We start from the raw sequence: 171277 nt of genomic DNA on the forward strand, positions 1-171277 counted from the left end.
TCAGCGGTGGTGTCTGGAGTGGTTGGGCGCAGGTTCCGGGTGGTGGGGCCACTCCGTCGGCTCCCGCGGCCGCGGTGTTCAACGGTGCGCTGAACCTCGTTGTCCGTGGTACGGACAATGCGATCTACCGGAATGTTCTCAGCGGTGGTGTCTGGAGTGGTTGGGCGCAGGTTCCGGGTGGTGGGGCCACTCCGTCGGCTCCCGCGGCCGCGGTGTTCAACGGTGCGCTGAACCTTGTCGTCCGTGGTACGGACAATGCGATCTACCGGAATGTTCTCAGCGGTGGTGTCTGGAGTGGTTGGGCGCAGGTTCCGGGTGGCGGGGCCACTCCGTCGGCTCCCGCGGCTGCGGTGTTCAACGGTGGGCTCAACCTTGTCGTCCGCGGTACGGACAATGCGATCTACCGGAATGTTCTCAGCGGTGGTGCCTGGAGTGGTTGGGCGCAGGTTCCCGGTGGCGGGGCCACGCCCTCAGGTCCCGCGGCCACGGTGTTCAACGGTGGGCTCAACCTCGTCGTCCGCGGTACCGACAACGCCATCTACCGCAACGTCCTCAGCGGTGGTGCCTGGAGTGGCTGGGCACAGGTCCCAGGCGGTGGAGCCACACCTTCCGGCCCGGGTGCCGATGTCTTCGGCGCCACGCTGCAGCTGTTCGCCCGGGGAACCGACAACCGCATCTACCGCAACATTCTCGTGCCCTGACGCGTCAACATCCTCGTGCCCTGACGCGTCACCGGCGCGGGCCGGAGGTCACAGCCGCCACCTCGCGCCGGCCCAAGGCTGAAATCTGACGGCGTGCCCGACCAGGTCCGGCGTGTGGCGGGGCTCGGGCGTGGTCCTCGACCGGATGGTCGGGCGGGGCCACGCCCGGGTACCGCGGTCGGATCAGGATTGCAGGAAAGCCAGCAGATCCGCGTTGATGATCTCGGCGTGGGTGGTGGGCATGCCGTGCGGGAAGCCCGGGTAGGTCTTGAGCGTGCCGTTCTGCACCAGTCCGGCCGACAGCGGTGCGGAGTCCGCGTACGGCACCACCTGGTCGTCGTCGCCGTGCATGACCAGGACCGGGACCGTGATCTTCCTGAGGTCCTCGGTGAAGTCGGTCTGCGAGAACGCGACGACGCCGTCGTAGTGTGCCTTCGCGCCACCCATCATGCCCTGCCGCCACCAGTTCTGGATGATCGCCTCGACGGGCTCCACGCCCGGCCGGTTGAAACCGTAGAAGGCGGTCGCCGGCAGGTCGCGGTAGAACTCGGACCGGTGACCGGCAACCTGGGCCTGGATGTCGTCGAACACCTTCTTCGGCAGGCCGCCGGGGTTGGCCTCGGTCTGCACCATGATCGGTGGCACCGCGCTGATCAGAGCCGCCTTGGCGACCCGGCCCTGTCCGTGCCGGGCGAGGTAGCGAACGACCTCGCCGCCCCCGGTCGAGTGTCCTACGTGTACGGCGTCGTGCAGGTCGAGGTGGGCGGTGAGCGCCGCCAGGTCGCCCGCGTAGTGATTCATGTCGTGACCGTTGCCGGTCTGCGTGGAGCGGCCGTGCCCGCGCCGGTCGTGCGCGATGACCCGGTAGCCGTGCTGCAGGAAGAACATCATTTGGGCGTCCCAGTCGTCCGACGACAACGGCCACCCGTGGCTGAAGACGATCGGCTGGCCGGATCCCCAGTCCTTGTAGAAGATCTCCGTGCCGTCGGTGGTGGTAATCGTTCCCATGCTGCCTCCAAAGGGGCACTGGCGCCGATGTACAAACACCTGTCCATCCCACTAAACCAGGGCGGCCCACGGGACGCGAACGCCCGAAAACGGGCGCTGGACGTCGTGGATCCCCGTAGCCGCTGGCCTTCGTTCATGGTCACCGGGTCTGGTCGTGTGAAGGGATTGTGAAAAGGGCGCATGTTGTCGCACGATGTGCGGATTTGCCGCTGCCACAGACTCTGGCTACCGGGACGCGGGCGGTGACACCGTTGTCCCCGGAGCCACTCCGAGGAGGCCGCGATGACGACGACGGACAACCGTGACAGCGTCGAGCTGAAGCTCGAGGTGGTCACTCTCCCGGTCGCTGATCTCGATCGGGCGAAGGCGTTCTACGCCGGCCTCGGGTGGCGGCTCGATGCGGACTTCGTCCTCGGTGGTGCCCGCGCGATTCAATTCACACCGCCGGGCTCCGCCTGCTCCATCCACTTCGCTCCGGGAACCGCGGAGACCCCACCGGGATCGGCGCAGAACCTGTATCTGATCGTCGCCGACATCGAGCAGGCGCGCGACGAGCTGACAGAGAAGGGCGTCAAGGTCGGCGAGATATTCCACCGGACGCCGGAGGGCCGCGCCGACGGGCCGGCGCCCGACCGGGCCACCTACAACTCGCTCGCCCGGTTCAGCGATCCCGACGGCAACGGCTGGGTGTTGCAGGAGGTCACCGCGCGGCTGCCGGGCCGGACCGACTCCGGGGAGACGACGTACGCGTCGCTGACCGACCTGGCGAGCGGGTTGCGCCGCGCGGCGGCCGCGCACGGTGAGCACGAGCAGCGCACCGGCGAGGTCGACGAGAACTGGCCGGACTGGTACGCGGCGTACCTCGTCAGCGAGCAGGCGGGCACCGAACCGCCCAAGTGAACGGTTTACCGGAGCGAGCAGTTCCTGTCGGGTGGCTTCGCCGCGGCGCGGCGCCGGGTGGCGGCGATCAGGACCTCCATCAGGCGGATCATGTCCAGCGTGCCGGGTAGGTCGCCGGTTCGGCGGACGACGGTGAGCACCGGCGCGGCCAGGTCGATCGTCACCCGGTCGCGACGCAGCACGAAGTACAGGCAGAGCAGAGCCGCGCGGGCGTTACCGTCCGGGAACGGGTGGACGAACGCCACGTCGAGATACACCCGGGCGGCGCGGGACGGCAGCGGCACCAGCGGATCGGTCGCCTCGGCTAGGCACGCCTCGAATCGGCGCCGGGTGCCGGGCTCGAGGCCGTACCGTTCCCGGCCGCCCTTGGCGTATGCGGCGCCCGTACGGAAGCCGACCTCGGGTACCCCCAGCACCGGCGCCTGCCAGCGCGCGAGCAGGTCGAAATCGAGTCGCTCCCGGGCTGCCGCGGCGGCGCTCACCTGGTGTAACGCGGCCCGGAGCCGGGCGGCCCGCGTGGCGTCGCGCGCCGCCACCGTCGTCTCCACGTAGTCGAGGAACCCGTCTCGATGACCGCCGACCGGGCCGGCGACCGGGTTAGCGGCCGTGGCCCAGGCCACCTGCCGGCGCACCCGCCACCAGTCGAGCAGGTCGTCAGGCACCGGGACGTCGCACCATCGCCTCGGCCAGCCGCTCGGCCACCTCGGTGACCACAAACCGTTCCGGCTCGGCCCAACTGTCGAACCGGCCGCCGATGGCGTCCTCGAGAAGCCTCTCGTGCCGTTCGGAGGGGATCCCCGCCGCGGAGAGGAACCAGCCGAGGACCTGGCGGCAATGGGCGTACCAGCCGCTTTCGCCCCCGGTCCGGTCGGCGACCGCGGTCACCAGGTGAGCCACCGCTCGTTCCCAGATGTCGAGGAGCACGTCATCGGGGGCGTCCGGCGGGATCGGCAGGAACCGGCCGAAGCGTTCACTCAGGTCTTCCAGCCAGGACCGCCAGTCGATCAGCGCCGCGGTCACCACTTCCAGCGTGGCCTCCGGAGTCGACATCGAGTCGCGCGGGCAGCACCAGGTCGTGCCCGGACCCCCGTCGTAGTCGCCCTCTCCCGTCGACCATCGCCAGCCGCACGCCCAGCGGCCGTAGTGGCCGACGAGGGCCGCGCTCATCTCGTCGGCCCATACCCGTCCGACGTGGTAGCTCCATTCGATGACCCGGGGGTCCCTGGGCCTGCCCCGGAGGCGGGCCGGCACGTCCGCGGCGGCCGGCAGACCGCGGATCACCGCCGGCGCGGCCAGCGGGTCGAAGGCGTGCCGGGCCGGATCGACCTCCTCCCATTTCAGGATCACCGGGAGGATGAGACGCTGGGACTCCGAGACATGGATGTTCTCGTACACGACGATCAGTATCGCCAGGGCCAGCCTGCTCTGGCCGCCGCGCCACGCGGCATGCCGGAGCTGAGCGCGAAGATCATCGACCTGCTGCGGAGAAACCGTGCCGCGGCCCCTTCGATCCTTCGTCGCTCGGCGTGTTGCGCGCCGTCGATACCATGATCGTCGTGACAGCACCTCATCTCGCGTGCCCGCTGTGCCGTGGCACGGAGTTCCAGCAGGAAGAATCGCGCCAGGACAGCCGGTGGGGATTGACCAGCCATCGGATGATTCTGATGATCTGTGTCCGTTGCCGTTACGTGCTTCATTTCTACGACAAGCACAGCGTGTTCGACTTCGACTGACGTCCGCCGACCCGCGAGGGCTCAGACGCGCAGCAGGGTGCTGGGGCGGGAGCCCTTGCCCGGCAGTACGAGCTCGCCCTTGCCGTCGTCCTTCAGGTCGCCGCGCCAGTACCAGGAGATGGTGTGCTCGCCCTGGTACGGGCCGCCGGTCCACGAGCAGGTCCTCGTGGTCTTGAAGGCGATCCCCGCCTTCGACCTCTTCCTGAGGTTCTCGTAGTGGCAGATGGCTCCGGCGTCGTCGATGAACATGACCAGATCGAGCCAGTGCCATCCTCGGGTCTTGTCGTCCTCGATCTGGAATTCGACGCTGAACGACGATGTGGACAGGCACATCTTGACGCCCTTGAGGGCGGAGTAGCCATTTGAGGTCTTGGCGCCGGCGTCTTTCTTGTTCATGAAAAACGGATCCCATTTGCGGGTGTCGCACGACTGGGTCTCGGCGGCCGAAGCCGCCGGTGCGTTGATCGTTCCTGCGGCTAAACAGGCTGCAGCCAGGATCAAGGCGGTGGCCGAACGTCGGGAACGGCTGATGATCTTATGCATTCTCTCCCCAGTTCCGCGTGTATTCCGCCATCTCGTTTCCCGAAGCTACGCCGGTTCATCGATGGGGAGAAGAAGCGGCCGCGGGATTCACCCGGACACGCGCGACGGCTCGGGCCAGGAAACAACGATGCGTCCCGCATGTTCTGTCCCGCGGTCAGGTTCGGGGGCCGGTGGCGGTGAGGGTCTCGACCAGCACCTCGGCGAAGGCCTCCACCCCTTCGGACTGTTCCGCGTGCCGGGTGGCGCAATACCAGGTCCGCCTCTGGCTCGGGCCGTCGATGGGTATCGCGACGATGCCGTGGCTCGTCAGGTACGGGGCCACGGTCCAGAGCGGCAGCACGGTGACCGCGTCGCCGGTGACGACCGACTCGATGAGCAGGTCCGTGGTGACCGGTGCCGTGGTGAGCCGGCCCGGGTGGGCCCCGGGCGGGATCGGCAGCGCGACCGCGGGCACCCGGCGCGGGTCGTACGCGTCGACGAGGACGAGGTGGACGCCGGCGAAGTCCTCGCCCCGTACGAGCGTGCGCGCCGCCCAGGCGTGGTCCTCGGCCACGACGGCCACCAGTTCGTCGTCGAAGAGGTGGCGCAGGCGGAGCTGGGTCATCTCCGCGTCGAGTTTCGTGACGAGGGCGAGGTCGAGGTCGCCGCGCAGCAGCGCGGGAATCACCTCCGTGTCGGGCAGATGTTCGATCAGGACCTCGACGCCGGGCATGCGGGCCCGGAAGTCGCGCAGCACCGGCGGTAGCCATTGGTACGTGCCGGCGCACTGCGAGGTGAGCCGGACCGGTGCGGGGCGCCCCTGACCGGTCCGCCGGACGTCGTGGGTAGCCGCCCGCAACTCCGCCAACGTGGTGTGTGCCGCCTGGACCATGCGCCTGCCCGCGCGGTTGGCGACCAGGCGGCGGCCGCGCCGTTCGAACAGCGGGGTTCCGAGGCGTTCCTCCAGCCGGATCAACCGCTGGCTCAACGCGGGTTGGCTGAGGTAAAGCTGCTGGGCGGCCGCGGTGAGCGTGACGCCGCGGTCGAGGGCCTCCAGCAGTTCGAGGTCACGCAGGTCGACATCCATAACCTGAGCTTAGTGTTGCCATCGAAACTCCGTCTTGGACGAATGCTTGGCGGGCTCCTAGCGTCTAATGCGGCTCGGGCGATCAGGCCCGGGCGGCAGACGAGATAGGGGCAGACGTGACGCGTCTTGCGATCATTTACCACAGCGGATACGGCCACACGCGGGTGCAGGCGGAGGCGGTCCGGGACGGCGCGCGGTCCGTACCCGGTGTGCAGGTCGACCTGATCGCCGTCGACGACAGCCCGTACCCGTGGGAGGTGCTGGACCGCGCCGACGCGATCATCTTCGGCGCGCCCACGTACATGGCCGGCGTCTCCGCGCCGTTCAAGGCCTTCCTGGACGCCACCGCCGGCCGGTGGGCCGAGCAGGGCTGGAAGGACAAGCTGGCCGCCGGGTTCACCAACTCCGCGGGAATCAACGGCGACAAGCTGGCCGCGTTGCAGCACCTCGCGCTGTTCGCCATGCAGCACGGGATGGTCTGGGTGGGGCTCGGGCTGCTGCCCGGCAACCACAGCAGCACCGGCTCGCCGGAGGACCTCAACCGGCTGGCGTCCTTCCTGGGCGCGATGGCCCAGTCGCCCGCCGACCTCGGTCCGGAGGCGGGCCCCTCGCCTTCGGACCGGCGCACCGCGGCGTACCTCGGCGAGCGGGTGGCCCGGATCGCGCGGGGCTGGCGCCCGAGCACCGGGGACGCGGATCTACCCGCGGCCGCTGAGGCTATGGCATGAGCGGGCCGCTCAGCGAGCCCGACGCCGGCACCCGCGAGGCGATCGAATCAGTCCTCCGGCTTTACTTCGACGGGCTCCATCACAGCGACACCGCCCGGCTCGCCCGGGCCTTCCACCCGCAGGCGACGTACGCGAGCGCCAGCGGCGGGACTCTCACCCGGTTGACCATGGACGCCTACCTTCCGGTCGTCGACGCCCGTCCCGCCCCGGCCGCCCGCGGCGAGGCCAGGCGCGACGCCGTGGTCTCCATCCAACTTGCCGGTCCGGTCACGGCCAGCGCGGTCGTCACCTGCGCCATCGGTCCCAAGCGGTTCACCGACCTGCTCGCCCTGGTCCTGATCGACGGCCGCTGGCAGATCATCAGCAAGGTCTTCCACTTCGACCTGGCGGATACCGAGGAGCCCGCACCATGCCCTACGTGAACATCCGGGTGACCGACGAGGACGTCACCGACACCCAGAAGGCGGCGCTGATCCACGGCGTCACCGAGCTGCTGCAACGGGTCCTGGACAAGGATCCGGCGACCACCCACGTCGTCATCGACGAGGTCCCCCTGGCCAACTGGGGCGTGGCCGGGCTGCCCGTGCAGCGCTACCGGGCCGGCGCGACGCCGCGCGGACCCCTCGCCTGACCCACGACCGGACACCTGCACCACGAGCCGCCCTGCGCCACAGCCGGGCGGCTCGTGCCGTGACCCTTTGGCCGCTCGGGTGGGTGCGGTAGGGCCCTTGGTCGGCGTCGCCTGGCCGAAGGTACGACGTGCAACCGGTAGGCAACCGCCTGGGAACGGAGCGCGCACCGAACGACCGCGAATCTCTTTCATGTGACCGGCCAACGGGGGCCGGGCCGAAACGGGGGAGATTCGCTGTGGGTCGCAAGACGGTGCGCAAGGTCGTTACTTCGGTCGGCGTCATGCTGGCCGGTTTCGGTGCCTCGCTGGTCGCCACGACCGTGACCGCCGCGCCCGCACAGGCCGCCCCGGTCGCCACCTCCACGCTGCAGTCGCAGCTGGTGACCTACACGAACAACACCCGCGTGCGGGCCGGCTGCAAGGCGATCCGGGTCGACTCGCGGCTGCTGCGTGCCGCCCGCGGACACAGCGCGTACCAGGCCCGTACCGGGAAGATGAGCCACGTGGGCTCGGGTGGTTCCACCTTCATCCAGCGCGGTGTGCGTGCCGGCTTCGCTCACCCGAAGAGCGAGAACGTGGCCTACGGCTACCGCACCGCCTCCGAGACGATGAAGGGCTGGATGGGCAGCCCCGGACACCGGGCGAACATCGTCGACTGCAAGGCCAAGACGTTCGCCGTCGGCGTGGCCTACGCCGGCAACGGCACGCCGTACTACACCCAGATGTTCGGCTGAGCCACAGCCGCGACGAAGCCGCCCGGTGTCACACCGGGCGGCTTTCGCCGTTCAACCGACGCGGGTCCCGGCGAATTCGATCAGCTCCGCCGCGGGCAGCGGCTTGGCGAACAGGTACCCCTGGCCGATGCCGCACCCCAGCGTCTGCAGCTCCGCCGCCTGCTCGGTGGTCTCGATGCCCTCGGCGACCGTGGTCAGGTGCAGGACCTGGCTGAGCCGCAGCACCGCCTCGGTGATGCCGGAGCCCTCGGGGGTGCCGTTCAGCTCCGCCACGAAGCTGCCGACTGCTCCTCTACCACAAGACCTACGGTCTATGACCGAGCGCCCGAACCGAGGACCGCGACCCTGCCGGCGCTACCGTCCACCTCGACCGTCGCGCCGTCGGGCAGGGCCGTCGTCGCGTCCGGTACCGCCACAACGGCCGGGAGGCCCTGCTCGCGAGCCACGATCGCGGCGTGCGAGAGCAGGCCGCCGGTCTCGGTGACGACCGCGGCGACCACGCCGAACAGCGGGGTCCAGGCCGGATCCGTGGTGCGGCACACGAGTACGTCGCCGGGCCGGACGCGGGCGAAGTCGGCGGGGCCGCGCACCACGTGCGCGGGTCCCGTGGCGGTGCCCGGGCTTGCCGGCGTACCGGCGAGGGCCGCGCTCTCCTCGCCGGCGGCGGCCCGCGCGGCGGGCAGGGCGCTGGTCACCGGGCGGGCCTGGAGGATCCAGATCCGGGAGCCGGCGATCGCCCACTCGATGTCCTGCGGGCCGCCCAGCAGCTCGGAGATCTCCCGACCCAGCCGCGCGAGCCGGGTGACCTCGTCGTCGGCGAGACAGAACCGATCCCGGTCGGCCGGTTCCACCTCGCTGGTGGCGGCGCGGTCGATCCGGGTCTTCTTCGCGCCGAGCGCCCGGTGGGTGATCTCGCCACCGGAAACCACCCAGGAGTCCGGGGTGACGCGGCCGCCGACGACGCTCTCGCCCAAACCCCAGGACGCCTCCAGCCGGAGGTCGTCGCCGGTGAACATCACGCCGGCGACGTCGGCGTCCACCAGGCGCTGCACCAGCACGGCGATCGTCGGTGACCCGGTGTCTCCCCGCCGGCGCCGGTACTCCACGGCGCGCTCGGACCACAGCGACGCCCAGCAACCGCGTACGGCGCCGGCCACCTGATCGGCACCGCGTACGCCGAGGAACGTGTCGTGCTGCCCCGCGGCGGTGGCGTCGACGGTGTCCTCACCGGAGGCCGACGAGCGCACGGCGACGTACCCGTCACCGAGCCGCACCAGGGCCTGGGCGATCTCCTCGACCAGCTCGGCGGAGGGGCCGTCGTCCGCCTGCTCGTACGCGGCGGCCGGCACCACGAAACCGGGTGGTACCGGCAGTCCCGCCTCGAGGAGCCGGGCGAGCACGGCGGCCTTGCCGCCCGAAGTCGCGGGTTCGGCGTCGGTCAGGTCGATGAGCAACGGCGTCTCCCCTCGGCTCCCCGCACCCTATCGGGCTCGGAATGTCGCGTTGACGGCCCGGGCACGACCCTGAATGCTCGCTGTCATGACGCACGCCTCACCGCCGGATCTCGCTGTACTGCACGCCGTGCGGGTGACCGGGATGGCGGGCGACGCGGCAGTCTCCCGGCGCGCCGGCATCGACCAGGACACCGCCTCCGAGCTGCTGCAGGACTTCGAGGCCTATGGGTGGGTGACCCACGCCGAGTTCGGGGGCACCGGCGGGTGGACGCTCACCGAGCGCGGCCGCGACGAGGACACCCGCAGGCTGCGGGAGGAGCTCGACCGGGCCGGTGCCCGGTCCGCCGTCGAGCAGGCACACAAGGAGTTCGAGATCCTGAACGGCCGGTTAGTGAAGGCGTGCACCGACTGGCAGCTGCGGCCCACCGCCGGCGCCCGGCTGGCATCCAACGACCACAGCGACCCGCAGTGGGACGGCCGGGTCCTGGACGAGCTCACCTCGATCGGCGGCGAGCTGGTCCGGCTGAACGGCGCGCTCGCCGGCGTGCTGACCCGGTTCGGCGGCTACGACGAACGGTTCGGCGCCGCCCTGGCCCGCGCCCGCGCGGGGGAGGGGCAGTGGGTGACCGGGGTCGGTGTCGCGTCGTGCCACGCCGTGTGGATGGAGCTTCACGAGGATCTGCTGTCGACGCTCGAGATCCCCCGCGGCTAGGTTTCTCCCGTGGCCACGCGATACCTCTATCTGGCGAGACACGGCGCGGCGGACGCCTTCGGAGAGCTCACCGACGCGGGATACGAACAGGCCGGTCTGCTCGGCCGCCGGCTCGCCGGGTTACCGGTCGACGCGGTGTGGCACTCGATGCTGCCGCGCGCCGCCGCGAGCGCGCGCGAACTCGCCAGACACCTGCCGGACGTGCCGGTGGCCGAGGCCGCCGAGCTCATCGACCACGTGCCCTACGTGCCGGACGCGGACGAGATGCCCCGAGCCTGGGCCGGCTTCTTCGACGGCTTCGACTCCGGCGAGGCAGCGGCGGGCAAGCGGACCGCGGAGGCCCTGGTGGCCCGGTTCGCCAAGACTCCCGAACGCACCGGGCCCGACTCGCACGAGGTGCTGGTCACGCACGCGTACCCGATCGCGTGGCTGGTGCGGGACGCACTGGAGGCCCCGTACGTCCGGTGGCTCGGCCTCGACAGCGCCAACACGGGACTCACCGTGATCGAATACCGGGCCGGCCTGCCGCCGACCCTGGTGATGTTCAACGACCTGAGCCACCTGACGGGCGACCTGCGCTGGACCGGATTCCGGGCGGCCGCAAGACCATGAAACACGCCTTAGCCGAACGGTGGCCGCGTATCGATCTCCATCCAGCGCTCGGGGTGCCCGATCGGCGTGAACCCGGCCTTCGCGTACACCCCGTGCGCGTCTACCGTCGCCAGTATCACGCGCTTGATGCCGTGGCGCTCGGCCCACTCGACGCTCCAGTTGGCGAGGATGGTGCCGAGGCCGCGGCCACGGTGGCCGGGGTCGACGTAGACATCGCAGAGCCAGGCGAAGGTCGCGAGATCGGACACGATGCGCGCCACCGCGACCTGCCGGCCGTCGGGGGCGTACAGGCCCACTGGGGCCGAATTGGCGAACGAACGCTCCACCACCTCGCGCGTGCGGCCCTTGGCCCAGTAGGCATCGGTGCTGATCCACACCGCGATCCGGTCCAGGTCGAGGTCGGCCGGGTCTTCGCTCAGTCGATAGTCGCTCACCCGTCCATCCTCACTGCGGGATATCGATCAAGAAAGTATCCAATCGCGGACCGGTGGCCCTGGCCGATCAGCCCACGCTCGGGCCGCGGCGGTGCTCGCCGTGCGGTCGACCTTTACCTGCGCAACGGTTTCGGTCATCACCGCCGGCTTCTGTTCTGGGAACCGGCCGCTTTCTGAGCAGGGCCGAGGGCGGTCAGTTCGCTGACCGTGGCGAAGCGGAAGCCCCGCTTCTTCAGGCCGTCGAACATCTCCGCGAGACCGCGCAGCGCGACCAGGCGGCGCTCGTCACCCACGTCGTGGGCGAGGATGATCGACCCGGGGCGGACGGAGTCGACGATCGCGCGTACCTGGGCGGCGGGGTCGTGCTGGTACCGCCGCTCGCGCATCTGGTCCGACCAGAGCACGATGTCGTAGCCCATCGAATCGGCGGCCAGCAGCGTGGAACCGCCCAGGTGGCCGTACGGCGGCCGCATCAGCGTCGGCGGCCGGCCCGTCACGCGCGTGATCACCTCATGGGTACGGCTCAGCTCGTCGGTCGTCGCGGCCAGGTCCAGGGTGGCCAGGTCGGGGTGGGACCAGGAGTGGTTGCCGATCTCGTGTGCGCCCAGCCTCCGGCGCACCAGGTCGGCGTGGGTCTCGAGGTTGCGCCCCATCACGAAGAACGTGGCCGGGATCCGCGCCTCGTCCAGGGCGTCGAGCACCATCGGCGTCCACCGCGGCCCGGGACCGTCGTCGAAGGTGAAGGCCACCACCGGTTCGTCGGTCTGCACGTAGTAGCGCACCGTCACCTCCGGTTGGCGCAGCTCGGTGAGCTGGTCGGCCGCGGAGGCGTAGCCACCGGCGAGCGGCGGCCGGTCCCATCCACACCAGTGCGGTATGCGGTCGGCGCCAACGGCGCCGACACCCAGCCCGGCGGCCGTCAGCAGCGTGCCTCGCAGAAAACTTCGTCGATTCCCCATGATGCGCAGCAGCCTCGCCGCTGCGACCGGTTAGGGGCATCCGGCTGCGGACAGAGATCATCTACGGCCGCCTCGGCCAAAAGTCGTAGTCGGCCCGCCGATGGATTCAGCCTGGTTGTGCGACGGCGAGGTAGGCCTGGCGGACGGCCTCGGTGCCGGTCTTCAGGCGTTCGTTGTAGTACGGCCGGTTCCAGTCGGTCCATCCCACGGTGCCGGCCTGGTGGTCGGTGCCGGCCGCTGAGAGCGTCACGCCGATGCCGGGGCTGACCTGGGTGGTCAGGGTGGTGCCGTCGGGGATGCCGACGCGGTGGGCGGATGGGTCGGCGAAGCCGAGCATGGCCCAGGGCACGCGGATGGTGAGGCTCTCGCCGTCGTGTCGCCAAAGCTCGCCGTAGCGCAGGTCGCCGGCGTTCTGGATCTCGGCGGGCAGCCGACGGCCGGTGCCGGGCACGACCCGGGCATGGTTGAGCAGGAGTTCGACCCGGCGCCAGCCGTTCGGTGCCGGGCCCCGCCTGGCCTCGGACTTCGGGTCGTCGAGGGGAACCGGGTCGAGTTGGGCGCGCAGGTAGGCCTGCCCGGTACGTGCGGCCGGGTTGAGCACGAACGCGGCGTCGGCGGTCCGCGAGCCGGAGCCGGGTGGCGGGCTCCCGGTGATGCCGGGCAGCACATCGAAGCCCAGGGTCATCGTGGCCGGTGGGCGGTGCACGGTGAGGCTCAGAGAGGACTCGTCGGTCCGGGCCTCGACCCGTCCGTCGAGCAGCGCGGTGGGTACCGCGTCGGGCGGCCCGGCGGCGTCCATCGCCAGCAGCCCGAAGTGCTGCTCGTTGGTGAGCGGGTCGTGCCACAGCTGTCGCCGCTCCGGGACCTGGTGTCTGACGGTGTTCCAGGTGTACTTGAACCACTCGTCCATCCAGGCGAACAGGAACGCTCCGGCCAGGCCCTGGTCCTTGATCACGTGGAGCAGTCCGGCGTCGATGCGGGTCGCCTCGGCCTCGGTGTGCCCGCCCTGGGACCGGCCGAGCGGCGCACTGTGTGCCGAGCCGATCGACGACGGCACGCCGAACTCGGTGATCATGGTCGGCATGTCGCCGTGATGCTTCTTCAGTTCGGCCAGGTAGCGGGCGTAGGGATCGCCGCGCTGCAGTCCCGGCTCGTGGCGCTGGAAGTCGGGGTAGTACGGGTACGCGTGGTAGCTGGCGAATGTTCCGGCCGGCCAGGCAGCGGTCGGACGGACGTGGTTGGCGTCCAGCTGGAGCAGGTCCTCGGTGCTCGACGGCTCCTCGGGGTGGCGCAGCGGGTCCGTGGTGGGCCAGTTCACGAACGCGATCGGCTGGCTGTACCCGCGGCCCGCCTGATAGCCGGCCAGTTCGTCCATGCGGGCGGCCAGCCATCGCTCGGTTGCCGTGGCGTCCGGCGAGCTGCGGAAGTAGCGGCCCTTGACGTCCGGCGCGCCCGCATTCCCGCGGTCGGAGCCCGCGACGGCCGCCGGGTCGAACTCGACGCCGATGATCCAGCCGGCGATCCACGGGTTGACGTCGGCATCCCAGCTTCCGCTGGCATGTCCGGGTCGCGGGGCGCGGTCGAGCCGGCCGGCGGCGGCGTCGGCGGCGTCACGCAGTTCGTCGCGGAAGGCGTTGGTGACGCCGTCGCCGTACAGGTCGTGTGTCCGCACGTACGACTCGTCCGGCAGGTAGACGCCCTGCATCAGGTAGAGCGGCCGGCTTGAATGGGTCCGGTTGTATTCGGCCAGCTCCTGGTAGAAGGCCGGCGGATGGATGGTGTAGATCCGCACCGCCCGGATGCCGAGGGCGGCCATCTCGCCGAACCACCGCCGATACTGCCCGGAGTCGATGGACAGCTCGCCGGGCTGATGCCCGGGCGTGGTGCTGCCGAGGTTCACCCCCGGCAGGAACGTGACGTCACCGCCCGCGGTGTGCAACGCAAAGAGCCCGTCGCCGGCGGTCGCCGGCACCTGCAACCCCGACACCCGCCGGGCGGCCGGGGCCCAGGATCGCCCGGCCTCGGCCGATGCGGAGGCCGCCGCCCGCCCTGATGCGGGCGGGGCGCGATCCGCACGGTCGCCGCGGGAGCGGACCGCGGCGACCGCACCCGCTACCGCGACGATCGCGATCACCGCGACGCATCCGAAGAGCGCGAGCCGGTGGCGCCCACCGCGATGACCCGCAGATCTGCCCACCCCGACATCATCTGCCGCCCGCGATGCGGCCGAAGCGTGATTGCCGACATTCGTGATCGACGTGATCATGGGGGTCCTGCCGGCCTCGGCCTACGAGGCCCGAGTCGCCGCTCCGTCGAACATGGACGGGATCGCGCCTACTGGTGGGCGGCGACTGCGGCAAGCTGGTCGGTGACCGCGCCCCAGCCCTCGCTGAAGCCGAGTTTCTCGTGACGCTCGCGAGCGGCGGGATCGCCATGGCGGACGAGGACCCGGTATTCCGTGCCGTCCGGGTGGTCGGAGAGCGTGATCTCGGCGGTCATGGAGACGGGATCGGGCATCGCGGGGCGCCAGTCGCTGTTGATCGCGTTCGTGAACACGATCCGTTCGAGCTCGTCGACGACGAGGAAGCTCGCGTCCAGGTGCGGGACGAACTCCGCCCCGTCCTCGCTGAGGCTGGTCACGAGGGCGCCGCCCGGCCGTACGTCCAGGCGGTCGACCCGGCACAGGGCCGGCGCCGGGATCCACCACTTCTCGAAGCGCGACGGGTCGGTCCACGCGCCCCACACGGCGGAGCGGGGTGCGCGGATGATCCGCTCCAGGGCCAGGTCCAGCTCGGAATTCATGATGGGTTCTCCTTCGGGTCGGTGAGGAGGCTCTCGAGGCGATCCGTGCGTTCTTCCCAGACCCGCCGCTGCTCCGCCAGCCAGTCATCGACGAGGGCGAGGCGCTCGCGGTTGAGGATGCAGGTGCGCACGCGGCCGGACTTGACCGTGCGGATCAGGCCGTTGGCCTCGAGCGTCCGTACGTGCTTCATGAATGAGGGGAGGGTCATCGGAAACTCGCCGGCGAGGTCGCCGACGCTCATCGGACCGCGGCCGAGGCGCCGGATGACGCCGCGCCGGGTCGGGTCGGCGAGGGCGACGAACAGGCCGTCGAGCTGCGCCGAATACTGTGCCATTCGGCTAAGTATGCGCGGCCGGAATACTTAGCGCAAGGGCAAAGTGTTGAGGGTGTTCAGCGCGCCGGGTTCGGTGCCTTCTGGCGGCGCCGCCGGGCGCGCACGATCCGGACCGGGGTGGAGGCCTGCAGGTAGAGGCTGCGGCGTCGCTCGCCGTGTGCCAGGTGCACCTGGATGACGTCACGCACGGGCGGGTCGACGCTGGCGACCCGGTAGCGGTCCGCGCCGGAGATGATCAGGTCGCCGGGGCGCACGTGCGACGGGGACTGCACGATGCTCTCGCGGCCGACGACGGAGCCGAGGCCCACGCGGGGAAGGCCGGCGACCCACGTCGCGGAGGTCTCTGCGCTCAGCCGCCGACTGGCTCGGATGCCCCACATGGCTGGCCTCCACGGTGTCGACGCTGGCTTCTGGTTTAGGTATCGGCCGGCGCCGGCGCCAGTTGAGCGCAATGACCGGGTCGGGTCGTCACCCGTCCGGCGAACCGAGCGTGGGCCCGATCCAGAGGAAGGAGTCGCTTCGGATCCTCCACACGAGGTGCGCCGCCGATCCGGCGAGCGCCAGGTCCGCAAGCCAGGCCGCCCAGAGCATCACCGCGGTGAACGAGAAATGCATGGCGGCCAGGTACGGCATCGAGCCCACTATCGCCAGAATGCTGATCCCGGGGAAGGAGATGAAGAGCGGATTGAGGACGCGGTACCGCCTCGGCTTGGCGCGATGGGTTCGGAGCCACTCCTCCCAGCCCAGTCCGCCCGGTATCCGGCCGCTCAGCTCCGTTCGGATGTACGTGGCGATGCTGAGGCAGGCGTAGCTGTGCGAGACGTGGCGCCCGGCGAGCATGTAGGTCAGCAGCGGGAGGATCAGCAGGACTGCCGCCCGACCGGAGCCCGACAGCGCCAGGCTGAAGAGCGCTCCCGCTGCCGTCAGCTGTATCGAGAGAAGTCCCTGCGCACTGTTCTGCCGGGCGATGATCTCCGCCCGGAGGGCATTGAATTCAGCGAGTACGGCTTCCTGCCCGGTGGAGACCTCGTCTGACAATATGCCCTCCATGAGCGTATGCCTTGCGCAGAGCCCTTACGCATTGAGGTTTCATCGACACTACTTGTAGTCGACTGGCGATGTCGAGAACGGGCCGGCGGCTCCGCTCAGCGGGTGGGCGCGGCCGCCGTGGCCGTACACGATCGAGGAGACCGGCATGACGATCCAGCGGATGGACAACGTCCTCATCGTTGTCGAAGACCTCGACACCGTCGTCTCGTTCTTCGTCGAACTCGGCATGGAGCTGGAGGGCAGGGGGCCGGTCGAGGGGCGCTGGGTGGAACGTGTCATCGGGATCGACGACGTCCGCCAGGACGTCGCGATGCTGCGGACGAGGACAGCTACCGGCTCTGCTACGTCCGTGGCCCCGAGGGCATCATCGTCGGCCTGGCCGAACAGCTCGGCTGAACTCGGCAGGTTACTGCCCGTCTGAGGTGATTCGCCAGATAGTTCTGCATCGAGTGTGATCCGGGGCAATGCCCACCCTCGTCAAGGACTCGGTCCCGGTGCCGATCGGAGGAGTGCTCCTACTGCTGACGAGGGAATTCCATGAGTCGCGTACTGACCGGGCTTCAGATCCACCGGGTGCTGATCCGCCAGCTGAACCGCCACACGATCAACCGCTCGCTCCGGCTCGGCTTCACCGTGGTGGTGACGCTGCTCGTGCTGCCCGTGGTGGTCTCCGCGGTGAGCCTGTGGCAGGCGACCGAACGGGTCGGCTCGCTCGCCGAGGCCTCCGTGCCCGGCGCGCAGATCGTCGGGCGCATCGATGCGCTGATGAACAAGTACCGCAAGGAGCAGTGGGAGTACATCGCGCTGCCCGCCGGGGACGAGGAGCTCCTCGAGACCCGGGCCGCGATGCAGGAGGAGGACGCGGAGATGCGGGGTCTGTTCGCGGACTACCGCAAGCTGCCTGTCGGCGCCGCCGACCTTGCCGCGGTGGCCTCGTACGAGGCGAACTGGGACGCGTACGTGAAGGCCACCGCCGGTGAGGTCGACCTGGCCGACAAGGGCGACCTGGCGGGCGCCCGCGCCAGCTTCGACGAGGGCGAGGGCGGCGATCAGTGGACCGCGCTCAAGGACGACCTGAAGAAGTGGCGGGCCACGAACGCCGCGAACGCCGCCTCGGACGGCGACGCCGCGACGCAGTCCGCGATCATCGCGTTCAGCCTGCTCGGCGTGCTGCTCGCGATCGCCGTCTGCACCTCGTTCCTGGTCAGGATCACCGTGTCGCGGCGGATCGCCGGCGGCCTGGCCTCGCTGACCGAGGCGGCCGAGGGCATCGCGCGCGGTGACCTGGAGCAGCGGGTGAATACCGCGGCGGACGACGAGATCGCGCAGGTGGCGGCGGCCTTCGACCGGATGGTGGAGTACCTGACCGCGATGGCGGACCTGTCGCAGCGGATGGCCGAGGGCCAGCTGGCGGTCGACGCCCGGCCGAAGTCGGAGCAGGACCGGCTCGGGCAGGCGTTCGAGGCGATGGTGGCCAACCTGAACGACTCGATCACTCAGGTGCACCGGGCCGCCGGAGCCCTGGACGAGGCGTCCGAGGGCCTCACCGAGGTGTCCGAAGGCGTTCGGGGGGCCACCGGCGAGGTGGTCGACAACGCCGGCCGGCAGGTGACCCTGGTCAGCGAGGCCCGGCACGCGGCCGAGCAGACCGGCGAACTGGTGACCGGCGGCATGGACACCGTGCGGCAGCTCGCCGAGGTGATGCGGGCGCTGGACAGCAAGTCCACCGAGATCGGCGGCATCGTCGAGGTGATCACCCGCATCGCGGGGCAGACCAACCTGCTCGCGCTCAACGCGTCCATCGAGGCCGCACGGGCCGGCGCGCACGGCTCCGGCTTCGCGGTGGTGGCCGGCGAGGTCCGCGCGCTGGCCGAGGAGAGCGGCACCTCCGCGCGGTCCATCTCGGAACTGGTCGCCGACATTCAGCGGACCAGCGGTGACGCCGTACGGATCGTGGAGGAGAACGCCCGCGACGCGTTCGAACGGATCGCGAGCGGCACCTCGTCGCTGCGCACCGCCCTGGACGAGGTGGGCGCCTTCGCCACCGCGAACGTGCAGTCCACCGAGCGGATGGCCGCGGCGAGCGCGGCGACCGCCAGCTCCGTGGAGCAGCTCGGGGCGACCGCCGCGCAGCTGCGCGGCGTGGCCGGCCGCTTCTCGGTACAGCAGTAGCCGCGCTGACGGCACTGACGGGTGGGCGCCGCCGCGGCGGCGCCCACCCGGCTACGCCACGGCCCGGGCCCGGCCGCCGGGGAACCGCACGGCGAGGAAGTCCTCGACGATCCGCTGATCCTCCGGGCTGAAGGCCGCGCACGGCAGCGGGATCTGCTGCAGGCCGGTGCGCCTGAGCAGCCAGATGCCCGAACGGCGGCGGACCCGGGAGATCTGGCCGGCGCGCACGCGCCGGCTCATCGCGCTGAGCGTCATGCGCCGCACGACCGCGTAGGTGATCCGCAGCTCACCGGAGACGGGCATAGAGATGTCCTGACGTATCGAAGGGTGCGACAGTCTCTCACACGGGCTGCCCGCTGGCCGCCTCAGTCGATCCGTAGGTCGTCGATGGCCCAGTACCAGTTGTTGCCGGCGTCGTGGTAGCGGAACTTCACGGTCATCGCGGTCGCGCCGGCCGGGACCGCGACCGGCAGGGATTCGGCGGTGGCGCGGGCGTCCGCGGCGTACCGCTTCACGAGCTGATCCGCGCCGCCGTCGAAGGAGACCAGCACGTCGCCCTTCTGCGCGCCCTCCTGCCGGTAGTGGGTCACGTACGTCAGCCGGACCGTGCTGCCCGCGGCGACCGGGTACGCCGGGGAGACCAGCGTGGAGTCGTAGCTCGCGCCGCCGGACCTGTCGGCGAACTCGTCGCTGTCGGCGACCGCGAAGACGCCCCGGGTCCGCAGCGCGTTCTCCCGTTCCTGGCCGTCCTGCGTGCGGCTCCAGAACTCGTCGGTGGTGAACGACCAGCCGCGCCATTCGGTGACCCCGCCCGCCGGCATCGCGGCGCGGTCGACCGACCAGCCGGCCGGTGCGCCGGGTGTCCAGCCCGCAAGGGTGGCGGGAATACCGGTCTCGTCGACCCGGGTACGCAGGGGCAGGGCGTCGAACGGGTCGGTGGAGCGCACGCGGACGCTCCTTCCGTCGATGGGTGCGGCGACGTCGAAGTGCGCCAGCGCCGACGCGGCGGCGTCCACCTGGCGAACGTCGATCGGCCGGCTTCCGGCGGCCGTCCCGGAGCCGGACGCGAGCAGGAAGGTGCCGCGTTCGTCGATGCGGCAGCCGCCGTGGCCGCCCAGCGGCTGCCGGTGACCGTGGTCGGTGGTCACCAGGATCAGCCAGTCCTCCTGGCCGTGGGTCGGCCGCGACCGCACCGCGGCGAGGATCCGTCCGAGCTGCTGGTCCTGCCGCTCGATCGCGGCCCGGTACCGGGCGCCGGTGCCCCAGACGTGCGCCACCGCGTCGGTGTTGCCGAGGTAGACGAAGGAGGCGTCCGGGCCGCCGCTGCCGAGCCGGCCGACCGCGTCCGCGGTGATCGTCTCGTCGTGTGCGGGGTAGCCGTCCGCGTCGCCGTCGAAGGTGATCCGGGTGTCGATCGCGGACGAGAACGTGCCCTGGTCGTGCAGCGCGGCCCAGTCGACGGCGGAGTAGGTGACGTAGTCCGGGTTCGCCCGCTCGAGGCGGGTCAGGAAGTCGGGGTAGGTGCCGTACTGCTTGCCGGTGAAGGTGTTGTCGTGCACGCCGTGCCGGTCGGGCCACACGCCGGTGGCGATGGTGGACCAGCCGGGGCCGCTGGAGGAGTCGGCGACCGACGGGCACTGCACCAGGCTGCGGCCCAGCACGCCCTGCGCGGCGAGTGCGTCGAGGTTCGGTGCGTTCGCGGCGGCGACGCTGTCCCAGTTGAGCCCGTCCATGCCGACGACGAGGAGCTTCTTCGCCGGTGCGGCGGCCGCCGCCGGGGTGGGCGCGGTGATCGCCAGGCCGGTGAGGAGGGTCAGGGCGAGCAGGCGGCATCCGATTCGTGGCATCCAGTACCTCCAGGTGGAGTTCGACCGAATAACATCGAAGTCCATGGATGTTAACCCCTGGTGCCCGCCGGGTGGACAGGCCGAGCCTCAGCGGCCACCATCCCGCCGGGGGAAGACGACCTGCGCCGGTGTCGTCAGGTCGGCGGTGCTGGCGCTGCCCAGCATGCCGTAGGCGCCGTGGCCCCAGCAGTAGATCCTGGTGCCGCTGATCCCGCACTGGTGGTAGCCGCCGGCGGTGACCCGCCGTACCGGATCGCTCTGCCGTGCCGCCGCGCCCGGCCCGGCCGCCGGCCTCCCGGGCTACCGGCGGGCGTCGTCGAGCTGGTCGATGATGCCGTACCGGCCCATGACGGTGGCTCGCCGTGAGCGGTTCACCGCACGAACCCGGCGGCCGATGAAGAACACGTCGAGCAGCGCCCACAGGCCGCAACCGCCGAGCGTGAACAACATCGCCAGGGAGCGGCCGGTGTCGCCGAGGTAGAAGCGGTGCCCTCCGATGATGCCGACCACACACCACAACCCGTACGCGACCCGCGGGTCCTTGCGGTAGGCGCGGTATTCCGCCTCGGCGCGCAACACCCGGATCCTCTCCCACTGCGGAAGCGCGGTGTGTTCCATCGGCGCAACGGTAGCCGCCGCGTGATCACGCCGCACCCTCCGCGGCCTGTCACGGAAATGTCATGGGTGCGCTGGCACGGTGGTCCCCGTCAGCAACAACCGATCCGCTGAGGAGAACCTGATGAGCGAGACCACCACCAACGAGCTGCTGCGCGTCGACGCGATCGTCCAGAACCTGCAGGACCTCGACGCCACCGAGTACGGCACCGAGGCGCTGTCGATGACGCAGGCCACCTTCTCGGACATCGCGCTCTAAGCAGTTGGTACCCGGGTGGTGGCGGGGAGGATGCCCCGCCACCACCGCAGGACGTGAGGAGGTCGCAGACGATGCCGGTCCGCTCGGAAACCCATCCCGTGGTGGCGCGCTTCGCCCAGGTGCGCGACGCCGCGACGGCCCGCTACGGGCCGGACTCGCAGGCGGTGAGCTTCCTGCTGTACGAAGAGCTGATCTCGATGCGTACGGTGCTCGCCGCGGATTCGTCCGCGACCGCCGCGCACGACCGGATCGGCGAACTGGTGCCGGCCATCCAGCGCCGGTTCGACGCGGGCGGGGTGGTGGCGCCGCAGCGGGTGTTCCACCGCACGGTGGCGACGCATCCGACGGTCATCGAGTTCGACCGCGACTGCTTCGAGCAGCGGTACCGGCGACCGCTCGGCGCGACGGGCCTGCACGCCGTGCGGATACACGGCCGCCGCCAGGGCCTGACCGTCCTGAGCGCCGGTGCGTCGTACCTCTATGCGGTGGACGAGGATGGCGCCCTGTGGGTGTGGCCGCGGCCGCACCGCCTCGCGGACCTGATGTTCGGCTGGGCGCCGGGCCGGCCGGTCGAGGAGACCCGCGTCGTGCATCCCATGCTCGTACCGGACCGGCTCCGGGTCCGGGCCGCCGGGGAACTTGTCGTGGTGGGCTCGCCCGGCAGCGCCTACGTCATCGCCAACCTGAAGTCCGGTCACTTCCGGCCACCGCGCGAATGCGCGGACGAGATCCGCCGGGCCGCGATGCGGGCGATGGACCTGGACGACCCCTGCGACGTCGACGTGTTCACCATGCCGTCGCCGGCCGCGGCGTGAGCCGGCCGATGGAGAGCACCGCCCGCGTCGACGACCTCCACATCGGAGTGGAACACGAGTGCAAGTGGGAACTCCCGCTCGGCAGCGCGGCGGATCCGGCCGCCTTCGTGGCGGAGGCACTGTTCGCGGACCTGCTCACGGCCGGTGGCCGGCCGCAGGACTACCTGCAGTCGGCGCTGTATCTGGACGACGCCGACGGCAGCCTCGCCCGGGCCGGGCACTCGCTCAGCATCATCGTCAACAGCGGTGCGCCGTCCGACACCTGCGTGATCGCGTTCAAGCAGACCGTGCACCACCGCGGCTGGCGCGACGGTCTCGAGGTGCGGCAGCGGGTGCCGCACCTCCAGGTCGGCGCCCGCCTGGGGGATCCGGCGACGCTGCCGGTCGCCCACGTGCGCAGCCTCGGCCTGGTCACCGGGGCGCTGCGACCGGCCGGCGTCGCGGTTCAGCGCCGGTACAAGCGGCATGGACACACCGCAGACGGCACGGAGATCTTCTGCAGCCTCGACCACGTCGACTTCGGCGACCCCGCGGCCGGAAGAGACGAACGCCGCCGCTACGCCTGCCTGGAGATCGAGGTCAACTCGTCCGACCCGGCGGCGCTGACCGGCCTCGACCACCTGGCCACCCGGCTCGACACGCGGCTCGGAGTGCCCCGGGACCGCACCAGCAAGTCGCAGCGCGCCTGGGCCGGCCGTGGCTAGCGCACCCGGCGGCCGGCTCGGTGGCGCCTTCCGGCTGATCTGGCTCGGGCGGTCGCTGTCGATGCTCGGCGGCTACGTCCAGTTCCTGGCGCTGCCCCTGTGGATCCAGCAGGTCACCGGATCCACGGTCGCCGCGCTCGCGGCGTTCGGGATCTTCTTCCTGCCGCAGATCTTCTGCACCCCGTTCGCGGGGGTGCTCGCGGACCGGTTCGACCGTCGCCGGCTCGTCATCGCGGTCGATCTCGCCGCCTTCGCGGTGGCGGCGTCCCTGGCCCTGACCATCGACGCACACCGGCTGACCTCGGTCTACGTGCATCTTGCCGTGCTGCAGGCGCTGAGCGCCCTGTGCATTCCCGCGTTCCTGAGCATGCTTCCCGACCTGGTCGCCGCCGACCGCCTGCTGGCCGCGAACTCGCTGCTCAACGTGTCGGCGGGCGTCGCGGTGACCGTCGGACCGCTGCTCGGCACCGCCCTGCTCGCACACACCTCGATCACGGTCGTCGTGTGGCTCAACGCGCTGACGTTCCTGGTGGCGGCGGCCTGCATGATGCGCCGGGCACCGGGCGCGGCCCCCGACGGCGCCGGGACCCGCCGGCGAGCGGGTACGCCGGGCCCCTGGACGCAGCTGCGGCACGGCCTCAGGGCGCTGCGCGCCGACCCGGTCCTGCGCGCCAGCGTGGCCGCCGAGGCGCCCTGGTACCTCTGCTTCGGCGCGGCGACCCAGCTGGTCCTCATGCATCTCGGCGCGGCCGGCCTGGCGCACGCCCCGGGTCTGTTCGGGCTCGGCGCCGGGCTGGGCAGCCTCCTGATGACCGCGGTGCTGGCGCGGATCCGCCGCGACCTGTCGGCCGCACACCTGCTGATGGCCGCGGTCCTCGCCACGGCGCCGGTCGCTCTCGTGGTGGCCTGGCTCGCGGGCGACGGCGGCACCGCGTGCGCGGTCCTCGCCGGCCTGCTGCTGGGCGTGCAGTCCTATGCGCTCGGCATCGGCACCACGCTGCACTGCCAGCGGCGCCCGGCGCCGGACTACCGGGGCCGGGTCACCGCCCTGCGGCGCACCTCGAACGCGGTGTGGCAGGTGGCCGGGATCGCCGCCGCGGCGGTCGTCACCCAATGGGTTCCGGCGCTCGCACTGGTCGCCTTCGGCGGGGTGCTGGCGACCGTGACCGCCGCCCCTGCGGCCTGGCGGGCGCTGCGGTCCAGCGGCGTCCCGGTGCCGGAGCCGGCCACCCCGGCGGGTGCGCGGTGACGGCCCGGCCCGGTGGCGCCCGCGTCGTCGACCTGCCGGCGGGCTACCGCGACGACCCGCCCGGGCAGGCCGGCCGCGCCGCGCTGCTCGCCGCGGTGCTGAGCGATCCGCGCTGCGGAGGCGCACCCGCGCGCGCCGCCGCGGAGGGCTGGCGCACCCGGCACCGCCTGGACGAACGGTGCTCGTCGTTCGCGTACTGGTCGCCCCGGCCCGCCGGGGCGGCGGCGGTGCTGGACGAGATCCGGCGCACCCGGCTCCCGGCCGGCAGCGCGGGCGAGTCGGTCCTCGCCGAGCTGCGGGCACGGCAGGCCGCCGCGATCGAGGGCCGGCACGCCGCCCCGCTGGCGCTGATCGGCCGGGCACTGGAACGGGCGGCCTGGGGCGCGCCCGGGCACGGCCTGCTCGGCACGCCCGGGACGCTCGCGGCGGTGAGCACCACCGACCTGGCCGAGGCGCACGAGCTGCTGGTGTCGCAGGCCACGGTGTACCACTCCGAATCGGAGCCCGCCGGGTCCGCCGCGCCCGCGCCCCGGCCCGCCCGGCGCGACTGGCGCGGTGGGCTCGACGTCGCCGCGCATCCGGGCGCCGATGCGCGGGTCGGTGTCCGGCTTCCGGTCCGGGACTCGCCGCCGGAGGTGCTCGAACTCCTCGTCGAGGTGCTCGGCACCGGCCCGGACGGGCGAATGCACCGGGCCCTGCGCCACCACAGCCGGCTGGCGTACGGGTTCACGGTCGCCTGCTGGCCGCAGCCCGGATCCGCCTCGATCGGCGCCACCGCCACCGTGGCGCCGCAGCACGCGGCGGCGGCCGTACGGGTGCTGGCGACCACCCTGCGGCAGCTGGCGGACGGCGCCGGCGCCGCGGAGACCGGCCTCGCCCGCTGGCGATGCCGGGCCGGGCTGCTCGCCGAGCTCGACGGCCCGTTCGGCGCGGTCCTCGAGGCCCGCCGGCACGCCCGGGGCGAGCGCGGCGCCCGGCAACGGCTGGCGGCGATGGCACGCATCGACACGCTGCCGGGGCTCGCCTTCGCGCCCCTGCCGCCCGCGGTGGCCGCGGTCGGCGCGTTCCACGAGCGCCACCGCGCCGAACTCGCCGACGTGTACGAGGAGATCCGATGATCCGCCGGTTCGAATCCGGAGGCCTGCCCGTCGAGCTGGAGGTCCTGCCGTGGGCCTGCTCATTCGGCGCGGCCCTGGCCGTCGGCTGCGGCTCCCGGGACGATTCCGCCGGCCGGGAGGGCGCCGCGCACCTCGCCGAACACCTGATGGTTCTCTCCGACCCGGCCGCCGGCCCCGGCGGGGCGCCCCTGCTCGCGGTCACCGGCATCGACCGGACCGTGTACCGCGGCGTCGGCGACCCGGACGACGTCGGGATCCTGGTGCGCCGGCTGCTTGACATCGCGGGCGGGCGCTGCGCACCCGCCGGCCCGGACGTGTTCGAGGGCGAGCGGCACGCGGTGCTCCTGGAGACGAGCCGGATGGACCATCAGCCCCTGCTGCGGCTCGGGCCGCTGCTCGCCGCCGCGGCCGCCACGGAACCCGGTCTGGACGCGATCGCCGCCACGACAACGGAGTCGGTGCGCCGCGTCACCCCGGCGGACGTGGCCGAGCTCATCGCGCGCGGCTACTCGGGCACCAACGCCCGGCTGTTCCTCGCCGGGCCCCCGAGCGTGATCCGCGACGTCGAGGCGGCCCTCGAACGACCCGATACGGCCGGCACGACCACACCTCACCGGCCCGTCGCCGCACCGGACCGGTTCTCCCTGCCCGGCCTCGGAGACCTCGTGGCCGTGACTTTGGTCCGGCCCCGGAACGTGCCGTCACCGGCCCTCGACGCGTTGCTCGGCGACCGCGGTCCGATCGTGGGCCTCGGCACCGCGGACGGCCGGCGGCCGCTCGGCCGTACCACCATCGAAGGCCGCGCACAACGGGTCGACGTCGCCGTGTGGCGCGGCGACGCCGCGCCGTTCGAACGGCGCTTCGCCGAGGTCGTGGCCGGCGACTGGCAGGCGCTCGCCGAGGCGTCGGCGAGCCCGCCGCGCGGCGGGCAAACGGTGGACGGCCAATGGCGACGGGCGACGCCGATCGGACGGGTGAGCGACGCGGCCGACCGGTGCGTCTTCTTCCCCGCGGAACCCTCCGAGCTGCGGCAGCTGGCCCTGTGGCGGGTCACCGACGGCCGCCCCGAGTGCCTCGCCCGGCACCGGCTCGGCACCGAACGGCGGTAGCCGTGCCCCTCACACAGACAGGACCGGCCGTGGAGTACCCGACCACCTTCGAGGCGCACGGGCTGCGCCTGCGCCCCTACCGGGACGCGGACGTGCCCAACCTGCTGGCCGCCTTCCGCGACCCGGACACCCGGCGCTACATGTCCGGCACCCCCGGCGAGGTCGACGCGGAGAAGGTCCGTGCCTGGGTGCACGCGCCGGCGTCCGGGCCTGACCGGCACAGCTACGCGGTCGCCGACCCGGCGACGGACGAGCTGCTGGCCGGTGCCGTGCTGCATGTGCTGCGCCGGCGGGCCAGCGCGGAGGCCGGCTTCTGGGTGTGCCCCGGCGCCCGCGGCCGCGGGGTGGCGACGGCGACGACGCGGGCGCTGGCCGACCTCAGCTTCGCGCACGGTGTGCGTCGGGTCGAGCTGTTCATCAGGGCGGACAACCCCCGCAGCCAGCGGGTGGCGCTGGCGGCCGGCTTCCGGCGCGAGGGCGAGCTGCGCAGCGTCCTGCCGGGGCCCGGCACCCAGCGCCACTCGGCGGCCATCTGGTCCCGGCTGTCCACCGACGACGGCGTCCCGGCCGCGCGGCTGCTGCCGGACCTGCCCGGCGGCGCACTCACCGACGCGGTGGTGACCCTGCGCCCGGCCGGGCCGGACGACGCCACCTTACTGTCCACGATGTACGGAAGGGCCGTTCCGCGGCACCACGCCGGCATCGAGGCGCGCTGGCTCTCGGGCGAGGGCGCCGACCTGCTCGTCGTGGAATCGGCGACCGGTGCGGTGGCGGCCGGGCTGACGCTGGAGTACCGGGACCCGGAGCTCGGGCAGGCCGTGCTGGGCGGAACGCTTGCGCCCGGCCGGACGACCGGCGCGGCCGCGGCGCGGGGCGCGGTCCTGCTGGCGGACTGGGCGTTCGGCATCGGTGTGGCGCGGCTGGCCGCCGCGGCCGCGGCCGACGACGCCCGCTGGCGGCGCGTCCTGGTGCGGGCGGGCTTCCGCCGCGAGGGGCGCCTCGTCTCCCGGCTGCCCCGCCCGGACGGGGTCCGGATCGATGAGCTGGCGTACGCCCTGCTGCCGACCGACCGGGATCGTTGATCCGCCGTTGATCGGGGCGTGGGAGGGTGTCTGCGCATCACAGACGAGCGATGGGACAAGCACCTTGACGAACGTGAACGTTGACACCCGGACCACCCTGCGGCGTGCCGTCGCGACCGCGGCGGTGGTGGCGGCCGCGGTGTTCGGGTTCGCCGCGGCGAACGCCGGGCACGACACCGCGGCGGGCGGCGCGACGCCGCCGTCGGCCGTGTCACACGCCGAAGAACCGATCGGGTGGAACAGCGACACCTCGTGCGGAATCGAGTGCATGGATTCGTAAGTCCGTCACCCGGCACCGACCCCGGCGACCGGGGCCGCGGGGACCGCGTCGAGCAGTCCCGCGGCCTCGGCCGCCTCGGGCAGGCCGAGCCGCGAGAAGATCCGGTACGCGCGCTCCAGCACCTCCCGTGCCTGCCCGGTGCGGCCGAGCTCGGACAGGGCCCGGCCGAGCACCACCAGCGCATTGCCCTGGTCGCGCTGGTCGCCGGTCTCCTCGCACAACCGCAGCGCCCGGCCGGCCTCGGCCACCGCGCGCTCCGGCTGTCCGAGCACCCGCAACGTGTCCGCCAGCCGGTATCGCGCGTGCGACTCGCGCCGGCTCAGCCCGGCGGTGGTGCACAGCGCCAGGCACTCGGTGAACCAGTCGGCCGCCTCCTGGTAGCGGTGCAGCGCGTACAGCGCCAGGCCGAGGGCGTAGCGGGCGTACGCGGTCGCGGCGTCGTCGTCGAGCTCCGTGAGCAGGGCGAGCACCCCGTGGCAGATCGGCACCGCCTCGTCCGCCCGCCCGCTGCGCACCCGGGCCATCGCCGCGTTGACCGTGGTGAACACCTCTCCCGACCGGTGACCCAGCCGCCGGGCCAGCACGATGGCCTCGTCGAAGTAGCCGGCCGCCTCGGCGTACCGGCCCAGCAGCTGGGTGATGAGGCCGAGGTCGTTGAGGGCCTGGCGCAGGACGACCGGGTCGTCCGCGGCGCGGCACGCGGCCACGGCCCGGCCTGCCTGCTCCTCCGCCTCGTCGAGTCGGGTGGCGGCCAGCGCGATGTGCCCGCACAGGAACCGGGCCCGCCCGCCGGCGCGGAGGTCCCCGATCCGCTCCGCGGCCTCGACCAGGGCCCGGGCGGCCCCGGTCGACCGGCCGTGGCGGGGATCCGGCTCGAACGGGCTGAGCGCGATGAGCAGATCGATCGCGGTCCTGACGTCCGCCGCGGCGCCGGCCCCGGCCGTCCGGGCCACCTGGCCGACGAGGGCGATGACGTTCGCCCACTCGGCGGCCGCCCAGCGGCGCGCCGCGGCCAGATCCGGGAACTCCAGCCCGGTGCCGCGGACCGGGCCGAGTGCCTGCCCGACCGGGTCCCCGGGTACGGCGTGCTGGAACGCCGCGCAGGCGGTGGCCAGCAGGAAGTCCAGCAGCCGCCGCCGCGCGCCGGGCATCTCTCCCGGGTGTGCGGTCTCGCAGGTGCGCCGGGCGAAGGAGCGCAGCAGGTCGTGATAGCGGTACCGGCCCGGTGCCGTCGATCCCAGCAGCGCCACGTCGACCAGCGCCTCCAGCAGATCCTCGGTGTGATCCGCGGCCCGGTCCAGCAGCACGGCCGCGGCGCCGACCGTGAGGTCCGGCATGTCCACGATGGACATGACCGTGAAGGCGCGGGCCTGCTCGGCGGTGAGCTGCCGGTAGCTCAGCTCGAACGCGGCCTGCACCGCGAGGTCACCGATGCGCAGCTCGTCGATCCGGCGCCGCTCGTCGGCCAGCCGCCGCCCGAGGGTGGCGACGCTCCAGCCGGGACGGGCCGCCAGGCGGGCGGCGACGATCCGTACCGCCAGCGGCAGGAAGCCGCAGGCCTGGACGAGGTCGTGGGCGGCGTCGCGTTCGGCGGCCACCCGTTCGGCGCCGATCACCCGGCCCACCAGCTCCACCGCCTCGGCGGGGTGGAAGACCTCCAGGTCGGCCTGGACCGCCGCGGGGAGCCCGGACATCCGGCCGCGGCCGGTCACCAGGACCGCGCAGCCGGCCGTGCCGGGCAGCAGCGGACGCACCTGCGCGACGCTGCGGGCATCGTCGAGCAGGATCAGCAGACGCCGCCGGTCCACCAGCGAGCGGAACAGCGCCGAGCGCGCCTCCAGGCCGTCCGGCAGCGTCTCCGGCGCGACACCCAGCGCGGTCAGGAAGCCGGCCAGGATCAGCTCCGGACCGGCCGGCACCGCGTCGCTGCCGCGCAGGTCGGCGTAGAGCTGACCGTCCGGGAACGCGTCCTGTACCCGGTGCGCGACGTGCAGGGCCAGCGTCGTCTTGCCCATCCCGCCCATGCCGGCCACCGTGGCCACCGCCAGGGTCCGGCGTGGCGTCGCGGTCAACGCCGCGCACAGCTTCGTGGCCAGGGCCGCCCGGCCGGTCGTGTCGCCCGGCTCGGGCGGCAGCTGGGCGGGCCGCGGCAGCGGCGGCGGTGCCGCGGGCTCGCCGCGGCCGGCGCCGGTCGGATCCGCGGGCGGCGGCAACGCGACCGGCGGGGGACCGGCCGGCGAGGCGACCGCCGACGGGCCCGGTCCGAGGTCGCCGTCGAGCATGCGACGGTGCAGGGCGGTCAGCTCCGGTCCCGGCTCCACACCCAGCTCGTCGACGAGCAGCTCGCGGACGGTTCGGAACACGGCGTACGCGTCGGCCTGCCGCCCGGAGGCGTACAACGCCCGCATGAGCAGCCCGTGCGGCCGTTCCCGCAGCGGCTCCTCGGCGGTGAGCATGGTCAGCTCGGGTACGCAGCGGGCGGCCCGCCCCAGGTCGATGTCGAGGTCGATCCGCTCCTCCAGCAGGCTCAGCCGCAGCTCGCCGAGCCGCTGCCGCTGCCGCTGCGCGAACGGCCCAGGTAGCCCGGCCAGCGGCTCCCCGTACCACTGCTCCAGCGCCTCGTTCATCAGGTCGCGGGCGCCGGCCAGGTCGCCGCCGGCCCGCGCCCGGTCGGCCCGGGCCGCCAGCGCCTCGACGGCGAGCGCGTCCACCGCGCTCTCCGCGACCGTGAGGCGGTAGCCGTCACCGAGCGAGATGAGCACGGCAGGCGCCGCCCGGTCGACCTCGAGGATCTTGCGCCAGCGCCACGCGTACGTGCGCAGTGTGGTCAGTGCGGCGTGCGGCGGCTCCTCGCCCCACAACGCTTCGACCAGATCGGCCGCGGTCGCCGTGCCGCCGGGGCGCAGCAGCAGCACGGCGATCATCGCCTGCTGCTGCGGACTGCCGACCTTGATAGCACCCGCGCCGCGGTAACCCCGCACCGGCCCGAGCAACGAGAACCGCAGCCCATCCAACCCCGCTCACCCCTGTCCCCCCGAACGACCAGCCAGGCTATGGCACCGCGTCACCCGTCACGGGCGGCGGGGTACCGGCGGCCCGCGCCCGCGCCGTCGAGCCGCCGTCGACGCCACGGTGATCGACGGTTGACGGGCCGTACCTAGGTTCATCGCCGGAGCGGCCAGTGCCGCCCCGGCAACGACGGGATGGACATGCGAATTCTTGTCATCGACGACAATCAGGACCTCAACTTCCGGGTGACGCGCGGGCTGCGATCGATCGGCTTCGCGGTGGACGGGGCGTTCGACCTCGCCGAGGCGGACTTCAAACTGGCCGTCAACACCTACGACTGCCTCGTCCTCGACCGCGACCTGCCGGACGGGGACGGGGCGGCGCTGATCGGCGGCCAGGGCGGGGGAGCCCGGCCGCCGGCGCTGGTGCTCACCGCCCGCAACGCGGTCGCCGACCGGGTCGAGGGTTTCGCCGCGGGCGCCGACGACTGCCTCGGTAAGCCGTTCGCCATGGCGGAGCTGGTCGCCCGGGTGCGGGCGCTGTGCCGGCGGGTTGGCGAGATCCGCCCCTCCGTCCTGCACCTGGGCGACCTCGCCCTCGACCTGTCCCGGCGCCGGGTCACCCGGCGCGGTGCCCTGCTCGCCCTCTCCGCCAAGGAGTTCGCCGTGCTGGAGCTGCTCGCCCTGCGGGCCGAGCACGTCGTCACCCGCAGCGAGCTGATCGAGCGCTGCTGGGACGAGCAGGCCGAGCCCGAGTCCAACGTGGTCGACGCCGTGATGGCGCGGCTGCGGCGCCGGCTGGGGCCGCCACCGGTGATCGAGTCGGTCCGTGGCGTCGGCTTCCGGCTGACCCCGGTCGGCGGGGTCACGGGCGGGTGAAGGTCTCCACGCTGGTCCGAGGCGGGCCGGCCAGGGTCAGAGTGCACGACGGCTCCGCCGGCGTTTCCTAGACGACGCGGTTGCGTCCGGCGCGCTTGGCGGCGTACAGGTTGCGGTCGGCGGCGGACAGGGCCGCGGCCGGGCTGGATCGCGGGGTCTCGCTCGCCTCGGCCACGCCGATGCTCACCGTGACGGGCAGGCCGCCGGTGAGGCCGAGCCAGTCGTGATCGCCGACGGCCCGCCGGATGCCGTCGAGTACCGCGGCCGCGAGGGTGACGGGGGTGGCGGGCAGCACGAGCAGGAACTCCTCACCGCCGAAACGGGCGACGAAGCCCTGCGGTGCGGCGGCGGCCAGGCCGGTCTCCAGCAGCTTCGCCACCTGCACGAGCACCAGGTCGCCGGTGTCGTGTGACAGCTCGTCGTTGATCCGCTTGAAGTGGTCGATGTCGGCGATCGCCACCACCAGGCCGGGGTCCGCCGCGATTAGGGCCGACAGATTCTCGTCGACGTAGCGGCGGTTGTGCAGGCCCGTCAGGGGGTCGCGGCGGGCCTGCTCGCGGAAGTGCTCGGCCTCCTGGCGGGCCTCGGCGGTCTCGAACATCGCGCGCCGGGTCTGCGCCCGGGCCTCCTGCTGGTTCAGGCGGACGCTCTCGTGGGCGGCGAAGAACACCTTGTGCGCCGCGAACGCCTGCGCGTAGTCGCCGCGCGCGGCGTGCAGCTCGGCCTGCTCCTCGTGCACCCGGACCATGATCTCGTGCAGTTCGCGCTCGACGCAGAGCGCGCGCGAGGCGTCCAGGCTCGCCTGGGCGCGGCCGGTGGCGCCGAGGCCGCGCTGCGCACGGGCGAGCGTGAGCTGGAATTCGGCCATGTCGTCCGCGTCGTCGCTGTACCCGGCGTGCCGCCGGGCCAGGCACAGCTGCATCGTCCGCTCGGCCTGTTCGTACTCGCCGAGCGCGACCTGGATCGCGCCGATCGTGTCCAGCGCCGTCGGGTCGAGCTCGACGCCACGCTCGTCGTAATGCTCCACCAGCCGGCGGGCCACCTCCTGAGCGCGCTTGAAGTCGCCGGCGTTGTGCTCGGCGTAGGCCCAGTTGTTGAGCACGATGCCCAGCCGGTCCCACAGGTGCGCCTCCCGCGCCAGCGCCTCGGCCTGCCGGAACCGCAGCCGCGCCGCGTCGATCGCGCCGTTGCGGCTGAGCGCGTCGGCCAGCCGGGTGCGGTTCCGGATCTGCATGAACGCGGTGGCGGTCTCGTCGAGCAGCTCGACCGCGCTCAGCGAGTGCTCCAGCTCCTTGGCCGAATCGCCGGACAGCCGCGCGATGTTCGAGCAGAGAAGGTGGGTGCGGGCCTGCAGGACGCGGTCGCCGTGCCGGGAGGCCCACTCGTGGATGCCGTACACCTCCGGGGCGATCCCCGCGATGTCGCCGCCGCGGATGAGCAGGCCGGCCTTGCAGAGGCGGGCACGCGCTATCAGTGCCTCGTCGCCGAGCACCACGGCCCGCTGTTCGAGCTCGACCACGGCGGCGGATCCGGCCTCGGCGTCCCAGATGACCTGGTCCTCGATCGCCAGCAGGGCAGCCGACAGCTCCTCCGCGCCCATCCCGCCGCCGTTCACCCGCCCACCTCCAGCCTTCTTCGGCTCACATCGGCCGTGCCGCGAGACGTTGAAGCAATCCAGCCGTGCCCCGAGTCACGCCGGGCCTCCGTCCGGTGCGTCAGTGGAAGTACTTCAGCCCGGCCACCCCGGCCACCACCAGCACCAGGGAGACGATCCGGAAGGGGGAGGCCGACTCACCCAGCGCCGTCATTCCGACGAGCGCGGTGAGAACGACGCCGACGCCGACCCACACGGCATATCCGGTTCCGACGGGTACGGAGCGCAGGGCGTAACCGAGGCCGGCCATGCTGAGAATGAGCGTGACCCCGAACACCGCGGTGGGCAGCGGACGGCTGAAGCCGGCGCTGCGGTCGAGCGCGATCGCCCACACCGTCTCCAACATGCCGGACACCACGAGAACGATCCAGGCCATGACGAACCCACCTCTGCTGGTGGTCGTCTTGTCAGGCCGGGTACGACTCACGCTCGTCCGGGATGTCCGCGATACGGCATCCGCTCCAGGTTGACAAGCCTCGGCCGCCAGATCAACACCCTGTTACGGAGGTCACCGGCCCGAAACATGCCACCGGGTGTCGGCCCGGAGGCGTTGTCGCCGCGCTCGGGGTCAGAGCTGGTCGTCCGGCTCCGCGACCGCGGTGATCAGGGTGATGAGCTGGTGCCGGAAGTGGTCGTAGTCGTCCACCGCGCCGAGCAGTTGCTCGGACCGTCGCTCCTCGAGGCGGGCCGCGGTGAGCGCGTCCATCCCCGCGGTCGTGATCTCGACCAGGGTGCGCCGGCGGTCGCGCCCGTCCGCGGTGCGGTCGACGTGACCGGTGCGGGCCAGCCGCTCGATGGTGCGGCTCATCGTCTGGTCGGTCACCCGGCACAGATGCGCCAGCTCCCGCTGGGACAGTGGTCCTCCGACGAGATGGTGCAGGACGATCAGCCCGGCGTGGGTCAGGTCCCAGCCGGCGAGGAACCTGTCGAACCGGCTCTCGACCATCCGGGCGGCGACCGACAGCAGCCGCCCGGTCGGCCAGGAGTCGACGTCGGCGCGCACCCGTTCCGCGCCGCGCGCGACCTCGTCCCCCGGCCCCTCCATCCGGACATTCTTCCATGTGGGTCGATCCGATCACCCCACCGCGACCCCGTACGGCATGCCGGTGACCGGCTCACCCCCCTCGGCCAGCGCGGCAGCGACGGCCGCGGCGGCGGGCGGGTAGGCCAGCTCCCCGAGCCCGCCGATGGGCGCCTCGGACGGCACCAGCACCACCTCGATGTCGGGGCAGTCGCCGATGCGTGCCCACGCGTAGTCGCGGAAGGAGGACTGGACGACCGCGCCGTCGCGCACGGTGATCTGGGCACGGAGCACGGTGGACACCGCGTCCAGCACGCCGCCCTCGACCTGGGCGATGACCCCGGACGGGTGTACCGGAACGCCGACGTCGACGGCCGCGGTGACCCGCAGCACCCGGCGGGCGGCCGGATCGGCGGTCACCAGCACCGCGATCGCCGAGCCGTAGTCCAGGTGGCAGGCCACGCCGCGGCCGCGCCCGGGCCCGGCGCCGCGCGACCAGCCGGCCCGCTCGGCGGCGGCGTCGAGCACCCGGCGTAGGCGGGAGTCCGCGGGCAGCAGCCGGCGGCGCAGGTCCACCTGGTCGTGCCCGCCGCGCGCCGCGATCTCGCTGAGGAAGCACTCCTCGGCGTAGCCGAACTGGCCGGCGTAGACCGCGCGCCAGAAGCCGGTGCGCAACGGCGCCGGGCGCAGCGTGACAGACACCTCGCCCGGCACCGCGTAGGGGAAGTGGTCGCCGCTGGCCAGCACGACCGCCGGGTTGCCGAACGGCGGCACCACGGTCAACGGCCAGGTCACCACCTGATGTACGCGTCGGACAGGCACGCCGTCCGGGCCGAGGGTCGCGCCGAGCCGGTGCACCGACATGGGCCGGTACGAGTCGTGCCGGGTGTCGTCCTCGCGGGTCCACCGCACCGTTACCGGCTGCCCCACGGCACGCGAGCAGGCCAGCGCCTCGAGCACCGCGTCGGACTCGATCCGCCGGCCGAACCCACCGCCGGCCAGCGTGGGGTTCACCCGTACCCGGGTGTCGGGCAGGGCGAGCTCCCGGGCCAGCTGGGTGCGCAGCCCGCCGGGGTCCTGCACCGGCGCCCACACCGTCACCCCCGATCCGGTGACGTGCGCGGTCGCGTTCATCGGCTCCATCGGCGCGTGCGCGAGCAGCGGCAGGCGGTAGACGCGCCGCACGTCGGTGCCGCCCGCGACGGGGGGCAGCGCGGCCTCCAGGTCGGCCAGCCAGGCACGGCTGTCCGCGGCCGGGCTGCCGGCGACCCAGGTCACCCGCAGCGCCTCCCGTCCTCGCAGCGCCGCGGCGGTGGAGTGCGCGACGATCGCGACACCGCCCTGCCCGGCGCCGGGCGGGGCGAGGCGTACCACCGCGACGACGCCGGGCACGGCGAGCGCGCCGGCGTCGTCCACCGCGTCGACAAGAGCGCCGATCCACGGCGGCCGGGCGACGACGGCGACCAGGCCGCCCGCGGGCGCGGACTCGGCGCCGAAGCGGGCGCGGCCGGTGACGATGTCGTGTGCGTCGGCCCGCCCGGCTCCGGTACGCCCGATGAGCCGCCACCGCTCCGGCGGCGTCAGGGTGACCGGCACCGTGCCGGGGTCCAGCGCGGCGGCGGCGCGGACCAGGGCGCGGTAGGGCAGCGAGCCGTGGCGCGGGTGTTCGACCCGCCCGCGGCGGGCGGCGCACTCCGCGGCGGGCACGCCCCAGCGCGCCGCCGCGGCGGCGACCAGCAGGCACCGGGCGGTTGCCGACGCGGTGCGCAGCGGCCCGGAGAGCAGGCGGCTGGACGTGGAGTTCGCCACCGCCTGTGAGCCGAAGGCGGCCGTGTCGCCCGGCGCCTGCTCCAGGACCACGTCGGTGACCTCGACGGCGAGCTCCTCGGCCACCAGCACGGCGGCCATGGTCCGCACGCCCTGGCCGGTGTCGGGCCTGGGTACCGTGGCCACCACCCGGCCCCGGCGGTCGACCCGGACGAACACCGTCGGTGCCAGTACCGCGCCCTCGGCGTCCGGGCCGTCGCCGGTGGCGGTCGCCGCGGCGGGTCCGGTCGCCGCCACCACCGGTACGGCCACCACCAGCGCGCCCGCCGCGCCCAGCAGGGCCCGCCGCGTGATCGCCCGCGGGGCGTTCATCGCGCGTCCCGGGCCAGTTCGGCGGCGCGGCGCACCGCGGCCCGGATCCGCGTGTAGGTCCCGCACCGGCAGACGTTGTCCCGCAACGCCGCGTCGACCTGCGCGTCGTCCGGGTCCGGGGTGCCGGCGAGCAGGGCCACCACCGCCATGATCTGGCCGGGCTGGCAGTAGCCGCACTGTGCGACGTCCAGCTCCAGCCAGGCCCGCTGCACCGGGTGGTCGCCGCGGGCCGAGAGCCCCTCGATGGTGGTGATCCGGGCGTGCTCGGACTCGGCGACCGTCCGCACGCAGGGCCGTTCGGCCGCGCCGTCGATCAGTGAGACGCATGCGCCGCATGCGCCGACGCCGCAGCCGTACCGGGCCCCGGTCAGCCCGAGCTCGTCGCGCAGCGCCCACAGCAGCGGGGTGTCGCCGGGTACCTCCACGACCCGGCGCCTTCCGTTGACGTGCAACCGGTACCGGCCCACCGCATCCACCTCCGCGCCAAGAGCATCGACATTCACCTATTGCTCAGTCTACTGAACATCGGTGATACTTCACCCCGTGGACACCGAGAATCCGGTACGCAGCGAGCGGGTCCTGCTGCTGGGCGTGCCCGCCGTCGCGCTGCTCACCGGGTTGGTGTGGCTACTCGGGCAGGGTCTGCACGACGTCACGTTGCTCCCGGACCAGGGCGCGTCCTGGTACTACTGGAAGCTGCCCGAGCCGACCACGTGGACCCGGCTCTCCGCCTGGCTCGGCTATGCCGCACACCAGATCGTGTCCTGGGCCCTGATCTGGTACGCACAGACCCGCATCCGCCGCTACACCCGCGGTCTCAAAGGGATAAACGTGGTGGCGCTCGGCGCCAACCTCGGCTTCGTCGCCCTGCACGCCCTGCAGACCCAGGTGTTCTACGACGGCCTGGCCCAGGATGTCTCGATCTTCAGCTCCCAGGGCTCCGTGGTGCTCCTGCTGGTCGTCGTCCTGCTGATGGAGAACCGCCGGCGCGGGCTCGTCGCCGGCAGGCGGGCGCCCATCCCGGCCGCCGTCGGCGACATCGCCCGTCGCTACCACGGCTACCTGTTCAGCTGGGCGGTCGTCTACACGTTCTGGTACCACCCGATGGAAGGCACCAGCGGCCACCTGATCGGATTCTTCTACGTGTTCCTCCTGCTCCTGCAGAGCAGCCTGATGTTCACCACCGCGCACACCAACCGCTGGTGGACGGTCAGCCTCGAGCTGCTCGTCGCCGTACACGGAACGCTCGTCGCCGTGATGAACTCCGGACCCGGCGGCGCATGGCCGATGTTCCTCTTCGGATTCCTCGCGGTCTTCGTGCTGACGCAGCTGCACGGCCTCGGCCTGAGCACCCGGGCCCGCCTGCTCGTCGTCGCCGGCTACGCCGCCGCGTGCATCGGCGTGTACTCCTGGCGGGGATTCGACCGGCTCGACGAGGTGGTGCGCATCCCGATGATCGAGTACCTGCTGCTCGCGGTGCTCGTCGTACTGATCTGGCCGTTCACGCTCCTCGGCCGCGGCCGGGGGAGCCGACGGCCGGCGAACCCCGAACCTTCGAAGGTAGCTGGACGCGTATAGACCGTTCCCACACCTGGAGGCACGATGTCTCGGACCGCACTGTCCACTCTCGCCCTCGCCTCGACGCTGCTCCTCGCGCCCGCCCCGGCACATGCCGCCGCCGCCGACGACACCTCGGCACCGGGCGCATACGCCGTCGGCAGCACCGACGTCACCATCACCGCGGCGGGCCGCTCCTTCGGCGCGAAGGTCTGGTACCCGGCCACCTCGGCCGGCGCGAACAAGCCGGTGGCCGCCGGCGACTTCGGGGTCGTCGCCTTCGGACACGGCTTCCTGCAGGGCGTCGGCAAATACACCTCGACCCTGACCCACCTGGCCTCCTGGGGCTACGTCGTCGCCGCACCCACCTCGCAGGGCGGGCTGTCCCCGAACCACTCGGCCTTCGCCGACGACCTCAACGCCACGCTGACCTGGTTCGTCGCGCAGGACACGACCTCCGGATCGCGGTTCGCGGGCCACATCGACCCGGCGGCACTGGGGCTGTCCGGCCACTCGATGGGCGCCGGCGCAAGCATCCTCGCGGCGGCCCGCAACCCGGGGGCCCGCTCGGTCGCCAACCTCAGCGCCGCCGAGACGAACCCGTCCGCGGCGACGGCCGCCGCCACCGTACGGATACCGGCGATGCTCGTCTCCGGAGAGCGCGACACGATCGCACCGCCGGCCGACCACCAGGTCCCGATCTACCAGGCAAAGCCCGCACCGAAGCAGCTGCGCACCGTCGTCGGCGGCAACCACTGCGGCTTCATGGACAGCAACAGCCTGTTCTGCGACAGCGCGACGATCGACCGGCCCACCCAGCAGAGGCTCACCCGCCGGCTGCTGACCGACTGGTTCCGGTACACGCTGTCCGGCGACACCTCCCGGTATGACGCGGTCTGGGGCGCGCAGGCGCAGAACGACCCCCAGGTCCGCTTCCAGGGCGTCGCCTGAGGCAGCGCCGCGGGCGGGCTACCGCGCCGGCACGGCTGCGGCCGGCACGGTGGCCGGATACCGGTCCTCCGGCCGCGGCCCGGACGCCTTCCGGAGGCGCTTCTCCTGATACATGGCGGCGTCCGCCGCGGCCGTCAGCGCGGCCAGCGACGTCCGCGCACCCGGGGGCCGGACGGCGGCACCGACGCTGACTCCCACCTCGACGGTCGCGCAGTCGAGCGTGATGGGCGCGACGATGGTCTCGCGCAGCCGGTCCACGACCCCGTCGACGTCGCCGGTGTCGGTGCCGGGCAGCAGCACGAGGAACTCGTCGCCGCCCAACCGCCCCGCCAGGTCCGGAGGGTGCAGGTGTGCGGTCAGCCGCTCCGCCACCCGGCGCAGGAGCTCGTCGCCGGCGGCATGACCCCAGGCGTCGTTGATCTTCTTGAACCCGTTGAGGTCGAGCACCAGCACCGCCAGGGCGGTGTCGCCGTACCGCTCGGCGTGCTCGGCCAGCCGGGCGCGATTGGGCAGCCCGGTCAGGCCGTCGTGCGAGGCGCGGTGTTCCAGCTCGATGCGGGTCTGCTCCAGCGTGGTCAGCTGGCGTGCGTACGCGGAGGACTGCGCACCCGTGATCAGCGCGATCAGCAGGTTCATGCCGATGAGGAGCAGCAGATCGCCGGGCTGCGTGCGGTCGGCGCCGGGCACGACCGCGACGGAACCGTAGGCCACCGAGGTCAGCAACCACACGGCCAGGGCGCCCCTGAGCTGGTGCCGGAGCGCACTCACCACGATCGGCACGGCGAGTGCCGGCGACACGGTGCCGCTGCCGCTCAGCTCGCCGAGCACGGCCGTGGCGGTGACCGCCGCGGTGTCCAGCAGAACCTGCCAGGCGCTGAGGGTGTTGTACGAGCGCCTCGCGGGATGCCGGAAGGCGATGACGGCGAGGACGTTCGCCGCCGTCATGACGGCTATGGCGACCAGGCAGCCGACGAACATCGACGGCGGAGGCTGTGTCTCCCACCCGGGCAGGAGCCCGGTGACGAACAACACGGTCGCGAGCAGACCCGCGCCGCGTGCGGTGATCGCGCATGCCTCGATGGTCCGGCGGCGCCGCAGAGTCGCTTCGACGGTTGCCTCTTGGGTACCCATCTCAGCGACATCCTCCTTGCGGCAACCCGGCCATGCTACGCAACAGCGGTCCATCGGCGGGCGTAGCCGAAACCTGAGTTCTTTCCCGTCCGTTGGGGCGGACGCTCGTCGTCCACCCCCACGTGCCGGGTCAGGCGCCGCGGACCTCGCGTGCGGCGGCGACGAGGTGGGTGAGGGACGCCTCGACCTCGGCGTATCCGCGGGTCTTCAGGCCGCAGTCCGGATTCACCCAGAGCCGTTCGGCGGGTACGGCGGCGACGGCGTGCCGGAGCGCCTCGGTCATCTCGGCCCGCGAGGGCACCCGCGGGGAGTGGATGTCCCAGATTCCGGGGCCGACTCCGCGGCCGTAGCCGGCGGCGCGCAGGTCGTCGAGGATCTCCATCCTCGAGCGGGACGCCTCGATGCTTGTCACGTCCGCGTCGAGGGCGCCGATGGCGGGCAGGACCTCGCCGAACTCGGAATAGCACAGGTGGGTGTGTACCTGCGTCGCGTCCGAGACGCCGCTGGTGGCGAGGCGGAACGAGCCGACGGCCCAGTCCAGGTATGCCTGCTGTGCCTCCCCGCGCAGCGGCAGGGTCTCCCGCAGCGCCGGCTCGTCCACCTGGATCACCCGGATGCCGGCGGCCTCCAGGTCCCGGCACTCGTCGCGCAGGGCGAGCGCGACCTGGTTGGCGGTGTCCGCAAGCGGCTGGTCGGTGCGGACGAACGACCAGGCCAGGATCGTGACGGGGCCGGTGAGCATGCCCTTGACCGGCTTGGCGGTCAGCGACTGGGCGTAGGTGGCCCATTCGACGGTGATCGGTGCGGTGCGGGCGACGTCGCCGTAGATGATCGGCGGGCGTACGCACCGGGAGCCGTAGGACTGGACCCAGCCGGACCGCGTCGCCGCGAACCCGGCGAGCCGCTCGCCGAAGTACTGGACCATGTCGTGGCGTTCCGGCTCGCCGTGCACCAGCACGTCGAGGCCGAGCCGTTCCTGCAGCGCGATGACGTGCGCCACCTCGGTGCGCATCCGCTCGGCGTAGCCGGCCTGGTCGAGGGTTCCGGCGCGTACCTCGGCGCGGGCCTTGCGCAGGTCACCGGTCTGCGGGAACGACCCGATCGTCGTGGTCGGCAGCGGCGGCAGGTTCAACAGAGCCTGCTGGGCGGCACGGTCCGGGTACGGGCCGCGCCGCAGGTGCCCGGGCTGGAGCGCGGCCAGCCGGGCGCGGACGGCGTCGTCGCGCCACGCCGCCGGTGCGGGCGGCGCCGATTCGGGCAGCGTGGCGACGCCGTCGCGCAGCGCCCGGCCGAGGGCGACGACCTCGTCCACCTTCTGCCGGGCGAAGGCGAGCCGTTGCCGCAGCCGCGGATCGAGGTCCGGTTCGGCGTTCAGGTCGACCGGCACGTGCAGCAGCGAGCACGATGTGGACACGGCGACGTGGTCGGCCAGGCCGGTGAGGGTCGCGCCGCGTCCGGCGGCGGCCCGCAGGTCGGTGCGCCAGACGTTGTGGCCATCGACCAGGCCGGCGACGATCGTCCGGCCCGGGATCGGCCCGGCCGCGGCGAGACGTTGCAGGTTCGCCGACCCGGCGACCAGGTCCAGGCCGACGGCCTCGGCCGGGGTGCCGAGCAGGGCCGGCAGGGCGTCGCCGAGCTCGCCGAAGTAGGTGGCGACGAAGATCTTCGGCCGGTGGGTCAGCCCGGCGAGCCGGGCGTAGACGGCGCGCAGCGCGTCGATCTCCTCGACCGTGCGGTCGGCGGCGTACCCCGGCTCGTCCAACTGCACCCAGCCCACGCCGGCGTCGGCGAGCGCACCGAGCAGCCCGGCGTACGCCGTCACCAGGTCGTCGAGGCGGTCGAACGGGCGGAAGCCCCGCGGGCAGCCGTCGGCCGGCTTCGCGAGCAGCAGGAACGTGGCCGGGCCGACCAGCACCGGCCGGGTCGCGATGCCGAGCGCGGCGGCCTCGGCGTACTCGCCGGCCGCCTTGCCCGGCCGCGCGGCGAAGACCGTCTCCGGGCCGATCTCGGGTACGAGGTAGTGGTAGTTCGTGGCGAACCACTTCGTCAGTTCGAGGGCCGGTTCGGCGTCGACGCCGCGGGCCATCGCGAAGTAGGTGTCCAGCTCGGACAGGCCGAGCCGGCGGAACCGCCCGCCGCTGACACCGGGTCCCGGTCCGGGCGAGCCGGCCCGGGTCACCCGAGGGGCTCCACCTCGGTGTCGACCGGACCGGTTGAGTTCAGGATGTCCAGGGCCCGCTGCGAGACGACGAGCTCGTTGGCCTTGTCGATGGCGAAGTCGTCCACGCCGACCCGGCCGTCGATCACCAGCTCGATGAACGGTGGGATCTTCCGTCCGGGATACATCTCGTCGAAGTCCTCCGAGGTGGTCACCTCCATCTCCCGGGTGTGGAATCCGGTGAGCCCGGCCTGCTGGAACCGGTTGGCGAGCGTCGTGGTGGCGGCGAACGCCGGATGGGCGGTGATGAGCTCGTCGCCGAGCCAGCCCTCGAACTCGTACTCCAGGTGGGTGACCCGCGGCTGGTCGCCGCTGTGGTCCAGCACGGTGTTTTCACCGAGGCCGCCCGGCACTTCGGGACGGACGACGTAGAACTGCATCGGCGAGTCCTCTCGAGATTGCGCAGCGGAATTCTACCGGGTGTCAGGGGCCCGAGGACGCCGGCGTCGGCGCCGGGTTGGCCGAGACCGGCGGCCTGATCGGCGGGTTGAAACAGGCGCCGAACATGTCGTCGATCCGGTTGGCCTCGGCGATCAGCTCCTCGCGGGTCGCGTTCGGGTTCGCCTTGTAGAACTGGTTCCAGATCTTGCGGATCTGGCTCAGGTGGACCGAGGAGTTGATCTCCTTGGGTATGCCGCGCAGGTTCTCCGCCGAATTGATCTCGGAGGTGGTGAACCGGCCGGGGAAGAGCTTGGCGACCTGGCGCTCGATCGCGTGGTGCACCCACACCTTTCCCTTGAGCCACGGGAAGATCTTGAAGAACGTCGAGCGGTAGTTCTTGGTGGTCGACCCGCCGACGGTGGCGCCGTTCGCGCCGCCCGGGTTGGTGACGCTCACCTTGGGCGGCGGCGCCGAGGCGAGGGGCCCGGCCGTCGTCGCGCCGGCGTTCGGCGACGCGCTCTGCAGCGCGCCGTCCTCGGGCGGAGGCGCCTGCGACGAGGTCTTCTCGGGCGGCTGCTTCGGCTGGTTCGACTCGGGCGGCGGCTCGCCGCCGCCCCCGCCGCCGCCGACCATCGCCATCGCCACCGGAACCGCGGCGGACGCCAGCGCCGGCGCCACGGACTTGGCGTTGGCGACGATGCTGGGGAGGCTGAACGACGGCGCGGAGAAGCCGCGCAGCACCGCGGCGCCGCCCTCGCTGACGCCGGCGATCTCCGAGGCCGCGGCCCCGCCCCCGCCGCCCCCGCCGAACGAGATCCCCTTGACGCCCAGCACCGTGGCCACCACGTCGACCGGCAGGGCGCCCAGCTTGCGGGACAGCTCCTCGTCGGACATCTGTTTGCCGCTGAGGTCCCGGCCGGTGCTCAGCTCGTGCGTGGTCTTGGCCACGTTGGCAGTGCCGACCGCGGCGCCGGCCACGACCAGGCCGGTGACGATGGTGCCCTCGCTGACGCCGGTGATCGCGGCCGCCCCGGCCAGCAGCGGCGCGGCGGCGGTGCCGGCGCTCGCCACGACGACCGCGACCGCGACGACGGTCACCGCCGCGACGGCGAACCCGATCGCCACGTGCTTCCACTGGACCTTCCAGGCGCCGTTGCGGTCCACCTGGTTGACCGGGTCGCAACCCGCGTACGTGTAGAGGTTGGCGGAGTCGCTCAGCCCGGCCGGGTCGGCCGACGCCCAGCGGGCCAGCCAGGGCGCGTAGTACCGCGCGCCCACGTAGTACAGGCCGGTCTCGTTGTCGCGTTCCCGTCCGATGAACCGGTCCCGTTTGCGGGCGTCGGCCTCCGAGCGGGCCGCCCGGTACGCCGTGCTGCCGTACGGCGTGTACTCCTCGAAGCTGAGCAGCCGGCCGTCGCCGTCCGCCTCGACCGTCACCGAGCCGAGATGATCGGGGATCTGGTGCCGGACCTGGCGCCGCGGCGACGAGTCGTCGACGTCGTTGCGGGTGGCGACACGGGCGATGGTGTTCCTGCCGTCGCTGACGGCGAGCGTGCTGCGGACCAGCCCGCGATGCGCCCCGGCGTGCCGCCGGACGACCTCCAGGCCGCCGAGGTAGATCCGGTCGGTCCGGACCTCGCCGCCGGCCCGCTCGGTGACCTTGCGGGTGCGGGCGCCCGAGGAGTCGTACACGTAGTAGGTGCGTTCGGCCCGGCCGTCGCCGGCCCGCTGGCGCTGCGAGGCGCGCAGCTGGTCGAGGTGGTTCCAGCCGATCGTCTCCAGGTGCGGCAACTCCGTCAGGTTGCCGTGCCGGTCGTAGCCGTACCGCTCCTCGGCGGACCTGTGGGTGGAGAGCGTCGTGGTGCTCAGCCGGTTGCCGACCGCCCAGGTCCGGTCCGGGTCGTCGCCGGAGCCGTGCTGCGCGTACGCGAACGTCCGGCGCCACCCGCGGTGCCGGGTGTCGTGACCGCGATGCCGGAGCCGGGTCAGGTTGCCGACCTCGTCGTAGTCGTACTCCTCGGTGTAGCGGGCCACCGCACGCGGGTCGTCCGGCAGGGCGACCCCGGGCAGTCGCGGACCCGCGGGGCGCGGCCGGGCGCCGAGGCGGCTCAGCTGCTCGCGCCCGGTGGCGCGGACCAGCCGGTACAGCGGGTCGTAGGTGTAGTCGCAGCCGGCGTCCACCCGCTGGTTGCGGAAGAAGACCGGCCGGTGTGCGTCGTCGTCGATCGCGGTGATGTTGCCGACCGGGTCGTAGCTGTAACGCAGGCGCTGCAGGTCGCGGCCGGAGCGGCCGCCACGCGCCCGGACGGTGACCATGCCGGTCATCCGGAAGGTGAGCGGGTCGTAGTCGAACGTGGTGACCACGCCGTTGCCGCGTTCCAGCCGCCGCCGGCGGCCCCGGGCGTCGAACACGGTGTGCCGGATGAGCGGCGTCCACCGGGGCTCGCCGTCGGCGGTGTCGCCCTCTATCCGCAGGTCGAGGCCGAGCAGCAGGTTGGAGCGGTTGTAGCGGTAGCGGGTGACGCTGACCCCGAAGCCGTCCTCGGCCGGGTTCGTCAGGGTCAGTACCCGGTTCAGCGCGTCGAACTCCGACGACGCCCGGAACTCGCCGGGCAGCAGCGCGGGCTCCGCGGCGGCGGGCAGGTCGGCGTCGGCGGTGTCGCCGAGGGCCCAGTCGACCACGGTGCGGTACTCCGCGGCGATGCGCCGGATCGACCGCAGCGGATTGCCCTTGAAGTCGTAGTCCGGGCACAGCGCGGCGCCCGACTGGTCGAGATGCAGATAGATCCGGGTGCGGAGGTTGTGCCGCTCGGCGCCCGGCGCGGCCTCGCCGTACACGGTCCGCTCGGTCACCACCTCCCGGTCGCGGTCGTCCGGGTCGGCGCCGCGTACGACGATCCGCACCGCCCGGCGCAACGCGTCGTAGACCGGGCGGGTGCGGTGGCCGCGGCTGTCCCACTGCCGCAGCGGCTTGTCGTCGACGTCGGACAGGGTCCACCGGGTGCCCGTGTCCATGGAGTCGCGGCGCAGCTCGCGGCCGATCAGGTCGAAGACGCTGCGGGCCACCACCCGGCCGCGGGGCGCGAGCTCCGTCATCGAGTCGCGGACGGTCACGAGGTTGCCCTCGATGTCGTACCCGCAGCGGGTGTCCAGCAGGACCGGCGCCGGCCGGAAGCCGTTGTGCGCCCGGGTCAGGAAGGCCCGTTGCAGCGGATCGAGGTAGGTGGTGACCGGGGTGCGGGCGTGCGGCTCGGACTTGACGGCCGCCTCCCGCTCGCGCGGGCCGAGGGCGCCGCCGATCCGCTGTGCGTACCAGGTCTGCCAGCCCGGGCCGGCGGTGGCGAAGTGCCCGGCCATCGCGCCGCCGACGTCGGGGTCGGTGCGCGGGTCCTCGAGCACCGTGTCGTTGCGGTCCCAGGCGGTGCGGTGCCAGGCGCCGAAGGTCACCTTCTCGTAGCTGTGGTCGGGGCTCAGCGTCGCCACGACCCGCTGGGCCGGGTCGTAGAACTTGATCGTGCTGACGCCGTGCTTCGCGCCGAACTCGAAGCCGTGGTCGAAGGTGAAGAACGGCTCGTAGACCCGGACCGGGTTGCCCTTGTTGTTCAGGACCTTCCACCCGGTGGAGATCCAGCGTGGCCGGTCCGGATCCGCCGGGTCGGGGTCGGCCTCCAGCTTGTGCTGCACGTCGTGGCCGAAGCCGTCGCAGTAGGAGAAGGTGTTCTGCAGCCGGGGTTCCTCGCCGGGTGCCAGGTCGCGGGTGTGCGTCTCCCGGACGATGGTGCGCACCGCGGGCGGCTGCGGTGCCGCGCTGTCCCGGGTGCGGTGGTAGGCGAACACGTCGTAGCAGTACCGGCGGCCGGCGCTGCGGATCAGCGCGGGCGCGGTCCGCTCCGGCGGCCCCGCCGGGCCCGGGTCGTCCAGGGCCGCGGCGTCGAAGCCGGCCAGCGAGTCACCGAAGGACTCGCCCTCCTTGCCCATCGACGCGGTGGCGACCAGCATGCCCAGCGTGTCGACCGCCGCCTCGGCCCGGTTGCCGTTGGGATCGGTGACGAACAGGGCGCGCAGCAGGCGGTAGTCCACGCCCGTCTCGCCGGCGACCCGCCGGCCGTCGGCGTCGCGGCGCCCGGCCGTGGTCCGGTTGCCCAGCTGGTCGATCGTCTCGACCACCACGAGGTCGTACCCGTCGTAGACCGCCTCCCGGTCCCGGCTGCTCACCCCGTCCTGGAACGGGTCGCGGGCGCGGCGCGGCAGGAAGAAATGCCGGCGGGCGAAGGCGAGCTCCTCCCCGGCGCCGTCCTCGCCGGCGGGGGAGAGGAAGGCCAGGTCGGTGGGCTGCCACCACTGGCCCGGCGGGTCGTCCGCCGGGAACGCGCCGGCCTCGGCCAGCTCGGACCCGGGCCGGTAGCCGCCCTCGCGCAGCACCGCGTCCAGGTCGTCGAGCAGGTCGGCGCCGTCGCGCCGGAACGCGCGGCGCAGCAGCGGCTCGTCGAAGCACAACCGGAACGTGCAACCGGGCACGGCGCGCGGCTCCAGCGCGCCGAGGGGCAGCGTCGCCAGCGCGTCGCCGGCCGAGGCGCCCAGGTCGTCGGGGCGGTACAGCACCCGGGACTGGTCGATCAGGCGGCGTCGCCGGCCGGCGTCGCCGTCGCCGGCCGGGCCGGCGACCGGCGGCGCGGCCATCGGGTCGAGCGTGCCGGTCCACTCGGCGAAGGCGAAGCGCAGGCCGTCGCGCGGCGCCGCCCCGGTGATCTCGTACGACCGCACGTCGGCGGGGAGCGGCACGCGGAAGTGGTCGACCGTGTCGACGCCGGCGGTCATCGTGTTGTGCGCCCCGGTCACCAGCGTCCGCCCCTGAGCCGCCCGGTCCTCATCGCACGGCAGCGCCGGGTCCGGCGTCCGGCGCCCGTACGCGATGGTCACCTCGTCCAGCACGTGGCCGAAGTCGTCCACCGCCAGGATCAGCGAGTGGTCGACCCGCGGGTCCTCCGGATTGCGCTCGTAGGTGTAGGTCAGGCGTTCGCGGGGGTGCGCGAGGAAGACGGCGTGCCGGTTCGCGCCGCGCCGCTGCAGCGTCCGGATGGTGAAGTTCTGCTCGACGACGGTGTACGGATGCCGCTCGGCCGCGGTGCCGTCGAGCCCGTACACCTCCTGGCGCAGCAGCGAGCCCTTGAGCGCCCGGCAGGCCTCGCGCTCCTCGTCGAAGGTCAGGCCCTCGGGCAGGACGGTGTCGGGAAGCAGCCGCCGGCGGGCCTCGGCGTCGTCGTCGGCCCAGGCCGGCTCCCGGTAGTACTCGCCCCGGTCCTGCGGCCCGAGCAGGCCGGCGAAGTAGTCGCTGACATGTTCGCGTCCCAGGTAGACGCCCGTGTGGAACCAGGACCTGGTGTAGACGGGCGGCACGTCGGCGCTGCCGTCGGCCGGCCCGGCGAAGTCCTCCGTGTCCCACTGCTCCACCAGCCCGAAGCCGCGTGGTTCCCGCTCGACGGCGTCGAAGTACTGGTGGTGGTATGCGTACCGGGAGGTGAACCGGTGCCGGTTGACGCGGTCGAGGACCTCGGTCCGGGCCACCACGTGCACGGGAAACGGGGATCGGGTGATCCACGGGCGGCCGGCCGCCTTGTCGGCGAGGTAGAAGGAGGTCGACGACCGGTAGTGCACCCGCGTCTCGGCGCCGAGGTTGTTCGCCATGCTGGTCAGCAGGTGCGGCTTGGCGCCCATCAGGTCGACGTAGCGCAGCTGCCGGCGCAGGTCGCCCGGCAGCGGTGACGACCAGACCAGGCACGCGGTCCCGTTGCCGAGCAGGTCGAGCAGGTCGACGCCGACCAGGTTGTCGGTCGGCGGGAAGCCGGTCAGGCGGTGCGGCGCGCTCAGCGCGTTGCCGGACTGGTTGAAGTACAGCCGGGGGCCGGTGCCGTGCAGGTAGACGAGGTCGGTGGTGCCGGAGCCGTCGAGGTCACCGAGGCGCACCTTGGCCGGCGAGAACTGGTCCTCGGTGTCGAAGCGCGGGACGTTGCGCAGGGTGATCCGGCGCCCGAACCGGCCGTATCCCAGGTTCGGCCAGTACGCGACGTCGCCGTTGCGGATCCGGACGATGTCCGACAGGCCGTCGCCGGTCATGTCCGCGAGCTGGACGTTCTCGGTGGCGTCGGCGAACACCACCCGGGGCCCCCGCCGCTCGTCACCGGGCACCGGGATCCGGTAGGCCGGACCGAAGCCGTCACGGCCGAGCCCCGGGTACCAGACGATGGCGTCGCCCTCGGTGATGAGCACGTCCGGCAGGCCGTCGCCGTCGAGATCCGCCAGGCGCAGGTTCGGGTCGTTCGGGTCGACGGTGAGCCGGTGGCGGAACGCTCGGAACGGCCGCCAGCCGTCGTCCTCGTCGTGCTCGTAGACGCCGGCGGCCGGCCCGCCGAGCATGGCGAGGTCCAGCCGGCCGTCGCCGCCCAGGTCCATCAGCTGGGCGGCGGCCAGGGTGTGGTTCGGCCGGGCCGGCACCGCCTCGAGCCGGCCGAAGCGCACCTCGCCGTCCGTGGCGCCGCTGAGGTTCGGCAGGTAGTACCAGCCGGTTCCCTGCTCCGTGAAGGCGCCCGGTATCCCCTCGCCGTTGAGGTCCAGCCACCGGAACGTCCGGCCGTCCAGGCCCTGCGGCAGCGATCCGAGCTGGTCCGCGGCGACGGTGCGCACGCGGTGCTGCACGGACGCCTGCGAGTACGTCATCTCCACCGGCGGTAGCGCGCGCCGACGGTAGCCGGCGCCGTCGCGGCGGAACCGGGCCTGGGTGACGGCGACCAGCTTGGTGTAGACCGGCACGTCGACGGTGGTGGGGTCGGTGCGCGGCGAGTAGCTCAGCTCCGCCGCGCCGACCAGCGCGTCCGCGCCGACCGAGGGCTCACCGGGGAAGGAGTGGAACATCAGCATGCGCCGGCAGAGCCGGGACGTCCGGATCTCGAATCCGGACCGGTGACCCGAGAACGGATCGTCCCGGTCGCCCCACGGCCGGTCCGGCTCGATCCGCGGGTTCAGCTCGTCGTGGTCGCCGTAGTCGAAGACCGCGGTGAAGTGCCAGAGCATGTCCCGTGCCGCCGCGTCGTCGAGGAAGCGGGGCCGGTCGCCGCCGGCGTCGAGCAGGGGCGCCGTGTTGCCGTACCGGATCCGCTTGAGGTAGCGCTGCGCGGTGCTGCGGGCGTCATCCTCGGCGGCGTACTCGTAGGCCACGACGTTGCCGCTGGTGTCGCGGGTCTCGCAGACGAGCCAGCCGAAGATGTGCCGCTCGTCGGCCGGGTCGGTGATCCGGGAGCCGGGCCCGGCGCCGTAGCGGGTCAGCACGTTCTCGGGTGACAGGGTCCGCCAGTGCACGTCCGCCGGGTCGTCGGCCCGGGTCCAGCGTTCGATGCGGGCGAACGCCGACTCGATCCGCGGCCGGTACCGGCGCACCTCGTATCCGTCGATCCGCTCCGGTGCGCCGGCCGGCACCAGGTCCTCGGCCGAGGAGAGCACGAAGACGTCGGACTCGTGCGCGTCGTCGTACCGGGGAATGCCCTTGTCGGTCTTGCGGGTGATCGCCGGCAGGTTGAGGCCCCAGCCGAGGCCGAACGCCCCGTTGCCCGACCCGGAGTCGTACGACAGCTCCAGCTGCGGCCCGAAGCCGTCGCGTCCCGGGGTGAGCGGCAGCGGGATCGTGAACGATGCCGTGCCGGTCACGGCGTCGACGCCGAACTTCTCGCCGATGCCGCGGATCGCGCCGCCGCCGGTGGGCAGGGCGATGCTCGGCAGCGCCGGCGCCGCCGGCAGCCCGGGCGCGGGCGGTTGCCGCTGCGGCTCCTGCGGCTCCTGCGGCGCGACCGTGGCAGCCCCGCCGGCGTCCGGAGGCCCGGCGGCGGGCGTGGCTGGCATCATCTCGTCAGGCCCGCCGCGCGCCGGTACGCTCCGAGAGCTCGTAGTGCACGAGAAGGAACACCCGGGTGGTGTCCCGCACCGGCCGCTCGAACTCGAAGCTGCCGACCAGCCGCGTCTCGACGGCGCTGACCGGGCCGACCTCGACGTCCACCATGCCGTGGTAGAAGCCGCATCGCTCGCCGCCCGAGACCAGCTGGAACAGGTAGTCGACCTCGGGTTCGCACCGGGCCCACCCCGCCACCGCGAACTCGACGTCCACGTGCGAGCCGGGCGCCGCGTGCGCGGACTCCATGAAGATCTCGATCCGGCGTACCCGGGCCCCGCGACCGCTTGTCACTGCGGCGAAGTAGTCCCGGGACAGCCGCAGGTCGAGCCGGCGGTAGCCGTCCTCGCCGGTGAACCGGGCCCACTCCTCGGGCATCTCGCGGGCCAGGTCGATGAGCCGCTCGCCCGCGTCGGGCAGGCGCTCCCGGGCGTACGCGGCCGCCGCCCGGCGCAGCACCGGGCCGCCCTCGCGCGCCGTGTAGTTGACGTGCAGCACGGCGTCGGCGAGCTGGTCCAGGTCGAAGTCGTTGTTCTCCGGCGGGATCTCCAGCCGCCAGGTGCTGACCGCGCCGGCGTACTCGAACGGCAGGTACCGCTCGTCGCGGAACATCAGCTCGAACAGCCCGGCGTCGTTCTGCCCGGTGGAGGTGGCGATGGCCTGGCGGTTGCCGAAGTCGCGTACCGCCCGGCGGTCGCCGCATTCCAGCGGGTAGCCCGCGGACGTGCCGCACTGCTCGCCGCACCCGTCGCCGCAGCGGGCGCAGTCCCCGCCGCCGCAGCCGCACGGCCCGGCGGCGGGCTCGTCGCAGCAGCACGCGGCCGGTCCGAGTAGCCGCGGCTCGACCCGGACGGTGCTGGACAGCAGCGTCAACCGGGCGTGCACCCCGGTGTACGGGCCGACGACCGCCGGGACGGTCAGCGAGACGCTCTTGAGCCGGCGCAGGTAGTGGCCGGGATAGTCCAGGTCGAACAGCCACTCGGGAAGCTCGACCGTGCACGCGCCGGTCACCTTGAGGTCCAGGAACGCCGAGCCGAAGAACTTGCGCAGCGAGACGTGCTTGGTCAGCTCGTAGTCGCGGACGTTCTCGCTGGTGTACGCGGCCTCCATGCGACGGACGGCGAGGGTGAGGTGCTCGCCGGCGGTCAGCCCCTGGTGCAGGTCGTTCCAGGCGGAGCGGGGCACGAACCGGCGGTCGGTGAAGCCCCGCTCGACGTTGAACGCGCGTTCGGCCTGCCGGGCGGCGCACTCGGCGATCTCGTACATCTGGCGGTAGAGCGCGGCCACCTCCTTGCCGAGCCAGAGGAACCGCGCGTGCGAGGTGGCCTTGTCCCGCAGCAGTTCCATGACCTCGCGGGAGTTCTCCACCTGGCGCTGGACGCTGTTGACCTCGGCCAGCGCGGCCGCGCGGCGCCGCTCGGCGGCCAGGATGTTCCGTTCGGCCTGCGCGATCTCCAGGGTGGCCACCTCGCGCTGGAACATCCACTCGGTGAGCCGGCGGTCCCAGGTGGCCTCGGTGTTGCGCAGCCCGGCGGTGCCGGACAGGATCGTCGCCACCTGCCCGGAGATCCGGGAGATTCCGGAGAACACGTTCGCCAGCTTGGTGCCGAGCGGCAGCTGGGTGAACGCGGTCGTGCCGACGAAGACGTCCGGGATGGCGCCCATCACCACGCCGATCGCCTCGGACACGCTGGAGGCCCCGGTGGCGCCGAAGGAACCGTTGCTCAGCTCGCGGTAGTCGATCTCCCCGGCGATCTCGCCCCGGATGATGAGCGCGTTGTAGTAGTCGTACCGGGTCTGCGCGATCTGCTTGGCCAGGCGCAGGCCCTGCGCCTGCCAGTCGGAGTCGCGCCACTGCTCCCTGCGGATCGCGCCGGTCAGGTGCAGGACCTGCTGCTCGTGCCGGGCCCGCACGGCGGTGAGCAGCTCGGCGTCGCCCTTCTCCAGCGCGCCCTGCAGCTCGGAACCGAAGCTGGTGACCTGGGCGGCGAAGTCGGCGGCGCGGCTGAGCACGTAGCTGAAGCGGTACGGGCTCGCCGGGCAGCAGCAGTCCGTGCCGCCGCACCCGTCGTCGCCGTCGCACCCGCAGCAGCCGTGGTCGGTGTCGCCCGGCTCCGCGCGCAGCGCCGCGCGCCGGTCGGCCACCCGCTCGTAGAGCGACATCAGCCACGGGTTCAGCGGGGCGTCGCACGGCTCGAAGGTCGCGACGGTGGCGGACTCCCGTTCGCCGCCGCAGCCTTGCGTGGTCACCGGTGTGGGCCCGAGCAGCCTGGCCGCCCCGTCCAGGATGAGCCGGGCCCGGGTCCGGCCGGCGGCGGTGCGCTCCTGTTCCGCGCAGCGCGCCAGCTCCAGCAACGTCTCGAGGTACTCGAGGGTGAGGTGGCGCCGGCGGGCGGTGGCGTCGTCGGCGTCGGTGCCGTCGCAGCAGCCGCCGGAGCGGCGGCTCGCGAACCCCTCGTCGACCAGCGCCGCCTCGCCCCGTCGCCGGCGCCGGGTGCCGCCCTCCCTCGGCCGGTCCGCCGCCGGCCGGCACCACCGGTTGTCGCCCCGCATCGGGTCGTACGCGGTCGCGTACCAGGCGGTGGCCGCCTCCGGGCGGCAGCGCGCCCGCAGGGCGCAGGCCACGGTGATCGCCTCCGCGAACGGGTCGGCGGGGAACAGCGGCGCGCCGGGATCGAAGTACAGGAAGTACGGGTACGCGGTGAGCCGGCCGAGGCCGGGGTTGTCCGCCGGCGGGATCACCACGTCGGGGGTGACCTGCGGCACGACGGTCGCCTGATCGGCGGCGAGGTCGTAGCGGAAGCCGGGATCGGGCGGCGGGACCGCGCCGGGGCTCAGCGCACCCCCGCCGACCCGCAGCAGCAGCGAGTCCCGCTCGCGCCCGACCAGGGTCAGCGTCGTGGTGGCCACGCTCGCGCCGGCCGGGATCCGCAACCCGCCGGCGGAGCGGCGCGGCTGGCGGATCTCGCCGTCGCGCACGTGCGCCCAGACCAGGTGCACCGATCCCTTGGCCGGCCACTCCAGCATGGGCGCCGCCGTGCCGGCGTCGTGCCAGCCGGGCCAGTCGGCCACCTGCTGGATCTCGTCGAACGTCGCCGTGTCGACCAGCCAGAAGTAGTACTCGTCCGGTACGGCGCCGCGACGGTCGCCGCCGTCGTGCGGCCGGAACGGTTGCCCGGCCGGCGGCACGGCCGCGGCCGGCACCCGGAGGAAGCGGGCGCCCAGCCGGATCGCCGCCTCGGTCCACAGCGGAAGCGTCCCATCGGCGGTGCGGGGGAGCACTACCTCGGCCCGCAGCCCGATGCCGCCGCCGTCTCCGCCGCCCCCACCGTCCTCGCCACCGTTGTCGCCGCCGCCGTCTCCGCCGCCGCCGCCGTCGCCGTCGCCGTCGCCGTCGTCCTGGTCGTGGCCGCGCAGCGGCGCCAGCCAGGAGCGGGCGCCGGCGTTCTCCGGGGTGCCCAGCAGCCCCAGGCCCTGGCGGGCCGGCGCCAGCCGGGTGAGCGCGGCGGCGTCGCTCTCCTGCAGGAGCCGCAGGCCGGGGTGGCGCGGCGGGCCGGCGAGCGCGGGCCAGTACTCGAGCCCGCCCGGTACCGGCATGGACACCGTGGCGCGGTGCAGCTCCCGCTCGAGGAGCCGGAAGCTCTCGGTGCGCCGGGCCCGGGCCAGCTCGCGCGCGCCGGCCCCGTTCTCGCGGTAGAGCTCGCCCCGCCGCCGGCCGCCCCACACCTCGCAGGTGGCGTACCGGTCGTCCCACCGGCGGACGAACGCCGGGTCGGGGCGCCACGGCTCCAGGCCGAGCCGGGCCCGGGCGATCAGCGCCTGCGCGGCGGCGATGGCCGCGTCGATGCGCGTGGTGGTCGCCTCCGGGCCGGTCTGCACGTCCAGCAGCAGCAGGTCGCCGAGCTGGTCGGCCGAGGTCACCGCGCCGCCGCCCTTGCCGGGCAGCGGCACCCGGCCGAGCCGGATCAGGTACGCGACAAGCGCGTCGCGCGCGTGCACCCGCAGGCAGTCGTCGAGGCGCCGTAGGTCGCGGTAGCGGACGGGCGCGCCGTTGCCCACGAAGCCGTCGCGCACCAGGGTCACCAGGTTGAGGTTGCCGCCGGAGCCGAGCAGGTCGTCGGCGGCCCACAGGTCGGGCCGGGCCGGCGCGAGGTCGGCGATCGCGAAGCGGTGCATGATCCGCCGGACGATCCGGTCGGCGTGCCACACCCGGGTCGGCCAGCGTTCGTCGGTGAGCGCGTCCGCGTCGATGGTCGTCGCGGGATGGAAGGTGAGCACCTGGGTGGCGTGCGAGAGGTTGACGCCCAGGTGCCGAAGCAGCTGTGCCGGATTGTCCGGCTGGTTCCCGGCGGCCTCGTCGTACAGCAGCCAGACCGGGTCCTCGCTGGCCGGCTCGGCGCGCCGGCCGAGCTCGACGTGGTCGAACAGCCGCTCCCAGACGTCGAACCAGGCCTGCTGGCGTGGCACCGAGGGCGTGGCCCGGTCGTCCGCCGCGGGCGGGAAGTACCTGTCCCGCAGCGGCAGCAGGTTGGGGTCGAAGTCGACCGCGTGCGGCCGCCAGCCGCCCCCGCCGGCGTCGGAGAAGGCCAGCCCGGCCAGCCGGTCGCCGTGCTCGAGCAGGTAACCCAGCTCCGACTGGCCGTAGTCGGAGAAGATCCGCGCCGACAGCCCGAACCGGTAGGCCAGCAGCAGCGCCTTGAAGGCCCGCTGGTATGTGCGGCGGACGTCGCGCAGCGTGCTGACGTACTGGGCGCGGAGCAGCTCCGCCGGCACGCCGCCGACCAGCTTGCCGTTGACGCCCACGTCCAGCGGCGCGTCCTTTTTCGCCTGGTACAGCCGCTCGGTCGGGATGGCGGTCCGGTCGCCGCCGGTGTCCGGCCCCTGGTACTCCACCAGCAGCCCGCACCTGAGCGCCTCGGCGTCGGACAGCTCGTCGTCGCCGGGCGCGTCCCGGACCAGCTCGATGCTCAGGTCGTACACGCCGCGGCGCAGCGCGAGGTCCGAGGTCCGGTGGCAGTCGGGCTCGTCGTTCCAGCGGTGGTTGAGCAGCGTCCAGTGCTTCTGGCCGCGGTTCAGCCGCACCCGCCAGTGCTGGCCGTCGAGCTCGTCGCCGTGCTCTCCGCGGCGCTCGGCGCCCCGGCCCCAGAACGTGTAGGTGCCGTCGTGCTCGACCAGCAGCAGGCCGGACCAGACGCTGCGGAACGCCGCCACCCCGCCGAGGACCTGGGCGCTGCGGGCGCCGATGCCGATGCCGTTGCGTACCCCGGCCCAGCGTTGCTGCGGCGCGGGAAGCGCGGCGTCCAGGGCCGGGATGAGGGTCGGCACCGGCGCGTTCCACGAGTCGCGGGCCGCGGTGTACAGCGCCGTGGTGGCCTGCATCTCGCGCCACAGCGGCGCGCCCGCGGAGGCCACCGTGTGCTCGCCGAGCAGCCCGGTCCCCACCAGGGCGGCCAGGGTGGCGTACGCGCCGCCGGCCGGGGCGTCCCAGGTGACGCCGGGCCGGTGGCCGTCGTCGCTCTCCCAGGGCGGCGGCGCGGCGAAGTTCTCGTCGGCGAGCAGCGACCGGAGCAGCCGGGCGGCGAGCAGCGCGGTGGCCTCGCCCTGGTCGGCGCCGCCGTCCGGCGCGTCGTCCGGGTCGCCGCCGTCGAGGTGCAGCACGTGCTCGGCCAGGTGCCGGGCGATGATCCGGCAGCGGGCGTGGAACAGCGCGAACCGGTGCCGGAACCACCGCCAGCGTGCGGCCTCGTCGGGCTCGGCGACCAGGTGGGTCCAGGCGGTCTCCAGGTCGGTGAAGAGGAAGCCGAACCGGGCCAGCTCCAGGCGGGGCGCGGCGAGCAGGTCGCGTACCGCCTGCGGCTCCTGGCCCTGAAGCGGCCGGATGCGGCTCAGCTTGGTCAGCACGGCGGTCTCGGTGAGCGGTGCGGTTGCCGACAGCTCCGCCGCCGCGCCGTCGTACCGGAAGGGTGAACCCGGCGTGTTCCACATTGCCGCGACGCTGCCGGCCAGCGGCGTGGTCCAGCTGTGCTGGGCGGCGGTCACCGCGACGCCCGCGTCGTGCAGCACGCCGGGGAAAAGGTGCGCGCCGAGGGCGGTGAGCCGGTCGCCGACCGGCTCACCGCCGATCTCCTCGCGCAGCACGTCGCCGATCCGGTGCCACGAGTACGCCTCCGCGGTGTCGTCGTCCACCGTGGCGTCGAGGAGCTTGCGGCGCAGCGCCCACAGCGAGAACCGGGCCTCGTCCTCCGGATCGCGCAGCGGGTCCACCTCGGCCTCGATGCCGGAGGCGAGCGGATAGGGATCGTCGCCGCCGAGGTGCGGTTCGGCGGTGCACAGATAGCTGAGCTCGCCGATGCCGAAGCGGGACGCGAGGATCTTCGAGAGCTGCTCGGCGAACCGCAGCGTGTGGGTGGGGCGGGCGTGCCAGGCGCGGGCCGGCACGGCCGGGTCGAAGCCGCCGAGCCGGGACAGCGGGTCGAGGTTGGCGCGCAGCAGGCGCTGGAAGGTGGCGGCCCGGCCGGGCGACCGGTGCTTGTGGGGGGTACGCCGGGAGAGCTGCGTGATGAACTCGTCGACGACGCCGGGCGGCGGCGCGGCGGGGTCGCGCCAGAGTTCGAGCAGCGTGTCGATGTCCACGGCGGACAGCCCGAAGCGTTCCCGGAGGAGCTGCAGCGCGACCAGCTGCGCGAGGAAGTCGGGATTCACCTGCCCGTCGTCGTCGAAGAGCCGCAGCACCGTGCAGATCCGGGCGAGCTCCGCGAACGACGGCGCGAACGTGCAGCGCAGCTTGCGCCACAGCCGGGCGAGCAGGGCGAGCCGCACCCACGGGCCGTCGGCCTCGGCGTCGTCGAGGACCAGCACGTAGTCCGCGGGGCAGCAGGGCGCGCACTCGGGGAACCGGACCGGCGCGGGCTCGCCGTCGCGCGGCCGGGTGTACAGCTGTCCCGGCACGAAGCCGGTGGCCATCAGCTCGGCCAGCTCGCAGTACTCCAGCCCCAGCCGGGTCAGCAGCTCCGGCAGCGCCGCCGCGACGATCTTCCAGCGGGATCCCTCCCGGTCGAACCCGTACAGCGTGGCGAGGGTCGCGCCCGCGGGCGTCTCGGCGAACAGCGTCGCGTACTCGGCGGGGGAGACGCACAGAGATTCGAGCGCCACGTCGAGGCGCACCGGGTAGCGCCACACGTGCCGGGGGAAGGCCGCCGGTTCGCCCGCGCGGTCCAGGACGAACTCGGTGATGTCGCGGCGGAATCCGCGCAGCACGTCGAACCGGGTGGTGCCCATCGCCTCGAGGTGCCGGCGGTTGACGTCCAGCCGCTGGTCGTATGGGAGCTCCGGCGCCGAGAAGTCGGTGGCCAACAGCTCGTAGGCGGCCGGCTCGGCGACCGGCACGGCGGGGGACGAGTACGCCGGCACCGCGGCGAACCAGGCCTGCGCGGGGTCCGGCACCCCCGTCGGGTCGGTGTCGTGTACGACCCCGGCGCTCGCGCCGTTCGCCGCCATCGCCTCGAGCGACTCGTTGACCAGGTCGATGACCGGAACGGCGATCTCGGCGTTCGCGGCCGTTGCGGCCAGCTCGCCGACCGGCCCGGTGCGACCGGCCAGGATCTCGCCGAGCGGCCGGCCGGCCACCTCGACGTCGAGCAGGGCCTGCAGGTACGCGGTGCTGCCGGTGGGCGACGTCGCACAGCCGGGTTCGCAGTTCACCACGTCACCGGGGTTGATCGGCTGGAACGGGTCGCCGGCCCCGCCGCCGGGCGCGGCGTTCGGGTCGCCGCCGGCGGCGACGAAGATGTCGTACGCGTACTGGTGCGCCGGCGTGCCGATCAGGGCGTCGGCGAACTCCCGCCCGGTCAGTGCGGTGATCGGGTCGCGGCCGGTGAAACCGCGGGCGTACAACGACTCGGCGAGGGAGAAGTGCAGCGTGTCGCCGATGCCGGCCACCGCGGTGACGGCGTAGACGCCGTCCAGCGCGTCGACGGCCCGCGCGAGCCAGGCCGCGGCGTCCGGATCCAGGCCGAGCGTGGCGATCACGGCGTCCCGGTCGGCGGCCGGCAGGCCGTCGCCCCACTCCCAGGCGAGGTTCCCGGCGCCCCGGTACCCGTCGAAGAAGAGCTGGATCAGGTCGGTGACCGGGCGCGGCAGCGTCTCGGGCCGGCCGGGGACGGCCGCGCCGGGCCCGAGGGCCCCGGTGGAGACCTGGAAGAAGGCGTGCAGCATGCGGACGAACGCGGCGACGCGCTCCTCCAGCGTCCCCGGCCCCACGCTGGCCGGCAGCCGGCCCGGGTGGGCGGTGAACACCGTCATCCAGTTCGCGTACGTGATCTCGGGTGGTTTCGGCGCCGGCCAGGGATCGGTGTCGAGGTTCCGGACGCTGTCCAGGGCGAGGCCCTCGGCGAGGACGTCCGCGATCAGCGGCCGGGTGTCGCCCTCCTGCAAGGCCGCGCAGAGCACCAGCTCGAGGTGGGCCCGGGCGAGCGCGGCGTTGCCCATCACGGAGTTCCAGAACGGCGCGATGTCGCGGTCCGGCTCGGGATCGGGGTCCGGCGTGCTGCGGTAGGCCGCGTACCCGGTGGTCAGGGCCAGGCCGACGCCGGGTGCGCAGACCGGGGTGACGCCCTGGGTGGCGCCGAGCGAGCGCAGCCGGCGGGCCGCCATCTCCAGGGAGACCGCGGGGTCCTCGACGATGATGTTCTCCTCGACCGCCTTGCGCAGCACGTCGAGGATCGTCACCTCGTCCGCGAGCGTGGCCAGCCGGTAGCGCACATCGGCCGACACGTCCGGCGGCAGGCTGGCGGCGAGCGCGTAGAAGTACTGCGGCGGGACGTCGAACTGCGGGTTCACTGCGACACCACCACCGACACCGTCGGTACGTTGCCGGACGGCGTCGACAGGCCCGGGAACACCGGGAGGGTCAGGCACACCTCGGTGGCGTCCTTGGACTTCTGTTCGCAGGCCAGCGCCGCGGACACCCCGTAGACGTACTTGGCGAGCACCTCGGCCCGGGTGCTGTGCACCGCGTAGTAGGTGACCAGGTCCGCCTCGAACTGGCGGCGCGCGGTCTCGTCCGCGCCGACGTCGCGGTACAGGTCCTCCAGGGGTCTGCGCGGTTCGGGCAGCGGCTCGAGGATGCGGTTGTAGACGATCTCCCGGGCGATGTGCCGGGACTGCGCGGGGGTCAGCGCCGCGAGGTCCGGCGGGCTTCCCGGCCCGGGGTCCTGGGCCACGACTGTCTGCATGGCCTTCAGCACGGCGTCGAACGGCGGTGGCGTCCCGTCCGCCGGAACGTCCAGAAAGGTGGTTCCGGGCGGCAGCCCGACCAGCGGCGCGGGCAGCGCGACGTAGGCGGCCACCGGGTCGAGGCCGGCGTACGCGTTCGGCGTCGGCGGATTCGGCAGCGATCCCGGTGCCAGCTCGACGTTGAAGTTGAAGTTCTTCGCCGACACCGGGGTGGTCTGCCCGTTGGCCGTCCGGGTGACGATGAGCCGCAGGTCGCGGCTGAGATATTCGCCGGCGCCCGGCGTCGGCACCTGGACGCCGGCGGTGGCGACCGGGCCGGGCCCGGGCGGCCCCGGGTCGTTGTGCTGCAGGATCGTGGCGTTGGGGTCCGTGGGATCGTAGATCGCCGTGCCGAGCAGGGCGCCGGGCTTCTTGGCGTCCGGATCGGCGAACGAGCGGTCCCGGACCTCGACCGTGAGACCCTCGAGATAGTCCGTGAACTTGATGCCGCTCGTGGGCTTCTCCGGATGCAACCGGACGACGATGACGGACATGGGCCCTCCCCGAGCACGGCGCATCGACGGGCTCTCCGCAGCGGCGAGTTCCCCCGGTGGTGTGTCCACCCTGGTGCTTACGCGCGGTGTGGACAATGCGTCGTTCGGTTACCTGACAGTCCGGTCACCCGAAGGGGCGACGATCGATCCAGAGCCGGGTGGGCCGTACCGACGAGTTCCGGACGACGAGTTCGGGGACGACCAGCAGGCGGTGTGCCGGCCGGCGAGAGCCCTCGATCAGCCGGGAGACGAGCAGCTCGACCGCCATCCGGCCGAGGTGGCCCTTCGCCGGGCGGATCGCGGTCAGCGGGGGCTCGCCCAGCTGCGCGATCTCGTCGTCGTACGAGACGACGGCCAGGTCACCGGGGACCGCGATGCCCTCTTCGGCGCAGAATCGGACCAGCGAGATGGCGTCCGGGTCGCTGTGCACCACCAGCGCCGTGGCACCGGCCCGCCGGCAGCGGCGCAGGATGGCGGCGAGGTGAAGGCGGTGGTCGGGTATGTCCGGACGTACCGACGCACGGAACACCAGGTCGTCGGCGAGGTCGAGGCGCAGACACGCCCGCGCGAAGCCCCGGGCGATGTGGTCGGCGTTTGGGCTGATCGGCGTCAGGACCAGGCCGATCCGGCGGTTGCCCTGACGTACCAGGTGGCGCAGCGCGGTCTCGACCCCGGCATCGTGATCACTGCGTACCCATTCCAGCGGCGCGGCGGAGCAGCCCGGCCGCCCCGGCGGAATCCGTTCCGCCTCCTCGACGGAATCGAGCCGCGCCGACGGCGTCTGGCGTTCCATCATGACGCAGGGCACCGGCAGCGCCCCGATCCAGGCGAGCATCTCCTCGCCGTTCTCGGCGTCCAGGTTCGGGGCGAGGAGCAGGCCCGAGATCCGTTCGGATTCGAGCAGCCGGGTGATCTGACGACGGTCCTCGCCGGCGTCGTAGCTCGAACCACGCAGCCGCAGTTCGACACCCAGCACGGCCGCCGCGGTGCGCGCGCCCGCGACGACCGGCGGCCAGAAGAAGTCCAGTGTCGGTACGACCATGCCGAGGGTGAACCTGATGGCCGGCCGGCGGGCCCGCCGGTGCTCCGGTGCGAGCTGCGTCGGCAGCACGGCCCCGCCGTGCACCTTCGTGAGCAGCCTCGCCTGCGCCAGCGCGGCGATGTCGCGCCGCACGGTGATCTGGCTGACCTGGAGCAGTTCGGCGAGCTCGACGACCCGGACCGCGCCGTGCTGCCGGAGCTCGGTCATCAGGCGCTCGCGGCGTTGCGTGTTGAACGCTCGTGGTGTCGGCATGTGGCACCGCCCCGGCCGCTCGTCGTGTCCTTTCCGATGCCTGCCCGGCCGGTGATCGATGGTTATCGAACCGGATCGGGCATGGCTGGACTGTAGCCCTCACCGGGAGAGATTGCGCCCGCTCGGTCCTATGGAGATTGGGACCGGCGTTCAGGTCACCGACGCCGAGAACGAGTTGACGGTCAGGCCGATGCCGCCGGCCCAGGGCTCGAATCCCGCCTGGATGCTGGTGAGGTACCAGCTGCTGGATCCGTGCCCTCGGGCGATCGAGTCGTTCAGGAACGCCTTGACGTCGAAGCTCCAGCTCGAGATCGCCGACGCCGAGACGTACGAGATCACGTTGTTCGAGCCGTTGCTCCCGGTCCAGACCTGCCAGCTGCGACCGCCGACGGACGCCGTACCGGTGACCGAGCCGATGGGTTGCGGTGTCGCCGACCTGTTGAACCAGATCATGATCTCCTGCTGGTTGACGCCGTTGGTCCTCGGCGTGGGATCCAGCCAGATGTCGTAGGCCGCGGCGTACTTGGCGTTGGCGAACGTGTAGCTGATGCTGCTCCGGGCGCTGCCGATTCCGCTGATCCGCCGCGGCGTACGCAGGCCCGGGCTGCACAGCGTGTAGTGACAGCCGAGGAAGATCGAGGGGTAGGACACCGGACCGGACGCGTTGACGCCGTCCTGGCGGGTGATCTGGAAGCCGTTGCCGGTCACGTTGATGCACTGGGTGGCGGTGGAGCCCCAGACGTTGTTCTGTACGTAGTAGTCGCCCTGCACGGTCGAACCGAATCGGGAACAGATCGGTCCGGTGGCGGCGTTCGCCGTCGTCGACCACGCCGCCGCGGCGCCGCCGGCCAACGCCAGCGACAGGACCAGTGGCAGCAGCCGAATTCGCTGTCTTCTCATCGATGGGTCCTTTCCGGACAGGGAAAGTGACATCGACATCAATGAGTAGACGGGGTTTTAACGCACGACTACAGGGCGGTTACAATCGATCACATTCGATCAAACCCGATCAGCTGTCCTGCATGGACCTCTGACGCGCATGCCATGTGATCGAATCTGCTCGATTCGGATCGATCGAGAACCGCGCATTGTGCGACGGCCGTCCGGCGCCTTCGAATACGTGCGTGCTTCGATCTCAGGACACCGCGGCGGTGCTGGCCGCTCTGGCGCTGATCGTCAACGCGCACCCGGGCACGGCGCGGGCCGACGGAGAGTTCGACCAGGTCACCAACGGCACCTTCGACACGACGGCCGCGCCGTGGGTGGCGTACGGCACCGCGAGCGGCAAGCTGCGCGCCGTCGACGGGCAGGCCTGTGTCGACACCGGCACGGGCTCGATCAACCCGTGGGACTCGATGCTGGCCCTGCCCTACCTGCGGATCCAGAACGGGGCGACCTACACCCTGACGTTCGATGCCCGCGGCACCGCCACGGTGCCGGTGACCGTGGTGTTCCAGCAGAACTCCGGCGGCTACTCCACTGTGCTCGGCGGCGCCAGGACCATGACGCCCGGGATGACCACGTACACATTGACCGGCACCGGCAAGGGCGACTTCGCCGACGGCCAGCTGGCATTCCAGTTCGGCGGCAAGCCCGACTTCACCTTCTGCATCGACAACGTCAGCCTCAGGGGCGGCGATCCGGTCCCGCCGTACGAGCCCGACACCGGACCGCGGATGCGCGTCAACCAGGTCGGCTATCTTCCGTACGGGCCGAAGGCGGCCACCCTGGTCACGACCGCGACCACGGCGGTGCCCTGGGCCCTGAACGACGCCGCCGGCAAGGTCGTGCGCAGCGGCTGGAGTACGGCGCGCGGCGTCGACCCGACCTCCGGCCAGAACGTGCACACGCTCGACTTCTCGTCATACCGCCGCGGCGGCTCCGGGTACACCCTCACCGCGGACGGCGCGACCAGCCATCCGTTCCCGATCTCCGGCGCCGCGTACCGGGCGCTGCGCGTCGACAGCAAGACGTTCTTCTACACCCAGCGCAGCGGCACCCCGATCCTCGACACCGTCGCGCCGGGCTACGCGCGCGCCGCCGGCCACGTCGGCGTCGCGCCGAACCAGGGCGACGACGCCGTGCCGTGCCTGCCGCCGGCGGTGTTCGCGGACCACTGGACCTGCCCGGCCGGCTTCACCCGCGACGTCACCGGCGGCTGGTACGACGCCGGCGACCACGGCAAGTACGTCGTCAACGGCGGGATCGCGGTCGCTCAACTGATGTCGGAGTACGAGCGCAACCGGATCGCCGGCGGCACCGACCGGCGGGCGCTGCGGGACGGGACGCTGCGGGTTCCCGAGCGCGGCAACAACGTGCCGGACATCCTCGACGAGGCACGCTGGGAGCTCGACTTCCTGTTGAGGATGCAGGTGCCGGGCGGCCGGCCGCTGGCCGGGATGGCGTACCACAAGATCAGCGACACCACCTGGACCGGGCTGCCGCTCGCACCCGCGGCGGACGCGAAGGCCCGCGCCCTCCACCGGCCGTCGACCGCCGCGACGCTCAACCTGGCCGCCGCCGCGGCGCAGGGCGCCAGGCTGTTCCGGCGCTTCGACAGGGCGTACGCCGGCCGGCTGCTGACCGCGGCCCGCACCGCGTACGCCGCCGCCGAGGCCAACCCGGCGCTGTACGCCTCGAACGCCGACGGCACCGGTGGCGGTGCGTACGCCGACGGCGACGCGGCCGACGAGTTCTACTGGGCCGCGGCGGAGCTGTACCTCACCACCGGCGAGCGGGCCTACCGCGCGGACGTGCTCGGCTCGCCGCTGCACACCGCGGACGTCTTCGACCCGGACGGCTTCCACTGGGGTTCGACCGCGGCGCTGGGCCGGCTCGACCTGGCCACCGTCGACAGCGACCTGCCCCGGCGGCGGGCCGTCCGCGCCTCGGTGGTCGCGGCCGCCGACGCGCTTATCGCATTGCAGCTCGACCAGGCCTACGGGCAGCCGTACGCGCCGGCGGACGACAGGTGGGCATGGGGCTCGAACGGCGCGATCCTCAACAACATGGTGGTGATCGGCACCGCGTACGACCTGACCGGCCGGTCCAGGTACCGGGAGGCGGTGCTCACCGCTGCGGACTTCCTGTTCGGCCGCAACGCGCTGAACATCTCGTACGTCACCGGCTACGGCACTGTCTACGCGCGGAACCAGCACACCCGGATGTACGCGCATCAACTCGACCCGAGCCTGCCGCACCCGCCGGCCGGCACCGTCGCCGGCGGCCCGAACTCCGGCCTGCAGGATCCGCTGTCCGGGGTGAGGCTCGCCGGCTGCGTCGCACAGTTCTGCTACCTGGACGACATCAACGCCTACTCGACGAACGAGATAGCGGTCAACTGGAACTCGGGCCTGTCCTGGGTGTCGTCCTTCCTCGCCGACCAGAAGAACGGCTGACCGGCCCCGAGGTGGGTTTCGGCACCGGCTGGGGCACCGAAAACCCACGGGGCACCGCCGGCGCGGGTGACCCCTGCGAACTCGGCTCAGTCGTCGGAGCCGTGTCCGCCGCGGCCGTGGTCGTCCGTGCCGTTGTCGTCGCTGCCGTGTCCGCCGCGGCCGTGGTCGTCCGTGCCGTTGTCGTCGGAGCCGCGCCCGCGGCGGTCGTCGGCGGACGAGCGGGTCGCCGCCCCGCCCGACGTCTTGACGCGGTGCCGCAGCACCGCACCCGTCGCCCGGTCGACGTCGATGTCGTGCCGCACGCCGTCGGTCACGACGTCGACGTCCCAGACCGCGCGGCCGTGCTCGGTCTCGGACTCGATGCCGGTGACCCGGCCGCCGCCGGCGGCCCGCAGCGCGATCGTGCGGGCGGCGTCGATGGTGACCGCCCGCGGCGACGCGGCCGGGGGCGTGGTGGCGGCGGGTGCCGGGGCCGCGGGGGCGGCGTCGTCGTCCGCCGAGCCGGTCGGCACCGGGTCGCCATTCGGCAGCATCTCCACGGCGCCGCCGCGGTCGTCGGGCGATGCGCTGGGTGTCGGTTCGTCGCCGCCGGCGGCGAGCGCGGTGCCGCCGAGGGCGAGCGCGGCGGCCACGCCGGCGGCGAGGGTGGAGACGGTGCGAAGCCTGATCATCGTTGAACCTCCGGTGCTGGTGACTGTCGAACGAATGCACAGTCGCCTACCGGGGCTTAGCGGCACGCTGTGCGACCTCTAAGCCCCGGTTAAGGGCCCGGCCAGTTCCAGCACCACCCGGGCGCCGCCGTCGCGTCCGGCCTCCACCCGCATCGACCCGCCGGCGGTCTCGGCGGCCTGCCGGGCGATGTCCAGGCCCAGGCCGGTCGAGCCCGAGCCGGAGACCCCGCGGCGCGGCGCCGACGACGCGAAACCCGGCCCGGAGTCCGAGACGGTCAGGACGCCGCCGCCGGGCCGCGCGGTCAGCGAAACGGCGAAGTCCGTGCCGTCCGGGGTGTGCGCGAAGACGTTGCCCAGCAGGGCGTCGAGCGCCGCGGCGAGGTCGTCGGCGGCGACGGCCACCGGCAGCGGCGCGGCGGGCAGCTCACGGCGTACCCCACGGTCCGTGTCCTCGGCCAGCACGGACCAGAAGGCGACCCGCTCGGCCACCACGGCCGTGGCGTCGCAGCCGGTACGGGGGCGCGTCGCGCCGCGGCGGCGGGACTCGCGGATGACCGCCGTGACGGCCCGTTCGATCGCGTCCGCCGCGGCCGCGAGCCGCGCCGCGTCGTCCGGGTCGCGCAGCGTCTCCGCCTCCAGCCGCAGCGCCGTGAGCGGGGTTCGCAACCGGTGCGACAGGTCCGCGACCTGCTCACGCTCCTGCCGCAACAGGTCCTGGATGCGCCCGGCCAGGTGGTTGAGGGCGCCGGCCACCTCCCGCACCTCCGGCGGCCCTGCGGGGGAGGCCCGCGCCGACAGCTCCGCCCGCGCCAGGCGGTGCGAGACCGCCGACAGGTCCGCGATCGGGGCGACCAGCGCCCGGGCGAACCGGTCCGCGATCAGCAGCCCCAGCAGCACCAGCGCGACGCCGAGCCCGGCGAGCACGAGCCACGCCTGGGCCACACCACGGGTCAGCTCCGCGCGCGGCACCACCGTGCGCACCACCGCCGTGCCCTGCGCGGTGACCACCGGTACGACGATCTCCCGTCCGGCCGCGCCGTCCACCGTGTACGACTGCCCGGCCGCGCCCGCCAGCCGCACCGCCGCCGTGGGCGGCGCCGGCGCGCCGAGCACCCGCCCGTCCGGCAGGTAGACCGTCACCGGCACCGACGCCCCGTTCAACGACAGCTCCAGCTCACTGGAGTCGCTCGTGCCCACCAGCGGCACGATGGCGCGGACCACGTTGTCGGCGCGGCTCACCGCGCGGTCCGCGGCGACCTGCCGCACGAGCAGCGCCAGCGGCACCAGGAAGGCCAGCAGCACGAGGCCGGTGGTGGCGGCGACGAGCAGGGTGAGGCGGCGCCTCATGCCGGCTCACTCAGCCGCACGCCCACCCCCCGCACGGTGTGCAGATAGCGCGGCGTCTGCGCGGTCTCGCCGAGCTTGCGGCGCAGCCAGGACAGGTGCACGTCGACCGTCTTGTCGGCGCCGCCGTACGGCACCTGCCAGACCTCGGCCAGCAGCTCACGCTTCGTCACCACCTGCCCCGCGCGGGCCGCCAGGTGGTGCAGCAGGTCGAACTCGCGCGGCGTGAGGTCGAGCTGCGCGCCGTCCAGCGAGGCCGTCCGGGCGCCGGCGTCGATGCGCAGCCCGCCGACGACGATCGCGGCCTGCTCCGGCCGGTCCTCGCCGCCACGGCGTAGCACCGCACGCACCCGGGCGTCCAGCTGCGCGGCCGTGAACGGCTTGACCATGTAGTCGTCGGCGCCCGCGTCCAGCACCCGGACGATCTCCTCGTCGTCGTCGCGGGCGGTCGCCACGATCACCGGCACCGCGCTAACCGCCCGCAGCATGCGCAGCAGTTCGCCGCCGTCGAGGTCGGGCAGGCCGAGGTCGAGCACGACCAGATCGGGCCGCTCGGCCAGGGCGGTCTGCAGCCCGTGCATCGCGGTGTGCGACGCCGCCACCGCGTGACCCCGCTCGCGCAGCGCCCGCAGCAGGTGGGTACGGATCGCCGAGTCGTCCTCGATCAGCAGCAGGTGGGCCATCACCGCACCGTAACCCGGATGCGCCCGTGACCAGCGGCTTAACCCTCCCTTAGCGCTTGCCGGGCCCGGCCTTAACCTGCGGGCGGGCATAGTCGCCCGGATGACGCGACGAACGCTGCTCGGCACCGCCGGCTGGATCGGCGCGGCCGTGCTGGCCGTGCTCATCGGGCTGGCCGCGGTCCGGGTGATCGGTGACGGCCTCACCTCCGAGGCGGGGCGCCCGCGCTCGCAGGCGGAGATCGACCGCGAGCTGGCGGCGCACGCGACGACCACCCCCACGTCCGCCGGGGCCCCGGCGTCCGCCGGGCCCACCGCCGGCACCGACCCGGAACCCGCACCGACCACGGCCTCCGCGCCACCTGCGTCGGCGTCCGCGTCCGCGGGCAGCGGCCCGGCGCCGTCCGTGGGGCTCCGCTCGTTCCGTACCCGGGGCGGCACGGTGGTCGCCCGGTGCGGGGACCGGCGTGCCGAGATCGTCGCGATGTCGCCGCTGGCCGGGTTCGCCGTGCACGAGCGTGACGAGGGCCCGCGCGTGCAGGCGGAGGGGGAGTTCCGGGGAACCGTGGACGACCACGACCGGGTCAAGGTCCGGATCAGCTGTGCCGGCGACCGGCCGGTCCTGGCCGAGCGGTCCGACTGAACGCTGCCTCAGCCGGACCACAGTCGCGCCACAGACCACGTTCCTACGTTGACGACTCCAGAAACAGCTTTAGGAGTGCCATGAAGAAGACACTGGCTCGCCTGCCGGTCACGCTGGGCGTGATCGTGGCGGTGGTGGCGCCGCTGGCCGGCACCGCCGCCGCGGTGGTCGTGCAGCCGACTACCGGGCGGACTGGCAATCTCGTGCAGGTCGGCCCGATCGCCGAGCACGGTTTCCCGGCCTGGTACCGCGACAGCAACAACGTCCGGCTGGAGTTGTGCACCGACCCGGGCGATCTGCTCTGCGCGGGGCCCGCCGACGAGATGCCCAACCCCGACGAGCCGGTGTCGTTCCCGGACAACTTCCCCGGCGAGTCCTTCTACCAGCTCGCCGGCGCCGACTTCGGGCTGACTGGCGGCGCCCGGGCGACGATCGGGATGAACGTCGAGGCGGCGTTCGCCCGGGAGGAGCCGATCGACGGGGACCAGATCGTCTTCGGCCGGGTCCGGATCCGCTTCGACGCACCGCAGGGCCAGCGTTTCCGCATCACCCACCCGTACGGGATCGACGACATCGTCGCGGGTGACAAGGGCGTGAACATGACCGAGGACATCGGCATCGCCCCGGGCGCCTTCGGCGGGGTCCTGAGCAGCCGGATCGGGCCGTTCCTGAAGTGGGACCCGAACGTGGCGCCCGCCGCGCCCGCCGGCTACACCGGTAACCCGGGCGTCGACCACAAGGTCGTCGGCAGCCCGTACAACACGAACTTCGTGCGCGTCGAGCGCCTCGACCCCGCCACCGGCTCGGTGCTCGCCGAGGTGGGCTTCACGGACGTGTTCAGCGTCCAGGGCCGCTACGCGACCAACGCGGGCGTCGACATCGACCAGGCCACGTACTCGACGAACGCGGACGGCACCGGCGTGGTCGAGGTGTTCGCGACCAGCGAGCCCGGCCAGGTCATCGAGGTCGCCGGCAACGACGCGCTGGGCTTCCACAACACCGCGCTGCGGGGCAGCGGCGGCCGCTACTACGGCCGGTTCCCGGCCACCGCGGTGCCGAAGGACTCGAAGATCGAGGTGGTGAACGTCAGCGACCGGCCGACGACCCGCAAGTCGCGGTCGCTGGTCGACGTCGTGACGGTCACCGGTGTCGCGTACGACTCCGACGCGCAGACCCTGTCGGTCTCCGCCGTCTCCAGCGACCACACGTCGAACCCGGCCCTGTCGGTCATCGGGTTCGGCCCGATCACCTCGGCGCCGTTCCAGGACGTCGTCGCCCCGCCGGCCGTGATCACGGTGACCTCGGCCGCGGGCGGGTCCGCGACCGCCTCGGTGGCCGGCACCGGTCAGGTGTTCCTGCCGACGGCCCCGGTCGCCGCGGCGATTGTCGAATCGCCGGCCATCATCGGGCAGACGATCCGGCTGGACGCCACCGGCTCGGCCGGTGAGATCAACGGGTACACCTGGTCGCAGACCGCCGGGCCGAACGTCACGCTGTCGAACCCGACCGGGTCCGTGGCGACGTTCGTGCCGGCCGAGGTGGGCAAGTACAAGTTCACGCTGACCGTGACCGGGCCCGGTGGCCCGAGCGTGCCGGTGTCGGTGACCGTCAACGTGATCGCGGCGGCCCTGCCGAAGGCCAAGCCCGGCGCGGACCAGACCGTGGTCCGGGGCCGCGGGGTCACGTTGGACGGCTCCAACTCGAACGCCGCCGAGTCGTACTCGTGGCGGCAGGTGTCCGGCCCGGCGGTCAAGCTGTCCAGCACGACGATCGCGAAGCCGACATTCACCTACCCGGTGCAGGCGCTGCCCGCGGCGCCCGGCCCGAACGCCTCGTACGTCTTCAACAACGACCCCGTGGTGCTCGAGCTGACGGTCACCAACCCGGCCGGCTCCGATGTCGGCAGGGTCGTGATCCGGCCTCAGGCGGAGACGCTGTCCGGACTCGCGGTGCGGTACCGCACCGGCAACAACGAGTGGCGGATCTCGGGTACCAGCAGCCTGCTCGCGGGCCAGCGGGTCTCCGTGGTGCTGGGCAGCACGCTCACCGGCCGGACGATCGGTGCGCCGGTGACGGTTGACGCCACCGGGGCGTTCGACCTGCGGGTCACCGGCCCCAACCCGGGCACGGTGCGTACGGTCAGCTTCGTCACGACGACCGGCGCCGCACAGCTCGGTTTCGCGGTCAACGTGACCAACTGACAGGTTCGCAAGGCGGTTCAGCGGCGGCGGTCCCCGTTCAGGGGGCCGCCGTCAGCTGTTCGCGCAGGTGCGCGCTGGACGCCTCGGACACCTGCTCCCGGATGGCGTCGCGGATCAGCGAGCTGCGGTGCCGCACCGTGCCGTCCGGCACGTCGCTCAGCAGATGGGCGTGCACCAGCTCGTCGATCGAGGTCAGCACCTCCTGCACCGGCCGGCCGGTGAGCGGGGCCAGGTCGGCCGGGCTCAGCGGGCCGAGGACCGCGCACAGGCGCAGCACCTCCCAGGCCGGCCGGTGCATCCACCGGGTCCGCTGCCGGGCTATCTGCATGGCGACCGCGCAGGCGATCTCCTGCGGCCGGGTCGCGACCGCCACCAGCGCGGGGATCCCGCCGCTGCGCATCACCACCCGGTCGTCGCCCAGCGCTGACAGCTCGTCCGCGCTCAGCGGGCCGAGCCGCAGCACCGTCGTGGCGTTCAGCGCCGCCAGCGGCCGGTCGATGACCTGGGACGGGTAGCGGTAGGTGAGCACGATCCGCAGCCGCGGGCAGTGCCGGCTCAGCCAGGCCAGCTCCGCGACGCTGGCGCTGTCGAGGTCGGCGGCGTCGTCCACGGCCAGGAACACCCGCTCGGGGCCGTGGAACGCCGTACCGATCAGCTCCAGCTCGGAGGTGCCCAGCGGCTGGTCGATGCGGGCACCGTCGACGGCCGCGAGGGCCTCGGGCCCGGCACCCAGGTCGATCAGGACGGCGCGCAGCCAGGCGAGCCGGCACACGGCCGAGCCGGCGTGCCCGATGCCGACCCGGCCGGGCGCGCGCCGGGCCAGCTCGGCGAGGAACGCCGACTTGCCCGCCCCGACCGGCCCGACGACATGCACCACCGGCGGCGCGGCCGGTTCGAACAGCACCTCCAGCTGGTGGTGGCGGCCGAGGAAGCCCGGCCCGGCGCCGGCCGCCGGCCCGGCGGCATCCGGTCCCGCCAGCGCCGGCGCGGCCGTGGCGGGCACTGGGAGCCGGTGCGCCAGGGCGGCGCTCTGCAGGCGGATCAGTTCGGCCGAGGGCGGTAGGCCCAGCTCCTCCTCGAGCACCCGCCGGCACCGGTCGAAGATGCGCAGCGCCTGGTCCGGCCGGTCCATGGCGACCGCCGCCATCATCGCGGCCTGGTAGCCGGACTCGAGGAACGGGCTCAGCCCGATCGCCTCCTGAGCCAGGCGCAGCGACCGCGCGGGATCGTCCGGCAGCGCGGCGGCGGCCAGCGCCAGGAGCGCGTCCACGGTGGCGAGCTGCACCTCGGTGCGGGCCGACTCGGCCCACTCGGCGTACGGGTCCTCCGGGAAGGGCAGCTGGCGGGCCAGGGCGAGGATCGAGGAGTGCACGGCGAGGCGTTCGGGGCCGTCCGGCGCGAGGGCGTCCAGGCTGCGGATCTGCTCGCGCAGCTCGGCCAGGTCGAGCCCGGCGCGGCCGGTGTCGAACAGGTATCCGCCGCCGCGGGTGACGATGAACCACGACGCCACGTTGCCGGCGGGCTGCAGGCGCCGCCGGATCATCGACACGTAGTGCTCCAGCGTGGCGACGTGATTGCCGGGCAGCTCGGTGCCCCAGACCGCGTCGGCGAGGGCGTCCTTCGACTGGATGCGGTCGTGCCGGGCGGCCAGGACCGCGAGCACCTGCCGGGCGCGGCGGGGCAGCTCCCCGGCGGGCAGCACGATGCCGCCGCCGTCGGTCACCATGAGCGGTCCCAACACCGTGACCCGCATCTGAACGGCCTCCTCCGAAGCATGCACTGCGCCCGAGATCGGCGGCTGCCGAGGGGTCCTGAGGATTTCGCCGGGCCCGGCTGAGGTCCGGCCGCGGGGCGAGCGGGACCGGGCCCCGGGCGGCCACAGGATTTCCACCGGGCTCCCTCAGCACCCGCCGCTAGCGTGCGCAGACCTGGCACGGCGGACACGGAGAGTACGGATGACAGACGGAATGGTGACTCGGCGCGGTCTGCTCAAGGGCGCGCTGGCGATCGGTGGTGGCGGGCTGATCGTGGCCGGTGCCGGCGGTGAAGTGGTTGCCGCCTCGAGCTCGCTCGCGGCGAAGAACACACCGACGCCGTACACGAACATGTTCCGCCGCCCGCCGGTGCTCATGCCGACCGAGCAGGGCGTCGACGACAAGGGCCCGTTCCACCGTTACCGGCTCACCCAGAAGATCGGCCAGGCAAGCATCCTCCCCGGCCTGACCACCAAGATCGCGGGTTACAACGGGATCTTCCCCGGCCCGACGATCAAGGTGCCGCAGGGCACCCGTGCCGAGGTCCGGATCGCGAACGCGCTGGGCGCGCATCCGCTGTACAAAGGCGAGTTCAGCACGGTGACCCACCTGCACGGCTCGGCCTCGCTGCCGCAGTACGACGGGTACGCGAACGACCACACCCGGCCCGGGCACGCCAAGACCTACCGCTACCCGAACTGGCAGCAGGCCCGCACGATGTGGTACCACGACCACAACCACCGCACCACGGCCAAGAACGCGTTCGTCGGGCTGGCCGCGATGTACCACCTGAGCGACCCGTACGAGCGCGCACAGCTGCCGCAGGGCGAGTTCGACGTCCCCGTGGTCGTCAGCGACATGGCGTTCAAGTCCGACGGCTCGGTGAAGTTCGACGGCGAGGACAACGCCGGCTTCATGGGCGACGTGATCCTGGTCAACGGCGTGCCGTGGCCCAAGATGCGGGTGAAGCCCCGCGTCTACCGGTTCCGGTTCCTGGTCTCCAGCATCTCCCGCTCGTACCGGTTCACGCTCGGCAACGGCGAGCCGGTGCACGTCGTCGCGACCGACGGCGGGATGACCCCGAAGGTCAACGCCGTGTCATCCTGGCGGCATGCGCCCGCCGAGCGCTACGAGGTGCTGATCGACTTCCGGAAGTACAAGCCCGGCACCAAGATCGAGCTGAAGAACCTCAGCAACAAGAACAACGAGGACTACGGCAACACCGGCAAGGTGATGCAGTTCGAGGTGGTCGCGGACACCGCCGCGCCCGACCCGTACGTGATCCCCAAGACGCTCGATCTCGGGCCGCAGCCGTTCGCGAACCTGGGCGCGATCGACGTCAACCGGCTGACGCCCGACATGGCGACGGCCCGGCGCAGCATGCGCCTGGAGCGCAAGCACGGCATCTGGACCGTCAACGGCGAGACCTGGGACGACGTCGAGAAGACCGGCTTCCAGCGGGTGTTCGCCAAGCCGAAGCCCTACGACGTCGAGATCTGGGACCTGGTCAACGAGTCGGGTGGCTGGTTCCACCCGCTGCACATCCACCTCATCGACGGAAAGATCATCGGCCGCAACAACACCCCCAACCGCCAGGCGTATGCCTGGGAGGGCGGCGGCAAGGACGTCTTCTACCTCGGCGAGAACGAGACGGTCAGCGTATTGATGCAGTTCACCACCGGCGGCGGCAACGCCGGCGGCCGCTACATGGTGCACTGCCACAACCTCATCCACGAGGACAACGACATGATGATCCAGTTCGCGGTCGGTGACATCAACGCCAACGACCCGATCAAGTCCGACGCCGCGTACGGCGACACCGAGCCGGAGCAGCCGGTGGTGTACGCGCCGAGCTACCCGCTGGGCACCTGATGGAGCGCGGCAGGCGGGGCACCGCCCTGCGGTGGTGCCTGGTGCTCGTCCTGGTGCTGTGCGGCGCGGTCGCCGCGGCCCGAGGCGGCTGGCTCGCGGACCCGGCGCCGGCGCAGGCCGTCTCCGGCCCGGTCACCGACGACGCCGGGGACGAGCTGGCCACCACGACCTTCGACGGGCCGATGGTGCGCCGGCGCGCGGCCATCGCGATCCACCCGGCCAAGGGCGCCGATCGCGGGCAGATCGCCCGTGAGCTGCGCGCGGCGGCGCAGCGGGCCCGGGTCGGCACGCTGACCGACGCGACGTTCGCGGTGTTCAGCCCGGAACTGCTCGAGTACCTGGTGCCGGAGCAGACGCTCGTGCTGGACGAGGGTGTCTCCGTGCCGGACGCCGAGGCGTTCATGCGCGACCACCAGCCCGCAAGCGTGGCGTTCTACCTGGTGCAGCCGGTGCTGGTGCACGACCTGACGTTCGCGGTCGTCCCGGCGCCCGGTGTCATGCCGGCCGATGTCTCGGCGGTAGTCGACTCGGAGGGCATTCTGTCCGACTCGCTGAACCGCTACCGCACCACGGTGCAGCGCTCCGGGCTGACCATCCGGTACTTCGGGGCGATCATCAGCGACGGCCAGGTCGAGGCCGTACGGCAGGCGCTGGGTCGCTCCGCGCGCGTGCCGGCCGACCGGGTGGCGGTCGCGGCGAGCCTGCCCGGGCCCGGCGAGGATCTGTCACACGGCATTCCCGACCTGACGCCAAAGGCGGGCCACCACCACGGCTGACCTGCGCATCTGTGTCTTCTGAAGGGCCGTCCCCGGCATCGGGGGCGGCCCTTCAGCGTGACCCCAGCCGGACGGGAGGCCGACCACAGCACCGATGCCCAAGATGTGCGAATTCAACGCTTTTCCCCTGACTCCCCCGGAGAACGCGTCATGAGGCTCCCGCTTCGCACCACCGTGAGCGCCCTGCTCACCACCCTGCTCGGCACCGTCCTGGTGGCCACCCCGGCCGTCGCCGGGCCGATCGGCCAGGGGTTCACCGTCACCCCCGCCGACCTGGCCTACATCCTCAAGCAGATCAAGATCGCCGAGGCGCACGTCGCGAACACCACAAGCGCGACCGGACCCTGCGGCGCCCTGCTCGGCACCGGCCCGGACCAGCTGTCCAGCCCGCTGCTGTCGCGCGGCCTGCGCACGGTCGACGGCACCTGCACCAACCTCACCGCCGGGCAGGAGAGGTTCGGCGCCGCCGACCAGACCTTCCCCCGGCTGGCCGGTAAGGACTTCCACGCCGCGGAGAGCGCGCCGGCGAACATGTTCGGCCCGGGCAGCCCGGCCATGCCGACCACCTACGCCGACAAGCGCGCGAACAACACCGTCGTCGACTCGCAGCCCCGCCTGATCAGCAACCTGATCGCCGACCAGACCGCGAACAACCCGGCCGCCGTCGCGGCGTCCGGCAGCCCGGTCCGGTCGCAGGGCGGCGCCACCACGCCGGCGACCGAGGACGGCACCCTGTTCATCCCGAACGTCACCACCGACGTCGGGCTGTCCGCGCCGTACAACTCGTGGTTCACGCTCTTCGGGCAGTTCTTCGACCACGGCATCGACCAGACCGTCAAGGGCGGCGGCACCGTGATCGTGCCGCTCAAGGCCGACGACCCGCTGATCGCCGGGCCGGACCGGATCGCCGGCAACGCCGACGACCCGAAGCCCGGCGACGCCCGGTACGTGCCGCCCTCGATGCGGTTCATGGTGCTCACCCGCGCCGCCAACCAGCCCGGCCCCGACGGCAGGCTGGGCACCGCGGACGACGTGCAGGACGCGGTGAACACCGACACCCCGTACGTCGACAACTCGCAGGCCTACAGCTCGCACGCGGCACACCAGGTCTTCCTGCGCGAGTACGCGAACGACCCGCAGGGCCGCCCGGTGACCACCGGCAACCTGCTGTCCGGCCCGCTCGGCGGCCTGCCCACCTGGGCGGACACCAGGAATCAGGCCCGCGACCTGCTCGGCCTGGAGTTGGCCGACGCGGACGCCCTTGACGTGCCGACGATCCTCGCCGACCCGTACGGCCGGTTCGTGCCCGGCCCGGCCCGCGGCCTCCCGCAGTACGTGACCCGCTCCGGCCTGGTCGAGGGCGACACCGCCCACCCGGTCCGGGTGCCCGCCGACGCGCTGCACTTCGACACGCCGTTCCTGACCGACATCGCGCACCACGCCGACCCGAGCCCGGTCGACACCGACCACAACCCGGCCACCCCGCCGGTCGCGCCCCGCCCGGACGACGACGACACCGCCGGCGCCGACTTCACCAAGCAGCCCGCCGGCACCTACGACGACGAGATGCTCGCCGCGCACTACATCGCGGGCGACGGCCGGGTCAACGAGAACATCGGCCTCACCGCGGTGCACGACATCTTCCACGCCGAGCACAACCGGCTCGTCGGCGACATCGAGCGGGTGCTCACCGAGGACGGCTCCGCGCTGGCCGAGTGGCGGATCGGCGACGCCTGGAACGGCGAGCGGATCTTCCAGGCCGCCCGGTTCATCAACGAGATGGAGTACCAGCACCTGGTCTTCGAGGAGTTCGCCCGCAAGATCCAGCCGGGGATCAACCCGTTCCAGCCGTTCGCGTTCACCCAGACCGAGTTGAACCCGGCCGTGTACGCCGAGTTCGCGCACGCCGTCTACCGTTTCGGCCACTCGATGCTCAACGAGACCGTCGCCCGGACCCGCGAGGACGGCTCGGACGCCTCGATGTCGCTGCTCGACGGGTTCCTCAACCCGCCCGCGTACACCGACGGCGGGACGCTGACGCCCGAGCAGGCGGCCGGTCAGATCGTCCGGGGCATGTCCGCCCAGGTCGGCAACGAGCTCGACGAGTTCATGACCGACACGCTGCGCAACAACCTGCTCGGCCTGCCGATGGACCTGGCGGCGATCAACATCGCCCGGGGCCGCTCCGAGGGCGTGCCGTCCCTGAACGTCTTCCGGCGCACCCTGCACGAGCGGACCAACGACGGCCAGCTCGCCCCGTACACCAGCTGGGTCGACCTCGGTGAGCACCTCAAGCACCCCGAGTCGCTTGTCAACTTCGTCGCCGCGTACGGCCGGCACCCGGCGATCGCCGCGGCCACCACGGTCGAGGCCAAGCGGGCCGCGGCCCGCGCGATCGTCGACCCGCAGACCGGCGACGAGCCACCGGCCGACGCGGCCGCGTTCATGAACGCCACCGGCGCGTGGACCGCCGCCAACTCCGGGCTGGACGCCGTCGACCTGTGGATCGGCGGGCTCGCCGAGACCACCGACCCGTTCGGTGGCCTGCTCGGCAGCACCTTCAACTACGTCTTCGAGAACCAGCTCACCCGCCTGCAGAACGGCGACCGGCTCTACTACCTGGCCCGTACGCCGGGCATGAACCTGCGCAGCCAGCTGGAGGGCAACTCGTTCGCGGAGCTGATCGGGCGCACCACCGGCGCGCACAGCCTGCGCGCCGACGCGTTCGCCACCACCGACTGCGCGTTCGAGCTGGCGCACCTGGCCGGCACCGTCGCCGGATACGAGCGGTACGGCAACCAGGTCGCCGACGACCCCGCCACCGCCTGCGACGAGAAGGCACTGCTGATCCGCATGCCGGACGGGACGATCAGGTACCGGGCCCGCAACACCGTCGACAAGCCGGGCCTCAACGCGCAGTCCGTCTACGCCGGAACCGACGACCGCGACCGGGTCGCCGCCGGCAACGACAACGACACCGTCTGGGGCGGCGAGGGCGACGACGTCGTCGAGGGCGGCGCGGGCAACGACATCGCGCTCGGCGGCGAGGGCGACGACGTCCTCACCGATCTCGGCGGCGACGACATCACCAAAGGCGGCCCCGGCAACGACGCGATCGACTCCGGCCCCGGCCTGGACATCGTGCTGGGCGGCGACGGCAAGGACTTCACCAACGGCGGCGCCAACGCCAACCAGACGTTCGGCGGCGAGGGCGACGACGTGCTCAACGCGGGCGACGGCGAGGACGCCCTCTGGGGCGACGCCGGCGACGACTGGGCGGAGGGCGGCGACTCGCCCGACCTGCTGCAGGGCGACAGCGGCAACCTGTTCTTCCTGGACGACGCCAACAAGCCCGGCCACGACGTGCTGATCGGCCAGGGCGGCGACGACGACTACGACATGGAGGGCGGCGACGACATCGGCGTCCAGGGCCCGGGCCTCGAGAAGAACGCCGGCGGCTCTGGCTTCGACTGGTCCGTCGCGGCCCGCCCGGAGCAGGGCGGCGACGATCAGCCGATGGACTCCGACCTGGACCTGCCGCTGCTACCGCTGGACATCCTCGCCACGGGCGTCCGGGACCGGTACAACGAGGTCGAGGCGCTCTCCGGCGGCGCACACGACGACACCCTGCGCGGCGACGACGTGATCCCGTCCACCGTGGCCGGTGGCGGCTTCCTGGGCTGCGACGCCCTCGACGCCGCGGGCATCGCCCGGATCGCGGGGCTGGACCGGATCGTCACCAACCTGCCGACCGCGGCCTCCGCCGTCGGCAACCAGACCGGCCGCCCCTGCGACCTGCGCGGCAACGTTTGGGGAGAGGGCAACATCCTGCTCGGCGGTGCCGGCAACGACACCATCGAGGGCCGCGGCGGCGACGACATCATCGACGGCGACCGCTACCTCAGCGTCCGGCTCAGCGTCCGTGACGCCGACGGCAAGGAGCTGCGCGCGGCGACCGGCATGTCGCAGCTTCAGGCGGACGTGTTCGCGGGCAGGGTCAACCCGCGCGACATCGTCGTGGTCCGGGAGATCCTGACCGCACCGTCCGCCGGCCAGGACACCGCGGTCTTCGCGGGCTTCCGCGACCAGTACGCCGTCACCCCGGTCGGCGACGCCCTGATCGTGTCCGGGCCCGACGGGACCGACACCCTGCGCAACGTCGAGCTGCTGGCGTTCGCCGACCAGACCGTCGAGGTCACCGCGCCGACCGCGTACGCGGGCGTCTCCGCCTTCGCCGGTGACGCCAAGGCCACGGTCGTCTGGACGCTGCCCGAGGACACGTCGGGAGCGACCGTCACCGGACACCAGATCGAGGTCAACGACGGCACCACGCCCCGGCTGATCGACGCGCCCGCCACCGCGACGAGCCTGGTCGTCACCGGCCTCACCAACGGCGTGCCGGTGACCTTCCGGGTCCGCGCCGTCACCGCGGAGGGCCCGGGCGAGTTCGTCGGCCCGTCCGACCCCGTCACCCCCACCCCGGCCGACGACGGCGAGGGGACCGAACCCGGCGAGGATGGGCCGGAGCCGGGGGAGGAGGAGGGCCCCGGCCCGGTGACGCCCACGACGCCGGCGCCCGGCCCGGGCACCACGACCCCGCCGACCGACCCCGGCACGCCCACGACCCCGCCGGCCGAGCCGACCCCCGGCGTGTCCACCAAGCCGGTCACGCCGGTCGCCCCGGGCGCGCCGACCATCGGCGCGGCGACGGCCGGCAACGGAACCGCGCTCGTCCGGTGGACGGCGCCGGCCGCCGACGGCGGCACCGCGATCTACGGGTACGAGGTGCAGGCGCTCGACGCCGAGACCGGCATCGTGCTCGACGTGGACGTCGCCGGGCCGGACGCCTCCGAGCTCACCTTCGGCACCCTGGTGCCGGGCCAGTCGTACGTGTTCTGGGTGCGCGCGGTGAACGCCGCCGGGGCCAGCGAGTTCTCGGCGATCTCCAACGCGGTCACGGTGGCACCCGCCTCCGAGGGCCCGGCCGATCCCGGTGAGCCGACGCCGCCGGTCACCCAGAACCCGGGCGAGCCGCCCGTCACCCAGAACCCCGGCGAGCAGCCGGTCACCCGGACCGTGCCGGGTGAGCCGACGATCCGCGCGGCGTCGGCGGGCAACGGGCTGGCGATCGTGCGGTGGACCGCGCCGGCCGATCAGGGCGGCGCGCCGATCACCCGCTTCGAGGTCCAGGTCCTCGGCTCGAACGGCGCCCAGGTGGGCAGGATCCGGTCCGCGGCGGCCACCGTCTCCGCCCTGACCGTCACCGGTCTGGCCAACGGGACGTCCTACCGCTTCAAGGTCCGGGCCGTGAACGAGGTCGGCGCCGGCGCGCTGTCGGCGGCCTCGGCGACGGTCCGGCCGCGGACGGTGGCCGGCGCCCCACGGACGCTGACCGCCGCCAAGGGCGCGACCGGCGGCCGGCTCACCGCCACCCTGCGGTGGAATGCGCCGTCGGCGACGGGTGGGGCACCGGTCACCGCGTACCGGATCACCTGGCAGCGGCTGAAGGCCGACGGCACCGCGCACGGCGCGCCCATCGTGGTCACCACCTCGGGTGCGACCCGCGCCCGGACGTTCACCGCCGGCCCCGGCGTGCGTGCGGGTACCCGCTACCGCTGCACCGTACGGGCGGTCAACGCGGCCGGCGCCGGCGCCGCCCGGTCGATCACCACGACCCCGCGCTAGGGGGTCTCGCGTCGCAAGCGGGCTGGAGGGGTGGATGCCCTTCCAGCCCGCTTCGTCGCCGAGTACCGCAATCGCCGTAACCGCACCTGATCGGCCGCCGCGGAGTGACCGTGCCGCCTCGACCGGCCCGCCTACATGGGAAGGCCGTAGCCCAGTGCGGCGGGCCGGCGCAGGGCGTTGCCGGGCCAGCGCCACACCGGGGATCCCTGAGGGAAGCGTTGGGTGATGATCGGCGTTGTCGCCGGCGGGTTGCCGGTGGCGGGTTCGGGATCGCCGTCGGCCGGGCCGACGGGGTCCTTGGGCGCGGCGCGGTGGATGCGTTCCCAGGTGGAGTGCCACGCGCTGTCGTCGCCGTCGGTGCCGCCGCAGAGTCGCACGATCTGGAGCAGGAGCGGCAGGGTCAGGTCGTCGGGGTGCCGCACCTGCGGGATGGCGGGTGCCGGGGCCGGCTCGGCGGGGGTGGTGCCGAACCAGGAGAAGGCGGCCGGTGCCGGTCGGGTGGGCCGGGACCGGGCGGGATTCTTCAGGTCGAGGCCGTGGCCGGCCGCGATGTCGGTGAGGCAGTGGTAGAGGTCGGTGCGGTCGCGGGCGGTGTTGAGCTGTCGGACGTCGGTGATTCCGGGGGTGGTGTCCCAGCGGCCGGCGCGGTGCCGCGCGGTGGTGCGGGAGGACAGCGCGTTGACCGAGTCGATCTCTTCCCACAGTGCGGTGCTCTGCCGGTGCCGGATGCCGCGGTGGGTGGTGAGCTGGAACTGCCGTTCGCAGGCGTCGTAGAGCTGCTTGAGGGTGGCGATGTCGCCGAGGCTGACCGCCTCCGGGTTGTGCCGGCGCAGCGCGTCTATGTAGTGCAGGACCCGGCCCCAGCCGACGCGCCTGCCGTTGGCGGTCTGTGACAGCGACTGCTGCTCGAGGTGTACGAGCCGGCCCAGGGTGCGGTAGCTGGGTGAGCCGGCGGCCTGGCGCAGCTGTCGCAGGTGCTCGGCGAGGGCCTTCATGGGTCGGTGCTCGGGGATCGGTGCCTCGGGGCGTGCCATTCGCGGTCACCGGCCTTCCGGGGTCTTGGGGTTGCGGCCCCGGTCGGGGCCGCTGGTGAGGGATCGGCACAGCCGCACGGTCACCGCCGCGACCGCGCCGAGCACGGCGATGGTGAGTTCGGGCGACACGTCGAGCCACAGCAGGGCCAGCGAGTAGAGCATCGCCAGCAGCAGGATGACGATCAGGACCACGACCTGGCCCCGCCTGCGGCGGGGGCCCGGGCCGGGGATGTCACCGTCGGACATGGCAGTTCCCTTCGAACCTGTTTGGCGGAAGGGGGTCCCGCGGACGTGCCGGGACCGCCCTCCCTCCGGAACAAATGGTTGGAATGGGAGTCCTGGCGACTGCGTCGGCCCGAGCGCCGCGAACGTCTCGGCGACTCGCCAGAAAACCCGGCCATGAGTCTGGCACTGTCAAGCCATTCACAGAAAGGGCGAGGAGTGGCAAATCCATTGGTCAATCAGAATCGTGACCAAGGGGCTGGCCGACAAATATCGCCGACAAATGCCGCCGCGGGGCGTTGGTCCCCGGGTCTGCGCCGACCAACGGACCAATCGGGAGTTGGTCACCGTCGTCGCAGCCAACCAGAAGGGTCCGTACAGCCGTTGCCTGCACCCCACCCGACAGGTTTCCATGGAGCAGAGCCCGAACCGGGCCGCCGACGTCATCGCCGGTGGCCCGCCGGTGACGATCGGTTCGCCGACAAGCCGACGGGATGAATGGTTGGAGAGCGTCTCTCCGCGAAAGAGACGCTTGCGCCAGGGGCCTTCCGGTTCTGCCGGAAGGCTCCTGCGCCCCCATCGTGCGCTGGGGTGATGGGCCTTCGTCGGCGGCGCCGGCGGTCGCCCGACAATCCCGGGTGCGTGCGCCGGCGCATTTGTCGGGCCGGCTTGTCGGCCGCCGATGTCAGCCGAGCAGCGTCGGGACGGTCGTGATGAGCGCGGCCAGGGCGAAGGCGACGACGAGCACCGGCAGCTGCGCGAAGCCTCTCGTCTCGGGCGGCAGACGCTCGATCGGCAGATCCGCCCACTCGTCCACCCACGATTGACACAGCCCGGCGACCAGGCGGGTCGCCGCCGCGCGGGCCCGCCTGCGGGCCTCCTGCTCGTCCGCGTCCGCCTCGTCCACCCGGGCCGGCACGGCCTCGGCGGGTGCCGGCAGCAGGAACGCCGGCGCCGAGACGGTGCCCCAGACCGCGGTGCCGGTGGGTACCGCACGCGGCGCGGGCATCCTGACCTCGGCGGACACCGCCGCCCGTCCGACGACCCGCGGGCGGGGAACCCGGACCGGCGCCGTTGTCAGCGCGACGGGCTCCGAATCCGGCGGGTTCGGGAAGCTGCGCAGCGGCAGGAAGCTCCGCGAGGTGTTCGCCGCCCGGTGCGCGTTCGGCAGCACCGACCCGGGCGGCGCCTCGATGCCCCGGTCCTCGAAGACCGGACCCCTCGCGCCGGGAACACCCCAGACCGGGGGAGGCTCGTCCGGCCCCAGCTCCTCCGTCGGCGTCTCGGTGGTCCGCTGCTCGTGTGCGCGCGTATACGGGCGCACCAGCTGCGGGCCGCCGTCGTGCGGGTTGCCGGCGCCGGTCGTCCGCGGCGGCGGCTGCGCCGGGGGCGCGGTGAGCGCGGAGAGGCGCATCTCCAACGCCTCGATCCGTGCCTGTGCCGCTCCGAGCTCGGCCAGCAACTCGACGTTGGCCTGCCTCAACTGCCGGTTCTCGGCGACGAGCGTCTCGTTCTCACCGCGCAGCTGCTGCACCTGCACGCCGAGACCGCCGGCGCGCGGCCGCGGCGGCGCCGGCGCCGGCGGTGCCGACAGGGCCGCGTCCGGGCCGCGTACGCGGCGGAACAGCTCGAGGATCTCCGCTCGGCTCTGCGCGCGCTGGTCCTCGTCGAGGCTGTGCAGGCAGTGCCGCAGCACCACCTGGATCGTGACCCCGTTCGGGCCACGTCGGGCCTTGGCGCCGAACTGCGCCGACAATCGACTGCTCAGCTGCCGGGGCTCACCGCCGCCGAGGGCATCCCGCTCCTGCGGGCTCAGCTGCGCCACCAGCTGGGCCCACGGTCGCGCCTCGAACCTCCGGCGGACCAGGGCCAGTACGCGCGCGGCCAGCTCGACCACATCGGAGTCCGCGTTCCCACCCATACGCTGCACCACGGGGCGGGTCGGCGCGCCTCTGCCCCGTCGGGAAACCGGCACGCCGGAGGCCGGGGCGTCGGCGCTCATGAACTCTCCAACCTTGCGGCATCGCTGTGGCGACGCCGGTGGTGAAGAGGGGGAACGGCACGGCGTCATGTGGTCGACTTATTGTGAAACGGCATGAAGATCAATTCCTGCGACACACGGAAAAAGATGGACGTTGTTGTTTCGACTTTTTGCCCGACGGACATCGGAATCGGCCGCGCCGACAATCATCCAACGGTGTCGTGGCAGCTCAAGGCTCTGTTAAATGTCGGCGGTCCGACAATTCGCCATTTGATCATGCGGAGTCGACCGCCCAATGTGACAAGAATCTTGACGAGTCCGTTATCCGCGGTAAGCACCACCGAATACTCATGCCCCTCACCGGCGACGGGTGCTGCCCCCGGCGGACCGGTCTCCGTGTCACCCGAAAGGAGGATGCCGGAAATCCGGGCCGCACGCTGCACGGCACACCTTGACGGTGGAGGTGGAAAGCCGCCCCCGGTAGGTTGACGAACTCATGATCGGTCGTCTCCGCGCGGGGGAGCGGTCGTCAGGTAAATGGCCAGCAACCGGCGGCCGCGGTTGATGTGGGTGCGGACGGTGTTCAGCGGGAGATCCAATTCCGTGGCGATCTCCTCGTACGACCGTTGCTCCCATTCCCGCAGCCGCAACGCCTCGCGGTAGCGGCCCGGCAGCAGCCGCATCGCGTTCTCGACATCCAGCCGGGTGGCCGCCATCGAGCTCATCCGGCGCAGTTCGCCGGCGCGCAGGCCCGGGTCCGGCAGCTCGTCCGTCGGGATGCCGCCGCGGTCCTTGCGCCGCAGCACCTCCAGGGCGGTGTTCCTGGCGACCTGGTACAGCCACGTCGTGAAACGGGCCCGGCCGGCGAACGTGCCGATGCCGCGGCTCACCGCGATGAGTGTCTCCTGCGCGGCGTCCTCCACATCGGCCGGATCGACAAGCACGCGGCGCAGCGCCGGGTGCGCCATCCGGTCGGCGCTGATCGCCGCCAGCAGCCGCCGCAGGGCCGGCTGCGAACCGGCGGCGGCCGCGACGGCCCATTCCTCGACGTCGCCGGAATCGAACTCCGAAGGCGCCGGTGCGGTCACGGTGTGCGCTCCCGATCTCTTCGACGATGATATAAGAATGTGCAGAACGCTGTCCCACGACAGCTGTCCCGAAGAAATGGCGGGCCACTGTGCAGGATACCGACCGGATCGACCGATACAGAATTGTCAGCCCTTTGGGTGAAGGCTCATTCTCGACGGTGTTTCTGGCCGTCGACGAGGAGCTGGAGAGCCGGGTCGCGATCAAGGTGCTGGCGCCGCGCTGGAACCTCGACGCCGACGTGCGGGAGCGGTTCCTGGACGAGGCCCGGCTGCTGCGCCGGCTGGAGAGCCGCCGGCTGGTCCGGATCTACGACATCGGGCAGCTGCCGGACGGGCGCCCGTACTTCGTGATGGAGCACGCCGACCTGGGTACCCTGCAGGACCGGCTCGACGCCCTGGCCGAGGCGGGCGAGACCGTGTCGCTCGGCGCGGCCATCGCCGCGGCCCGGCAGGTCGCGCTGGCGCTCAGCCGGGTGCACGAGGCCGGGGTCGTGCACCGCGACATCAAACCCGGCAACATCCTGCTCTTCACCGCCCGGTCCGGCGAGGACGTCGACGTCGAGGGTGCCGAACCGGTGATACGCCCCGGTGAGCGGCTCGCGCTCGGTGACTTCGGGCTGGCCAAGGACCTCAGCCGTGGCGCGACCGGCTACAGCATCGCCGTCGGCACCCCCGGCTACATGCCGCCCGAACAGGCCGCGGCGGCCGCGGTGAGCCAGGCCGCCGACGTGTACGCCTGCAGCGCCCTGCTCTTCAGGTTGCTGGTCGGGGAGCCACCCGCGCCGGTGTCGGACTCGGTGCAACGGCTGCACGACAGCCCGGCCGGCCCGGCCGTCCGCGACGTGATCATCGCCGGGCTCGCGCCCGCACCGGCGTCCCGGCAGCCGTCCGCGCTCAGCTGGCTCCGGGTCCTCGATGAGGCGCACGCCCGCGACTCCGGGGTCGCGGTGCGCCCGGCGCGCGCCGGGCGGTCGGCGCCGCGCCGCCGCCGGGCCGCGCTCGCCGCCGCGGCCGCGACGACGCTGCTGGCGGCCGCCGCCGGCGTGCACCTCGCCACCCGGGCACCCGCCCGCCCGCCCCTGCGGGCCGTCCCGTCGGCCGGCGTGGTCACCCCGGTGGCCTATCAGCGGATCTACGACGACAGCCGGCGGCTGTCCCTGGAGGTACCCCGGACCTGGACGCAGCACGTCGGCAACGGCTGGCATCCGGGGCTCGACCCGTTCTTCCGGGAGGTGAACGTCGGGCCGGGCCTCAACGCCGCGCCGAACGTCAACGACTGGTTCTCCGAGGCCGCGATGCCGGGCGCCTTCGCCGGGGCCTCCAGCCGGGTGGTCCGGGAGGGACGGTTCAGCCCGGACTCGCTGGCGAAGGTGTTCGGGCCGAGCGGCTGCACCGCCGAGAACACCGGCCCGTTCGCCGTGGACCGGCTGCGGCTCAGCGGCCGGACCGGCACGTGGGTGTGCAACAACGGTGCCCGCTGGCGGTACGCCTATCTCTGGCCCGGCGACCACCGCTACCTGCTCGCCGTCGAGGTGAAGCTGGTGGGTGCCGCGGACGACGCCGTCTGGCAGCACATGCTCGACACGGTCACCCTGCACGGCAAGTGGTGAACGCCTCCGGCCGGTGCGGCCTATTCCTGGTAGGAGTGACGCGGAGCCAGAATAGTTTCACCGTGATTCAATAAACACCCGAACGCATTCCTGGCGATTGACAGCACCTCGAATCGGGTCTTTGAATGGGTCAAGCAAATCCATTCTTCAGCCGGAATGAGGCCCCAATGAAAGCGTTCCGCACCCTGATCGTCGCCCTGCTCGGTGCCGCGACCCTCCTCGTCGCGGGCGCCGCACCCGCCGCGGCACGCGCCGCCCTGACGCTCCGGACCAGCCAGGTCATCGAGCTCAACCAGATCGCCGGCAACCCGTCCTGGAAGAGCCGGGCCGCACAGCGCGTGCGCAACGCACAATGGCAGTTCGGCGGAGGCCAGTTCGTTTTCCACACCACCGACGTGCGGGACGATCTGTATCCGATGTCCGGGTCCTACACCATCGACGGCGATGTCGTGCGATTCTCGGCGAGCCGTTCCGCGACCTATTCGACCGGCAGCGCGTACGCGGAGATCAGCGGCCGGCTGGACACCTCGACGCGGCGGCTCACCTTCCGCTGGCTCAGCAGCTTCGGCAACGGCGCGGTGGTCAACGGAACGACCTTCGCCGGCGCCAACAGCAGCGGCTACACCGGGGTCGTCACGGTCGGCACCTGAGACGGCGGGCGCAGACCGGTGGCCCGGCCGTGACGGCCGGGCCACCCGGCATGCACCCGTCCGGGCATCCGACCGGGCCGATCGCACGGCTTCCGGGCGCTTTTGTCGCTGGGGTGCGCGAGGATGCGGTCATGGCGTCTAGGAAGGAGTGAGGACATGAGCCGGGTTCGACTGCTGGTGGGTACACGCAAGGGCGCGTTCGTCCTGACCGCGGACGGCACACGCCGCAATTGGCAGGTGAGCGGGCCGCACTTCGGCGGGTGGGAGATCTACCACGTCAACGGCTCGCCCGCCGATCCCGACCGGTTGTGGGCGTCGCAGTCCTCGAGCTGGTTCGGGCAGATCATCCAGCGCTCCGACGACGGCGGGCAGTCCTGGCAGCCGGTCGGCAACGACTTCGCGTACGAGGGACCGGTCGGCGACCACCTCTGGTACGACGGCACCCCCCGCCCGTGGGAGTTCAAGCGCATCTGGCACCTCGAGCCGTCGCGGACCGATCCCGACGTCGTCTACGCCGGAGCGGAGGACGCCGCGCTCTACCGCTCGGACGACGGCGGCCAGAAGTGGCAGGAGCTGACCGGCCTGCGGACGCACGAGTCGGGCCCGCTGTGGCAGCCCGGCGCCGGCGGCATGTGCCTGCACACGATCCTCCTCGACCCGGTGAACCCCGACCGGATCTTCGTCGCGATCTCCGCGGCCGGCGCGTTCCGCACCGACGACGGCGGCGTCACCTGGCAGCCGATCAACCGCGGCCTGCGCTCCGCCCAGATCCCCGACGAGGACGCCGAGGTCGGCCACTGCGTGCACCGGATCGCCATGCACCCGTCCCGGCCGGACGTGCTGTTCATGCAGAAGCACTGGGACGTGATGCGCAGCGACGATGCCGGCGGAGTCTGGCGGGAGATCAGCGGCGACCTGCCGACGGACTTCGGGTTCCCGATCGCCGTGCACGCACACGAGCCCGACACCGTCTACGTCGTCCCGATCACCAGCGACTCGGAGCACTACGTGCCGGACGGCAAGCTGCGGGTCTACCGCAGTCGCGGCGGCGGCGACGAGTGGCAGCCGCTGACGACCGGGCTGCCGCAGGCCGACTGCTACGTCAACGTGCTGCGCGACGCGATGGCCGTCGACACGCTGGACGACTGCGGCATCTACTTCGGCACCACCGGCGGTCAGGTCTACGGCTCCGCCGATTCCGGTGAGACCTGGAACGCGATCGTGCGCGACCTGCCCTCCGTGCTGTCGGTCGAGGCTCAGGTGCTGCCGTGATCCGGGTGGTGCTGCCGCCGCACCTGCGCAACCTCGCCCAGATCAGCGGCGAGCTGCGCCTCGACGTCACCGGCGCGGTGACGCAGCGCCGGGTGCTGGACGCGGTAGAGGAGAGCTACCCGATGCTGCAGGGCACGATGCGCGACCGCCGCACCGGCCGGCGCCGGGACTTCGTGCGGTTCTTCGCCTGCGAGGAGGACCTGTCAAACGAGTCTCCAGACGCACCGCTGCCCGATCGGGTCGCCGCCGGCGAGGAGCCGTTCCTCGTCGTCGGCGCCATGGCAGGCGGCTGAGGGGCCGCGCCGACAGGCGCCGGGTGCCGTTGTACGGTTCGTCGATGTACGAAGTGGTTCCCATCGGCAGGGTCGAGTCACCGCTGGCCGACCGGGCCGCGGCTCCGAAGCAGGGCGACGAGGGCTCGCCGGAGGCGTGGCTGGTGTTCGAGGAACGCTTCGCCGACGGCCTGCGCGACGTCGTGCCCGGCGCCGAACTGCTGCTCCTCACCTGGCTCGATCGCGCGGCCCGCGACGTCCTGCTGGTCCATCCGCGCGGTGACGCGAACCGGCCGCGGACCGGGGTGTTCAGCACCCGCTCACCCGACCGTCCCAACCCGGTCGGGCTGCACCGCGTCACCGTGCTCGCCGTGGACGGCCTGCGCATGCGCGTCAGCGATCTCGAGGCGCTCGACGGCACGCCGATCGTCGACGTCAAGCCGATCCTGGAGCGTCGCGGCGAGCGGTGACCGCACCCGCACGGCTCAGGCGGACTCGGCCGCGCGCTGCATCCCCTGAGCCTCGAGGGTCAGGTAGCGCTCGGTCAGGCCCTTGTAGAACAGGGCGACGACGGGGACCAGCAGGCCTCGCATCTCCAGCGTCAGGGTCAGGCGGGAGCGGCCCTCCTCCAGCGCCTCGACACGGTGGCCCGCGACGCTGGTGACGCCGCCGGACCGCTGGCGGAACTCGAAGTAGGCCGGCGCGTCCCAGACGGTGACCTCCCACGTGCCCTCCGGCAGCTTCGGCTGCTTGAGACGCACGCGGCTTCCCGCACCCACCGGGGCGGGGGTGAGTAGCTCGACGACGTCGACCGTCTCGATGCGGCGCGGCCACGCTTCGAGGTCGCTGAGCACCTCCCACACGCGCTGCTGCCGGGCGTCGACGTCGACGGACTTCTCGAAGCGCATGGCGGATGATCACCTCGAAGGTCGCTGAACCAGGCCTGGTGATCTGGCAGCCTATCGCGTCACCGGCCGACGCCGGTTCGGCCGCCGGGGACGCGGCCTGCCCACGCCGAGCCGCGCTGTGCCGGATGTGACGCAGTCGACTCGCCGTCGTCGATGCCTGCTCGGCGGCGGTTTGCCGGCCGGAACGGCCCCTTCCTCCGCTGCTGGAGATCATCACCTTACTTCGATCTCACGTCCCGTTCGTCATGGTCTTCGTCGGACCGCCGACGAAGGGGAGGAACGCCGACAGTGGATCGTTACAGAAAGTGGGCATGGGGGACGGGTATCGCCGTGGTGACCGCGGTGACCGCCTTCACCGCGGCCTCGTGGCAGGCGAACGCCGCACCGTCACCGGGTACACCGCCGGGAGCGGCCGCCGAGCAGCCGAGGGTGTCCGACCCGAAGGCCGGGCCGGAGCCCGCGACCGGAACGGGCAGCGATCCGCTGACCAGCGCCGAAGTGGACCGGGCCCGCAAGATCGCGGTGACCCAACAGCTCGCGGCCGGTGCCGAGGACGTCACCGGTGCGGCCGGCCCCGAGTACCTCTCGGCCGAGGTGGACGCCGACTCCGCTGGTCGCGGTGCCGAGCTGTACTACTACGACTACCGGACCGACAAGCTCATCAAGCAGGTCGTCGACCTCACGGCGGGCAAGCTCGCCGGGTCCTTCTCGGCGGCGAAGATGCAGCCGCCGGCGTCGCAGCGCGAGGTCACGACCGCGCTCGACCTCCTGCTCGCCGACCCGCTCGCGGCCGACCTCAAGGACGCGTACCGCAAGGCGACCGGCAAGCAGCTCGCGGGCAAGGACGGCCTCGTCGCCGACGCGCACGTCTACACGGCGGACGCGGCCGACACCGGAGCGAGCCAGTGCGGCAAGCACCGGTGCCTGCAGCTCGTCGTGCAGACCGCGGACGGCCACTTCATCGACGTCAACCACATCATCATCGACCTGTCCGGGCGTACGGCCGCCCGCCTGAAGTAAACGGGGAACCGGCAGCATGAAGTACCGAAAGGCAGCCTCGGCCGCCGCTGCGCTTCTGACCGCCGCGACGGTGGCGACCGGGGTGCCCTCCGTCGCCGCGGCGGCACCCGCGCCCGCGCCCTGCGCCGCGCCCAACATGGTGAAGGAGACCCTGCCCAACGGGACCACCTGGCAGCTGTGCTGGCGGATGCACGACAAGGCCGGCCTGATCCTGGAGAAGGTCTCCATCGCCTCCAAGCGCAACCCGCAGCAGACGCAGGTGCTCGAGTCGATCCGGCTGGCGCAGCTCAACGTGCCCTACGACTCCGGCGACACCGAGTACAACGACCTGACCACGTTCGGCTTCGGCGGCTACAGCCTGCAGACCCTCGCCGGTGACGACTGCAAGGGCGGCTCGGCGCGGGTCGGCTCCGACGGCAGCGAGGAGCCGGAGCGGCGCGAGGTGCTCTGCGTCAGCGCGGAGCAGTCCGGCCTCGCCTATCGCCTGCGCGACGACACCGACTGGGAGAATCCGACCGTCCTGTCGAAGGCGGGCCACGACCTGGTGCTGCGCGCCATCAGCAAGGTGGGCTGGTACGAGTACGTGACCGAGTACCGGCTGCACGACGACGGGCAGATCTCGGCCCGCCTCGGCGCCACCGGCGATCTCGCCCCCGGCGAGTACCTCAACGCCGACCGGGGCTGGCCGATCGGCAAGGGCGCCCGCGACTTCGCGGCGATGCACTACCACAGCGCCTTCTGGCGGGTGGACTTCAACATCGGGGGCAAGGGCGGCGAGCAGGTCGAGCAGTACGACACGAAGCTCGACGGTCAGGGCTCCAGCACCGCGCGGCTCAAGACCACCCGTACCGCGATCGCCAAGGAAGGCACCTTCTCCAAGGTGAACCAGCGCTGGTGGCGCGTGGTCAGCCCGAAGAGCAAGAACGAGGACGGGCACAAGCGCTCGTACGAACTCGTCGCCGGGGCCGACGACCGCTATGAGGGGCACCCGGAGACCAAGCCGGATGTGACGTTCACCGAGAAGAACCTCTGCGAGAAATGGGCCAGCGACAACGCGCAGGACCCGGAGTGCCCGGAGGGCAAGCGGACCATCATCGACTTCGCCAAGGACCGGGCGAAGCTCACCGACCCGGTGATGTGGGTGCGGGTCGGCTTCCATCACGTGCCGCGCGACGAGGATCAGAGCCCGATGCCGCTGCACTGGCAGGGCTTCGACCTGCTGCCGCGCGACTTCACCTCGCAGAACCGGCTCACCCCGGACGCCCGCGCGAGCGTGAACGGCCAGGCGCCGGAGCCGCCGACCGACGGCGGCGAGCCGTCGGTGCCGCCCGCTACCAGCGAGCCGTCGGTGCCGCCCGTCACGAGCCCGCCGCGGCCGTCGCCGTCGTCGCCGTCGCCGTCGCCGTCGGCCGCCAGTAGCCAGCCGTAGGAGTGAGCGGATGCCGGCCCGGTCGTCACGACCGGGCCGGCACCCCGCCGAGGAAGGATCCAACATGCCGCTGCGCCGCCTGGGCGCCGTGCTCGTACTGGCCGCCACCGCGCTCACCGTCGGTGCGTTCGCCCTGCGCGGCCACGGCCCGGAGAAGCAACCGGTCGCGTCGTCGTCATCGGTGGCGGCGCCGTCCGGAATCGACGTGCACTTCGCGGGCATGATGATCGTGCACCACGCGCAGGCCGTCCGGATGAGCCGCGAACTGGTCGCCAAGCCCGGTGTCCCGGAACGCGTCCGGCTTATCGCCGAGTTCATCGCCCGCGACCAGCAGCGCGAGATCGACGAGACGAACGCCTGGCTGACCGCCTGGGGCGAGCAGCCGGTGGACGCCGCAGGCCCCGACGGCACCGGCATACACGCGGGTGCCGACGCCGCCGCGCACGGGATGCTGACCGAGGCTCGGCTTCGTGAGCTGGATCGGGCCGAGGGAGGGAAGGCCGCCAACCTCTTCCTGCGCCTGATGATCGAACACCACCGGGGCGCGATCACCATGTCACGATCGCTGCTGGACGCCGGCGGTCGTAACGTCTACATCCACGGCATGGCCAAACACGTCATCCGGGAGCAGACCGCCGAGAACGACGCCATGCGTGCCCTGCTCCCCGCCCAGGACACGCCCTAGGTATGCCTAGGCCGGCCGCGCGTCCCCTAAGCCCCGCCGACCAGCGAAGATAGGTAGACGCGTCCGATGTGACGGCTCCCTTGCCGACCGAGGATTGATCCATCACCGGTTGACAAGGAGAGAAGCCATGTTGATGCACCCCGAACTGATGCTGGCGCTGGCGAACGACCGTCACCGTGAGCTGATCGCCGAGGCTGACAGGGAGCGCGTGCTCACCGCCGCTCGCGCGGTCCGCAAGGCCCGCCAGGCCCGGAAAGCCCCGGTCGTCCGCAGACAGCGCACCGGTACCCTGGCGTCGTGCGAACCATCCGCGGCGGTGCCAGCCCGGTGATGATCGGGCGAGAGAGCGAGCTGCGCCGGTTGGCACAGCTCGCTTCGGCGCGTGAGTCGGCGGTTGCGATCATCGCGGGCGAGCCGGGCGTCGGAAAGACCCGCCTGGTGCACGAGCTGCTGGCCGCCGTGCCGGCGGGGACCGTGATGCTGGTCGGCCAGGCGGAACCCGGCTCGCTGTCCCGGCCGTACGAGGTGCTCCTCGACGCCATCGACGGCCGCCCGGAGGTCGACGAGGAGCAACTGGCGGCGCTCGCCGACGCGCGGCGCAGCCCGGTCGAGCGCCTGCACACGGGTCTCACCATCCTGGCCGACCTGATCGCCGACTCCCCGGCGGTCATCGTCTTCGAGGACCTGCACTGGGCCGACTCGGAGAGCGCGGCGCTGTTCGAGCGGATCGCCGACCAGCGCGGGCCGCGGCTGCTCATCGGGACGTACCGGCCGGAGGAGGTGACCCGCCGCCAGCCGGTGGCCGGCCTGCTGGCCCGGATGGAACGCCGGCATGCCGTCACCCACGTGCGCCTGGATCGGCTGACCCCCGCGCAGACCGCGGCGCTGCTCGCGGCGGCCACCGGCGCTCCGGCGCCGCTGCGCGCCGCGACGGCCCTGCACCACCGCACCGGCGGCAACCCGTTCTTCCTGGAGGAGCTGCTGCGCGCGCTGCCCGGGTACGACGTGGAGGCGCTGGTCGAGCAGCCGCTGCCGTGGAGCCTCGCCGACGTGCTGCGCCGCCAGGTCGACGACCTCGACCCGGTCAGCCACCGCATCGTCGAGGCGGCGACCGTGCTCGGCCACCGCATCCCGTTCGACCTGCTCGCCGCCGTTACCGGCGCCGGAGAGGACGAGCTCATCGCCGTGCTGCGCGGACTGGTCACCCGCGGCGTCCTGGCCGAGTCCGGCGAGGACGAGTTCGCGTTCCGGCACGCGCTCGTGCGCGAGGCGATCGCCGGCCAGATGCTGAGCCGGCAGCGCCGCCGGCTGCACGAGGCGGCGCTGGACGTGCTCCTGCGCGACGGCGCCCCCGACCCGGCCATGGTGGCGCACCACGCCCGCGGCGCCGGCCGGTACGAGGACCTGATCGCCGCGGCTCGCCGCGGTGCCGCGCTGTACCTCTCCATCGGCTCCGCCTACCAGGCCCTGCAGCTGGCGGAGACGGGCCTCGACGAGGTGCCCGACGACACCGGCCTGCTCGCCGCCGCCGCCAGAGCGGCATGGCTGGCCGGCCTGCTGGACGACGCCCTGCGTTACGGCCGGCGCTGGCGGGACCTCGCCGACACCACGACCGACCGGGCCGAGTCGCTGTACCTCCTGGTCCGCATCGCCTGGGAGTCCCGCGGGACCGACGAGATGCGCGCCCTGACCCACGACATCGAGACCCTGATCGCGCAGCTGCCGCCCGGCGCCGACCAGGCGCGGGCGATGACCGCGATCGCGCAGTCGGCGTACCTGCGCGACGACCTTGACGCCGCGCTGCTCTGGTCCGACCGCGCGCTGGCGCTGGCGGACGAGTTCGACCTGCCGTCCGTACGCATGGCCGCGCTGGTGGAGAAGGGCTCGACCCTCACCGAGCGCCCGCAGACCGCCGCCGCCGGCCGGGAGATCCTGTCCGCGCTAGTCGACGAGGCCGAGAAGGCGGGCGAGTGGGTGCTGGCCGCCCGGGCCCTCAACAACCTGGTGCAGGGCGAGCCGCCCGCCTCGCCGGCCGAGCACGCCGAGACCCTGGAACGGATGCGGGTCGACGCCGAGCGGGCCGGCTTCGAGTCGCTCGCGGTGGCCACCTACTTCCAGGGCCGGGCCCGGCTCGCGTTGCGGGCCGGAGACCTGCACGCCGCGATCGCGGCGCTGGAGGAGGGGCGCGAGCAGGACCGCGGCTACCGGCGCCGGGGCCGCTGGGCGGACTACCACGGCGTCTTCCTCGCCGGGCTCTACCTGGAGGCCGGCGAGTTGGACCGGGTCGAACAGCTCATCACCGACCTGGCGGTGCTGCCCAACAACCCGCCGACCACGATTCCCGGCCTCGCCTTCCACCTCGCCTGCCGCCGCACCGATCTCCCGCGCGCCGAGGCGACCCTGGACGAGCTCGTCGCGGCCCTGGCCGGGCAGGCCTGGCGCAGCGGCGAACAGGCCCACGACCTGATCTCCGCCGCGCTGGAGGTCGGCTTGCCGGCGCACCGGCTCGACCGGATGGCCGCCGCGCTGCTCGACGCCGACGTATGGGACGCCTACCGGACGCTCGTCGACGCCCAGCTCGCCGAGGCGCGCGGTCAGCACGCCCCGGCGCTGGCCGCGTACCTCTCCATCGCCGAGGCGCACATCCTGGGCCCGGCGACCCGCGGCACCGTACGCGTCGGCGCCGCCCGCTGCCTGCTCGCGGGCGACCGGCGCGAGGAGGCCGCCGCGCAGGCGGAGGCGGCCGCGCCCCTGCTCGCCGAGTGGCGGGGCTGGCGGGTTGCCCAGCTCGCCCAGGTGCGCGCCCAGCTGGGCATGGCACCTGTCGACGCGCCGCCCGCCGTCACCGGCCCCGCCGCGCTGACGCCCCGCGAGCGGGAGGTGGCGGTGCTGATCAGCGACGGGTTGACCAACACGGAGCTGGCCCGCCGCCTGTACATCTCACCGAAGACCGCCGCGGTCCACGTCTCGAACATCCTCCGGAAGCTGGGTGCCTCGTCCCGGACCGAGGTCGGCGACCTCGTCGGGCGGCACTGAGGCCATAGTGGAGATCGGTTTCCCCCTATGATGCAGCCCATCACTACACGGGGGATGAATTTCGATGCCACTCAACGTCTGGCCGGCCCGCGCCGGCCTCGCGCTTCTCGTCACCGTCGCGGTGGGGTTCGTCGGCGGTCCGGCCGCGGCGGCGAGTCACGGCTGGGCGACCGCCGGCGCCACGAAGGTCACCTTCACCGCCGACCACGGCGTTGGGAACAAGGTCGTCATCACCCGCTCCGGCCGCACCGTGACGATCGACGACCGGGTGGCCGTCAAGCCCGGCAAGGGCTGCAAGCAGGTCAAGGGCGACAAGACCCGGGTTCGTTGCAAGACCGGGAAGGCGCCGGCCAAGGTGGTCGTCGACCTGTGGGACCGCGACGACTCCGTCGTCAACGACAGCGACCTGAAGATGGTCGCCGACGGCGGGGCCGGCAGCGACAGACTCGTCGGGGGTCCCAAGGCGGACGAGCTCCGCGGCGACTCCGTCTGCATCAACGCCCGCGCCGGCAACGACAAGATCTACGGCCGGGGCGGCAACGACCAGATCTACCTCGACGACGGCGCCGACTACGCCTCCGGGGGTGACGGCAACGACTGGATCTTCGGTGACAGCAACTGCGTCGACGGCACCAACCGGCCCGGCAAGGACGTGATCCACGGCGGCAACGGCAACGACACGCTGCAGGGCGACGGCGCCGACGACACGCTGTACGGCGGCAACGGCGCCGACGGCCTGATCGGGTCGGCCGGCCGGGACCGGCTCGAGGGTGGTGCGGGCGACGACTGGCTCGTCGGCGACGTGTCCGACCGGGCGGCCGCCGCGGATGTCCTGCTCGGCGGCGCCGGCCGGGATTCCGCCGACTACTCCGCCTACCGCAGGGCGGTGACCGTCGACCTGGACGGCGCCGCCGGCGACGACGGCCTGCCCGGCGAGCGCGACACCGTCGGCGCGGACGTCGAGGACCTGGCCGGTACGGACTTCAACGATCGCCTGGTGGGAAACGGATCCGCCAACGAGATCCACGGTCACCGCGGCGACGACGTCATCCTCGGCGGCGGCGGCAAAGACCACCTTCTCGGGTGGGAGGGCCGTAACGAGCTCTACGGCGAGGCCGGCGACGACATCCTGGAGGTCGCGTACGGCGTCAGCCGTCTCGACGGCGGCGAGAACCACGACGCATGCCGGGCGAAGCCCCAGGACGTGCTGATCTCCTGCGAGGAGTGGCATCCCTGGTGACCGTCGGCGCCCCGGCCCGCGCGGGCCGGGGCGGCGGAGGGGCGGCCGGGACCGCGATCCACGGGCGGTTCAGCCCTTGACGTATGCGCGCTTCTCGGCGACCAGCCCGTTGCGGACGCGGAAGAGGTCCACGCCGCGGACGTGTCCGCCGGTCCAGTCGTAGCGCCAGGTGACGATGACCTGGTCGCCGGCCAGGATGCGGGACTCGGTGGTGAACCGGTGATCGCCGGCCGCCTCGAAGAACCGGTGCCACGCGGCACGGACGGCGTCGGCGCCGCGGTGGCGTACGCCGTCCGGGGGCGCGGTCGACTCGAACAGGCAGTCGGTGGTCATGTTCGCCATGATCGCGTCGATGTCCTTGGCGTCGAACGCGTCGCCGAACCGCTCGACGGCGGCGAGCGCCTCGGAACGGCCGAACATCGCGAGCAGGCGTGCCTGCGCCTCCTCCGGCCCGTTGCGCGGCGGGCGGGGACCCACCAGCCCGCCGGCCCGGTAGACCTGCCGCACCGGGGCGAACCAGGCGGTCACGGCGTCGACCAGATCAGCCTCGATGCGCAGGTTCGTCCCGGTGGCCGTGGCCAGATCCCAGGCGTGCACGACGTGGTCGGCGGCGAGTTGCCGCAGGTACTCGTCGACCGCCGTCGGCCCCGCCGACAGGTCCACCACGGCGTCGTCCCTCGCGGCGTCGGCCGCGCTCCGCGCCGCCGCGCTCGCTGCGCTCCAGGCCGAGGCCGGATCGGCGCCGAGCGGGTCGCCGTCGATGCGGTCGCCGACGTCGGCGATGCTCCGGCCGGCAAGCAGTTCGGCCGCCCAGAGGTCCTCACGCACCACGTGGTCGACAAGCGCCCGCACGTCCCACCCGGCGCACGGCGTCGGCGCGGTCCAGCGGTCGCCGGGCACCGCCTGCAGGACCGCGTCGAAGCCGGACACGGCGCGGGTGTACAGCTCCCGGGCCGTGATCACCCCGGTCATTTCGCGTACTCGCTCGCGCCGAACCAGTCGACGACCACGACCGGCTCCTCGCCGACGACCCAGGCGTCGTGGCCGGCCGGAAGCGAGGTCACGTCGCCCGGCCGGGCGTCGAACGTGGTTCCGTCCGCCATGGCGATACGCAACACGCCCGCCACGTGGTACTGGAAGTGTGGCGCCTCGCACAGCTGCGTGCCGGCGCCCGGCTTGACGTCGTTGGACCATCGCCAGCCAGGCTCCAGCACGAGCCGGCCGATGGCGGACCCGTCGACGTGGAGCAGCTCGAGCCGGCCGTTGGCGAAGGAGCGGACCTCGTCGGGCTTCGTGAAGGTGACATGTTGCGTGGTCTGTTCGGACATCGTGCCCTCCGGTGCTCGGTGATTCCGTGGACCCGACGCTAGGAGCACGACCTTGCAGACAACTGGCGGGAATCTAGCGGCCGCACCGGTACCCCGGCCGGCGCCCGTCGAGGTGCGCCTGATGGGCCGCTTCGCCGTGGTGCGGGACGGCCGGGAGGTGGACGAGTCGGCGTACCAGGGCCGCAAGGTGCGCGCACTGCTGCGTGTCCTCGCCACCCGGCAGGGCCAGTTCGTTCCCAACGACCTGCTCGTCGAGGCACTGTGGCCGCAGCGACCGCCGGCGAGCCCGGCCGCCAACCTGCAGGTTCTGGTCAACCGGGCCCGGCGGGCGGTCGGCCGGCCGGCGCTGATCCATACCGGCCCGCAGGGCTACGCCCTGACCGGTCCGCCGGACTGCGTCGTGGACACCGAGGTCTTCCTCTCGGCGGTGGAACGGGCCGGCGGGCTCGACGGGCGGGCGGCGCTGGCGGCCTACCGCGAGGCGCTCGGACCGGCCGCCGAGCCCCTGCCCGAAGACATGTACGCGGACTGGTCCCAGCCGTACCGGACCCGGGTGCTGCAGGCCCGCCAGATCGCCCGGGAACGGGCGGCGGTGCTCGCCGCCGGGCTCGGTGCGCCGGCGCTGGCGGTGGAGTACGCGACGGCGGCGGCCACGGCCGAACCGTTGCGGGAGACCGCCGCGCTGGCCCTGGTGCGGGCGCTGGCCGCGGCCGGCGACCGGGTCGCCGCGCTGGCCTGCTTCGACCGGTACCGGCGCGGCCTCGCGGACGAGCTCGGCCTCGACCCCTCGCCGGGCGCGCAGGAGCTCCATCGCCTCCTGCTGCGATCCGCCCCGGCCGACGACCGGGTGCCGGGCGAGCCGTCCGGGTTCGGAATGCTGCCCTTCGTCGGGCGCGACGCCGTGGTCCGTCAGGTCGTCGCCGGTCTGCCGGACGGCATCGTGCGGATCGCCGGCCGGTCCGGCACCGGCAAGTCACGGCTGCTGGAGGAGGTCGCGGCCACCGTGCCCGCGGTCGGCGTGGCCGCGTCCTGGGCGGACCGGGACGAACCGTGGTCGCTGGCACGGACGCTGCTGCGGACGCTGCTCGCCGCGGACGGGTCGGCGCTCGGCTCGTTGCCGGGCCGGCTCCGCGCGGCGCTGGCCGAGCTGCTGCCCGAACTCGACCCGCTGCCCGCCGGATTCGACCCGGAGACACGCAACGCCCTGGTCCTGGAGGCGGCGCGGCGGCTGCTCACCGGCCGCCCGGACCGGGCGCTGCTCGTCGACGACCTACAGTGGGCCGACCCCAGCAGCGTCCGGCTGCTCGGCAGCGTCGCCGGCGGCGCCGACCGCCCCCGGCTGGTGGTCGCGTACCGGCCGGACGAGCTGCCCGCCGGCCCGGCGGAGCTGGTACGCCGGTCGCCGGGTCCGCCGGTGATCGAGTTGGGCGGGCTCCTCGAGTTCGCCCTGGCCGATCTCGTCGACGACGGCGATCTCGTCGCGGCGCTCGCCGCCGAGACCGACCGGACGCCGATGGCGGTCGCCGAGGTGCTCCGGCTGTTGCACACCGAGGGACTGTTGGAAACGGCCGGAGCCGGTGGCCGCTGGCGCGCCGCGTCGCCGGAGGCCGCCGGGCGGGCCCGGCAGGCCGGCCGCACCGGGCAGCGCCGGGCGATCGGGGACCGGGCCGCCGCCCACGCCGGCCCGGCGGCGACCGTGCTGGGGCTCCTGGCGCTCCTGGGCCGCGAGGCGCCGGCCCGGACGCTGGCGGCCGCCGCGGAGCTGTCGCCCCCGGAGCTGCTCGGCCCGCTGGAGGAGCTGACCGCGGCCAATCTGGTCCGCCTCGGCGACCACGGCTGGAGGACCGCGCACGACATGGTCGCCGAGGTGGTGGTCGACGGTCTCACCGACGCGGCCCGGGCCCGGCTGCACGCCCGGCTGGCAACCGTCCTCGACGCGGAGCAGGGCGACGCGCCCGAGCAGGCGCGGCACTGGCTCGGCGCCGGCGATGTCACCAGGGCGGCCGAGGCGTACGCCCGCGCCGCCGCGAACGCCCTCGACCAGGTGGCCGACGCCGAGGCCGGGCAGCTCGCCGACGCCGGCCTCGCCACCGGAGGCGCCGACGGGCCGGTCCGGGCGCGGCTGCTGGCCACCCGGGCGCAGGCGTCCCGGCGGCGCGGCGACATCGCCGCCGCCCGCGACGACCTGCGGGCGGCGCTTGCCGGCTATCCGGCCGGCGCGGCCCGCGCGGGCGTGCTGGCCCAGCTCGCCGCGCTCGACTCCGGCGCCGACGACATGCGGCGCGCGGCCGAGGTCGCCGAGCTCGCCCTCATCGAGGCCGGCGGCGACGACCGGGCCCGGGCGTCCGTGCTGGAGGTCGCGTCCGTCATCGACATGAACCTCGGCCAGCCCGAGCGGTCCGCCGCCCGCGCCGCGGAGGCGCTGGCGATCTACACCCGTACCGGGGACTCGCGGGGCGCCGCCCGCATCCTCGACACCCGGGCGATGGCCGCGTTCCTGCACGGCAGCATCGAGGAAGGCGTGGACGAGCTCGATCGCGCTGCGCACCTCTTCGAGAGCTCGGGCGACCTGATGCGCACGGTCACCCCGCGCTCGACGTGCGGGCACGGCCGGGTTCTGCTCGACCGGGCCGCACAGGGGCTCGCCGACACCGAGCGCGCCCTCGACGTGGCCCGCACCCTCGGCCACCCCGACGGCCAGACGTATGCGCTGTGGCACCGCTCCGAGGCGCTGTCCGCGCTCGGCCGGCACGACGACGCGCTCGCCGACGGCCGGGCCGCGCTGGCGATCGCGCAGCGGCTGCACCACCGCGGCTGGACGGCGACGGCGTGGCGGGCGATCGGCATCGCCCTTCAGAACAAGGGTGACCTGCCGGCCGCGCTCGACGCGTTCAGGCGGTCCCTGGCTCTCTGCGCCAACCTCGACCTGTTCGGCTGCTGGGCGGCGGCCCGCGCCGCCCTCGTCTGCATCGACCTGAACCGTCTCGCCGAGGCCGGCCACCTGACCGCCCGCGCGCTCGCGACCGGCCCGGCGCTCGGCCGGCACGAGGCACGCTGGGCGGCCGCGGCGCTGTCCGTCGCGCGGCGCGACCCGGCCGCGCCGGACCTGCTCGCCGCCGCCGTCGAGGCCGCCTCGTCCGCCGGCGCCCGCCTGTACCTGCCCTACCTGGCCGAACTCACCCGCCGCCAGGAGACGGCCGGCTGACTCACCTGCCGGAGTCGTCGTCCTTGATGTAACCGGTCGTGGGGTCCACCATGTCGAGGAAGGACCGGATCGCCGTCACGTGCTCAGCCGTCGTGCTGCCGGCATGGTCGGACCGCCGGCTGGTGAACCCGTAGCCCGGCGCGGGTCCGGTGCGGCGGGTGTAGTGACAGGCGCCCGGCTGTTCCGGGTCGTACGCGACGTCGAAGACCTCATCGTCGACCGTGAGCCGGAAACGGGCAGGGGACGATCCGGTGTCGCTGGGTTCCATGGCCCGATTCAACCAAGGCCGGACGTCTTGCCCGCGGTTCGAGGTCGCGGTACCCCATCGACGGCGGTGCAGATCCCATATACGCGGGGATGGTTCGTCCAGCCGTTGACACGGCCCCGATTGTTGCTGATCTGCACGCGGCGGGTGGCGGTGTCGACGGCTGAGACCAGGTGCAGGTAGGTAGTCCCCGCAACCCGGACCAGGACGATGTCTCCTACTTCCACCCTGGCTGGGTCGACCGGAGCGACGGTCACCAGCTGACGGCTGCGGATCAGCGGGACCATGGAAGAACCGGTCGGGCGAAACTCGATCACGTGTCCTTCGGCGACTCGTGCAGCGTGTGCGTCCAGGGCTCCCATCGGCTGGAGCATCCCGCAGACCCCGTCCTGAAGCCACCGAATTTCGCCGAGGCGAGCGAGCGGCCTCGTGTTGCGAGCGCCGGATAGGATTCTCTGTGCCGCGGCCGCCACGCGGGACGGGGCCGAGCCGGCGATGAATACGGTGGGGGCGACCAGATGACACCTGAGCCGTGCACGGACCGGAACGGCGCCCGGCGGCACCTGTCCGTGAATCTGCGTGACGACCCGAGCGGTGACGGCGGGCGGATCGGCCTCACGCTGTGCTCGACCCGGTCCGACCCCGTCGGGGCGAGTGATCAGGACGCGGTCGACGTCGCGTACGACCTGCACCTCAGTGACATGCACGTCACCGTTGCGGAGTTGCCGCCGTGCGAGGAGTGCCGGCAGGCCGCGGAGAAGAGCTCGTAACCTACCCGCGACGGCCCGTCGCCGCGGCGGCGGCCGTTCGCCGCGTGTGCGCCCACCACGTTGCGGTGACGGCGACGAGGCCGAGGGTGCCCAGCCCGGCTCCCCGGGCGAACGCGACGAACCAGGAGTCGGTCAGCAGTCCGTAGAGGAAGCCGGCGACCGCCGGAAACAGGATCGCCGACCACGCGAGCACCCGGATCCGCCGGGGCAGCACATCGCCTTCCGCACGCTCGGGAGCGCGGCGCCACCAGGCGACGACCCACCCGGCGACGATCGCGGTTCCGGCGATGTCGCTGACGTGCTGCATCCACTGCCATCCCATCCACGGCCCGTGACGGGAAGCCAGCCAGGGTACGTACTGCGGCCCCCACATCCAGTCGTGGGTGATGCCGTCCCAGACGAGGTGGGTCGCGGCGCCGATCAGGACCGCCGCGAGTACGCGGGCGACACGACTCACCTGGGCGAAGTGAAACGCGAGCCCCTTGGGGACATCGTCCGGAACGCGAGCGGACAGGGCGCGCGGCGCGATGGCGAGCACGGCCGGGCCGAACAGCGCCTGCCACAGCACGAAGGCGATCGTGCCGACGACCAGGTCCAGGGTGACGAGCCCCAGCGGTGTGTGCCCGAGATGGACCACGGCCGGAAACGGCAGGATCATCGGCAGATCGGGGGTGATGGAACCGATCACGAGGGCAGAGGCCGGCAGCCCGTAGCGGGCGATGGGAAGCACGGCGGCCGGATGGCCTGCGGTGAAGGGCACTCCCCATCCTACGTCGCCCCTCGGCGTTGACTTTCCCATGTATTGACCGATATGGATATATGGGTCTAGTGGGCGGAGGATGTATGAGGTCTCGTTTCCGGCTGGTGTTCGCGGCGGTCATCGTCGCGGGATCGATGATCCTGGCCCCGGCGGCCGCGGCGGCGGCCGCCCCGGCGGGCGCCGACCCGATGACCGGAATGGTCACGCACCGGGCCGCGCGTGCGGCCGCGGACTGGGCCTCGCTCGGGGGCACCGCGATCTCCCAGCCGGCCCTGGCCACCGACGGAGCCGGCCGGCTCGACGTGTTCATCGTCGGGGCGGACGAGGCATTGTGGCACCGGGCGCGTACCGCCGGGAGCTGGTCGAACTGGGAGTCGCTGGGTGGCACGCTGACCTCGGCGCCCGCCGCCGTCTCCTGGGGTCCGGGCCGGCTCGACGTGGTCGCCCGCGGTGCCGCGGACGACGTGGTGCATCTGGCCTTCGCCGACGGCGTGTGGTCGCGCTGGGAGTCGCTGGGCGGGACGTTGATCGCCGCGCCCGCGATCGCCTCGCGCGGACCGGGCCGGCTGGACCTCTTCGCGGTCGGCGTCGACCGCGAGATCTACGTCAAGTCCCTGTCCGTGGGCTGGTCCGGCTGGACCTCACTCGGCGGGTACGCGGCCTCGCTGCCGTCCGCGGTGTCCTGGGCGGCGGACCGGATCGACGTGGTGGTCGCCGGCACGGACGACGCGGTGTGGCACCGGTCCTACTCCGCGGGCGCCTGGTCGAGCCGCTGGATCTCGCGCGGCGGCGCGCTCGCGTCCGCGCCCGCCGTGGCATCCACCGGACCGGGACGGCTCGACCTCTTCGCGGCCGGCAACGACGGCGCGCTCTGGCGCAAGTCGTTCCGCGGGACCTGGTCCGGCTGGTCGTCGGCGGGCGGCCGACTGAATTCCGGGCCCGCCGCGGCCGGCTCCGCCGCCGGCGTCGACGTCGCGGTGGTCGGCAACGACGACGCCGTCTGGCACCGCACGCTCGCCGGCTGACCGCCGCACGGCCGGACACCACCACGAAGGCCGTCGATTCCAGGAGGTTCGTCACGGCCCTCGCCGAGAGGAACCCGTGCACCGGGAAGCGCCCAAGGCCGCCGAACCGGGCGCGATCGGCGCTCCCGGTGCGAACCGGGCCTCCCCGCCTTCCACGGGACATGACGTGCTCCGGGACGAGGCGGGTGACTCCGTATTGCAGGGCGATGGCAACGAAGCTGCACCCGGAGGCCGGTATCCATGTGGGGTGATCAGTCCCCGTCCGGCAGGCTCGGCAACCGCCCCCGCGGTTGGTTACCGCTGGTACCTCGGTATCGGCGGACCCGTCCTGATCGCCGGGTCCCTGGTCGGTCCTCAGATACGCCCCTGGGTGTACATGGCGGTCACGGCGTCGGTGATCGCCGCCATGGTGATCGGCGTGCGCCGGCATCGGCCGGCGTGGCCGGTGCCGTGGTGGCTGCTGGTCGCGGCGGTGGGCACGTCGCTGCTCGCCAACCTCGGGTGGGCGATGGCGCTCACCCCCTCGGGTCTGCCGCGGTTCCCGTCGGTGGGTGACCTCTTCTACGCGGCGACGCTGGTACTGCTGGCGCTGAGCGTCTATTGGTGGGTCCGGCCCGGGCAGCGCCGCGGCGGCGCCGTGGAGGCCGGCATCATGACGCTCGGGGGTGGCGCGTTCTCCTGGGCGCTGGTGATCGAACCGTTGCTGTTCGACGACCGGTTCAGCGGCCTGCGGCTGGGCAGCTACCTGCTCTACGCCGGCATCGACCTGGTCATTCTCGTGCTCACGGTGCGCGTCGTCGTCGTGTCCCGGGTACGCACACCCGGCTACCGGCTGATGGTCGCCTCGGCCAGCCTGCTCATCGTCACCAACACCGTGAACTTCGCCGCCCTGCTGTCCGGTACGACCCTCGACCGGCTGACCGCGTTCGGGTGGCTGGGTTCCTACCTGCTCATCGGCGGCGCGGCGCTGCACCCCTCGATGGCGCGCAGCACCGGCATCGTCGCCCGTAACCCGTCGCCGGCGCCGCGGCGGCGGATGCTCGTCTACGTGTCGCTCATCGTCGCCATCGGCGGGTTGACCGTCACCAGCCTGGTGGCCGATCTCGGACCGCACTCGCCCCGGACGATCGTGCTGGAGCTGATCGGCTGCGCCATGTCGATCCTGCTGATCTTCCGGCTGTCGCAGCTCGCCACGCTCCTGAACCGCCGCGCCCTGCTCGACGGCCTCACCGGGCTCGGTAACCGGGCCCTGCTGCAGGACCGCCTGGACAGCGCCAGCCCCCATGACGAGGTGCTGCTGCTGGTCGACCTCGACGGCTTCCGCGACTTCAACGACAGCTTCGGGCATCAGGCCGGCGACGCGGTGCTGCTCGAGGCCGCCCGCCGTCTCCGCGCCGCCGTGCCCGACGACGCCACGGTGGTACGGATAAGCGGCGACGAGTTCGCCGTCCTCACCGCCATCTGCGAGGGACTCGACGGCCCGGCCATCGCCCAGCGCATCCTCGACGGCCTGCACCACCCGTACGAGCTGCCGGGCATCTCGGCCCGGCACCTCGCGGCGAGCATCGGCGTCGTGCCTGTGCAGGTGAACACCCTGCGCACGTACGCGCTGCGCGATGCCGACCTGGCGCTGCGCAGCGCGCGGCAGCACGGCGGCAAGCAGTACGCGGTCTACGACGCCGCCGTGCACGCCGAGCGGCTCGCCAACACCCAGCTCGTGGCCGACATGCACCAGGCCCTCGACGCCGGGGAGTTCAGCGTCCACTATCAGCCCATCGTCGAGCTGGCCACCGGCGACATCGTCGCCGCCGAGGCGCTGCTGCGCTGGACCCGCCCCGACGGCACCGCCATCCCGCCGATGCAGTTCATCCCGCTCGCCGAACAGAGCGGGGCCATCCTGGCCATCGGCGGCTGGGTCATGGCTCAGGTCTGCGCCGACCTGTCCACCCTGTACCGCGAGCACGGGCTCTCCGTGACCGTGAACGTCTCCGCGCATCAGCTGCGCGACCCGCGCTTCGCGCAGAGCGTTCTCGACCTGCTGCGGCGCAACGACGTGCCGGGCTCGGCGCTGATCGTGGAGATCACCGAGACGGTGCTCATCACGTCGGTCATCGACGCCGCCACCGCGACCGAACAGCTGCAGACCCTGCGTGACCACCAGGTCCGGATCGCCATCGACGACTTCGGCACCGGCTATTCCTCCCTGGCCTACCTGCGCCAGCTGCCCGTCGACATCCTCAAGATGGACGGCTCCTTCACGGCGCAGCAGATCGAACAGGGCGCCGCACGGGACCTCGCGTTCATCCACACGATCCTGGAGCTGAGCCGCATCCTGGGGCTGCAGACCATCGCCGAGGCGGTGGAGACCGCCACCCAGGCCGACCGGCTGAACGTTCTCGGCTGCGACCAGGCGCAGGGCTACCACTTCGCCAGGCCGGCACCCGCCGCGGCCCTGTACGAGTTGCTCCGCGCGCGCCGCACCGGTCCCGAGCTCGCGACTCCGCAGCCCGCGATCGGCCCCGCCGCCTGAGGCCGGTGCGGATCGGCGGCCGGTTCGTCCTCAGGACCATTGGTCTTCGGCCGATCAGTGAGCTGAGAACTGACTGGAGCTGGTGGTGATGGTCGTGAGTGAAGGACATGCGGCAGATGTCCTGACCCGGGCGGGAGACGCCTGGTTCCAGGCGCTCGTGGAGCTGTCTCCGGACACCATCTTCGTGATCTGCGACGGATACCACGTCTTCGCGAACGCCCGCGGCCTCGCGTTGCTGGGTGCTCGGAGCATCGCCGATCTACAGGGCCGGCCGGCGATCGAGTTCATGCACCCGGACTACCGGGACCCGGGGGCGGCGCGGATGCGCTCGCTGACCGCCGACGGCGAACCGCTGGAGTACGTGGAGGAGAAGCTGATTCGCCTCGACGGCGGGGTCGTCGACATCGAGGCCGCCGGCACGCCGCTGGAGTTCGACGGCCGTCCGGCGGCGCTCATCGTCGCCCGCGAGATCACCGCTCGCAAGCGGGCGGAGGCCGAGCTCGCCGCCGCGCAGCAGCGCTTCCAGGCCGCGTTCCGCAACGCGCCGACCGGAATGGCGCTGCTCGACGCCGCGGGATCGATCACGGAGGCGAATCCGGCGCTGGAGGCGCTGCTCTGCGAGCCCGCCGACGGCATCGCCGGCAGGCCCTACTGGCAGTGGGTCGACGTGGCGGACCGGCAGCGTGCCCGTTCCGGCTTCCGCGCGCTGGCCGGGGGATCGGTCGACACCAGCCGGGGTGACATCCGCTTTCGCCGGACGGACGGCGCGGAGGCCTGGGTACATGTCTGTGTGGCCGCGCTCGCCGACGGCCGCTCGTTCGTGGCACACCTGAACGACGTGACCGCCGCCAAGGCCGCCGAGCAGGAGCTCACCAATCAGGCCCGGATGGACCCGCTCACCGAGCTTCCCAACCGGGTGGCGTTGCTCGAGCACCTGGGCCGCGCGTTGAGCATGCGGTTGAGCCAGGTGGCGGTGCTCTTCCTGGACCTGGACGGCTTCAAGCAGGTCAACGACCGGCACGGCCATGCGGCCGGCGACGAGCTTCTCCGCTCGATGGGGCAACGGCTCCGTGGCGCGCTCCGCGAGGAGGACTTCGCGGGCCGGCTCGGCGGCGACGAGTTCATCGTGATTCTCACCGGCCCCGACTGCGAGCGGCGCGCGCACGGGCTGGCCGCCCGGATCCGCGACGTGGTGAGGGCGCCGGTTGCGCTCACGCTCGGGGAGGTCCGCGTGGACGTGAGCGTCGGCGTGGCCGTCGGCACCGGGATGGCGTACGACGCCAACGGGCTGCTGGCCGCGGCGGACGCCGCGATGTACCAGGCGAAGACCGCCCGGCGCGGCGCCACCCTGGTACCTGCCGCATCGTCGTGAGCTCTGGGTGAATCCCGCTATTCGTCGCTGTTTTCGGGAGGAACGCTCATCGACAGCGGCACCAGCCACGGAGGATCACCTTCCCTTCTGCACTCGATCTCGACCTGGAGCGGCCTGAAGTAGAGAGCGTGGAAGCTCACGCCTCCGGTTCCGTTCAGCTGAAACTCCACCCGATCGCCGACGCGAACGTCACTCACCCGACGTCTGAAGCATTCGCTGTCGTCGTCGGCGTTCGCGAACTGCCACGCCAGCGCCGTGTAGTAGCCGGCGAAGTTCCTGGCGAATGACGCCGTAGCCTCGTGCTTTTCGAAGGCGAGTGGGCGAAGCCGGACGTCTATCGAGAACCTGGCCGCGTACGAGCGGTACCGCGCGCGTTTCGGCAACGATCCGGAATTCGTCGCCGCGGACCGGATCCGCGACGATTCCGGGTGCGTCGTGCGATACGACCGGACGTTCATGCGCCCGCTCCTGCCGACCGGCTGAGTCGCGGCGTGGAACCTGTCGCGAGCCTGTGAATGCATATGAATGCGCTGTCAAACCCGAAGTCGGTGAGCCGCCATCCCGATGAGGCCTCTCGAATGCGTTCACACCGACAGAAAGGCCACCGGCCATGACTTCGATCAATTTCTCCGGCGCCGTCTCGGGCACGACCGGGATGCGGCAGGGCCCGCCGCCGCGCAATGGCGAGGACCCGATGAAGGCCGTCGCCGAGAAGCTCGGGCTGAGCACCGACGATCTGAAGAACCAGTTGGAGGGCGGCAAGAGTCTGAACGACGTCGCCGAGGCACAGGGGGTCTCGCACGACGACCTCATCGCCGCCATCAAGGCCGGCATGCCGGCCGGGAGGACGTCCGGCACGTCGGCGGTCGACGGAACCGGGATCGCCGAGAAGATCGCCGCGGCCAAGGGCCGCCCGCAGGGCCCGCCGCCGGGTGGCGCCAAGGACGAGCTGGACGGGCTCACCGCGAGCGCGAGCCAGACCAAACTCGACCGGATCAGCGCGCTGCTGGACACCGACTCTGCCGAGGTCGGCTCGGTCGGCAGCGCAATCCAGCTGGTCGACCTGCTCAGGGAGAAGGGCTTCGACCTGAGCTCCCTCAAGGCTGTCCTCGACAGCGGCGACCTGCTCGACGTCACGGCCTGAGCGGTCCGTCCGTCCGTGACCGTGTCTCGGGTGCCCGCCGTATCTCCGGCCGGGCACCCGAGACCTCGGCCCTATTCCAGCACTAGAGTATGCCCGTGGAGCTGACCCCTGCCGAGCTGACCGTGTTGGGCCTGGTCATCGAGCGGCCGCAGCACGGCTACGACCTGGAGCAGGTGATCGAGCAGCGGGGCATCCGGCAGTGGACCGACATTGGGTTCTCCTCGATCTACTACCTGCTCACCAAGCTGGGGCGGCGCGGCCTGCTCCATGTTCCGCAGGCTCCGGCCGCCGCGAAGTCCCGCCGGGTCTTCCACGCCACCCCCGAGGGTCGCCGGGTCGCGGCACGCAACGCGCTGGCCTTCGTCGCCGAGGCGCGGCCGGTCCCGTATCCGCTGCTGGTCGGCGTCGCCAACCTGTCCCTGCTCTCGCCGCGGCAGTACGAGCAGGCGCTGCGCACGCGCCTGGCGCACATCGAGGCCCGGATGGCCGCGGTGCAGGCCGTCCGGGCGGTGCAGCGGGCGCAGGCCGCCCTCCCGCTCGCGGCGGCCGAGGTGTTCTCCTACTCCCTGAGCCTCATGGAGGCAGAAAGGCAGTGGCTCGCCACCCGAGTCCAGGTGCCCGGTGACCGACAGAACTGACGACAAGACCGACTTCAAGAAGACCCTCGACGGCTACCGGGCGCAACGAGACCGGTTCCGGTTGGTCGACGTGCCCGACATGCGGTACCTCATGGTCGACGGCCACGGGGACCCCAACACCGCGCCCGCCTTCACGCACGCGGTCGAGGCGCTCTACCCGGTGGCGTACAAGCTGAAGTTCGCCAGCAAGCGGGAGCTCGGGCGCGACTACGTCGTCCCGCCGCTCGAAGGCCTGTGGTGGGCCGATGACATGGACGCCTTCACCACCGCACGGGACAAGTCGCGGTGGGACTGGACGCTGATGATCATGGTGCCGGACTGGATCGACCAGTCCATGTTCGCGACCGCCGTCGAGCAGGCCGGGGCGAGGCACGGACCGGCGCGTCTCGACGACGTCCGCCTGCAGGCGCTGTTCGAGGGGCGGTGCGTGCAGACGCTGCACATCGGTTCCTTCGACGACGAGGCCGGCGTGCTCGCGCGGCTGCATCATGAGTTCATCCCGGGTCAGGGGCTCCGCATGGCCGGCACCCACCACGAGATCTACCTCAGCGACTTCCGCAAGGTCGCACCCGGCAAGAGGCGCACCATCCTGCGGCAACCGGTCGCCGCCGCGAAAGACCTCTGACTCAGCCCTGCGGTGTCCGGATCGCCTGCAGCTTGCGGGCGACGTCGCTCGCCTGTGGATGGTCGGCGTTCACCAGGATCTTGTACGCGTCCTCCCAGCGCTCCTGTGCCGAGGCGTTGTCGCCGATCGCCTGGTGTGTGTCGCCCAGATGAATGCTGAGCTGGGCCTCCAGGATCGGGTCGGCCAGGGCCTGCGCCAACCGCAGCCCGTGCTCGTAGTGGTGCGCCGCCGCCTCGTGGTGCCCCAGGTCGTGGTTGGCCCGGCCGAGGGTGTCGTGCGCGACGGCCTCGTTCGCCCGGTCCCCGGCCTGCTGTTGCAGCGCCACCGCGCGCTGGTGGTGGGGTATGGCCTCGTGCGGGGCGCCGAGCTGCGCGTGGTACCAGCCGACCGCGTTGCTCGCCTTTCCCTCCCAGGCGGGATGGCCGAGCGCCGCCCACAGCGCCAGCGACCGCTGGGCGTGTCCAGGGCCCAGCCCAGCTGCCATGCGTGCCGGTCCAGCCCGGTGTCCCTGGCCTGGCGCAGGGCGGCGAGCAGCACCGCCCGTTCGGTGCCCAGCCACTCCAGCGCCGCGCGAGCGTCGAACGGCTCCGTCGGTACGCCGCTCCCGTCGCCCAGCCCCATCGGAATCGGTGCGCGCGTCGGGTTCAGCACCCGATCCGCCTGGTGCGCGGTGTGCGTGTAGTGGTCGAGCAGCCGGGTGAGCGCGGCCCGGCGGTCGTCCTCGGTGTTGTTGCGGTGGGCGAGTTCGGCGGCGTAAACGCGCAGCAGGCCGTGCAGCCGGTAGCGGCCGGGCGCGTGCTCGGCGAGCAGGCTGGCATCGGTGAGCTCGCGCAGCGTCCGGTGAGAATCGCGTAGAGCTGCGTACTGCTGATCCTCACCTCGCGCGCCACGCTCAGCAGATCGCGCCCGGACGCCTGCCATCGCCTCCGTAGCCCGGCACAGAACGTGGCCACCGGGCCGGTGTCTCGCGAAACCCCCACGGGCTCACCGTAGCCGGTGTCGTCCGGCACTCCGGTTCTCCGAGCCCGTGCCATCAGCGCCGTCGCCACCGCGTTCCGGAGTTTGTCGGCAATCCACCACCCACACCGGACGGTCGGGTTGGCTGAACCGGTGCCGGACGAGAGGAGACAGGCGGTGCACCTTCTGCTGTTGACGATCGCGCCGGTGGTCTCCGGCGTCGCCCTGGGATATCTCCTGGGCGGCCGCCTCGCCGGGTTCCGCACCATCAGGATCAGGGCGCTCTGGCTCGTCTGGCTCGCCGCGGGCGTGCAGTTCGCGCAGTCGGCTGATCCGTGCATGAGGATTCGCGTTCTCCTCACGCTGACCGCCCTGGCCACGCTCATCTACAGCATCGGCGCCCCACACGAACACGGTGGGTGATCGGATCACGTGCACCCACCACGCCGCCCCGGCGTGGTGGGTGCACCTGTCCGCACCGTCCTATCAGGACGTTGGCTTCTGTCTATTGATGCAAAAGTTCATGGCAAGTTAACCAAAGTTGTGGACTTCTCGTCATAAGCCGCCTAGCGTCTGCGGGCATCGATGGTCGTCGACTTTCGGTCCCGACCGTGTTGGTGTCTGCGGAGCGTCCGATGAGGAAACTGAGTTTCGCCTGGCCACGTACGTCCCTGCTGATGGGCGCCACCCTGCTCGCGGCCCTGCTGCACGGGGTCCCCGCCGCCGCGGCCGTTCCGCCGCAGCAACCCGGCGTCACGCTGCGCACCTACGACCTGCAGGCGGCGCGCGACAGAATCTGCACGCTCAAGCCCGGGCAGACCCCGAACGTCGACAAGCTCATGCCGGCGGTCAACTGGACCGCCGCCGCGGACTTCGGTTTCGAGGACCGCTTCCAGGCGGAGGTGATCGGCAACGTCAACATCGCCACCGCCGGCTCGTACACGTTCCGGCTGACCAGCGACGACGGCTCTCGACTGCTGATCGACGGCGCGACCGTCATCAACCACGACGGGCTGCACGGTGTGACCTCCATGGAGGGTGCGGTGACCCTCGCGACCGGCTACCGCGCCCTGCACATCGACTACTTCGAGCGCGACGGCGGCCAGCAGCTCACCCTGGAGTGGCGGCCACCGGGGGCGAGCTCGTTCGCGCTGGTGCCCGGCTCGGTGCTGAGCACCGACGCCGGCGTGGTCAGGGTGACCGCGCCCGGCCGCAAGGAGTGCGAAGGCTCGGCGGACAGCCCCGGCGACGGCCTTCCGCTCAACGCCGTTCACCCCGGCTACACCCTCACCAATCTGCGGCCGGCCGGCTTCCAGCCGCAGGTGACCGCGATGGACTGGTACCCCGACGGGCGCCTGGCGATCGCCACCTGGGGCGGCAGCGACACCGTCGCCGGCGAGGTGTACGTCCTCAGCGGCGTCACCGGCGCCAGCTCACCCGGCCAGGTCACCTACAAGAAGATCGCCACCGGGCTCCGCGAACCGATGGGCCTGAAGATCGTCGACGGCAAGATCTACGTCTCGCAGAAGCACGAGCTCACCGAACTCGACGACACCAACGGCGACGGTGTCATCGACCAGTACCGCCGGGTCGCCACGTGGCCGTTCGACGGCAACTTCCACGAGTTCGCCTTCGGCCTGCTGTACAAGGACGGCTACTTCTACCTGAGCCTGTCCGTCTCCATCGACCTCGGCGGCGCGACCACCCAGCCGCAGGGCTCACCGAACCGCGGCACCACCCTGAAGATCAACCGCACGACCGGCGCGGTGGAGTACATCGCCGGCGGCCTGCGCACCCCCGACGGCATCGGCTGGGGGCCCGAGGGCGACATCTTCGTCCTGGACAACCAGGGCGGCTGGCTGCCCGCGTCGAAGCTGGTGCAGATCAGGCAGGACCGCTTCTTCAACCACTACACCAATCCCGACGGCCCGTTCGACGCCCGGCCGGTCACCCAGCCGGTGCTGTGGTTGCCGCAGAACGAGATCGCCAACTCGCCGAGCACCCCGCTCATGCTCGGCTCGGGGCCGTACGCGGGCCAGATGCTCTTCGGCGACGTCACGTACGGCGGCATCCAGCGCGCCTTCCTCGAGAAGATCAACGGGCAGTACCAGGGCGCGGTCTTCCGCCTGACCCAGGGCCTGGAGGCGGGCGTGCTGCGCCTGAGCCAGGGTCCCGACGGCGCCCTCTACACCGGCGGGATCGGCGCGGGCGGCAACTGGGGTCAGGAGGGCAAGCTGACCTACGGTCTGCAGAAGCTGACTCCCAACGGCACCGGCGTCTTCGACATCAAGGCGATGCGCGCGGTCGCGGACGGCTTCGAGCTCGAGTACACCCAGCCGGTCTCGGCCGACACCGCCGCGCAGCTCGCCGCGCGGTACCGGGCCGAGCAGTGGCGTTACGTGCCGACACCGGCGTACGGCGGTCCGAAGGTCGACGAGGAATCGCTGCCGGTGGCGGCGGCCACCCTCTCGGCCGACCGGCTCAAGGTGACGCTCAAGCTGACCGGGCTCAAGCCGGGTCGCGTCGTGCACGTCCGCTCACCGCGACCCTTCACCTCGACCTCCGGCGCGTCGCTGTGGAGCACCGAGGCGTGGTACACCCTCAACGCCCTCGTCGACGGCACGACGCTGCGGACTGAGCGGGCCGAGGCCGAGAACGCCGGCCTCAGCGGCAGCGCGGGGGTGGCCTCCGACCACACCGGCTACACCGGGTCAGGATTCGTCGCCGGCTTCGGCGCGGTCGGCGCGGCGACCACCTTCAGCGTCGACGTGCCGTCGGCCGGTTCGTACCCGATCTCCCTGCGCTACAGCAACGGCCCGAACCCGTCGGCCGGCGCCAAGACCGTGAGCCTGTACGTCAACGGTGTCAAGGTGCGGCAGATCAGCCTGGCCGACACCGGCAACTGGGACACCTGGGCGGCCAAGGCCGACACTGTGACCCTGCGGACCGGAGGCAACACGATCGCGTACAAGGTGGACACCGGCGACGTCGGGCACGTCAACCTGGACAGCCTCACCGTCGGCAACGGCACCGCGACGGCGCCGCGGACCGGCACCATCACCGGCATCGGCGGCAAATGCCTCGACGTGGACAACGCCGGCACCGCCAACGGGACCAAGATCCAGTTGTACACGTGCAACAACTCCTCCGCGCAGAGCTGGACCCGCATCGGCGACACCCTCCGGGCGCTCGGCAGGTGCCTGGACGTCCGGGAGGCCGGAACCACCAACGGCACCGTGGTCCAGCTGTACACGTGCAACAGCAGCGCCGCACAGGCGTGGCAGGCCCAGCCCGACGGATCGCTGCTCAACCCGCAGTCCGGCAAGGTGCTCGACGCGGCGGGCGGGGCGAGCACGGACGGCACGCAGGTCCAGATCTGGGAGCCGGCGAACGTCGCACAGCAGAGGTGGACCCACAACGGCACCAGCCGGGTAACGCTGTTCGACGGCGGCAACCTGCAGGCCTTCCAGAACGCCGACGGCACCGCACCGACCTGGCCCGTCTCCGGCGGCTCCGCCGAGGTGCTCGGCGGCGACATCCGCACCAAGCAGACCTTCGGCGACTTCCGGCTGCACGCCGAGTTCTGGCTGCCGAACCTGCCGGCCGACGTGACCGGCCAGGCCCGTGCCAACAGCGGCATCTACCTGCAGGACCGCTACGAGATCCAGATCCTCGACACGTACGGCAAGCCGGCGCCGGCCGACAACGACTGCGCCGCCGTCTACCTGAAACGGGCGCCCTCCGCCAACGCGGGAACGGCGCCGGAGACGTGGCAGACCTACGACATCACCTTCCGGGCGGCCCGGTACGACGGCGCCACGAAGACCGAGGATGCGCGCGTCACCGTGGTCTGGAACGGAACGACCGTGCACAACAACGTCGCGATCGACGGCCCCACCGGCAACGGCGCCCCGGAGGGCCCGGACCTGCTGCCCATCCGCCTGCAGGACCACGGCGACCCGGGCGCGAACGTGCGCTATCGCAACCTCTGGATCGAACCCGCCTGAACGCGGCGTCAGCGGCGGCCGGTGGCCAGGGCGACGAGGAACTGGCCGCCGCCCGCGTCGACGCTCGCGGTCACCGGCAGCCCGGGCACCAGCCGGGAGAAGCGGTCGACCAGCCAGTCGGCCGCCTCCTGGGCGTCCTTCCGGCTCGGACAGCGGGCGACCAGCTCGCGGCCGCCCTTGCGTTCGAGGCGCTCGGCGACCGTGATCAGCGGCGCGGGCTCCACCACGTGCAGGCGGTCCGGCCAGGCGATGACCACCTTGACCGCGCCCTTGCGGGTGTTGCAGGCACGGTGCGCGAGCCGCTCGGCGACCTTGGCCTTCCGGTCGGCGGTGCGGCTGTCGACGCTGGGGCCACGCGGGTCGTTCACCGACATGTCGGCGTCGACCGGCTCGTCGCACACCCAGCACCGCCAGCCGTCACGCTTCGCGACGTCATCAAGGAGACTCATCCGAACAAACTAGCCTGAGCCCGGCGCCGAGCATGACGGAGGAACGCGAATGATCGACGCAGTCTTCTTCGATGTCGGCGGGACGATTCTCGACGAGTCCCGCGAGTTCGAGACCTGGGCGGACTGGCTCGGCGTTCCACGGCACACGTTCTCGGCGGTCTTCGGCGCGGTGATCGCCCGGGGTCTGGACCATCGGGAGACGTTCCGGGTCTTCCGGCCCGGCTTCGATCTCGCCGCCGAGTACGAGCGCCGGGCGGCCGCCGGCAGGCCGGAGTCGTTCGGCGAGGAGGACCTCTATCCCGACGCGCGAGCGTGCCTGGACTCCCTGAAGGAGCAGGGCCTGTTCGTCGGCCTGGCCGGCAACCAGCCGGCTCGCGCCGAGACGCTCCTGCGCGCCCTCGACTTGCCCGTTGACGTGATCGGCACGTCGGATGGTTGGGGAGTGGAGAAGCCGTCGCCGGCCTTCTTCGAGCGGGTCGTTCGCGAGGGCGGCGGCGACGCTTCCTCGATCCTTTACGTCGGCGATCGGCCCGACAACGACGCCCGCCCGGCCGGGGCGGCCGGCATGAAGGCGTGCCTGATCCGCCGCGGTCCGTGGGGTCACATCCTCGACATCCCGGCCGTGTCCGAGCGGTGCCTGTTCCGCATCGATTCGCTGGACGAACTACCAGGCCTGGTCGCGAAGCACAACGCGGCAACGGGCTAGGGGAGGGCGACGGCGGCGCCTGCGCGCCGCCGTCGACCGATCAGTCCCGCACGTAGTAGTGGCCGTTCGTGTCGTCGTATCTGCCGCCGGCGCGGCAGCAACGGCGGAAACCGCCGCCCGGACCTGCAGGGGCAGGGGTCGTTTCCGCCGAGTTTCTCGATCAGTTCGGTGTCGACACCGACCGTCCGGTCGCCGCGCTTGACCTGGGTCTCGCTAGAGGGAACCCCCTGCGACGCTTGCTGGTCGGCTCAAAAGGACGCCTGGGCGTCGTATTCGCTGTACATGACGGCCTCCTCGAAGCTGTGTGCGGCGAGGAGGTTACCCGGCACGCCGACCGCGGCGCGACCGAATTTCGCGTGGGCGGGGCGGCCGCGGCCGCCCCGCCCACGAGCGGTCACTTCTCCGGGGTCAGCAGTGACTCCGGCACCAGCGTGGCGACCGGCGGGCGCTGCTTGCCGGTCGGCGCGGACAGGGTGGTGGGCGTCCCCGGCGGCGGCAGCGGCTCGGTGAACGGCTGCACCGAGTCCGTGCAGACCGTGCCCTTGGCGGGCGGCGTACCGGTCAGCAGGTAGTCGTCGATCGCGGTGGTGGCGCACACGCCCGACCCGTACGCGGTGTGCCCCCAGTTATTGCTGGACAGCAGCCGCGAGTTCGGCAGCAGCCGGCTCGACGAGACGGCGCCCTGGTAGTTCGTCGCCGGGTCCCAGAAGTTGCCGACGACCAGCACCGGTGCGGCGGTCCGCCTGGTGAACGGCCCGCGATAGGCGTCCTCGTCCTGCACGGTCCACGTCTTCTGCGCGCACTGGCTGTCGATCCAGCCCCAGGCCCGGCCGAAGTAGGGCGCCCGCTGGTCGCGGCGGGCGGTGGCGGCCGGCCAGGATCCGGCGTCGGCCGGATGACGGCCATCGGTGCAGATGACCGTGCTGCTGGCCTCGAAGCCGTTCTCGTACGGGAAGTCGTACCCCCGCTTGGTCGCCTGCGCCGCCCGCGCCCGCTCGGTCAGCGCCGCGGTCGAGCCGGTATTGAGAGCCGCCCAGACCTCCGCGGCGATCTCGGTGACCACCGGGCCCGCGTCGACACCGTAGAGCGAGCCGAGGATCGCGCTGACGAAGATCGCGTAGGTCACGGTGAACGTGCCGCCCTCGCCGTCGGGCAGTTCAAGCGGCTTCGCACGCAGTTCCCGGGCGATCGTCTCGAAGTTCCTGACCGGGTCGCCCGCGGCGAAGACGCAGTACTTCTCGCCCGCCCGGTCGCAGCGCCTGAGGATCTCGATCAGCGCCTTGTACGCGCCGTCGGACGAGCGCAGCCGCTCGTCGAGGATCTGCCGGGTGTTGCCGACCCAGGCGGTCGGGTCGAGCACGCCGTCCACGACCAGGGACCGGAACCGGTCCGGGAACAGGTTCGCGTAGTACTGGCCCAGCGCGCTGCCGTAGCTGAAGCCCAGATAGTTCAGCTTCCGGTCGCCGACGGCGCGGCGCATGACGTCCATGTCCCGGGCCACCTCGGCGGTGGACATCGCGCCGGACAGCGGCCGGCCGGTGGTGGAGCAGGCCTTGCCGAACCGCTTCGAGCCGGTCACGTACCGCTGCTCCTCGGCCTTCGTGTACGGGAACGGCACGTTCAGCAGATCGAACACCGCGGTCTGGTCCTTGACCGACCTGAAGCAGCGTACGTTCGCGCTGGCGCCGATTCCGCGGGGATCGACACCCACGATGTCGAAGCGCTGGAGCAGCGAATCGCTGAGGAAGTACGGCGCGAAGAGGGCGAACTCGGTCGCCGAGCCGCCCGGCCCACCGGGGTTGAGGAACAGGCTGCCGATCTTGTGCCGCTGGTCCTTCGCCTTGATCCGCAGAATGGCGATCTCGGTGGTGGCGCCCTTCGGCCGGTCGTAGTCGAGCGGTAGCCGGGTGGTTGCGCACTCGGCGATCTCGTAGCACTTGTACCAGCCGAGCTTGGGAGTGGGTACCGCGTCGACCCGCGCGATCTCCGCCCTGCTGGTGCGGTCGGAGGCGGCCGGGGCGGCCGACCCGGGCGCGGCGGCGACGGCGGACAGGACGATGCCGGCCAGCGCCGCGGTCAGTAGTCGGTGCGTCTTCAGTGGCATTGGGACGACCCTTCTGACGGGGGATCGCGGCGCCTGTGCCGCGACCCCCGGCATAGTAGGGTGTCGATGCCACGCTCGGTGATCATCAGGAGACGCCCGCGCGGGCCTCTCGGGACTCTCTTGTGGAGCGAAGTGCGGTCAGTTCGAGATGTCGGCTCAGCTCGATGCCGGAGCGGCGACGAGGAGGATGCGGTCCTGCCGGACGATGAGGGCCCGACCGTCCGCGCCGACGGCCAGGAACTCGCGTCCGCCGGCCGAGTCGAACTCCTCGAGGACCTGACGTCGGCAGCGTGACCGGTCGCAGCTCCACAGGACCTGCTGCCAGTGCTCGGGCTGTTCCCGCTCGGCCGGCGCGCCGACGGTGATGTGCGGTCCTTGCCGCCGGGTCGTCGCCTCGGCCGCGGTGGCGTAGACGCGGGATCCGGCGACCGCCAGCGCTCCCGAATCGGGCGACACCTCGCCGCTGTCCAGCGATCTCATCTGCTCGCCGATCCGCAACATGCCCGGTTGAAATGCGCTGACCTGATCGGTGAAGGTGGCCGGCGCCGCCCAGACCTCGCCGGGCTCACCGGCGAAGACCCACGTGTTCCGTGCCGCGGCGCAGGTGATCGGAGCGCAGGTCACCAGCACGGCCCCCAGCCCGGTCCGGACGGCGGCCACCGGGCGCCCGTCGGCGCCGATCGACAGCCGGGCCCGCTGTCCATCCTGGTATCCGTCGCCCGGCATGCGCTCGACGGCGCCGGCCGGGTGCCGCTGCGGTCTTGCGCACGCGACGTCCGCGCACCGGACGAAGGTGACCCGGTAGGTCGCCTTTCCCGGCCGGTTCTCCGCGGAGGGCATCGCCAGGACGAACCAGACGGCATCGTCGGGAGCGACCGCGACGGCGAGTTCCGGCCATCCGAAGGCCTCGTCGGCCGAGGCTCGGACGGGCAGCCACGCCTCCCGGCAGCCGTCCCGGGTGCACCGCGCGTAGTGAACGAACGGTCCGCCGTTGTCCTGAGCGCCGGTCAGGGCGGCCTTGACGACGGTGTCGCCGTCCGCGCTGATTCCGGCGCTGCCGCGGCCGTCCATCACCGCCGGCCCGCCGTCGTGGGAGACGTAGCGGTCACACACGTCGTTGTCGCAGAACCGGGCTCCGGTGAAGGTCGCGATGACCGGATGCCGCCCCGCCGGCCAGGCCACGGCCGCCGCGCCGCCCGGGGCGTCGGCGTGTGACCGCACGGTCGGCAGGCCGAGGGGGTCCGCGGCCGCGACGCCGGCCGGTGCCAGCACCGCGACGACCATCGCCGCCGCCCCGAACCACGGCCGGCGGGCCGGACCGCCGGCCAGCTCGGCCAACAGCGCGTCGACGGCCGCCAGGTCGGTGGACTCCCACCCGCCCGACGTGTCCCGCGGCAAGAGGTAGACGTGGGCGAGGATGCCGGCCTGCACGGCGATCAGGCCGGTGAACAGCGCCGCCTCGATCACCCGCGCCGCGACGGGCAGGGTCGCGGCCGGCAGGACCCGGTCGCCCAGGTACGCCAGAAACAGCGGAACGGCGACCCCGCCCAGCAGGAACGCCCCAGCTGTGCCCGCCACCCGGCCGCGGGTCAGCGTCCAGTCGAAACCGCCGAGCTGGTGCGATATCAGGCCGACCAGCATTCGCGCACACACCACGCCCGCGGCCACCAGCGCGCCGAGGACCAGGACGAGACCCACCCCGCCGCCGACCGCGCCGGCAAGACCGGCGACCGCCCACAGCGTCAGCAGGGTGGCGGCGACCGCCGCGCACATGCCGGCGGCGAACACCGGGAAGTGCCGCAACGCGGCCAGGATCGCCTTCCGCGGACGCACGGCATGACCGCGCACCGCGCCCGTCGCCACCAGGGCCGCGGCGGAGAGCGCCAGCAGCCAGAACGCCGCAACCAGGCCCAGCCTCATCCAGGCGAGCACCTCGCTGCCTCCGCCCGGGATCGTCGCGTCGCCGTTGACGATCACCATCCGGTCGCGGCCGAGGAGGAGATCCAGCACGAACAGCCCGATCGATGCCGGCGCCAGGACGGGCAGCAGGACGGCCAGCAACGGCCGGCGATGGACCCAGGCCGACCGGTAGCCGGCCAGAGCATTGCCTATCAATCCATGCGAATCGGGCGACGACGAGGACACCGCGCGACGATAGCGGAAAGATCTTGGTGTACTGCGTCGTGAGCAGGGGATATGCCGATGCAGGCAGCGGGACTGACCGGTCATCCCACACTTCCCGAACGGTTGGCGCGTCAGTGAAGCCGACCTGTCACTCTTCGGCGGTTCAGGATTCCGCGCGGATCGCGCCACGACGGTAAACCGGATCCCGAGCCACGTCCGGCTTGCCCCGGTATTAGGTTGTTCGCATGCCGTCCGGGGAGCAAGCCGCCGATGAGCCGAACGAGGGCCGGGACCTCGAAGTCGGACTCAGCCTGCGGTCCTGGGCCGAAGCGCACGCGGCATCGCTGAACCTGGAACTCGAAGGCCCGCTCGACGCGCCGGGCATGGACCCCACCTGGATTCTCCGGATGTCCGGACCCCTGCTCGAAGCCGAGTTGCACCTGTTCCACGGGCCGCGGGTGGATGTCGCGGCATTCCTGACCCGACGCCCGCAGGCCGGGATGTTCGTCGGCGGTGAGGACGACATCACGGAAAAGCGGCTGACGGCGATGCTCGACGGACTCGAACGGATGAATCTGGGAGATTCCGCACCGACCTGGCTGCGGTCGACCTCGGGCCTATGAACGCCGCGGAGACCACGCCGTCCGGCGCGGGGGGCGCCGGGGTGTCGGTGCGCCTCGGCCCGACGACCACCTCCGACAGCGTCGCCCTGTTGCCGTCCAATCAGGAGATCTTCGTGGGGTGCGAGGTGAAGGGGCGGACCTGCAGCCACCGCCGACCGCTGCGCCGCCAGAATGGCGGCATGAAGGTCAGGAAGAGTCCGGTGCTGTGCGGAGGACGCAGGTGACGGCCGTCCGAGCGCGTGTCACCTTCCTGCGAACCGACGAAGGTGGCCGTTTCACCCCGGCGGCGGACGGCTATCGGCCACAGATACGACTGGGCTCCTTGTTCACCAGCTGCATCGTCCGTTCTCCCGTCCCGGGCGAGACATTCGATCTGGGACTCTCCTATGACGTCGACATCGAGCTTGTGTTCGAGGCGCTTCACGCCGACCGGTTCCCTCCAAAGGACGGCGTGCAACTGTACGAAGGCAGCAAGCTCGTTGCGAGAGGCCGGTTCATCGACGATCCGAGATGACGCCGTTGAGTTCCGACGACTTCAGTCCACGCGACCGTGCGGCATCCTCGGACGCCATGAGTAGAGCCCCTGCAACCGCAGAGATGGCCGGACACTCCTGCTCGGCGCGTACACCCGCACGGTTCTGATCTCGGCGTGGGTCAGGTCGTAGTCCTCCGCGACGCTCGCCGCGACCGTCGCTGGTCAAGACCTTCCGGCCCCCGCTTGGAAATGTGATATCAGTTTGCTAGTCTCGAGACATCATCACCCCCGAAGGAGCCTTACATGACGGAACACCTTGACCTGCCCGCCCCGCAGGTACGCGAGCGCATCGCCCGGGGCGCCTCGGGCTGGCCGGTCCTCGCGACGTCCGTCCTGCTGATCCTCATGAGCTTCGTCACCTTCGTGGTCGGCGTGCAGCAGGGGAGCACCGCGGTCATCGTCGGCCTCATCGCCCTCAGCATCCTGTTCGGACTGACCGCCCTGATCGGCTTCGCCGGCCTCACCGCCGTCGCGCCCGGTGAGGCCCGCGTCCTTCAGCTCCTCGGTCGCTACACCGGCACCGTCCGCACCGACGGACTCCGCTGGGTCAACCCGCTCACGGCCCGGCGCAAGGTCTCCACCCGCATCCGCAACCACGAGACCGACGTGCTCAAGGTCAACGACGCCGACGGCAACCCCATCGAGATCGCCGCTGTCGTCGTCTGGCACGTCGAGGACACCGCTCGCGCCGTCTTCGAGGTCGACGATTTCATCGAGTTCGTCGCCATCCAGACCGAGACGGCCGTCCGGCACATCGCCAACAGCTACTCCTACGACTCACACGACACCGCCCTGAAGTCCCTGCGCGACAACGCCGACGAGATCACCGCCCGGCTGTCGGAGGAGATCGGCGTGCGGGTCGCCGCCGCGGGAGTGAAGATCATCGAGTCCCGCCTGACCCGCCTCGCCTACTCGCCCGAGATCGCACACGCCATGCTCCGCAGGCAGCAGGCGAACGCGATCGTCGCGGCCCGGACCCGCATCGTCGAAGGCGCGGTGGGCATGGTGGAGATGGCGCTGCTCCGCCTCGCGGAGAACCACGTCGTCGACCTCGACGAGGAACGTAAGGCCGCGATGGTCAGCAACCTGCTGGTGGTCCTGTGCGGCGACAGGGACGCCCAGCCCGTGGTCAACGCGGGCACCCTCTACTCCTAGGCGCATGGCTACCGAACGGAAGAAGCTTCTCCTCCGGCTCGATCCCGCCGTGCACGACGCACTCGCGCGCTGGGCCGCGGACGAGCTCCGCAGCGCGAACGCCCAGATCGAGTATCTGCTGCGCAAGGCGCTCGCCGACGCCGGCCGGCTGCCCGGGGGAGTCGGCCGGATGCGCGGACCCGGCCGGCCCCCCGCAACACCCGAACCGGAGGAAGAGTGACATGACAGTTCCCGGCAGCCTCCCGCAGCGCATCTTCCTGCTGGCCTACAGCCCGGAGAAGGGCAGGGTCCGGATGGGCACCAACCTCGGCGCCATGCTGCGCGCCGCGGCCCTCGCCGACCTCTACCTCGGCGGCCACCTCACCGACGAACGCGGCCGCCCCGCCGTCGGCGTCCGGCACCCCTGCCACGATCCGGTCCTCGAGGCGCTCCTCGAGGAGATCGCCGGCGCCAGGCCGCGCAGGTGGCACTCCTGGGTCGGCCGCCGGCAGCGCCCCGCCGTCAGTGCGGTACGCCGGCAGCTCGGCGACGGCGGCTGGGTCCGCCTCGAACCCCGCAGGATCCTCGGGCTGTTTCCCACGACCAAGGTGACAATCCGCGACCCCCGCGTCCGCAAGGAGCTCCTCGGCCGGGTCAACGCCGCCCTGAAGACACCCGTCGGCAGGGTCGAGGCCGCCGACGCGGCGCTCGTGGCCATCGTCGCCGCGGGTGACCTCCGGCTCGTCCTGGACCGCAAGACCCTACGCGCCAACAAGCGGCGCATCCAGGAACTCACCGAGCTCAGCGGACCGGCCGGCCCCGCCCTGCGCAAATCGATCCGGGACGCCGCCGCCAGCAGCGCGGGCGGTTAGCCCCGCCCCCGTGATCCGGGGGTGTTTCTGCTGGTGGTTGGCGGTTGGCACGGGCGGATTACGGTCGTGCCGGTGTCACGTCGTCGTCGCCACCACCCGCCCCGCCGCCGGCCGCAGCAACCGAACCCCTTTCCGGTACCGGAGCAGCGCGAACCGGCCCCGCCGGTGAGTGACCTGCTGCCCTGGCACGCGATCCGGTGGGCCCTGGTCATCGATACCGTGGTCATGTTCGTCGCGGTGGCCGCCGCCGGCCTCGCGGTGGACGAGGACCCGGAGACGATGCCGGTCTGGCCGCTGCTGCTGGTGGCGATCCCGGTGTTCGCGGCGCTGCGCGCGTCCCTGCGCCGCTCCCGCGACGTGCTGTCGGTCCTGCGGAACATGCTCGCCCCGATGGCCGCGGTGTTCGTCCTGGGCATCGCCCAGTTGCCGTTGTTGTACCCGTTGTGGTTGATCGACGAGCACACCATGGGTTACGCGTTCGTCGCCATCTTCGTGGGCACCCTGGTCGGCGGCGGTTCGATCCTCATCCTGCTCCTGATGGGCTGGGCGACGCTGTTCTTCGCGATCGGGGCATCGCCCGGGACCGGCGTGGTGCGGCGGTCGCTGGTCGGCCTGCTGTTCCTGTTCATGCTCATGACCGCGTCCGGTATCGCGCTCGGCTCCGACGGGCCGCAGGGCCGCGGCATCGGCACGGTGCTCATCCGGTTGGTCTGGGCCGAGCCCACCTCGCCCTGGCTGTGGGCCGGACGGATCGGCGCGCTCGGCCTGATCGTCGTCGTGGTGATGCTGTACCGGACCTTCGGGGCGTCGCGACGCCCGAAGCTGCCTGCCTGACGGATTCCGGATCAGATGGCTTCCGGTACGACCTCGGCGTACCGCTTGCGCAGCAGATCGAGGACGGGGTGACCGGTGTCGAAGCGGGTCGCGTCGATCGCGGCGACCGGCCGGACGCCCCCGGCCGAGTTGAGGGAGAAGGCGGTGGTCATGCCGGCCAGCCGGGGCAGGCTGACCGGCTCGGTGCGCTGCGGCCCGTCGTACGCGGCGGCCAGCAGCCGTGCCGTCACGCCGGGCAGCACCTCGGCCAGCGGCCAGATCAGGCTCTCGCCGTCGAAGAAGCCGACGTTCCAGGTGACGCCCTCGGAGACCAGGCCGTCCGGGCCGACGAACAGCGCGTCGTCGTAGCCGTCCTGCTGGGCGCGGCGCCGCTCGAACAGCGGGCCGAAGAGTCCGGTGTGCTTCACCGCGGGCAGGTCGCGAACGTAGCGGGCGGACCGTACGCGCAGGGGCGGTTGATCCTCCGGCGGGGCCGGGCGGGTGGTGATCAGCAGCTCCGGGTCGGCCGGCGCGGCCGGCCGGGCGAGTGACAGGCCCGGGTCGGTCACCGTGACCCGGACGGTGACCGGTCCCTCGAGGCCGGCCACCGCGGCGCGGATCCGCTCACGGAGGTCCGCGGTGTGCAGTTCGGCGGAGAACAGGGTGGCGCAGTCGCTGACCAGGCGGTCCAGGTGCATTCCCAGTCCGCGGACCCGGCCGGCCTCCACGCGCATGGTGGTGAAGTGCCCGTAGTTGGTCAGCGCCAGGCTCTCGATCGCCGTCATGGCCGCCAGTCTGACATCGCCCGGTGCCGGTCTGTCCGGTCTGCCGGACCTCGCCCGCCGAATCTAGCAATTCGCCTATCCGGCGGTGCCGTCTCATGATGCTGACAATTGCCGAGCGAACGGGCGGTCATGACAGCGGTCATCAATGCCATCGAGTCGACCGTCGAGGTACGCGACCCGCTGTTCCGCATCGGTCAGCTGCTGGACGCCGGCACCGAGACGCTGCTGAACGAGCCCGACGACCTCGGCGTGCAGACCGCGCGCGGCCGGATCTCCGGCAGCGACGTCGTGGTGTTCTGCACCGACGGCACCCGGATGGGCGGCGCGATGGGCCACGACGGTTGCGTGCGCATCGCCGCGGCCATCGACCTGGCGGTCGCGCAGCGCCTGCCGGTGATCGGGATCTGGCACTCCGGCGGCGCGCGGCTGGCCGAGGGCGTGCACTCGATGGACGGTGTCGGCAAGGTCTTCGCCGCGATGGTCCGGGCCTCGGGGCGGGTGCCGCAGCTGTCCGTCGTGGTCGGCCCGGCGGCGGGCGGCGCCGCGTACGGGCCGGCGCTCACCGACGTGGTGATCATGTCGAGGGCCGGTCGCATCTTCGTCACCGGCCCGGAGGTGGTCCGGGCCGTGACCGGCGAGGACATCGACCAGGAGGGCCTCGGCGGGCCGGTGTCGCACGGCAGACACTCCGGGGTCGTGCACGTGGTCGCCGCCGACGAGCCGGACGCGTACGCGCGGTGCCGCCGGCTGGTCACGCTGCTCGCCGTGCCGGGGCGATTCGACCTGGGCTCGGCGGCCGCGCCGATGCCGGCGGTGGCGTTGCCGGAGAACGTGCGCCGGGCGTACGACGTGCGGCCGGTCGCGCACGCCGTGCTGGACGACGGCTCCTTCGAGGAGTTGCAGGCCCGGTGGGCGCCGAACATCGTGATCGGGCTCGGCCGCCTCGGCGGGCGCACGGTCGGCGTCGTGGCGAACAACCCGCTGCGCCGGGGCGGCTGCCTGGACTCGCTGTCCGCGGAGAAGGCGGCGCGGTTCGTGCGGCTGTGCGACGCGTTCGCCGTCCCCCTGGTGGTGCTGGTCGACGTGCCCGGCTACCTGCCCGGCGTGGACCAGGAGCTGGGCGGGGTGGTGCGCCGCGGCGCCAAGTTGCTGCACGCGTTCGCCGAGGCCGTGGTGCCCCGGGTGACGCTGCACCTGCGCAAGGCGTACGGCGGCGCGTACATCGCGATGAACTCCCGCGCGCTCGGCGCGACGCGCGTGTTCGCCTGGCCGACCGCCGAGGTCGCGGTGATGGGCGCGAAGGCGGCCGTCGGCATCCTCAAGCGCCGCGAGCTTGCCGCCGCGCCCGCCCATGAGCGGGCCGAGTTGGAGGCGCGCTTGATCGCCGAGCACGAGAAGGTCGCCGGCGGGGTGGACCGCGCGGCCGAACTGGGCCTGATCGACGAGGTGATCGAGCCGGCGCAGACCCGCCTGAAGATCGCCGAGGCGCTGGCCGGCGCACCCGCGGCCCGCGGCGTCCATGGGAACATTCCGCTCTGACGGGGATTGTCAACCCCTAGAAGACCGTAACCGCCCCTGGCTATCGGATCGATCTACGGGTATTCCGCGGTCCGGTTTTCCTCACAATTGACGAGTGACGATCGCCGGCGACAGGTACGCGACGTGCCGTGCCGTGCCGGTCGCCTCGTGACGCGCCTGGCGACGGCGGATCCCGTGCCGGCGGGGCGCCAGGAGTGCGAGCGGCGGCTCACCGCCATGCTTGACGCGGCCGTTGCGGGCCGGCCCTGCCTGGCGACGCTGCCCGGACACTGCGGCAACGGCCAGCAGGCCCTGGTACGCCGGCTCATCCGTGCCGGCGCGGACCGCGGCCTGCTCGTGCTCGAGGCCGGCGCCGGCCGCGCCGAGCACCGCGTGCCGTACGCGGGGGTGCGCCGCATGATCGGCAGCCTGACCGGCGTCGACCCCGACCGCGAGGCCCGGCCGGGGTGCCCGCCGCCCGGCCTGCGCGAGGCCGTCAACGCGCTGCGCGACCGGCCCGCCCTCATCGTCATCCGCGACTCGCGCCGGCTGGACGCGCCCTCGCGGCGCTGGCTGCGGGCCTTCGTCCGGCGCCTGCCCGGCCGGGGTGCCGCGGTGCTCTTCGGCGGTGTACACGTGGCCGAGGAGGCCGACTGGCTGGGCGTGCGGGCGCTGCACGACCTGATCCCGGTGGCCGACGTCGAGCTGCGCGATCTCACCTCGTGCGAGGTCGAACGCGGCATCGAGGCCGCCCTCGGCGCCGCGCCGGACGCCGGGTTCACCGACGCCACGGCGCGGCTCAGCGCGGGCCGCCCGGACGTGCTGGACGACATGCTCCGGCTGCTGCGCGCGGGCCGGCGCGAACCGGTGTCCGCCGCGGTGCCCGAGCTGGACGGCGCGGCCGCCTCGGCGTGGGCCGAGCGCGTCTCGTACGTGCTGCGCGAGTTGGGCGACGACGCGACCGCGGCGCTGCGGGCGGTGGCGGTCTGCGACGGCCTGCTCGACCTGCCGCTGGTGTACACGCTGGTCGAGCCGTTCACGATGAGCGCCGACCGGATGCGTGCGGTGCTGGACGCGAGCGGGCTCACCGTGGCCGACGGCGACCGGCTGCGGATCGTCGCGCCGCAGGTGACCGACCGGCTGCTCGCCGACCTGCCCGCCGGGGAGCGGGCCGACCTGCACGCCCGCGCGGCCGGGCTGGCGCACCTGGCCGGCGCGGCCGACGAACACGTGGCCGGACTCCTGCTGCCGGCCCGCCCGGTCGGCGCCCGCTGGGCGGTGCACCGGCTGCGCCAGAGCTCCGCCGCGCTGTGCCGGCTGGGCCGCTACCAGCGCGCCCGCGAGCACCTGTCCCGGGCCCTCGACGAGCCCCTCGACCCGGAGCTGCGTTCCCGGCTCGGCATCGAGCTGGCCGGCGTCGAGGCGGTGACCGCCCCGGAGGCGAGCGACCGCCGGCTCACCGAACTCGCCCGGCTCGACGGCTCCGGGTCCGTACCGGCCGCGGTATCGGCGATCGACCTGTGCCTGGCCCGCGGCGACGCCGACCGGGCCCGGCGATCGGTGCTGCACGTGCTCGAACACGGCGGTGGTGTGCTGCAGGAGCGGCTGCTCGCGCTCGGCGCGCTGGCCGACGGGATGCGCTCGTGCCCGGCCGAGCCGGCCCTGCCCCGCATGCCGGCGCTGCCCGCGCCGCCGGTGGACCCGATGCAGGCCGGCGCCGCCGCGTTGAGCCTGGCCGTACGGGGGCTGGACCGCCCGGCCGTGGTGTCGCTGGCCCGCCGGGCGCTTGGCGCACGGGACGGCGAGGTGATGCCGCGGCTGGCCGCGTGCCAGGCGCTGGTCCTGGCCGATGAGCTGGACGACGCCGAGGCGGCCCTGGACCATCTGATCGACAGGTTGCGCGGCGGGCACGCCAACGCGGCGCTGAGCCGGGCGCTGGTGGCCCGGGCCGAACTGCATCTGCGTCGCGGCCTGATCGACCTGGCCACCCGCGACGCTCGCCACGCCGAGCAGGTCCTGCCGATGAGCAGCTGGCACCCGCTGGTGCTGCCGCAGCTGCTGGCCCTGCGGGTCATGATCGACGTCGAGTCGGGCCGCACCGCGGCGGCCCTTGAGCTGGCCGCGTCGCCGGTGCCGGCGGGTGCCGAGGCGGGGCCCTACTGGCCGTTCCTGCTCTTCGCCCGGGCGATGACCGCGTGGGCGGACGGGCGGCCGTCCGACGCCGCCGAGCTGCTGCACCACTGCGGACGGACGCTGGTCCGGCAGGGTTGGCCCAACCCGGCGCTGCTGCCCTGGCGCGCGCTGACCGTGCACGTGTCGGTGCAGATCGGTGACCACGACGGGGCGCGCCGGATGGCGGCCGAAGAGGTCAGGCTGGCCCGCCGGTGGGGCTCGCGGGCCGCACTGGGGTGGGCCGAGCTGACCCGGCTGCTGGCGGACTCGGGCGGTGCGCGGCAGGGCGACCCGGACGAGGACGGGATCTGCGACATACACGAGGCGGTCGCCATGCTGCGCCGCCCGCACGGCCGGATCTCGCTGGGCTGGGCCCTGGCCGAGCTCGCGCAGGGCCAGCTCGCCCGCGGCGACCACGAGGCGGCGCGGCAGTCGCTCATCGTCGCCGCGGAGATCGCCGCCGGCTACCCGGCCGGGCGCCTGGCGCAGCGGCTGCGCCCCCTGCACGACGTGCTGCGCGAACACGCCACCCGGCAGGCCGTCGCGGCGCCCGGGTCACCGCCCGAGGGTCTGCTCCTGCTGCACCCGGCCTGGGCCACGCTCTCGGAGAAGGACCGGCTCGCCGCGGTGCTGGCCGGCCGCGGCAACCCCACCCGGCACATCGCGGCGCTGCTCGCGGTCTCCGAGCGCACCGTCGAGCTGCGCCTCAGCCGCGTCTACCGGGCCATGCGGCTGAGCGGGCGCCGGGAACTGCGGGCGCTGGTCCAGGCCGCCGGGAGCGGCTGAGGTGCTGATCGAGCGGCTGGCCGAGCTGAACCGCATCGGCGCCGGCCTGACCTCGGCGCGCGCCGGCCGGTCCGAGCTGCTGGTGGTGCGCGGACCGGCCGGCGTCGGCCGCTCCGCCCTGCTGCGCCGGGCCGCCGGCGGCCGGGCGCGGGTGCTGCGGGCCGCCGGCACGGTGGGCGAGCGGGACATCCCGTACGGGGTGGTGCAGCAGCTGTTCGACGGGATCTCCGCCGACGTCGACGCTGCCGGGGAAGGTGATCCGCGGGCGCTGACCGGCCTGCTCGACGGCGCGGATCCGGCGCTGCTCGTCGTCGACGATCTGCAGGCCGCCGACGAGGAGTCGCTGGCCTGGCTCGCGCGCCTCGCCGTACACCGGGACGGGCTGCGGCTGATGCTGCTCTGCGCGGTCCGCGACGGAGACGCGCACAGCGACCACCCGCTGGTGCAGGAGGTGACCGGGGCGGCCGACGCGGTGCTGCGCCCGGCGCCGCTGTCGCTCGGGGCCGCGCGCCAGCTGCTGCACGGTGCGATCGGCGCGGCGGTGGACGACACGTTCGCCGTCGCCTGCCACACCTCCGCGGCGGGCAGCCCGCTGCTGCTCACCGCGCTGGCCACGTACGTACTCGGCGCCGGACTCCCACCCGACGCCGAGCACGCCGGAGACATCCGCGACGCGGTGCCGCCGGAACTGCGCGACCGGCTGGCGGGCCTGCTCGCCGGGCAGGGCGACACGGTACGCGCGATCGCCCGTGCCGTCGCCGTGCTCGGCGAGCAGGCGGAGCCCGAACTGATCGGCCGCCTCGCCGGTGCGGACGCCGTCGACGTGGTCGCCGGGCTGCGGGCGCTGCGCGAGCTCGGTCTGGTCGCCCGTGCCGGGCGTCCGCGCTTCACCCATCCGGCGGTGCGGGCCGCGGCCGAGTCCGACCTGCCGATGGCCGCCCGGCTGAGTGCACACGAGGCCGCCGCCGAGCTGCTGCACCGCGACGGCCACCCTGCCGAGCAGGTGGCCCGGCACCTGATGGCGGTGCCGGCCCTGCACCGGCCCTGGTCGGTGGATGTGCTGCGCACCGCCGCCGGCGCGGCCCAGGACCGCGGCGCACCCGAGATCGCCGTGGAATATCTGCGGCGTGCGCTGCTGACCAGCTCCGAGATGGGTCCCGACCGGGCCTGGCTGTTGCTGGACCTGGCCCGCGCCCTGCACGACTCCGACCCGGAGGCCGCCGAGCGGCTGGTCGACCAGGCCGTGTGGCTCTTCGACGATCCGCGCGATCGTGCCGCCGCGGCGCTGCGCATCGCGCCCGCCGTGCTGAACCCGGACCGGCCGTCGGTGGTCGACCTGTTCCGCCGGGTGGCGCACGACCTCGGCGCCGGGCCGGCGGCCGACACCGCCGCCCGCGCCGCCCAGCTCGGCCTGGAGGCCCGGTTGCGCCAGGCCGGCCTGCACGAGCCGGACGAGCTGAGCAGCGCCGTGGCCCGGCTGAGCGAACTGGGCGGCGGGTCCACCTGGGACTCGGTGGCGGAGCGTCAGCTCGTCGCGGTGCTGTTGCAGGCCGCCGTGGTGACCGGCGGGCTGCCCGCCGAGGCGGTCGCGGGGCTGGGCGAGAAGCTCCTCGAGGAGGAGACGCCGCGCTCGGCGCACCCGCAGCCGACCGTGACCCTCGCCGTGCTCGCGCTGACCGCCGCGGACAGGCTGGAGGCCGCCGCACGATGGTTGTTCCCCGGCACCGGCCCGGCGGGGCCGCGCCTGCCGGTGGCCGCCGAGGCCCGGCTCGATGCGCTGCGGGCGGTGGTCCTGCTCGGGCGGGGCCGGTTGACTGCGGCCCGCCTCTGCGCGGAACGGGCCGCGCACCGGGCCGCGCCGTGCTCGGAGACGGCGACAATCGCGCTGGGTGCGCTCGCCTGGGTGGCGATGGAGATCCAGGACGCCACCCTGGCCGACAGCGTGGCCGCGCGGCTGTGCCCCGATTCGCCGGCGCCGGACGCCGTCCGGCGCTACCTGCGCGCGTACGCGGACTCCCGGCGCGGAAATCTGCGCGAGGCGCTGGCGGAGGTGCTGTCGGTCGGCGAGGACCTGCGCGCCGCCGGCTGGCGTAACCCGCTGCTGATGCCCTGGCGTATCTACGCGGCGGTGTTGCAGCACCGCCTCGGTGACCGGAAGGGCGCCGTGGCCGTGCTCGACGAGGAGTACGCGGTCGCGTTGTCCTGGGGCGCGCCGTCCCAGCTGGGCCGCGTGCTGAGGGTCCGGGGCGAGGTCGAGGGCGGCCCGCGGGGCACCGAGCTCCTGCGCGAATCGATCGCCGTGCTGCGCCGGTCGAGCAACCGGCTGGAGCTCGCCCGGGCCCTGTTGGCCCTGGGCCGGACGTGCCCGGACACGGCCGAGGCCATCGCGGCGAGTCACGAGGGCGCCGCGATCGCGGCCGCCGGCGGCGCGCCGTGGCTCAGCGGGGCGACCCCGGTCGGTGGCCCGTCGACCATCGACGCCGCCTTGACCCCGGCGGAGCGCCTGGCCGCCTCCTTCGTGGTCGGCGGGCTGACCAATCAGGAGACGGCGGCCCTGCTGAACGTCAGCCGCCGCGCCGTGGAGAAACACCTGACCAGCTGTTATCGAAAGCTGAACGTGGCCGGCCGGGCCGAGCTGATCGATTCGCTGACCGGGGAGCATTTTCCGCGCAAAGTACGCTGACCGGTCATAGCCCGTCAGGCCGATTCCGGGCATTAATCGCGCGCATAAGCGCCAATGTCCACTATGGAATTGAATAACCGAGTCGAGCTCAGATGAAAAGTCTCCCGTGCTTTCGTGAACGGGCGCGTGCGGGCCGATGTGCCATAGGTCTCGGCCGCGGTGGCCGCCGATTGAGTGTCACATCCCACATCGCAGTTCATCATGCTTTTCGGCCGTGTTACTGAAGGTGCGTGAATTATGCGCAGAGTAATGGGGTGGTCGCCTGTTGGTGACGTGCGTACCCAGGGGTGCGGGTTCGGTGGATGGCTCGGCCGCGTCCGTAGAACCACTATGAGCTGCTGAAACAAGGTCGTGGCGGGTCGGGTCGGGGTGCTCGGCACCGTACCGGGAGGTGCTCTTCGGTGATCGCCCACCGAACCATTGATCGGCGACTACGAACGGTGGCGGAATGGCCCACGGCGCGCTTGACACACTCATTTGGCATTCCTAACATGAGCGCCAGATTGATCCCGGCGCGGCCGGGGTGCGCCGGATAATCCGTTTAGGACCCAGCGTCACCCATCGGTACGGGTATTCGAATCTGGCGCCGAAGCAAATGGGGGCTCTTCATGTTTTCCGCATCCGTCGAACACGATCATGAGGTTTTCAACGAAGAATCCCTCGCCGACGCCGCCCGCGCGACCGAAGGGCCGGGCGTCTGCATGGCCCACCTGGACCGGGCGCTGGCCATCCGGCACGCCAACCCGGAGTTCTTCCGGCGTTTCGGCGAGACTTCCGCGCAATTGTGTGGCCGGCGTTTCTCCGAGCTGATCCACCCCAGCGTGCGTACGCCGATGATGCGGAACTTCGCCCGTCTGCTCGAGGGCAAACACCACCGCTTCGCCAGCCGGGTGATCGCGGTCCGCCTGGGCGACGAGCCGTTGACCGGCACCCTGACCGGTGTCGCCGTGCAGGGCGGCGCCCCGGACGCGACCGGCGTGCTGGTGCTGATGCGCACCTCCGACCACGAGGTCGACGCCGAGTCCGCGGTCATCGGCCGCAAGAAGATCCTCAGCAAGATCGATGCGAAGATCCTCGAGGGCATCGCGGCCGGACTGTCCACCATCCCGCTCGCGGCGCGGCTGTACCTGAGCCGGCAGGGCGTCGAGTACCACGTCTCCGGGCTGCTCCGGAAGCTCCAGGTGCCGAACCGCGCCGCGCTGGTCTCGCGCGCCTACTCGATGGGCGTGCTCAACGTCGGCGTGTGGCCGCCGAAGGTCGTCGAGGACTTCATCAAGTAGCGGATCTAGGGAATCTGCGGGTTCCGTCGATCGTAGCGTCGCCTCAGTCGAGGGTCGACGGTGAAGGGATTTCAATGGCCAGGCGTGCGCTTATCACCGGAATCACCGGCCAGGACGGTTCATACCTGGCCGAACACCTGCTCAATGAGGGGTACCAGGTCTGGGGCCTGATCCGCGGGCAGGCGAACCCTCGCAAGATGCGGGTCAGCCGGCTCGCCGCCGAGCTGTCGTTCGTGGACGGCGACCTGATGGACCAGTCCAGCCTCGTCTCGGCCGTCGAGCAGGTGCAGCCCGACGAGGTCTACAACCTCGGCGCCATCTCGTTCGTGCCGATGTCCTGGCAGCAGCCGGAGCTGGTCACCGAGATCAACGGCATGGGCGTGCTGCGGGTGCTCGAGGCGATCCGGATGGTCAGCGGGCTCAACCACTCCCGCAACGGCGGCACCCAGATCCGCTTCTACCAGGCCTCCTCGTCGGAGATGTTCGGCAAGGCCTTCGAGACCCCGCAGCGCGAGTCGACACCGTTCCACCCCCGCAGCCCGTACGGCGTCGCCAAGGCCTACGGGCACTTCATCACCAAGAACTACCGCGAGTCCTTCGGCATGTACGCGGTGTCCGGGATGCTGTTCAACCACGAGTCGCCCCGCCGCGGCGCCGAGTTCGTGACCCGCAAGATCTCGCTGTCGGTGGCCCGCATCAAGCGCGGCTACCAGGACAAGCTGCACCTGGGCAACCTGGACGCGGTCCGGGACTGGGGCTTCGCCGGCGACTACGTGCGGGCCATGCACCTGATGCTGCAGCAGCCGGAGTGCGGCGACTACGTGATCGGTACCGGCCAGACGCACTCGGTCCGCGACGCCGTGCGCATCGCCTTCGAGCACGTCGGCCTGAACTGGGAGGACTACGTCGTCGTCGACCCGGCCCTGGTCCGGCCGGCCGAGGTCGAGATCCTCTGCGCCGACCCGTCCATCGCCAAGAAGCAGCTCGGCTGGGAGCCCACCCTGGACTTCCCCCAGCTCATGCAGATGATGGTCGACTGCGACCTGCTACAGGTCACCCGCGAGCACGAGTACGCCGACCTGATGCCGGCCGGCGCCTGGTAGGACGTCTCCCACAGCGAAAGGCGGGGCCCTCGACAGAGGGCGCCCGCCGTTTGTGTGTCTAGGCGGCCGGTGGCAGGTTCTCGCCCGAATGGGCCAGCGCCAGGACGGCCCGGGCGATCTCCGCGCCGTGCGGGCCGAGCCGCGCCGCGTAACGCTTCACCATCGCGTACTCCCAGGCCATCTTGCGGGCCGGCAGCCCCGCCTCGCAGCGGGCCGCATGGTGATCGCGGGCGCGCAGCGTCCGGTCGATCAGCAGCGTGATGAGCAGGTCGTCGAGGGGGTCGCAGGGCCCTCCCGCCGGATCCGGCGCGAACTTCTCCGGTGGTAACGCCGTGACGCCAGTCGTCATGAAGCGATCTTCAGCGGGCCCCGCCCGGTGATTCCCTAGAGTCACCGCGCCGGCCGGGACCTCTAGGGAATTCACCGGCCACCACGGCAGAGACTCCGATCATGACCGGCGCCGTGGACAGGGAACAGAAGCTCAGGGAGTACCTCAAGCGCGCGACCGCGGATCTGCAGCGGTCCCGCCTGCGGGTGAGCGAGCTGGAGGCCACGGCCGGCGAGCCGATCGCCATCGTCGGCATGGCGTGCCGCTATCCCGGCGGCGTCGACAGCCCCGAGGCGCTCTGGCGGATGGTGCTGGCGGGCGAGGACGGCCTCTCGGGCTTCCCGGCGGACCGCGGCTGGGACCTGGGCGGCGAGCTCGCCGAGGCCTCCGTCGCCGGCGGCTTCCTGCACGACGCGCCGGACTTCGACGCCGACTTCTTCGGCATCTCGCCGCGCGAGGCGCTCTCCATGGACCCGCAGCAGCGGGTGCTGCTGGAGACGTCCTGGGAGGCGTTCGAGCGGGCCGGGATCCCGCCCGCGTCGATCCGCGGCAGCCGCACCGGCGTCTTCGTCGGCGGCATGCCGCAGGACTACCGGGTCGGTCCCGAGGACGACGTGCGCGGCTTCGTGCTGACCGGGAACGCGACAAGCGTCCTCTCCGGACGGCTGGCGTACTTCTTCGGCTCGATCGGGCCGACGGTCACCATCGACACCGCCTGCTCCTCCTCGCTGGTCGCCCTGCACCTGGCCGCGCAGTCGCTGCGGCAGGGCGAGTGCGGCACCGCGATCGCGGCTGGCGTCACCGTCATGTCCAGCCCCACCACCTTCGTCGAGATGGCCCGCCAGGGCGGGCTCGCCGTCGACGGGCGCTGCCGCTCGTTCGCCGACTCGGCCGACGGCACCGGCTGGTCCGAGGGCGCCGGCGTGCTGGTCCTCGAGCGGCTCTCCGAGGCCCGGCGCAAGGGCCGCACCATCCTGGCCGTGCTGCGCGGCTCGGCGGTCAACTCCGACGGCGCCTCCAACGGCCTGACCGCGCCGAACGGCCCGTCTCAGCGGCGGGTCATCGAGTCCGCCCTGCTGAACGCGCGCCTCTCCGCCGCCGACATCGACGCGGTCGAGGCGCACGGCACCGGCACCACGCTCGGCGACCCGGTCGAGGCGCAGGCCCTGCTGGCCACGTACGGCCGGGGCCGGGACCCGGAGCGGCCGCTGCTGCTGGGCTCGGTCAAGTCGAACATCAGCCACACCCAGGCCGCGGCCGGCGTCGCCGGGATCATCAAGATGGTCATGGCCCTGCGCCACGACGTGCTGCCGAAGACCCTGCACGTCGACACGCCGAGCACCCACGTGGACTGGAGCGCCGGCACCGTCCGGCTGCTGACCGAGCAGCGGCCCTGGCCGCGCGGCGACGAGCCGCGCCGCTTCGGCGTGTCCTCGTTCGGGCTCAGCGGTACCAACGCGCACGCCATCATCGAGGAGGCGCCGGCCGCGGCGGAGCCCGAGCCGGCGACCGTCACGCCGGACGAGCTGCCCTGGCTGGTCTCCGGGCGCAGCCCCGCCGCGCTGCGCGCGCAGGCCGCTCGGCTGCTCGACTTCCTGCACGGCGGCGGAGACCGGGTGGCGATCGCCCGCGCGCTGGCCACGACGCGCTCCGCCCTGGAGCACCGGGCCGCGATCACCGCCGCCGACCCGGCCGCCGCGCTGGCCGCGCTCGCCGCCGACCAGCCCGCCGCCGGCCTGGTCACCGGCGCCACACACGGGCGCGGCAGGCTCGCGGTGCTGTTCACCGGGCAGGGCGCGCAGCGCCTGGGGATGGGCCGGGAGCTGTACGGGCGGTTCCCGGTGTTCGCCGAGGCGTTCGACGAGGTGTGCGCGCACTTCGACGGGCTGCGCGAGGTGGTCTGGGGCGACGACGCGGGCGCCCTCGAGCGGACCGGCAACGCGCAGCCCGCGCTGTTCGCCCTCGAGGTCGCCCTCTACCGGCTCGCCGCCGACCAGGGCATCGCCCCCGACTACCTCATCGGACACTCGATCGGTGAGGTCGCCGCGGCGCACGTGGCGGGGGTGTTCTCGCTGGCGGACGCGGCGGCGCTGGTCGCCGCCCGGGGCCGGTTGATGCAGGCCCTGCCGGGCGGTGGCGCGATGGTCGCGGTCGAGGCGGCCGAGGAAGAGGTTGTTCCGCGGCTTTCCGGTGGGGTCTCGATCGCGGCGGTGAACGGGCCGTCGTCGGTGGTGCTGTCCGGCGACGAGGAAGCCGTCGCGGCGGTGGTGGCCGGGCTGGGCGAGCGCCGCAGCAGGCGGCTCGCGGTCAGCCACGCGTTCCACTCCGCACACATGGACGGCATGCTCGAGGAGTTCCGCGCCGTCGTCGCCGGGCTCTCCGCGCAGGCGCCGTCGCTGCCGATCGTCTCCACCGTCACCGGCGCGCTCGCCACCGTCGAGCAGCTCACCTCCGCCGACTACTGGGCCGGGCAGGTCCGGGCCACCGTCCGGTACGCCGACGGCGTCACCTGGCTGCGCGAGCACGGCGTCACCGCGTACCTGGAGCTCGGCCCGGACGGCACGCTGGCCGCGATGACCCGGGGGATCGCCGAGGAGGCCACCGTCGCGGCCGCGCTGCGCTCCGGGCGCCCGGAGACCGCCACCCTCACCGCCGCGCTGGCCGAGCTGCACGTCAACGGCGTGCCGGTGCGCTGGGACGGCTGGTTCACCGGCACCGGCACCGCGCCCGCCGCCCTGCCGACGTACGCGTTCCAGCGCCGCCGCTACTGGCCCCGGGGTGTCCGCGGCGCCGCGGCCGGACTGGGCGCCGCGCACCACCCCCTGCTCGACTCCGCGGTCTCCCTCGCCAACTCCGACGGTCTGCTGCTCACCGGCAGGCTCGCCGTGCGGTCGCACCCGTGGCTCGCCGACCATGCCGTGGCGGGGACCGTGCTGCTGCCCGGCACCGCGTTCCTCGAGCTGGCCGTGCGGGCCGGCGACGAGGTCGGCTGCGACCGGGTCGAGGAACTCACCCTCGCCGCCCCGCTGGCGCTGCCCGCGACCGGCGGCGTCGACGTGCAGGTGTGGGTGGGCAGCCCGGACGGGACCGGCCGCCGCACCCTCGACGTCTACGCCCGGCCGGAGGGCGCCGAGGACGAGCCGTGGACGCCGCACGCGGCCGGCACGCTCACCGCGGGCGCATTCCGCGCCGAGGCGGGCGCGGTCCCGCCGGAGGGCGCCGAGGCGATCGACCTGACCGGCCGCTACGAGGGGCTGGCCGACGCCGGATTCGCCTACGGGCCGGCCTTCCGCGGCCTGCGGGCCGCGTGGCGCCACGGCGACGACGTGTACGCCGAGGTGGCGCTGCCGGAGTCCGTCGAGGCGGACGCGTTCGGCATCCATCCCGCGCTGCTCGACGCCGTCCTGCACGCCGCCTCGCTGATGAACCTGGCCGGCGTGCCCTTCGCCTGGCAGGACGTCACCCTGCACGCCTCCGGCGCCACCGCGGTCCGGGTGCGGCTCTCCCCGGCCGGCGACGGCGCCATCGCCATCGCCGTCGCCGACCCGGCCGGCCGGCCGGTCATGTCGATCGGCTCGCTGGCCCTGCGCGAGCCGGCGGGCGCCGCCGCCTCCGGCCGCGAGGAGCTCTACCGCCTCGACTGGGTTCCCTTGCGCGGCACCTCGGCCGTGCCGACGGCGGTCGCGCTTTCCGGACCGGACACGTTCGGCCTCGCGCCCGGCCTGCCGGTCGACGACACCGCCGCGATCGTGCTCACCCAGGTCGTCACCGGAGACGAGCCGGTCGCCGCCGCGCACGCCGCCGCCGCGGCCGCCCTGACCCGGATCCAGGCGTGGCTCGCCGACACCCCGAACGCCGGGCGGCTGGTCTTCGTCACCCGCGGCGCGGACACCGACCCGGCCGCCGCCGCGGTACGCGGCCTGGTCCGCTCCGCGCAGGCCGAGCACCCCGGCCGCTTCGGCCTGGTCGACCTGGACCCGGCCGGCGGCGCCGACGGGCTGCTCGCCGCGCTCGGCTCCGACGAGCCGCAGCTGAGCCTGCGCGGCGGCGAGATCCGCTGCGGCCGGCTGGCCCGGGCCGCCGCCGTGCCGGGCGGGCCGGCGTGGGACCCGGACGGCACCGTCCTGATCACCGGCGGCACCGGCGGCCTCGGCGCCGTCGTCGCCCGCCACCTCGTCGCCCGCGGCATGCGCAAGCTGCTGCTGGTCAGCCGCCGCGGCCCGGATGCTCCAGGCGCGGCCGAACTGGTCGCCGAGCTGACCGCCGCGGGCGCCCGCGCGGACGTGGCCGCCTGCGACGTCGCGGACGCCGCCGCCGTCGAGGCCCTGATCGGCGGCATCGCCGACCTGGCCGCCGTGGTGCACTCGGCCGGCGTGCTGGACGACGGCGTCATCGGGTCGCTCACCCCGCAGCGCCTGGACGCGGTGCTGCGGCCCAAGGCGGACGCCGTCTGGAACCTGCACCGCGCGGCCGGCGACGTCGCCGGGTTCGTGGTCTTCTCCTCGTTCTCCGGCACCGTCGGCGCGGCCGGACAGGCGAACTACGCCGCCGCGAACGCCTTCGTGGACGCGGTCGCCGAGCTGCGCCGTACCGAAGGAAAGGCCGGGCTGTCCCTGGGCTGGGGGCCGTGGGCGTCCACGTCCGGCATGACCGGCGCGCTGTCCGACGCCGACCTCGACCGGCTCGCCCGCGCGGGCACCCCGGCGCTCGCCGTCGAGCAGGGACTCGCACTGCTCGACGCCGCGCTGGCCGCCGACGCCGCGGCGCTGCTGCCGGTCCGGCTCGACCTGCCGGTGCTGCGCGCCCGCGGCGAGGTGCCGGCGTTCCTGCGCGGCCTGATCCGCTCGCCGCGCCGCTCCGCGGTCTCCGGCACCGAGGCCGCCGCCGGCCTGGTGCACCAGCTGTCCCGCCTCGGCGACGACGAGCGCCGCGACACCCTGGTCGGGCTGGTACGCGCGCAGGTCGCCGCCGTGCTCGGCCACGCCGACCAGAAGGACGTGGACCCGGCGCGCCCGTTCACCGATCTGGGCTTCGACTCGCTCACCGCGGTCGAACTGCGCAACCGGCTGTCCACGGTCACCGGTCTGCGCCTGAGCGCCACCATGGTCTTCGACCATCCGACCGTGGCCGTGCTCGCCGCGCACCTGCTCGAGGCCCTGATGGGCTCGGCGCAGGCGGCCACGCCGACCGCGCCGCTCGCCTCGACCTCCGACGACCCGATCGTGATCGTCGGCATGAGCTGCCGCTATCCGGGCGGCGTCCGCTCGCCCGAGGACCTGTGGCGCCTCGTCGAGGAGGAGACCGACGCCATCTCCGGCTTCCCGGTCAACCGCGGCTGGGACCTCGAGCACCTCTACGACCCGGACCCCGACCACCTCGGCACCACGTACGCCCGGTACGGCGGCTTCCTGCACGACGCCGGCGAGTTCGACCCGGCGTTCTTCGGCATGAGCCCCCGCGAGGCGCTGGCCACCGACGCGCAGCAGCGGCTGCTCCTGCAGGCCTCCTGGGAGGCGCTCGAGCGGGCCGGCATCGACCCGGCGACGCTGCGCGGCAGCCGCACCGGCGTGTTCGCCGGCATCATGTACAACGACTACTCGGCCTTCCTCACCGGCCGGGAGTTCGAGGGCTTCCAGGGCAGCGGCACCTCGGCCAGCATCGCCTCCGGCCGCGTCGCCTACGCCCTCGGGCTGGAGGGCCCGGCCGTCTCGGTCGACACCGCCTGCTCCTCGTCGCTGGTCGCACTGCACTGGGCCATGCACGCCCTCCGGGCCGGCGAGTGCACCCTCGCGCTGGCCGGCGGCGTCACCGTCATGTCGACGCCCACCTCGCTGATCGAGTTCTCCCGCCAGCGCGGCCTGTCCCCGGACGGGCGCTGCAAGGCGTTCTCCGACGCGGCGGACGGGGTCGGCTGGTCCGAGGGCGTCGGCGTGGTCGTGCTCGAGCGGCTCTCCGAGGCCCGGCGCAACGGGCACACCGTGCTGGCCGTGGTGCGCGGCTCGGCGGTGAACTCCGACGGCGCCTCGAACGGGCTGACCGCGCCGAACGGCCCCTCCCAGCAGCGGGTCATCCGTGCGGCGCTGTCCAGCGCCGGGCTCGGCACCTCCGACGTCGACGTGGTCGAGGCGCACGGCACCGGCACCCGCCTCGGCGACCCGATCGAGGCGCAGGCGCTGCTCGCCACGTACGGGCAGGACCGCGCCGAGGAGCGCCCGCTGCTGCTCGGCTCGGTGAAGTCGAACATCGGCCACACCCAGGCCGCCGCCGGCGTCGCCGGGATCATCAAGATGGTCATGGCGATGCGCCACGGCAGCGTGCCGCGCAGCCTGCACGCCGACCGCCCGTCGTCGCAGGTGGACTGGTCGGCCGGCGCGGTGCAGCCGGCCGCGGGCCGCAGCGAGTGGCCGGCGACCGGCCGGCCCCGGCGCGCCGCGGTGTCGTCCTTCGGCATCTCCGGAACCAACGCACACCTGATCCTCGAGCAGGCCCCGGCGGTCCCGGCCGCCGGGCACCGGGAGGACGCCGGACCGGTCGCCTGGCCGTTGTCCGGCCGCACCCGCGCCGCCCTGCGCGACCAGGCCGCCCGGCTACGCGCCTTCCTCGCCGATCAGCACGCCGCCGACGTCGGCCTGTCGCTGTCCACCACCCGGTCCGCGTTCGAGCAGCGGGCCGTGCTCGTCGGCGACCGCGACGAGCTGCTGCGCGGGCTCGCCGCGCTGGCCGCAGACCGCGGCGACCCGGACCTGATCACGGGGGAGGCCGGCGGCGGCAGGCTCGCGGTGCTGTTCACCGGGCAGGGCGCGCAGCGTCTGGGGATGGGCCGCGAGCTGTACGGGCGGTTCCCGGTGTTCGCCGCGGCGTTCGACGAGGTGTGCGCGCACTTCGACGGGCTGCGCGAGGTGGTCTGGGGCGACGACGCGGAGGCCCTGGACGAGACCGGCTGGACCCAGCCGGCGCTGTTCACCCTCGAGGTGGCGCTGTTCCGGCTGTTGCGCTCGCTCGGCGTACGCCCGGACGTGCTGATCGGACACTCGATCGGTGAGGTCGCCGCGGCGCACGTGGCCGGGGTGTTCTCGCTGGCGGACGCGGCGGCGCTGGTCGCCGCCCGGGGCCGGCTGATGCAGGCCCTGCCCGGCGGCGGGGCGATGGTCGCGGTCGAGGCGGCCGAGGAAGAGGTCGTTCCGCGGCTTTCCGGCGGGGTCTCGATCGCGGCGGTGAACGGGCCGTCGTCGGTGGTGCTGTCCGGCGACGAGGAAGCCGTCGCGGCGGTGGTGGCCGGGCTGGGCGAGCGGCGGACCAAGCGGCTCGCGGTCAGCCACGCGTTCCACTCGCACCGCATGGACCCGATGCTGGACGACTTCGCGCAGGTCGTCGCCGGGCTCACCCTCGAAGCCCCGCGGATCACGCTCGTCTCCGGCGTCACCGGGCGGGTGGAGACCGACCTGTTCGGCGACCCGGCGTACTGGGTGCGGCAGGTCCGCGAGGCGGTCCGCTTCGCCGACGGCCTCGCCGCCACCGGCGCCGGCATCCTCTTCGAGGCCGGCCCCGACGGCGTGCTCGCCGCGCTGGCCGAGGGCGTGCTCGACGCCGAGGCCGTGCCGGTCCTGCGCGGCGACCGCGACGAGGTGCGTGCCGTCACCGCGGCCCTCGGCCGGCTGCACGTGCGCGGCGTCGCCGTGGACTGGGCCGCCTACTACGGCACCTCCGCACGCCGGATCGACCTGCCGACCTACGCCTTCCAGAACGAGCTCTACTGGCCCGACACGGTCGCGCCGGGCGCCGCCGCGGCCGCCGCCGACCCGGCCGACGCCGCGCTCTGGGACGCGGTGGACAGCGGCGACGGCAACGGCCTGGCCGCCCTGCTCGGCCTGCGCGACGAGCAGCACGCCTCGCTGTACGCGCTGCTGCCCGCCCTGTCGTCGTGGCGCCGGCAGCGCGCCGAGAACGCGGCCCTGGACGCATTCCGCTACCGGGTGCGGTGGAAGCCGGTGCGCGCCGCCGCCGCGCCGGTGCTCGACGGCACCTGGCTGATCGTCACCGCCCGCGACGTCGACGCCGCCGCGATCACCGGCGCGCTGCGCGGTCACGGCGCCCGCCTCGAGACCCTCGACGTGACCGGGCTCGACCGGGCCGCCGTCGCCGCCGCGCTCGAGGAGCACCGCGACGCCGCCGGGCTGCTGTCCCTGCTCGCCCTGGCCGACCGGCCGGCGGCCGCCGCCGGACTGCCCGATGGGCTGGCCGGGGTGGTCACCCTGGCGCAGGCGCTCGCCGACGTCGCCTGGGGCGTGCCGGTCTGGACCCTCACCCGCGGCGCCGTCTCCACCGGGCCCGCCGACCCGCTCGAGAACCCGGCGCAGGCGGCCGCCTGGGGCTTCGGCCGGGTCGCCGCCCTGGAGCGGCCGGCACCGGCCGGCGGCCTGCTCGACCTGCCCGCGACCCTCGACGCCCCGGCCGTACAGCTGCTGGCCGGCGTCCTTGCCGCGCGCGGCGGCGAGGACCAGCTGGCGATCCGGGACACCGGCCTGCACGCCGCCCGCCTGGAGCGCCACCCGATCGCCTCGACGCCCGCCGCGGACGCGTTCACCGCCGCCGGGACCGTGCTGATCACCGGCGGCACCGGCGCGCTCGGCGCGGCCGTCGCGCGCTGGCTCGCCGCCGCCGGCGCGGAACATCTGGTGCTCACCGGCCGCCGCGGCCCGGACGCGCCCGGCGCGGCCGAGCTGGCCGCCGAACTGGAGGCGATGGGGCCCCGCGTCACCGTGCTCGCCTGCGACACCGGGGACCGCGACGCGCTCGCCGCGGTGATCGCCGAGTACCCGCCGGCCGGCGTGGTGCACGCCGCCGGCGTCGGCCAGGCCGGGCCGCTCACCGGGACGCCGCTGGCGGCGGTGGCCGCGACGACCGCCGCCAAGATGGCGGGCGCGGCACACCTCGACAGTCTTCTCGAGGGGCACGACCTCGACTTCTTCGTGCTGGTTTCGTCGATCGCCGGTGTCTGGGGCAGCGCGGGGCAGAGCGCGTACGGCGCCGCCAACGCCTACCTGGACGCCCTCGCCCAGCAGCGCCGCGCCCGGGGTCTGACCGCGACCTCGGTCGCCTGGGGACCGTGGGGGGACGCCGGCATGGCCACCCACGAGGCCATGTCCGACAGCCTGAGCCGGAGCGGCCTGAACTTCCTGCGCCCCGACGCCGCCGTCGCCGAGCTGCGCCGCGCGGTGCTGCAACAGGACGTGACGGTCGTCGTCGCCGACGTGGACTGGACCACGTACCACCCGATCTTCACGGCCGCCCGGGCCAGCCGGATGTTCGACGAGCTGCCCGAGGTGCGGGCGCTGCACGCGGCCGAGGAGAAGGCGCCCGGCGCGGTCTCGGCGCTCGGCGAGCGACTGCGCGCCCTGGACGACGAGGAGCAGACCCGGCTGCTCGTCGACCTCGTGCGCACCGAGGCGGCCGCCGTGCTGGGCCACCCGTCCGCCGAACAGGTGGCCGAGCGCCGCGCCTTCCGCGACGCCGGGCTCGACTCGCTGACCGCGGTGGAGCTGCGCAAGCGCCTCGTCGCGCGCACCGGGCTGGCGCTGCCCAGCACGCTCGCCTTCGACTACCCGACACCGGTCGCCGTCGCCGAGCTCCTGCGCGGCGAGATCCTCGGCACCGACGGCGGCCCGGCCGGCGCCGTGACCGGCGGCGCGGCACCGGACGAGCCGATCGCCATCGTCGGCATGGCCTGCCGGTTCCCCGGCGGCGTGCGGACACCCGAGCAGTTCTGGCAGCTGATCGCCGAGGGCGGCGACGCGATCAGCGAGTTCCCCGTCAACCGCGGCTGGGACACCGAGAACCTCTACGATCCGGAACCCGACCACGCCGGCACCACGTACTCCACCCGGGGCGGCTTCCTGCACGAGGCGGGCCGGTTCGACCCCGGCTTCTTCGGCATCTCCCCGCGCGAGGCGCTGTCGATGGAGCCGCAGCAGCGGCTGCTGCTGGAGACCACCTGGGAGGCGTTCGAGCACGCCGGCATCGACCCGGCCGACGTGCACGGCAGCCGCACCGGCACCTTCATCGGATCCACCTACCAGGAGTACGGCCTCGGCCTGGACACCGACGCCGCCGGGCACGCCGTCACCGGCACCAGCCCGAGCGTGCTCTCCGGCCGGCTCGCCTACCTCTTCGGGCTGGAGGGGCCCGCGGTCACCGTCGACACCGCCTGCTCCTCGTCCATGGTCGCGCTGCACCTGGCCTGCCAGTCGCTGCGCAACGGCGAGACCGACCTGGCGCTGGCCGGCGGTGCCACCGTGATGACCAACCCGAACCCGTTCATCGCGTTCAGCCGGCAGCGGGCGCTCGCCGCCGACGGGCGCTGCAAGGCGTTCTCCGACGACGCGGACGGCATGACCCTGGCCGAGGGCGTCGGCGTCGTCCTCGTCGAGCGCCTCAGCGACGCGCAGCGCAACGGCCACCCGATCCTGGCGGTCGTCCGCGGCAGCGCGATCAATCAGGACGGTGCCTCCAACGGCCTGACCGCCCCGAACGGCCCGGCACAGCAGCGGGTCATCCGGCAGGCGCTGAGCAACGCGCGCCTGGGCACCGCGGACATCGACGTGGTCGAGGCGCACGGCACGGGCACCGCGCTGGGCGACCCGATCGAGGTGCAGGCGCTGCAGGCCACGTACGGCCGCGACCGTGACCCGCGGCGGCCGCTGCTGCTCGGCTCGGTGAAGTCGAACATCGGGCACACCCAGTCCGCGGCCGGCGTCGCCGGGATCATCAAGATGGTGCTTGCCCTGCGGCACGGCTCGCTGCCGCGCACCCTGCACGCGGAGCAGCCGTCCACGCACATCGACTGGACGCCCGGCACGATCAGCCTGCTGCACGAGCCGGCCGGCTGGCACCCGTCGCCGGAGCGGATCCGGCGCGGCGCGGTGTCCTCGTTCGGCATCAGCGGCACCAACGCGCACGTCGTCATCGAGCAGGCGCCGGAGCCGGCCCCGCTGCCGCCGCGGCCGCAGCACGACGGGCCGCTGCCGTGGGTGCTGTCCGCCCGCACGCCGGCCGCGCTCGCCGGGCAGGCCGCCAACCTGGCCGGGCTCGCCGGCGCCGAGCCGCTCGACGTCGGCTTCTCGCTGCTGACCGGCCGGGCGCTGTTCGAGCAGCGCGCCGTCGTCGTCGGCGCGGGCGCGGACGAACTGCTGGCCGGCGCGGCCACCCTGGCCGACGGGCGGTCCGCCGGCAACGTGGTCACCGGCACCGCCGACGTGGACGGCAAGGTCGTCTTCGTCTTCCCCGGGCAGGGCTCCCAGTGGGCCGGCATGGGCGCGCGGCTGCTGGACGAGTCGGCGGTCTTCGCCGAGCGCCTCGGCGAGTGCGCCGCCGCGCTCAGCGAGTTCTGTGACTGGAACCTCGTCGACGTGCTCCGCCAGGCCGACGGCGCGCCCTGCCTGGACCGCGTCGACGTGGTGCAGCCCGCGTCGTTCGCGGTCATGGTGTCGCTCGCCGCGATGTGGCAGGCGCACGGCGTACGCCCGGACGCGGTGGTCGGCCACTCGCAGGGCGAGATCGCCGCGGCGACCGTGGCCGGCGCCCTGTCCCTTTCCGACGGCGCCCGCGTCGTCGCCCTGCGCAGCCAGGCCATCGGCGCCACCCTCGCGGGCACCGGCGCGATGATGTCCGTCGCGCTGTCCGCGGAGGACGCCGCGCGCCGCATCGAGGGGACCGGTCTGTCCCTCGCCGCGATCAACGGGCCCGGCGCCGTCGTCGTCTGCGGTCCGATCGGGCCGCTAGACGAGCTGGCCGGGCGGCTGACCGCCGAGGACGTCCGGGTACGCCGGATCGCCGTCGACTACGCCTCGCACTCCGACTCGGTCGACCTGCTCCGCGAGCGGATCCTCGAGACGCTCGCCCCGATCCGGCCGCGGACCTCGGCGGTACCGTTCTACTCCACCCTCACCGGTGCGTGGCAGGACACCGCCGGGCTGGACGCCGACTACTGGTTCCGCAACCTGCGGCACACCGTACGGTTCGCGCCGGCCATCGCCGGCCTGGTGGACGAGGGCCACCGCGTCTTCGTCGAGTGCAGCTCACACCCGGTGCTCACCATGGGCGTGCAGGCGGTCGCCGAGCAGGCGGGCGTCCCGGCCGCGGTGGTCGGCACGCTGCGCCGGGGCCGGGGCGGGTCCGACCGCTTCCTCACGTCACTGGCCGAGGCGTTCGTCCGCGGCGTCCGGGTGGACCTGCGGCCGGTGTTCGCGGACACCGGCGCGCGGCGGGTCCCGCTGCCCACGTACGCCTTCGCCGACGAGTTCCTGTGGGCGATCCGGGCGCCGCGGCAGCCCGACGGCGCCGGACCGGCCGACGACGCGTTCTGGACCGCGGTGGAGGGCGGCGACACCGACGCCCTCGCCGCCGGCCTCGAGCTGGACGCGGCCGCGCTGACCCCGGTGCTGCCCGCCCTGGCCCGGTGGCGCCGGCGCCGCCAGGACAGCTCCACCATCGACCGGTGGCGCTACCGGGCCGGCTGGAAGCCGCTCACCTCGCTGCCGCCCGCCGAACTCGCCGGCACCTGGCTGCTGGTCGGTGACGACGCGGAGGTGGCCGCCGCGCTCGCCGCGCACGGCGCCACCGTCGTGCACGAGGCCGGTGGGCACGAGCTCGCCGGCGTGGTGTCGGTGCTCGCCGCCGACGAAGGGCCCAGCGTGGGCCACCCGGGCCTCACCGAGGGCCTGGCCCGCAGCATCGAGCTGGTACAGGCCGGCCACGACGCGCCGCTCTGGTTCCTCACCCGCGGAGCGGTCACCAGCGGCCGCGCGGACCGGATCACCAACCCGGTACAGGCGCAGATCGCCGGCCTCGCCTGGACCGCCGCGCTGGAACACCCGCAGCGCGTCGGCGGCGTCATCGACCTGCCGGCCGAGCTGGACCGGCGGGCGGGGGAGCGGCTCGCCGCGATCCTCACCGGTGCCACCGGCGAGGACCAGGTCGCGATCCGGTCCGCGGGCGTGCTGGCCCGGCGCATCCGGCGGGCACCCGCAGAGAAGAAGCGGCAGTGGACGCCGACCGGCACGGTCCTGGTCACCGGCGGCACCGGGACGCTCGCACCGCACCTGGCGCGGTGGCTCGCGGACCGCGGCGCGGAGCGGATCGTCCTGATCAGCCGTCGCGGCGGCGAGGCGCCCGGCGCGGCCGAGCTCATCGAGTCGCTCGGCGGGGTCGCCGAGGCGGTCGCCTGCGACGTCACGGACCGGGTGGCGCTGTCCGGGCTGATCGACCGGCTGGCCGCCGAGGGCGCCGCGGTGCGCACCGTCGTGCACACCGCCGCCGTCATCGAGCTGGCCGCCATCGAGGCGACGAGCCTGGAGGCGTTCGACCGGGTCATGCACGCCAAGGTGGCCGGGGCCCGGCTGCTCGACGAGCTGCTCGGCGACGACCTGGACGACTTCGTGCTCTTCTCGTCCACCGCCGGCATGTGGGGCAGCGGGCAGCACGCCGCGTACGTCGCCGCGAACGCCTACCTGAACGCGCTCGCCGAGCAGCGCCGCGCCCGGGGTGCCCGGGCCACCTCGATCTCCTGGGGCATCTGGTCCGACGATGTGTCGCTGGGCCGGGTCGACCCGTCGATGATCCGGCGCAGCGGCCTGGTCTTCATGGACCCGGCGCTCGCCCTGGCCGGCCTGGCGCAGGCCATGGAGTCCGACGACACCGTCGTCACCGTCGCCGACGTGGACTGGAAGCTCTACCACCCGGTCTTCACCTCGTCGCGGCCCACCGCCCTCTTCGAGGACGTGCCGGAGGTCGCCGCGCTGGAGCGGGAGGCGCCCGCGTCCGACGGCGGCTTCGCCGCCCGGATCCGCGCGCTGCCCGCGGCCGAGCGGGACCGCGTGCTGCTCGACCTGGTACGCGGCGAGGCCGCCGCGGCGCTCGGCCACGCCTCCTCCGAGTCGCTGTCCGAGCACAAGGCGTTCCGCGACGTCGGCTTCGAGTCGCTGACCGCCGTGGACCTGCGCAACCGCCTGGTCGCCAGGACCGGCCTGTCGCTGCCCAGCACGCTGGTCTTCGACTACCCGAACCCGCGCGGCCTGGTCGACTTCCTCCGCGGCGAGCTCGTCGGGGCGGCCGCCGCGACGGCCACGGCGACCGCCGCGGCCGGCACCGACGAGCCGATCGCCATCGTCGGCATGGGCTGCCGCTACCCCGGCGGCGTCGGGTCGCCGCAGGACCTCTGGGACCTGGTGCTCGGCGGCGGCGACGCGATCACCGAGTTCCCGGACGACCGCGGCTGGGACACCGACGGCCTGTACGACCCGGACCCGGACCGCTCCGGCAAGACCTACTCGATCCGCGGCGGCTTCCTGCGCGACGTGGCCGACTTCGACGCCGGATTCTTCGGCATCTCGCCGCGCGAGGCGCTGGCCATGGACCCGCAGCAGCGCCTCCTGCTCGAGACGAGCTGGGAGACGCTGGAGCGCGCCGGGATCCGGCCGTCCACCCTGCGCGGCAGCCGGACCGGCACCTTCATCGGCGCCAGCTACCAGGACTACAGCGCCGGCACCGCGGTGCAGGACGGCGCCGAGGGCCACCTGGTCACCGGCACCATCTCCAGCGTGCTGTCCGGCCGGCTGGCCTACCACTACGGCCTCGAAGGGCCGGCGGTCACGCTCGACACCGCCTGCTCCTCGTCGCTTGTCGCGCTGCACCTGGCCTGCCAGTCGCTGCGCAACGGCGAGAGCGACCTGGCCCTGGCCGGCGGCGTCAGCGTGATGGCCACGCCGAGCGCGTTCGTCGGCTTCAGCCGCCAGCGCGCGATGGCGGTGGACGGGCGCTGCAAGGCGTACTCGGAGGCGGCCGACGGCATGAGCCTCGCCGAGGGCGTCGGCCTGGTGCTCGTCGAACGGCTCTCCGACGCCCGGCGCAACGGGCACGCCGTCCTCGCCGTCATCCGCGGGTCGGCGGTCAACTCCGACGGCGCGTCCAACGGCCTGACCGCACCCAACGGCCCCTCGCAGCAGCGCGTCATCCGCGCGGCCTTGGCCGGCGCGGGCGTCGGCGCCGACGAGGTCGACGTGGTCGACGGGCACGGCACCGGCACCAGGCTGGGCGACCCGATCGAGGCGCAGGCGCTGCTCGCCACGTACGGCGCGAAGCGCACCCGCCCGCTGCTGCTCGGCTCGGTCAAGTCGAACATCGGCCACACCCAGATGGCCTCCGGCGTGGCCAGCGTCATCAAGATGGTGCTCGCCCTGCAGCACGGCACCGTGCCGGCGACCCTTCACGTCGACCGGCCCTCCTCGCACGTCGACTGGGTGCCGGGCGCGATCGAGCTGGCCACCGAGACCATCGCGTGGCCCGAGGTGGACCGCCCGCGCCGGGCCGGTGTCTCGTCGTTCGGCCTCAGCGGCACCAACGTGCATCTCGTGCTGGAGCAGGCCCCGGCCGCCGCCCCGGTCCCGCCGGGTGCGCAGGGCGGGCCGATCGTGCTCTCCGGCGGCACGCCGGCCGCGCTCAGTGCGCAGGCCGCCCGGCTGCGGTCGATGTTGGACGAGCGTCCGGAGCTGCCGCTGGTCGACCTGGCCGCCGCGCTCGCCACCTCCCGGGCCGCCCTGCGGCACCGCGCCGCGGTGCTCGGCGACGACCGCGACCGGGTGGCGCGCGCCCTGGACGCGCTGCGCGACGGGCTGGCCGACCCGTCCCTGATCACCGACGCGCCGGCGCGCGGCGGCCTGGCCTTCCTGTTCACCGGGCAGGGCAGCCAGCGCGCCCGGATGGGCCACGCGCTGTACCGCCGCTTCCCCGTCTACGCGCAGGCCCTCGACGAGGTGCTCACCCACTTCGACCAGCTGCTCGACCGGCCGCTCGGCGAGCTGTTGACCGCCGAGCCGGGCAGCGCCGACGCGGCCCTGCTCGACGACACCCGCTGGACCCAGCCGGCCCTGTTCGCGCTGGAGACGGCGCTGTTCCGCCTGGTCGAGTCGTGGGGGCTCACCCCGGACCGGGTCGCGGGCCACTCGATCGGCGAGTACGCGGCGGCCGTGGCCGCCGGCGTGCTGTCGGTGCCGGACGCCTGCACCCTCGTCGCGGCCCGCGGCCGGCTCATGTCCGAGCTGCCCCCCGGCGGCGTGATGATCGCCGTGGAGGCGACCGAGGACGAGGTCACGCCGCTGCTCACCGACGGCGTCTCGATCGCGGCCGTCAACGGCCCGCGCTCGCTGGTCCTCTCCGGCGACGACGGCCCGGTCGCCGCTGTCGCGTCCCGGTTCGCCCGGGCCCGGCGGCTCGCCGTCAGCCACGCGTTCCACTCCGCGCACATGGACCCGATGCTGGCGGCCTTCGCCGAGGTGGCGGAGTCGGTCACCTACACCTCGCCGCTGATCCCGCTGGTCTCCACGGTGACCGGCGAGCCGGTGCCGGCCGAGCGCGTGGCCTCCGCCGGCTACTGGGTGGACCAGGTTCGCGCCACCGTCCGGTTCGCCGACGCCGTGGCGTGGCTGGCCGCCGACGGCACCGGCACCGCCCTGGAGATCGGCCCGGACGCCACGCTCAGCGGCGCGGCCGGCGACAGCCTGGTCTGCGTGCCGGCCCTGCGCCGCGACGCCGACGAGGTGACCGCCCTCTTCGCCGCCCTGGCCCGGGTGCACGCCCGCGGCGCGGACGTGCACTGGGACGCCGTCTTCCCCGCGGCCACCGCCCGGGTGGACCTGCCGACCTATCCGTTCCAGCGGCAGCGGTTCTGGCCCGAGCCCGCGGACCTGGCGGTCACCGTCGACGCCGAGTTCTGGGCCGCCGTGGAGAACGGCGACGTGCCCCTGGACGAGCCAACCCGGCAGACGCTCACCTCGTGGCGGCGCCGCCGCGAGGAGGCGTCCACCCTCAACGGGCTGCGCTACCGGATCGCCTGGTCGCCGGTCACCGGCGCGGAGACCCTCGGCGGCCCGTGGCTCGCCCTGGTCGCGCCGGGCGACACCGGCGAGGTGGTCACCGCGCTGGGCGCCACCGCCGTGACCGTCGCGAGCCCGGACCGCGCCGCGCTCGCCGCGCGGCTGGCCGGCATCGAGGTCAACGGAGTCGTCTCGCTCCTCGGCGACGTGGTCACCACGGCGGCGGCCGTGCAGGCGCTCGGCGACGCCGGCATCACCGCGCCGCTCTGGATCGTCACCAACCGGGCCGTCGCGGCGACGGACTCCGACCCGGCGCCGGACCCGGACCAGGCCGCGATCCAGGGCTTCGGCCGCGTCGTCGCGCTCGAACACCCGGACCGCTGGGGCGGCCTCATCGACCTCGACCCGGCGGCGGCCGGCCGGCTCAGCTTCGCCGGCGGCGAGCTGGCCGTCCGGACCAACGCGAGCTACGCCCGGCGGCTCGTGCACGCCCCGGCCGGCGGCGCGGCCGCGTCCGGGCCGCTCGACCTGACCGGCGGCACCACCCTGATCACCGGCGGCACCGGGGGCATCGGCGCGCACGTGGCGCGCCGCCTGGCCGCCCGCGGCGCCGGGCACCTGCTGCTGCTCAGCCGCGGCGGCCCGCAGGCGCCGGGCGCCGCCGAGCTGGCCGCCGAGCTGGGCCCGCGGGCGACCATCGTGGCGTGCGACGCGGCCGACCGCGACGCGCTGGCCGCCGTCCTCGACGGCCACACCGTCACCGGCGTCTTCCACGCCGCGGGCGTGGTCGACGACGGCGTGGTCGCCGCGCTCACCCCGGACCGCTTCGCCGCGGTGTGGCGTGCCAAGGTCGACGCCGCCCGCAACCTGCACGAGCTGGCCACCGAGGCGACCGCGTTCGTGCTGTTCTCGTCGACCGCCGGGGTGCTCGGCGCGGCCGGGCAGGGCAACTACGCGGCCGCCAACGCCTGGCTGGACGCGTTCGCCGCGTACCGTCGCTCGCTGGGTCTGCCGGCGACCGCGGTGGCCTGGGGTCCGTGGGCCGAGGCCGGCATGGCCGCCGGCGCCGAGGTGGAGGAGCGCGTCAGGCGCGGCGGATTCGCGCCGATGCCGCCCGGGCTGGCCGTCGCGGCGCTCGAGCAGGCCGTCGAGCGCGAGGACGTCGCCGTCACCGTGGCCGACGTGGACTGGCAGCGGTACGCGGCGGTCTTCCCCGGCGCGCTGCTCGCCGACCTGCCGGAGGTCCGTCGGGCCGCGACCGCCGCGCCCGCGGGCAGCGCCGAGCTGCGGGACCGGCTGGCGGGCCTCTCCGACCAGGCCCGGGCCCGCTCCGTGCTCGACCTGGTACGCGCCAGCGCGGCCGCGGTGCTCGGCCACCCCGACCGCAGCGGTGTCGGCACCGACCAGGCCTTCTCCGACCTGGGTTTCGACTCGCTGACCATCCTGGAGCTGCGCAACAGCCTGGCCGCCGCGACCGGGCTGACCCTGCCCGCCACGCTTGTCTTCGACCATCCGACCCCGACGGACCTGGCCGACCACCTGCTCGCCCGGCTCTCCGGAACGCTCGCCGACGTCGAGGCGCCCGCGGTCGCCGCCGTGGACGTCACCGACGACGCGATCGTCATCGTCGGCATGGGCTGCCGGTTCCCCGGCGGCGTGGAGACGCCCGAGGACCTGTGGCGGCTGCTCGCCGACGGCGCCGACGCCATCGCGGGCTTCCCCGCCGACCGCGGCTGGGATTCCGACGCCCTCGCCCGGGGCGCGTCCGCCACCGCGGAAGGCGGCTTCCTGGACGGGGCCGGCCGGTTCGACGCGCCGTTCTTCGGCATCTCGCCGCGCGAGGCGATGGCCATGGACCCGCAGCAGCGGCTGCTGCTGGAGACCAGCTGGGAGGCGCTCGAGCGGGCCGGCATCGACCCGACCGGGCTGCGCGGCTCGGCCACCGGCGTCTTCGTCGGCACCAACGGCCAGGACTACCTGACGATGCTGCGCCGGGGCACCGCCGACGTGCGGGGCCACGTGGCCACCGGCAACACCGCCAGCGTGATGTCCGGCCGGGTCTCCTACACGCTCGGGCTGGAGGGACCGGCCGTCACCGTCGACACCGCCTGCTCCTCGTCGCTGGTCGCGCTGCACCTGGCGGTGCAGGCGCTGCGCGCCGGCGAGTGCACCCTGGCGCTGGCCGGCGGCGCGTCGGTGATGTCCAGCCCGGACGCCTTCGTCGAGTTCAGCGCGCAGGGCGGCCTCGCACCCGACGGCCGCTGCAAGGCGTTCGGCGACGGCGCGGACGGCACCGCCTGGTCCGAGGGGGCCGGCGTCATCGTCCTGGAGCGCCGCTCGGACGCGATCCGCCACGGGCACGAGATCCTCGGCGTGGTCCGCGGCACCGCGGTCAACTCCGACGGGGCCTCCAACGGCCTCACCGCCCCGAGCGGGCGCGCACAGCAGCGGGTCATCCGCGCCGCGCTGGCCGCCGCCCGCCTGGCACCCGCCGACGTGGACGCGGTCGAGGCGCACGGCACCGGCACCACGCTCGGCGACCCGATCGAGGCCGGCGCGCTGATCGCCGCGTACGGCCGGGACCGGCGGGCGCCGTTGCTGCTCGGCTCGGTCAAGTCCAACCTGGGCCACACCCAGGCCGCGGCCGGCATGGCCGGGATCATCAAGATGGTCATGGCGATGCGGCACGGCACCATGCCGAGGACGCTGCACGCGGACACCGCCTCCCGCCGCGTCGACTGGTCCTCCGGCGCGCTCGAACTCGTCGACCGGGCGCGCGACTGGCCCGAGTCCGGCCACCCGCGCCGGGCCGGCGTGTCCGCGTTCGGGGTCAGCGGCACCAACGCGCACGTCATCCTCGAGCAGGGCACCGCGATCGGCGCCGCGCCGCCGGCGACGGTCACGCCGGCGCTGGTGCCGTGGCTCGTCTCCGGGCGCGGCGACGCCGCGCTGGAGGCGCAGATCGAGCGGATCCGCGCGGCCGCGGCGGGCCTGTCCCCGGTGGACGTCGGGTACTCGCTGCTGGACCGGGCCGCGTTCGCGCGGCGGGCGGTGCTGATCGGCGACACCGTCGTGCGCGGCACCGCCGCCGACCACGCCGTCGGCATCCTCTTCTCCGGTCAGGGTTCGCAGCGCGCCGGCATGGGCCGCGGTCTGTATGCGCGGTTCCCGGTGTTCGCGGCGGCGTTCGACGCGGTGACCGCGCACCTGGGTGATGTCGACTGGGACGACCTGGATCAGACGGGCAACGCCCAGCCGGCGATCTTCGCGGTCGAGGTGGCGCTGTACCGGCTGCTGGAGTCGTGGGGTGTGCGCCCGGAGGTCGTGGGTGGGCATTCGGTGGGTGAGATCGCGGCCGCGCATGTCGCCGGGGTCCTGTCCCTGCAGGACGCGTGCGCGATGGTCGCGGCGCGCGGGCGGCTGATGCAGGCGTTGCCCGCCGGCGGGGTGATGGTCGCGGTACAGGCCGCGGAGTCGGACGTCGTGGTGACCGACGGTGTGTCGATCGCGGCGGTGAACGGCCCGGACTCGGTGGTGTTGTCCGGTCTCGACGAGCCGGTCATGGCGCTGGCGTCGCGCTTCGAACGCACCCGGAAGCTCGCGGTCAGCCACGCGTTCCACTCGGCGCTGATGGATCCGATGCTTGCCGGGTTCGGCGAGGTGGTGGCGGGGCTGACGCTGAACCGGCCCGCCGTGCCGCTCGTCTCGGGCGTCACCGGGCGGGTCGAGACGGACCTGTTCACCGAACCGGCGTACTGGGTGCGCCACGTCCGCGAGACGGTCCGCTTCGCCGATGCCGTGCAGGCCATGCGGGGGCTTGGCGTCGACGCCTTCGTCGAGGTCGGCCCGGACAGCGTGCTGGCCTCGCAGATCGGCGACGACACCGACCTGGTCGTGCCGACGCTGCGGCGCGACCGCGACGACGAGACCGCGCTCGTCACCGCGCTGGCCCGGCTGCACGTGGCCGGCGTCGGCGTGGACTGGCCGGCGCTGTTCGCCGGGACGGGCGCGCGGCGCGTCCCGCTGCCTACCTACGCGTTCCAGCGCGAGCGCTACTGGCCCGAGCCGGCCCCGGCCGCCCGGCCCGGCCCGGACGCCGAATTCTGGGCCGCCGTGGACGGCGGCGACCTGGCCGCGCTGACCGCCTGGCGGGACCGCCACGACGAGCCGGCGTGGCGCTACCGGATCACCTGGCGCCCGGTCACCCCGGCCGCGACGCCCGGCCGGCGGCTGGTCATCGTCCCCGGCGGCGACGACCCCTGGGTCGCCGCGGTCGCCGCGGCCCTCGGCGGCGACGCCGTCACCGCGGGCGCGCCGCTGCCGGCCGGCCACCACGACCAGGTCGTGTCCGTCCTGGCCGGCTGGCCGCACGAGCTTGCCGCGACGCTCGACCGGGCCGGCGTCACCGCGCCGCTCTGGTGTGTGACCCGCGGCGGCGTCTCGGTCGGCCGTGGCGAGCCGGCCGCCGACCCCGGACAGGCCGCGATCTGGGGTGTCGGCCGGGTCACCGCCCTGGACCACCCGGCCAACTGGGGTGGCCTCATCGACCTGCCCGAGACCCTGGACGAGCGGACCCTGGCCCGGCTGGTCCTCGGCGACGAGGACCAGATCGCGGTCCGCGCCTCGGGCGTGTACGCCCGCCGCCTGGTCCGCGATGCCGCCGACGGACCCGCGTGGCGGCCGGCCGGCACGGTCGCGGTCACCGGCGGCCTGTCCGGTTTCGGGGTGCCCGCCGCCCGGTGGCTCGCCGCGCACGGCGCGGACCACGTCGTCATCGTCGGCGAGGGCGACGACGAGGCGCTGCGCGCCGACCTGGCCGCGGCGGGCGTCGAGCTCACCGTCGCACCCTCGCTGGACGGCCTCGCGCCGGACGCCGTGCTCTTCGTGGCCGAGGGCGGCGCCCACGGCGACGACCCGGCCGCCGTCGTCGGCGCCCTGCGCGGCCAGCTCGACGGCGTCCTGCACGCCGCGGAGCGGGTCATCCTGTTCGCCTCCATAGCCGGTGTCTGGGGCATCGCGGGCCAGCCCGGCCCGGCGGCCGCCGGCGCCTACGTCGACGCGGTCGCCGCCGGGCACCCGCACGCCATCGCGGTGTCCTGGGGCGCCTGGGCCGGGGCCGGCTCGGACGACCTCGCCGCGCATCTGCGCGTCAACGGCCTGCCGGCGATGGACCCGGCCAAGGCGCTGACCGCGCTCGCCCGCTCGGCCGGGGAGTCGGTCACCGTCGCGGACGTGGTGTGGGAGCGGTTCGCGCCGGCCTTCACCCGTACCCGGCCCGCGCGGCTCTTCGCCGACCTGCCCGAGGCCCGGGTGGCGAAGCCCGCACCCGCGATCGGAGCGGCGGCGGTCGCGCGGCTCGACACCGCGCGGCTGCTCGCCCTGGTGCGCGCCGAGGCCGCCGCCGTGCTCGGCCACCCGGACCCGGACGCCGTGCCGGCCGACCAGCCGTTCCGCGACCTGGGCTTCGACTCGCTGACCGCGGTGGACCTGCGCAATCAGCTGGCCGCCGCGACCGGGCTGGCCCTGCCCGCCACGCTGGTCTTCGACTACCCGACACCGCAGGCCCTGGCCGGGTTCCTGCGCGCCGAGCTCGCCGGGGACGCCGACGTGGCGACCCCGGCCCCGGCGCCGGGCGTCGCCGGCGACCCGATCGTCGTCGTCGGCATGGCCTGCCGGTACCCGGGCGACGTCCGCTCGCCCGAGGACCTCTGGCGGCTGATGCTCGACGAGGTCGACGCGATCGGTGACTTCCCGACCGACCGCGGCTGGGACCTGGACCGGCTCGCACACGGCGACGCCGACGGCCGGGGCCGCAGCGTCACCCGCAACGGCGGATTCCTCTACGACGTCGCCGACTTCGACCCGGAGTTCTTCGGCATCTCGCCGCGCGAGGCGATCGTCCTGGACCCGCAGCAGCGGATCCTGCTCGAGGCGTCGTGGGAGGCCCTCGAGCGGGCCGGCATCGACCCGGCCGGGCTGCGCGGCGGCGACGCCGGCGTCTTCGTCGGCGGCGGCAGCGGCGACTACCGTCCCGACCTCGGCCACGTCGGCCATGTCGAGACGGCGCAGTCGGCCAGCCTGCTCGCCGGCCGGGTCTCCTACACGCTCGGCCTGGAAGGGCCGTCGGTCACCGTGGACACCGCCTGCTCCTCGTCGCTGGTCGCGCTGCACCTGGCCGCGCAGGCGCTGCGGGCCGGCGAATGCTCGATCGCGCTGGCCGGCGGCGTCACCGTGATGTCGACCCCGGTGGGCTTCGTCGAGTTCGGCGAGATGGGCGCGCTCGCCACCGACGGCCGCTGCCGGGCGTTCTCCGACTCCGCGGGCGGCACCGGCTGGTCCGAGGGGGTCGGCATGCTCGTGGTCGAGCGGTTGTCCGACGCGAGGACCCGCGGCCACACCGTGCTCGCCGTGCTGCGCGGATCGGCGGTCAACTCCGACGGCGCCTCCAACGGGATCACCGCGCCGAACGGGCCGTCGCAGCAGCGGGTCATCCGGCGCGCGCTGGCGCAGGCGGGGCTGCGCGCCGCCGACGTGGACGCGGTGGAGGCGCACGGCACCGGCACCTCGCTCGGCGATCCGATCGAGGCGCAGGCGCTGCTCGCCACGTACGGCCGCGACCGGGAGACCCCGCTGCTGCTGGGCGCGCTGAAGTCGAACATCGGGCACACCCAGGCCGCGTCCGGCGTGGCCGGCGTGATCAAGATGATCATGGCGATGCGGCACGGAACGCTGCCGAGAACGCTCCACCTGGACCGCCCCTCGGCACACGTCGACTGGACCGCGGGCGCGGTGTCGCTGCTCTCCGCGGCCACGGCCTGGCCCGCGGTGGACCGGCCGCGGCGCTCCGGCATCTCGGCGTTCGGCGCCAGCGGCACCAACGCGCACGTCATCCTCGAACAACCCGCCGAGGAGCCGGAGACGACCGGGGCAGGCACGCCGCCGGTCGTCGCGGTGCCGATCTCCGCGCCGGTCCGGGAGGCCGTCGCCGATCAGGCCCGCCGCCTGCTCGACACCGGCATCGCACCGGCCGACCTGGCCCGCACGCTCAGCGCCCGCACGCACTTCGAGCACCGCGCCGTCGTCCTCGCCGCCACCGCCGGCGAACTGCACGACGGCCTGGCCGCGCTGATCGACGGCACGCCGTCCGCCCGCGTCGTGCGCGGCACCGCCAGGCCCGGCGGCACCGCGTTCCTGTTCTCCGGGCAGGGCGCGCAGCGTCTGGGGATGGGCCGCGAGCTGTACGGGCGGTTCCCGGTGTTCGCCGCGGCGTTCGACGAGGTGTGCGCGCACTTCGACGGGCTGCGCGAGGTGGTCTGGGGCGACGACGCGGAGGCCCTGGACGAGACCGGCTGGACCCAGCCCGCCCTGTTCGCCGTCGAGGTGGCGCTGTTCCGCCTGGTCGAGTCCCTCGGCGTACGGCCGGACCACCTCGCCGGGCACTCGATCGGCGAGCTGGCCGCCGCGCACGTGGCCGGCGTCTTCTCCCTGGACGACGCGGTGCGGCTGGTCTCGGCGCGGGCCCGGCTCATGCAGGCCCTGCCGCCGGGCGGGGCGATGGCGGCCCTCGAGGCGACCGAGCGGGAGGCCGGCGCCCGGCTCACCCCGGGCGTGGCGATCGCCGCGGTCAACGGCCCCGGCGCCGTCGTCATCGCCGGTGACGCCGCCGAGGTGGACGCCATCGCGGCCGGATTCTCCGCCGACGGGCGCAAGACTAGGCATTTGCGGGTCAGCCATGCATTTCACTCGGCTCATATGGACGCCATGCTCGAGGAGTTCGGCCGGGTCGCCGCCACCGTGTCGTACGCCGCACCGGCGATTCCGCTCGTCTCCGGCCTGACCGGCGACGTGGCCGACGCCGCTCTCGTCGCCGACCCGGCGTACTGGGTGCGGCACGTCCGCGAGACGGTGCGCTTCGCCGCCGCGGTCGGCGCGCTGACCTCGCTCGGCGTCACCACGTTCGTCGAGATCGGCCCGGACGGCGTGCTCAGCGCGATGGCCCGGGACAGCGCGCCGGACGCGGTCATCGTGCCGGTGCTCCGCAAGGACCGCGGTGACGAGGCCGCCCTGGTGCACGCCCTGGCCGCGCTGCACGCCGCCGGCACCACGCCGGACTGGGCGGCGTTCTTCGCCGGCACCGCCGCCCGGCGCGCCGACGCGCCGACCTACGCCTTCCGGCGCCGGCGGTTCTGGCCCGAGCCGCGCCCGGCGGCGAAGGCGGTCGACGCGGCCGACGCCGAGTTCTGGTCGGTCGTGCAGAACGAGGACTTCGACGCGCTCACCGGCACCCTCGGCGTGGACGGCGACTCGCTCGCCCGGGTCCTGCCGGCGCTGTCGGACTGGCGCCGCCGCCGCGCCACCCAGTCCACCATGGACGGCTGGCGGCAGCAGATCGCCTGGCGGCCGCTGAACCGGGCGGCCGGCGGCCCGCCGACCGCCACCTGGATCGTGGTCATCCCGGCCGGCACCGGCGCCGAGGCGTGGGTCGCCGGCGTGGTCGCCGCGCTCGGCGCCGGCGCGACCTGCGTCGAGATCGGCGCCGCGGAGCGGGACGGCATCGCGGCGCGGCTGCGCGAGCACATCGGCGGCCGCGACGTCGCCGGCGTGCTGTCGCTGCTGGCCCTCGCCGAGGACCGCACCGGCGGCGTCCCGGCCGGCGTCCTGCTGACCGCCGCGCTGCTGCAGGCGCTCGGCGACGCGGGCGTCACCGCGCCGCTGTGGTGCGCCACGCGCGCCGCGGTCGCCGTACACCCGGGCGAGCCGGTGCCCGGCGCGCTTCAGGCCGGCGTGCACGGTCTCGGTCGCGTCGCCGCGCTGGAGCACCCGCAGCGCTGGGGCGGCCTGATCGACCTGCCGGAGACGCTCGACGCCGGCGCGGCCAACCGCCTCGCCGCGGTGCTGGCCGACCCGCAGGGCGAGGACCAGGTCGCCGTCCGGTCCGCCGCGGTCTTCGGCCGCCGCCTCGCCGCGGTGCCGGAACGCCCGGCCCGCGAGTGGGACCCGGACGGCACGGTCCTGATCACCGGCGGCACCGGCGCCCTCGGTGCCCGGGTCGCCCGGCGGCTCGCCGCGGCCGGCGCCCGGCACCTGGTGCTGCTCAGCCGCGGCGGCCCGGACGCGCCCGGCGCGGCCGAGCTCGCCGCCGAGCTGGGCGAGCGGGTCACGATCACGGCCTGCGACGCGGCCGACCGGGCCGGACTGGCCGCGGTGATCGACGCCATCCCGGACCTGACCGCGGTCGTACACGCCGCGGGGGTGGTGGACGACGGCGTCCTCGACGGGCTCACCGCGGCACAGTTCGCGACGGTGTTCCGGGCCAAGGTCACCCCGGCGTTGCTGCTCGACGAGCTCACCGCCGGCCTCGACCTGGCCGTGTTCGCGCTGTTCTCCTCGGCGTCCGCCGCGGTCGGCAACCCCGGCCAGGCCAACTACGCCGCCGCCAACGCCGTGCTGGACGCGCTCGCCGAGCAACGGCGCGGCCGCGGCCTCCCGGCCACCTCGGTGGCCTGGGGCGCCTGGGCCGGCGGCGGGATGGCCGCGGACACCCGCGCGGCGGTGGCGGCCCGGCGCACCGGCATCAGGCCGCTCGACCCGGACCTCGCGGTCACCGCGCTGCGCCAGGTCGTGCTCGCGCCCGAACCGGTCGCGTTGGTCGCCGACGTCGACCCGCAGCCGTTCATCCGGGCCTTCACCGCGGCCCGGCCGACCCGGCTGCTGGTAGAGCTGCCCGGCTACGACGCCGTGACCGCCGCCGACGCCGCGGTCGTCGCCGCCGGCGCCGACCTGACGGCCCGGCTGGCCGCGCTGCCGGCCGGGGAACGGCCCGCCGAGGTGGTCGGCCTGGTCCGCCGGCTCGCCGCCGAGACGCTCGGCCTGTCCGACGTCACCGCGGTCGGCGAGGAGAAGGCGTTCCGGGACTACGGCCTGGACTCGCTCAGCGCGGTCGAGCTGCGCAACCAGCTGAACGCGGCGACCGGGCTGGACCTGCCGTCCACGCTGGTCTTCGACCACCCCACGCCGGCCGCGCTCGCGGAGCACGTCCTCGAGTCGTTGTTCGCGGGCCCGCCGGCCGGCGACGACGAGTCCGCGCTCCGGGCCGTGCTCGCCACCGTCCCGCTGGACCGGCTGCGCGAGATCGGCGTCCTCGAGCCGCTGATGAGGCTGGCCGGCCGCACCGCCAACGCAGCGGCGTCCCTCGACGACGACTCGATCGACGCGATGGACGTCGACGGTCTCGTCCAGGCGGCGCTCAAGGAGCAGGGAGACGCATGACCTCGCCCAGTGACCGGGTCGTCGAGGCGCTGCGCGCGTCGGTCAAGGAGGCCGAGCGGCTGCGCCGGCAGAACCAGCAGCTGGTCGCCGACCGCACCGAGCCGATCGCGATCGTCGGGATGAGCTGCCGGTACCCGGGCGGGGTCCGGTCGCCCGAGGACCTGTGGCGGCTGCTGATCGACGGCGGCGACGCCATCGGCGGGTTCCCGGCCGACCGCGGCTGGGACCTGGACGCCCTGCGCGAGGCGGGGGTGGACGCCCGCGGCACGCAGGTCAGCCAGGAGGGCGGCTTCCTGGACGGCGTGTCCGGCTTCGACGCCGGGTTCTTCGGCATCTCGCCGCGCGAGGCGGTCACCATGGACCCCCAGCAGCGGCTGCTGCTGGAGACCTCCTGGGAGGCCCTCGAGTCGGCCGGCATCGACCCGGCGTCGTTGCGGCGCAGCCCGACCGGTGTCTACGTGGGCACCAATGGGCAGGACTACGCGTACCTGCTGGTCCGCGACGTCGGCGACGCCACCGGCGACATCGGAACCGGCATCGCGGCCGGCGCGGTCTCCGGCCGGGTGTCCTACACCCTGGGCCTGGAGGGGCCGTCGCTGACCGTGGACACGGCGTGCTCGTCGTCGCTGGTCGCGCTGCACCTGGCCGCGCAGGCGCTGCGCAACTCCGAGTGCACCCTGGCCCTGGCCGGCGGCGTGAACGTGATGTCGACCCCGGGCTCCCTGATGGAGTTCAGCCGGCAGGGCGGCCTGGCCCGCGACGGGCGCTGCAAGGCCTACGCGGACGGCGCGGACGGCACCGGCTGGGCCGAGGGAGTCGGCCTGCTGGTGCTGGAGCGGCTCTCCGACGCCGAGCACAACGGGCACGAGGTCCTCGCGGTGATCCGCGGATCGGCGGTCAACTCCGACGGCGCCTCCAACGGGTTCACCGCGCCGAACGGGCCCGCGCAGCAGCGCGCGATCCAGCAGGCGCTGCGCAGCGCCGGGCTGCGGCCGGCCGACGTGGACGTGGTCGAGGGGCACGGCACCGGTACCCCGCTCGGCGATCCGATCGAGGCGAACGCGGTGCTGGCCGCGTATGGCCAGAACCGGGAGGTGCCGCTGCTGCTCGGCTCGATCAAGTCGAACATCGGGCACACCCAGGCGGCGGCCGGCGTCGCCGGCGTGATCAAGATGGTGCTCGCCCTGCGGCACGGCGTGGTGCCGGCGACCCTGCACGCGGCGCAGCCGTCGTCCCGGGTGAACTGGGCGTCCGGCGCGGTGCGGCTGGCCACCGGCGCGACGCCGCTGCCCCGGCACGACCGGCCGTGGCGGGCGGGTGTCTCGTCGTTCGGCATCAGCGGCACCAACGCGCACGTCATCGTCGAGCAGGTGAGCGCCGAGACGTCGGAGCCGTCGGCGCCGGCGATCGTTCCGCTGCCGGTGTCCGCGCGCACCGGGGCCGCCCTCGAGGCGCAGATCGCGGCCGTGCGCGCCGCCGACGCCTCCCCGGTGGACGTGGGCTTCTCGCTCGGCCGGCGTACCGCGTTCCCGTACCGGGCCGCGCTGATCGGCGACGCGGTCGTCCGCGGCGAGGCCGCCGCCCGCACCGTCGGCGTGGTCTTCTCCGGACAGGGCTCGCAGCACGCCGGGATGGGCCGCGGCCTGTACGAGCGGTTCCCGGTCTTCCGGGACGCCTTCGACGCGGCGACCGCCCACCTGAACGTCGACTGGGACGACCTCGATCAGACGGGCAACGCCCAGCCGGCCATCTTCGCCGTCGAAGTCGCCCTGTACCGCCTCCTCGAGTCGTGGGGCGTGCGTCCGGCGATCCTCGGCGGACACTCCGTCGGCGAGATCACCGCCGCGCACGTCGCCGGGGTGCTTTCCCTGCAGGATGCGTGTGCGCTGGTCACCGCGCGCGCCCGGCTGATGGCCGCGCTGCCCGCGGGCGGTGCGATGATCGCCGTGCGGGCGCACCCGTCGGCGGTGGAGCCCGCCGACGGCGTCTCGGTCGCGGCGATCAACGGCCCCGACTCCGTCGTCCTTTCCGGTACGGAGGCCGCGGTGGCGGCCGCGGCGTCCCGTTTCGGGCGCACCCGGCGCCTCAACGTCAGCCACGCGTTCCACTCCGCGCTGATGGATCCGATGCTGGCGGACTTCCGCGCCGCCCTCGCCGGGATCGCGTTCCACCCGCCGGCCACGCCGCTGGTCTCGAACGTCACCGGGCGGGTCGAGACCGACCTGTTCACCGACCCGGGTTACTGGGTGCGGCACGTCCGCGAGACGGTCCGCTTCGCCGACGGCATCGAGGCGATGCGCGCGGCGGGTGTCGACACCTTCGTCGAGGCCGGGCCCGACTCGGTGCTCGCCTCGCTGATCGAGGCCGACGTCGTGGTGCCGACCCTGCGCCGCGACCGCGACGAGCAGACCGCCGCCGCGATCGCGATCGGGCGGCTCTGGACCGCGGGCGTCCCGGTGGACCTGAGCGCCTGGTTCGCCGGCGGCCACCGGGTCACCCTGCCGACGTACGCGTTCCAGCACGAGCACTACTGGCCCGCACCGGCGGGCGCCGCCGACGTGGCCTCGGCCGGGCTCGTCGCCGCCCGGCACCCGCTGCTCAGCGCCGCGGTCGCCCTGGCCGGCACCGACGAGACGGTCCTCACCGGCCTGGTACCCGCCCTGAGCGACACCGCCTGGCTGGAGCTCGCCTTCCGGGCCGGCGACGAGGTCGGCATGCCGCACGTGCGCGACCTCGAGATCACCGCCGCGCTGGACGGGCCGGCCGCGATCCAGGTCCACGTCGGCGCGGCCGTCGACGGCAGCCGGACGATCACCTGCTCGTCGCGGGTGGCCGGCGGCGAGTGGGTCCGCAACGCGCACGGCACCCTGGACGACCACCGCACCGGCGCCCTGCCGGCCGGCGACGACACCGCCGAGTTCACCGTCGCGGAGCCCGGCGCGTACGGCGTCAGCCCCGACCTGCTCGACCGGCTCTTCGCCGGCGACCGGCGGCCGATCGCCTGGCGCGATGTCACGCTGCACGCCTCGGCCGCCACCACGATCCACGCAAGGATCACCCCGACCGGCGACGACACCGTGGAGATCGCCGCCGTCGACCCGGCCGGCGAGCCCGTGCTCACCGCGCGCGGTGTCACCCTCGGGGCGCCCGCCGGCGCCGCGAAGGCGACCGGTTCGCTGCTGCGCCTGGACTGGGTCGCCGCCGAGCCCGTCGAGGGCCCGGAGGTCACGCTCGTCGCGGCGACCTTCGCGTCCGAGGGCGACGACGTTCCCGCCGAGACCCGCCGCCTCACCGCCGCCGCGCTCGCGACGGTCCAGAAGTGGCTGAGCGAGGAGCGCGACGGTCGCCTGCTGATCGTCACCCGCGCCGGCGACCTGGCCGCCGCCGCGGTGCACGGCCTGGTCCGCTCCGCCGGGGCGGAGCACCCGGGCCGGTTCGTGCTGGCCGACACGGACGGCGAGCTGCCGCCGCTCGCGGGCTTCCTGGCCGCCGGCGACACCGAGTTCCGGGTCCGCGACGGCCGGGTCCTGGTGCCGCGGCTCGCCCGTGCCGACGCGACGGGCGCCGAACCGTGGACGCCGCGCGGGACGGTGCTGATCACCGGCGGCACCGGAGGCCTCGGCTCGGAGCTGGCCCGGCACCTGGCCGCGAAGGGTGCCGACCTGGTCCTGGTCAGCCGCCGCGGTCCCGACGCTCCCGGCGCGGACCGGCTCCCGGGCCGGGTCGTCGCCTGCGACCTGACCGACCGGGCCGCGGTCGACGCCCTGGTGGCGGGCATCCCGCAGCTGAGCGCGGTCATACACACCGCCGGCGTCCTGGACGACGGCGTCGTCACCGCGCTGACCCCCGAGCGCCTCGACGCGGTTCTCGCGCCGAAGGTCGACGCCGCCTGGAACCTGCACGCGGCCACCGCGAACCTGGACGCGTTCGTGCTGTTCTCCTCCACCTCCGGCGTGATGGGCAGCGCCGGGCAGGCCAACTACGCGGCGGGCAACGTCTTCCTGGACGCGCTCGCCGGGTACCGGAGGTCCCGCGGCCTGCCCGCGCAGTCCCTCGCGTGGCCGGCCTGGGCATCCGGCGCCGGCATGACGGCGACCCTGGGCGACGCGGAGCTGCGCCGCATCTCCGCGGCCGGCATGCCGCCGCTCACGGTCGAGCAGGGACTCGCCTTGTTCGACGCGGCCGTCGCCGTCGACGAGTCGTACCTGATGCCGGTCAGCATGCCGTCGTCCGGCGCGCCGATGCCGATCGTGCCGCCGGTGCTGCGCAGCCTGATCCGGGCCGGCCGGCGGGTCGCCGCCGCCGGTCCCGGCGGCGACGCGGCCCTCGCCGCGCTCGCCGGGCGGCTGCTCGCCCGGAAACCCGGTGAGCGGCAGCGGTTCGTCACCGACCTGGTCCGCACCGAGGCGGCGGCGGTGCTCGGCCACGCCTCCGCGTCCGCGGTCGACGCCCGGCGCGAGTTCCGTGACCTCGGCTTCGACTCGCTGACCGCGGTCGAGCTGCGCAACAGGCTGGCCGCCGTGACCGGCCTGCGCCTGCCGGCCACCATGGTCTTCGACCACCCGACCCCGGCCGCGCTGGCCGGCCGGATCGTCGCGGACCTCCTGGACGAGCACGCCGACGAGCCCGCCACGGTCCGCGCCGGCGCCGGCGACGACCCGGTCGTCATCGTCGGCATGGCCTGCCGGCTGCCCGGCGGCGTCGCCTCGCCGGACGAGCTGTGGGACCTGGTCGCCGGCGGCCGCGACGGGATCACCGGGTTCCCCGAGGACCGCGGCTGGGACCTGCGGTCGCTGTTCGCCACCGGCCCGGACCGGCGCAGCACGAGCGCCACCCGGTACGGCGGATTCCTGCGCGCCGTCGGCGACTTCGACGCCGGCTTCTTCGGCGTCTCCCCGCGGGAGGCGCTCGCCATGGACCCGCAGCAGCGGCTCCTGCTGGAGACGAGCTGGGAGGCCGTCGAGCGGGCCGGCATCGACCCGGAACGCCTCGCCGGCAGCCGCACCGGCGTCTTCGTCGGCGCGGGCGGCCAGGACTACACGCAGCTGGTGATGAACTCGCGGGAGGACGTCGAGGGCCACGCCAGCACCGGCCTGGCCACCAGCGTCATCTCGGGCCGGATCTCGTACACGCTCGGCCTGGAGGGCCCGGCGGTCACCGTGGACACGGCGTGCTCCTCGTCGCTTGTCGCGCTGCACCTGGCCGCGCAGGCGCTGCGCGCGGGGGAGTGCGACCTGGCCCTGACCGGTGGCGTCACCGTGATGTCCACGCCGACCAGCTTCACCGGCTTCACCAAGCAGGGCGGCCTGGCACCCGACGGCCGCTGCAAGGCGTTCGCGGACGCGGCCGACGGCACCGGCTGGGCCGAGGGCGTCGGCGTGCTGGTCGTCGAGCGGCTCTCCGACGCGCAGGCCAACGGCCACGAGATCCTCGCGGTCGTGCGCGGATCCGCGGTCAACTCCGACGGCGCTTCCAACGGCCTGACCGCGCCCAACGGGCCCTCTCAGCAGCGGGTGATCCGGCAGGCGCTGGCGAGCGGGGGACTCTCCGCCGCCGAGGTGGACGTGGTCGAGGCACACGGCACGGGCACGACTCTGGGTGATCCGATCGAGGCGCAGGCGTTGCTGGCGACGTATGGCCGGGATCGGGAGGTTCCGCTGCTGCTGGGCGCGTTGAAGTCGAACATCGGGCACACGCAGGCGGCGTCGGGTGTGGCCGGGGTCATCAAGATGGTGATGGCGATGCGCCACGGTGTGGTGCCGCAGACGTTGCACGTGGACCGGCCGTCGACGCACGTGGACTGGACGGCCGGTGCGGTCCGGCTGGTCACCGAACCGCTGCCGTGGCCGGTGGTGGACCGGCCGTGGCGTGCGGGTGTGTCGTCGTTCGGCATCTCCGGCACGAACGCGCACGTGATCATCGAGCAGGCGGCACCTGTCGCACCCCCGGTCGCCCCGCCGGTGCCCGGCCCGATCCCGCTGCCGGTCTCGGCGCGCAGCGCGGCCGGCCTCGACGCGCAGATCGCCCGCGTGCGCGCCGCCGCCGGGGAGCCGTCCGACGTCGGGTACTCGCTCGCCACCACCCGGGCCGCGCTCCCGCACCGCGCGGTGCTGGCCGGCGACACGGTCGTCCGCGGGGTGGCCTCCGATCGCACAGTCGGGGTGATGTTCTCCGGTCAGGGTTCGCAGCGCGCCGGCATGGGCCGCGGCCTGTACGCGCGGTTCCCGGTCTTCGCTGCGGCGTTCGACGCGGTGACCGCGCATCTGGGTGATGTCGACTGGGACGACCTGGATCAGACGGGCAATGCTCAGCCGGCCATCTTCGCCGTCGAGGTCGCGCTCTACCGGCTCTTGGAGTCCTGGGGCGTGCGCCCGGATGTCGTGGGTGGTCATTCGGTGGGTGAGATCGCGGCCGCGCATGTGGCCGGGGTCCTGTCGCTGGAGGATGCGTGCGTGTTGGTTGCGGCGCGGGGCCGGTTGATGCAGGCGTTGCCCGCTGGTGGGGTGATGGTGGCGGTGCAGGCCGGGGAGGATGAGCTCGATCTGCCGGCGGGGGTGTCGATCGCGGCGGTGAACGGTCGGGACGCGGTGGTGTTGTCGGGCCCTGAGGAGCTGGTTCTGGCGTATGCGGCCGGGTTCGAGCGGTCCCGGCGGTTGGTGGTCAGTCATGCGTTCCATTCGGCGTTGATGGATCCGATGTTGGACGGCTTCCGTGAGGTGGTGCGGGAGTTGGCGTTCCATGAGCCGGTCATGTCGATGGTTTCCACGGTGTCCGGGACGGATCTGGTGACGGATCCGGAGTACTGGGTGCGGCATGTGCGTGAGACGGTGCGTTTCGCTGACGGTGTGGCCGCGATGGGTGTGGACGTGGTGGTCGAGGTGGGTCCGGATTCGGTGCTCAGTGCGTTGATCGACGCGGAGTTGGTGGTGCCGACGCTGCGCCGCGACCGCGACGAGGCCGACGCGATGCTGGCCGCCGCGGCCGCCCTGCACGTGAACGGCGTCGACATCGACTGGACACCCTGGTATCCGGGCGCCCGCCGGATCGCCCTGCCGACGTACGCGTTCCAGCACGAGCGCTACTGGCCGCGCCCCGCCTCCACCGGCGGCGACGTCGCCTCGGTCGGCCAGAGCGCCGCGCACCACCCGCTGCTCGGCGCGGCGGTACCGGTCGCCGGCGCGGACGAGGTCATCCTCACCGGCCTGCTCTCGCTGCGGGTGCACCCCTGGCTCGCCGAGCACGAGACGGTACCCGGCGCCACCTGGCTGGAGCTCGCCCTCCGGGCGGGTGACCACGTCGGCTGCGACCGCGTCGAGCGCCTCGAGATCGGCGCGCCGCTCGCGCTCACCGAGCAGTCCGCGGTGGCGCTGCAGGTCCGCGTCGGCGAGCCCGGCGACGACGGTGCCCGGCCGGTCGCCGTCCACTCCCGCGGCGACGACGGCTGGGTCGAGCACGCCCGCGGCACCCTCGCACCGGACGGCGGCGAACCCGGCGAGCTCGGACCGGACCCGGTCGAGGCGACCCTGCCGGACGGCCTGGCCGGCGACGCCGGGTACTTCTGCCTGCACCCGGAGCTGCTGACCGCCCTGCTCGACTCCGACCTCGAGCCCGCCGAGTTCACCGGCGTCACCCTGCACGCCACCGGCGCCACCACGCTGTCGGCCACGCTGACCAGGCGCGGCGCGAACCGCTACCGGATCGCCGCCGCCGACCCGGCCGGCACGCCGGTGCTCACCGTCGAGTCGGTGACCCTGCGGGAGCCCGCGGCCGTCACCGGCGCCGAGGCGACGCGCGGATCCCTGCTCGACCTGCGCTGGAACGCCGCCGGCACGGCACCCGCCGGACGACGGGTCACCCTCGCGACCACCCTGGACGACCTGCCCGGCGACGTCGACCTGGTCCTCGTGCCGGTCACCGGGGACACCGGCGACGCGGCCGCCTCCGCGCACGCGCTCACCGCCCGCGCGCTGGAACTGGTGCAGCGGTGGCTCGCCACCGACCGGTTCGGCGACGCCAGGCTCGCCTTCGTCACCGACGGCGCGGTCAGCACCGGCGACGACGACCCGGTCCGCGACGTCGCGGCGGCCGCCGTCTGGGGCCTGGTCCGCGCCGCACAGTCCGAGCACCCGGACCGGTTCCTGCTTGTCGACACCGCCACCGGGCTGGACGCGGTGCCGGACGACGAGGCACAGTTCGCGGTCCGCGACGGCGTCACCCTCGTGCCGCGCCTGGCCCGCTCCGACGCGCCCGGGTCCGGCCGGTGGGCGCCGCGCGGCACGGTCCTGATCACCGGCGGCACCGGCGGTCTCGGGTCCGAGCTGGCCCGTCATCTGGCGGCGAAGGGTGCCGACCTGGTCCTGGTCAGCCGGCGCGGTCCGGACGCGCCCGGCGCCGATCTGCTTCCCGGCCGGGTCGTCGCCTGCGATCTCACCGATCGGGCCGC

The 171277-nt window shown here is 73.4% G+C and carries 118 protein-coding genes and 1 riboswitch; of the genes, 65 read left to right on the forward strand and 53 right to left on the reverse strand.

The genetic code is table 11. The annotated features are described in order from the left end of the window. On the forward strand, window positions 1-701 hold a 701-nt coding region (locus tag AB0B58_RS11545), incomplete at its 5' end, for a hypothetical protein (RefSeq protein WP_360221461.1). Between the two features lie 183 nt (window positions 702-884). On the opposite strand, the gene AB0B58_RS11550 is transcribed toward AB0B58_RS11545, so the two are convergent. Beyond that, on the reverse strand, window positions 885-1709 hold the full coding sequence (locus AB0B58_RS11550; RefSeq protein WP_360221464.1) for an alpha/beta hydrolase: 825 nt from the start codon (window positions 1707-1709) through the stop codon (window positions 885-887). A 282-nt stretch (window positions 1710-1991) separates the two neighbouring features. Here AB0B58_RS11550 and AB0B58_RS11555 point away from each other — a divergent pair, with 282 nt between their 5' ends. Further along, window positions 1992-2609, forward strand: coding sequence for a VOC family protein (locus tag AB0B58_RS11555; protein WP_360221467.1), 618 nt, complete (start codon window positions 1992-1994; stop codon window positions 2607-2609). Between the two features lie 5 nt (window positions 2610-2614). On the opposite strand, the gene AB0B58_RS11560 is transcribed toward AB0B58_RS11555, so the two are convergent. Both AB0B58_RS11560 and AB0B58_RS11565 read right to left on the reverse strand, forming a co-directional pair. Further along, on the reverse strand, window positions 2615-3271 hold the full coding sequence (locus tag AB0B58_RS11560) for a Fic family protein (protein ID WP_360221470.1): 657 nt from the start codon (window positions 3269-3271) through the stop codon (window positions 2615-2617). Then, complete coding sequence (locus tag AB0B58_RS11565) at window positions 3264-4004, reverse strand: hypothetical protein (protein WP_360221474.1); 741 nt, start codon at window positions 4002-4004, stop codon at window positions 3264-3266. The genes AB0B58_RS11560 and AB0B58_RS11565 overlap by 8 nt, the downstream gene beginning before the upstream one ends. A 131-nt stretch (window positions 4005-4135) precedes the next feature. Here AB0B58_RS11565 and AB0B58_RS11570 point away from each other — a divergent pair, with 131 nt between their 5' ends. Further along, a complete protein-coding gene (locus AB0B58_RS11570; protein WP_360221477.1) occupies window positions 4136-4342 on the forward strand; it encodes a hypothetical protein in 207 nt (68 codons plus the stop codon). A 21-nt stretch (window positions 4343-4363) separates the two neighbouring features. On the opposite strand, the gene AB0B58_RS11575 is transcribed toward AB0B58_RS11570, so the two are convergent. Continuing rightward, a complete protein-coding gene (locus AB0B58_RS11575) occupies window positions 4364-4885 on the reverse strand; it encodes a hypothetical protein (RefSeq protein WP_360221480.1) in 522 nt (173 codons plus the stop codon). Window positions 4886-5039: 154 nt separating this feature from the next. Further along, window positions 5040-5951 carry a LysR family transcriptional regulator gene (locus tag AB0B58_RS11580; RefSeq protein ID WP_360221483.1) on the reverse strand — a complete coding sequence of 304 codons (912 nt, stop codon included), beginning with the start codon at window positions 5949-5951 and terminating at the stop codon, window positions 5040-5042. Window positions 5952-6067: 116 nt separating this feature from the next. Between AB0B58_RS11580 and AB0B58_RS11585 the strand changes: the two genes are divergently transcribed. From AB0B58_RS11585 to AB0B58_RS11600, 4 genes are all read left to right on the forward strand, one after another. Next, window positions 6068-6679: a flavodoxin family protein gene (locus tag AB0B58_RS11585; protein ID WP_360221486.1), complete on the forward strand. Its 612-nt coding sequence runs from the start codon at window positions 6068-6070 to the stop codon at window positions 6677-6679. Continuing rightward, the gene (locus tag AB0B58_RS11590) at window positions 6676-7101 is read left to right on the forward strand and encodes a nuclear transport factor 2 family protein (protein WP_360221489.1); all 426 of its coding nucleotides are present in this window, start codon (window positions 6676-6678) and stop codon (window positions 7099-7101) included. The genes AB0B58_RS11585 and AB0B58_RS11590 overlap by 4 nt, the downstream gene beginning before the upstream one ends. Further along, window positions 7089-7310, forward strand: a complete 222-nt coding sequence (locus AB0B58_RS11595) for a 4-oxalocrotonate tautomerase family protein (protein WP_360221492.1) — start codon at window positions 7089-7091, stop codon at window positions 7308-7310. The genes AB0B58_RS11590 and AB0B58_RS11595 overlap by 13 nt, the downstream gene beginning before the upstream one ends. A gap of 236 nt (window positions 7311-7546) precedes the next feature. Then, window positions 7547-8044, forward strand: coding sequence for a CAP domain-containing protein (locus tag AB0B58_RS11600; protein WP_360221495.1), 498 nt, complete (start codon window positions 7547-7549; stop codon window positions 8042-8044). Between the two features lie 51 nt (window positions 8045-8095). Here AB0B58_RS11600 and AB0B58_RS11605 read toward each other — a convergent pair whose 3' ends face one another. Together AB0B58_RS11605 and AB0B58_RS11610 are read right to left on the reverse strand one after the other, a co-directional pair. Next, window positions 8096-8317 carry an EAL domain-containing protein gene (locus AB0B58_RS11605; protein ID WP_360221498.1) on the reverse strand — a complete coding sequence of 74 codons (222 nt, stop codon included), beginning with the start codon at window positions 8315-8317 and terminating at the stop codon, window positions 8096-8098. 38 nt (window positions 8318-8355) lie between these two features. Continuing rightward, entirely contained in the window at window positions 8356-9498 is a 1143-nt protein-coding gene (locus AB0B58_RS11610; RefSeq protein WP_360221501.1) for a PEP/pyruvate-binding domain-containing protein, read from the reverse strand. 85 nt (window positions 9499-9583) lie between these two features. Here AB0B58_RS11610 and AB0B58_RS11615 point away from each other — a divergent pair, with 85 nt between their 5' ends. Beyond that, window positions 9584-10210, forward strand: coding sequence for a transcriptional regulator (locus AB0B58_RS11615; RefSeq protein ID WP_360221504.1), 627 nt, complete (start codon window positions 9584-9586; stop codon window positions 10208-10210). 9 nt (window positions 10211-10219) lie between these two features. Beyond that, complete coding sequence (locus tag AB0B58_RS11620) at window positions 10220-10822, forward strand: histidine phosphatase family protein (RefSeq protein ID WP_360221507.1); 603 nt, start codon at window positions 10220-10222, stop codon at window positions 10820-10822. An 8-nt stretch (window positions 10823-10830) separates the two neighbouring features. Here the strand turns inward: AB0B58_RS11620 and AB0B58_RS11625 are convergent, their stop codons facing one another. The 7 genes from AB0B58_RS11625 to AB0B58_RS11655 all read right to left on the reverse strand — a co-directional run bounded on the left by AB0B58_RS11625 (window position 10831) and on the right by AB0B58_RS11655 (window position 16390). Beyond that, the gene (locus tag AB0B58_RS11625) at window positions 10831-11256 is read right to left on the reverse strand and encodes a GNAT family N-acetyltransferase (protein WP_360221510.1); all 426 of its coding nucleotides are present in this window, start codon (window positions 11254-11256) and stop codon (window positions 10831-10833) included. Between the two features lie 137 nt (window positions 11257-11393). Then, window positions 11394-12215, reverse strand: a complete 822-nt coding sequence (locus AB0B58_RS11630; RefSeq protein ID WP_360221513.1) for a polysaccharide deacetylase family protein — start codon at window positions 12213-12215, stop codon at window positions 11394-11396. Between the two features lie 106 nt (window positions 12216-12321). Then, window positions 12322-14412, reverse strand: coding sequence for a hypothetical protein (locus tag AB0B58_RS11635; RefSeq protein ID WP_360221516.1), 2091 nt, complete (start codon window positions 14410-14412; stop codon window positions 12322-12324). A gap of 137 nt (window positions 14413-14549) precedes the next feature. Then, complete coding sequence (locus tag AB0B58_RS11640; protein ID WP_360221519.1) at window positions 14550-15017, reverse strand: SRPBCC domain-containing protein; 468 nt, start codon at window positions 15015-15017, stop codon at window positions 14550-14552. Continuing rightward, window positions 15014-15352: a metalloregulator ArsR/SmtB family transcription factor gene (locus AB0B58_RS11645; RefSeq protein WP_360221522.1), complete on the reverse strand. Its 339-nt coding sequence runs from the start codon at window positions 15350-15352 to the stop codon at window positions 15014-15016. The genes AB0B58_RS11640 and AB0B58_RS11645 overlap by 4 nt, the downstream gene beginning before the upstream one ends. 56 nt (window positions 15353-15408) lie before the next feature. Further along, window positions 15409-15732, reverse strand: coding sequence for a hypothetical protein (locus AB0B58_RS11650; protein WP_360221525.1), 324 nt, complete (start codon window positions 15730-15732; stop codon window positions 15409-15411). 88 nt (window positions 15733-15820) lie between these two features. Beyond that, window positions 15821-16390 (reverse strand): hypothetical protein, encoded by a 570-nt coding sequence (locus AB0B58_RS11655; RefSeq protein ID WP_360221528.1) that lies wholly within the window; start codon window positions 16388-16390, stop codon window positions 15821-15823. Between the two features lie 157 nt (window positions 16391-16547). On the opposite strand from AB0B58_RS11655, the gene AB0B58_RS11660 reads away from it, so the two are divergent. After that, on the forward strand, window positions 16548-16823 hold the full coding sequence (locus AB0B58_RS11660) for a hypothetical protein (RefSeq protein WP_360221531.1): 276 nt from the start codon (window positions 16548-16550) through the stop codon (window positions 16821-16823). Between the two features lie 116 nt (window positions 16824-16939). Beyond that, a complete protein-coding gene (locus AB0B58_RS11665) occupies window positions 16940-18574 on the forward strand; it encodes a methyl-accepting chemotaxis protein (RefSeq protein ID WP_360221534.1) in 1635 nt (544 codons plus the stop codon). 51 nt (window positions 18575-18625) lie between these two features. Here the strand turns inward: AB0B58_RS11665 and AB0B58_RS11670 are convergent, their stop codons facing one another. The 4 genes from AB0B58_RS11670 to AB0B58_RS11685 form a co-directional block, all read right to left on the reverse strand. Further along, window positions 18626-18877, reverse strand: coding sequence for a YcxB family protein (locus AB0B58_RS11670; RefSeq protein WP_360221537.1), 252 nt, complete (start codon window positions 18875-18877; stop codon window positions 18626-18628). A gap of 62 nt (window positions 18878-18939) precedes the next feature. Beyond that, window positions 18940-20421, reverse strand: a complete 1482-nt coding sequence (locus AB0B58_RS11675) for an alkaline phosphatase family protein (protein ID WP_360221540.1) — start codon at window positions 20419-20421, stop codon at window positions 18940-18942. Window positions 20422-20508: 87 nt separating this feature from the next. Further along, complete coding sequence (locus AB0B58_RS11680) at window positions 20509-20631, reverse strand: hypothetical protein (protein ID WP_360221821.1); 123 nt, start codon at window positions 20629-20631, stop codon at window positions 20509-20511. 90 nt (window positions 20632-20721) lie between these two features. Continuing rightward, window positions 20722-21039 (reverse strand): TM2 domain-containing protein, encoded by a 318-nt coding sequence (locus AB0B58_RS11685; RefSeq protein ID WP_360221543.1) that lies wholly within the window; start codon window positions 21037-21039, stop codon window positions 20722-20724. A gap of 121 nt (window positions 21040-21160) precedes the next feature. On the opposite strand from AB0B58_RS11685, the gene AB0B58_RS11690 reads away from it, so the two are divergent. From AB0B58_RS11690 to AB0B58_RS11725, 8 genes are all read left to right on the forward strand, one after another. Next, window positions 21161-21295, forward strand: coding sequence for a hypothetical protein (locus AB0B58_RS11690; RefSeq protein WP_360221546.1), 135 nt, complete (start codon window positions 21161-21163; stop codon window positions 21293-21295). Window positions 21296-21366: 71 nt separating this feature from the next. Further along, a complete protein-coding gene (locus AB0B58_RS11695; RefSeq protein ID WP_360221549.1) occupies window positions 21367-22110 on the forward strand; it encodes a hypothetical protein in 744 nt (247 codons plus the stop codon). Between the two features lie 8 nt (window positions 22111-22118). Beyond that, window positions 22119-22814 (forward strand): hypothetical protein, encoded by a 696-nt coding sequence (locus AB0B58_RS11700; protein ID WP_360221552.1) that lies wholly within the window; start codon window positions 22119-22121, stop codon window positions 22812-22814. Further along, window positions 22807-24063 (forward strand): MFS transporter, encoded by a 1257-nt coding sequence (locus AB0B58_RS11705; protein WP_360221555.1) that lies wholly within the window; start codon window positions 22807-22809, stop codon window positions 24061-24063. Before AB0B58_RS11700 ends, AB0B58_RS11705 begins: the two co-directional genes overlap by 8 nt. After that, window positions 24060-25181: a hypothetical protein gene (locus AB0B58_RS11710; protein WP_360221558.1), complete on the forward strand. Its 1122-nt coding sequence runs from the start codon at window positions 24060-24062 to the stop codon at window positions 25179-25181. Before AB0B58_RS11705 ends, AB0B58_RS11710 begins: the two co-directional genes overlap by 4 nt. Next, window positions 25178-26290 (forward strand): hypothetical protein, encoded by a 1113-nt coding sequence (locus tag AB0B58_RS11715; protein ID WP_360221561.1) that lies wholly within the window; start codon window positions 25178-25180, stop codon window positions 26288-26290. The genes AB0B58_RS11710 and AB0B58_RS11715 overlap by 4 nt, the downstream gene beginning before the upstream one ends. A gap of 29 nt (window positions 26291-26319) precedes the next feature. Next, a complete protein-coding gene (locus tag AB0B58_RS11720; RefSeq protein ID WP_360221563.1) occupies window positions 26320-27372 on the forward strand; it encodes a GNAT family N-acetyltransferase in 1053 nt (350 codons plus the stop codon). A 73-nt stretch (window positions 27373-27445) separates the two neighbouring features. Next, a complete protein-coding gene (locus AB0B58_RS11725; RefSeq protein WP_360221566.1) occupies window positions 27446-27652 on the forward strand; it encodes a hypothetical protein in 207 nt (68 codons plus the stop codon). Between the two features lie 5 nt (window positions 27653-27657). Here AB0B58_RS11725 and AB0B58_RS11730 read toward each other — a convergent pair whose 3' ends face one another. Next, window positions 27658-30666, reverse strand: a complete 3009-nt coding sequence (locus tag AB0B58_RS11730; protein ID WP_360221569.1) for a BTAD domain-containing putative transcriptional regulator — start codon at window positions 30664-30666, stop codon at window positions 27658-27660. A 195-nt stretch (window positions 30667-30861) separates the two neighbouring features. On the opposite strand from AB0B58_RS11730, the gene AB0B58_RS11735 reads away from it, so the two are divergent. Then, window positions 30862-31539, forward strand: coding sequence for a response regulator transcription factor (locus tag AB0B58_RS11735; protein ID WP_360221572.1), 678 nt, complete (start codon window positions 30862-30864; stop codon window positions 31537-31539). A gap of 67 nt (window positions 31540-31606) precedes the next feature. Here the strand turns inward: AB0B58_RS11735 and AB0B58_RS11740 are convergent, their stop codons facing one another. From AB0B58_RS11740 to AB0B58_RS11760, 5 genes are all read right to left on the reverse strand, one after another. Beyond that, entirely contained in the window at window positions 31607-33154 is a 1548-nt protein-coding gene (locus AB0B58_RS11740) for a GGDEF domain-containing protein (protein WP_360221575.1), read from the reverse strand. Between the two features lie 100 nt (window positions 33155-33254). After that, window positions 33255-33569, reverse strand: coding sequence for an SMR family transporter (locus AB0B58_RS11745; RefSeq protein ID WP_360221578.1), 315 nt, complete (start codon window positions 33567-33569; stop codon window positions 33255-33257). A gap of 17 nt (window positions 33570-33586) precedes the next feature. Further along, window positions 33587-33653: riboswitch (guanidine-III (ykkC-III) riboswitch) on the reverse strand. A 108-nt stretch (window positions 33654-33761) separates the two neighbouring features. Continuing rightward, window positions 33762-34238 (reverse strand): MarR family transcriptional regulator, encoded by a 477-nt coding sequence (locus AB0B58_RS11750; RefSeq protein ID WP_360221581.1) that lies wholly within the window; start codon window positions 34236-34238, stop codon window positions 33762-33764. 30 nt (window positions 34239-34268) lie between these two features. After that, entirely contained in the window at window positions 34269-36353 is a 2085-nt protein-coding gene (locus AB0B58_RS11755) for a molybdopterin cofactor-binding domain-containing protein (RefSeq protein WP_360221584.1), read from the reverse strand. Then, window positions 36350-36856 (reverse strand): (2Fe-2S)-binding protein, encoded by a 507-nt coding sequence (locus AB0B58_RS11760; RefSeq protein WP_360221587.1) that lies wholly within the window; start codon window positions 36854-36856, stop codon window positions 36350-36352. Before AB0B58_RS11760 ends, AB0B58_RS11755 begins: the two co-directional genes overlap by 4 nt. Window positions 36857-36896: 40 nt before the next feature. Here AB0B58_RS11760 and AB0B58_RS11765 point away from each other — a divergent pair, with 40 nt between their 5' ends. Next, on the forward strand, window positions 36897-37931 hold the full coding sequence (locus tag AB0B58_RS11765; protein ID WP_360221590.1) for a hypothetical protein: 1035 nt from the start codon (window positions 36897-36899) through the stop codon (window positions 37929-37931). Between the two features lie 24 nt (window positions 37932-37955). Beyond that, window positions 37956-38861 (forward strand): chlorophyllase/cutinase-like alpha/beta fold protein, encoded by a 906-nt coding sequence (locus AB0B58_RS11770; protein WP_360221593.1) that lies wholly within the window; start codon window positions 37956-37958, stop codon window positions 38859-38861. Window positions 38862-38879: 18 nt separating this feature from the next. Here the strand turns inward: AB0B58_RS11770 and AB0B58_RS11775 are convergent, their stop codons facing one another. From AB0B58_RS11775 to AB0B58_RS11810, 8 genes are all read right to left on the reverse strand, one after another. Next, window positions 38880-39992 (reverse strand): GGDEF domain-containing protein, encoded by a 1113-nt coding sequence (locus AB0B58_RS11775; RefSeq protein WP_360221596.1) that lies wholly within the window; start codon window positions 39990-39992, stop codon window positions 38880-38882. Between the two features lie 130 nt (window positions 39993-40122). Next, window positions 40123-42171, reverse strand: a complete 2049-nt coding sequence (gene metE / locus AB0B58_RS11780; RefSeq protein WP_360221599.1) for a 5-methyltetrahydropteroyltriglutamate--homocysteine S-methyltransferase — start codon at window positions 42169-42171, stop codon at window positions 40123-40125. Next, window positions 42168-42590, reverse strand: coding sequence for a hypothetical protein (locus tag AB0B58_RS11785; RefSeq protein ID WP_360221602.1), 423 nt, complete (start codon window positions 42588-42590; stop codon window positions 42168-42170). Before AB0B58_RS11785 ends, metE begins: the two co-directional genes overlap by 4 nt. A 43-nt stretch (window positions 42591-42633) precedes the next feature. Next, entirely contained in the window at window positions 42634-50484 is a 7851-nt protein-coding gene (locus tag AB0B58_RS11790) for a SpvB/TcaC N-terminal domain-containing protein (protein ID WP_360221605.1), read from the reverse strand. Window positions 50485-50488: 4 nt separating this feature from the next. After that, entirely contained in the window at window positions 50489-59365 is an 8877-nt protein-coding gene (locus tag AB0B58_RS11795) for a neuraminidase-like domain-containing protein (protein WP_360221608.1), read from the reverse strand. Then, a complete protein-coding gene (locus tag AB0B58_RS11800; RefSeq protein ID WP_360221611.1) occupies window positions 59362-60294 on the reverse strand; it encodes a hypothetical protein in 933 nt (310 codons plus the stop codon). The genes AB0B58_RS11795 and AB0B58_RS11800 overlap by 4 nt, the downstream gene beginning before the upstream one ends. A 124-nt stretch (window positions 60295-60418) precedes the next feature. Then, window positions 60419-61588, reverse strand: a complete 1170-nt coding sequence (locus tag AB0B58_RS11805; protein WP_360221614.1) for a substrate-binding domain-containing protein — start codon at window positions 61586-61588, stop codon at window positions 60419-60421. Between the two features lie 150 nt (window positions 61589-61738). Continuing rightward, the gene (locus tag AB0B58_RS11810; protein ID WP_360221617.1) at window positions 61739-62488 is read right to left on the reverse strand and encodes a GH12 family glycosyl hydrolase domain-containing protein; all 750 of its coding nucleotides are present in this window, start codon (window positions 62486-62488) and stop codon (window positions 61739-61741) included. Window positions 62489-62712: 224 nt separating this feature from the next. Between AB0B58_RS11810 and AB0B58_RS11815 the strand changes: the two genes are divergently transcribed. After that, a complete protein-coding gene (locus tag AB0B58_RS11815; RefSeq protein WP_360221620.1) occupies window positions 62713-64986 on the forward strand; it encodes a glycoside hydrolase family 9 protein in 2274 nt (757 codons plus the stop codon). Window positions 64987-65072: 86 nt separating this feature from the next. Here the strand turns inward: AB0B58_RS11815 and AB0B58_RS11820 are convergent, their stop codons facing one another. The 3 genes from AB0B58_RS11820 to AB0B58_RS11830 form a co-directional block, all read right to left on the reverse strand. Beyond that, entirely contained in the window at window positions 65073-65657 is a 585-nt protein-coding gene (locus AB0B58_RS11820; protein ID WP_360221623.1) for a PepSY domain-containing protein, read from the reverse strand. 78 nt (window positions 65658-65735) lie between these two features. Next, window positions 65736-67004, reverse strand: coding sequence for a HAMP domain-containing sensor histidine kinase (locus tag AB0B58_RS11825; protein ID WP_360221626.1), 1269 nt, complete (start codon window positions 67002-67004; stop codon window positions 65736-65738). Further along, entirely contained in the window at window positions 67001-67684 is a 684-nt protein-coding gene (locus tag AB0B58_RS11830; RefSeq protein WP_360221629.1) for a response regulator transcription factor, read from the reverse strand. Before AB0B58_RS11830 ends, AB0B58_RS11825 begins: the two co-directional genes overlap by 4 nt. 100 nt (window positions 67685-67784) lie before the next feature. Between AB0B58_RS11830 and AB0B58_RS11835 the strand changes: the two genes are divergently transcribed. Both AB0B58_RS11835 and AB0B58_RS11840 read left to right on the forward strand, forming a co-directional pair. After that, window positions 67785-68324, forward strand: a complete 540-nt coding sequence (locus AB0B58_RS11835) for a hypothetical protein (RefSeq protein WP_360221632.1) — start codon at window positions 67785-67787, stop codon at window positions 68322-68324. An 80-nt stretch (window positions 68325-68404) separates the two neighbouring features. Continuing rightward, entirely contained in the window at window positions 68405-70525 is a 2121-nt protein-coding gene (locus AB0B58_RS11840) for a PKD domain-containing protein (protein WP_360221635.1), read from the forward strand. A gap of 37 nt (window positions 70526-70562) precedes the next feature. Here AB0B58_RS11840 and AB0B58_RS11845 read toward each other — a convergent pair whose 3' ends face one another. Continuing rightward, on the reverse strand, window positions 70563-72278 hold the full coding sequence (locus tag AB0B58_RS11845; RefSeq protein ID WP_360221638.1) for a BTAD domain-containing putative transcriptional regulator: 1716 nt from the start codon (window positions 72276-72278) through the stop codon (window positions 70563-70565). A gap of 202 nt (window positions 72279-72480) precedes the next feature. On the opposite strand from AB0B58_RS11845, the gene AB0B58_RS11850 reads away from it, so the two are divergent. The 3 genes from AB0B58_RS11850 to AB0B58_RS11860 all read left to right on the forward strand — a co-directional run bounded on the left by AB0B58_RS11850 (window position 72481) and on the right by AB0B58_RS11860 (window position 80612). Then, window positions 72481-74151, forward strand: coding sequence for a multicopper oxidase domain-containing protein (locus tag AB0B58_RS11850; RefSeq protein WP_360221641.1), 1671 nt, complete (start codon window positions 72481-72483; stop codon window positions 74149-74151). Further along, window positions 74151-74927, forward strand: a complete 777-nt coding sequence (locus AB0B58_RS11855) for a hypothetical protein (protein WP_360221644.1) — start codon at window positions 74151-74153, stop codon at window positions 74925-74927. Before AB0B58_RS11850 ends, AB0B58_RS11855 begins: the two co-directional genes overlap by 1 nt. A 150-nt stretch (window positions 74928-75077) precedes the next feature. Then, entirely contained in the window at window positions 75078-80612 is a 5535-nt protein-coding gene (locus AB0B58_RS11860; RefSeq protein WP_360221647.1) for a peroxidase family protein, read from the forward strand. 131 nt (window positions 80613-80743) lie between these two features. On the opposite strand, the gene AB0B58_RS11865 is transcribed toward AB0B58_RS11860, so the two are convergent. The 4 genes from AB0B58_RS11865 to AB0B58_RS11880 all read right to left on the reverse strand — a co-directional run bounded on the left by AB0B58_RS11865 (window position 80744) and on the right by AB0B58_RS11880 (window position 84937). After that, a complete protein-coding gene (locus AB0B58_RS11865; RefSeq protein WP_360221650.1) occupies window positions 80744-81646 on the reverse strand; it encodes a hypothetical protein in 903 nt (300 codons plus the stop codon). A 6-nt stretch (window positions 81647-81652) separates the two neighbouring features. Continuing rightward, window positions 81653-81892, reverse strand: a complete 240-nt coding sequence (locus AB0B58_RS11870) for a hypothetical protein (protein WP_360221653.1) — start codon at window positions 81890-81892, stop codon at window positions 81653-81655. Window positions 81893-82553: 661 nt separating this feature from the next. Then, window positions 82554-83789, reverse strand: a complete 1236-nt coding sequence (locus AB0B58_RS11875) for a hypothetical protein (protein WP_360221656.1) — start codon at window positions 83787-83789, stop codon at window positions 82554-82556. 554 nt (window positions 83790-84343) lie between these two features. Then, the gene (locus AB0B58_RS11880) at window positions 84344-84937 is read right to left on the reverse strand and encodes a sigma-70 family RNA polymerase sigma factor (protein WP_360221659.1); all 594 of its coding nucleotides are present in this window, start codon (window positions 84935-84937) and stop codon (window positions 84344-84346) included. An 89-nt stretch (window positions 84938-85026) separates the two neighbouring features. On the opposite strand from AB0B58_RS11880, the gene AB0B58_RS11885 reads away from it, so the two are divergent. From AB0B58_RS11885 to tsaA, 5 genes are all read left to right on the forward strand, one after another. After that, window positions 85027-86547 carry a serine/threonine-protein kinase gene (locus tag AB0B58_RS11885; RefSeq protein WP_360221662.1) on the forward strand — a complete coding sequence of 507 codons (1521 nt, stop codon included), beginning with the start codon at window positions 85027-85029 and terminating at the stop codon, window positions 86545-86547. 167 nt (window positions 86548-86714) lie between these two features. After that, a complete protein-coding gene (locus AB0B58_RS11890) occupies window positions 86715-87197 on the forward strand; it encodes a hypothetical protein (RefSeq protein ID WP_360221665.1) in 483 nt (160 codons plus the stop codon). A gap of 156 nt (window positions 87198-87353) precedes the next feature. Then, a complete protein-coding gene (locus AB0B58_RS11895) occupies window positions 87354-88469 on the forward strand; it encodes an exo-alpha-sialidase (RefSeq protein WP_360221668.1) in 1116 nt (371 codons plus the stop codon). Continuing rightward, on the forward strand, window positions 88466-88762 hold the full coding sequence (locus AB0B58_RS11900; RefSeq protein ID WP_360221671.1) for a MoaD/ThiS family protein: 297 nt from the start codon (window positions 88466-88468) through the stop codon (window positions 88760-88762). Before AB0B58_RS11895 ends, AB0B58_RS11900 begins: the two co-directional genes overlap by 4 nt. Before the next feature lie 44 nt (window positions 88763-88806). Further along, window positions 88807-89211, forward strand: a complete 405-nt coding sequence (gene tsaA / locus AB0B58_RS11905) for a tRNA (N6-threonylcarbamoyladenosine(37)-N6)-methyltransferase TrmO (protein ID WP_360221674.1) — start codon at window positions 88807-88809, stop codon at window positions 89209-89211. Window positions 89212-89226: 15 nt separating this feature from the next. Here tsaA and AB0B58_RS11910 read toward each other — a convergent pair whose 3' ends face one another. After that, complete coding sequence (locus AB0B58_RS11910) at window positions 89227-89649, reverse strand: SRPBCC family protein (protein ID WP_360221677.1); 423 nt, start codon at window positions 89647-89649, stop codon at window positions 89227-89229. A gap of 288 nt (window positions 89650-89937) precedes the next feature. Here AB0B58_RS11910 and AB0B58_RS11915 point away from each other — a divergent pair, with 288 nt between their 5' ends. The 6 genes from AB0B58_RS11915 (at window position 89938) to AB0B58_RS11940 (ending at window position 97059) form a co-directional block, all read left to right on the forward strand. Next, entirely contained in the window at window positions 89938-90669 is a 732-nt protein-coding gene (locus AB0B58_RS11915) for a hypothetical protein (RefSeq protein ID WP_360221680.1), read from the forward strand. A gap of 16 nt (window positions 90670-90685) precedes the next feature. Next, complete coding sequence (locus tag AB0B58_RS11920; RefSeq protein WP_360221683.1) at window positions 90686-92098, forward strand: primary-amine oxidase; 1413 nt, start codon at window positions 90686-90688, stop codon at window positions 92096-92098. A gap of 64 nt (window positions 92099-92162) precedes the next feature. Next, window positions 92163-92783 carry a DUF305 domain-containing protein gene (locus AB0B58_RS11925; RefSeq protein ID WP_360221686.1) on the forward strand — a complete coding sequence of 207 codons (621 nt, stop codon included), beginning with the start codon at window positions 92163-92165 and terminating at the stop codon, window positions 92781-92783. 127 nt (window positions 92784-92910) lie between these two features. Continuing rightward, window positions 92911-93114, forward strand: a complete 204-nt coding sequence (locus tag AB0B58_RS11930) for a hypothetical protein (RefSeq protein WP_360221689.1) — start codon at window positions 92911-92913, stop codon at window positions 93112-93114. Beyond that, entirely contained in the window at window positions 93081-95819 is a 2739-nt protein-coding gene (locus tag AB0B58_RS11935; RefSeq protein ID WP_360221692.1) for an AAA family ATPase, read from the forward strand. The genes AB0B58_RS11930 and AB0B58_RS11935 overlap by 34 nt, the downstream gene beginning before the upstream one ends. A gap of 64 nt (window positions 95820-95883) precedes the next feature. Then, entirely contained in the window at window positions 95884-97059 is a 1176-nt protein-coding gene (locus AB0B58_RS11940; protein WP_360221695.1) for a calcium-binding protein, read from the forward strand. Window positions 97060-97128: 69 nt separating this feature from the next. Here AB0B58_RS11940 and AB0B58_RS11945 read toward each other — a convergent pair whose 3' ends face one another. After that, entirely contained in the window at window positions 97129-98031 is a 903-nt protein-coding gene (locus AB0B58_RS11945; protein ID WP_360221698.1) for a TIGR03086 family metal-binding protein, read from the reverse strand. Further along, the gene (locus tag AB0B58_RS11950; protein WP_360221701.1) at window positions 98028-98387 is read right to left on the reverse strand and encodes a cupin domain-containing protein; all 360 of its coding nucleotides are present in this window, start codon (window positions 98385-98387) and stop codon (window positions 98028-98030) included. Before AB0B58_RS11950 ends, AB0B58_RS11945 begins: the two co-directional genes overlap by 4 nt. 121 nt (window positions 98388-98508) lie before the next feature. Between AB0B58_RS11950 and AB0B58_RS11955 the strand changes: the two genes are divergently transcribed. Next, window positions 98509-101592: an AAA family ATPase gene (locus tag AB0B58_RS11955; protein ID WP_360221704.1), complete on the forward strand. Its 3084-nt coding sequence runs from the start codon at window positions 98509-98511 to the stop codon at window positions 101590-101592. 1 nt (window position 101593) lies between these two features. On the opposite strand, the gene AB0B58_RS11960 is transcribed toward AB0B58_RS11955, so the two are convergent. Then, on the reverse strand, window positions 101594-101860 hold the full coding sequence (locus tag AB0B58_RS11960) for a hypothetical protein (RefSeq protein ID WP_360221707.1): 267 nt from the start codon (window positions 101858-101860) through the stop codon (window positions 101594-101596). Between the two features lie 8 nt (window positions 101861-101868). Then, window positions 101869-102174, reverse strand: a complete 306-nt coding sequence (locus AB0B58_RS11965; RefSeq protein ID WP_360221710.1) for a hypothetical protein — start codon at window positions 102172-102174, stop codon at window positions 101869-101871. 201 nt (window positions 102175-102375) lie between these two features. Between AB0B58_RS11965 and AB0B58_RS11970 the strand changes: the two genes are divergently transcribed. Further along, on the forward strand, window positions 102376-102627 hold the full coding sequence (locus tag AB0B58_RS11970; RefSeq protein ID WP_360221713.1) for a hypothetical protein: 252 nt from the start codon (window positions 102376-102378) through the stop codon (window positions 102625-102627). 1 nt (window position 102628) lies between these two features. On the opposite strand, the gene AB0B58_RS11975 is transcribed toward AB0B58_RS11970, so the two are convergent. Further along, window positions 102629-103387, reverse strand: a complete 759-nt coding sequence (locus tag AB0B58_RS11975) for a DUF4184 family protein (protein WP_360221716.1) — start codon at window positions 103385-103387, stop codon at window positions 102629-102631. A gap of 83 nt (window positions 103388-103470) precedes the next feature. Between AB0B58_RS11975 and AB0B58_RS11980 the strand changes: the two genes are divergently transcribed. The 3 genes from AB0B58_RS11980 (at window position 103471) to AB0B58_RS11990 (ending at window position 108314) form a co-directional block, all read left to right on the forward strand. Beyond that, a complete protein-coding gene (locus tag AB0B58_RS11980; protein ID WP_360221719.1) occupies window positions 103471-104412 on the forward strand; it encodes a hypothetical protein in 942 nt (313 codons plus the stop codon). 376 nt (window positions 104413-104788) lie between these two features. Further along, window positions 104789-106942, forward strand: a complete 2154-nt coding sequence (locus AB0B58_RS11985) for a GGDEF domain-containing protein (protein ID WP_360221722.1) — start codon at window positions 104789-104791, stop codon at window positions 106940-106942. A 94-nt stretch (window positions 106943-107036) separates the two neighbouring features. After that, a complete protein-coding gene (locus AB0B58_RS11990; protein ID WP_360221725.1) occupies window positions 107037-108314 on the forward strand; it encodes a sensor domain-containing diguanylate cyclase in 1278 nt (425 codons plus the stop codon). A 17-nt stretch (window positions 108315-108331) separates the two neighbouring features. Here AB0B58_RS11990 and AB0B58_RS11995 read toward each other — a convergent pair whose 3' ends face one another. Continuing rightward, entirely contained in the window at window positions 108332-108772 is a 441-nt protein-coding gene (locus AB0B58_RS11995; protein WP_360221728.1) for a hypothetical protein, read from the reverse strand. Window positions 108773-108924: 152 nt separating this feature from the next. Between AB0B58_RS11995 and AB0B58_RS12000 the strand changes: the two genes are divergently transcribed. The 3 genes from AB0B58_RS12000 (at window position 108925) to AB0B58_RS12010 (ending at window position 110721) form a co-directional block, all read left to right on the forward strand. Continuing rightward, on the forward strand, window positions 108925-109458 hold the full coding sequence (locus AB0B58_RS12000) for a hypothetical protein (RefSeq protein ID WP_360221731.1): 534 nt from the start codon (window positions 108925-108927) through the stop codon (window positions 109456-109458). 95 nt (window positions 109459-109553) lie between these two features. Continuing rightward, window positions 109554-110096: a PadR family transcriptional regulator gene (locus tag AB0B58_RS12005; protein WP_360221734.1), complete on the forward strand. Its 543-nt coding sequence runs from the start codon at window positions 109554-109556 to the stop codon at window positions 110094-110096. Beyond that, window positions 110080-110721 carry a GyrI-like domain-containing protein gene (locus AB0B58_RS12010; protein ID WP_360221737.1) on the forward strand — a complete coding sequence of 214 codons (642 nt, stop codon included), beginning with the start codon at window positions 110080-110082 and terminating at the stop codon, window positions 110719-110721. Before AB0B58_RS12005 ends, AB0B58_RS12010 begins: the two co-directional genes overlap by 17 nt. A gap of 1 nt (window position 110722) precedes the next feature. On the opposite strand, the gene AB0B58_RS12015 is transcribed toward AB0B58_RS12010, so the two are convergent. Continuing rightward, window positions 110723-111205 (reverse strand): tetratricopeptide repeat protein, encoded by a 483-nt coding sequence (locus AB0B58_RS12015; RefSeq protein ID WP_360221740.1) that lies wholly within the window; start codon window positions 111203-111205, stop codon window positions 110723-110725. Between the two features lie 197 nt (window positions 111206-111402). Here AB0B58_RS12015 and AB0B58_RS12020 point away from each other — a divergent pair, with 197 nt between their 5' ends. The 3 genes from AB0B58_RS12020 (at window position 111403) to AB0B58_RS12030 (ending at window position 115685) form a co-directional block, all read left to right on the forward strand. After that, complete coding sequence (locus AB0B58_RS12020) at window positions 111403-111576, forward strand: hypothetical protein (protein WP_360221743.1); 174 nt, start codon at window positions 111403-111405, stop codon at window positions 111574-111576. A gap of 279 nt (window positions 111577-111855) precedes the next feature. After that, entirely contained in the window at window positions 111856-112101 is a 246-nt protein-coding gene (locus AB0B58_RS12025) for a hypothetical protein (RefSeq protein ID WP_360221746.1), read from the forward strand. Window positions 112102-112313: 212 nt separating this feature from the next. After that, complete coding sequence (locus AB0B58_RS12030) at window positions 112314-115685, forward strand: family 16 glycoside hydrolase (protein WP_360221749.1); 3372 nt, start codon at window positions 112314-112316, stop codon at window positions 115683-115685. An 8-nt stretch (window positions 115686-115693) separates the two neighbouring features. Here the strand turns inward: AB0B58_RS12030 and AB0B58_RS12035 are convergent, their stop codons facing one another. Then, a complete protein-coding gene (locus AB0B58_RS12035; RefSeq protein ID WP_184995478.1) occupies window positions 115694-116134 on the reverse strand; it encodes a hypothetical protein in 441 nt (146 codons plus the stop codon). A 49-nt stretch (window positions 116135-116183) separates the two neighbouring features. Between AB0B58_RS12035 and AB0B58_RS12040 the strand changes: the two genes are divergently transcribed. Continuing rightward, window positions 116184-116840, forward strand: coding sequence for an HAD family hydrolase (locus AB0B58_RS12040; RefSeq protein WP_360221753.1), 657 nt, complete (start codon window positions 116184-116186; stop codon window positions 116838-116840). Between the two features lie 394 nt (window positions 116841-117234). On the opposite strand, the gene AB0B58_RS12045 is transcribed toward AB0B58_RS12040, so the two are convergent. Both AB0B58_RS12045 and AB0B58_RS12050 read right to left on the reverse strand, forming a co-directional pair. After that, the gene (locus tag AB0B58_RS12045; RefSeq protein ID WP_360221756.1) at window positions 117235-118944 is read right to left on the reverse strand and encodes an alpha/beta hydrolase; all 1710 of its coding nucleotides are present in this window, start codon (window positions 118942-118944) and stop codon (window positions 117235-117237) included. A 156-nt stretch (window positions 118945-119100) separates the two neighbouring features. Beyond that, on the reverse strand, window positions 119101-121005 hold the full coding sequence (locus tag AB0B58_RS12050; protein ID WP_360221759.1) for a hypothetical protein: 1905 nt from the start codon (window positions 121003-121005) through the stop codon (window positions 119101-119103). A gap of 308 nt (window positions 121006-121313) precedes the next feature. Between AB0B58_RS12050 and AB0B58_RS12055 the strand changes: the two genes are divergently transcribed. The 7 genes from AB0B58_RS12055 to AB0B58_RS12085 all read left to right on the forward strand — a co-directional run bounded on the left by AB0B58_RS12055 (window position 121314) and on the right by AB0B58_RS12085 (window position 125066). After that, window positions 121314-121691 carry a hypothetical protein gene (locus AB0B58_RS12055; protein ID WP_360221762.1) on the forward strand — a complete coding sequence of 126 codons (378 nt, stop codon included), beginning with the start codon at window positions 121314-121316 and terminating at the stop codon, window positions 121689-121691. Then, window positions 121688-121915, forward strand: coding sequence for a hypothetical protein (locus tag AB0B58_RS12060; RefSeq protein WP_360221765.1), 228 nt, complete (start codon window positions 121688-121690; stop codon window positions 121913-121915). Before AB0B58_RS12055 ends, AB0B58_RS12060 begins: the two co-directional genes overlap by 4 nt. Continuing rightward, window positions 121912-122205 (forward strand): hypothetical protein, encoded by a 294-nt coding sequence (locus AB0B58_RS12065; protein WP_360221768.1) that lies wholly within the window; start codon window positions 121912-121914, stop codon window positions 122203-122205. The genes AB0B58_RS12060 and AB0B58_RS12065 overlap by 4 nt, the downstream gene beginning before the upstream one ends. A gap of 264 nt (window positions 122206-122469) precedes the next feature. Continuing rightward, entirely contained in the window at window positions 122470-123381 is a 912-nt protein-coding gene (locus AB0B58_RS12070) for an SPFH domain-containing protein (RefSeq protein ID WP_360221771.1), read from the forward strand. A gap of 4 nt (window positions 123382-123385) precedes the next feature. After that, on the forward strand, window positions 123386-123601 hold the full coding sequence (locus tag AB0B58_RS12075) for a hypothetical protein (protein WP_360221774.1): 216 nt from the start codon (window positions 123386-123388) through the stop codon (window positions 123599-123601). A gap of 1 nt (window position 123602) precedes the next feature. Further along, window positions 123603-124232, forward strand: coding sequence for a GPP34 family phosphoprotein (locus AB0B58_RS12080; RefSeq protein WP_360221777.1), 630 nt, complete (start codon window positions 123603-123605; stop codon window positions 124230-124232). Between the two features lie 72 nt (window positions 124233-124304). After that, window positions 124305-125066: a hypothetical protein gene (locus AB0B58_RS12085; RefSeq protein WP_360221780.1), complete on the forward strand. Its 762-nt coding sequence runs from the start codon at window positions 124305-124307 to the stop codon at window positions 125064-125066. Between the two features lie 11 nt (window positions 125067-125077). Here the strand turns inward: AB0B58_RS12085 and AB0B58_RS12090 are convergent, their stop codons facing one another. Then, window positions 125078-125830 carry an aminotransferase class IV gene (locus AB0B58_RS12090; RefSeq protein WP_360221783.1) on the reverse strand — a complete coding sequence of 251 codons (753 nt, stop codon included), beginning with the start codon at window positions 125828-125830 and terminating at the stop codon, window positions 125078-125080. 129 nt (window positions 125831-125959) lie between these two features. Between AB0B58_RS12090 and AB0B58_RS12095 the strand changes: the two genes are divergently transcribed. From AB0B58_RS12095 to AB0B58_RS12115, 5 genes are all read left to right on the forward strand, one after another. Further along, complete coding sequence (locus tag AB0B58_RS12095) at window positions 125960-127369, forward strand: carboxyl transferase domain-containing protein (protein ID WP_360221786.1); 1410 nt, start codon at window positions 125960-125962, stop codon at window positions 127367-127369. Between the two features lie 147 nt (window positions 127370-127516). After that, a complete protein-coding gene (locus AB0B58_RS12100) occupies window positions 127517-130306 on the forward strand; it encodes a hypothetical protein (RefSeq protein ID WP_360221789.1) in 2790 nt (929 codons plus the stop codon). A 1-nt stretch (window position 130307) separates the two neighbouring features. After that, the gene (locus AB0B58_RS12105) at window positions 130308-132989 is read left to right on the forward strand and encodes a LuxR C-terminal-related transcriptional regulator (protein ID WP_360221792.1); all 2682 of its coding nucleotides are present in this window, start codon (window positions 130308-130310) and stop codon (window positions 132987-132989) included. A 608-nt stretch (window positions 132990-133597) separates the two neighbouring features. Next, window positions 133598-134269: a LuxR C-terminal-related transcriptional regulator gene (locus tag AB0B58_RS12110; protein ID WP_360221794.1), complete on the forward strand. Its 672-nt coding sequence runs from the start codon at window positions 133598-133600 to the stop codon at window positions 134267-134269. Window positions 134270-134343: 74 nt separating this feature from the next. After that, a complete protein-coding gene (locus tag AB0B58_RS12115; RefSeq protein WP_360221797.1) occupies window positions 134344-135372 on the forward strand; it encodes a GDP-mannose 4,6-dehydratase in 1029 nt (342 codons plus the stop codon). A 58-nt stretch (window positions 135373-135430) separates the two neighbouring features. Here the strand turns inward: AB0B58_RS12115 and AB0B58_RS12120 are convergent, their stop codons facing one another. Next, complete coding sequence (locus tag AB0B58_RS12120; RefSeq protein ID WP_360221800.1) at window positions 135431-135721, reverse strand: hypothetical protein; 291 nt, start codon at window positions 135719-135721, stop codon at window positions 135431-135433. Window positions 135722-135822: 101 nt separating this feature from the next. On the opposite strand from AB0B58_RS12120, the gene AB0B58_RS12125 reads away from it, so the two are divergent. Both AB0B58_RS12125 and AB0B58_RS12130 read left to right on the forward strand, forming a co-directional pair. Next, window positions 135823-162834, forward strand: coding sequence for a type I polyketide synthase (locus AB0B58_RS12125; protein WP_360221803.1), 27012 nt, complete (start codon window positions 135823-135825; stop codon window positions 162832-162834). Continuing rightward, window positions 162831-171277: SDR family NAD(P)-dependent oxidoreductase (locus AB0B58_RS12130; protein ID WP_360221806.1), on the forward strand; the 8447-nt coding region annotated here is incomplete at its 3' end. The genes AB0B58_RS12125 and AB0B58_RS12130, both read left to right, overlap by 4 nt.

It is taken from the genome of Actinoplanes sp. NPDC049118 (assembly GCF_040648555.1).
Lineage (GTDB): Bacteria > Actinomycetota > Actinomycetes > Mycobacteriales > Micromonosporaceae > Actinoplanes.

Excerpts from the sequence above, each read along its gene's own strand:
- AB0B58_RS11595 (WP_360221492.1), top strand. The coding sequence starts at position 7,089 with ATGCCCTACGTGAACATCCGGGTGACCGACGAGGACGTCACCGACACC.
- AB0B58_RS11695 (WP_360221549.1), top strand. The coding sequence starts at position 21,367 with ATGCCGGTCCGCTCGGAAACCCATCCCGTGGTGGCGCGCTTCGCCCAG.
- AB0B58_RS12055 (WP_360221762.1), top strand. The coding sequence starts at position 121,314 with ATGCCGTCCGGGGAGCAAGCCGCCGATGAGCCGAACGAGGGCCGGGAC.
- AB0B58_RS11875 (WP_360221656.1), bottom strand. The coding sequence starts at position 83,789 with ATGGGTGGGAACGCGGACTCCGATGTGGTCGAGCTGGCCGCGCGCGTA.
- AB0B58_RS11640 (WP_360221519.1), bottom strand. The coding sequence starts at position 15,017 with ATGAATTCCGAGCTGGACCTGGCCCTGGAGCGGATCATCCGCGCACCC.
- AB0B58_RS11715 (WP_360221561.1), top strand. The coding sequence starts at position 25,178 with ATGATCCGCCGGTTCGAATCCGGAGGCCTGCCCGTCGAGCTGGAGGTC.
- AB0B58_RS11855 (WP_360221644.1), top strand. The coding sequence starts at position 74,151 with ATGGAGCGCGGCAGGCGGGGCACCGCCCTGCGGTGGTGCCTGGTGCTC.
- AB0B58_RS11575 (WP_360221480.1), bottom strand. The coding sequence starts at position 4,885 with ATGCATAAGATCATCAGCCGTTCCCGACGTTCGGCCACCGCCTTGATC.
- AB0B58_RS12030 (WP_360221749.1), top strand. The coding sequence starts at position 112,314 with ATGAGGAAACTGAGTTTCGCCTGGCCACGTACGTCCCTGCTGATGGGC.
- AB0B58_RS11890 (WP_360221665.1), top strand. The coding sequence starts at position 86,715 with ATGAAAGCGTTCCGCACCCTGATCGTCGCCCTGCTCGGTGCCGCGACC.
- AB0B58_RS11755 (WP_360221584.1), bottom strand. The coding sequence starts at position 36,353 with ATGAACGCCCCGCGGGCGATCACGCGGCGGGCCCTGCTGGGCGCGGCG.
- AB0B58_RS11685 (WP_360221543.1), bottom strand. The coding sequence starts at position 21,039 with ATGGAACACACCGCGCTTCCGCAGTGGGAGAGGATCCGGGTGTTGCGC.
- tsaA (WP_360221674.1), top strand. The coding sequence starts at position 88,807 with ATGTACGAAGTGGTTCCCATCGGCAGGGTCGAGTCACCGCTGGCCGAC.
- AB0B58_RS11910 (WP_360221677.1), bottom strand. The coding sequence starts at position 89,649 with ATGCGCTTCGAGAAGTCCGTCGACGTCGACGCCCGGCAGCAGCGCGTG.
- AB0B58_RS11870 (WP_360221653.1), bottom strand. The coding sequence starts at position 81,892 with ATGTCCGACGGTGACATCCCCGGCCCGGGCCCCCGCCGCAGGCGGGGC.
- AB0B58_RS11700 (WP_360221552.1), top strand. The coding sequence starts at position 22,119 with ATGGAGAGCACCGCCCGCGTCGACGACCTCCACATCGGAGTGGAACAC.
- AB0B58_RS11840 (WP_360221635.1), top strand. The coding sequence starts at position 68,405 with ATGAAGAAGACACTGGCTCGCCTGCCGGTCACGCTGGGCGTGATCGTG.
- AB0B58_RS12040 (WP_360221753.1), top strand. The coding sequence starts at position 116,184 with ATGATCGACGCAGTCTTCTTCGATGTCGGCGGGACGATTCTCGACGAG.
- AB0B58_RS11660 (WP_360221531.1), top strand. The coding sequence starts at position 16,548 with ATGACGATCCAGCGGATGGACAACGTCCTCATCGTTGTCGAAGACCTC.
- AB0B58_RS11895 (WP_360221668.1), top strand. The coding sequence starts at position 87,354 with ATGAGCCGGGTTCGACTGCTGGTGGGTACACGCAAGGGCGCGTTCGTC.
- AB0B58_RS11960 (WP_360221707.1), bottom strand. The coding sequence starts at position 101,860 with ATGGAACCCAGCGACACCGGATCGTCCCCTGCCCGTTTCCGGCTCACG.
- AB0B58_RS11930 (WP_360221689.1), top strand. The coding sequence starts at position 92,911 with ATGTTGATGCACCCCGAACTGATGCTGGCGCTGGCGAACGACCGTCAC.
- AB0B58_RS12090 (WP_360221783.1), bottom strand. The coding sequence starts at position 125,830 with ATGACGGCGATCGAGAGCCTGGCGCTGACCAACTACGGGCACTTCACC.
- AB0B58_RS12015 (WP_360221740.1), bottom strand. The coding sequence starts at position 111,205 with ATGGCAGCTGGGCTGGGCCCTGGACACGCCCAGCGGTCGCTGGCGCTG.
- AB0B58_RS11835 (WP_360221632.1), top strand. The coding sequence starts at position 67,785 with ATGACGCGACGAACGCTGCTCGGCACCGCCGGCTGGATCGGCGCGGCC.
- AB0B58_RS12110 (WP_360221794.1), top strand. The coding sequence starts at position 133,598 with ATGTTTTCCGCATCCGTCGAACACGATCATGAGGTTTTCAACGAAGAA.
- AB0B58_RS11995 (WP_360221728.1), bottom strand. The coding sequence starts at position 108,772 with ATGAACGTCCGGTCGTATCGCACGACGCACCCGGAATCGTCGCGGATC.
- AB0B58_RS11665 (WP_360221534.1), top strand. The coding sequence starts at position 16,940 with ATGAGTCGCGTACTGACCGGGCTTCAGATCCACCGGGTGCTGATCCGC.
- AB0B58_RS11745 (WP_360221578.1), bottom strand. The coding sequence starts at position 33,569 with ATGGCCTGGATCGTTCTCGTGGTGTCCGGCATGTTGGAGACGGTGTGG.
- AB0B58_RS11580 (WP_360221483.1), bottom strand. The coding sequence starts at position 5,951 with ATGGATGTCGACCTGCGTGACCTCGAACTGCTGGAGGCCCTCGACCGC.
- AB0B58_RS11985 (WP_360221722.1), top strand. The coding sequence starts at position 104,789 with ATGGCGGTCACGGCGTCGGTGATCGCCGCCATGGTGATCGGCGTGCGC.
- AB0B58_RS11845 (WP_360221638.1), bottom strand. The coding sequence starts at position 72,278 with ATGCGGGTCACGGTGTTGGGACCGCTCATGGTGACCGACGGCGGCGGC.
- AB0B58_RS11790 (WP_360221605.1), bottom strand. The coding sequence starts at position 50,484 with ATGATGCCAGCCACGCCCGCCGCCGGGCCTCCGGACGCCGGCGGGGCT.
- AB0B58_RS11775 (WP_360221596.1), bottom strand. The coding sequence starts at position 39,992 with ATGGGTACCCAAGAGGCAACCGTCGAAGCGACTCTGCGGCGCCGCCGG.
- AB0B58_RS11800 (WP_360221611.1), bottom strand. The coding sequence starts at position 60,294 with ATGTCCGTCATCGTCGTCCGGTTGCATCCGGAGAAGCCCACGAGCGGC.
- AB0B58_RS11820 (WP_360221623.1), bottom strand. The coding sequence starts at position 65,657 with ATGATCAGGCTTCGCACCGTCTCCACCCTCGCCGCCGGCGTGGCCGCC.
- AB0B58_RS11830 (WP_360221629.1), bottom strand. The coding sequence starts at position 67,684 with ATGGCCCACCTGCTGCTGATCGAGGACGACTCGGCGATCCGTACCCAC.
- AB0B58_RS11980 (WP_360221719.1), top strand. The coding sequence starts at position 103,471 with ATGAGGTCTCGTTTCCGGCTGGTGTTCGCGGCGGTCATCGTCGCGGGA.
- AB0B58_RS11555 (WP_360221467.1), top strand. The coding sequence starts at position 1,992 with ATGACGACGACGGACAACCGTGACAGCGTCGAGCTGAAGCTCGAGGTG.
- AB0B58_RS11920 (WP_360221683.1), top strand. The coding sequence starts at position 90,686 with ATGAAGTACCGAAAGGCAGCCTCGGCCGCCGCTGCGCTTCTGACCGCC.
- AB0B58_RS11645 (WP_360221522.1), bottom strand. The coding sequence starts at position 15,352 with ATGGCACAGTATTCGGCGCAGCTCGACGGCCTGTTCGTCGCCCTCGCC.
- AB0B58_RS11735 (WP_360221572.1), top strand. The coding sequence starts at position 30,862 with ATGCGAATTCTTGTCATCGACGACAATCAGGACCTCAACTTCCGGGTG.
- AB0B58_RS12095 (WP_360221786.1), top strand. The coding sequence starts at position 125,960 with ATGACAGCGGTCATCAATGCCATCGAGTCGACCGTCGAGGTACGCGAC.
- AB0B58_RS12080 (WP_360221777.1), top strand. The coding sequence starts at position 123,603 with ATGACAGTTCCCGGCAGCCTCCCGCAGCGCATCTTCCTGCTGGCCTAC.
- AB0B58_RS11825 (WP_360221626.1), bottom strand. The coding sequence starts at position 67,004 with ATGAGGCGCCGCCTCACCCTGCTCGTCGCCGCCACCACCGGCCTCGTG.
- AB0B58_RS11945 (WP_360221698.1), bottom strand. The coding sequence starts at position 98,031 with ATGACCGGGGTGATCACGGCCCGGGAGCTGTACACCCGCGCCGTGTCC.
- AB0B58_RS12045 (WP_360221756.1), bottom strand. The coding sequence starts at position 118,944 with ATGCCACTGAAGACGCACCGACTACTGACCGCGGCGCTGGCCGGCATC.
- AB0B58_RS12115 (WP_360221797.1), top strand. The coding sequence starts at position 134,344 with ATGGCCAGGCGTGCGCTTATCACCGGAATCACCGGCCAGGACGGTTCA.
- AB0B58_RS11650 (WP_360221525.1), bottom strand. The coding sequence starts at position 15,732 with ATGTGGGGCATCCGAGCCAGTCGGCGGCTGAGCGCAGAGACCTCCGCG.
- AB0B58_RS11925 (WP_360221686.1), top strand. The coding sequence starts at position 92,163 with ATGCCGCTGCGCCGCCTGGGCGCCGTGCTCGTACTGGCCGCCACCGCG.
- AB0B58_RS11850 (WP_360221641.1), top strand. The coding sequence starts at position 72,481 with ATGACAGACGGAATGGTGACTCGGCGCGGTCTGCTCAAGGGCGCGCTG.
- AB0B58_RS11690 (WP_360221546.1), top strand. The coding sequence starts at position 21,161 with ATGAGCGAGACCACCACCAACGAGCTGCTGCGCGTCGACGCGATCGTC.
- AB0B58_RS12125 (WP_360221803.1), top strand. The coding sequence starts at position 135,823 with ATGACCGGCGCCGTGGACAGGGAACAGAAGCTCAGGGAGTACCTCAAG.
- AB0B58_RS11865 (WP_360221650.1), bottom strand. The coding sequence starts at position 81,646 with ATGGCACGCCCCGAGGCACCGATCCCCGAGCACCGACCCATGAAGGCC.
- AB0B58_RS11770 (WP_360221593.1), top strand. The coding sequence starts at position 37,956 with ATGTCTCGGACCGCACTGTCCACTCTCGCCCTCGCCTCGACGCTGCTC.
- AB0B58_RS12035 (WP_184995478.1), bottom strand. The coding sequence starts at position 116,134 with ATGAGTCTCCTTGATGACGTCGCGAAGCGTGACGGCTGGCGGTGCTGG.
- AB0B58_RS11630 (WP_360221513.1), bottom strand. The coding sequence starts at position 12,215 with ATGGGGAATCGACGAAGTTTTCTGCGAGGCACGCTGCTGACGGCCGCC.
- AB0B58_RS11805 (WP_360221614.1), bottom strand. The coding sequence starts at position 61,588 with ATGCCGACACCACGAGCGTTCAACACGCAACGCCGCGAGCGCCTGATG.
- AB0B58_RS12075 (WP_360221774.1), top strand. The coding sequence starts at position 123,386 with ATGGCTACCGAACGGAAGAAGCTTCTCCTCCGGCTCGATCCCGCCGTG.
- AB0B58_RS11860 (WP_360221647.1), top strand. The coding sequence starts at position 75,078 with ATGAGGCTCCCGCTTCGCACCACCGTGAGCGCCCTGCTCACCACCCTG.
- AB0B58_RS11950 (WP_360221701.1), bottom strand. The coding sequence starts at position 98,387 with ATGTCCGAACAGACCACGCAACATGTCACCTTCACGAAGCCCGACGAG.
- AB0B58_RS12060 (WP_360221765.1), top strand. The coding sequence starts at position 121,688 with ATGAACGCCGCGGAGACCACGCCGTCCGGCGCGGGGGGCGCCGGGGTG.
- AB0B58_RS11615 (WP_360221504.1), top strand. The coding sequence starts at position 9,584 with ATGACGCACGCCTCACCGCCGGATCTCGCTGTACTGCACGCCGTGCGG.
- AB0B58_RS11810 (WP_360221617.1), bottom strand. The coding sequence starts at position 62,488 with ATGAGAAGACAGCGAATTCGGCTGCTGCCACTGGTCCTGTCGCTGGCG.
- AB0B58_RS11955 (WP_360221704.1), top strand. The coding sequence starts at position 98,509 with ATGGGCCGCTTCGCCGTGGTGCGGGACGGCCGGGAGGTGGACGAGTCG.
- AB0B58_RS12000 (WP_360221731.1), top strand. The coding sequence starts at position 108,925 with ATGACTTCGATCAATTTCTCCGGCGCCGTCTCGGGCACGACCGGGATG.
- AB0B58_RS11670 (WP_360221537.1), bottom strand. The coding sequence starts at position 18,877 with ATGCCCGTCTCCGGTGAGCTGCGGATCACCTACGCGGTCGTGCGGCGC.
- AB0B58_RS11970 (WP_360221713.1), top strand. The coding sequence starts at position 102,376 with ATGACACCTGAGCCGTGCACGGACCGGAACGGCGCCCGGCGGCACCTG.
- AB0B58_RS11940 (WP_360221695.1), top strand. The coding sequence starts at position 95,884 with ATGCCACTCAACGTCTGGCCGGCCCGCGCCGGCCTCGCGCTTCTCGTC.
- AB0B58_RS11590 (WP_360221489.1), top strand. The coding sequence starts at position 6,676 with ATGAGCGGGCCGCTCAGCGAGCCCGACGCCGGCACCCGCGAGGCGATC.
- AB0B58_RS11675 (WP_360221540.1), bottom strand. The coding sequence starts at position 20,421 with ATGCCACGAATCGGATGCCGCCTGCTCGCCCTGACCCTCCTCACCGGC.
- AB0B58_RS11785 (WP_360221602.1), bottom strand. The coding sequence starts at position 42,590 with ATGCAGTTCTACGTCGTCCGTCCCGAAGTGCCGGGCGGCCTCGGTGAA.
- AB0B58_RS11550 (WP_360221464.1), bottom strand. The coding sequence starts at position 1,709 with ATGGGAACGATTACCACCACCGACGGCACGGAGATCTTCTACAAGGAC.
- AB0B58_RS12120 (WP_360221800.1), bottom strand. The coding sequence starts at position 135,721 with ATGACGACTGGCGTCACGGCGTTACCACCGGAGAAGTTCGCGCCGGAT.
- AB0B58_RS12070 (WP_360221771.1), top strand. The coding sequence starts at position 122,470 with ATGACGGAACACCTTGACCTGCCCGCCCCGCAGGTACGCGAGCGCATC.
- AB0B58_RS11750 (WP_360221581.1), bottom strand. The coding sequence starts at position 34,238 with ATGGAGGGGCCGGGGGACGAGGTCGCGCGCGGCGCGGAACGGGTGCGC.